The sequence below is a fragment of the Pseudomonas nunensis genome, from assembly GCF_024296925.1.
In the GTDB taxonomy this organism is placed as follows: domain Bacteria; phylum Pseudomonadota; class Gammaproteobacteria; order Pseudomonadales; family Pseudomonadaceae; genus Aquipseudomonas; species Aquipseudomonas nunensis.
Window position 1 is genome coordinate 1,721,863 of sequence record NZ_CP101125.1, and the last position, 225,967, is coordinate 1,947,829.

Annotated in this window: 217 protein-coding genes and 1 pseudogene (2 of these 218 running past the window's edge); 93 read left to right on the forward strand and 125 right to left on the reverse strand. The window is 59.0% G+C overall.

Annotated features, from left to right (window positions below; genetic code table 11):
* The 6 genes from NK667_RS07680 to NK667_RS07705 form a co-directional block, all read right to left on the reverse strand.
* Positions 1-2,564 carry the 5' portion of a toxin VasX gene (locus tag NK667_RS07680; protein ID WP_054614252.1) on the reverse strand. It extends 757 nt beyond the left edge of the window, so 2,564 of the gene's 3,321 nt are visible here — the first part of the coding sequence; it begins with the start codon at positions 2,562-2,564; its stop codon lies off the left edge, out of view.
* The gene (locus NK667_RS07685; protein WP_054614253.1) at positions 2,561-3,460 is read right to left on the reverse strand and encodes a DUF4123 domain-containing protein; all 900 of its coding nucleotides are present in this window, start codon (positions 3,458-3,460) and stop codon (positions 2,561-2,563) included. Before NK667_RS07685 ends, NK667_RS07680 begins: the two co-directional genes overlap by 4 nt.
* Entirely contained in the window at positions 3,453-5,495 is a 2,043-nt protein-coding gene (locus tag NK667_RS07690; RefSeq protein WP_054614254.1) for a type VI secretion system Vgr family protein, read from the reverse strand. The genes NK667_RS07685 and NK667_RS07690 overlap by 8 nt, the downstream gene beginning before the upstream one ends.
* A 131-nt stretch (positions 5,496-5,626) precedes the next feature.
* Complete coding sequence (locus NK667_RS07695; protein ID WP_054051032.1) at positions 5,627-6,142, reverse strand: Hcp family type VI secretion system effector; 516 nt, start codon at positions 6,140-6,142, stop codon at positions 5,627-5,629.
* Between the two features lie 311 nt (positions 6,143-6,453).
* A complete protein-coding gene (locus NK667_RS07700) occupies positions 6,454-6,759 on the reverse strand; it encodes an ArsR/SmtB family transcription factor (protein ID WP_054051034.1) in 306 nt (101 codons plus the stop codon).
* Between the two features lie 98 nt (positions 6,760-6,857).
* Complete coding sequence (locus tag NK667_RS07705; RefSeq protein WP_054614255.1) at positions 6,858-7,988, reverse strand: alkene reductase; 1,131 nt, start codon at positions 7,986-7,988, stop codon at positions 6,858-6,860.
* A 252-nt stretch (positions 7,989-8,240) separates the two neighbouring features.
* Here NK667_RS07705 and NK667_RS07710 point away from each other — a divergent pair, with 252 nt between their 5' ends.
* Positions 8,241-8,918 (forward strand): type 1 glutamine amidotransferase domain-containing protein, encoded by a 678-nt coding sequence (locus NK667_RS07710; protein ID WP_054051038.1) that lies wholly within the window; start codon positions 8,241-8,243, stop codon positions 8,916-8,918.
* 148 nt (positions 8,919-9,066) lie between these two features.
* Here the strand turns inward: NK667_RS07710 and hglS are convergent, their stop codons facing one another.
* From hglS to NK667_RS07740, 6 genes are all read right to left on the reverse strand, one after another.
* Entirely contained in the window at positions 9,067-10,458 is a 1,392-nt protein-coding gene (gene hglS / locus NK667_RS07715) for a 2-oxoadipate dioxygenase/decarboxylase HglS (protein ID WP_054614256.1), read from the reverse strand.
* Positions 10,459-10,547: 89 nt separating this feature from the next.
* The gene (glcF, locus tag NK667_RS07720; RefSeq protein WP_054614257.1) at positions 10,548-11,768 is read right to left on the reverse strand and encodes a glycolate oxidase subunit GlcF; all 1,221 of its coding nucleotides are present in this window, start codon (positions 11,766-11,768) and stop codon (positions 10,548-10,550) included.
* 1 nt (position 11,769) lies between these two features.
* On the reverse strand, positions 11,770-12,819 hold the full coding sequence (glcE, locus tag NK667_RS07725; protein ID WP_054614258.1) for a glycolate oxidase subunit GlcE: 1,050 nt from the start codon (positions 12,817-12,819) through the stop codon (positions 11,770-11,772).
* Positions 12,819-14,318 (reverse strand): glycolate oxidase subunit GlcD, encoded by a 1,500-nt coding sequence (glcD, locus tag NK667_RS07730; protein ID WP_054614259.1) that lies wholly within the window; start codon positions 14,316-14,318, stop codon positions 12,819-12,821. Before glcD ends, glcE begins: the two co-directional genes overlap by 1 nt.
* Positions 14,319-14,521: 203 nt before the next feature.
* A complete protein-coding gene (locus NK667_RS07735) occupies positions 14,522-15,451 on the reverse strand; it encodes an alpha/beta fold hydrolase (RefSeq protein WP_054614260.1) in 930 nt (309 codons plus the stop codon).
* Between the two features lie 23 nt (positions 15,452-15,474).
* Entirely contained in the window at positions 15,475-16,929 is a 1,455-nt protein-coding gene (locus tag NK667_RS07740) for a flavin-containing monooxygenase (RefSeq protein ID WP_054614261.1), read from the reverse strand.
* A gap of 360 nt (positions 16,930-17,289) precedes the next feature.
* Here NK667_RS07740 and NK667_RS07745 point away from each other — a divergent pair, with 360 nt between their 5' ends.
* Entirely contained in the window at positions 17,290-18,363 is a 1,074-nt protein-coding gene (locus NK667_RS07745; protein WP_054614262.1) for a diguanylate cyclase, read from the forward strand.
* A 276-nt stretch (positions 18,364-18,639) separates the two neighbouring features.
* On the forward strand, positions 18,640-19,866 hold the full coding sequence (locus tag NK667_RS07750; RefSeq protein ID WP_054614263.1) for a M20/M25/M40 family metallo-hydrolase: 1,227 nt from the start codon (positions 18,640-18,642) through the stop codon (positions 19,864-19,866).
* A gap of 111 nt (positions 19,867-19,977) precedes the next feature.
* Here NK667_RS07750 and NK667_RS07755 read toward each other — a convergent pair whose 3' ends face one another.
* Positions 19,978-21,330: an AAA family ATPase gene (locus NK667_RS07755; RefSeq protein ID WP_236708566.1), complete on the reverse strand. Its 1,353-nt coding sequence runs from the start codon at positions 21,328-21,330 to the stop codon at positions 19,978-19,980.
* Positions 21,327-22,280 (reverse strand): reverse transcriptase domain-containing protein, encoded by a 954-nt coding sequence (locus NK667_RS07760; protein ID WP_054614264.1) that lies wholly within the window; start codon positions 22,278-22,280, stop codon positions 21,327-21,329. Before NK667_RS07760 ends, NK667_RS07755 begins: the two co-directional genes overlap by 4 nt.
* Positions 22,281-23,123: 843 nt before the next feature.
* On the opposite strand from NK667_RS07760, the gene NK667_RS07765 reads away from it, so the two are divergent.
* Positions 23,124-23,423: a hypothetical protein gene (locus NK667_RS07765; RefSeq protein ID WP_054614265.1), complete on the forward strand. Its 300-nt coding sequence runs from the start codon at positions 23,124-23,126 to the stop codon at positions 23,421-23,423.
* Between the two features lie 134 nt (positions 23,424-23,557).
* On the opposite strand, the gene NK667_RS07770 is transcribed toward NK667_RS07765, so the two are convergent.
* The 8 genes from NK667_RS07770 to NK667_RS07805 all read right to left on the reverse strand — a co-directional run bounded on the left by NK667_RS07770 (position 23,558) and on the right by NK667_RS07805 (position 31,995).
* Positions 23,558-24,427, reverse strand: coding sequence for an isocitrate lyase/PEP mutase family protein (locus NK667_RS07770; RefSeq protein WP_054051056.1), 870 nt, complete (start codon positions 24,425-24,427; stop codon positions 23,558-23,560).
* Between the two features lie 342 nt (positions 24,428-24,769).
* Positions 24,770-25,804, reverse strand: coding sequence for an arginine N-succinyltransferase (gene astA, locus NK667_RS07775; RefSeq protein ID WP_054051058.1), 1,035 nt, complete (start codon positions 25,802-25,804; stop codon positions 24,770-24,772).
* Between the two features lie 61 nt (positions 25,805-25,865).
* Entirely contained in the window at positions 25,866-26,882 is a 1,017-nt protein-coding gene (locus tag NK667_RS07780) for an arginine N-succinyltransferase (protein ID WP_054614266.1), read from the reverse strand.
* Positions 26,883-27,003: 121 nt separating this feature from the next.
* Entirely contained in the window at positions 27,004-28,353 is a 1,350-nt protein-coding gene (locus tag NK667_RS07785; protein WP_054614267.1) for an APC family permease, read from the reverse strand.
* A 79-nt stretch (positions 28,354-28,432) separates the two neighbouring features.
* Complete coding sequence (locus NK667_RS07790) at positions 28,433-29,185, reverse strand: N-formylglutamate amidohydrolase (RefSeq protein ID WP_054614268.1); 753 nt, start codon at positions 29,183-29,185, stop codon at positions 28,433-28,435.
* Positions 29,169-30,497, reverse strand: coding sequence for a glutamine synthetase family protein (locus NK667_RS07795; RefSeq protein ID WP_054614269.1), 1,329 nt, complete (start codon positions 30,495-30,497; stop codon positions 29,169-29,171). The genes NK667_RS07790 and NK667_RS07795 overlap by 17 nt, the downstream gene beginning before the upstream one ends.
* Positions 30,494-31,138 carry a cysteine hydrolase family protein gene (locus NK667_RS07800; protein WP_054051069.1) on the reverse strand — a complete coding sequence of 215 codons (645 nt, stop codon included), beginning with the start codon at positions 31,136-31,138 and terminating at the stop codon, positions 30,494-30,496. The genes NK667_RS07795 and NK667_RS07800 overlap by 4 nt, the downstream gene beginning before the upstream one ends.
* Before the next feature lie 2 nt (positions 31,139-31,140).
* Positions 31,141-31,995 carry a MurR/RpiR family transcriptional regulator gene (locus NK667_RS07805; RefSeq protein WP_054051072.1) on the reverse strand — a complete coding sequence of 285 codons (855 nt, stop codon included), beginning with the start codon at positions 31,993-31,995 and terminating at the stop codon, positions 31,141-31,143.
* 404 nt (positions 31,996-32,399) lie between these two features.
* Here NK667_RS07805 and NK667_RS07810 point away from each other — a divergent pair, with 404 nt between their 5' ends.
* Positions 32,400-32,972: a histidine phosphatase family protein gene (locus NK667_RS07810; protein ID WP_054614270.1), complete on the forward strand. Its 573-nt coding sequence runs from the start codon at positions 32,400-32,402 to the stop codon at positions 32,970-32,972.
* Positions 32,972-33,727 carry a precorrin-6A synthase (deacetylating) gene (gene cobF, locus NK667_RS07815; RefSeq protein ID WP_054614271.1) on the forward strand — a complete coding sequence of 252 codons (756 nt, stop codon included), beginning with the start codon at positions 32,972-32,974 and terminating at the stop codon, positions 33,725-33,727. Before NK667_RS07810 ends, cobF begins: the two co-directional genes overlap by 1 nt.
* Positions 33,728-33,836: 109 nt before the next feature.
* Here the strand turns inward: cobF and ftrA are convergent, their stop codons facing one another.
* Positions 33,837-34,811, reverse strand: coding sequence for a transcriptional regulator FtrA (ftrA, locus tag NK667_RS07820; RefSeq protein WP_054614272.1), 975 nt, complete (start codon positions 34,809-34,811; stop codon positions 33,837-33,839).
* Positions 34,812-34,912: 101 nt separating this feature from the next.
* Between ftrA and NK667_RS07825 the strand changes: the two genes are divergently transcribed.
* Complete coding sequence (locus NK667_RS07825) at positions 34,913-35,347, forward strand: rhodanese-like domain-containing protein (RefSeq protein WP_054614273.1); 435 nt, start codon at positions 34,913-34,915, stop codon at positions 35,345-35,347.
* A 138-nt stretch (positions 35,348-35,485) separates the two neighbouring features.
* On the opposite strand, the gene NK667_RS07830 is transcribed toward NK667_RS07825, so the two are convergent.
* The gene (locus NK667_RS07830) at positions 35,486-36,118 is read right to left on the reverse strand and encodes a type 1 glutamine amidotransferase (RefSeq protein ID WP_054614274.1); all 633 of its coding nucleotides are present in this window, start codon (positions 36,116-36,118) and stop codon (positions 35,486-35,488) included.
* Between the two features lie 354 nt (positions 36,119-36,472).
* Between NK667_RS07830 and NK667_RS07835 the strand changes: the two genes are divergently transcribed.
* The 3 genes from NK667_RS07835 (at position 36,473) to NK667_RS07845 (ending at position 39,459) form a co-directional block, all read left to right on the forward strand.
* A complete protein-coding gene (locus NK667_RS07835) occupies positions 36,473-37,255 on the forward strand; it encodes an ABC transporter substrate-binding protein (protein WP_054614275.1) in 783 nt (260 codons plus the stop codon).
* 202 nt (positions 37,256-37,457) lie between these two features.
* Complete coding sequence (locus tag NK667_RS07840) at positions 37,458-38,570, forward strand: M14 family metallopeptidase (RefSeq protein WP_054614276.1); 1,113 nt, start codon at positions 37,458-37,460, stop codon at positions 38,568-38,570.
* Between the two features lie 172 nt (positions 38,571-38,742).
* A complete protein-coding gene (locus NK667_RS07845; protein WP_054614277.1) occupies positions 38,743-39,459 on the forward strand; it encodes an alpha/beta hydrolase in 717 nt (238 codons plus the stop codon).
* A gap of 4 nt (positions 39,460-39,463) precedes the next feature.
* Here the strand turns inward: NK667_RS07845 and NK667_RS07850 are convergent, their stop codons facing one another.
* From NK667_RS07850 to NK667_RS07860, 3 genes are all read right to left on the reverse strand, one after another.
* The gene (locus NK667_RS07850; protein ID WP_054614278.1) at positions 39,464-40,030 is read right to left on the reverse strand and encodes a DcrB/PsbP domain-containing protein; all 567 of its coding nucleotides are present in this window, start codon (positions 40,028-40,030) and stop codon (positions 39,464-39,466) included.
* A gap of 216 nt (positions 40,031-40,246) precedes the next feature.
* Positions 40,247-40,921, reverse strand: coding sequence for a glutathione S-transferase family protein (locus NK667_RS07855; RefSeq protein WP_054614279.1), 675 nt, complete (start codon positions 40,919-40,921; stop codon positions 40,247-40,249).
* A gap of 80 nt (positions 40,922-41,001) precedes the next feature.
* Positions 41,002-41,787, reverse strand: a complete 786-nt coding sequence (locus tag NK667_RS07860) for a hypothetical protein (protein ID WP_054614280.1) — start codon at positions 41,785-41,787, stop codon at positions 41,002-41,004.
* A gap of 164 nt (positions 41,788-41,951) precedes the next feature.
* Between NK667_RS07860 and NK667_RS07865 the strand changes: the two genes are divergently transcribed.
* From NK667_RS07865 to NK667_RS07875, 3 genes are all read left to right on the forward strand, one after another.
* Positions 41,952-42,479, forward strand: a complete 528-nt coding sequence (locus NK667_RS07865; protein ID WP_054614281.1) for a chalcone isomerase family protein — start codon at positions 41,952-41,954, stop codon at positions 42,477-42,479.
* Positions 42,480-42,489: 10 nt separating this feature from the next.
* The gene (locus tag NK667_RS07870) at positions 42,490-43,020 is read left to right on the forward strand and encodes a DUF3833 domain-containing protein (RefSeq protein WP_054614282.1); all 531 of its coding nucleotides are present in this window, start codon (positions 42,490-42,492) and stop codon (positions 43,018-43,020) included.
* 75 nt (positions 43,021-43,095) lie between these two features.
* Entirely contained in the window at positions 43,096-44,418 is a 1,323-nt protein-coding gene (locus NK667_RS07875) for an Nramp family divalent metal transporter (protein ID WP_054614283.1), read from the forward strand.
* Between the two features lie 138 nt (positions 44,419-44,556).
* Here NK667_RS07875 and NK667_RS07880 read toward each other — a convergent pair whose 3' ends face one another.
* Positions 44,557-45,450: a LysR family transcriptional regulator gene (locus NK667_RS07880; protein WP_054614284.1), complete on the reverse strand. Its 894-nt coding sequence runs from the start codon at positions 45,448-45,450 to the stop codon at positions 44,557-44,559.
* Positions 45,451-45,564: 114 nt separating this feature from the next.
* Between NK667_RS07880 and NK667_RS07885 the strand changes: the two genes are divergently transcribed.
* Positions 45,565-46,167, forward strand: a complete 603-nt coding sequence (locus NK667_RS07885; protein WP_054614285.1) for an NADPH-dependent F420 reductase — start codon at positions 45,565-45,567, stop codon at positions 46,165-46,167.
* Between the two features lie 261 nt (positions 46,168-46,428).
* On the opposite strand, the gene NK667_RS07890 is transcribed toward NK667_RS07885, so the two are convergent.
* Genes NK667_RS07890 through NK667_RS07900 form a run of 3 tightly spaced genes read right to left on the reverse strand, consistent with a single transcriptional unit; the run spans position 46,429 to position 49,022 of the window.
* Positions 46,429-47,610 carry an acetyl-CoA C-acetyltransferase gene (locus tag NK667_RS07890; RefSeq protein ID WP_054614286.1) on the reverse strand — a complete coding sequence of 394 codons (1,182 nt, stop codon included), beginning with the start codon at positions 47,608-47,610 and terminating at the stop codon, positions 46,429-46,431.
* Positions 47,611-47,621: 11 nt separating this feature from the next.
* Entirely contained in the window at positions 47,622-48,287 is a 666-nt protein-coding gene (locus NK667_RS07895) for a CoA transferase subunit B (RefSeq protein ID WP_054051104.1), read from the reverse strand.
* Positions 48,288-48,323: 36 nt separating this feature from the next.
* Positions 48,324-49,022 carry a CoA transferase subunit A gene (locus NK667_RS07900; RefSeq protein ID WP_054051106.1) on the reverse strand — a complete coding sequence of 233 codons (699 nt, stop codon included), beginning with the start codon at positions 49,020-49,022 and terminating at the stop codon, positions 48,324-48,326.
* Between the two features lie 227 nt (positions 49,023-49,249).
* Between NK667_RS07900 and NK667_RS07905 the strand changes: the two genes are divergently transcribed.
* On the forward strand, positions 49,250-50,152 hold the full coding sequence (locus NK667_RS07905) for a LysR family transcriptional regulator (protein ID WP_054614287.1): 903 nt from the start codon (positions 49,250-49,252) through the stop codon (positions 50,150-50,152).
* Between the two features lie 115 nt (positions 50,153-50,267).
* Here the strand turns inward: NK667_RS07905 and NK667_RS07910 are convergent, their stop codons facing one another.
* A complete protein-coding gene (locus NK667_RS07910; RefSeq protein ID WP_054614288.1) occupies positions 50,268-51,110 on the reverse strand; it encodes an NAD-dependent protein deacetylase in 843 nt (280 codons plus the stop codon).
* A gap of 552 nt (positions 51,111-51,662) precedes the next feature.
* Positions 51,663-52,709, reverse strand: coding sequence for a class I SAM-dependent methyltransferase (locus NK667_RS07915; protein WP_054051113.1), 1,047 nt, complete (start codon positions 52,707-52,709; stop codon positions 51,663-51,665).
* 333 nt (positions 52,710-53,042) lie between these two features.
* Here NK667_RS07915 and NK667_RS07920 point away from each other — a divergent pair, with 333 nt between their 5' ends.
* Positions 53,043-53,285 carry a hypothetical protein gene (locus NK667_RS07920; protein ID WP_236708567.1) on the forward strand — a complete coding sequence of 81 codons (243 nt, stop codon included), beginning with the start codon at positions 53,043-53,045 and terminating at the stop codon, positions 53,283-53,285.
* Between the two features lie 6 nt (positions 53,286-53,291).
* On the opposite strand, the gene NK667_RS07925 is transcribed toward NK667_RS07920, so the two are convergent.
* Entirely contained in the window at positions 53,292-53,552 is a 261-nt protein-coding gene (locus tag NK667_RS07925) for a hypothetical protein (protein WP_054051117.1), read from the reverse strand.
* Positions 53,553-53,943: 391 nt separating this feature from the next.
* Between NK667_RS07925 and NK667_RS07930 the strand changes: the two genes are divergently transcribed.
* Positions 53,944-55,011, forward strand: a complete 1,068-nt coding sequence (locus NK667_RS07930) for a hypothetical protein (RefSeq protein ID WP_054616225.1) — start codon at positions 53,944-53,946, stop codon at positions 55,009-55,011.
* A 230-nt stretch (positions 55,012-55,241) separates the two neighbouring features.
* Positions 55,242-55,595 carry a DUF1428 domain-containing protein gene (locus NK667_RS07935; protein ID WP_054614290.1) on the forward strand — a complete coding sequence of 118 codons (354 nt, stop codon included), beginning with the start codon at positions 55,242-55,244 and terminating at the stop codon, positions 55,593-55,595.
* A gap of 15 nt (positions 55,596-55,610) precedes the next feature.
* On the opposite strand, the gene NK667_RS07940 is transcribed toward NK667_RS07935, so the two are convergent.
* Positions 55,611-55,805: a hypothetical protein gene (locus NK667_RS07940; RefSeq protein WP_054614291.1), complete on the reverse strand. Its 195-nt coding sequence runs from the start codon at positions 55,803-55,805 to the stop codon at positions 55,611-55,613.
* A 60-nt stretch (positions 55,806-55,865) separates the two neighbouring features.
* On the opposite strand from NK667_RS07940, the gene thpR reads away from it, so the two are divergent.
* On the forward strand, positions 55,866-56,402 hold the full coding sequence (gene thpR, locus NK667_RS07945) for an RNA 2',3'-cyclic phosphodiesterase (RefSeq protein ID WP_054614292.1): 537 nt from the start codon (positions 55,866-55,868) through the stop codon (positions 56,400-56,402).
* A gap of 368 nt (positions 56,403-56,770) precedes the next feature.
* On the opposite strand, the gene NK667_RS07950 is transcribed toward thpR, so the two are convergent.
* From NK667_RS07950 to NK667_RS07970, 5 genes are all read right to left on the reverse strand, one after another.
* Complete coding sequence (locus NK667_RS07950; protein WP_054614293.1) at positions 56,771-57,868, reverse strand: polyamine ABC transporter substrate-binding protein; 1,098 nt, start codon at positions 57,866-57,868, stop codon at positions 56,771-56,773.
* A gap of 217 nt (positions 57,869-58,085) precedes the next feature.
* Positions 58,086-58,970 carry an ABC transporter permease subunit gene (locus NK667_RS07955; RefSeq protein WP_054614294.1) on the reverse strand — a complete coding sequence of 295 codons (885 nt, stop codon included), beginning with the start codon at positions 58,968-58,970 and terminating at the stop codon, positions 58,086-58,088.
* The gene (locus tag NK667_RS07960; RefSeq protein ID WP_054614295.1) at positions 58,967-59,881 is read right to left on the reverse strand and encodes an ABC transporter permease subunit; all 915 of its coding nucleotides are present in this window, start codon (positions 59,879-59,881) and stop codon (positions 58,967-58,969) included. The genes NK667_RS07955 and NK667_RS07960 overlap by 4 nt, the downstream gene beginning before the upstream one ends.
* On the reverse strand, positions 59,878-61,020 hold the full coding sequence (locus NK667_RS07965; RefSeq protein ID WP_054614296.1) for an ABC transporter ATP-binding protein: 1,143 nt from the start codon (positions 61,018-61,020) through the stop codon (positions 59,878-59,880). Before NK667_RS07965 ends, NK667_RS07960 begins: the two co-directional genes overlap by 4 nt.
* A 378-nt stretch (positions 61,021-61,398) precedes the next feature.
* Positions 61,399-62,160 (reverse strand): gamma-glutamyl-gamma-aminobutyrate hydrolase family protein, encoded by a 762-nt coding sequence (locus tag NK667_RS07970; protein WP_054051134.1) that lies wholly within the window; start codon positions 62,158-62,160, stop codon positions 61,399-61,401.
* 280 nt (positions 62,161-62,440) lie between these two features.
* On the opposite strand from NK667_RS07970, the gene NK667_RS07975 reads away from it, so the two are divergent.
* From NK667_RS07975 to NK667_RS07995, 5 genes are all read left to right on the forward strand, one after another.
* Entirely contained in the window at positions 62,441-63,817 is a 1,377-nt protein-coding gene (locus tag NK667_RS07975) for a glutamine synthetase family protein (protein WP_054614297.1), read from the forward strand.
* Positions 63,818-64,121: 304 nt separating this feature from the next.
* Positions 64,122-65,612, forward strand: coding sequence for an aldehyde dehydrogenase (locus NK667_RS07980; RefSeq protein ID WP_054614298.1), 1,491 nt, complete (start codon positions 64,122-64,124; stop codon positions 65,610-65,612).
* A 50-nt stretch (positions 65,613-65,662) separates the two neighbouring features.
* On the forward strand, positions 65,663-66,949 hold the full coding sequence (locus NK667_RS07985) for an NAD(P)/FAD-dependent oxidoreductase (protein WP_054051140.1): 1,287 nt from the start codon (positions 65,663-65,665) through the stop codon (positions 66,947-66,949).
* 461 nt (positions 66,950-67,410) lie between these two features.
* Positions 67,411-67,959 (forward strand): cupin domain-containing protein, encoded by a 549-nt coding sequence (locus tag NK667_RS07990; protein WP_007895886.1) that lies wholly within the window; start codon positions 67,411-67,413, stop codon positions 67,957-67,959.
* Between the two features lie 300 nt (positions 67,960-68,259).
* Complete coding sequence (locus NK667_RS07995; RefSeq protein ID WP_054614299.1) at positions 68,260-68,742, forward strand: hypothetical protein; 483 nt, start codon at positions 68,260-68,262, stop codon at positions 68,740-68,742.
* Positions 68,743-68,758: 16 nt separating this feature from the next.
* Here the strand turns inward: NK667_RS07995 and NK667_RS08000 are convergent, their stop codons facing one another.
* Complete coding sequence (locus NK667_RS08000) at positions 68,759-69,445, reverse strand: DUF4225 domain-containing protein (RefSeq protein ID WP_054614300.1); 687 nt, start codon at positions 69,443-69,445, stop codon at positions 68,759-68,761.
* A gap of 10 nt (positions 69,446-69,455) precedes the next feature.
* Positions 69,456-69,938, reverse strand: a complete 483-nt coding sequence (locus NK667_RS08005; RefSeq protein WP_083471292.1) for an Hcp family type VI secretion system effector — start codon at positions 69,936-69,938, stop codon at positions 69,456-69,458.
* A 422-nt stretch (positions 69,939-70,360) separates the two neighbouring features.
* Between NK667_RS08005 and NK667_RS08010 the strand changes: the two genes are divergently transcribed.
* Positions 70,361-70,903, forward strand: a complete 543-nt coding sequence (locus NK667_RS08010) for a GNAT family N-acetyltransferase (RefSeq protein WP_083471293.1) — start codon at positions 70,361-70,363, stop codon at positions 70,901-70,903.
* A gap of 345 nt (positions 70,904-71,248) precedes the next feature.
* On the opposite strand, the gene NK667_RS08015 is transcribed toward NK667_RS08010, so the two are convergent.
* The 7 genes from NK667_RS08015 to NK667_RS08045 form a co-directional block, all read right to left on the reverse strand.
* A complete protein-coding gene (locus NK667_RS08015) occupies positions 71,249-72,361 on the reverse strand; it encodes a pentapeptide repeat-containing protein (RefSeq protein WP_083471294.1) in 1,113 nt (370 codons plus the stop codon).
* Positions 72,362-72,452: 91 nt separating this feature from the next.
* Positions 72,453-73,376: a hypothetical protein gene (locus NK667_RS08020; RefSeq protein WP_201783188.1), complete on the reverse strand. Its 924-nt coding sequence runs from the start codon at positions 73,374-73,376 to the stop codon at positions 72,453-72,455.
* A gap of 245 nt (positions 73,377-73,621) precedes the next feature.
* Positions 73,622-73,984: a hypothetical protein gene (locus tag NK667_RS08025; protein WP_054614302.1), complete on the reverse strand. Its 363-nt coding sequence runs from the start codon at positions 73,982-73,984 to the stop codon at positions 73,622-73,624.
* Between the two features lie 243 nt (positions 73,985-74,227).
* On the reverse strand, positions 74,228-74,521 hold the full coding sequence (locus NK667_RS08030) for a hypothetical protein (RefSeq protein WP_054614303.1): 294 nt from the start codon (positions 74,519-74,521) through the stop codon (positions 74,228-74,230).
* A 565-nt stretch (positions 74,522-75,086) separates the two neighbouring features.
* Positions 75,087-75,287, reverse strand: coding sequence for a PLD nuclease N-terminal domain-containing protein (locus NK667_RS08035; RefSeq protein ID WP_054051149.1), 201 nt, complete (start codon positions 75,285-75,287; stop codon positions 75,087-75,089).
* Positions 75,288-75,388: 101 nt separating this feature from the next.
* Positions 75,389-76,258, reverse strand: a complete 870-nt coding sequence (locus NK667_RS08040; RefSeq protein ID WP_054614304.1) for an alpha/beta fold hydrolase — start codon at positions 76,256-76,258, stop codon at positions 75,389-75,391.
* A gap of 242 nt (positions 76,259-76,500) precedes the next feature.
* Positions 76,501-77,130 carry a CGNR zinc finger domain-containing protein gene (locus NK667_RS08045; protein ID WP_054614305.1) on the reverse strand — a complete coding sequence of 210 codons (630 nt, stop codon included), beginning with the start codon at positions 77,128-77,130 and terminating at the stop codon, positions 76,501-76,503.
* Between the two features lie 163 nt (positions 77,131-77,293).
* Between NK667_RS08045 and NK667_RS08050 the strand changes: the two genes are divergently transcribed.
* Both NK667_RS08050 and NK667_RS08055 read left to right on the forward strand, forming a co-directional pair.
* Positions 77,294-78,262 (forward strand): zinc-binding alcohol dehydrogenase family protein, encoded by a 969-nt coding sequence (locus NK667_RS08050; protein WP_054614306.1) that lies wholly within the window; start codon positions 77,294-77,296, stop codon positions 78,260-78,262.
* A 20-nt stretch (positions 78,263-78,282) separates the two neighbouring features.
* Entirely contained in the window at positions 78,283-79,053 is a 771-nt protein-coding gene (locus tag NK667_RS08055; RefSeq protein ID WP_054616226.1) for an SDR family oxidoreductase, read from the forward strand.
* Positions 79,054-79,222: 169 nt separating this feature from the next.
* Here NK667_RS08055 and NK667_RS08060 read toward each other — a convergent pair whose 3' ends face one another.
* The 3 genes from NK667_RS08060 to NK667_RS08070 form a co-directional block, all read right to left on the reverse strand.
* The gene (locus NK667_RS08060) at positions 79,223-80,932 is read right to left on the reverse strand and encodes an amidase (protein WP_054614307.1); all 1,710 of its coding nucleotides are present in this window, start codon (positions 80,930-80,932) and stop codon (positions 79,223-79,225) included.
* A gap of 103 nt (positions 80,933-81,035) precedes the next feature.
* A complete protein-coding gene (locus NK667_RS08065; protein WP_054614308.1) occupies positions 81,036-81,530 on the reverse strand; it encodes a PaaI family thioesterase in 495 nt (164 codons plus the stop codon).
* A gap of 64 nt (positions 81,531-81,594) precedes the next feature.
* On the reverse strand, positions 81,595-82,746 hold the full coding sequence (locus NK667_RS08070; protein WP_054614309.1) for a GGDEF domain-containing protein: 1,152 nt from the start codon (positions 82,744-82,746) through the stop codon (positions 81,595-81,597).
* Positions 82,747-82,879: 133 nt separating this feature from the next.
* On the opposite strand from NK667_RS08070, the gene NK667_RS08075 reads away from it, so the two are divergent.
* Positions 82,880-83,314 carry a GNAT family N-acetyltransferase gene (locus tag NK667_RS08075; RefSeq protein WP_054614310.1) on the forward strand — a complete coding sequence of 145 codons (435 nt, stop codon included), beginning with the start codon at positions 82,880-82,882 and terminating at the stop codon, positions 83,312-83,314.
* An 8-nt stretch (positions 83,315-83,322) separates the two neighbouring features.
* On the opposite strand, the gene dapF is transcribed toward NK667_RS08075, so the two are convergent.
* From dapF to NK667_RS08100, 5 genes are all read right to left on the reverse strand, one after another.
* Positions 83,323-84,141 (reverse strand): diaminopimelate epimerase, encoded by an 819-nt coding sequence (gene dapF / locus NK667_RS08080; protein ID WP_054614311.1) that lies wholly within the window; start codon positions 84,139-84,141, stop codon positions 83,323-83,325.
* Between the two features lie 38 nt (positions 84,142-84,179).
* On the reverse strand, positions 84,180-84,665 hold the full coding sequence (locus NK667_RS08085) for a GNAT family N-acetyltransferase (protein ID WP_177331424.1): 486 nt from the start codon (positions 84,663-84,665) through the stop codon (positions 84,180-84,182).
* Between the two features lie 54 nt (positions 84,666-84,719).
* The gene (locus NK667_RS08090) at positions 84,720-85,100 is read right to left on the reverse strand and encodes a hypothetical protein (RefSeq protein ID WP_152980892.1); all 381 of its coding nucleotides are present in this window, start codon (positions 85,098-85,100) and stop codon (positions 84,720-84,722) included.
* Between the two features lie 55 nt (positions 85,101-85,155).
* The gene (locus NK667_RS08095; RefSeq protein ID WP_083471295.1) at positions 85,156-85,353 is read right to left on the reverse strand and encodes a DUF1737 domain-containing protein; all 198 of its coding nucleotides are present in this window, start codon (positions 85,351-85,353) and stop codon (positions 85,156-85,158) included.
* 113 nt (positions 85,354-85,466) lie between these two features.
* Entirely contained in the window at positions 85,467-86,402 is a 936-nt protein-coding gene (locus NK667_RS08100; RefSeq protein WP_054614312.1) for a DMT family transporter, read from the reverse strand.
* 74 nt (positions 86,403-86,476) lie between these two features.
* On the opposite strand from NK667_RS08100, the gene NK667_RS08105 reads away from it, so the two are divergent.
* Together NK667_RS08105 and NK667_RS08110 are read left to right on the forward strand one after the other, a co-directional pair.
* The gene (locus NK667_RS08105) at positions 86,477-87,325 is read left to right on the forward strand and encodes a LysR family transcriptional regulator (RefSeq protein WP_054614313.1); all 849 of its coding nucleotides are present in this window, start codon (positions 86,477-86,479) and stop codon (positions 87,323-87,325) included.
* Between the two features lie 140 nt (positions 87,326-87,465).
* Positions 87,466-89,385, forward strand: coding sequence for a tyrosine-protein phosphatase (locus NK667_RS08110; protein ID WP_054614314.1), 1,920 nt, complete (start codon positions 87,466-87,468; stop codon positions 89,383-89,385).
* 290 nt (positions 89,386-89,675) lie between these two features.
* Here NK667_RS08110 and NK667_RS08115 read toward each other — a convergent pair whose 3' ends face one another.
* Positions 89,676-90,650 carry an AraC family transcriptional regulator gene (locus NK667_RS08115; protein WP_054614315.1) on the reverse strand — a complete coding sequence of 325 codons (975 nt, stop codon included), beginning with the start codon at positions 90,648-90,650 and terminating at the stop codon, positions 89,676-89,678.
* A gap of 93 nt (positions 90,651-90,743) precedes the next feature.
* Positions 90,744-92,189 carry an L-lactate permease gene (locus NK667_RS08120; protein WP_054614316.1) on the reverse strand — a complete coding sequence of 482 codons (1,446 nt, stop codon included), beginning with the start codon at positions 92,187-92,189 and terminating at the stop codon, positions 90,744-90,746.
* A 129-nt stretch (positions 92,190-92,318) separates the two neighbouring features.
* Here NK667_RS08120 and NK667_RS08125 point away from each other — a divergent pair, with 129 nt between their 5' ends.
* Positions 92,319-92,798, forward strand: a complete 480-nt coding sequence (locus tag NK667_RS08125) for an Lrp/AsnC family transcriptional regulator (protein ID WP_054614317.1) — start codon at positions 92,319-92,321, stop codon at positions 92,796-92,798.
* Here NK667_RS08125 and NK667_RS08130 read toward each other — a convergent pair.
* Both NK667_RS08130 and NK667_RS08135 read right to left on the reverse strand, forming a co-directional pair.
* Positions 92,795-93,706, reverse strand: a complete 912-nt coding sequence (locus NK667_RS08130; protein ID WP_054614318.1) for a hypothetical protein — start codon at positions 93,704-93,706, stop codon at positions 92,795-92,797. The two genes, NK667_RS08125 and NK667_RS08130, sit on opposite strands and share 4 nt — an antisense overlap.
* A gap of 3 nt (positions 93,707-93,709) precedes the next feature.
* Positions 93,710-93,871, reverse strand: a complete 162-nt coding sequence (locus NK667_RS08135; protein ID WP_082356710.1) for a DUF2986 domain-containing protein — start codon at positions 93,869-93,871, stop codon at positions 93,710-93,712.
* Positions 93,872-93,998: 127 nt separating this feature from the next.
* Between NK667_RS08135 and NK667_RS08140 the strand changes: the two genes are divergently transcribed.
* Positions 93,999-94,379, forward strand: coding sequence for a hypothetical protein (locus tag NK667_RS08140; RefSeq protein WP_054614319.1), 381 nt, complete (start codon positions 93,999-94,001; stop codon positions 94,377-94,379).
* Between the two features lie 228 nt (positions 94,380-94,607).
* On the opposite strand, the gene NK667_RS08145 is transcribed toward NK667_RS08140, so the two are convergent.
* Positions 94,608-94,976 carry a DUF6124 family protein gene (locus NK667_RS08145; protein ID WP_054614320.1) on the reverse strand — a complete coding sequence of 123 codons (369 nt, stop codon included), beginning with the start codon at positions 94,974-94,976 and terminating at the stop codon, positions 94,608-94,610.
* 606 nt (positions 94,977-95,582) lie between these two features.
* Between NK667_RS08145 and NK667_RS08150 the strand changes: the two genes are divergently transcribed.
* From NK667_RS08150 to NK667_RS08160, 3 genes are all read left to right on the forward strand, one after another.
* A complete protein-coding gene (locus tag NK667_RS08150) occupies positions 95,583-96,038 on the forward strand; it encodes a DUF6130 family protein (protein WP_054616229.1) in 456 nt (151 codons plus the stop codon).
* Between the two features lie 67 nt (positions 96,039-96,105).
* The gene (locus NK667_RS08155) at positions 96,106-96,333 is read left to right on the forward strand and encodes a hypothetical protein (RefSeq protein WP_054051192.1); all 228 of its coding nucleotides are present in this window, start codon (positions 96,106-96,108) and stop codon (positions 96,331-96,333) included.
* A gap of 511 nt (positions 96,334-96,844) precedes the next feature.
* Positions 96,845-98,380, forward strand: a complete 1,536-nt coding sequence (locus tag NK667_RS08160) for a diguanylate cyclase (RefSeq protein ID WP_054614321.1) — start codon at positions 96,845-96,847, stop codon at positions 98,378-98,380.
* Between the two features lie 185 nt (positions 98,381-98,565).
* On the opposite strand, the gene NK667_RS08165 is transcribed toward NK667_RS08160, so the two are convergent.
* A complete protein-coding gene (locus NK667_RS08165) occupies positions 98,566-99,471 on the reverse strand; it encodes a LysR family transcriptional regulator (protein ID WP_054051195.1) in 906 nt (301 codons plus the stop codon).
* An 89-nt stretch (positions 99,472-99,560) separates the two neighbouring features.
* On the opposite strand from NK667_RS08165, the gene NK667_RS08170 reads away from it, so the two are divergent.
* The 3 genes from NK667_RS08170 (at position 99,561) to choX (ending at position 103,007) form a co-directional block, all read left to right on the forward strand.
* Positions 99,561-100,676, forward strand: coding sequence for a TauD/TfdA family dioxygenase (locus NK667_RS08170; RefSeq protein WP_054051198.1), 1,116 nt, complete (start codon positions 99,561-99,563; stop codon positions 100,674-100,676).
* A 24-nt stretch (positions 100,677-100,700) separates the two neighbouring features.
* Positions 100,701-101,309, forward strand: coding sequence for an HD domain-containing protein (locus tag NK667_RS08175; protein WP_054616230.1), 609 nt, complete (start codon positions 100,701-100,703; stop codon positions 101,307-101,309).
* 762 nt (positions 101,310-102,071) lie between these two features.
* Positions 102,072-103,007, forward strand: coding sequence for a choline ABC transporter substrate-binding protein (gene choX, locus NK667_RS08180; RefSeq protein ID WP_054614322.1), 936 nt, complete (start codon positions 102,072-102,074; stop codon positions 103,005-103,007).
* Positions 103,008-103,144: 137 nt separating this feature from the next.
* Here choX and NK667_RS08185 read toward each other — a convergent pair whose 3' ends face one another.
* Complete coding sequence (locus tag NK667_RS08185) at positions 103,145-103,627, reverse strand: GNAT family N-acetyltransferase (RefSeq protein ID WP_054614323.1); 483 nt, start codon at positions 103,625-103,627, stop codon at positions 103,145-103,147.
* A 236-nt stretch (positions 103,628-103,863) separates the two neighbouring features.
* Positions 103,864-104,421, reverse strand: coding sequence for a LysE family translocator (locus NK667_RS08190; protein ID WP_201783189.1), 558 nt, complete (start codon positions 104,419-104,421; stop codon positions 103,864-103,866).
* Positions 104,422-104,552: 131 nt separating this feature from the next.
* On the opposite strand from NK667_RS08190, the gene NK667_RS08195 reads away from it, so the two are divergent.
* Both NK667_RS08195 and NK667_RS08200 read left to right on the forward strand, forming a co-directional pair.
* Positions 104,553-105,407, forward strand: a complete 855-nt coding sequence (locus NK667_RS08195; protein WP_201783190.1) for a LysR family transcriptional regulator — start codon at positions 104,553-104,555, stop codon at positions 105,405-105,407.
* Between the two features lie 126 nt (positions 105,408-105,533).
* Positions 105,534-105,926: a GFA family protein gene (locus NK667_RS08200; RefSeq protein WP_054051207.1), complete on the forward strand. Its 393-nt coding sequence runs from the start codon at positions 105,534-105,536 to the stop codon at positions 105,924-105,926.
* A gap of 72 nt (positions 105,927-105,998) precedes the next feature.
* Here the strand turns inward: NK667_RS08200 and NK667_RS08205 are convergent, their stop codons facing one another.
* Positions 105,999-107,414: a purine-cytosine permease family protein gene (locus tag NK667_RS08205; RefSeq protein WP_054614326.1), complete on the reverse strand. Its 1,416-nt coding sequence runs from the start codon at positions 107,412-107,414 to the stop codon at positions 105,999-106,001.
* 366 nt (positions 107,415-107,780) lie between these two features.
* Between NK667_RS08205 and NK667_RS08210 the strand changes: the two genes are divergently transcribed.
* Positions 107,781-108,692 (forward strand): LysR family transcriptional regulator, encoded by a 912-nt coding sequence (locus NK667_RS08210; RefSeq protein ID WP_054051212.1) that lies wholly within the window; start codon positions 107,781-107,783, stop codon positions 108,690-108,692.
* 16 nt (positions 108,693-108,708) lie between these two features.
* On the opposite strand, the gene argE is transcribed toward NK667_RS08210, so the two are convergent.
* The 4 genes from argE to NK667_RS08230 form a co-directional block, all read right to left on the reverse strand.
* Positions 108,709-109,857, reverse strand: a complete 1,149-nt coding sequence (gene argE, locus NK667_RS08215; protein ID WP_054614327.1) for an acetylornithine deacetylase — start codon at positions 109,855-109,857, stop codon at positions 108,709-108,711.
* Positions 109,854-110,531, reverse strand: coding sequence for a DUF1028 domain-containing protein (locus NK667_RS08220; protein ID WP_054051215.1), 678 nt, complete (start codon positions 110,529-110,531; stop codon positions 109,854-109,856). Before NK667_RS08220 ends, argE begins: the two co-directional genes overlap by 4 nt.
* A gap of 141 nt (positions 110,532-110,672) precedes the next feature.
* On the reverse strand, positions 110,673-111,089 hold the full coding sequence (locus NK667_RS08225; RefSeq protein ID WP_054051217.1) for a RidA family protein: 417 nt from the start codon (positions 111,087-111,089) through the stop codon (positions 110,673-110,675).
* Positions 111,090-111,109: 20 nt separating this feature from the next.
* Positions 111,110-112,456: a flavin-containing monooxygenase gene (locus NK667_RS08230; protein ID WP_413786151.1), complete on the reverse strand. Its 1,347-nt coding sequence runs from the start codon at positions 112,454-112,456 to the stop codon at positions 111,110-111,112.
* 138 nt (positions 112,457-112,594) lie between these two features.
* Between NK667_RS08230 and NK667_RS08235 the strand changes: the two genes are divergently transcribed.
* Positions 112,595-112,984: an ester cyclase gene (locus NK667_RS08235; protein ID WP_054614329.1), complete on the forward strand. Its 390-nt coding sequence runs from the start codon at positions 112,595-112,597 to the stop codon at positions 112,982-112,984.
* Positions 112,985-113,196: 212 nt separating this feature from the next.
* A complete protein-coding gene (locus tag NK667_RS08245; RefSeq protein WP_054614330.1) occupies positions 113,197-113,610 on the forward strand; it encodes a hypothetical protein in 414 nt (137 codons plus the stop codon).
* 69 nt (positions 113,611-113,679) lie between these two features.
* Here NK667_RS08245 and NK667_RS08250 read toward each other — a convergent pair whose 3' ends face one another.
* Complete coding sequence (locus tag NK667_RS08250; protein WP_054614331.1) at positions 113,680-114,108, reverse strand: nuclear transport factor 2 family protein; 429 nt, start codon at positions 114,106-114,108, stop codon at positions 113,680-113,682.
* 101 nt (positions 114,109-114,209) lie between these two features.
* Between NK667_RS08250 and NK667_RS08255 the strand changes: the two genes are divergently transcribed.
* Positions 114,210-115,832, forward strand: a complete 1,623-nt coding sequence (locus tag NK667_RS08255) for a sensor domain-containing diguanylate cyclase (protein WP_054614332.1) — start codon at positions 114,210-114,212, stop codon at positions 115,830-115,832.
* A 198-nt stretch (positions 115,833-116,030) separates the two neighbouring features.
* On the forward strand, positions 116,031-116,453 hold the full coding sequence (locus NK667_RS08260; RefSeq protein ID WP_054051228.1) for an HD domain-containing protein: 423 nt from the start codon (positions 116,031-116,033) through the stop codon (positions 116,451-116,453).
* A 52-nt stretch (positions 116,454-116,505) separates the two neighbouring features.
* Here NK667_RS08260 and NK667_RS08265 read toward each other — a convergent pair whose 3' ends face one another.
* Positions 116,506-117,132 (reverse strand): TetR/AcrR family transcriptional regulator, encoded by a 627-nt coding sequence (locus tag NK667_RS08265; protein WP_054614333.1) that lies wholly within the window; start codon positions 117,130-117,132, stop codon positions 116,506-116,508.
* A gap of 118 nt (positions 117,133-117,250) precedes the next feature.
* On the opposite strand from NK667_RS08265, the gene NK667_RS08270 reads away from it, so the two are divergent.
* Positions 117,251-118,456 (forward strand): MFS transporter, encoded by a 1,206-nt coding sequence (locus NK667_RS08270; protein WP_054614334.1) that lies wholly within the window; start codon positions 117,251-117,253, stop codon positions 118,454-118,456.
* A 70-nt stretch (positions 118,457-118,526) separates the two neighbouring features.
* Here NK667_RS08270 and NK667_RS08275 read toward each other — a convergent pair whose 3' ends face one another.
* A complete protein-coding gene (locus NK667_RS08275; protein ID WP_054614335.1) occupies positions 118,527-118,982 on the reverse strand; it encodes a GFA family protein in 456 nt (151 codons plus the stop codon).
* Positions 118,979-119,437 (reverse strand): GFA family protein, encoded by a 459-nt coding sequence (locus tag NK667_RS08280; RefSeq protein WP_054614336.1) that lies wholly within the window; start codon positions 119,435-119,437, stop codon positions 118,979-118,981. Before NK667_RS08280 ends, NK667_RS08275 begins: the two co-directional genes overlap by 4 nt.
* Before the next feature lie 129 nt (positions 119,438-119,566).
* Here NK667_RS08280 and NK667_RS08285 point away from each other — a divergent pair, with 129 nt between their 5' ends.
* Positions 119,567-120,484, forward strand: a complete 918-nt coding sequence (locus tag NK667_RS08285) for a LysR family transcriptional regulator (protein WP_054614337.1) — start codon at positions 119,567-119,569, stop codon at positions 120,482-120,484.
* Here the strand turns inward: NK667_RS08285 and NK667_RS08290 are convergent.
* Positions 120,463-124,524 (reverse strand): bifunctional nitrate reductase/sulfite reductase flavoprotein subunit alpha, encoded by a 4,062-nt coding sequence (locus NK667_RS08290; RefSeq protein ID WP_054614338.1) that lies wholly within the window; start codon positions 124,522-124,524, stop codon positions 120,463-120,465. The two genes, NK667_RS08285 and NK667_RS08290, sit on opposite strands and share 22 nt — an antisense overlap.
* 571 nt (positions 124,525-125,095) lie before the next feature.
* On the opposite strand from NK667_RS08290, the gene nirB reads away from it, so the two are divergent.
* Positions 125,096-127,657: a nitrite reductase large subunit NirB gene (gene nirB / locus NK667_RS08295; RefSeq protein WP_054614339.1), complete on the forward strand. Its 2,562-nt coding sequence runs from the start codon at positions 125,096-125,098 to the stop codon at positions 127,655-127,657.
* On the forward strand, positions 127,657-128,043 hold the full coding sequence (gene nirD, locus NK667_RS08300) for a nitrite reductase small subunit NirD (protein ID WP_054614340.1): 387 nt from the start codon (positions 127,657-127,659) through the stop codon (positions 128,041-128,043). The genes nirB and nirD overlap by 1 nt, the downstream gene beginning before the upstream one ends.
* A gap of 265 nt (positions 128,044-128,308) precedes the next feature.
* Here the strand turns inward: nirD and arsH are convergent, their stop codons facing one another.
* From arsH to NK667_RS08320, 4 genes are all read right to left on the reverse strand, one after another.
* Positions 128,309-128,998, reverse strand: a complete 690-nt coding sequence (gene arsH, locus NK667_RS08305; RefSeq protein ID WP_054614341.1) for an arsenical resistance protein ArsH — start codon at positions 128,996-128,998, stop codon at positions 128,309-128,311.
* Between the two features lie 12 nt (positions 128,999-129,010).
* Complete coding sequence (locus NK667_RS08310; RefSeq protein ID WP_054614342.1) at positions 129,011-129,481, reverse strand: arsenate reductase ArsC; 471 nt, start codon at positions 129,479-129,481, stop codon at positions 129,011-129,013.
* 20 nt (positions 129,482-129,501) lie between these two features.
* Positions 129,502-129,849 (reverse strand): metalloregulator ArsR/SmtB family transcription factor, encoded by a 348-nt coding sequence (locus NK667_RS08315; protein ID WP_054614343.1) that lies wholly within the window; start codon positions 129,847-129,849, stop codon positions 129,502-129,504.
* Between the two features lie 642 nt (positions 129,850-130,491).
* Positions 130,492-131,124 (reverse strand): TetR/AcrR family transcriptional regulator, encoded by a 633-nt coding sequence (locus NK667_RS08320; RefSeq protein ID WP_054614344.1) that lies wholly within the window; start codon positions 131,122-131,124, stop codon positions 130,492-130,494.
* Positions 131,125-131,255: 131 nt separating this feature from the next.
* On the opposite strand from NK667_RS08320, the gene NK667_RS08325 reads away from it, so the two are divergent.
* From NK667_RS08325 to NK667_RS08335, 3 genes are all read left to right on the forward strand, one after another.
* Entirely contained in the window at positions 131,256-131,912 is a 657-nt protein-coding gene (locus NK667_RS08325; protein WP_054614345.1) for an O-methyltransferase, read from the forward strand.
* A gap of 134 nt (positions 131,913-132,046) precedes the next feature.
* The gene (locus NK667_RS08330) at positions 132,047-132,391 is read left to right on the forward strand and encodes a cupin domain-containing protein (protein WP_054050437.1); all 345 of its coding nucleotides are present in this window, start codon (positions 132,047-132,049) and stop codon (positions 132,389-132,391) included.
* Positions 132,392-132,513: 122 nt separating this feature from the next.
* A complete protein-coding gene (locus tag NK667_RS08335) occupies positions 132,514-133,185 on the forward strand; it encodes a hypothetical protein (RefSeq protein ID WP_054614346.1) in 672 nt (223 codons plus the stop codon).
* An 8-nt stretch (positions 133,186-133,193) separates the two neighbouring features.
* Here NK667_RS08335 and NK667_RS08340 read toward each other — a convergent pair whose 3' ends face one another.
* The 4 genes from NK667_RS08340 to NK667_RS08355 all read right to left on the reverse strand — a co-directional run bounded on the left by NK667_RS08340 (position 133,194) and on the right by NK667_RS08355 (position 136,474).
* Complete coding sequence (locus tag NK667_RS08340) at positions 133,194-134,546, reverse strand: ATP-binding protein (RefSeq protein ID WP_054614347.1); 1,353 nt, start codon at positions 134,544-134,546, stop codon at positions 133,194-133,196.
* Positions 134,522-135,187 carry a response regulator transcription factor gene (locus NK667_RS08345; RefSeq protein ID WP_054614348.1) on the reverse strand — a complete coding sequence of 222 codons (666 nt, stop codon included), beginning with the start codon at positions 135,185-135,187 and terminating at the stop codon, positions 134,522-134,524. The genes NK667_RS08340 and NK667_RS08345 overlap by 25 nt, the downstream gene beginning before the upstream one ends.
* A 69-nt stretch (positions 135,188-135,256) precedes the next feature.
* A complete protein-coding gene (locus NK667_RS08350; protein ID WP_054614349.1) occupies positions 135,257-135,691 on the reverse strand; it encodes a hypothetical protein in 435 nt (144 codons plus the stop codon).
* Positions 135,692-135,709: 18 nt separating this feature from the next.
* A complete protein-coding gene (locus tag NK667_RS08355; protein ID WP_054050427.1) occupies positions 135,710-136,474 on the reverse strand; it encodes a COG4705 family protein in 765 nt (254 codons plus the stop codon).
* Positions 136,475-136,638: 164 nt separating this feature from the next.
* Between NK667_RS08355 and NK667_RS08360 the strand changes: the two genes are divergently transcribed.
* A complete protein-coding gene (locus NK667_RS08360; RefSeq protein ID WP_054614350.1) occupies positions 136,639-137,430 on the forward strand; it encodes a DeoR/GlpR family DNA-binding transcription regulator in 792 nt (263 codons plus the stop codon).
* On the opposite strand, the gene NK667_RS08365 is transcribed toward NK667_RS08360, so the two are convergent.
* Genes NK667_RS08365 through NK667_RS08380 form a run of 4 tightly spaced genes read right to left on the reverse strand, consistent with a single transcriptional unit; the run spans position 137,427 to position 142,019 of the window.
* Entirely contained in the window at positions 137,427-137,873 is a 447-nt protein-coding gene (locus NK667_RS08365) for a response regulator (RefSeq protein ID WP_054050423.1), read from the reverse strand. The genes NK667_RS08360 and NK667_RS08365 overlap by 4 nt on opposite strands.
* Positions 137,870-140,188 carry an ATP-binding protein gene (locus NK667_RS08370; RefSeq protein WP_054614351.1) on the reverse strand — a complete coding sequence of 773 codons (2,319 nt, stop codon included), beginning with the start codon at positions 140,186-140,188 and terminating at the stop codon, positions 137,870-137,872. The genes NK667_RS08365 and NK667_RS08370 overlap by 4 nt, the downstream gene beginning before the upstream one ends.
* Positions 140,185-140,838: a response regulator gene (locus NK667_RS08375; RefSeq protein WP_054050418.1), complete on the reverse strand. Its 654-nt coding sequence runs from the start codon at positions 140,836-140,838 to the stop codon at positions 140,185-140,187. Before NK667_RS08375 ends, NK667_RS08370 begins: the two co-directional genes overlap by 4 nt.
* Positions 140,835-142,019 carry a sensor histidine kinase gene (locus NK667_RS08380; protein WP_054614352.1) on the reverse strand — a complete coding sequence of 395 codons (1,185 nt, stop codon included), beginning with the start codon at positions 142,017-142,019 and terminating at the stop codon, positions 140,835-140,837. The genes NK667_RS08375 and NK667_RS08380 overlap by 4 nt, the downstream gene beginning before the upstream one ends.
* A 173-nt stretch (positions 142,020-142,192) precedes the next feature.
* Between NK667_RS08380 and NK667_RS08385 the strand changes: the two genes are divergently transcribed.
* Positions 142,193-142,711, forward strand: coding sequence for an SgcJ/EcaC family oxidoreductase (locus tag NK667_RS08385; protein ID WP_054050414.1), 519 nt, complete (start codon positions 142,193-142,195; stop codon positions 142,709-142,711).
* A 53-nt stretch (positions 142,712-142,764) separates the two neighbouring features.
* Here NK667_RS08385 and chrA read toward each other — a convergent pair whose 3' ends face one another.
* Together chrA and NK667_RS08395 are read right to left on the reverse strand one after the other, a co-directional pair.
* On the reverse strand, positions 142,765-144,099 hold the full coding sequence (gene chrA / locus NK667_RS08390; protein ID WP_236708568.1) for a chromate efflux transporter: 1,335 nt from the start codon (positions 144,097-144,099) through the stop codon (positions 142,765-142,767).
* Positions 144,100-144,336: 237 nt separating this feature from the next.
* Entirely contained in the window at positions 144,337-145,230 is an 894-nt protein-coding gene (locus NK667_RS08395) for a LysR family transcriptional regulator (RefSeq protein WP_054050410.1), read from the reverse strand.
* 100 nt (positions 145,231-145,330) lie between these two features.
* Between NK667_RS08395 and NK667_RS08400 the strand changes: the two genes are divergently transcribed.
* A complete protein-coding gene (locus NK667_RS08400) occupies positions 145,331-145,735 on the forward strand; it encodes a (R)-mandelonitrile lyase (protein ID WP_054050408.1) in 405 nt (134 codons plus the stop codon).
* 5 nt (positions 145,736-145,740) lie between these two features.
* Here NK667_RS08400 and paoC read toward each other — a convergent pair whose 3' ends face one another.
* The 4 genes from paoC to NK667_RS08420 form a co-directional block, all read right to left on the reverse strand.
* Positions 145,741-147,936 (reverse strand): aldehyde oxidoreductase molybdenum-binding subunit PaoC, encoded by a 2,196-nt coding sequence (gene paoC, locus NK667_RS08405; protein WP_054614354.1) that lies wholly within the window; start codon positions 147,934-147,936, stop codon positions 145,741-145,743.
* Positions 147,933-148,889, reverse strand: coding sequence for an FAD binding domain-containing protein (locus NK667_RS08410; protein ID WP_054614355.1), 957 nt, complete (start codon positions 148,887-148,889; stop codon positions 147,933-147,935). Before NK667_RS08410 ends, paoC begins: the two co-directional genes overlap by 4 nt.
* On the reverse strand, positions 148,886-149,527 hold the full coding sequence (paoA, locus tag NK667_RS08415) for an aldehyde dehydrogenase iron-sulfur subunit PaoA (protein ID WP_054614356.1): 642 nt from the start codon (positions 149,525-149,527) through the stop codon (positions 148,886-148,888). The genes NK667_RS08410 and paoA overlap by 4 nt, the downstream gene beginning before the upstream one ends.
* 489 nt (positions 149,528-150,016) lie before the next feature.
* A complete protein-coding gene (locus NK667_RS08420) occupies positions 150,017-150,868 on the reverse strand; it encodes a CAP domain-containing protein (protein ID WP_054050399.1) in 852 nt (283 codons plus the stop codon).
* Between the two features lie 153 nt (positions 150,869-151,021).
* On the opposite strand from NK667_RS08420, the gene NK667_RS08425 reads away from it, so the two are divergent.
* Positions 151,022-151,645, forward strand: a complete 624-nt coding sequence (locus NK667_RS08425; protein WP_054614357.1) for a cell wall hydrolase — start codon at positions 151,022-151,024, stop codon at positions 151,643-151,645.
* A gap of 414 nt (positions 151,646-152,059) precedes the next feature.
* Here NK667_RS08425 and NK667_RS08430 read toward each other — a convergent pair whose 3' ends face one another.
* A complete protein-coding gene (locus tag NK667_RS08430) occupies positions 152,060-152,272 on the reverse strand; it encodes a YXWGXW repeat-containing protein (protein WP_083471296.1) in 213 nt (70 codons plus the stop codon).
* Positions 152,273-152,339: 67 nt separating this feature from the next.
* Entirely contained in the window at positions 152,340-152,660 is a 321-nt protein-coding gene (locus NK667_RS08435; protein ID WP_054050395.1) for a YXWGXW repeat-containing protein, read from the reverse strand.
* 295 nt (positions 152,661-152,955) lie between these two features.
* Between NK667_RS08435 and NK667_RS08440 the strand changes: the two genes are divergently transcribed.
* Positions 152,956-153,888 carry a GlxA family transcriptional regulator gene (locus NK667_RS08440; protein WP_054614358.1) on the forward strand — a complete coding sequence of 311 codons (933 nt, stop codon included), beginning with the start codon at positions 152,956-152,958 and terminating at the stop codon, positions 153,886-153,888.
* Between the two features lie 95 nt (positions 153,889-153,983).
* Positions 153,984-154,937 (forward strand): nitrilase-related carbon-nitrogen hydrolase, encoded by a 954-nt coding sequence (locus tag NK667_RS08445; protein WP_054050391.1) that lies wholly within the window; start codon positions 153,984-153,986, stop codon positions 154,935-154,937.
* A 127-nt stretch (positions 154,938-155,064) separates the two neighbouring features.
* Here NK667_RS08445 and NK667_RS08450 read toward each other — a convergent pair whose 3' ends face one another.
* The 4 genes from NK667_RS08450 to NK667_RS08465 all read right to left on the reverse strand — a co-directional run bounded on the left by NK667_RS08450 (position 155,065) and on the right by NK667_RS08465 (position 157,876).
* Positions 155,065-155,763: a dienelactone hydrolase family protein gene (locus NK667_RS08450; RefSeq protein ID WP_054050389.1), complete on the reverse strand. Its 699-nt coding sequence runs from the start codon at positions 155,761-155,763 to the stop codon at positions 155,065-155,067.
* A gap of 33 nt (positions 155,764-155,796) precedes the next feature.
* Positions 155,797-156,417, reverse strand: coding sequence for a glutathione S-transferase family protein (locus tag NK667_RS08455; RefSeq protein WP_054050387.1), 621 nt, complete (start codon positions 156,415-156,417; stop codon positions 155,797-155,799).
* A 51-nt stretch (positions 156,418-156,468) separates the two neighbouring features.
* Positions 156,469-156,984 carry an HvfX family Cu-binding RiPP maturation protein gene (locus NK667_RS08460; RefSeq protein WP_054614359.1) on the reverse strand — a complete coding sequence of 172 codons (516 nt, stop codon included), beginning with the start codon at positions 156,982-156,984 and terminating at the stop codon, positions 156,469-156,471.
* Between the two features lie 268 nt (positions 156,985-157,252).
* Complete coding sequence (locus tag NK667_RS08465; protein WP_054614360.1) at positions 157,253-157,876, reverse strand: ferric reductase-like transmembrane domain-containing protein; 624 nt, start codon at positions 157,874-157,876, stop codon at positions 157,253-157,255.
* 208 nt (positions 157,877-158,084) lie between these two features.
* Between NK667_RS08465 and glsB the strand changes: the two genes are divergently transcribed.
* From glsB to NK667_RS08480, 3 genes are all read left to right on the forward strand, one after another.
* On the forward strand, positions 158,085-158,993 hold the full coding sequence (glsB, locus tag NK667_RS08470) for a glutaminase B (protein WP_054050381.1): 909 nt from the start codon (positions 158,085-158,087) through the stop codon (positions 158,991-158,993).
* 88 nt (positions 158,994-159,081) lie between these two features.
* Positions 159,082-160,584: an aldehyde dehydrogenase family protein gene (locus tag NK667_RS08475; protein ID WP_054614361.1), complete on the forward strand. Its 1,503-nt coding sequence runs from the start codon at positions 159,082-159,084 to the stop codon at positions 160,582-160,584.
* Positions 160,585-160,644: 60 nt separating this feature from the next.
* Positions 160,645-160,935: a BON domain-containing protein gene (locus NK667_RS08480; RefSeq protein WP_054614362.1), complete on the forward strand. Its 291-nt coding sequence runs from the start codon at positions 160,645-160,647 to the stop codon at positions 160,933-160,935.
* An 8-nt stretch (positions 160,936-160,943) separates the two neighbouring features.
* Here the strand turns inward: NK667_RS08480 and NK667_RS08485 are convergent, their stop codons facing one another.
* Positions 160,944-161,840, reverse strand: a complete 897-nt coding sequence (locus NK667_RS08485; RefSeq protein ID WP_054614363.1) for a DMT family transporter — start codon at positions 161,838-161,840, stop codon at positions 160,944-160,946.
* Between the two features lie 88 nt (positions 161,841-161,928).
* Between NK667_RS08485 and NK667_RS08490 the strand changes: the two genes are divergently transcribed.
* Positions 161,929-163,260, forward strand: coding sequence for an aminotransferase-like domain-containing protein (locus tag NK667_RS08490; protein ID WP_054614364.1), 1,332 nt, complete (start codon positions 161,929-161,931; stop codon positions 163,258-163,260).
* Positions 163,261-163,263: 3 nt separating this feature from the next.
* On the opposite strand, the gene NK667_RS08495 is transcribed toward NK667_RS08490, so the two are convergent.
* The 3 genes from NK667_RS08495 to cynS all read right to left on the reverse strand — a co-directional run bounded on the left by NK667_RS08495 (position 163,264) and on the right by cynS (position 164,738).
* Positions 163,264-163,923 carry a carbonic anhydrase gene (locus NK667_RS08495; protein ID WP_054614365.1) on the reverse strand — a complete coding sequence of 220 codons (660 nt, stop codon included), beginning with the start codon at positions 163,921-163,923 and terminating at the stop codon, positions 163,264-163,266.
* 34 nt (positions 163,924-163,957) lie between these two features.
* The gene (locus NK667_RS08500; RefSeq protein ID WP_054614366.1) at positions 163,958-164,194 is read right to left on the reverse strand and encodes a DUF2790 domain-containing protein; all 237 of its coding nucleotides are present in this window, start codon (positions 164,192-164,194) and stop codon (positions 163,958-163,960) included.
* Between the two features lie 76 nt (positions 164,195-164,270).
* A complete protein-coding gene (gene cynS / locus NK667_RS08505; protein WP_054614367.1) occupies positions 164,271-164,738 on the reverse strand; it encodes a cyanase in 468 nt (155 codons plus the stop codon).
* A 124-nt stretch (positions 164,739-164,862) separates the two neighbouring features.
* Here cynS and cynR point away from each other — a divergent pair, with 124 nt between their 5' ends.
* The gene (gene cynR, locus NK667_RS08510; RefSeq protein WP_054614368.1) at positions 164,863-165,744 is read left to right on the forward strand and encodes a transcriptional regulator CynR; all 882 of its coding nucleotides are present in this window, start codon (positions 164,863-164,865) and stop codon (positions 165,742-165,744) included.
* A 197-nt stretch (positions 165,745-165,941) separates the two neighbouring features.
* Here cynR and NK667_RS08515 read toward each other — a convergent pair whose 3' ends face one another.
* From NK667_RS08515 to NK667_RS08525, 3 genes are all read right to left on the reverse strand, one after another.
* A complete protein-coding gene (locus NK667_RS08515; protein ID WP_054050362.1) occupies positions 165,942-166,271 on the reverse strand; it encodes a hypothetical protein in 330 nt (109 codons plus the stop codon).
* A gap of 494 nt (positions 166,272-166,765) precedes the next feature.
* Complete coding sequence (locus NK667_RS08520) at positions 166,766-167,284, reverse strand: GNAT family N-acetyltransferase (RefSeq protein ID WP_054614369.1); 519 nt, start codon at positions 167,282-167,284, stop codon at positions 166,766-166,768.
* A 239-nt stretch (positions 167,285-167,523) separates the two neighbouring features.
* Positions 167,524-168,153 carry a glutathione S-transferase family protein gene (locus NK667_RS08525; RefSeq protein WP_054614370.1) on the reverse strand — a complete coding sequence of 210 codons (630 nt, stop codon included), beginning with the start codon at positions 168,151-168,153 and terminating at the stop codon, positions 167,524-167,526.
* A gap of 349 nt (positions 168,154-168,502) precedes the next feature.
* Here NK667_RS08525 and NK667_RS08530 point away from each other — a divergent pair, with 349 nt between their 5' ends.
* The 4 genes from NK667_RS08530 to NK667_RS08545 all read left to right on the forward strand — a co-directional run bounded on the left by NK667_RS08530 (position 168,503) and on the right by NK667_RS08545 (position 176,993).
* On the forward strand, positions 168,503-169,627 hold the full coding sequence (locus NK667_RS08530; protein WP_054052903.1) for a response regulator: 1,125 nt from the start codon (positions 168,503-168,505) through the stop codon (positions 169,625-169,627).
* Positions 169,628-169,724: 97 nt separating this feature from the next.
* On the forward strand, positions 169,725-171,425 hold the full coding sequence (locus NK667_RS08535; protein ID WP_054614371.1) for a two-component system response regulator: 1,701 nt from the start codon (positions 169,725-169,727) through the stop codon (positions 171,423-171,425).
* Positions 171,426-171,501: 76 nt separating this feature from the next.
* Positions 171,502-176,046, forward strand: a complete 4,545-nt coding sequence (locus tag NK667_RS08540; RefSeq protein ID WP_054614372.1) for a PAS domain-containing hybrid sensor histidine kinase/response regulator — start codon at positions 171,502-171,504, stop codon at positions 176,044-176,046.
* Positions 176,046-176,993: a diguanylate cyclase gene (locus NK667_RS08545; protein ID WP_054052897.1), complete on the forward strand. Its 948-nt coding sequence runs from the start codon at positions 176,046-176,048 to the stop codon at positions 176,991-176,993. Before NK667_RS08540 ends, NK667_RS08545 begins: the two co-directional genes overlap by 1 nt.
* A 103-nt stretch (positions 176,994-177,096) precedes the next feature.
* On the opposite strand, the gene NK667_RS08550 is transcribed toward NK667_RS08545, so the two are convergent.
* Positions 177,097-179,046 carry a DNA topoisomerase III gene (locus NK667_RS08550; protein ID WP_054614373.1) on the reverse strand — a complete coding sequence of 650 codons (1,950 nt, stop codon included), beginning with the start codon at positions 179,044-179,046 and terminating at the stop codon, positions 177,097-177,099.
* Positions 179,047-179,249: 203 nt separating this feature from the next.
* On the reverse strand, positions 179,250-180,149 hold the full coding sequence (locus NK667_RS08555) for an NAD-dependent epimerase/dehydratase family protein (protein ID WP_054614374.1): 900 nt from the start codon (positions 180,147-180,149) through the stop codon (positions 179,250-179,252).
* Between the two features lie 114 nt (positions 180,150-180,263).
* On the opposite strand from NK667_RS08555, the gene NK667_RS08560 reads away from it, so the two are divergent.
* Entirely contained in the window at positions 180,264-181,154 is an 891-nt protein-coding gene (locus NK667_RS08560) for a LysR family transcriptional regulator (RefSeq protein WP_054614375.1), read from the forward strand.
* 306 nt (positions 181,155-181,460) lie between these two features.
* Here the strand turns inward: NK667_RS08560 and NK667_RS08565 are convergent, their stop codons facing one another.
* A complete protein-coding gene (locus NK667_RS08565; protein ID WP_054616231.1) occupies positions 181,461-182,360 on the reverse strand; it encodes an AraC family transcriptional regulator in 900 nt (299 codons plus the stop codon).
* Between the two features lie 205 nt (positions 182,361-182,565).
* Between NK667_RS08565 and NK667_RS08570 the strand changes: the two genes are divergently transcribed.
* From NK667_RS08570 to NK667_RS08580, 3 genes are all read left to right on the forward strand, one after another.
* Positions 182,566-183,399 carry an oxidoreductase gene (locus NK667_RS08570; RefSeq protein ID WP_054614376.1) on the forward strand — a complete coding sequence of 278 codons (834 nt, stop codon included), beginning with the start codon at positions 182,566-182,568 and terminating at the stop codon, positions 183,397-183,399.
* Between the two features lie 149 nt (positions 183,400-183,548).
* A complete protein-coding gene (locus NK667_RS08575; RefSeq protein ID WP_054614377.1) occupies positions 183,549-184,958 on the forward strand; it encodes a serralysin family metalloprotease in 1,410 nt (469 codons plus the stop codon).
* Positions 184,959-185,135: 177 nt separating this feature from the next.
* Positions 185,136-185,504 (forward strand): DUF427 domain-containing protein, encoded by a 369-nt coding sequence (locus NK667_RS08580; RefSeq protein WP_054614378.1) that lies wholly within the window; start codon positions 185,136-185,138, stop codon positions 185,502-185,504.
* A 209-nt stretch (positions 185,505-185,713) separates the two neighbouring features.
* Here the strand turns inward: NK667_RS08580 and lldD are convergent, their stop codons facing one another.
* The 3 genes from lldD to NK667_RS08595 form a co-directional block, all read right to left on the reverse strand.
* On the reverse strand, positions 185,714-186,856 hold the full coding sequence (gene lldD / locus NK667_RS08585) for an FMN-dependent L-lactate dehydrogenase LldD (protein ID WP_054614379.1): 1,143 nt from the start codon (positions 186,854-186,856) through the stop codon (positions 185,714-185,716).
* Positions 186,857-187,193: 337 nt separating this feature from the next.
* Complete coding sequence (locus NK667_RS08590) at positions 187,194-188,816, reverse strand: MFS transporter (protein WP_054614380.1); 1,623 nt, start codon at positions 188,814-188,816, stop codon at positions 187,194-187,196.
* A gap of 58 nt (positions 188,817-188,874) precedes the next feature.
* Entirely contained in the window at positions 188,875-190,596 is a 1,722-nt protein-coding gene (locus NK667_RS08595) for a GMC family oxidoreductase (RefSeq protein WP_236708569.1), read from the reverse strand.
* A gap of 121 nt (positions 190,597-190,717) precedes the next feature.
* Between NK667_RS08595 and NK667_RS08600 the strand changes: the two genes are divergently transcribed.
* Both NK667_RS08600 and NK667_RS08605 read left to right on the forward strand, forming a co-directional pair.
* Entirely contained in the window at positions 190,718-191,608 is an 891-nt protein-coding gene (locus NK667_RS08600; RefSeq protein WP_054614381.1) for a LysR family transcriptional regulator, read from the forward strand.
* 262 nt (positions 191,609-191,870) lie between these two features.
* On the forward strand, positions 191,871-192,086 hold the full coding sequence (locus NK667_RS08605; protein ID WP_054052876.1) for a DUF4287 domain-containing protein: 216 nt from the start codon (positions 191,871-191,873) through the stop codon (positions 192,084-192,086).
* A 153-nt stretch (positions 192,087-192,239) separates the two neighbouring features.
* Here the strand turns inward: NK667_RS08605 and NK667_RS08610 are convergent, their stop codons facing one another.
* Genes NK667_RS08610 through NK667_RS08640 form a run of 7 tightly spaced genes read right to left on the reverse strand, consistent with a single transcriptional unit; the run spans position 192,240 to position 198,585 of the window.
* Complete coding sequence (locus tag NK667_RS08610) at positions 192,240-193,658, reverse strand: sensor histidine kinase (RefSeq protein WP_054052874.1); 1,419 nt, start codon at positions 193,656-193,658, stop codon at positions 192,240-192,242.
* The gene (locus NK667_RS08615) at positions 193,655-194,317 is read right to left on the reverse strand and encodes a response regulator (RefSeq protein WP_054052872.1); all 663 of its coding nucleotides are present in this window, start codon (positions 194,315-194,317) and stop codon (positions 193,655-193,657) included. The genes NK667_RS08610 and NK667_RS08615 overlap by 4 nt, the downstream gene beginning before the upstream one ends.
* Positions 194,318-194,328: 11 nt before the next feature.
* Complete coding sequence (locus tag NK667_RS08620; protein WP_054052871.1) at positions 194,329-194,973, reverse strand: tetratricopeptide repeat protein; 645 nt, start codon at positions 194,971-194,973, stop codon at positions 194,329-194,331.
* Entirely contained in the window at positions 194,970-195,779 is an 810-nt protein-coding gene (locus NK667_RS08625) for an SDR family oxidoreductase (RefSeq protein WP_054614382.1), read from the reverse strand. Before NK667_RS08625 ends, NK667_RS08620 begins: the two co-directional genes overlap by 4 nt.
* Positions 195,766-196,440 carry an iron-containing redox enzyme family protein gene (locus tag NK667_RS08630; RefSeq protein ID WP_054614383.1) on the reverse strand — a complete coding sequence of 225 codons (675 nt, stop codon included), beginning with the start codon at positions 196,438-196,440 and terminating at the stop codon, positions 195,766-195,768. The genes NK667_RS08625 and NK667_RS08630 overlap by 14 nt, the downstream gene beginning before the upstream one ends.
* Positions 196,437-197,918: an AMP-binding protein gene (locus NK667_RS08635; protein WP_054614384.1), complete on the reverse strand. Its 1,482-nt coding sequence runs from the start codon at positions 197,916-197,918 to the stop codon at positions 196,437-196,439. Before NK667_RS08635 ends, NK667_RS08630 begins: the two co-directional genes overlap by 4 nt.
* Positions 197,908-198,585 (reverse strand): thermostable hemolysin, encoded by a 678-nt coding sequence (locus tag NK667_RS08640; RefSeq protein ID WP_054052863.1) that lies wholly within the window; start codon positions 198,583-198,585, stop codon positions 197,908-197,910. The genes NK667_RS08635 and NK667_RS08640 overlap by 11 nt, the downstream gene beginning before the upstream one ends.
* 188 nt (positions 198,586-198,773) lie before the next feature.
* On the opposite strand from NK667_RS08640, the gene NK667_RS08645 reads away from it, so the two are divergent.
* From NK667_RS08645 to NK667_RS08655, 3 genes and pseudogenes are all read left to right on the forward strand, one after another.
* Positions 198,774-199,334, forward strand: a complete 561-nt coding sequence (locus NK667_RS08645) for a cytochrome b (protein WP_054614385.1) — start codon at positions 198,774-198,776, stop codon at positions 199,332-199,334.
* Between the two features lie 295 nt (positions 199,335-199,629).
* Positions 199,630-200,591 (forward strand): annotated as a pseudogene (locus NK667_RS08650) (IS110 family transposase).
* A gap of 503 nt (positions 200,592-201,094) precedes the next feature.
* Entirely contained in the window at positions 201,095-201,463 is a 369-nt protein-coding gene (locus NK667_RS08655; RefSeq protein ID WP_054614387.1) for a DUF6124 family protein, read from the forward strand.
* Between the two features lie 207 nt (positions 201,464-201,670).
* On the opposite strand, the gene NK667_RS08660 is transcribed toward NK667_RS08655, so the two are convergent.
* The 3 genes from NK667_RS08660 to NK667_RS08670 form a co-directional block, all read right to left on the reverse strand.
* Positions 201,671-202,774 carry a DNA alkylation repair protein gene (locus tag NK667_RS08660; RefSeq protein ID WP_054614388.1) on the reverse strand — a complete coding sequence of 368 codons (1,104 nt, stop codon included), beginning with the start codon at positions 202,772-202,774 and terminating at the stop codon, positions 201,671-201,673.
* Between the two features lie 25 nt (positions 202,775-202,799).
* The gene (locus NK667_RS08665; RefSeq protein WP_054614389.1) at positions 202,800-203,411 is read right to left on the reverse strand and encodes a glutathione S-transferase; all 612 of its coding nucleotides are present in this window, start codon (positions 203,409-203,411) and stop codon (positions 202,800-202,802) included.
* 83 nt (positions 203,412-203,494) lie between these two features.
* The gene (locus NK667_RS08670) at positions 203,495-204,415 is read right to left on the reverse strand and encodes a MurR/RpiR family transcriptional regulator (protein ID WP_054614390.1); all 921 of its coding nucleotides are present in this window, start codon (positions 204,413-204,415) and stop codon (positions 203,495-203,497) included.
* Between the two features lie 310 nt (positions 204,416-204,725).
* On the opposite strand from NK667_RS08670, the gene NK667_RS08675 reads away from it, so the two are divergent.
* From NK667_RS08675 to NK667_RS08740, 14 genes are all read left to right on the forward strand, one after another.
* The gene (locus NK667_RS08675) at positions 204,726-206,663 is read left to right on the forward strand and encodes a bifunctional 5-dehydro-2-deoxygluconokinase/5-dehydro-2-deoxyphosphogluconate aldolase (protein ID WP_054614391.1); all 1,938 of its coding nucleotides are present in this window, start codon (positions 204,726-204,728) and stop codon (positions 206,661-206,663) included.
* 162 nt (positions 206,664-206,825) lie between these two features.
* A complete protein-coding gene (gene iolE, locus NK667_RS08680; RefSeq protein WP_054614392.1) occupies positions 206,826-207,716 on the forward strand; it encodes a myo-inosose-2 dehydratase in 891 nt (296 codons plus the stop codon).
* Complete coding sequence (gene iolB / locus NK667_RS08685; RefSeq protein ID WP_054614393.1) at positions 207,716-208,525, forward strand: 5-deoxy-glucuronate isomerase; 810 nt, start codon at positions 207,716-207,718, stop codon at positions 208,523-208,525. The genes iolE and iolB overlap by 1 nt, the downstream gene beginning before the upstream one ends.
* Positions 208,526-208,569: 44 nt before the next feature.
* Positions 208,570-210,072, forward strand: coding sequence for a CoA-acylating methylmalonate-semialdehyde dehydrogenase (locus NK667_RS08690; RefSeq protein WP_054614394.1), 1,503 nt, complete (start codon positions 208,570-208,572; stop codon positions 210,070-210,072).
* A gap of 23 nt (positions 210,073-210,095) precedes the next feature.
* Positions 210,096-210,917 carry a TIM barrel protein gene (locus tag NK667_RS08695; RefSeq protein ID WP_054614395.1) on the forward strand — a complete coding sequence of 274 codons (822 nt, stop codon included), beginning with the start codon at positions 210,096-210,098 and terminating at the stop codon, positions 210,915-210,917.
* A 132-nt stretch (positions 210,918-211,049) separates the two neighbouring features.
* Positions 211,050-212,981, forward strand: a complete 1,932-nt coding sequence (gene iolD / locus NK667_RS08700; RefSeq protein WP_054614396.1) for a 3D-(3,5/4)-trihydroxycyclohexane-1,2-dione acylhydrolase (decyclizing) — start codon at positions 211,050-211,052, stop codon at positions 212,979-212,981.
* A 40-nt stretch (positions 212,982-213,021) separates the two neighbouring features.
* Positions 213,022-214,032, forward strand: coding sequence for a bifunctional inositol 2-dehydrogenase/D-chiro-inositol 1-dehydrogenase (gene iolG / locus NK667_RS08705; RefSeq protein WP_054614397.1), 1,011 nt, complete (start codon positions 213,022-213,024; stop codon positions 214,030-214,032).
* A 159-nt stretch (positions 214,033-214,191) separates the two neighbouring features.
* Positions 214,192-215,052: a sugar phosphate isomerase/epimerase family protein gene (locus tag NK667_RS08710; protein ID WP_054614398.1), complete on the forward strand. Its 861-nt coding sequence runs from the start codon at positions 214,192-214,194 to the stop codon at positions 215,050-215,052.
* Positions 215,053-215,223: 171 nt separating this feature from the next.
* Positions 215,224-216,294 carry a Gfo/Idh/MocA family protein gene (locus NK667_RS08715; RefSeq protein WP_054614399.1) on the forward strand — a complete coding sequence of 357 codons (1,071 nt, stop codon included), beginning with the start codon at positions 215,224-215,226 and terminating at the stop codon, positions 216,292-216,294.
* A 349-nt stretch (positions 216,295-216,643) separates the two neighbouring features.
* Positions 216,644-217,570: a sugar ABC transporter substrate-binding protein gene (locus NK667_RS08720; RefSeq protein ID WP_054614400.1), complete on the forward strand. Its 927-nt coding sequence runs from the start codon at positions 216,644-216,646 to the stop codon at positions 217,568-217,570.
* A gap of 70 nt (positions 217,571-217,640) precedes the next feature.
* Positions 217,641-219,206 (forward strand): sugar ABC transporter ATP-binding protein, encoded by a 1,566-nt coding sequence (locus NK667_RS08725; protein WP_054614401.1) that lies wholly within the window; start codon positions 217,641-217,643, stop codon positions 219,204-219,206.
* Positions 219,207-219,263: 57 nt separating this feature from the next.
* Positions 219,264-220,286: an ABC transporter permease gene (locus tag NK667_RS08730; protein WP_054052830.1), complete on the forward strand. Its 1,023-nt coding sequence runs from the start codon at positions 219,264-219,266 to the stop codon at positions 220,284-220,286.
* Between the two features lie 326 nt (positions 220,287-220,612).
* The gene (locus NK667_RS08735; RefSeq protein WP_010459637.1) at positions 220,613-221,017 is read left to right on the forward strand and encodes a TraR/DksA family transcriptional regulator; all 405 of its coding nucleotides are present in this window, start codon (positions 220,613-220,615) and stop codon (positions 221,015-221,017) included.
* A gap of 588 nt (positions 221,018-221,605) precedes the next feature.
* Entirely contained in the window at positions 221,606-222,829 is a 1,224-nt protein-coding gene (locus tag NK667_RS08740) for a methyl-accepting chemotaxis protein (protein ID WP_413786152.1), read from the forward strand.
* A gap of 226 nt (positions 222,830-223,055) precedes the next feature.
* Here the strand turns inward: NK667_RS08740 and NK667_RS08745 are convergent, their stop codons facing one another.
* From NK667_RS08745 to NK667_RS08755, 3 genes are all read right to left on the reverse strand, one after another.
* Positions 223,056-223,295 (reverse strand): DUF2789 domain-containing protein, encoded by a 240-nt coding sequence (locus tag NK667_RS08745; RefSeq protein WP_054052826.1) that lies wholly within the window; start codon positions 223,293-223,295, stop codon positions 223,056-223,058.
* Positions 223,296-223,425: 130 nt separating this feature from the next.
* Positions 223,426-223,656 carry a hypothetical protein gene (locus NK667_RS08750; protein ID WP_054052825.1) on the reverse strand — a complete coding sequence of 77 codons (231 nt, stop codon included), beginning with the start codon at positions 223,654-223,656 and terminating at the stop codon, positions 223,426-223,428.
* Positions 223,657-223,816: 160 nt separating this feature from the next.
* Positions 223,817-224,065: a hypothetical protein gene (locus NK667_RS08755; RefSeq protein WP_054052823.1), complete on the reverse strand. Its 249-nt coding sequence runs from the start codon at positions 224,063-224,065 to the stop codon at positions 223,817-223,819.
* A gap of 408 nt (positions 224,066-224,473) precedes the next feature.
* On the opposite strand from NK667_RS08755, the gene NK667_RS08760 reads away from it, so the two are divergent.
* The 3 genes from NK667_RS08760 to NK667_RS08770 form a co-directional block, all read left to right on the forward strand.
* Positions 224,474-224,944 carry a hypothetical protein gene (locus NK667_RS08760; RefSeq protein WP_054052821.1) on the forward strand — a complete coding sequence of 157 codons (471 nt, stop codon included), beginning with the start codon at positions 224,474-224,476 and terminating at the stop codon, positions 224,942-224,944.
* Positions 224,944-225,147 carry a hypothetical protein gene (locus tag NK667_RS08765; RefSeq protein WP_054052819.1) on the forward strand — a complete coding sequence of 68 codons (204 nt, stop codon included), beginning with the start codon at positions 224,944-224,946 and terminating at the stop codon, positions 225,145-225,147. The genes NK667_RS08760 and NK667_RS08765 overlap by 1 nt, the downstream gene beginning before the upstream one ends.
* 129 nt (positions 225,148-225,276) lie before the next feature.
* Positions 225,277-225,967, forward strand: the 5' portion of a protein-coding gene (locus NK667_RS08770; protein WP_054052817.1) for an ABC transporter substrate-binding protein. It continues 326 nt past the right edge of the window; only the first 691 of its 1,017 coding nucleotides appear in the window; the start codon lies at positions 225,277-225,279; its stop codon lies off the right edge, out of view.

Below are 225,967 nucleotides of genomic sequence, written 5' to 3' on the forward strand. Positions count from 1 at the left end.
GCTCCAGCCATCTTGGCTCCATTACCTGAGCGTAGCGCTTCTGTCCATTTGGCTGCTGAACCTTTTTCGCCGTAAATGCTTGTTCCTGCTGCGACAGCACTGAATATATAAGCAAATGGGCTCAGTGCCCCGGTGATTTTTCCTAACTTGGCAGCTAATTTTATTTTGCCCGCTGCACTTGTGTAATTCTTGATAGCTACTGAGAGGCTTGTTATAGCAATACCTTGTGCTGCCGCTAAACCACCACCTATGGTAGAGAATAGGGCGTTAAAGAATGCAATGTTATCTGCGCTATCGCGCTCCGCTTTAGAGCGTAACTCTACATAAACTTGATAAAAGTTCACCGTCTGCATGATAAAAGCCGCAGAGGCAAACAAATCCCCTCCTACCGATTTGAACACGTCCCCGGACAAACCTTTGTACGGTCGCTTGAGCCGATAGTCCTCGGCCATTCTTTCAAATTCGATCAGTTGGGCGTTATTAAGCCCTTTAATTTTGAAGGCGGCTTTGCTGGGACCGTCCCCAATAGGGCTCATGGCCTGAGCTACACGCCCTTCGAGAGGCGCAATAGTTTGTTGTATGGATTTTCTGCGAGTAACCAGAGCTTTGTAACCACCTTTGGCGGCGAGGCCTTTACGTTCTTTGGAGATGGTTTGCTTTATTTGATTTTTGAGCGAGGACATTTGCTTGCGCAGATCCGTCAAACTAACAATATCAGCCTTAAACTTTTCGATTTGGCTGGCAGATGAAAACTCCAGCGTAATTCCTTTCTTGTTGAATGCCCTCAATACATTTATCCACGCTGAGCCAGGGATTTCCCGCAATACTTTCGCCGGATCTAACGGCTGACCACTACGCAAGGCCTGTAGTGCATTATCGAGAGCTCCCGCCAGGCGTAATTGTTTCGCAGGTTCGTATGCTGTATCACGTAACTGCCCGAGAACAATACTGTCGTCCTTAAGCTGCATAGCAGCAGCCAAATTTTGAGTCAACAGGTTACCAAATTTTCCGCTTAGCTCTTGTGTCCCTACATAATCCTTTTGGGCCATAGCGGAATCGCGCAATGATTTGACGAATGATGCAATCTTAGCGTGCATGTCTTTCTGGTCGGCTAGACTCAATGTGAAAAATGTAGGTACATTAAATCCGGGCTGTTTCTCAATTAGATCTGCGAGTTTTTCCGTGGCTAAATCGGTCCGGCAAATATCTCTTATGCATGCGTATTCGGTAGCCAGGGTTGTATTGAGTTGGTCTTCTATTTTTGGATCGAAATACCACGCCGAACGGTGGAAGCGCTCCTCACTCACTAGATTGGCTCGATCCTTGCTGATCAAATCCAGGCGTTTGTTCCAGCGACTTAATTGGGTTTTTTGTTGTTTGAGGAATGCTTCCATAGCCGGACGGTCAATCAGATCGCTGATGCCTTGCTGGCCCATCTTTGCCCCATCGAGAGCATCATCTGTATTGTCATCTATGGTTTCGATGAGTGTTTCATATTTTGAATAAAGCGACATTAGGCTTGTCCGCATTCGCGATTTCGCTGCTGCGATTGCACCGCGATGTGTACCTGCCCCTGAGTACTGAGTTTGATTTTTTACATTAACGTAGTCGACGATAGTTTGCCGCTGATCTTCGGTGGTCTCATCTTTGAGCTGAGTAAATCGCGGATCGCCTTGGGCCGCATTAAGAATCGTATCGCCAGTGACCGTATACAACGATTCGATATAGCAACCAAATACGTACTTTTTCTGATTGGCCTCAGCATCACTCCAGTCACTTATCCAACCCGTGACCAGATCTTGATGTTCTGCAAGATCGCGCAGCACGCCTAAATCATCCTGTATGACCAAATAGAGATGGTCACGTTCGTTGTCTGTTTTGACCTGCTTTTTTAGTGTGCCTAACTGAATTTTTTTGAACTGCGATGCCTGCTCCCAGAGGTAATCTTGACTTTCCTCAGGCTTGGCACCCGTGACTGCTGGATCTTTACTCGGTTGTTCGGCAACTTCCGCAATCCATTTTTCCGCTTGGCTCGGGGTCAGCAGATTAGCGGCACCTTTTTCGGGGTCCGCCTTGGTCAGGTCGACAGACTGCATGAAGTAGTCACGCTCAGACTTATGCTTGATGACCTGAGCACATTTAGCGGCGGTCCATTGCACTTCGGAATAGTTGACGTAGAGCTTGCTCAATCGCGGGAACACCAACACGGCTTCACCCACGTTGCTCTCACGTTTGTTGGCGGTAATTTCGCCTTTCTCCCACAGCAATTGGGTCACGATGCCATTCTGAATACGGTATTCGTGCATCACTGCTTGAGGCTTCTGGTCGACGATGACGTAGAGCCAGCCATCACGGATTAGGCGAATGCCAAGTGGACGTGAGCTAGTTTTGTACGGCATCGCCAGTGCGCTGGAAGGATCGAGTCGCTCGACCAAACCGTAGCGTAGAGGAACGAGCTGAATTTTGGCCTTCATCAGAGCGCAACCGCCCGTTGCGCATTTGCTGTCGTCTCGGCTTTTTGCGACGTTGTTCGGACTTTTGCTGGCCGATGCTGGCATGGTCATCCTTGGCTCCTACTGAGGGTTTCCACTCTTTCCTGGGCAATATCAGCGACCCGTTCGAGTCGCTGAGCGGGCGTTTGTTCCGATGGAGTTTTGAGTATTGCATCGAGGTCTGGATGTTCTTCCAGCGCTCTTTCACCGAGGAACCCGTGAATGTTGGCGTAGAGGGTGATGTCGAGTTCGGTATTGAAGCCTCGATCGTACGAGGTCGATGCCAATGCGTGCAGGTGTTCCCAGCGTTGCAGGGGCGTCGATTGCGCTAGATAGGACGGGAAGTATTCGTGCATGTGTTCGTCGAGTCGAAGAACTATGTTGCGGAAATTCACTTCATCCAGTTGGCTCAGTTGCTCGTCGCTCAAGCGGTAGAGTTTTTTGTGATTCGGTTCGGGGACTTTGGCGGGGCGCCGGTCTACATGCCAGCAGCCCAGTGCCGCATCGGCGGTGACGATCTGTACACAAGGCCCGAACAGAGTCGGGTCCTTGATGCTATCCGCGTGGGTGAGCAATGCATGAATCACGGCGGGGTCGGCTATGCGCAATAGAACTTCTTCGCCCTGCGGGTGGAGCACGCTGGTGAGCCAACGGAAGTGGGCGACCATGTGTTCCCATGGCTGCTCGCTGAATACGAGATGGCCCCATTCTTGACGGGACGCGTTCAGGAACTGCATCAGGATCGGATTGTTCTGTGTTTTTATCTGGACGAGGCATGGCGAAATATCACCCAACTCGGCCCAGCGCGTACCGAGGTAGAGCGGCTCGAATACCGGGTTATCAGACCATTGGTACAGATGCTGTGGAAGTTTCTCGACGCTGACACCATCCAGCAGCAAACCTACTGTGCCATTCCATGGGAGACCCTGGGGTAAGCCATTCTCTAGCGACCACTCAGGTTTAAGCATTTTGTGCCTCCAGTTTGGCTTTCTCACAGATCGCGCAAATCGGCTTCTTCTGCATCAACGCCTGCCTTTGCGCCGGCACCAACAATTCCCCAGCCTTGTCCGAATCCGCCTGCTTCAATGGCCCTGGCAGCAAAGGTGCTGCGCCTGTGCCATTCCCCGGGCTGCCGCCGGAGTTCATGTTGATCACTGGCCCACTCAAGGTCACGCCGCCGGCATCGATCTTGACGAAGCTACCCCCGCCAATCAGGGTCAATTCACTGCCCGCCTCCAGCACTACTTTCAGGCCGCTGCTCAAGTGGATTTCCTGTCCCGCCTCAATAAACTGCCCAGTACCAATCTTGATGTGCTGGTTAACCCCCACAGTCAAATGATCATTCGCCTGCGTCTCAACCTTCCGGTCCGCATAAACCGTGTGATGTTCCTCTGCCTTGAACTCTGTGTAGCTGTTTTGCTCAACAGTATCGTGCCGTTCATTCCCGACCCGAATCTTCTGGTCGTGCTCGACGTTTTCATCCCAATCCCGCTGGGCGTGCAGGAAGATTTGTTCCTGACCCTTCTTATCCTCGATGCGCAGTTCGTTGTATCCGCCGCCACCGGGGGAGCTCAGGGTCTTGAAAGTGCTGCGGGTTTTGTTCGCCGGCAGGTCGTAGGGGACGACGTTTTCCTTGTGGTACAGGCAGCCGCTGATCAGCGGTTGGTCGGGGTCGCCTTCAAGGAATGTCACCAGCACTTCCATGCCGATGCGCGGGATGGCGATGCCGCCGTAGTGTGCGCCGGCCCAGGCCGAGGAGACGCGTAGCCAGCAGCTGGTTTTGTCGTCGGCCTGGCCTTCGCGGTCCCAGTGGAATTGCACTTTGACGCGGCCGTATTGGTCGCAGTGGATTTCTTCACCTTTTGGCCCGGTGACCACGGTGCTTTGGCTGCCGAGGATTCGCGGCTTGGGGTGGTTCAGCGGTGGGCGGTTCGGTACGTCCCACGGCGTCGCCTGGAATCGGTTGCGATAGCCTTGATGGAAGTCGTCCTTCAACGCTGTGGTGTTGCTGGTGACCGACTCTTCCAGCACTTGCGGCTGTTTGCCTTCGTGGAGGACTTCAGTCAGTAGCCACAGGTCGTTCCACTTGGCTTTCGGGTGTTGGGTCAGGGCCAGGAAGTGGCCGCTGACGAGGATCGGCTGATCGCTGCGGCCTTCGGCGAGCTGGAAGTCGCTGCGGTGGCGTTCGAGGGCGCGTTTGGCCAGGTGCTTGCCGCGCTCTCGGTCGATGAAGCGACCTGGGTAGTCGTAATCTTCGAGGTCGGGGAGGGCGTCGCCACGGTTTTCGCTTTCCAGCGTCATGCGCGGTTTTTCGAAGTCGTAGTCGCGGCGGGTGGTGCGGCTGGTGCGGGTTTCCAGGCGCAGGTCGAAGCGCTTGATCACCGGGTCGGTGGCGACCATGCCGGAGTCTTGCTGGTAGGCCACGGGCGTGAGTTTCGGGAACACCGTCTGGTCATCGCCGAACACCAGTTTGTGAGCCGTGGCGCTGTGCTGGAAGTGGTAGTGAATACCTTCTTCCTCGCACAGGCGCTGGATGAACTGCAGGTCCGATTCATCGTATTGAACGCAGTAGATGCGCTCGGGATAAATCGCCCCGACTTTGAATTCGTAGGCGTTGCCTTGGATACCGTGCTCTTCGAGGACCATACCGACGATTTTCGGCACTGTAAGGTTCTGGAAGATGCGCTGGTTGATGCGGTGTGCGAGATAGGACAGTTGCGGGCGCAGGGTCACCGCGTAGCGGGTCAGGCGTTTGCCGGAATCACCCTGGGCGGCGCGATAGATCTGGCCGTGGATGCCGCTGCCGTCAGGCGAGAGCTGCAGGAAGGCCGGTTTGTGCAGCAGGGTTTCGAGGTCCAGAGACGGCTTCTCGCTGACCAGCTCTACCTCAAACACAAAAGGCTGGCTGATGGCTTCCCGACCTTGCAGGGCAAGCACCTGGAGGTCGTTATCCAGACCTTCGATGGTCAGGGCAAAGTGAGTCTGATTGGCCGGCGCGAACATCCCTTGTTCCTCGTGCAGTGCTGCGGCGTAAACCAATACCCGATCAAAGGATCAGCAGACGCGAAATTCTGGAAAGGCGTAAACAACATCGACCAGCAGAGCTGGCCGATGCGTGAAGCGGTCAGCCGCGATTAAGCGACTGGTTGACGCCAGTCATCGGAACCCGAAGTACCGGATACTTCGTGGGTCCAGGTGATTTTACGGTAGGTGAACTGCACTTCTTCCAGGTGGGTGAAGTGGGAGTTCGACGGGTCCTGGCAGTTGTGCATTTTGTTGTTGATGGCGACGATGATCGCGTCTTCCAGTTTGGTGGTGTAGTAGTGCTCTTGGGTCCCTTGGGCCGAAGTGCGGTACCACTGGATAACGATTTCGCTCATGCGCTCGCCGGAGGTCAGAGCTGCTTGCAGCAGTGGCGAAGCCTTGTCGTAGACCTTGGTGATCACAACTGGCTTGTGAACGCGCTGACCGGTCGGTTGGCCGGACTGTGGGTCACGCGGGATGATCACGTCGTGGCTGAAAGCCTGAACCATGACTTGGTCTTCGTGACCTTCTTGATAAGTGTTGCCAACCGAGTCGGCGGTGAATGCGCCGGCAGTGATCAGACCTTGTTTCTCGCCAGTTACGGACATGTACGCTGGAGTAGCCATGGATGTGCTCCTTGCTGAAAATTTAGGGTGCCCGGGAGGCGGTATCGCCCGGTGGGTGCATGACTGTTATCAAGGTCCGTGCCAGAAAAGGTGAGGGCCAGGTAAACCGGGGGGATGACGGAGGTTTTTCAAGCACTTGGATGAACATTGAGTGAAATCCCCTGACAAAGTGCGCAAGAAGTTGCGCAGTACTGCGCAACTTCTTGCGCACTCGGCTACAGCCCCCGGCAGGTCTGGCGCTTAGCGATATTGGAACGGTTTTTTGCGAAACAAGTGCGCAACTTCTTGCGCATCAAGGCCATGCGCCATCATTAGAGCCTGGCACCGATCTGCTCGACAAATTCTGCGATCGCGGTTTCGTTGCGTCGGTAATACGTCCAGGGTCCGATCCGTTGCGAGGTCACCAGGTTGGCCCGTTGCAGGGCGGTGAGGTACAGCGATACGGTGGACTGCGACAGGCCGACCTTTTCCTGAATGATGCTGACACACACGCCGATTTCCTCCGGGTCGCGTTCCTGGGTCGGGAAGTGCACGCGCGGCTCCTTCAACCACAGCATGATTTGCAGGCGCGTGGGGTTGGAAAGGGCTTTGATGATGTCGTTCAGATCAAGAGTCATGGTTGAGCCTGGGGGCCTGTGTGCTGCGTCGAAATAAGCCGAAACCCTGAGGCCGGCAGATCGGCGCCTTAGGTCAAGGGACCGATCTGCCGCGCAGTTTACAGACTCGGCTGGTAGCGCGGGTAATCGCTGTAACCGACGTCGGTTCCACCGTACAGGCTGGACGCATCGAGCTCATTGAGCGGCCACTGATTCAGCAGACGTGCCGGCAAGTCCGGGTTGGCGATAAACCAGCGGCCGAACCCGATCAAGTCGCCCCAATCGGCGTTCAGTACCTTGTCGGCGCGTTCGCTGGAGTACTTGCCGGCATACATCAGCAATCCGCTGAAGGCCTCACGCACAGCCTGGCGGAAGGTGATCGGCAGTTCCGGGGCGTTGTCCCAGTCGGCTTCTGCCAGGGACACGTAGGCAATGCCGATCTGTTCCATCAATCTGACGGCTTCCAGGTAAGTTTCGTGCGGATTCTCCTCCACCAATCCGAGGTATACCCGCGCTTCATCGGTGCTGGCGAACAACGGAGCAAATCGCACACCGACCCGATCCTTGCCGACCACTGCGGCCACGGCTTCCGTGATCTCGCGCAGAAAGCGCAGGCGATTGTTCAACGAGCCGCCATATTCGTCAGTGCGCTGGTTGCTGTGGGCGGAGATGAACTGGTTGACCAGATAACCGTTGGCGCAATGCAATTCGACGCCATCGAACCCGGCCTCCACGGCGTTGCGTGCCGCTTGAGCGTAAAGCTGCACGAGTTCCTTGACCTGCCCGGTGCTCAGCGCCTGAGGCATGGACGGCTCGGCCAGGGCGCCGGTGCCCGGGCCGGTTTCGATAAACACACTCACCGCCGTCGCCGGGATCGCAGAAGGCGCGACCGGTGCTGCGCCACCCGGCTGCAGCGAGGTGTGGGAGACCCGACCGACATGCCACAGCTGGGCAAAAATCGGCTTGCCTTCAAGGTGCACGGCAGTCGTCACGTGCTTCCAGCCGTCGATCTGTTCCTGGGTGTGAATCCCCGGCGTCCAGGCATAGCCTTGGCCGCGCGGCTCGATCTGAATCCCTTCGGTGATCAGCAAACCGGCACTGCTGCGTTGACGGTAATACTCGGCCATCAGGGCATTGGGGATGTTGCCGGGCTGAGTGCTGCGTGAGCGGGTCAACGGCGGCAGCACCAGGCGATTTTGCAGGGTGAACGGGCCTAGGCGGATAGGCGTGAATAGCGTGGAACCGGTCATCGGTAAGTCCTGTAAAACGGAATGAGTGCGTTCGTGCGCCGTCAGCCGTGGCTGAACCGGGTGCGCTGTGAACGCCTTTATAGAAGTATCACGATATTGCGATATTTCAATATATAAATTTAAACTGCCTCCGTATCATCCGGCCTCACCGCCCATAGATGAGTGAAACGATCCGAGCAACCGGGTGGTCAATCACTCTGTACCCAAGCGCCGTCGAGCGTCCGACTATTCCTGGAATCAAGTGAGAACGACATGAAAATCCTGATGGTTCTAACGTCCCACGATCAATTGGGAAACACCGGTAAGAAAACCGGCTTCTGGCTCGAAGAATTCGCCGCACCGTATTACACGTTCAAGGATGCCGGCGCTCAGCTGACCCTCGCGTCCCCCAAGGGTGGCCAGCCACCGCTGGACCCGAAAAGCGACGAGCCGGACGCGCAAACCGCCGCTACCGACCGCTTCCGCAAAGACTCGGCGGCGCAATCGGCATTGTCGTCCACGGTAGTGTTGAGCAGCGTGAAGGCTGAGGATTTTGACGCTGTGTTCTACCCCGGCGGCCATGGCCCGCTCTGGGACCTGGCGGAAGACAAGCATTCCATCGCGTTGATCGAGGCGCTGTACAAGGCCGGCAAACCGGTCGCAACGGTCTGTCATGCACCGGGTGTGTTGCGTCATGTGAAAGATGCGCAAGGTCAGCCGTTGGTCAAAGGAAAACGTGTGACCGGATTCAGCAACAGCGAAGAAGAGGCGGTGCAGTTGACAGATGTGGTGCCGTTTTTGGTCGAGGACGTGTTGAAGGCCAACGGCGGGATTTATTCGAAGGGCGAGGATTGGGCGAGCTATGTGACGACAGATGGGTTGTTGTTGAGTGGGCAGAATCCGGCGTCATCCGAAGCTACAGCTGAGGCGTTGTTGGCGAAGTTGTCGTAATCGCTTTTCTGTGGCGAGGGGGCTTGCCCCCGTTCGGCTGCGAAGCAGTCGCAATTCAGGCAATTAGGTTTGTCTGGAAGGACGCTGGGGCCGCTTCGCGACCTAACGGGGGCAAGCCCCCTCGCCACAATAATCAGTGTCCACAAGATCAGGCCAGATTCAATAATCCCAATGCCTTGCCGCACTCATCAATCGAGCGCTGCTGCGTCTCGGCATACAACCGCAACTCATCAATCGTCCTGCGCCCCAGCGCTTGCTCGAACGCCTGCTGGTTTGAATGCACGCCGTAATGGGTTTGCGCCGCATCCCCCAGGTTTGACTGGAAAATCCCTGCCGCGCTGACCGGCAAGAAGTCTTCATACACCAAGGGCTCAACCCGCACATAGCCGCTGCTGAGCAAATCGTCGAGCGTCATGCCGTCCAACCCATCAGCCGCCAAGCCTTTTTCCGTGACGAAGTAGCGAAAGTACGCCAGTTCCTGTCGGCGCATGCCTTCAAGCGTGTCAGGGAATTCGCCAAAGTGTTGCGCCATCAACTCGTTGTAACGCGCAGCGTTGGCTTCGTTCGGGAAATCCTTGAGTTCATCCCGAGCGGCATTCAGCAGGCGATCGTAAAGCGCTCGACCTTTAGGCGTAAGCGCCGCACCGCGTTGTTCGATTTCGCCGAAGCGGGCGCTGTGGCTGCCGCGTGTCTGGTCTTGATCGGTGAAAGCAATCGGCTCGTCCAGCGCTTTGAAACTGGTCTGGCGCAGCAGGATCGGGCACTGACGGCGCGGTGGGCCTTCGATCACGGCTTTGGGGGTGATGCCGTGGGCCGGCATTTGCGCCTGGACGATATCGATGTCCAGGGTGCGCGGGGTCAGGTGATTGATGTGCGGGCCTTTGAACGCCACGACGTCGGCGATCAGTCGATGCTGTGCGCTGAGTTGCTGGTATTGCGCGGCGGTGACGGTGGCGCTGTGGTGCCAGCGGAAGGTTTCCAGCGCCTGCTCGACGAATTCCCAGGCTTGTTTTTCCGTCAGCCCACCCTGGGCTTCGGCGTGTTCGATCAGCGCCAACGCCTCGGGGGTGAAGATCGAACGTTTATCCAGCACCGATTGAGCGAAGGCGCGCAACTCCAGGTCTTCGATCAGCTCCAGGCGCAGCAAAGAGGTGAACACCCGGAACGGGCTGACCTGCAACGCCGCTTCGTGCACCGCGCGAAACGCCGTGGAATGCACTGGCACGCCGGCCGGGGTCAGGTCGTAATAACCCACCGGTTGCATGCCCATCACCGCGAACAGCCGGGCAAGGGTCGCCAGTTCTGCGGCGGTGCCCACGCGAATCGCACCGTGGCGTTCCAGGTCCAGGCGCTGGATTTCGCCGGTGCTTTCGAGCTGCCGGGCGATCTGCGGATCGCTGGCCAGCACGTGGCGGTTGGTTTGCTCCACCAGTTCCATCAGCGCGCCATACAGCGGCACTTCTTCGCGGTACATGTCGGACATCGCTTTGGAGAAGCGTTGGCGGATCAGGTCGGGGCTGACGAAGCTCGGGTGGCTCATGAAAAAAATTCCTGGCGCGGTGACAGAGAGGATGGGGGGAAAAGATCGCAGCCTTCAGCGGCGGCGACAAACGAAGATTCCTACGAACTTCATTCTCCCAGCGACTGGTCCACCAGTTCGATCCAGTGCCGCACCTGAGTTCGCCCGGCGCTGGCGAGGTGACTCTGGCAGCCAATGTTCGCGGTGACGATCAACTCGGGTTGGCCGCTTTCCAGGGCGTTGAGCTTGTTGTCCCGCAGTTGCCGCGCCAGTTCCGGTTGGGTCAGGGAATACGTGCCGGCCGAACCGCAACATAAATGACTGTCGGGAACCGCCGTCAGGTTGAAACCCAATCGGGTGAGCACAGCCTCCACCGCACCGCCGAGTTTCTGCGCGTGCTGCAACGTGCAGGGGCAGTGGAAGGCAATCTTGCGATCCGTCGCGGCGCACACCCGTTCCAGTGGCTCATCAGCCAGCACTTGCACCAGATCCAGCGCCAGTGCGCTGACCCGCTGAGCTTTGGCCGCGTACAGCGGATCGCCCTCCAGCAAATGCGCGTAATCCTTGATGAACGCGCCGCAACCGCTGGCCGTCTGGACGATGGCTTCGGCGCCGTTTTCCAGGTGCGGCCACCAGGCGTCGATATTCTGCCGGGCGCGCTCCAGCCCTTTGGCCTGGGCGTCGAGGTGATAATCCAGCGCACCGCAACAACCGGCCTGCGGCGCCGCGATCACGCTGATCCCCAATCGATCCAGCACCCGCGCCGTGGCGGCATTGGTGTTGGGCGACAAACCGGGTTGCACGCAGCCTTCGAGCATCAACACCCGACGTGCATGTCGAGGGGCAGGGCGCTCGCCGGGATCAGGCAAATCATGGGGCAACTTCGCTACGACACTGCGCGGCAACAGCGGACGGAACGTCGCACCGATCCGCAGCAGCGACTTGAACAGATTCGGGTTCGGCGCCAAGGCGCGCAACCCCTCGCGCAACAAGCGTTGCCCCGCCGGGCGCGGCACCGCTTGATCGACCACCGCGCGACCAATGTCGAACAGGTTGTGATAATCGACCCCGGACGGGCAGGTGGTTTCGCAGTTGCGGCACGACAGGCAACGGTCCAGATGCAGTTGGGTTTTCGCTGTGGCCGGCGCGCCTTCCAGCACCTGTTTGATCAGATAGATGCGCCCGCGCGGGCCGTCCAGCTCATCCCCCAGCAACTGATAGGTCGGGCAGGTGGCGTTGCAGAATCCGCAGTGCACGCAGGTGCGCAGGATCTTTTCCGCTTCCTCGGCCCGAGGCAGTTTGCGTGATTGTTCACTGAGGGTGGTTTGCATGCTAGAACTCCGCGTACATCCGGCCGGGGTTGAACAGCCCTTGCGGGTCGAGTTGCGCCTTGAGTTGCTGGTGATAGCGCAGCAGCGCCGGGGCCAGTGGCTGGAACGGTGTCTCGCTGGCGCCGTGGCTGAAACAGGTGGCATGGCCGCCCAATTCATGGGCTATCGACTGGATGTTTGTGGCCTCGGATTTCAGCCAGCGTTGCGCGCCGGCCCAGTCGATCAACTGCTCGCCGGGTAACGCCAAAGGCCCGAGATTGTTCGGCAGCGACAGTCGCCACAACGGCAAACCTTCATCGAAAAAAACCAGTCGCTGCTCGTTCAACGAAGTCCAATATCCGGAATCCAGTGGCTCGCCGCCCAGCCGTTGATGGGCCGCCGTCACCGAGCCTTCGCCACCCTCCAGCCGCAGATACAAACGCTGACCGTCGTGACTCGCAGCGCTGATCGGCAGCGGCTGCTGGCCCCATTCGGCGAGTTTGCTTAACGCCCGAGCGCTGTCGATTTCCAGGCTGATGCTCAGACATTGCCGGGGTTTTGGCAGCACTTTCAGCGAGACTTCCGTCAGCACGCCGAGGCAACCATAACTGCCCACCAGCAGGCGCGACAGGTCATACCCGGCGACGTTTTTCATCACTTCGCCGCCGAACCGCAGGTGTTTGCCCAGGCCAGTGATCACTCGCGTGCCCAGGACAAAATCCCGCACTGAGCCCGACCATGGGCGTCGTGGCCCGGACAATCCCGCCGCGATCATCCCGCCGACGGTGGCGCCTTCGCCGAAGGACGGCGGTTCGCAGGGCAACATTTGCCCCTTGGCGTCGAGCGCGGCCAAGAGTTCGCTCAGTGGCGTGCCGGCACGGACGCTGACCACCAGTTCCGTCGGGTCATAGCTGACGATGCCGCGATGGGCGCGGGTGTCGAGCACTTCCCCGGCCACGTCGCGACCGAGAAACGCCTTGCTGTTGCTGCCCTGGATCCGCAGCGGCGTGGCGTTCTCCCGGGCCTGGTTGACCTGCTCCAGCAACGCGGCGCTGGCATCGAATTCCAGCATCAGAAGCGCTCCAGTTCTGGAAACGGCAATTGCCCAGCGTGGATGTGCATCGCGCCGAATTCCGCGCAGCGGTGCAGGGTCGGGATGTTTTTGCCGGGGTTGAGCAGGCCTTGTGGATCGAACGCGGCTTTGACCGCATGAAAAAGGGTCAACTCGTCGCTGTTGAACTGCGCGCACATCTGATTGATTTTCTCCCGGCCGACACCGTGCTCGCCGGTGATGCTGCCGCCGACCTTCACGCACAGTTCCAGGATCTGCCCGCCCAAGGCTTCGGCCCGGGCCAGTTCACCGGGTTGATTGGCGTCGAACAGAATCAGCGGATGCATGTTGCCGTCACCGGCATGGAACACGTTGGCCACTCGCAAGCCATGTTCGGCGCCGAGGCGGGCGATGCCTTGCAGCACGCCGGGCAATTCGCGGCGCGGGATGGTGCCGTCCATGCAGTAGTAATCCGGCGACAGGCGCCCGATGGCCGGGAAGGCATTTTTGCGCCCGGCCCAAAAGCGCACGCGTTCGGCCTCGTCCTGGGCCTGGCGCACTTCGCTGGCGCCGGCCTGTTGCATCACTTCGCGCACGCGTTGGCAGTCGTCGTGGACATCGGCTTCGACGCCGTCCAGTTCGCACAGCAGGATTGCCTCGGCGTCCACCGGGTAGCCGGCGTGGATGAAGTCTTCGGCGGCGCGGATGGCGAGGTTGTCCATCATTTCCAAACCACCGGGGATGATCCCGGCGGCGATGATATCGGCCACGGCGCGGCCGGCCTTTTCCACCGAATCGAAACTGGCCAGCAAGACCTTGGCGACTTGCGGTTTGGGCAGCAACTTGACCGTGACTTCGGTGATGATTCCGAGCAAACCTTCGGAACCAGTGAACAGTGCGAGCAGGTCGAAACCCGGTGAATCCAAGGCTTCGGAGCCCAGAGTCAGGCGTTCACCTTCGACCGTGAGAACTTCCAGTTTCAGCAGGTTGTGCACGGTCAGGCCGTATTTGAGGCAATGCACGCCGCCGGCATTTTCCGCGACGTTGCCGCCGATGGAGCAGGCGATTTGCGAGGACGGGTCCGGCGCGTAATACAGGCCGAATGGCGCCGCCGCTTGCGAGATCGCCAGGTTACGCACGCCGGGCTGGACCCGCGCGGTGCGGGCGGCGGGGTCGATGTGCAGGATGTTGTTGAAACGCGCCATCACCAGCAACACGCCCTTTTCCAGCGGCAAGGCCCCGCCGGACAATCCGGTCCCGGCCCCGCGCGCCACCACCGGCACTTGTTGCGCGTGGCAGATCTCCAGCAGTTTTTGCACCTGTTCCAGCCGCCGGGGCAGGGCCACCAGCATCGGCGTGGTGCGGTAGGCCGAGAGGCCGTCGCATTCGTAGGGCTTGAGTTCTTCTTCGCGCCAGAGCAAGTCCAGGTCGGGGATTTGCTGGTGCAGGCGGTTGAGCAGGGCGGCTTTGTCCACATTGGGCAAAGCACCGTCGATGCGTTCGTCGTACAGAATGTTCATCAATCCTGTCCCTTATCTCACTATCACCCTTGTAGCAGCTGCCGAAGGCTGCGTTCGGCTTGTAGCAGCTGTCGAGCTTGCGAGGCTGCGTTCGGCTGCGAAGCAGTCGTGAAACCTGATCACACAGTCATCCTGAAACACCGCACAGGCTGATTTCACGACTGCTGCGCAGCCGAACGCAGCCTTCGGCAGCTGCTACAGGTTCACGTGCGCGGTTTCCTCAGAAACTCCCGATACAAACGTGCCGTCCCTGCCGGTTCCTCGACCATCGGCAGATGGCCAATCCCTTCCCAGATGTCCACCCGCAAGTTATCGATGCCTTTGCTCCACACCGCGACGCTGCTGACATCGATCATCCGATCCTTGCGCCCCCACAACAGCAGTGCCGGGCATTTGATGTCGGGGAGTTTCGGCTCCATCGGCGGGCTGGCGCGGAATTCCCTGAAGATTTCCGCAAACGCATCGCGGCTCTGTTCGTAACGCTGGGCGATGGCGGCCATCACCACGCCCGGCACCCACGGCGGGTTGGCCATGGACATGGCGTAGAAGTACTCGAACTCTTCCCTTGAGTGGATCAAGAACGGGTTGTGCCCCTTGGCCAACTGGCGGTCCATGTCGCTGATTTCCGGGGAGGTGACGCCCGCCGGGTCGAGCAGCGCCACCGAGGCCACGCGCTCTGGATACGTGGCGGCCAGCCATGCGGCAACGTAGCCGCCCATGGAGCTGCCGATCACGTGCACTTTCTCGACACCGCACACGTCCAGCAACTGGATCATCCGCTTGGCTTGCAGGCCGATGTCGTAGCCGCCTCCGGCCTTGAAGCCGGTTTCACCATGGCCGGCGAGGTCGGGGATGATCACCCGGTGGTCGCCGACAAAGTGCCGGGCAAAGCGCAGCCAGAGGTTCTTGTCGGCGGTAAAACCGTGCAGCATCAATATGCTGCTGGAAGCTTCGTACGGGCCACCTTGCCAAGTCGAAACGGTCATTTCGCTGATCGGCACGACGATCTTGTGCAGCCGATACAGCTTGGCTTCCAGGGCCATGCTCAAGTCATATATCCAATGACCGACGGCCGGGTAACTGAGCCAGCTCCAGGCGGCGAAAACCGCGATTGCTACTACCAACAAAAGCATCAGGCGTCTTCCTTATTACATGATCAGGACAGTATGTGGTCGGCGGGTTTAAGCGTTCGGGTCAAGCGGTGATAGCTGAAACTGAACCCCGGAAACATGGCGATCACATGACCGCTCTTGCTTTGATACCAACTGTGGCATCCCCCGGACTTCCACACCGTGCGCTCCATTTCCCGGTGGATCATTTCAGTGTAGGTACGTTCTGCTTCGGGGCGTACTTCAATGCTGCGCAAGCCCTGTTCTTTTAGTGTGCGAATGCAACCGAGGATGTAATTCATCTGGGATTCGATGATGAACAGCGCCGAGGTGTGGCCGATGCCGGTGTTGGGGCCGGTGACGATAAACAGGTTGGGAAAGTCCGGCAGGCTGGTGCCCAGATAGGCCCGTGGATATTCGGCCCAGACGTCTTTCAGGCGCTTGTCGTGTTTGCCGGTGACCGGGTAGGAAATTACCCCGTCGGTGGCGTCGTAACCGGTGGACCAGACGATCAGATCGACGTCGATATGCTGGCCGTCGAGGGTGTTGATGCCGGTATCGTCGAGGGAAGCGATGCCTTGTTCGCGGCTGTGCAGCGTGACATTCGGCCGGCCCAGCGCCGGGTAAAGCGTGCTGGAAACCACCACGCGTTTGCAGCCGATGGTGAAGTCCGGTGTCAATTTGCGCCGCAATTCGGGGTCGGGCACCTGGCGTTTGAGGAAGCGCAGGGCTTGTTGCTGGACCAGGTGAATCGCCGGTTTCGAATATTTGAACGCGATGACCCGGGTTTCGAACAGCCAGTAGATCGTCCAGCGCAGCAGCTTGTAGGCCGGTTTGAGCCCGAGTAACCAGCGCTGGAAACGGCCGAAGGTGCGGTCGGCGCGGGGCAGCACCCAGTGGGCGCTGCGTTGAAATACATGCAGGTGCTCGACGTCCGGCGCAATCGCCGGGATCACCTGCGCCGCACTCGCGCCGCTGCCGATAACGGCGACGCGTTTACCGGTGTAGTCGTAGGAATGATCCCAGTTGTTGGTATGAAAGGTTTTGCCCTGGAAGCGATCCTGGCCGTCGAAGCGTGGGACAACCGGTTGGCTGAGCGGGCCTGTGGCGTTGATCAGGAACTGCGCATAGAACGTGCCCTTGCTGTCGGTGTGCACCGCCCAGCGTTTGTTGGCGTCATCCCATTCGATGCCTTCGACATTGGTTTCCAGCTGCACCTTGTCGCGCAAGCCAAAGTGCTCCACTACATATTGGGTGTAGCGATGCAGTTCGGCCTGTTCGGCGAACATCTGCGTCCACTGGTAGGGCGCGAAGGACAGCGAATACAGCGGCGAGGGCACATCGACGGCTGCACCGGGGTAGGTGTTCTGGCACCAGGTGCCACCGAAAAAGTCCCGCCGCTCCAGCAGGCGAAAATCACTGATGCCTGCCTTGAGCAAATTGATCGCCGCACACTGACCGCCAAAACCGCTGCCGATGATCAACACTTGAAAGGTTTGCATGGGCCTCCTTTTTATCGGTGTTTATCGAACCCTCTCATCATGTATAGCCAAAGTGCACGGGCGCCGCTTCCGCTTTTGCTTTTGTAGGAGCATGGCTTGCCCGCGAAGAACGATGACGCGGTGCATCAGGTTGAACGCGTCATCGTTCTTCGCGAGCAAGCTTTGCTCCTACAGGTGAATGCGGATGACGCGGTGTTTCAGGTATACCGCGTTATCGTTCTTCGCGGGCGAGCCTCGTTCCTACAGACGTCCCGGTATTCACCGCCAGCCGGTGATGGCTATTCGCCGTTGCCCTGATAGACTCCGTTCACACCCGCAACCCCCGGTGTGATCAGATTTCGGTCAGCGGTAGAGGCCTCTATGGCAAAAACGGGAGGAAAGGGACTTTCACTGGCCAGGAGGCTATACACGTCGCGAACCCTGGGGCTGGCCCTGGGATTGATGTGCGTGAGTGCGGCGATGTACCCGCTCAATCCGGCACCCTGGGTCTGGGGGCTGATGCTATTCAATGCCCTAGTCTGGCCGCATCTGGCCTACCAATGGGCCCGCCGCGCGACACTTCCTTATCACGCCGAACACCGAAACCTGTTGGTGGACGCCTTTCTCGGCGGCTTCTGGGTCGTGGCCATGCAGTTCAATCCATTGCCCAGCGCCACCACCATTTCCATGATGGCGATGAACAACGTGGCCATCGGCGGCTTGCGTTTTCTGCTGGCCGGCACCGTGGCGCAAATCCTTGGGGTGGGCGTCGGCCTGCTGGTTTTCAGCCCCGCGTTTATTCCGCACACCAGTCCGTTGCAGCTCTACGCTTGCTTGCCCTTGTTGTGCCTGTATCCGCTGGCGCTGGGGTGGATCTGCTTTCGCCAGGCCATTACCCTCGGCCGGCAAAAACGTGAACTGCTGGCCCTGAGCCGCACCGACAGCCTTACCGGCCTGCTGAACCACGGCGCCTGGAAGGATCAACTGGAAGTCGAATTCCAGCGCTGTCAGAGGCAAAACCGGGGAGGGGCGATTGCACTGATCGACATCGACCACTTCAAAAGTATCAACGACACCTATGGCCACGTCGCCGGGGACATCGTCCTGCGTCAGCTGAGCAAAATGCTCAAGCAAAACCTGCGCGCGGCGGATGTCGCCGGGCGCTACGGCGGCGATGAGTTCTGCGTAATCCTCCCGGACCTGCCCCTCAACAGCGCCGCCGCCGCGATGGACGCCTTGCGCGATCGCTTCGCCACCCTCGGCTACGAGCAAAACCCGGCGCTGAAAGTCAGCTTGAGCATTGGTTTGGCGGCGTTTGACCCGGCGCACACTGATGCGACGTTGTGGTTGAACGATGCGGATCAAGCGCTCTACGAAGCCAAGACTACCGGCAGAAATCGTGTCATTTGCTGCAGCGACGGCAAGCCACGGCATGAGTTGCTGGACTCGGTCTAAGCGTCTAAACCCCTCCCCGTAGCAGCTGTCGAGCAACGCGAGGCTGCGTTCGGCGGCGAAGCCGTCGTGAAATCAGGCAACGCGTTGCATCAGGTGGACCGCGTGCGCAGGGTTTGCGACGGCTTCGCCGCCGAACGCAGCCTCGCGTTGCTCGACAGCTGCTACGGGGGGATTTTGGCTTGTAAAACGAACGGTCGGTGTCGCATCCGGTATAGAGCCTCGCGCCACACTCAGGTAGGGTTCAGGTACCCCCCGACAAGAAACAAGGATCGATTCATGACGTTCAAGCTCACCAGCCTCGCCCTGACCCTCGCCCTCGGCGCTTTCGTCCCATCAGCCTTCGCCGAACCCCACAAACAAGTCCTCGCCGATTCCGAACAGTACAAGGCAGAAGCCCTGAAGCTGCTGGAAAAACTGGTCAACATCGACTCCGGTTCCGGCTATGAACCGGGCCTGACCCAAGTCCGCGACATCGCCGTCGACGAGTTGAAAAAACTCGGCTTCAGCATCGAATTGGTGCCCAACACCCCGGACAAAAGCAGCCACGTGATCGCCACGCTCAAGGGCACCGGCAAGGCAAAAATCCTGCTGATGGCGCACATGGACACCGTATTCAAGGAAGGCTCGGCCACTGAGCGTCCATTCCACATCAAGGACGGTCGCGCCTATGGGCCGGGCGTGATGGATGACAAGGGCGGCATCGTCGCCGGGATCTACGCGCTGAAAGTCCTGAAAAACCTCGACTTCAAGGACTACGCCCAAATCACCTTCCTGCTGGACGCCAGTGAGGAAAGCGGCTCGGACGTCGCCACCGACCTGATCAAGAAAACCGCCAAGGCCCACGACGTGACGCTCAACCTAGAACCGGGTCGTCCGGCGGATGGCCTGGTGGTGTGGCGCAAAGGCAGCGCCACCGCCGTGGTCGAGGTGAAGGGCAAAGCAGCCCACGCTGGTGTCGCGCCGGAACTGGGCCGTAACGCGGCAATGGAAGCCGCGCACCAGATCCTGCAACTGGGCAAACTCGGTGACGAAGCGAAAAAGACCACCATCAACTTCACCGTGCTCAAGGCCGGCGACCGCACCAACGTGATCCCGGACCAGGCCACCGCCAAGGCCGACGTGCGCGCGGCGGTGCCGGAAGAATTCGACCGGATCGAGAAAGACCTGGCGCGGGTATCCAAGGACAAACTGATCCCGGACACCGAAGTCACCACCACCCTGCAGCGCGGCTTGCCACCGATGCCACAAACTCCGGAATCCGACCGCTTAATGGCCATGGCTCAGGGGATTTATGGCGAAATTGGCCGCAAGTTGACCGAAGAGGGCAGCGGCGGCGCAGCAGACGCGAGCCTCTCTGCGGGTGTGGGCACGCCGACGCTGGATGGCTTCGGGATTGTCGGCGGCAATATTCATACGCCGGAGGAATACGCCGAGGTCGAGAGCGTGTCGCCGCGGATTTATCTGCTGTCGCGGATGATTATGGAGTTGGCCACTAAGAATTAGTTAGAGACGTAGGTTTTTTGTGATTTGCGCAAGTATTTTTTTACTTGCGTTAAATCATAATCACAAGATATAGCCTGCGCTTTACTTGGTTTGGTTTTTTTGATGGGTGATTTAGTTAGGGTTTTTAGCTAGGAAAATGGATATATTCTCAGTAAGACTCTTTATTCCCAACTCTGTTTCTCTACAAAGGTATTCGAATATTTCAAAGTCGGTGATCAGGCGTTTCTTCATTATCTCCGCATAAAATATCTTGTCTGGCTTTTTAATATTCATCTTTTCTATATATAAAAAATCAGGCAAGAATTTTGCGAGCATGTGATCTGAATAGATTCTTTTTTCTACGCTTTCGAAGGGTAGAAAATGCGTGCCTGGGCAATTTTTGTTATGTTTGAAAATTTCTTGATCGCCATCTAAAATTGATATTACATTGTCCGATTGTGAGAGAAATTCTTCTTTTCTGTTTAGTTTTAGGAGGGTTGTGACATTTGAACCTCCTCCTATAGAAATTATTTTGTAACGATAGAAATTACTAGGGCAATACTTGGTGATAATGAATTTAATAAATTTTTTAAGCATTTCATCTTCGGTGAGAATGTATTTGTCCCATCCGGTGAATCCAAACATTATGCTTTTTATGTAGTTGTAAGATGCGGGGATGATGTTTGCCTTTCCCTCCGTGTTGGTCATGTAGAATAACTCTGAGTCTTCAAGGGTTCTCATGATTGCAAGGGAGTGAGTCGTAAAAAGGATGTTTACACTATACATATCGCAAAATATACGCAGTCTTCTGATCAAATGGGCTTGCGCAGCTGCATCTAGCGATATGTCGATTTCATCAATAACAATCAGCTTGCATCGACTTGTTATTTTTCTGTATAGGCTAATTAAGAAAAATTCGCCGGGGCTAAGGTGGTCTTCCCGTACGTATCTGTCATCTTCAAGAGGTATGCAGTAGTATTTTGTATTTTTTACTTTTATTTCAACAAGGTCTTCGAATTTCTGACTGGTGTAGATGTCATTAAGGAATTCGATTAGTTCTTCGGGGCGGCTGTACTGACCAAGAATAACAGCTGTTCTTATATCCTTATCTGCAGAGCTGATGCTTTGGAAGTGATTGAATCGCTGTCCGAACGGGATTGGGAGTTCGACGTCTATGGTTTGTTTTGCTATATCCGGGATGACGGATTTACAGTTGAGGCTCTTTATCGATGTGTCGTAACTAAACACGAATTCATCGGTTCCAAGTTTGTAAATGACTTCACTTTCTTCTTTGAAAATGCCGGAAGAAGTGGTTTTGAAGAATGTGTCTGCCGAACGAAAATTAAGAATTGATTTGATAAGAGTTGTTTTGCCTACACCATTCTTACCGACAAGGCAGATAAGCATGTTTTGCTTTAAGTCTAAACTGAACACCATATGTTTGACATGTTGTATGTTCTTTAACTCGACTGACAGCTGCATCATAGCTTGTCCGATTTGTGTAGAAACATATCCACAATTGTGGCGCCATATTTTTTTCTTAATTTATCAAGATAGCTTGGATCGATAGTGTTGTAGTAATTTAGCTGCCCTGACATCTTTTCTATGGCACTGTCCAAATCCGGTCCGGAAATTTCGTTGAATTTTTCTTTATTAGTTAAGTAAAAGTGTAATTTTACTTCAGTGTCTTTTTTGAATTTTATATCTACAGATACTTTTCCATTGGGTAGTATTACCATCCCCAATAGCTTAATTTTGTTTCCTGTTTGAGTGTGTTTGCTTTTTTTTGTATTAATCGAAAGCTTGTTGTTAGTGTGCTTGGATAAAAGGCGCTCGACATATATTTCTGCTTCGAGTATCGGTGCTTTTTCTAACGATGAAATAATTATGTCGTCGGAATATCTAGAGAGAATAAGTTTGTTCTCAATGCAGTACTTTTGCAGTTCGTTGTCAAAATTGAAAAGGCACGCGTTGCTTAGAAGTGGGGATGTGGAGAAGCCGACAGGTACGGAATTGTTAATTGTTAGGATTTTGACTATGTTGGTAATGTGGCTTTGAATGTCTGATATAGGACAGGTTTCGATGCTGTTAAGTATTGTTGATGTGACTAAGTCGGCATCGATGCTGTTGAAGAAATTTGTGATATCTGTTTGAAAAAAATATTTACTGCTAGTGTGTTTCGATACTGCATCTACAGCGTTGACACCCTTTCTGTATGAGAAGACAACTTCATTGTTTGTATGTAGATATTCTAATAAGAAAAGACTAAGGAAGGAATGAAAGGTTTTAAGTCTTTTATTTGGTATGTAGATTTCTCTGTCATTATATATTTTTTTTTCATAAAGATCGCTAACATCTCCAGTATCAAGTTCGGGGAATTCAAACTTTCCTTGATGCATCGCGGCTAATAGTTCTTTTAGTGGTCTTTTGTTCATTTTTTAAGCTCAAGCCAATATCGCGACAGAGACACGAATTGGACAAAATATGCCGGAAAGTAAGGCGTGACACAATACTTTCTACGAAAGCAGAAATATCCATTTTCGATGTAGTCCAAGTGTTGGGTAATGAGTTGGTACGTAGGAAATATCTGAGAACCTGCTTCGTACACTTCGGCCAAATAGCGTAGGTTCTCAAGTCAAAAAACGGTCGGAAAAGTAATTTCTTGTCTCAGAAAGAGGCATACGACGCAAGATTTGATTGAGGTCGAAGCTGGGGGGGGGGAACGAGGGAGAAGAGAAATCGATCAAGAGTATTTACTATTTATGTGCCTCTTTAGCCATTCGCTAGAGAGGCACACAAATGTAAAGCGGAGACTAGATACCTGTAGAGGCCAGATCTGATGACTGGAGATGCTCCTAGTCACTGGCATGGGATGACTCTAAATCAAGCACCCATGGAAAACAAGGCTCCGGGTAGAGTCGGTGAACAGACGGTCGGGGATCGGCTTCGTTTCCGCATAGGTCCTAGGACAGATCTTCAACTACGCACAACTTTCCAAGACCTTTCCTACAACGTACCCTATTGCCGCGTTTTGGCATCGACCCCTATAGTCTCGGCTCGCGGAAAACACCGCGAACGACCTTGGCCGGTCGGACATCCAAAACGCATCAGCGTCATTGTTCAGGCATTTTCATGTCTGGATGTCGTGTTATGGCAGCTGTGCGCGGGACACCCTCGGGTGTGCCGGATTGATGGGTGCCGGTCGGCCAACCCGTACACAGCTGCCACCTTTTTCGCTTGGCCGCGGACGAGAGGAAGCTCTATTTGGAGTTTTACCCATGTTCGAAGTAATGCCCCGTTATCTCCCCATCGACACCCACGACGCCGAATCCCCGGTGCTCTTCATAAACACTCAAAAAGAACTCAGCGACATGGCCGCCTGTGCCATGCACCGTTTCACCGTGGTTCGCGACTTGATGGACACCTTGTCCAGCCTCAACCTCAAGGACACTTCCGATTGCGACCTGAGCCGTATCACCGAGGCAGTGCATTTGCTGACGCGTGAAGGCTGCGCTGTGCTGAATGTGATCCAGAAGCGGGCGTTGCAGCGGGAGGAGGGGTATAAGGCCACGGTTTAGCGGTTTAGCGGCTGACGTCATCGCGAGCAAGCTCGCTCCCACAATGGATTTTTGTTGAACACACATCTTGTGATCAACGCCGAACCCTTGTGGGAGCGAGCTTGCTCGCGATGGCGTCCTGCCGGCTCACGCCATCACTCCTTGACGCGCATAAACTCTTCCGCCCAACGAATGTAATCCTCAGGCTGCGTGTAGGTATGCGTCAGTTCGGTCGCGCTCAGGTCCGAGGCTTGGGTGAAGATCTGACGTTGTTCGCGCAAGCTGTCGTACGTGGCTTTGATCGCCGCGAAGTATGCGCCATGCCCGTCGATGGTCACGCGAACACCCAGTTCTGCCAGGCGTTTGTCGTCGCGCAGGGCCGGGTTGCCGTAGGTGACCAGCATCAGCGGCACGCTCAGGTGTTCGGCGATTTTTTCCAGTTGGTCGAAGTCCTGCACGCCGACCATGCAGATCCCGTCGGCCCCAGCGTTCTGGTATTGCTGGGTGCGGCTGATGATTTCCTGGATTGGCAGGATCCCCGCGTTGGTGCGGGCGATGATTGCCATTTCACTGTCGACCCGGGCTTCCAGCGCTGCGCGAATCTTGCCGACGCCTTCGGCCACGCCGATCAGGTCGGTGGACTTGCGGCCGAATTGGGCCGGCAGCAAGGTGTCTTCGATGGTCAGCGCGGCGATGCCGGCGCGTTCGAGTTCTACGATGGTGCGCATCACGTTCAGCGCGTTGCCGTAGCCGTGGTCGGCGTCGGCGATCACCGGCAATTGGGCCACGCGGCCGATGCGGGTGGCCTGTTCGGCGAATTCGCTGAGGGTGATCAACGCGAAGTCTGGCGCGCCCAACACCTGCAACGAGGCGACCGATCCGCCGAGAATGCCGACTTCAAAACCCAGGTCAGCGGCGATGCGCGCCGACATCGGGTCGAACACGGAAGCGGTGTGATAGCACGTGTCGGAAGCCAGCAATTGGCGAAAGTTACGGCGCAAATCTTGATGGGAAAGCCTGGACATATGAGTTCCACCACTGCATTGGAATGGAAGGGCTTGAGCAAAAGTGTCAACGCCGAAGGAACAAAAGGCTATCACGCGCGCGGGGTCAATAGGATGACGAATTTGTCGGAGAAGGAAGCAGGGTCAAAAGTTTGCGGCCGTTGGCATTCGGAAACCGTTCACCTTGTAGCAGCTGCCGAAGGCTGCGTTCGAGTGCGGAGCGCTCGCAATCCGATGTGTACAAATGATCGGGGAAAATGCCATGTAGGGTTGAAGCGAAGTCTTGGGTGTCTGTTTTGGCGGCTGCTTCGCAGCCGAACGCAGGCTTCGCCAGCTGCTACAGGGGGAGCTCGATTTCAATGGTCACGCCGCCACAGCCTGCTGTTCCTGATTCAACAACGTAACCGCCCGCACCGAGTTACCCGGTTGCAGTTGCAGGCGCTTGGCGGTGAGGCGGTCGACGATCAGGCTGTTGCCCACCAGCCGCGCCTTGGCGGTGGTGATGCGGCAATTTTCCATGCGTCGGTTGTGGATCAGCCACACCGGGGCCTGGTCGTCCGGCGTGCCGATGCCCAGCACCAGCGGCTGGCTGTCGCGCACGGTGCGGATTTTCGGGACTTGGGCTTCGATCACCGGCCCGCCGTCGAAGATGTCGATGTAGTCCTTGTGAGCAAAACCCTCGGCATTGAGGATCTTCAGCGCCGGTTGCGTGTTCGCGTGCGCCTTGCCGATCACGGCCTGGGCCTGTTCGGTGAGCAGGCAGGTGTACAGCGGCTGGCGCGGCATCAGTTCGGCGATAAACGATTTATGGCCCAGCCCCGACAAATGATCGGCGTAGCTGAAATCCATCTGGAAAAAATGCCGGCCCAGGCTCTCCCAGAACGGTGAACTGCCGTGTTCGTCGGCGCTGCCGCGCAGTTCGGCGATGAGTTTCTCGCCGAACAGTTGCGGGTATTCGGCGACGAACAGCAGCCGCCCCAACGACAGCAATCGGCCATTGTTGCCCTGACGCTGGTCGGGGTGCAGGAACAGCGAGCAGAGTTCCGATTGGCCGGTCATTTCGTTGTTCAGGAACAAAGTCGGGATCTGCTTCTGGATGCCCAGGTCCGGCGACGAACTGACCGTCAACCCGATCCGGTAGTTGTACCAGGGCTCGCGCATGCCGACCGCGCCAGTCAGGGCACTGACCCCGACCACGCGCTGATCGTCATCTTCGAGCACGAACAGGTAATCGGCGTCGGCACGCTCGACCTGTTCGGCGAAGGTGCGCTGGGACCAGCGCACGCGGTGGCCCAGGCGTTCCTCGTTGGCCGGCAGGGTGGTGAACCCCGGGCCGGCCTCTTTAACCAGTGCCAGCAGGGCGGGCAGGTCGGTGACGTGAACCGGACGGACAATCATGATGCAACTCCTGGTGCGCGCATGCTCGGGCGCTGTCGTTGGGCACGGGGCCGGGTGTTGCTCACAGGGCGATCAGCCGGATCGGGCTGCCGTCGCTCACGTTCAGTGCGGCGCACATCTCGGCGCTCAAGCCCACCGGTTGGTCGGCGGTGTAGGCCAGTTCGGCGACGATGGCCCGGAAGTCCCTGAGCGAATCATTGCTCACGAGATAGCAGCCGCGAGCGTCGATGGCCTCGACAGACTGCGCGGCGCCCGTGTGGCTGCGGGCGATGGAGCGAATGCTTGCGGTGCGTGCATACAGCGTTGGCCCGCCATCGAACAGGTCGATGTAGCTGTTGGTTTCGAAGCCTTCGCGTTCCAGGATGTCGAACGCTTCCTGGCCGTCCGGGTGAATCCGGCCGATGCAGTCCTGTGCGGCCTGGGGCAGCATCGGCACGTAGATCGGGTATTGCGGCATCAGTTCGGCGAGGAAGCTGCGACTCTCCAGGCCACACAGCCTTTCGGCCTCGACATAGGGCAGGTCGAAAAAGTGTTTGCCCACGGCATTCCAAAAGGGTGATTGGCCCTGCTCATCGCTGTAGCCGACGATTTCGGTGATCACCGCGTCGGAAAAACGCGCCGGGTGCGCCGCGATAAACAACAGCCGCGCCCGCGACAGCAACTCGGAAAACGGCGTGCACACCAGTGCGCTATCAATGTGGAAACCGCGCAGCAAGCTATGGCCGCTGAGGTCGTGGCACAACGACAGCGCCGGCACGCCGTGCTCGATGTTCAGCTCCCGCGAGGCGCTGGTGAAGTGGCGGTTGCGCAGGCTGTAGAACGGCTCGCTGAAACCGGCGGTGGCAAGGACTTCCGAGCACCCGGTCAAACGCCGGGTGCTCAGCTCTTCGAGGACGAAAAAGTAGTTCTCCGGGCCATTGCCCTCAACGTCTTTGTCGAACGAGGCGCAGGAATCGAGAATCTTCTCGCGCAGGCGTTCGCTGTCATCCGGCAGGGACGTGACGCCCACCAGGCTGTCACGGGCCAGTTGTTGCAGTTGAGGCAGGTCGGTTAACTCGACTGGGCGTAAGACCAGCATGGATGCACTCCTGTATCAAAGGGTTCGGCGGGTTTGCCGTCGAACCTGACTATCACTGTCGGTTTCCACGCGTGGAAGCAGCGGTCGCCTGATCTTTTGTCAGACGCCGCCCTTTTTCTTGTCAGACGTTGCTTGGGTCGGGCAGCGTCGTGCTGGCGCCGAGCTTATTCAGGAAGAACAGGTAGACCAGACCCAGGGCAATCCAGATCAGGCCGAGTTTCTGTGCATCGACGCCCATGTTGTACATGATGGCCGCGACGATGATGAAGCCGATCACCGGGCATAGCAGGTGACGGATCACCTGGCCGGATTTCTGCCGGCGCCAGTAGTAGTTGATCACGGTCAGATGCAGCAGCATGAAACCGCTCAACGCGCCGAAGTTGACCAGCGAGGTGAGGGTGTCCACCGAGTTGATAAACAGGTAGCAGATCACCAGCGACAGCACTGCCACCAGATAAATGCTGATGTAAGGCGTGTTGTGTTTCGGGTGAACCTTGGCCAGCGCTTTCGGCAGTTTGCCGTCCCGCGCCATGCCGAACAGCAGCCGCGATACCGCCGCTTGTGAGGTAATGGCCACCGCCACGCCCCAAGCCAATGCCGTGGCCACGCCGGTGAGGGTCGCCAGCCAGCTGCCGGCGGCGATTTCGGCGATTTCATAGAACGCGGTGTCGGCGGACTTGAAGCCCATGCCGGCGGCAAGGTCAGTGGCGATCCAGGTTTGCACCACGAAGATCACGCCCATCACCACCAGGGTAATCAGCGCAGCCTTGCCGACGCTGCGGCCCGGGTCGCCCTTGATCTCTTCGGCCAAGGTGGAAATCGCATCAAAGCCAAGGAACGACAGCACCGCAATCGACACTGCTTGCATCAGCAGGGCGAAGTTGAAGGTTTCAGGGTTGTACAACGGCGCCAGGGTCAGTTCGCCGTGACCACCGCCGCTGTGCAGGGCATTCCAGGCGTAGAACAGGAAAATCCCCAGCACCACCATTTGCGCCAGCAGAAACACGATGTTCATCCGCGCGGTGAAAGTGATGCCGCGCAAGTTCACAAAGGTCGCGCTGACCAGGAACGCGAGGATGAAACCGACTTTCGGGATGTCCGGATACAAGTGGTTCAGCGCCATGGCCGCGTAGACGTACAGCAGCGGCGGGATCAACAGGTAATCGAGCAGCATCAACCAACCGGCGATGAAACCGACATGTTGATTCAGGCCCCGTTGGGCGTAGGAATAAACCGAGCCGGCAATCGGAAAAGCGCGGGCCATGCTACCGTAGCTCAGGGCGGTGAACAGCATGGCCACCATCCCGATGATGTAGGCCAGCGGCACCATCCCCGGTGCCTCGGCGTTGACGTAGCCATACACGCCGAACGGGGCGATGGGGATCATGAAGATCATCCCGTACACCACCAGATCCGTCAGGGTCAGGCTGCGTTTTAACTCCTGCTTGTAGCCGAATGCTTCTATTTCCATGAATGCCGCTCTCCTTGTCATCTCATCGGTCGATTTTTTAGTTTTTATGTCGGTACAACCACAGCGCTTCTACTATTTCCTACAGCAGCGGGGCGAGGTAACCGGCCCAGCGTTCAATCATCTCAGGTGTGCGCAGCAGATCATTGCGCACTTCGATCAACACCGATTCCAGCCCGCGAGCATCGCCGTGCACCGGCACGGTCATGTCCCCCAGCGGGTCGATCTTGTACGGCTGATTGCCGGCCACTTTAAGGGGATGCTGGCTCAGTCCGTCAATGATGCGTTGGGCGTATTGCCGGGATTCGCCGAACAGCACACCGGCCTCCAGCGACCGGGGTTGACCATAATAAATCGGGGTGAAACTGTGAATCCCCACCACACGCACCGCTTGTCCCTGGGCCACGCGCTCGTCGATCAAAGTTTGCAAACGCGTGTGAAACGGCTTGAACAGCGCCTGCCGACGATGTTCCCGGGTGGCTTCATCGAGGTGTTGGTTGCCCGGCACCTGATAAATCTCGCTCTGGCCCGGGATGCTGTCCGGGGCGTGTCGCGGCCGATTGAGGTCGATCAACAATCGCGAATAATTCGCCGCCAGCAGTGTCACGCCGAGGATTTCGGACAAGCGCTGCGCCAGCGCCAAAGCGCCGATGTCCCAGGCGATGTGTTGGCGGGCAGCCTCGAAGTCCAGGCCCAGGTCATTCAACGCCGGCGGAATAAAACGACTGGCGTGTTCGCACACCAGAATCAACGGGTGCTCGGAGTCTTCCCGGCTCAGGGTGTACGGGGGCTCGGTGTAGAGCCCCAGTTCAACGGATTCAGTACAAACGGGCATAGTGCTCACAAAGGTCGGCGGGCGAGAGCTGTTCCGTCAGCGTCAGTTCCTCGGTTTTAAGGGCGAAATAAGAGTCGAGCAATGCCTGGGGCAATGCTTCGATCAGCGCTTCACTGTTGCGCAGGCAGTCCAGGGCCTGGGGCAGCGAAGCGGGCAGGGCAACAATGCCGCGCGCCTGACGTTGTTCTTCGTTCAAGGCGTCGGGGATTTCATCGGTGATGGCGTTCAGCGCCAGGCGTCGTTCGATGCCCAGCCGCCCGGCGATCAGCAGTGTGGCCATGGCCAGATGCGGCGAGGCCGTGGCGTCCATGGCGCGGAATTCCAGGTTGTACTGCGCCGCCACGGATTTGCTGCCCAGGCTCACCGTCGGGCAGATCCGTAGCGCTGCTTCGCGGTTACGCTGGCCGAGGCAGGCGTAGGAAGCGCTCCAGTGATGGGGCTGCAAACGCTCGTAGGACACCGGTGTCGGCGCGGTAAAGGCGCAGAGGGCTGGCAAGTAATGCAGGATCCCGCCGGCCCAGTGCTGGCCGAGGGTCGACAGGCCATTGGTGGTGCCGGCGTCGTACAGCAGCGGTTGCCCGTCCAGGTCTTGCAGGCTGACGTGCAAATGCACGCCGTTGCACATCGCGTGCTCGGAGGTCTTGGGCGCAAAGCTCAGGTCCAGGCCCATTTGCCGGGCGATTTCACGGGTGATCTCGCGCACGTTCACCGCGCGATCGGCGGCGGCGACACCCAGCGCCGGGCGGCAAGTGATTTCGTATTGATGTTTGCCGTATTCCGGCAGGAACATCTCTGGCTCCACGCCACCCGCGCGCAAGGCGCTGAGCAGCCAGCCACCGAATTCGGCGCCCTGACGCTGGGCTTCCAGGGAGAATGCGTGACAGTCGACATCGCCGCTGTCCAGGTTGAATTCGTGTTCGAACGCGGCGTTGACCTGCACGCCCAGCTCTCGATAGCGTTCCACTTCGTTGCGCAACAGCGTGCGCGGGCAGGTGGCCCACGGACGGCCATCGGTTTCGCAGAGGTCACCGTGGATGAAATCCAGGGCCGGGGCATTGGCGTCCGGGCCGTTATTCACCGTGACGCGGCTGCTCAAGTCCGGAATCAACCTCAAATCACCGTATGCGCCCCACGGACTGGTCGAGGCGATGACATCTTGCGGGGTCAACGCGCTGTTGGCCGGCACCCAGCCGCAACCGACGGCTTGATAGTGCTCCAGTTCGTCGGTGGGAAAGGAACGGCCGCGAGTCACGCCGATCAGGTCGGTGGTGACGATCGTGGTCATCGGTACTGGCAACAGGCGCGCACTCATGGCTGCATCTCCTGCAAACGGCCGAGCACGGTGTGGGTGTCGGTGATCCAGCAATAACCCTTGATCGCGTTGAGGCAGGCCTGATGGCGTTCCGGGGTGTAAGTCGCGCAGGCGTCTTCCACCAGGGTAACCAGGTAGCCGCGGTCGGCGGCGTCACGCACGGCCATGTCCACGCACTGGTCAGTGACGATACCGGCGATCACCAGATGCCGGACCTCAAGGTTGCGCAGCACGTAGTCGATGTTAGTGGAGTTGAAGACTCCCGAAGAGGTCTTGGGCAGCACGACTTCGTTTTCCGTCGGCGTCAGGTCGTCGATGATCCGCGCCTGCGGGCTGCCCTTGGGCAGGTGCATGTCCGAGAGTTTATGGTCCAGCGAACGGTCGCGGCCATCGGCGGTGAGGCTTTCGATCAGGGTGTGCAGCACGTTCTGCCGGGCACCGCGAAAAGCGCTGAGCAACCGCCGCTGATTGGGCACCACCTGCATGTGGGTGCGGGTCAGGAAATACTCGGCATCCGGGTCGTTGAGGTGCGGGTCGAACTGCGGTTCGAGCCAGGCTCGTTGCATGTCGACCAGCAGCAGCGCGGTGTGGCCGGTGACAAAGGGCAGGTCACGTGGCGAGCGGTGGGGGAGCGTAAACATCCTTATTTTTCCTCCAGCAGGTGGGTGTCGAAGTCAGAGCGCAGGTTGTCGATGCCTTCCAGGCGATCGGCCAGATCCGGGCTGCGCAGGGTCAGGCAGGCAATCAGTGCTTCAATCTGCGCCAGCGCCGGGACCATGCTGTCGAACGCCGAGACTGACTCTACGGGCGCACTGATGATCAGGTCGGCCATTTCCCGCAGCGGCGAGGCGTAGATGTCAGTGAACAGCACCACTCGCGCATAGCGATTTTTCGCCGCACTGGCGACTCGCAGGGCTTGGGACTGGTAGCGGCGATAGTCGAACACCAGCACCACGTCCTGGCGCTGCACGTCGAACAAGCGGTCCGGCAACTGGGCGTTGTCTTCCAGGGCGAAACACCCGGGGCGCAACAGGCGCAAATGGTTGAGCAAATAGTTGGCGAGGAAACTGCTGAAGCGTCCGCCGAAGCAATGCACCTGATGGCGCACGTCGAGCAGCCATTCCACCAGGATCCGTACATCTTCGGGTTGGGTCAGAGCCTGGGTTTCGACCAGGGAACGATGGGTTTCCGCCAGATAATGGCTCCACGGATCGTCTTTTTGCAGGTGGGAGCGGGGTTGCAACAGGGTGCTGGGGGAGCGCAGGCGATGGTCCATGTCGCTGAGCAGCGCGTCCTGGAATTCGGCGTAACCGCCAAAACCGAGTTTTTTCACCAGCCGCACAATGGTCGGATCGCTGACACCGGCATGTTCGGCCAGACGCGACATCGGGCCCAGTCCGTTACGCGGGTACTGGTCCAGCAAGGCGCGGATGACTTTGCGTTCCGACGGCGTAAGGTCCAGGCCGGGATCGGTGATCAGGTCTCTAAGGGGTGGCATCCGGGCTCCTGCTGGATGGGTGTGTCGGTTTTATTTCACAATTCGCTAAAACAGTATTTATGTAACTCACGCTACATGTCTAGTGAATTTTTACACGCAATGGCCAGGTGTTGAAACGGGGCGAAATGCCCGTGTAACAAGGGCTACGCGGATGTCGACAGGGTGTGTAGGACATTGCCCATATCAGTGTCGGAGATCACCCTTTTGGTACGACAAAAATCCCCTGTGGGAGCGGGCTTGCTCGCGAAAGCGGTGTGTCAGCGACATCAATGTTGGCTGACCCGACCTCTTCGCGAGCAAGCCCGCTCCCACAGGTTTTGTGCCTTGATCGACTGTCTTGCTGCACAATCGATCAATTGTTTGCGGCGTGTTGCCGTTTGCCTCCATAAAAAGAGTAATTGCCCGTGCAGGCGACCCGATTGACCCTGATTTGTCACGCCCGAACCGTCGCACAAAAACTGGCGCGTTTTCCTGCGGATGAGCCGGTTGAAATGGTTTGGCAATCGGCCAAATGTTCGCGTAGCGGAACCTCCAAGATCCCGCCGCGCCTGCTCTGTGGCCCCGAAGCCCGCACTCGCCAGACCGCCGAGCTGTTCGGCAGTGATGCGCAAATCGTCGACGCCTTGCGCGATTGTGATTTCGGGCGCTGGCAAGGTCAGCGCATCAGTGAGCTGCAAAAAACCGAGCCCGAGGCGCTTCAGGCCTGGCTTGAAGACCCGCATTCCGCGCCCCATGGTGGCGAGTCGGTGGTGCAACTCGGTGAGCGCGCGGCCGCCTGGCTGGCGACGTTGGAGACAACGCCGGGCGACATCATCGCGATTACCCATCCCTATGTTGTTCGCGCGGTACTGACCCACGTACTGCAAAGCACGGCGTTTAACCTGATCGACGTCGAACCGTTATCCACCATCGAACTGCGGTTCACCGGACGCTGGCGGCTACGCTTGCTGAGCACTGACGCTGACGGAGGCTTTTGATGAAAACATTGCTGGTCATCGGCATCGGCGCCGGTAACCCGGACTACATCACGATGCAGGCGGTGAAAGCGCTGAATCGGGCAGACGTGTTTTTCCTCATGGACAAGGGTCAGAGCAAAGACAAGTTGATCGACTTTCGCCGGGAAATCTGTGAGCGCTACATCACCGATCACGCCTACCGCTTCGTCGAAGCTCACAGTCCGGAACGAGAACGTGGCGATGTCGACTACAAGGCCAGTGTCGATGATCTGAACCTGGCCAAGCAGCAGACCTTCGAGCGGCTGATCAACGAGGAAATGTCCGACGGCCAGTGCGGTGGCTTCCTGGTGTGGGGCGACCCGGCGCTGTACGACAGCACCGTGCGCATCTTGCAGGCGATCCTGGCCTCGGGTCGTTGCGAGTTCGAATTCGAAGTGATCCCCGGTATCACCAGCGTCCAGGCCTTGGCGGCGCAACACAAAGTGCCGTTGAACCGTATCGGTCGCTCGATTGAAATCACCACAGGCCGGCGGCTGGCGGCGGGGCAGGTGAGTGATGCCGACAGTCTGGTGGTGATGCTCGATGCGGAAGATTCCTACCATCAAGTGGCGGATCAGGAGACAGAGATTTACTGGGGGGCCTACCTCGGCACGCCGGATGAAATCCTCATCAGTGGCAAGTTGAAAGATGTGGCGGATGAGATCGAACGGGTGCGCAAGGCCGCGCGGTTGGCGAATGGGTGGATTATGGATACCTATTTGTTGCGTAAGCCTTGAGGTTGGCGGTGTCTGGGCTGACGCCTTCGCGGGCGAGCCTCGCTCCTACAGGATCGTCGCTAACCTTGTAGGAGCGAGGCTTGCCCGCGAAGGCGCCCGAAAGAACACCTCAAAAACTGGCCTGTACCCCACGCCCAAACCTTTCCCGATACACCGACGGCGGCACCCCCACCACACTGCGAAACGCCACCCGAAAACTCTCCACCGACCGATACCCACAACGCTCGGCAATCTGCTCGGTGTTGTCGCCCGTGCTCTCCAGCAACTCCCGTGCCCGCGCCAGGCGTTGATGCTGTAACCAGGTCTTGGGCGACTGGCCGCTGGCTTCGGTGAAACGGCGCAGGAAGGTGCGCTCGCTCATCGCCGCCTCGCTGGCCAGGTCGCGCACTTCCAGCGGTTCGTGCAAGCGCTCCCGAGCCCATTGCATGACGCGAGACAAGTCGCTGCGGGGCGTCGGACTGACCGGTGTAGGAATAAACTGTGCCTGACCGCCGGTGCGTTGCGGCGACATCACCAGCCGCCGCGCCACCGAGTTGGCCACCTGAGTGCCAAAGTCCCGCGCCACCAGATGCAGGCAGGCATCGATCCCCGCCGCGCTGCCGGCCGAGGTGATTAACTGGCCCGAATCGACGTAGAGCACGTCCGGGTCCACCAGAATGTTCGGGAAGCGCTCGGCCAGTTCATGGGTGTAGCGCCAATGCGTGGTGGCGCGGTGACCGTCGAGCAGACCGGTGGCTGCCAGCACAAATACCCCGGAGCAGATCGACAGCAGACGCGCGCCCCGTGCGTGGGCCTGGCGCAATGCGGCGAGCAACGCCTCGGGCACCGGTGCCTGACGGTCGCGCCAACCGGGCACGATGATGGTCCGGGCGCTTTCCAGCAATTCCATGCCGCCGTCCGCCAGCACCTGAATGCCGCCCATGGCGCGCATCGGGCCTGCATCCACGGCGACGATCTGATGTTCATACCACGGGAAATCGAACTCCGGTCGGGCCAGGCCGAAGATCTCCACGGCGATGCCGAATTCGAAAGTGCACAGGCCGTCGTAGGCCAGGATCGCGACTAATCCAGGGTTGGTCTGCATTTGGCGGAAAGTTCCCGGTGAGTGTCTTGTGCGCCACTGTAGCGGCAAGCGGCGGGCAGATAAAGTCTGCCTACACCCACCCGAGAAAAGGACTACACCCCATGACCAGCCTGGTACGCGCGATTCCCGCAGCCCCGTCCGCCATTGCCCTGATGCATTTCAGCAATCGCCTGACCTTTGAAACCGATTGTTCCGACGTGTTCGGCAGCCAGCAGGCAGGCGAGGTGGATTTTGTTCTGGTGGATACACGCGGCCCGTTGGCCTTTGAGCGGGGACATGTGCCGGGGGCGATCAATATTCCGGGGCGGCTGATGACCGTCGAGACGTTGGCGGCTTATCCCACATCCACGGTGTTCGTGGTCTATTGCGCCGGCCCGCACTGCAACGGCGCGAACAAGGCTGCGGTGAAACTGGCGGCGCTGGGTTACCCGGTCAAGGAAATGATCGGCGGTGTGACGGGCTGGCTGGATGAGGGGTTTGAGTTGAGTGTCGAGGCGGCGCGGCCGGCGAGCACGGTGGTCAGTTGCGAATGTTGAGGTAGACGGAAAGATCGCAGCCTCGTTTTACTCGACAGCTCCTACGGGTTTGGTATTCGCCGCAATGTGGCGGGTGAACACAATCCCCTGTAGGAGCTGTCGAGTGAAACGAGGCTGCGATCTTTTGATCTTGCTTCTTCAAACCCCAGCCCACCACCCATCCAGCGTCCCCCGCAGCCACTCAAACACCGCCGCATGCTCGACACCATCATCCTCCCCTCGCGGCAGCGGCGACTCGTCACCAAAATGCTCATTCAGCAAAACCACCGATTGCGCATCCCACTCCGGGTGAAACTGCAACCCGACCCGCGTCGGCCCGACCCGATACATCTGCTGCTCGCACGCCGCACTGCTGGCCAGCAATTGCGCCCCCGGCGGCAAGTCGATCGCGTCTTCATGCCATTCCAGCACGTTCAACACCTGACCATCCGCAAAGCTCACTCGGGTCCAGCCCGTTTCAGGACGCGCCATACGCCGCACGCTCCCGCCCAGACTCAAGGCCAACAGCTGCGCCCCCAGGCAAATGGCGAATACCGCCGCGCCTTGCTCCAGGCTGGCGGCCAGCCACTGTCGTTCGTGTTCCAGCCATTCAGGCCCGGCATTGGATTCGTAAGGCCCGCCCAGCAGGATCACCGGAGCCGCACTTATCGGCGGTAACTGCCCGAGATCGGCGCGAAAGACGTTCAACGTGATTCCACGCAACCGCGCCCATTCGGCAATGGCACCGGGACCTTCGGCGGGGTGGTGCTGGATCAGGTTCAGCTCGGGCATCGGGGTTCTCGGATTGGAAGCAGATGGCGCTCAATGTGCAGCAAAACATCGGTCATCGCCAGTGACGCTTGGCGCCGGTTTTCATTGCGACTCTTCAGTCGGATAAACACCCGAACCCCGTAGGTTTTATCTGAAAACGAGGCTTGTCCTACAGTCTTTGCACCGCTCTGGCGCACGGGTTTAAACAAGCCAATCGATCAGCTACTTTTTTGTAAGTATTTGTCGCTTAAACATAATTCGCCCTCCTGTAGCCGCTCTAGACTGCCGGCCACTTCGGGGTTCTCCACAAGAGCACCGACCGAAAGCGACCAATCGAAAGCTGCCAATAAAAGCCTCCGCACACAGGAGTTATAAATGAAGAAGCTAGTGATGTTCGGTGCCCTGGCACTGTCGATGTTGTCCCTGACCGCTGTGGCCGAAGACGCCAAGCCGATCCGCATCGGTATCGAAGCCGGTTACCCGCCATTCTCGATGAAAACCTCTGACGGCAAACTCACCGGTTTCGACGTCGATATCGGCGACGCGCTGTGCGAGCAGATGAAAGTGAAATGCGTGTGGGTCGAGCAAGAGTTCGACGGCCTGATCCCGGCCCTGAAAGTGAAGAAAATCGACGCGATCCTGTCGTCCATGACCATCACTGACGACCGCAAGAAAAACGTCGATTTCACCATCAAGTACTACCACACCCCGGCGCGCTTCGTGATGAAGGAAGGCACCGACGTCAAGGACCCGCTGACCGAACTCAAGGGCAAGAAAGTCGGTGTACTGCGCGCCAGTACCCACGACCGCTTCGCCACTGAAGTACTGCAACCGGCCGGGATTATCCTGGTGCGTTACGGTTCCCAGCAGGAAGCCAACCTGGACATAGTCTCCGGCCGCCTCGACGCGACGCTGGCCGACTCGGTCACCCTGGACGACGGTTTCCTGAAAACCGACGCCGGTAAAGGTTTCGCCTTCGTGGGCCCGACCTACGAAGACGCCAAGTACTTCGGCGGCGGCGCCGGTATCGCTGTGCGCAAGGGTGACAAGGCGCTGGCAGACCAATTCAGCACCGCCATCACCGAGATCCGCGCCAACGGCAAGTACAAGCAAGTGCAGGACAAGTACTTCAACTTTGATGTGTACGGCGGCGAGTAATCCAGCCGGATGAAAAAGTGGCTACCGTTGACGCGGTGGCCATTTTTTTTGTGTCATCCTTTTTGAACGCCAGATCCCTGTGGGAGCGGGCTTGCTCGCGAAGAGGCCGTGTCAGTCGGCATTGATATCGCCTGACACACCGCTTTCGCGAGCAAGCCCGCTCCCACAGGGAGATCTCATTGTTCCGACTATCGGAGTTCTCATGCAACGCATCGACCACCCACTGCCCTGGAGCCACCTCGGCACCGAGCGCACTCTCAGTGTGTTTCGTTATGGCGCCGGTACTCGCAAGGTCTACATCCAGGCCAGCCTGCACGCCGACGAATTGCCCGGCATGCGCACCGCATGGGAACTGAAAAAGCGCCTGGCCGAACTCGAAACCCAAGGCCAGTTGCAAGGCGTTATCGAACTGGTGCCAGTGGCCAACCCGATCGGTCTGGACCAGCACCTGCAAGGCGCGCACATGGGCCGTTTCGAGCTGGGCAGCGGCAAGAACTTCAACCGTGCGTTCGTTGAACTGAGTGAACCGGTCGCCGCGTTGATCGGTGGCCAGTTGGGCGATGATGCCGAGGTCAATATCTCGCTGATTCGCCAGACCATGGGCCAGGTGCTCGACGGTCTGCCGGCCCCGGCTTCGCAACTGGAAGCCATGCACCGCTTGCTGTTGCGCCATGCCTGCGACGCCGATATCACCCTGGATTTGCATTGCGACTTCGATGCGGCGATTCATGTGTACGCCTTGCCGCAGCACTGGCCGCAGTGGCAGTCGCTGGCGGCACGCTTGAAAGCGGGTGTGGCATTGCTCTGCGAAGACTCCGGCGGCAGCTCGTTCGACGAGTCCTGCTCGACGCCGTGGTTGCGTCTGGCGCGGACCTTCCCGGAAGCGGCGATTCCGCCAGCGAACCTCGCCACCACTGTGGAGCTGGGCAGCATGGGCGACACCCGGGTCGATCAGGCCCAGGCCAATTGCGAGGCGATTCTGGGCTTTCTCGCGGAACAGGGTTTTATCAGCGGCACCTGGCCGGCGGCGCCGAGTGAGTGCTGCGAAGGCATGCCGTTCGCCGGCACCGAGTACCTGTTCGCCCCACACCACGGCGTGGTCAGTTTTCTGCGCGAAGCGGGCGAGTGGGTGGAGCAGGGCGATGCGTTGTTTGAAGTGGTCGATCCGTTGAGCGATCGGGTCACGACCGTGCGGGCCGGGACCAGTGGCGTGTTGTTTGCGATTGATCGCGGGCGCTATACCCAGCCGGGGACGTGGCAGGCGAAAGTGGCGGGGCGGGTGCCGTTCCGGGTTGGGAAGTTGACCAACGATTGATCCGAGATCTTTTTTGCCTGTCGGGGCCTCTTCGCGGGCAAGCCTCGCTCCTACATTTGATCGCATTCCAATGTAGGAGCGAGGCTTGCCCGCGAAGGCGGCATCCGCCACACCAAAAATCTGCGGGGTGTTAGGGTATCCCCCAAATCCTGCCCCCTGTGAAGGAAGGTTTATGCTGAAGTTTTTCGCGCTGTTCATGCTCCTGGCGTCCGCCACGGTCCACGCTCAAACCCCGCTGCACACTGATCTGCCGCTCAAATACCTCGAGCAGGCCAATCCTGATTCGCACAACCAGCCGCTGGTGATTTTCCTCCACGGCTATGGCAGTAACGAGCGTGACTTGTTCGGGATCAAGGACGAATTGCCAGCGCAATACAACTACCTGTCAGTGCAGGCGCCGGTGGCGCTGGATGCGGACAGTTACCAGTGGTTTCGCAAGAAAGGCGACGGCGCCTACAACGGTGAAACCGATGATCTGAAGACCAGCGGCAAGGTGTTGCTGGATTTCATCGCCCAAGCGGCGAAGAAATATCACACCGACGCCAGCAAGGTGTTCCTGGTGGGTTTCAGCCAGGGCGCGATCATGTCCTACGAGGTCGGCTTGCGTCATCCTGAAGCCGTGGGCGGGATTGCCGCGTTGAGCGGGCGGATTCTGCCGGTGCTCAAGTCGGAGCTGAAACCGGATGAAAAACGCCAGTCGCTGGCGATTTTCATCGGTCATGGCACTGAGGACAAACGCTTGCCTGTGGTCGATGGCACGGCGGCCAACAGCCTGTTGCAGAAACTCTCACTCAAGCCTGAGTTTCATACGTACGCAGGCCTGGGCCACAGCATCAGCGCCGCCGAAATCCAGGACTTGAACACCTGGCTTCAGCGGCTGAATCCCTGAGCATTTACTTGCCGGTGATCTGCTTGACCAGCGTGTCGTGGCCAGCCTTGTCGCTCGGGCGCGAGATGATCTGAATCACCGCCATCCGGTTGCCGGAACCGGCCATCAGCGTGGTGTTGAGGGTCTTGCCGCCGCCCTGGGTGGCGGTGCTGTCCACTTGGCGCAGGCCGAGGCCGGTGCCTTTCATGGTCAGGCTTTTTTCGCTGAGCTTGGTGAAATCCGGCAGATTCTTGTGTTCTGCCACGTCGAAGTCGGCGGCGGTGGTGTCGAGGAATTCGCCGTCGTTGTCTTTGACGTTGACGCCTGGCGCCAGGTTGTTTTCCGCGGCGATCACCACTGTTTTGGTGGTCTCGTTGGCGTACATGGTGCCCGTTGCGCCAGTCGCACCGGGCGGCAGCGGGTTGGCGACGAAGCCCTTGGGCAAGGTAAAGGTGAACTTGCCGCTGAGCATCGAAACCTTGATCGGCGCGCCATCGCTGGTCTTGGCTTTGGCGGCGTAAGCATTCAACGCCCCCAGGCTGGCAACCGCCGTCAGCAACAGGACAACGGCTTTTTTACTGAACAATGACATTGAAACTCTCCGGGGATAATCGCGCTAGGGGGCGATCATCCCACGGAATGCCCCCCCGTAGCAGCTGTCGAGCCCTAGCGAGGCTGCGTTCGGCGGCGAAGCCGTCGTAAACCCGGCATGCGCGGTCATCCTGAAACACCGCGTTGCCTGATTTTACGACGGCTTCGCCGCCGAACGCAGCCTCGCCGGGGCTCGACAGCTGCTACGGGTGTGCCTTTACGACGCCTGATTCTGCGGAAACAGGTTACGCCGGGTTTCTTCGTCGAATTCTGCCTTGAGCACCAGTTGCTCTTTCAAGCCGTGAGCACGCTGGGCCGCCGGACGCGCACTGATTTCGTCGAACAGGCGCTTGACGTTCGGGTACGCCGCCAGACCGTTTTCACCGAGGATGTACGGCGCATAGTTAGCCCAGCCCCAGAGCGCCATGTCGGCGATGCTGTAAGTGTCGCCGGCCAGGTATTGATGCTCGGCGAGGCGCTGGTCGAGCACGCGATAGTGGCGTTCAACTTCTTTCAAGTAACGGTTTTTCGCATAGGCCAGGTCTTCTGGTGCGTGGTGCAGGAAGTGCACGGCTTGGCCGGAAAACGGCGACAGGCCGGTGGCGATGAACATCAGCCAGGACAGCAACTCAGCCTGACCGGCAACAGTGGTCGGCAGGAAACGCTGATGTTTTTGCGCCAAGTACAGCAGGATCGCCTGGGAGTCGAACACCGTGGCATCGCCGTCCACCAGGGCCGGGACCTTGGCGTTTGGGTTGATCGCCAGGAACGCCGGCAAATGTTGCTCGCCTTTGAACGTATCGACGCCGATCAGCTCGTAGGGTGTTTGCAGTTCTTCAAGCAGCAGGGCGACTTTCATCGGGTTCGGCGAAGGATGGAAAAAGAATTTCATGGGGAAGGCCTCAGTCAGTGGGTTTGAACTGAGGCTGATGTTGAGCGAAACCCGTTCGATTGACGTGCGAGGTTGTTGGTCTACTCGTTCGAAGTGATCGAACGAGTTGTCGGTGCCGGTTTCGCCAGCAAGCGTCGGGTCACCCCGAGCATGCCCACGGACACCGCCACGCCGAGGCCGAACGCCGGCAGGCCGAGGCTGGGCAAGGTCAGCGCCAGCACCAGGCAGAACGCCGCGAACGAATACATGCCGGTGGCGGTGGCGCGCAACAACGCGGCGGTGAAGGCGGGGCCACGGGTTTGCTGGGAAAACACTGCCATCACGCTGCCGAGTACCGGGAAAACCGCGAGCAAGCCGCTCCAGCGTTCGCCCACGGTGCTGGCCAACAGCGTCACGGCCAGCGTCAGCAGCGCGCCGGCGACCATGCGCAGCAGCAGTTTGTCGGACTTGGGCTTGGGGCCGGAAACAATCGGTTGCACCGACGGAAACAGGTACGGCGCGGCCAGCAGCGCGGTAGCGGCGGCGATCACCGAAAACGTCAGGGACGGCGGAATCACCGACAGCACCACCGCCGAGGCGGCCCACACCAGCAGGGAAACCGTCAGCGCCCATGGCCAACCAGCGCGTTGCGCGACTTGGGCGTAGGTCACGCAGAACGCAATCATGGCGAACATTGCAGACAGTGCGGCCGTGGCGGATTGGGCGGCGAACACTTGGCCTTGCTCAATGGCGAGGAAAAACAGAATCGGCCCGACCACCACCGGCAACCCCGACAGCCACCCGGCCACGCTCGGTCCCCAGCGCTTGCCCGCCAGGGAAATCAGCAGCAGGAACCCGGGAATCACCAGCAATTTGAGCATCAGCACGCACGCACCTCCGACCTGTGTGAGGCGGCAACGTTAGCACTGTGGGCGATGGATTGCTCTATAAATGGCTCAATCCTGTATACAAAAACACTGGCCAGGAAATTGTACAGAATCCCTATTTGCGTATAAGTTTTACCAAGGGTTTCAGCGTACATCGAGCGGCCATGAACAGATCCTTTCTACGACACAGTCTTTTGCTGTTGGCCTTGCTTGGCGCCCAGGCCCTGGCCAATTGGCAGGATGGCGTGCCCGGCGCGCAGATTATCGGTGCTGGGGAGTTTCGGGTGTTTGGCTTCGATGTCTACAACGCGCGGCTCTGGAGCGCGGCGCGACCGCTGGCGCCGGACCAGCCGTTTGCCCTGGAACTGATCTACCAACGCAGCATTTCCCGGGAGGATCTGGTGCAGGCCAGCGTCGATGAAATCAAGCGCTTGTCCGGCGCCTCGGTCAGCGCCGCGCAACTGGCCGGTTGGAAGGCGCAGATGCAACAGTCGTTCGTCGATGTCCAGGCTGGCACGCGCATCACCGGGGTGTATTTGCCGGGGCAGGGCGCGCGTTTTTTTGTCGGCCAGCAACTGCAACACGAAGTGAAAGACCCGCAATTCGCCCGAGCCTTTTTCGATATCTGGCTCGATCCGCGCACCCGTAATCCTGAATTGCGTCAGCAGTTGTTGGGTACCGCCAAGCCTTGAGGGCGTCGTCATGTTGAAGAAGCTGTTGCTGGTTCTGTTCGTTTGTCTGGCCGGTTGCAGCGGCGTCGATGTACAGCGCTACAGCGAGCAAAACCCCAAGCTCGATTTGCCGGGGTTCTTTGTCGGCCGGGTGGATGGCTGGGGGATGTTCCAGAAGCGTTCGGGGGAGGTGGTCAAGCGCTTTCATGTGCTGATCGACAGCCGCATGGACGGGCCGAATCTGATCATGCACGAGGACTTTACCTACAGCGACGGCACGAAACAGACTCGAGTCTGGACCCTGCACCCGGACGGTCCTGGCCGTTGGCGCGGTACGGCCGGCGATGTGGTCGGCGAGTCGAGCGGTGAAGTGGCCGGAAACGCATTGCACTGGCGCTACATTCTCAGCCTGCCGGTGGACGACAAGGTCTACCAGGTGCACTTCGATGACTGGATGTACCTGCTCGACGAAAACACCATGGCCAATCGCTCGGCGATGACCAAGTTCGGCTTCGAACTGGGTCAGGTGACGTTGTTCTTCCGCCGGCACGGGGCCTCGTAGAAGCTGCCTGGTGTGTAGCCTCAAGAGGCTCGAACCGTCTAAGCTGCGTCTTTCCAATTGTTTCTGGATGTTTGCGTGAAATTCAGCTTTTTGCCCAAAATCGCCACGGCGCCGTTTTGCCCGCCGGAAGTGGCCGGCAGTGTTGCCGTTGACCCGAATGCGACGTTCTTCAAGCGCATGCTGCGTTTTGCCGGGCCTGGTTTGTTGGTGTCGATCGGCTACATGGACCCGGGCAATTGGGCCACGGCCATCGAGGCCGGTTCGCGGTTTGGCTACAGCTTGTTGTTCGTGGTGTTGCTGGCGAGCCTGGCGGGGATGGTGGTGCAGTGTTTGTGCTCGCGATTGGGCATCGCCACCGGACGTGACCTGGCGCAACTGTCGCGGGAGCGCTACAGCACTCGTACCGCGCGGACCCAGTGGGTGCTGGCGGAGATCTCGATCATCGCCACCGACCTTGCCGAAGTGCTTGGCTGCGCCCTGGCGTTCCATTTGCTGCTGGGCTGTTCGCTGACCTTCGGCATCGCCCTGACTGCGTTTGACACGCTGCTGGTGCTGGCCTTGCAGAACCGTGGTTTCCGTCGACTGGAAGCGATCATGCTGGTGCTGGTCGGCACTATCGGCGCGTGTTTCTTCGTCGAACTGCTGCTGATCAAACCCTACTGGCCGGACGTCGCCCGTGGCTTCACCCCGTCGCTGTCGGCCATCGGCGACGCCGCGCCGCTGTACATCGCCATCGGTATTCTCGGGGCCACGGTGATGCCGCATAACCTGTATTTGCACACCTCGATCGTGCAAACCCGGATGATCGGCAAGGACCTGGCCAGCAAGCAGGACGCGGTCAAACTGGCGCGCATCGACACCATCGGCTCGCTGGCGCTGGCGTTACTGGTCAACGCGGCGATTCTGATTCTGGCGGCCGCCGCGTTCCACACCACCGGGCACAGCGACGTGGTGGACATCCAGGACGCCTATCATTTGCTCGATCCGCTGGTGGGTGGTGCCTTGGCCAGTGTGTTGTTTGGCGTCGCACTGCTGGCCTCGGGGCAGAGCTCGACGTTCACCGGCACCATCGCCGGGCAAGTGATCATGGAGGGTTACCTGAACCTGCGGATTCCTTGCTATCAACGACGATTGATCACGCGCGGACTGGCGCTGATCCCGGCGTTCATCGGCGTGTGGCTGATGGGCGACAACGCGATTGGCAAATTGTTGGTGATGAGTCAGGTGGTGTTGAGCCTGCAACTGCCGTTTGCGCTGTACCCGTTGATCAGCATGACCAACGACCAGAAGCTGATGGGGCCGTTTGTGAATCGGCTGCCGACGCGGGTGTTGGCGTGGGGGTTGTTTACGGTGATCAGCGCGGCGAATGCGTGGTTGATTTTGCAGTTGGTGGTTTGAGTCCAGGAGGTGTGTTGGCTGGGCTGGCCTCTTCGCGAGCAAGCCCGCTCCCACAGGGTGATTGGGTTGCACACAGATATTCAGTTCACTGCAGATCCCCTGTGGGAGCGGGCTTGCTCGCGAAGAACGATAACGCGGTCACCCGCCAAACGCTTCCATCACAAAATCAATAAACACCCGGGTCTTGGCCGGCATCAGCGTGCGACTCGGGTAGTACAGCGAGATCGGCCCCGCATCCGCGTGCCAGTCCGGCAACAAGCGCACCAGCTCGCCGCGCTGGATTTGCGTGACCACGTCCGGCAATACCAGCAGCGTCACACCCAGACCCAGCAACGCAGCTTCGCGCATGGCGGCCGGGTCATTGAGGACGATGTTTTCATTCAGCGCGGCGCTGACTTCCTGGCCGGCACCATCGCGCATCACCCACTGACGAATCCGCCCGGTGCGGATGCCGCGCATCACAATGCCGGTGTGGCCGAGCAAGTCCGCCGGGGTGACGGGTAGGGCGCGTCCGGCCAGGTAAGCCGGTGACGCCACGGCGACGATATCCGCCGCCGCCAACCGCCGCGAGATGACCCCCGGCGTCAGCTCAAAACCACCACCGATGGCCGCGTCATAGCCTTCGGCAATCAAGTCGACCTGACGATTCTCGAAATGCCATTCCGGTCGAATCAACGGATAACGCGCCAGAAACGTCGGCAGCAACGGCAACACATGACCGATCCCGAACGTCGGCGCCAGACTGACCTTGAGCACACCCGCCGGCTCGCCGCGATCACCGCTCACGGCACTGATCGCTGCCTGCAACGCCTCCAGATTGCCGCCGATGCTCGCCAGAAAACGCTCCCCTGCTTCGGTCAGGGACAGTTTGCGGGTCGAACGCTGGAACAGCCGCACACCGAGGTTGCGTTCCAGCATCGCCACGTTGCGGCTGACCGCTGCCGGTGTCAGCGCCAGCAAACGCGCGGCGGCGGAAAAGCTGCCGGTTTCGGCGCTGCGCACAAAGGATTCGAGGTTGGCGAGGGTTTCCATAGCTGGCACCTGATAGCAATGCTTGAAGATAATTCAAATCATTACCGGCTAATCAAGCGCTAATGGCAAGTGCAGTATTCACTTCAACGACAACCTGTATCGGTGTGAAAAACCATGAGCACTATCGGAATCATCGGCGCTGGCGCCATCGGCTCTGCCTTTGCCCGGGCCCTGTCCCGGAAAGGGATTGAATTGGTCATCGCCAACAGCCGCGGCCCACAAACTTTAGCGTCGCTGGTGGAAGAACTCGGGCCAACGGCCCGTGCCGGCACCCGTGAAGAAGCGGCGGCGCAAGACATTGTGCTGGTCGCGGTCAACTGGTCGAAATTGCCGACTGCACTGGCAGGGCTGCCGGACTTTGGCGGGCGGATCGTTATCGATGCGAACAATTCGATTGAGGCGCCAGCGTTCAAGGCTGTGGATTTGCAGGGCCGTACGTCCAGCGAAGTGTTCGCCGAACGGGTGCCGGGGGCGCGAGTGGTGAAGGCGTTCAATCACCTGGCGGCGCGGTTGCTGGAGAGCGATCCGGCGGCGGAGGGGGGCAAGCGGGTGCTGTTTTTTTCGGGGGATGATGCTGAGGCGAAAGGGCAGGTCAGTGCGCTGATTGAGCAGTTGGGATTTTGCGGGATTGATCTTGGCGAGCTGAGTGTCGGGGCGCGGTTGGCACAGTTCCCGGGTGGGCCGTTGCCGATTCTGAATCTGGTGAAATTTGGCTGATAGCCAGGCAAAAAGAACCCGGTGCATCTGAACTGCTGAGTAGCTTTTGTGGCGAGGGAGCTTGCTCCCGCTGGGTTGCGAAGCAGCCCCAAAATTTCGGCAATTGTCGAAGATTCTGCGAGCGCTTCGCACTCGAGCGGGAGCAAGCTCCCTCGCCACAGTTAGTCAGCGTCGGCACAGGCCGAGCACATTCAGACACGCCGGGGTGTTGCCAGACAGCGAACGGATATTCGTGGGTCCCCGCGCTGTCTGTTGAACCCGTTAAGCCCGTTCGATCGCCAGTGCCACGCCTTGACCGCCACCGATGCACAGGGTGGCGAGGCCTTTTTTGGCGTCGCGCTTGATCATTTCATGCAGCAGGGTCACCAGCACCCGGCAACCCGACGCACCGATTGGGTGGCCCAGGGCGATGGCGCCGCCGTTGACGTTGACCTTGTTCAGATCCCATTCCAGGTCCTTGGCCACCGCCAAAGATTGCGCGGCGAAGGCTTCGTTGGCTTCGATCAGGTCCAGTTGGTCGATCGACCAGCCGGCTTTGCTCAGGCAGCGGCGAGTCGCCGATACCGGGCCGATGCCCATGATTGCCGGGTCTACGCCTGCGTTGGCGTAAGCAGCGATTTTCGCCAGCACCGGCAGGCCCAGAGCCTTGGCTTTGTCGGCGCTCATCAGGATCACAGCGGCAGCACCGTCGTTCAAGGACGAGGCGTTGCCAGCGGTCACCGAACCGTCCTTCTTGAAGGCCGGCTTCAGTTTGCCCAAGGCTTCGGCGGTGGTGCCGGCCCGTGGCTGTTCGTCGGTGGCGAAGGACAGTGGATCGCCCTTGCGCTGTGGGATCAGGATCGGCGTGATCTCATCGACAAAACGCCCGGCTTCAATCGCTGCCGAAGCTTTTTGCTGGGAGGCTGCGGCGAAGGCGTCCTGTTGTTCGCGGGTCAGGCTGTACTTCTCCGCCAGGTTCTCGGCGGTGATGCCCATGTGGTAATCGTTGAACGCATCCCATAGGCCGTCGCTGATCATGGTGTCGACGATTTGCGCGTGACCCATGCGCAGACCGGTGCGCGCGCCCGGCATCACGTAGTTGGACAGGCTCATGTTTTCCTGGCCGCCGGCAATGATCACGTCGGCATCGCCACAGCGAATCGCCTGGGTCGCCAGGTGCAGGGCTTTGAGGCCCGAACCGCAGACCTTGTTCAAGGTCATGGCCGGCACGCTGAACGGCAGGCCAGCCTTGATCGCCGACTGGCGCGCAGGGTTTTGCCCGGCACCAGCGGTGAGCACCTGGCCCATGATCACTTCATCGACTTGCGCCGGGTCGAGCCCGGTTTGCGCCAGCAACTGACGGATTACCGCAGCGCCCAGGTCAACGGCGGACACACCGGCCAACGCACCCTGGAAACTGCCGATGGCGGTACGGGTGGCGGCAACAATAACGACGTCTTGCATGGAATGATTCCTCACTGGGCAGCGAATTGCATTTCCGGAACATGATCCGGCACGATCAGTTTACCGGCGGTCTTGGCGACGATCTCTTCAACACTGACACCCGGCGCGCGTTCCTTGAGAATGAACGCACCGTTTTCGATTTCCAGGTAAGCCAGGTCAGTCAGCACACGCTTGATGCACCCGGCGCCGGTCAGCGGCAGGCTGCATTTGGACAGGAGCTTGGACTCACCGTCCTTGGACGCGTGGGTCATGATCACGATGATGTTGTCTGCGCCGGCCACCAGGTCCATGGCGCCGCCCATGCCCTTGACCAGTTTGCCCGGGATCATCCACGAAGCGATGTTGCCTTCAACGTCTACTTCGAAGGCGCCCAGCACGGTCAGGTCGACGTGGCCACCGCGAATCATCGCGAAGGACTCGGCCGAGGAAAAGATTGACGCGCCGATTCGCGCGGTCACGGTTTGTTTGCCGGCGTTGATCATGTCGGCATCGATGGTTTCTTCAGTAGGAAAAGGACCCATGCCGAGCAGGCCGTTTTCCGACTGCAGCATGACTTCCATGCCTTCGGGAATGTAGTTGGCGACCAGGGTCGGGATGCCGATGCCCAGGTTCACGTAGAAGCCGTCCTGCATTTCGCGGGCGACGCGTTGAGCCATTTGTTCGCGGGAAAGTGCCATTGTTGTTATTCCTTCATTCGGTCCGGGGGCAGGGGATCACTTACGCACGGTGCGCTGTTCGATGCGCTTCTCGAACGTGCCGCAAATGACCCGGTCGACGTAGATCCCAGGGGTGTGGATCTGCGCCGGGTCCAGCTCGCCGGGCTCGACGATTTCTTCGACTTCGACCACGGTGATCTTGCCGGCGGTGGCGGCCAGGGGATTGAAGTTCTGGGCGGTGTGGCGATAGATGACGTTGCCGAAATGGTCGGCTTTCCAGCCTTTGACGATGGCGAAGTCACCGGTGATGGATTCTTCCATCAGGTACTTGCGACCGTGGAATTCACGCACTTCCTTGCCTTCGGCGACCGGGGTGCCGACGCCGGTGGCGGTGAAGAACGCCGGGATGCCAGCGCCGCCTGCGCGCATTTTTTCGGCGAGGGTGCCTTGAGGGGTCAAAACGACTTCGATTTCGCCTTTCAGCAGCTGGTCTTCGAACAGTTTGTTCTCGCCGACGTAGGAAGCCACCACCTTGCGAATCTGCCGGTCTACCAGCAGCACGCCGAGACCGAAGCCGTCGACGCCGCAGTTGTTGGAAACCACCGTGAGGTCACGGGTGCCTTTGCGCTTGATCTCGGCGATGAGGTTTTCCGGGATCCCGCACAGGCCGAAGCCGCCGGCGATCACGGTCATGCCGTCTTCAAGACCTGCAAGGGCTTCCTCGTAGGAACTCACGCGCTTGTCGAAACCTGCCATATGCACCTCTTTTATTCTTTATGGGCGGCTGGCTAGCCATAGTGGAAGTGAGTGTCGCGCTGGCGTATTCATTTGTTAAGTTGATTTTTAAGGTTGATTGATAGATAAAACTCACCAATCAAATTTGTGGGAGCGAGCTTGCGCGCGATGGCGATTTCAAGGACGCCTTCGCGGGCAAGCCTCGCTCCTACAGATAGCACATACGCCAATTACAGGAGCCATTCGCCATGACCGTCAAGCAGATCCGCGCCTTCCTGGCCGTGGCCCAGAGCCTGAGTTTTGCCGTGGCCTGCGAGCGCTTGCACCTGTCGCAATCGGCGTTGAGCCTGACCATCAAGGCACTGGAAGAAGGCCTCGGCGGGCGTCTGTTCAGCCGCAATACACGTAACGTGGCGCTGACCCCGGAGGGTGAATCACTGGTGCCTCTGGCCCGTCGGCTGATCGCCGATTGGGACAATGCCGAAGACGAACTGCGCCAGCGCTTCACCTTGCAGCGTGGTCGCGTGACGGTGGCGGCGATGCCGTCGTTTGCCGGCAACCTTTTGCCGCCGATCCTCAAGACTTTCCGCGCGCGTTACCCAAAGGTCAACGTCACGGTGAACGACGTGATCAACGAGCAGGTGCTGGAAATGGTCCGCGATCGCCAGGTTGAACTCGGCGTGTCGTTCGAACCGGCCCACAGCACCTCGCTGGAGTTTACGCCGTTGTACATCGACCGCTTTGTCGCGGTGGTGCCGCATGATTCGGCGCTGGCGACACTCGACGATATCGACTGGCAGACGCTATTGAAGGAACCGTTTATCACCTTGCAGCGACCGTCCACGGTGCGGGTGATGCTCGAAGAACACTTGCAGGCTCGGGGTATGAAACTGCCGGTGGAGTTTGAAAGCCATCAACTGGCGACGGTCGGGCGGATGGTCGCCAGCGGGTTGGGCGTGAGCGCGGTGCCGGCGTTGTGTGTCAGGCAGATGCAGGAACTGGGCGCGCACTGCATCACCTTGCGCGACCCGGTGGTGGAGCGGGCGATTGGTGTGCTGACTAAACCGGGGCATGAACTGTCAGCGGCGGCGCAGGCGTTGTTTGATATTTTCAAGGAGGCCGATCTAGGTCAGCGATTATCCACCGGCTGATCATGGCCCCATGTGGGAGCGAGCTTGCTCGCGATGGCGGAGTGTCAGTCGACATCATTGTTGAATGTGACGACCTCATCGCGAGCAAGCTCGCTCCCACAGGGGTTTAGCGCATTTAGTGGGAGAGGCGCTGTGTCAGCAGCGGCAACAGTTGTTCGCAAGACCCCTCAATCTTCATATCCAGAATCTCATCCGCCCGGGTCTTGCCCAGGTTGATCGCAATCAACGGTTTGCCCTGATCCACCACCGCCCGGCACAACCGAAATGCCGAATACGCCATCAACGACGACCCCACCACCAGCAATCCCGCCGCTTTCTCAACTGCCGCCATGGCCTTGGCCGCCGTCACCTGCGCGACGTTCTCGCCAAAAAACACCACGTCCGGTTTCATCCGTTGCTCACCGCAATGGGGGCAGTGCGGGACTTGAAAGCGCGCTTCAAACGCCGGATCGAGCAAGGTATCGCCATCCGGCGCCTGCGTTGCATCGACCCCGGCCAAGTACGGGTTTTGCGCTTCCATCAGTTGCTGGATCGCATCGCGTTCGCTGCGCTGGCCGCAGTCCAGGCACAGCACCCGGTGCAGGCTGCCGTGGAGTTCGATCACGTCGTGGCTGCCGGCCTGGTCGTGCAGGGTGTCGACGTTCTGGGTGATCAGCCCGCCGATCTGCCGCGAACTCTGCAAACTGGCCAGCGCCTCATGGGCCGCATTCGGACTGGCAAGGCGCACTCGCGGCCAACCGAGCATCGCCCGCGCCCAATAACGGCGCCGCGATTCGGGAGCGGCGAGGAATTCCTGATACATCATCGGCTGCCGGCCCCGGCGTACGCCTTGGTTATCGCGGTAGTCCGGAATGCCCGACGGCGTGCTGATGCCCGCGCCGGTCAGCACCGCGAACGGCTGGTCGGCCATTAACTGCTGAAGTCGGTCGAGCTGTTCGCGGATGGGGCTGTCGAGCATGTTCAACACTCCGGGAGAACTTGAGTGTTTGCAGGGTAGCATTTGCCGATCACAACGCGGCTCTCGCAAATAACGCAACCTGTAGCAACTGGCGAAGCCTGCGTCCGGCTGCGCAGCAGTCGAAAACCTGAGCATGCGGTCCTTCTGATAAACCGCGTCCGCTGATTTCACGACTGCTGCGCAGCCGAACGCAGGCTTCGCCAGCTGCTACAAAGGCTGTGTTCACCTTATTTACGTGCTTCAAGAAGCAGTCGTAAAATTTGGGTGTTTGCAGGGTAGCATTTGCCGATCACAACGCGGCTCTCGCAAAAAACGCAACCTGTAGCAGCTGGCGAAGCCTGCGTTTGGCTGCGCAGCAGTCGTAAAACCTGATCTCGCAGATAACTCGACTCGTAGCAGCTGGCGAAGCCTGCGTTCGGCTGCGCAGCAGTCGTAAAACCTGAGCTTGCGGTCTTTCTGAAAAACCGCGTCCGCTGATTTCACGACTGCTGCGCAGCCGAACGCAGGCTTCGCCAGCTGCTACAAAGGCTGTGTTCACCTTGTTTCAGGTGTTTATTTACGTGCTTCTAGAATCAGGTTGAACGGCGTTTCCGTCGCCCGGCGGAAATGCTTGAAGCCGGCTTCGGTAAATACCTTGCGTAACCGCGCCTCACCGGCCTGGGCGCCGAGCCCGAGGCCGACTTCCTGAGACAGCGAGTTCGGGGTGCAGATGAACGTCGAAGCCGCGTAGAACAGCCGTCCCACCGGGGTGATGTTGTCGTCCAGAGAATCATTGGCATAAGGCTCGACCAACAGCACCGAGCCGTCCGGTTTCAGCGAGTCGTAGGCATGCCGCGCAGCGCCGACCGGGTCGCCCATGTCGTGAAGGCAATCAAAGTAGCAAACCAGGTCATAGTCGGTGCCTGGATAGCTTTTCGCCGTACCCTGAAAGAACCGCGCGCGTCCCGACACACCACCGGCTTCGGCGCGCTGGGTGGCGACGGTGACCGAGGGCGCGTGGTAGTCGAAGCCGACGAACCGTGAATCCGGAAACGCCTGCGCCATGATCACGGTCGAGGCGCCATGCCCGCAGCCGATGTCCGCGACTTTGGCCCCGGCCTCGAGTTTGGCGACCACGCCTTCCAGGGCCGGCAGCCATTCAGCGATCAGGTGCGCCTTGTAGCCAGGGCGGAAAAAACGTTCGGTGCCGCTGAACATGCACGGATGGTGCTCGCCCCAAGGCAGGGCGCCATCGCCGCGAAAGGCTTTCACCAGTTTGTCCTTGTCATGGAAAAACGACGCGACCACGCCGATACCGCCGGCGATGTACACCGGCGAATCCTCGATCGCCAAGGCCAGGGCTTGTTCTTCGGGCAGACGGAACTGGCCGTCCTGATGTTCCATGTAACCGGACGCGGCATGGGCGCTGAGCCATTCGCGCACCAGGCGAGGGTGGCAACCGGTCTTGTCGGCGAGTGCTTCGGGAGTGACTGACTGGCTGTCGGCCATGGCCCGATACAAACCGAGTTCTTCGCCGAGAATGACATTGGCCAGCATCGCCGCGCCGCCCATGTCGTTGACCAGTTTGCCCATGAAATCGTTGAGTCTGGCCTCGTCCATCACGTGTGCTCCTATTGCAGGATCACGGTCCAGAGGCCTTGTTTGTCGAGGCGTGCGCCCCTGGGCGGTGGTCGTGGGAATGATCAGGACGAGGACCCCGCCCTGCGTGCATTAAGTTTAGTCCGGGGGATAGGGACTGCTGCGCGGGGCGACGAAAGCAACTCTCAATGACCCGTACAAAACCCCCTGTGGGAGCGGGCTTGCTCGCGAAGGCGTCGTCAGCTTCCAGAAAATGGCTCCACGAAATGCCATGTAAGTGGCTCTTCTAGTAGAACCATTCCGGCCATAGGATTGGTTTTCCTCAATCGGAAACCAATAATCATGAAATCAAAAATGAGCTATCCGGCCGCCTGGAAATTGGCCGCCACGGTAATGTCTGCCGCACTGTTATCCGCCTGCGAACCACCGACCCGCGCGGACTTCATCAAGTACCCGTCACTGCGACAAAAGTGGTCGATGACCTGCGACGCTCGCAGTCACCTGGCCGAAGTCAACGTGAAAGGCTGCGAGAACTTGCGTCAGTGGCAAAGCGCCAATGAACAGCCCGGTTTGATGAATCAAAACCTGGGCAAGTGACGCTCGTCAGAAGGTGAATTGACGGGATGACGGCTGAGCCATTTCGGCATCGAGCAGATGCTCGACCAGCACATCGTTCAGAAAGCGGAACTGGTCATTGATCCCGACCACTTCGTTGCTGAAGTGATTGGCGGCAGCGGGCATCAGCAGCGCTTCGAAGTTCTTGTCGAACACCAGCGCGATCTCTTTGCGCGAGACCACGTGCTGCGAGTAGTAGTTGGTGCCGAACACCGGGAAACTGACGGCCAAAGTGACGATGCGGATCATGACGGGTGCTCCTCGGTGTGGCCGATGTCCAGGAAGAAACGTGAAAACAGGGTCAGGGTGACGGCGGTCAGGGCCAGGCAAGTCAGGAGATGGATCAACATGATGTGCCCCTCCGATGCGGGGTTTGCAGTGGGTATGGCCTGATCGTGCACCGGACAGTTTTTATGCGGAAGGCATTCGTTACGATGGTGGATATCGACGGGAATGATGGTGAAGGTTTTTTCATCGTTCTATCGCCGATCTTGTAGGAGCGAGGCTTGCCCGCGAAGACGGCCTAAAGGACACCAAAAAAACTCCAGACGAACGGCCAAAACCCTGAACCTATACTCAACTCAATAGCTTTATGAGCACCCGGCATTTCGCTCGGGAGCGACTCCAGGACACCGCGATCTTGAACCTGCGTTCGCTGATCGTCGCCGTGATGGTGGTGTTGGCCGGTTGCGCCACGTCTGCGCGTGCCCCGGCGCCAGCGCCGGTCGTGGTGGTGGCGCCGAGCACCTGGCAGCAGGTCGACCGGGAGATTGTCGCCGCATCGCAATCGGCCACCGAGCAGACCAAAATTTATGCGCGCGGGGCCATGGATTACTGGCGCACGCGGGTCTATCAACTGACCGAAGAAAACTTCATTCCCTGGTTCAGCAGTTACTGGACCCAGGAATGGCTGTCGATGAAGGTCAGTTGGTACACGATCAGCGCCACGGGCGAGCAGGATGCCTCGGCCAAACGGCTGGCGACTTATCTGCTCGATCAATACCAGAAACGCGTGCTGGCACCGGTCGCGGTGGAGATCGATCCCGATGCGATTCTCGGACTGGCCACGGCGTTCTACGTGGACATTCTCCAGGAAGAACTGCAGAAAATTTCCCAGCGCCACGGCGTGCCGATGGCGCAGCTCAACGGGCGGATCCAGAAGATTCCGGCGATTGCCTTGGGGCCGCCGCCGGCCCGGGATGCTTCGCTGTATCAAGTGGTACATACCGAACCGCTGAACACGCTGCCGGCCTATGCCGCGCTGATCGACAAGATCCACAAGGCCGGCGGCGACAAAGGCGTGGATTCGACGGAAACCGCCATGGCGCCAGTGGCCAAGCGTGCCAGCCAACGGATGGAGGCCGAGATGCCCACCCGTGGCGCCGCCAGTGCCGTGGCGGCGGCGGCAGGCAAACTGGCCGGCGGCTTGATCACGGTGGGCGTGGCGGGGATCCGCGCGATCATCCAGGCCAGCGACCGACCAGACAGCGAAGCGTTGATCCGCAGCAGCCTGGGCAACACCTTCGACAAGGCCTGGGCGAAGCTATTGCAAAACCCGACCACCGGCGTCATGGCGGGCACGCTGTATTTGGCCGCGCAAATCGAGGGGAATCTGGCGGGGAGTGCTGAAGTACCGTCGGTCAGTTCGGGCAGTGGCGCTGTCGATTGGAGCCCGGCGGAATCGACTACCCAGCAGATCGACCCCTGACCGATGCCGCTCAGGATGAACCCAGTCACTGTGGCGAGGGCGCTTGCTGTGGCGAGGGGGCTTGCCCCCGTTGGGCTGCGAAGCGGCCCTTTAGCCTTCCGCTGAGGTGTGTCAGACACGCCGACTTCGCGGATTTTACGACTGCTTCGCAGCCGAACGGGGGCAAGCCCCCTCGCTACAGGTTTTGAGTTCGCTTGGTATTGGTCTTTTACTCATCAAGGAGAACCACCATGTCTTACATCGATGGCTTAGTCGCCGCAGTCCCCACCGCCAACCGTGAAAAATTCATCAAGCACGCCGAGATCGCCGCGAAGATCTTCAAGGAAGCCGGCGCCCTGAGCATTACCGAATGCTGGGGCGATGACGTGCCCGACGGCAAGGTGACCTCGTTTCCAATGGCGGTGAAACTCAAGGAGGACGAAACCGTGATCTTTTCCTGGATCGTCTGGCCCGACAAGGCCACCCGCGATGCTGGAATGCAGAAAGTCATGGTCGATCCGCGTATGCAACAGGACGTCAACCCGATGCCGTTCGATGGCCAGCGTATGGTGTTTGGCGGATTCAACGTTGTGCTTCAGGCGTAAAAACCCAGCCCAGGATCACTCTGGCGACGGAGTGATCCTGCAACTCTTGCGATTGCGGATCTCGTTGTCCGTCGGTCGTTCCCGGACGAACTCGAAACGCGGCTCACCTTCGCTATAGTGAACCAGCCAGCCCCATTCCAGCTCGGACTCATTCTGGCCGGGTTGCGGCGGCATCGCCCACCATGGCTCTTTGCTGATGATCTCTCGCATGGCGCCCTCCGGTTGATTCGGTTGGTTCAACTATAACGTGCATGTCAGGAGGTGCCAGGCGTGAGCGACGAATCCCATGAACCGTTCAAGCGGCTGTTTTTTGCCTTGAGCTGCGCGCCGGAGCAGCGGCGGGCGATTGCTCAGTGGCGCGGCGCTTTGCAGCTACGCAGCGGACGGCCGGTGCCGGCGGAGAATTTTCACCTGACGTTGAAGTTTCTGGGTGCTGTGGGTGTGGCGCAGATTGCCGATATCTGCACGGCGGCAGCGAAGGTTCGGGTGCCGGGCGTGGCGCTGCGGGTGGTGCTGGATCGAGTGGATGTGTGGCGCAAGCATGGGGTTTTGGTGCTGGCGTCGGAGCAGGCGCCGCCGGAGTTGTTGCGGCTGGTGTATGCGCTTGAGCAGGCGATGCTGCCGTTTGGATTTGAGGATTCGCCGAAGGAGTTTCGGCCGCATTTGACCTTGATGCGGGACTACCGATTGCCGGTGCCTGAGTCCGAGACACCGCCCGAATTTATCCTGCGGGCCGAGCACTTCACGCTGTTCGAATCGCACAAGGGCCGCTATCGGGCGCTGGCCGAATGGCCGCTGATGCCCTAGGACAAAAAAAGGCGCCCGAGGGCGCCTGAAGTTCACCTTAACCGAGGAGCCAGGTGAGGCCGTTCGCAGGGAATGCAGCGGTGGTAAGGCGCTGTGTGAACGGAAGAGGGGACAGCTGAAATTGATGTTGGATGTCCGGGCCACTTCGCGAGCAGGCTCGCTCCCACAGGGGATCGTTGTCGTTCACAAGTCTGTGTTTCACCGCGGACTCCTGTGGGAGCGGGCTTGCTCGCGAAAGCGGTGTGTCAGTCGCCATTGATGCTGGATGTGCCGCCGTCTTCGCGAGCAAGCCCGCTCCCACATTAGAGCGGTGTGAACACACATTCCTTGTGGGAGCGAGCCTGCTCGCGAAGGCGTCTTCAAGCGAATTACTTGCCGAGTTTTACGCGGGTCCAGCCTCGGGTCATGACGCGCTGAACACCAATCGGCATGTCAGGAATCGCATACAGCGTCGCCATCACCGCCTGCGACGGATACGACCCCGGATCATCGCGAATCGCTTCATCCACCAACGGCGTCGCGGCGGCGTTGGCGTTGCTGTAGCCGATGTTGTTGGTGATCTCGGCGATGATGTCCGGGCGCATCAGGAAGTTCATGAACAGGTAGGCGTTGTCGACGTTCGCCGCGTCTCGCGGAATGGCGACCATGTCGTAGAAACTGCCGGCGCCTTCTTTCGGAATGCTGTAGTCGATCTTCACCGTGTCGCCAGCTTCCTTGGCGCGAGCCTTGGCCTGCAGCACGTCGCCGGAGTAACCCACGGCCACGCAGATGTTGCCGTTGGCCAGGTCAGAGATGTACTTCGAAGAATGGAAGTACGCCACCGACGGCCGAATCTTCATGAACAACGCTTCGGCTTCGGCAATCTGCGCTTTGTCCTGGGAGTTCACCGGGTAGCCCAGATAGTGCAGGGCGGCCGGGAGCATCTCGGTGGGCGAATCGAGGAAACTGATGCCACAGGCTTTGAGCTTTTCCGCATTCTCCGGCTTGAACAGCAAATCCCAGGAATTGGTCGGCGCATTGGCCCCGAGCACTTCCTTGACCTTGGCCGGGTTGAAGCCGATGCCGATCGAGCCCCACATGTACGGGAAGGCGTGAGCATTATTAGGGTCGCTGGCCGAAGCGTTTTTCAGCAACACCGGGTTAAGGTTTTTCCAGTTAGGCAGCTTCGATTTGTCCAGCGTCTGATACACGCCAGCCTTGATCTGCTTGGCCAGGAAACTGTTGGACGGCACCACGATGTCGTAGCCGGATTTACCCGCAAGCAGGCGTGCCTCAAGGGTTTCGTTGCTGTCGAACACATCGTAGGTCACGCGGATTCCGGTCTCGTCTTCGAACTTCTTGACCGTGTCCGGGGCGATGTAATCCGACCAGTTATAAACGCGCAGAACCTTGTCGTTGGCCTGGGCAACCGTCGCCAGGGCGCCCACTAAGGACAGTGTCAGCAGAGTCCTGCCAAACATTTTCATCGGTACAACTCCATTTCTTTTTTATTCAAATACGCAAAACAATGCAGTGCTGGCGCACCCCTTGTAGCAGCTGGCGAAGCCTGCGTTCGGCTGCGAAGCAGTCGTAAAACCTGCGAATTCAATCTTCCTGAAAGAACCGCAGTGACTGAATTCACGACTGCTGCGCAGCCGAACGCAGGCTTCGCCAGCTGCTACAAAGTGTGCGTGTTGCAGGCCATTAGGCCGTCGCTTCTACTCGTTGGTTTTTCTGTGGTTGCCAGGACTCGCTGGCCGTCTGGTCCATCGCTTCCTGGATCGCGCGTTTGCGGGTGGCTTCGGCGCGGCGGCTGAAGTACCAGACCATGAACGTCACGATCGAAACAGCGAGCAGAATCAGACTGGCCACCGCGTTGATCTCAGGTTTAACCCCCAGACGCACCGCCGAGAACACTTCCATCGGCAGGGTCGTCGAACCCGGCCCGGACACGAAACTCGCCAACACCAAATCATCCAGCGACAAAGCAAACGACATCATCCCGCCCGCCGCCAACGACGGCGCAATCATCGGAATAGTGATCAGGAAGAACACCTTCAACGGCCGCGCACCCAGGTCCATGGCCGCTTCTTCGATGGACAGGTCCAGCTCACGCAAACGCGCCGAAACCACCACCGCCACATACGCCGCACAGAAAGTCGTGTGGGCGATCCAGATTGTCACCAAGCCACGTTCCTGCGGCCAGCCGATCAACTGCGCCATGGCCACGAACAACAGCAGCAACGACAGACCGGTGATCACTTCCGGCATCACCAACGGCGCCGTCACCAAACCACCGAACAACGTGCGACCCTTGAAGCGGGTCACGCGAGTCAGCACGAACGCCGCCAAGGTCCCGAGCGCCACCGCCGCAATCGCCGTGTAGCAGGCGATTTCCAGGGAGCGCACCACCGAGCCCATCAGTTGCGTGTTGTCGAGCAAGCCGACGTACCACTTCACCGACCAGCCGCCCCACACCGTCACCAGTTTCGAGGCGTTGAACGAGTAAATCACCAGGATCAGCATCGGCAGGTAGATAAACGACAGGCCGAAAATCAGCATGAACTTTGAAAATCCGAAGCGTTTCATCCCCGTGCCTCCATCTCTTTGGCCTGGCTGCGGTTGAACAGCAGAATCGGCACAATCAGAATCAACAGCATCACCACCGCCAGGGCAGACGCCACCGGCCAGTCGCGGTTATTGAAGAACTCTTGCCACAGCACACGGCCAATCATCAACGTCTCCGGGCCGCCCAACAGTTCCGGAATCACGAACTCACCGACCACCGGAATGAACACCAGCATGCAACCGGCGATGATGCCGTTCTTGGCCAGCGGCACGGTGATTTTCCAGAAGTTGTTGAAGTTGCTCGAGCCGAGGTCCGACGCGGCTTCCAGCAGGCTGCCGTCGTGTTTCACCAGGTTGGCGTAGAGCGGCAACACCATGAACGGCAGGTAGGCGTAAACCACCCCGATGTAGACGGCCGTGTTGGTGTTGAGGATCTCGATCGGGTGATCGGTGATCCCGGTCCACATCAGAAATGCGTTGAGCAAACCGTTGTTACTGAGGATGCCCATCCACGCATACACGCGGATCAGGATCGCAGTCCAGGTCGGCATCATGATCAGCAGCATCAGGACGTTCTGCGTTTCCTTTTTGGCTCTGGTGATGGCGTAGGCCATCGGGAAACCGATCACCAGGCACATCAACGTGCTGAAAAACGCGACCTTCAACGAACCCAGATATGCCGAGATGTACAGCTCATCCTGAGTCAGCAACGAGTAGTTGCCGAGGTTCAGCAGCAGCTGGAATTTCTGCTCGGCGAAGGTGTAGATCTCCGAGTAGGGCGGAATCGCTAGCGCCGCTTCCGAGAAGCTGATTTTCATGACCAGAAAGAACGGCAGCATGAAGAACAGGAACAGCCAGATGAACGGAATACCGATCACCAGTTTGCGCCCGCTGGGGACCAGTCTTAGAAATTGCTGATTGAAGGTTTTCATGAGCGCAGTACCACGCCGCTGTCGTCTTCCCACCACACGTAGACCTTGTCGTCCCAGGTCGGACGCGCGCCCCGGCGTTCGGCGTTGGCCATGAACGACTGCACGACTTTGCCGCCAGGCAATTCGACGTAGAACACCGAGTGGCCGCCGAGGTAGGCGATGTCATGCACTTTGCCTTGGGACCAGTTGTAGCGCTGCTCCGGCTTGAGCGTGCTGACCAGCATTTTTTCCGGGCGGATGGCGTAGGTGATCGACTTGTCCTGCACCGAAGTGCTGACGCCGTGGCCGACGTAAATCTTCTGTTCCAGGTCCGGGCTGTGGATGATCGCGTGACCTTCCAGGTCCTCGACAACGGTGCCGTCGAAGGCGTTCACGTTGCCGATGAATTCACAGACCATGCGGCTGACCGGTGCTTCGTAAATGTCCACCGGGCTGCCGATCTGGGCGATCCAGCCGAGGTGCATGATCGCGATGCGTTCAGCCATGGTCATGGCTTCTTCCTGGTCGTGGGTCACCATCACACAGGTCACGCCGACCCGTTCGATGATCTGCACCAGTTCCAGTTGCATCTGCGAGCGCAGCTTCTTATCCAGCGCGCCCATGGGTTCGTCGAGCAACAGCAGCTTCGGACGCTTGGCCAGGGAGCGGGCGAGGGCGACGCGCTGACGCTGGCCGCCGGACAACTGATGGGGTTTGCGTTTGGCGTATTGGGTCATGTGCACCAGGCGCAGCATCTCTTCGACACGGGCGTCGATTTCGCTGGCGGACAACCGATCCTGCTTCAGGCCGAAGGCGATGTTCTGCGCCACCGTCATGTGCGGGAACAGCGCGTAGGACTGGAACATCATGTTGATCGGCCGCTCGTAGGGCGGCATGTCGGTGATGTCGACTCCGTCGAGCAAGATGCGCCCTTCGGTCGGACGTTCGAAGCCGGCGAGCATGCGCAGCAGGGTCGATTTGCCCGAACCGGAGCCACCGAGCAGGGCGAAGATTTCGCCTTGATGGATCTCCAGGGACACATCGTCCACGGCGGTGGTTTCGTCGAACTTCTTGGTCACGCGATCGATTTTCACCAAGACCTTTTTCGGGGCCTGGTGACCTTCAAGAGCCTTCCTGTAAGTGCTGGAGGCATTTGCCATGTGAAACTCCCAACAGGTTTCAGTCGTCGGGCCAACGCGGCCTGACTTAATAGTTGATTGCAAGCCCTGCCGGGTGATGTCAGTAAGTTCAGCGCTGGTCCCCTGTGGGAGCGGGCTTGCTCGCGAAAGCGGTGTATCAGGCAGCATCAATGTCGACTGACACTCCCTCTTCGCGAGCAAGCCCGCTCCCACCCTGGATTTGCGTTTGGCTCACTGGTATCTCCCGTAATGCTCGGGCTTATTCGGCGCCGCCGTCCTGGCTGCCTGGTGGTGCTTGTTGTTGTCTTGTTTCGTTTTTTACGCGTGAAGAAGCAGCGCGCGTCGGCGCAGCCGCCCGTTCACGAGGGCAGTTAAAGGGTTGAGTGAGGGTTTAAGTCGTCAGCGTTTTTTACGTAGCGCCGCCCGTTGCCGGCACGCGTCACCAAACGCCTGGAAAATACTTAAATACTGAGGATTCGATAGCACCTGCCATTCCGGGTGCCATTGCACACCGACGGCAAAGGTCGGGCTGTGGTCCACCGAGATCGCCTCGATCAAACCGTCCGGTGCAATCGCTTCGCAACGCAGCCCCGGCGCCAGTCGATCGATGCCCTGGCTGTGAATCGAATTGACCATGAACTCGGCAGGCAACTCCAACGCTTCAAACACGCCGCCCGGTTGCACGGTGACCGCATGGGCCGGCGCGTATTGCACCGCCAATTCCGGACTGTCCGCTTCACGGTGATCGAGCATGCCGGGCAGCTCGTGGACTTTCTGATGCAGGCTGCCGCCGAACGCCACGTTCATTTCCTGAAAGCCACGGCAGATACCGAGCACCGGCACGCCGGCGGCAATCGCTGCACGCAATAAAGGAAGAGTCGTGGCGTCCCGCGCCGGATCGTGATCCGTGCCGGGAGCACTGGCCGGGCCTTGATAGTGGAAGGGCTCCACATTCGATGGCGAGCCGGTCAGCAACAGACCGTCGAGCTGCGCGAGCAGGTCCTCGATTTCGGTCAGTTCGCCCAGGGAAGGAATGACCACGGGCAGCCCCAGAGCCGCGACGCTGACAGCACGCAAGTACTTGTCGCCGCTGACGTGGTAGGGGTGCAGGCCAATCTGTTTGACGCACGCTGTAACGCCGATCAATGGCTTGAATGCCATTTTTATCACCTCGAAGTTTCACACTTGAACGAGCTTTTCCGGAGCTTAGCCTTGTTGATTTTAATTAACAACTCTCATGTAAAAAATTCTAAACGCCGATCGTCTGATCCCGAGGAATTACGCGGTGCGCGGGACGTATCTGGCACTCTCGTGCCCATAAAAGGCCCGAAAATAAAGGTTGAAAGGCCAAGTGTTCGCTATTGACTTCACTTTGCCTTTCGGATTGACTGGGCTCGCAACAAGGTAGTGAACATAATAATTAACAGCTAATAGGTGCATCATGTCGGTCCCTCTGCGTACCGTTCAACTCAACGAAGCAAACGCATTCCTTAAGAAATATCCTGAGGTTTTGTACGTCGACCTTCTGATTGCGGATATGAACGGTGTGGTGCGCGGCAAGCGCATCGAACGCACCAGTCTTCATAAGGTTTACGAAAAAGGCATCAACCTCCCGGCGTCACTGTTTGCCCTGGACATCAACGGTTCTACGGTGGAAAGCACCGGCCTGGGTCTGGACATCGGCGACTCGGATCGAATCTGCTACCCCATCCCTGACACCCTGAGCATTGAGCCGTGGCAGAAACGCCCGACTGCGCAATTGCTGATGACCATGCACGAACTCGAAGGCCAGCCGTTCTTCGCCGACCCTCGGGAAGTGCTGGCGAATGTGGTGCGCAAATTCGACGAACTCGGCCTGACCATCTGTGCGGCGTTCGAGCTGGAGTTCTACCTGATCGATCAGGACAACGTGAACGGCCGTCCGCAGTCGCCGCGTTCGCCGGTATCGGGCAAGCGTCCGGTGTCGACTCAGGTGTACTTGATCGATGACCTCGACGAATACGTCGATTGCCTGCAAGACATCCTCGAAGGCGCGAAAGAGCAGGGCATTCCTGCGGACGCCATCGTCAAGGAAAGCGCCCCGGCGCAGTTCGAAGTCAACCTGCATCACGTCAACGACCCGATCAAAGCCTGCGACTACGCGGTGTTACTCAAGCGTCTGGTGAAGAACATCGCCTACGACCACGAGATGGACACCACGTTTATGGCCAAGCCGTATCCGGGCCAGGCGGGCAACGGTTTGCACGTGCACATTTCGATTCTCGACAAAGAAGGCAACAACATCTTTGCCAGCGAGGATCCCGAGCAGAACGCCGCGCTGCGACACGCGATCGGCGGTGTGCTCGAGACCCTGCCGGCGCAGATGGCCTTCCTGTGCCCGAACGTCAACTCGTACCGCCGCTTCGGCGCACAGTTCTATGTACCGAACTCGCCGAGCTGGGGCATCGACAACCGTACCGTTGCGGTACGTGTGCCAACCGGTTCGGCGGACTCGGTGCGCATCGAGCATCGTGTTGCCGGCGCTGATGCCAACCCGTACTTGTTGATGGCGTCGGTTCTGGCCGGTATTCACCACGGCCTGACCAACAAAATCGAACCGGGCCCACCGGTTGAAGGCAACAGCTACGAGCAGAACGAACAGAGCCTGCCGAACAACCTGCGCGACGCATTGCGCGAGCTGGACGACAGCGAAGTCATGGCCAAATACATCGACCCGCTCTACATCGACGTGTTCGTGGCGTGCAAGGAAAGCGAACTGGCCGAGTTCGAGAACTCCATCTCGGACCTTGAGTACAACTGGTATTTGCACACCGTTTAAAACGACAGCGCCGACCCAATGTGGGAGCGGGCTTGCTCGCGAAGGCGGCGGCACAGTCAATATTAATGTCGCCTGATACACCGCTTTCGCGAGCAAGCCCGCTCCCACAAGGGAATGGTGGTGGACACAAGATCTGCATCCACCGCTGATCAAATGTGGGAGCGGGCTTGCTCGCGAAGAGGTCGGCACAGTCAACATCGATGTCGTCTGACACACCGCCTTCGCGAGCAAGCCCGCTCCCACAGGGGATCTCATTGCACGTTTTAACTGACGATCACTTATTCCTCTGCGTCGAGTCACAACAATGACAAACACTCGCAGCGACTGGGAACAACGCTTCCAGTCCTTATCCATCGAAGGCCGCGCATTCATCGACGGTCAATATCGCGCAGCACTCAGCGGCGATACCTTCGAATGCATCAGCCCGGTTGACGGCCGTTTCCTGGCCAACGTCGCCAGCACCGACGAAGCCGATGCCAACGCGGCAGTCGCCGTCGCGCGCCAGACCTTCGAGTCCGGCATCTGGGCCAAACAGGCACCCGCCGAGCGCAAACGCATCCTGATCCGCTTCGCCGATCTGATCCTGGCGAACCAAGAAGAACTGGCCCTGCTCGAAACCCTCGACATGGGCAAGCCGATCAGCGATTCCATGAGCATCGACATCCCGGCGACCGCCAACGCGATCCGCTGGAGCGCCGAAGCCATCGACAAGATCTACGACGAAGTCGCCGCCACCCCGCACGATCAACTCGGCCTCATCACCCGTGAACCAACGGGCGTTGTTGCCGCCATCGTGCCGTGGAACTTCCCGTTGATCATGGCCAGCTGGAAGTTCGCCCCGGCCCTGGCCGCCGGTAACTCGTTCATCCTCAAGCCTTCGGAAAAGTCGCCACTGACCGCGATCCGCATCGCCCAACTGGCGCTGGACGCAGGCATCCCGAAAGGTGTGTTCAACGTCCTGCCGGGCTACGGCCACACCGTCGGCAAGGCACTGGCGTTGCACATGGACGTCGACGTGCTGGCCTTCACCGGCTCCACCGCGATTGCCAAGCAACTGCTGATCTACGCCGGGCAAAGCAACATGAAACGCGTTTGGCTCGAAGCTGGGGGGAAGAGTCCAAACGTGGTGTTCGCCGACGCGCCGGATTTGCGCGCGGCAGCACAAGCGGCGGCGGGGGCAATTGCCTTCAACCAGGGCGAAGTCTGCACCGCCGGTTCGCGGTTGCTGGTGGAGCGCTCGATTCGCGAGCAGTTCATTCCGCTGCTGGTGGAAGCGCTGCAAGCCTGGAAACCGGGGCACGCCCTCGATCCGGACACCACCGTCGGCGCGGTCGTTGACCAGCGTCAATTGGACAACGTGCTGCGCTACATCCAAGTCGGCAAGGACCAGGGCGCACAACTGATCGCCGGCGGCAGCCGCACCCTCGAAAGCACCGGTGGCCTGTACGTGGAACCGGCGATTTTCGACGGCGTGACCAACGCGATGACCATCGCCCAGGAAGAAATCTTCGGCCCGGTGCTGTCGCTGATCACCTTCGACACTGAGGAAGAAGCGCTGGCCATCGCCAACGACAGCATCTTCGGCCTGGCCGCTGGCGTGTGGACCAGCAACCTGAGCAAGGCCCACACCTTCGCCCGTGGCTTGCGTGCCGGCAGCGTCTGGGTCAACCAGTACGACGGCGGCGACATGACCGCGCCGTTCGGCGGGTTCAAACAGTCGGGTAACGGTCGGGACAAATCGCTGCATGCGTTCGACAAATACACCGAACTCAAAGCGACCTGGATCAAGCTCTAAGACCTTTACAGCGGCGGTCGCAGGCCAGCCTGCGACCATCGGAGAAACGTATGAAACCAACAACACATGTAAACAGCTACTACGCCGCCACCCGCAACTTCACCGGCGAATTCCCGGTGCTGGAACAAGCGGTGGACTGCGACGTCTGCGTGATCGGCGCCGGTTACACCGGTTTGTCATCGGCGTTGTTCCTCTGCGAAGCGGGCTACAGCGTGACCGTGCTCGAAGCTGCCAAAGTCGGCTTTGGTGCCAGCGGTCGCAACGGCGGCCAACTGGTCAACTCCTACAGCCGCGACGTCGACGTGATCGAAGAACGCTACGGCGACAAAACCGCTGAAGTCCTCGGCAGCATGATCTTCGAAGGCGCCGACATCATCCGTTCGCGCATCCAGCACTACGACATCCAGTGCGACTACAAGCCCGGTGGCATCTTCGCCGCGCTGAACAAAAAGCAACTCAAAGGCCTGGCCGAGCAGAAAAGCAGCTGGGAACGCTACGGCAATAAAAACCTGAAAATGCTCGACGCGGCAGACATCCGGCGTGAAGTCGGTTGCGACAACTACGTCGGCGGCCTGCTCGACATGCAGGGCGGCCACATCCACCCGCTGAACCTGGCCCTGGGCGAAGCCTCGGCCATCATCGGCCTGGGCGGCAAAATCTACGAACAATCGGCGGCGGTGGAAATCACCTACGGCGAACCGATCACCGTGCGCACCGCCAAAGGCGTGGTCCGCGCCAAGTACTTGTTGATCGCCGGCAACGCCTACCTGCCGCAAGACCTCGACAACCGCGTGACGCGCAAAAGCATGCCCTGCGGCTCGCAAATCGTCGTCACCGAACCGTTGTCCGAACAGGTCGCGCGCAGCCTGATCAAAAACAACTACTGCGTCGAAGACTGCAACTACCTGCTCGATTACTACCGCCTCACCGCCGACAACCGCCTGCTGTACGGCGGCGGCGTGGTCTACGGCGCCCGCGAACCGGACGACATCGAGCAACTGATCAAACCGAAAATCCTCAAGACCTTCCCGCAACTGAAGGACGTGAAGATCGACTACCGCTGGACCGGCAACTTCCTGCTGACCATGTCCCGCATGCCGCAATTCGGCCGCATCGAGAAAAATGCCTACTACATGCAAGGCTACAGCGGCCACGGCGTCACCTGCTCACACCTGGCCGGCAAACTGATCTCGGAAATGATCCGCGGCGACGCCGAACGCTTCGACGCCTTCGCCTCGTTGCCACACATGCCCATGCTCGGCGGTCGCACCTTCTCGGCGCCACTCACCGCCATGGGCGCCGCGTACTACTCGCTGCGCGACCGGTTCGGTATCTAAGCCATCGCGCAATCCCCCTGTGGAAAACAATCCCCGTGGGAGCGGGCTTGCTCGCGAAGGCGCCGTGTCAGTCACCAAAGCTATGGCTGACTCACCGCTTTCGCGAGCAAGCCCGCTCCCACAGTTTTGTTCCCGGCCAGGCGCAGATTGTGTGTTTGGCATTGATCCCCTGTGGGAGCGAGCTTGCTCGCGATGAGGCCATATCAGTCACCATTGCTATCGACTGAATCACCCTCATCACAAGTAAACTCACCCCAAAGCTCCCGCACCAAAACAGACCAGAATCAGCCCCACCAGCCTTTTTACCCCACCACCCATCGAACCTGCTGAGCAACACGAACAAACGTGATTTAATACCCGCCTTTCACGTTTCTGGGACAGGGAAGCGGTGTTCCTCGCGGCCAAAAGTCGCCCGCCATCCACCCCCATAACCCCTTAAGTAGTTCACACATAAGGCTGTCATGGACACGGGCTCACGACTCAAATTAGTACGCGAAAGCTACAAACTGTCCCAGCGCGAGCTGGCCCGCCGTAGCGGCGTCACCAATGCCACCATCTCCCTGATCGAACAAAATCGCGTCAGCCCCTCCGTCAGCTCCCTCAAAAAACTGCTCGAAGGCATCCCCATGTCCCTGGCGGACTTCTTCACCTTCGACCAGCCACCGCGTGAGCATCAATACGTATTTCGGGCGAATGAACAGCCGGATCTTGGGCGGCATGGCCTGCGATTGCTGCTGATCGGCGCTTCCGTGCCGAGCCGGCAGATGCGCTTGCTGCGCGAGCAATACGCGCCTGGGGCGAGTTCGGGCGAGGAACCGATCGTTCACTCCGAAGGCGAGGAGTGCGGTCTGGTGACGCGCGGAACGGTTGAGCTAACGGTGGATGGGCAGATTAGTGTGCTGAACGCCGGGGATGGGTATTACTTCCCGACGACACTGCCGCATCGGTTTCGAAATATTGGGGCGGATGAAGCGGAGATTATTAGCGCGAATACGCCGGCTAACTTCTGATAGCGATGAACTCTGGCATCGCTAAAACTTGATTTTCCTCGCATGATAAAAGTCCGATTCCCGCTCAGGTTTCGGACTTTTATTATTTGCGCAGGTCTAAAAATATCTTTTGCGCAACTAAACCCCTAGGCTTCCCGTTTGAATATCCTTTATAGGTTTGGTTTTTTTGGTGCGTTGCTTTTGGATCTTTGGGATAAATATGTAAGAAAAAAGAAGGTGGTGTGTAGGAGTCTTCGGATCGTCGTTCTTTGATGTCGTTTATTAGAGTGAGTAGTAGTAATGACAGGATTATAATTTTGGATGCATGTGCAGATTGTATATGTGCTCAAAAAGGGTGTCAGGCTTCCTGAGGGGGTAATAATGCGGTTGCGGGTTTTCTTCACCGTTTTAATTTCGGACTTACTAGCTGTTATGCTTTCTATGCTTTATGCGGCATTCCTTGCGAAGTTAATAGAAAAAGCGGTTCCTTTAAGTGGTATTTATTATTGGCTGGTGCTAGGCTTTCTTTTTGTTTTTTTGTTATTTGTTAACTTTTATTATTGTTTTCCCAGTTACATTGATGTTTCACATGGGCGCGATCGAAATCCCCGCAGAGACTCTGCTTGGGTTGCGTATTTTGGTGTTTTTGTCAGTTCTTTATTTTTGACTGCCGTGATCGATCTACAAATTGATCAGGCAATTTCGCTGCAAGGCAGCCTTTCGTTTTTCGTTAGTGCGGCTATTTTTGCATTGGTTTTTTCCTGTTTATGTCTTTATATAATGAAGCTTCGTCGAAAAAAGTAATATGCTTGAGATTTGATTATTTTAAATTTGTTTCTTCTGCCATATTTTTTATTGTGATTGTATCGACTAAGGCTTCAAAGGCCAGTGCCAGCTTTCCTGTTTGTCTGTACGCTCGCTCATAATTGATAGGGTCTTTTCTGAAAAGCTCAAGTGTATCGTTTTTACGCACTAAGCTCATTACGCCGAAAGCTGATAGTCCCAAGTCTACAGAGTAATAGAGTGTGTCGCCGATTTTCGTGTTTTCGGCTAAATATTGATATGTTTTTCTGATTGGCCCTACTGTGCCGGGAGCGCCAGGTCCGTTGTATATATTTCCTGCGCTTTCATAAATATTATTGGTGCCGTGCGCGATGTAGGTTAATCCGACGACTGATTTAATGCCTCTTGAATTTCCGAGTAACGAAGCACCCGTTTGAACTTGCATTGCTCCCGCTAAAACACCAATACCATTTTGAGTATAAAACATCGCTTTGGATGATAATTCTGCATACTCATCTCTGATACTCTGCAAGCCCTGTCGTGCGCTGATTAAGCCCTCGTCAACCGCTTGGATAATCTCGTTGGCAAAAGAAGAAATAATCGAACTAAATTTAAGTTGTAAAAAGCTATCGTACAAATGTGTGGCGCCAAGGGTACATCCAAGCGCGACCAAATCAGAAGCAGTTCTAGTCACATCATGAATATCACAAATATCATCACTCATCTTCTTTCCCCTAAAAGCTGTAAGCACTTGTACCCGCTTGAACGTGTGTCCAGCTGATATCTCGATAACGAATGGATACCATTTCTTGTGGCTGATCTTCGTTCATATGTATGGAGTGAGGAACTTGAAGATTCAAATGAGCGATTTTTGCTCCGGTTAATCGTATTGAATAATACTTATCCTGGCCGCCGGCTGGTGATGTTCGATAAAAATGTATCGTGCATTCGATTTCTTCACGTTCGTGCAGAGCACTTGCCAGCAGTGGAGAGGACTTATCGATGTTCTTGGTGATCATGATAGGCAGGTGCTTGCCGCGATTGCTTGAGTATCCGCCGTCATTACCTGTGGTCATATTGTGCGAATAAGCCAGAACCATGATTTCATCTTCATGCCCGATCTGGCATTTGTTGCCGATAGAACTTTGGCTAGAACAACCTGCAGAAATCAAACCTTGCCGCTTGCCCGTAATACTCATGTAACCGTGATTCGCCATGCGTGACACTCCCATTTAGTTGCTTGATCGATCTATTTCAAGAGTAACAAGTGCTCTGTCAGAAGGGATCTGGTGTAATTGAGTGCATCAAAGAGTTCGGAGTTTTCTTACGAAGAACAAAGAAAAACTCGATAGAAGAACCCTACAACTCTGCGCAATGGTCACCAGATTGAATGCGCATCAGCGCGGATCGAAAACGAGATTACGATCGCATCGTTGCCGGGTTGACAGACGGGACCATCCCAAACACTATCGACCCATGACCTACACACGCCAGATGAACATGATGTGCTCCTCCATGACCGCTTCCGGCGGGCCATGAGGTCACGCGTTCATAGGATTTGACGCAGTTACCCAAAGCCCCGCCAGAAATGGACGGGGCTTTTTAGTTCTTCGTCCATTGATGGCTAATGGAGAAAGAGATGTTTGAGATCAGACGCGCCGCACCGAGCGATGCGCAAATTGCGTTCGAGATACGCCTTCAAGCTATACGGCATCAATGCATTGGGGCCTACACCGAAGAGCAAATGCTTGCCTGGACGGCAGGGGTTGCTAAGGATGGGTATGACATCCTGATGGACAAGCACTTTTATCTGGGTTGTATTGACGGTGAGCCGGTGGCGACGGGGATGCTGGATCTGGATAACTGTGAGATCGGGGCGATCTTCGTACTGCCAGGATTTATGCAGCAAGGCATCGGCTTAAAAATCCTCTCTCACCTGGAAGTTTTGGCGCGGGGGTTGGGGGTGGATCGAGTCAATTTGGACGCAACATTGAATGCGGCTGACTTTTATCGGCGGTGCGGTTATGTCGGTGATAAATCCTCTATTTACCATTCTCCTTCGGGGCTTCAGTTGGCGTGTGTGCCGATGCTGAAAGGACTTAATAGCGATACGTTTTTCAGCGCTCGTTCTTCCAATGTTGTGTTAATCGCGCGCAGGAAGATTCGACATGATCAACCATAAGACTATGGTGCTTACCCGAGCGGCGATCCTGTCTAGCGGCTCGCCGGGTGCGAGCGCTACGACTACCTCCCCAAGCGGCGCCAGTGGCACCATCCAGCCGGCACCGAAACAGACAATGCAGATCCGGATGCAGGTTCGCTTAAAAAAGAGGCGGATGGCGATATTACCGATAATGGACCTGCTCCGGCAGGATCTAAGGCTGGAGGTGGAGCGCAGGCGGTTGGGGCAGAAGCAGTGGGGGGAACTCTTTTGTTGGTTAGACTGTATTCAGCAATGAAGATAAGCCCGGCTTTGAGTCGGGCTTTTTGATTTACGGAAAAAGTAACTTCTACCTGTTTAAATTTTTTAGGGTATATCTTGTATCTTGAACGATATTTTTAATGGTTTGCGCGGATGTATTATTAAACCTTGGGCTGGGCCATCGGATATGAATAAATTTGATAAAACTGAAATTAATGCACCTAACAAAACATATCCATAGAGTACCTGAATCATAATGATGCACTGGGCAGCCCAGCTATCAGGCCGTGCAAACATATCTCCGAAGCCCAGCGTTGTCATCGTAACTATTGAGAAATAGAGGCTCCGTATCGGTTGCCATGGTTCTAACCCAATTATCATATTCGGAAAAACGCAGTAAATTAGCGCAAATAGGAAACATATACTGAAAAATGCTTTAACGATCCGCGCTGTTGAATTTCCATAATCGGAGTGTAACCAAAAAGCTTTTACAAAAAAGCTTTTCACGTCGCTTCTTTGCCGGTACCAGTCGTTCCAATTGTGTCGCCGATTACAATACTGTAATGTTTGGCGTAGTCCTGATGAGAAGTTGGCGCTTTCAAAATTGGTAGCTCTGAAATCGGTTCTGATTGATACATTGAATAAATCAAAAAAGGTTTCATTGTCAAATTTGGCCTTGATAAAAGATGCTCCGCAAAGATTTAATCTGTGCTCACTTCCCAAAAAAGGGTTGTAGCCTCCGCCTATGAATCGTGCGCCCTCAAGGTTGGCTGCGACGAAATTGGTTTCATAAAAGTTGCATTCGAAAAATCTTGTAAATTTGAAAGTTGCTTCTTGCAAATTTGCGCAGGTGAAATCCACCATTGTAAATTTTGTGCTTTCAAATTGTGCTCTAACGCAAACGGTGTCATGAAAAAATCCCCCGGAAATATCTGCTCCTTGGAATTCAGCCTCCATTAGGTTTACATCTGAAAAGTCAATGCCGGAAAGTATTGAGTTTTTAAAGTTTGCTTTGTATAAATCTGCACCTCGGCCGTTTTTTGATTTGAAAATAGCATCGCTTATATTTAAGTTGCTCAAGTTTGCACCACGAAGTTTAATGGTTTCATCTAAATTTGAAACATATTCATTCCAAGTGGTGAAGTCGCCTTTTATAGCGCAAGATACTAAAAGGGCGTGTTGATCTTTGTTAGGTTTTTCTATTGAGTCGCTATTCATAGTGATCCTTTTTTAGCTGAAACCTTAAAAGACGGCAAGAGGGCTAGTTGTCGAAGAGCTTGAAAAGAAAAAATTTAATTTTCCGGTGCGGCTACAATTCTTCATAATACTCAATCAGTCCTTTGCAAAATTTTTTTCCTGCTAGTTCAACTCCGTAATGGCCAAGTCCTTTTTTTAATGCGAATACATGATTGCCAAGTTGTCTGCTTTTGTTTTCATCATCGTGTTTCAAAGTTTGTCTAAGTTTGTGATAAAAATGAACTGCTTGGTATTCGCCGATATGATCAATAAATAATTGATTATCGATATCCTTGCAGATTTTAAACACGAGTTTTTGATATTTTACAGCTTTTTCCCTGCTCAAGGTTTTAGGTTTTGAGATGTTTACGACTTCATGGTTTCTACTTGCTTTTATATCTCTTCCAAATGCGTGCCCCAAATCATTTCGTATCTTTCTGATGCTTTCTAGGGAGCGAGTATTTTTCAAAAGGATATCGGGGGCTTTTCCAAAAATTCTCAAAAAAGAATTTGTTCTGCTGTTCCAGTCTCCTTTTGTGCAATTTAAGATTTCATCTTCGAAGTTCGACGAGTGTTTTTTTCCGTGTTTAAGAATTTCTATTCCGTCAATTCTTTTACTTGCTCCAAATAGCACGCCAGTATCTGATTCTAGTGCCAATTTAACAACGGTTGATAAATATGTTTCAAAGTTTGAGCTGATCGCCATTACACAATTCAAATTTATCCAGTTGTCAGCTGTGTTGTAAGAGTCTGACCAGGATTTTACAGTATCAAATCCACATAGCATTAATTCTTCACTGTTAGGAAAGTACTTGTTTATTGGGTCCTCCCAGTTTGCTTTCTTAGATCCAAGATATTTATAGGTGAATTTTAGTGCGCTGGCATGGGCGATTAGCATAGTGCTAAGCTCAGCGTTATGTTTTTGAAAAACTTGAAAGGGCCACGTCGTTCTTCCTCGGCCCGCCCATCTATCGAACTCTCGGGTGCTAGCTACCATATTGTATGTGATCCTCGCATTTGAATAAGACGGAGCTTGTTTTTTTGGTTTTTATGTGTTTGTAGGATGCGTGTTAAATAACCTTTGGTTATTGCTATTGGAGAGGGGCTGTAACACTTGACTTGGCTTTGGCTGCTGTCGTGATAATAAGTATGGTTTTTTATATAAACAACATAGGCAAGTTGCGGAAATGAAGCGGAGTTGTTGAGCAGATCTACCCTTTTCTTCACCTTGGCCTCAAGACTTTACCAGGTAAGGGTCTTTTTGCCGGCCTCGAAATTTTGTTTGTACATCATCCAAATAGTGCCGTAGTTACACATATCAATCTTTTCACAGTAATCATGGATCACTGCATTCATGATCTTACGATCCGTAGCCTTGGTCGCTTCTTTGAACGCATCCAGATTCTGCTTTTCCATCATGCGCAGAGTGCTTTCCTGGCACATGTCGATTTTTTCGCAGTAGTCTTTTTTCACCGTTGCGGTGATGGAGTCGATGACTTGTTTTTTCTGGGCTTCGGAGCCGTCGAAATCCATTGGGTTGAGGATCGTCGCGGCTGAGCACATGGCGGAGTTGAAGAAAATGAACGCTAAGAGCCACTTTTTCATGGAGGTATCCTTTCCTGCGTAATCTGGCAACGCAGATGTTGAGCGCGGATGAGCTGTGTTCATGGCTCAACAATCTGTCCTTTGGGTAGCAGAGTGCCATCAAGATGCGGTCAGTGGAAGAGGGTGAGACCAAAGTCGATTGTTGGCTGATGCGTGACTGGGTTGGTGCGGCAGGTTGTGAATTCTGCTTTCCGAGGGCGTAAAAAAACCGCAGGAATGCGGTTTTTTTTGTTTCATTCGGGATTACGGATTCTGCGGCGCATCAAACCCACGCTGCTCAATCACCCGAAACACGTCATGCACATCCCGGATCAGGATCAAGGCGATGTTGGTGACGGTGTTGATGTCGTTTTCGGCGTAGTCCGGCAGGCTGGTGCAGGCCATGAGGTTGAGGTATTTGAGGACGGCGTTGAGGCGTTCGCTGACGCAGTTGTGGAGTTCGCGGATGGGGGCGTCGTTGTCGATTAGGAGGACGGGGTAGTCGGTGGCGAATTGGGACATGGGGGTGAAGCGGCGGGGCGGATTGGTCGTAGTCATAAGGGTGAACTCTTCAAAGAATAATCATGAAGTGCCACCTTCTGCTGCGAAACAAATAGGTGGCAGCTATGTGCGGGTTCGCAGACCGGAGAAGAGTCGAAGCCGGCAGACCCGAAGGTCTCCCACACACAGCCGCCATAAAACGTAACGGTGGCGAATTTTGCCACAGTTGTCATTTGACGGTGCGTATCTACTTCTTCAGGGCTGCGAAACCCTATCGCCAATTGCTGTGGCGACGGGTCGAATATAGGTGGCCACTTTGGGGCCCGCAACCGGGGTGTAGGACGCCTTTTAGGCCATTGTGATGAAGGAGATTTGCTGCGTTCGACCACGAAACCCTTGCGGGTTGGGCGTTCGGAAATGTCTGAGGAAATAGGTGGCAGCGGATTGGGGCTGCTTCGCATCCCAGCGGGAGAAAGCTCCCTCGCCACAAAGGGTGTTTTCCTACGTGGTTTTCAGACTTGAAGATCAAAAGATCGCAGCCTTCGGCAGCTCCTACGTGGGTTGCGGGGATGTTCAGAAATTATGAAGCCCCGAATGTTCGGGGCTTTTTGGAGGGCTCGGGCTATTGCGCGCTATGGGTGCTGTGTTTCGGCCCGGCGAGAGCCCAGGCGATGAGGCCGATCAGCGGCACGAAGACGATGACGACGATCCACACGCCTTTGTTGTCGATCTTGCTGCCGCTTTTGATCACTTTGTTGATCGCCCACAATTCAATCACCACCAGTACTGCCGCGAGTGCGATCCAGACGTATTCGATTTGCATTAGCCACCTCCTGAAAGTCATTTCATTAGGCGGGCGGTGGTGGTGAGGGTTCATTTCTTTTTATCAGGCGGATGCAGCCTTGTATCCGCCTGCTGTCGTCATTACACGGCGCTGCGGATCACTTCAATGATTCGCTGGGCGATGTATTCCACGTGGGTTTCCATCGCGAAGTGCCCGGTATCCAGCAATTCCACTACCGCATTGGGGTTGTCTCGCTTGAACGCTTCTGCGCCTGGCGGGATGAAGAATGGGTCGTGTTTGCCCCAGATCGCGAGGGTTGGGAGTTGGGTTTCGCGGAAGAAGCGCTGGAAGTCGGGGTAGCGTTTGAGGTTGTTGGCGTAGTCGAGGAACAGGTCGAGTTGGATGTCTTTGTTGCCGGGCCGTTCCAGGAGCAGGGCGTCGAGAGTGTAGGACTCGGGGGCGATGAGTTCGGGGTGGCTGACGCCGTGTTCGTATTGCCAGCGGGTGCCTTCCAGGTGCAGGACGGCGTCGGCGATGGCTTGGCGGTTGGTGGCGTTCGGTTCGGCCCAGTAGGTTTTGATCGGGGCCCAGGCGTCGCCGAGGCCTTCGAGGTAGGCGTTGCCGTTTTGCGAGATGAGGGCGGTCATGCGTTCCGGGTGTTTGACGGCGAGGCGCAGGCCGGTGGGGGCGCCGTAGTCGAAGACGAACATGGCGTAGCGTTTGAGGCCCAGGGTGTCGACGAAGTGTTCGAGGGTTTGGGCGAGGGCGTCGAAGCTGTAGACGTATTCGCGCGCGGCGGGCACTTCGGTGAAGCCGAAGCCGGGCAGGTCGGGGGCGATGATGTGGAAGTGTTGCGAGAGCAGGGGGATGAGTTGGCGGAATTGGTGGGATGAACTGGGGAAACCGTGGAGCAGGAGCAGGGTTGGCTGGGTGGGGGCGCCGGCTTCGCGGTAGAAGACGTTGATGCCGTCGGTGTGGGCGAATTTGTAGGTGATGGTTGGGGTGTTCATGGTGGTGGACCTCGTAACCTGTTGGATGGGGTTTAGGCGGTTTCGAGTAAGACTGTTGCATGGGGTGTGTAACCTGTCAAAGTTATTTTGATGGGTTACTGTTTTTTGTGGCGAGCACAAAAACAATGTGGGAGCGGGCTTGCTCGCGAAGGCGGTGTGTCAGGCAACATTTTTGTCGACTGGTACACCGTATTCGCGAGCAAGCCCGCTCCCACAGGGGATCTTCAGTGGATTGTTAAGTTTTACGCGCCCAGGTTTTTCTGGCGTTCGCGGTGGGCGGCGGCTTTGGCGCGGTTGCCGCACACGGCCATGCTGCACCAGCGGCGTTTTCGGCCTCGGGTGTGGTCGACGAACATCAGGGTGCAGGCGTGGCCTTCGCAGCATTTCACGTTGGAAAAGTCTTCGGTGCTGACGAACTGCGCAAGCACTTCGCCCAGTGGCAGCAGCAGGGAATCCGGGCTGCGCCAGCGGCGTTGCAGCTGTGCGGCGAGGGTCGGTGTGTCGCCGGTTTGCAGGGTGATTTGGGTGAATTTCTCGTCGCGTTCGAGCAGGCGATTCAGGGCGTCGAGCTCGGTCAGCACCGAGGCGTCCAGCGGTTTGCCTTTGTATTTCAGGACGAAGCCGCGAAACCATTCCCGCAACGAGCGCGCCTGGGCCGCGACGTTTTCCAGTTCGCCGGGCATCGCCTGGACCTGGAGGCGTTCCAGAACAGCGTCTTCGACCCAGCCTGATTGTTTCAGCCAGTCCAGCCAACCCGCGCCGTCGTCGATCCAGTCGACCGGTTCGTCGACGGGCGTCGCGATCGAGTTCAGGAAGTCCAGGGCGGGGGCGTCGGCGACGAAGATGGCCGGACCGCGAGGTGTGCTGCTCATGGGGGTGTCCACCAAAGCCGTGATTTATGTGGCTCATCGTAACCACTCAAAATGTGTTTGACAAGTTACTGATCGCTACATAACCTCTTAATCATCTTCAGTGCGGTTATGTAGATGCGCCGCCGAAGCGACCCCAAAAACAATCAACCCTGGGATAGACGTCATGAAAGCGATCGTTCTTGAGAAATTCGGCGGCCTCGACAGTTTGGTTTACAGAGATATTCCTGAGCCCGAAGCGATGCCGGGTCATGTGGTGATTGAGATCAAGGCCTTCGGCATCAACCACGCGGAGATGCATATGCGTCGCGGCGAGTGGGCCGAGGCGGCGCCGGTGTCGGGCATTGAGTGCGTGGGGCTGGTGAAGTCGTGCCCCGGTGGCGAGTTCGCGGTGGGGGCCAAAGTCGCGGCGCTGATGGGCGGATTGGGCCGGACCATCAATGGCAGCTACGCGCAGTACACCCGGGCGCCGGTGTCGAATGTGGCGCTGATCGAGGCGGATTTGCCCTGGGCGGAGCTTGCGGCGATTCCGGAAACCTATGCCACGGCGTGGACTTGTATGTTTCGCAACCTTGAGCTGGTCAAGGGGCAACGGTTGTTGATTCGTGGTGCCACGTCTTCGTTTGGTCAGGCTGCAGTGAAGTTGGCGGTGAATGCTGGGGCGCAAGTTGTCGCAACATCCAGGAGCACCGAACGCTTCGCCATGCTTGAGGCGCTGGGGGTTGTCGGTGTCGAACAGGAAGGGCCGGAGCTGTCCACGCGAATCACCGGGCAATTCGACGCCGTGCTCGATCTGGTCGGCAACAGCACCATTCTGGATTCGCTGTCGATGGTGCGCCGGGGCGGCAAGGTCTGCCTGGCGGGCTGGCTGGGCGGACTCGCTCCCATCCCTGAGTTCAATCCCTTGCTGCAAATGGCCAGCGGCGTTTACCTGACTTTCTTCGGCAGTTTTGTGTTCGGGACGCCGGGGTTTCCGCTGTCGGACGTGCCGTTGCAAGCGATTGCCGAAGACGTGGCGGCCGGGCGCTTGGACGTCACCCCATCAAGGATCTTCAAGTTCGAGGAAATCCACGAGGCCCATCGCGTGATGGAAGCCAACGAGGCCGGCGGAAAAATGGTCGTGGTGCACGCATGAATCAGGCCCGGGAGAACACGATGATCAACTCAGTAGCGATTGTGACCGGTGCCAGCCAGGGCATCGGCAGCTCGACGGCGATTCGTCTGGCGCGGGATTTTGATGCGCTGGTGCTTGTCGCCAGAAATCGGCCAAACCTTGAGGCGACGGCGCAAGCAGTACGCGAGATCGGGGCACAATGCCTGATCGTTGAGGGCGACGTCGCCGACCCTGCGATCCCCGCGCAAGTGGTGGATCAGACGCTGGCGGCGTTTGGCCGGATAGACGCCCTGCTCAACATTGCCGGCGCGGTGCCGCAGATCGATTTGTTCGACATGACCGACCAGCAATGGCATGACGGCACCGAGCTGAAACTGCACGGCGCGCGCCGGATGACCCTGGCGGCGTGGCCGGCGTTGAAAGCGGCGAAGGGCGCGGTGGTTTTGATGTCCGGAAACTCGGCGGCGACACCCAAGGCGCCGTATGCGGCGGTGGCCACGATCAATGCGGCAATTGTCGCGCTGGCGAAGGCGTTTGCGGATCGTGGCACGCAGGATGAGGTGCAGGTGAACAGTGTGTTGCCAGGGCCGGTGATGACCGGGCGGCGGCGTTCGTATCTGGAGAAATGGGCGCCGTCGCATGGGATGTCGGTGGAGGAGGCCATGTTGAAGTTTCCGCAGGAGGCGGGAATTGGCCGGTTTGGCGAGCCGGAGGAGATTGCGGAGTTGATGGCGTTTTTGGTGTCGCCTGGGGCGAGGTGGATGACGGGGGCGGCGTTGCGGATGGATGGTGGGGAGGTGAAAGCGGTTTAACTGCAATCTCCTCCATGAACACAAACCTGTGGCGAGGGGGCTTGCCCCCGTTCGGCTGCGAAGCAGTCGCAAAACTGAAACACCGCGGTTGCAGTTTTTGGGGCCGCTGCGCGACCCAACGGGGGCAAGCCCCCTCGCCACAAGGTGTCTGTGTTGCTTGAGATTTGCGTTAGCGGCTTGACAGTGCTGGCGTGCGCGGCGGAATAAGCCGCTTGCTGCCGGTCGCTTCAAACGCCGAAGCCAACCGCAGCAACGTCGAATCGTCATACGCCCGACCCGCAAATGTCAGCCCGACCGGCATGCCAATATCCGCCATCACACCCATCGGCACCGTCACTGTCGGCACACCCAAATGTCGGATCGCGAGGTTGCCATTCGCCACCCAAATGCCGTTGCTCCAGGCGATGTCCGCCGATTCAGGGTTCACATCCGCATCCGCCGGGCCCACGTCGGCAACGGTCGGGAATAACACGGCATCCAGCCCAAGGCGATCCATCCAGTGTTCAAGGTCGAGTCGGCGGGTCTGTTCGAGCCCGCGCAGTCCGTCCGGCACGGTCGAGATCTGATCCCACGGCGTAATTCCGCGCTCGGCCATTCGCACATATTCGTCCATGCCTGCCGCAAGGTCGCCCTCACGATTCGGCAGCGTCCCCGGGTCATGCGGGAAGATCAACGGCCCATCGACATCCGCCAGACGATTCAATTTCGGATCGCCATTCGCCCGCAGGAAATCATCAAACGCCCACGCTGTGAGGTCCCATAACTCATGGTGCAGGAACTCCTTGGAAACGATGCCGCGATTGAATACGGTCGGCGCTCCCGGGCGATCACCTTCGCAATTCGAAACCAGCGGGAAATCAACTTCGATCACTTCTGCACCCGCCGCTTCAAGTGCCTGGCGTGCCTGTTTCCAGAGTTCGATCACCGAATCACGCGTGTTGATGCGCTGCCCGGTCGGGCCACCAATCCCCGGCGCTTCCGACGTGCCCGCCTCAGGATCAGCATTGATGTACATGCGCGGAATGCCAAGGCGTTTGCCTGCGAGCGCATCAGGCTTCGCAGCAAGTTCGGCATAGGATTCAGGACGCACCGAAGCCACACTCGGAATCGGCACCCACGGTTGCAGGCGCCACAGATCGCCGCGCGTGTCGGTGTCTTCGGCGACCACTACATCAAGCACTTCCAGCAAGTCAGCCATGGTCCGCGCAAACGGCACGACCACGTCCATGGTTGGCGTCAACGGCCAGTTGCCGCGTACCGAGATCACCCCGCGCGATGGCGTGTAGGCGCACAAGCCGTTGTTCGACGCTGGGCCGCGACCGCTGGACCAGGTTTCTTCTGCCAGACCGAATGCCGCGAAACTGGAAGCGGTGGCCGTGCCGGCGCCGTTCGACGAACCGGAGGCGAATGGCGCGGTGAGGTAGTCAGCGTTGTACGGGCTCTCGGCCCGGCCATAGACCCCGCGCTGCATCCCACCGTTGGCCATCGGCGGCATGTTGGTCTTGCCCAGGCAAATCGCCCCGGCGCCGCGCAGGCGTTCGATGGTGAAGGCGTCGCGATAGGCGATCAGGTTGGCGAACGCGGGACTGCCGGACGCGGCGGTCAGGCCTTTCACCAGGTAGCTGTCCTTGGCGGTGTAGGGGATGCCATCCAGCGGACCCAGCGTCTGGCGTTTGGCGCGGCGGGCATCGGACGCTTGTGCTTCGTTCAGCGCTTCGGGGTTGCGCACCACCACGGCGTTGAGGGCGGTGGACGTGTTCGGGCCGTCGTAGGCGTCGATGCGCGCGAGGTAGGCCTGGACCAGCTCAACCGCGGTGGTCTGGCCCGATTCGAGCGCAGCACGCAGCTCGGCAATGGAAACCTCGGTGACCTCGATCATGCTGTTCTCTCAAAATGGCTGTTCATGATTGTTCTCGTTGTACGGTGTTGCGAACTGGCGCTATTTAACACCAAGCGGCGAGGCGAGGCATGGGTGAAATGCTTCACCGACCGTGCGCCGCGTCCGCGAGTTGCCCGGTGTCCACGCGCACGAAAGTCGAGTCACCAATTGCGGTGAGTACTTCGCCGGCGAAGACCTCGCAGACCACCCGGGTTTTGCGTCCGACCTCGCCCTCGACTTTCGCCCGCAGGGTCAGCGTCACGCCCATGGGTGTCGGTTTGATGAACTTGATCCCGAGGTTGCCCGTGACGCAGTCGACGCGCGGCTGGCTGCCCGGTTCACGCTGTTGCGCGCGGTAGTGATAGGCCATCGCCGTCCAGTTCGAGTGGCAATCGACCAGCATCGCAATCAGGCCGCCGTAGACCAGGTCCGGCCAGCCGCAGTATTTGGCCTCCGGGATGTGCTCGGCGACAACATGCACGCCGTCCTCGTGCCACACACTCTTGACGTGCAGCCCATGGGGATTGCGGCCGCCGCAGCCGTAGCACACGCCTTCGGGGGCGGCGAGGTCTTGCAGGGACGTTTCGGTATGAGGCATGACGATCATCCTGAACAATGTGAGCCTGACGTGGGCGGATTCTAACGCTGAATCCGCTCGGGAATTAAAGCGTCCGATCAACCAGCCGAATGCTGTTGCGCCCGCCACGCTTGGACGCGTAGAGCGCGGCGTCGCCTTGTTCGATCAGTGCCGCGAGGCTGGCGGGTGGCTGGTCGAACAGGTCGGCGCCGATGCTCAGTGTCACCGGTTCGGGCGTAGGGAAGGTCTGTGTGGCGGTTTGCTGAAACTGTTCGCGCAGTGTGTTGCCCAGGCTGACGACTTGTTCTTTCGTGGCGTTACCCAGCAGGATGACAAACTCGTCACCGCCAAGCCGCGCCGCCAGTGACGCTTCGGGCAGCACCGCGCGAATCATCTCGCTCAGCGCAATGAGCAGTCGGTCGCCGGCGGTATGGCCGTACAAGTCGTTGACCAGTTTGAAGTTGTCGATGTCGATCAGCAGCAAGGCGCCGGGGCGAGTCGACGAGACGTCTTCCAACAGACGCGGCGCCCGCACTTCGAGGGCGCGGCGGTTGTACAGGGCGGTCAACGGGTCGCGGGCGGCGAGGTGCGCGATCTGTTTCTCCCGCCGATAACGCTCGGTGCCGGTCATCGACAGGGCGATCAACATGATCGCCATCACGCCTTCGACAAGGGAAATCTGAATGATCGCGCCACGCAGCGCGGCCAAGTCGATCAGCGTGCCCGGAATCACCGCCGTGAGTGCCTTGGCCACATAGAAAACCCCGTGGGCCAGCAGCACATAACGCAGCTGCACCGCGCCGACGCTCAACGACTTGCCATGAGGGCGCAGAAGGAAACTGGCCCTGAGGGTCGACAGCGCGACCAGCAGCGAGTTGACCAGCAGCATGACTTTCGACCAGGTGGGCCCGTCCGGCACCAGCAACATCGCCAGCCACGCGATGAACATCAGCGCCCAGACACGGGACAGGCGCGTCTGGGTGAAGCGCGCGACACCGAGTAAAAACAGGAAGTGCGCGATCACCAATAGACCGTTGGCGAACCAGATACCGATGAACAGAAAGCCGCTGCTGCGCAACAGGGCGAGGGTCGAGCCCACGGTGATCGTGGCAAAACCCGCGCTCCAGAACAGCAACGAGGGCTCGCGAATGCTGCGCCATTCGATCGCCAGGTACAGCGCAGCGGCCGCCGCAAGGGCGACCGAAATTGTCAACATCGTGAGCGGGTCGAGCGGCATTTCCTGGCGGGCCTGTGTTTTTGCGCTGTGGGACGGCGATTGTAAGCGTTTGGGGCTGTTTTTCGCAGAGGGCTTGTCGGCAAGCTTCTGCTAGTCTGCCAAACCCGCCGCTGACCAAAGCAAGGCTCGATCTATGCTCACGCTCCGTGTCATGACCCTGGACGATTACGAGGCCGTGATCGACCTGATGAAACGCACGCCGGGCGTCTCCCTGCGGGATGCCGATTCTCGAGAATCGACTGCGAAGTATCTGGAGCGCAATCCCGGACTTAGCTTCGTTGCAGAGGTGGAGGGCGTTATCGGCGCTTGCGTCATGTGCGGGCACGACGGCCGCCGAGGGTATTTGCAGCATCTGGTGGTGCTGCCGCAGCATCGGCGGCAAGGCATCGCCAATGCTTTGGTGGCGCGCTGTCTATCGAGCCTTGAAGCGCTCGGAATCCTTAAATGTCATCTCGATGTTTTCAAGACCAACGAAGCAGCGGCTAAGTATTGGCATAGCCAGGGCTGGCAGCTCAGGACAGATATCGATCGGTATTCGTTTACCCGGTCGGGTGATGAGAACGCATGACCGGGAACTTAAAAAGCCCGCAACTGGCTGTCTGGAATGACGCCCGAAAAACTCGTTTCGACTGGCCCCGTGAGAACCACGGAGCCTGCGCCATCCCATTGAACCGTTACGGTTCCGCCGTCACATTCAACCGCAACGGAATTGTCCAGCAAACCACGACGAATGCCGTTAACCGCAGCGCCACAACAGCAAGAACCTGAGCCGAGGGGGATGCCACCTCCGCGTTCCCAGATGCGCAACCGGATGTGCTTTCGATCAATGACCTGGACGAAATGCACGTTCGTTGCGAGGGGAAACAGCGGGTTGGTTTCAAGGGTGGGGCCGATGGTCGCAATGTCGACGGCCGCCACGTCATCCACAAAATAGGTGCAGTGCGGATTGCCCATGCTGCAGGCTGCCGGGTCACCAGCAAGTGGCAAAACAGCGGTATCCATTTCCCGCACCAGGGGAATCTCTGACCAGTCGAAAAGCGGCGCTCCCATGTTGACGGAAATGGTGCCGGCCGACGTTCGTTCGCACGTGAGCAGGCCACGATTGGTGCGCAACACGATTGAAGTCACACGGGACTCACGCATCAGCCGGTCGGCGGCGCCCCGGGTGGCGCTGCCACACGCGTCCAGCGCGGAGCCATCGGCATTCCAGAAGATCAGGCGCGCGTCCGCATCATCGCAATCGAGTATCACCGCCAGTTGATTGAAGCCGACGCCCCGGTTCCGGTCGCCCATTCGCCGAGCCAGGCTACTGGTGACTGGATTGGACGCGTTGCGCGCGTCGACGATAACGAAGTCATCGCCATTGGCGTGCATTTTGTGAAAGCTCAACGGCATTGATATTCCCTCGTGACGGAACATGGGGTGAGTAGACGTCAGTCCCGCACAACCCAAAACATTGTCTGGACGCTGATATGCGGATGGCTTTCCAGAGGTTCCCATTCATCCATGAACGTGAAGCCCTGCCTCAGATAGAAGTTCGCGGCCCTGGCATTGTCGGGAGAAACGTCCAGGAAAACCCGATCATACCCTTTGACCATCGCGCTGGATTTCACCGCCTCCACCAGTTGATTGGCCACGGAGGAGCCACGGGCGGTGGGTTCAACCCACATGCCGATCAGGTTATAGCGATTCGTCTGGCTGACCGCGGCTCCGATCATGCCTAAGGGTTTATTGTCTTCGAATGTCAACCAGAACTGCGTTCCGCTGCCTGACGAGGCACGTTCTTTCCATTGTTCGTCAGTGTAATGGGCGGCGGTTTGGTAGCTCACACCAAACGCTGTTGGCGTGTCCAAAAGCGCGGCGAGGCGGATTTGCTTCAATAGCTTCCAGTCTTTTTCTTCCGTGAGTCGAATGTCCATGATTTTCCTGAGAGAAAGCGAAGCCTGAGAGGGCCTGTTTACGGCGATAAGTAGTTACCGAGCAACCAACGGGTAATGCTTGATACGACACGCATAATCATTGCCGTCGCCTTTACAGATGCCATCCAGATAACGGTAATCAATGCGCACCGACTGGCCTTTTTTGGGCCACTGTCGGCGTGGCAATGTGGCTTGGTAGTCGGTCGTTTCCGGGGTGAAGGTGATCGACGTACTTACCTCCGGGCATTCGACCGAAGTCGATGCAGGGGTGGCTTTCAGGATCTGCCCCTGTAGTTGTGGGTACGGGCGTTTCACTACCTCAGTGACACGAACTTCCATCCTGCAGATTTGCCACGTTGATGCCTGTGCTGGTTCGCACAACACGGCGAGCGGCAAAACAAATAGCACGTAGCGTGTTGCGCCAATTTTCATCATTGCGCTGGCCTGGGGTACGGACGTCGAAGGCATGAATTGCCGTTCACTGTTTATGCTATGCGGACGAGGCAACTTTCGCAGGCCAGATAACGGCCTGCGCGACGATCACGCGTTCCCCGTTGAACGTTACTGCAGGAGCGCCATGCAGCACATAACCCATTTTCAGTGCGTCGCTTACGCGGTGGCAAAAAGCGGCGTCATCGGGTCCCGTCAGCACTCGATAAACGGGAAGTCCTTCAGGTGGTGAGCTCATAGGCCAATATCCTCACAGCTTTAATGGGACGGGGTATTGGGACGTTTTATACGTTGCCCCCGTTCGAATGATTCTGGCAGTAACTCAGACTGTGCGGAAGATTGTCCAGTTGATCATGACGGGTTCTGCCGAGCCTCCGCGCGCACCACCAGCCAGATCCCGACCCCGGACACCAACATCCCGCACACCATCTGCCACGACAGGGGTTCGTCGAACATCGCCCACGCCCAAACCATCGTCACCGGCGGGCTCAGGTACAAAACGCTGGCAACTCGTGTGGCGGTCGCGCGGCGCAGGCATATCCAGTAAAGCCCATATCCGCCCACGGTCGACAACCCCACCGTCCACAGCACGCTCAGTGCAAACCCCGTGCTGGGGATCGGCGCCAGGCTGCCTTGGGTTCCCTCGACGATGGCGAATGCGATGCTCGACACGAAACATTGCAGCCACAGATTGGGCAGCAGACCCAGCGATTCCTCGGCGGACAGTTGCTTCTGCCAGAGCGTAGCGACGGCGAGGGACAGCATGCCGAGCAGCGGCAGGCCATACGCCCACAAAGGCGCGTTGCCCCAGGCCAGTGCGCCATGGGTCACCACGACCACGCCGACCAAACCGATGACCAAACCAGCCCAGACCTGCCAGGCCAATCGTTGCCCCAGCACCAGCGCGGCCAGCAGCGCCATGCCCATCGGCAGCAGGTCGGCGAACAACGCGGCCAGACCCGCCGGTACGCCGAGGGCGATGCCTTGGATGACGCCGGCCAGATAGCCCGCCATGGCCAGCAGGCCAATACCGGCGTTTTTCAGCAGGACGGGCAGGGAGGTCTGCCGCAACGACTTGGCGACGAAGGGCAACAGGATGAGCGTGACCACCACGCAGCGCCAAAACACCACCAACAGGGCGGGCGCGTAATCAATCGAGAATCGCGCGCCGACGAACCCGGAACTCCAGGTGAGAATCAGCGCCGCCTCGAGTAACGGCAACGGGATCGCCTGGCGCCAGGCTCGCGTGGCTTGCGGATGAGCGGTAAGCGGAGTGTGCTGGTTCATCACCACAGGCTACGAAACCGGCGTAGTCTAATAAATCAAAATAAAGTGCAGCAGTCATTCACGAAGGCTGAACCATGACAGCGATCCTTGATATCGAGTTGGTCCGTACGTTTCACGCCGTCGCGCGGATCGGCAAATTCAGTGCGGCGGCCGAGCAGCTGCATAAAAGTCCGGCGGCAGTGAGCGTGCATATCCAGCGGCTGGAGGCGGTGGCCGGCGGGCGTTTGCTGAACCGGGATAACCAGTCCGTTTCCCTGACCGCACTCGGCAGGCGGCTGCTGTTGTCTACCACCGAACTGCTGAGCACCCATGACCGGGTGCTCGCCGATTTGCATGGCACTCATTTGGCCGGGCGCATTACCTTGGGCGTCCCCGATGAATATGCGGTCCATGTGATCCGCGACATCCTGCCGACCTTCGCGGCGGCGTGGCCCAATGTGGTGCTGGAGTTGAAGACCGCACCCAGCTATGCGCTGCGTGACCTGGTACAGCGCGGCAAGCTTCAGGCGGCGGTGATTGCCCAGCCGAAGGGGCAGCCGAGTGCGCAAGTGCTGGTCTTGACCACACCGGTCTGGGTCGGGCCGACTCACACCGCGGTGGCCTCGATGGACCCGTTGCCACTGGCCGTGCATGCGGCGCAATGTCCTTATCGACAAGCCATGATCGAGTCGCTCAAGCACAGCGGCAGACGCTTGCGGGTGGTGCTTGAAAGTCCCTCCAATCAGGCGATCAAGGCGTGTGTGGAGGCGGGGCTGGCGATCAGTCTGATCGACCGCGCCATGGTCACGGACAACATGCAGATCCTCGACGGATTGCCCGTGATTCCGGAGCATGAAATCGTGTTTGTGCGATCGTCATCCTCACACGACGATGAAGCAGTGAACCTGCTGGCTCAAGCCATGCAGCAACACTTTCGCCTCTGACGTTCCTCGGCGCCACGGACAGAATACGCACCCGGTGGACCAATCGCGCACGGATTTTCATCCCTCGGCAATTTGTCATATTCAGTCTTTTTTGATTGCAGATAGTGGGCAGCCCAACGCGATTTGAATGAGGCTGCACCGTGTTTCAACGTCTTCTGTGTTCGCTGTCCGTTTTGAGCCTGTCCATCGCCGCTGCCCAGGCCGCCGAAACCACCACCCTCGATACGCCGCACCTGCGCAGCATCGATAATTTCCGTGACCTCGCCGGCACCACCACCGCGTATTCCACCGCCAATGACGGCACGATGCGCACCGGCGTGTTCTACCGCTCCAATGCGCTGACACCGTCGACGGCGGATCTGGCGACGTTGAACGGCTTGGGGATCAAGGCTGTTTATGACCTGCGCACGCCGACCGAAATTGCCGGCACCCCCGACACCATGCTCACGGGGGCGACCTACGAGAACATCGACATCATCGGCAGCACCACCTCCGGCGCGAACATCACCACGGTCTCGTTCAAGAGCGCAGCCGACGCCATCGCGATGATGCAGCAGACCAACCGCGCGTTCGTCAGCGATGCGGGGATGCGCGGCCAGTTCACCCGGTTGTTCAATGAACTCGCCAGTGTCGACGGCGCCGCGTTGTTCCATTGCACCGCCGGCAAGGACCGCACCGGTTGGACAGCCGCTGTGCTGTTGAGTATTGCCGGGGTCGACAACGCCACGATCATGAGCAACTACCTGGCGACCAACGATTACACCGCCGCGCGCATGAAAGCGACACTGGCGGCTATGCCGGCGAGTATGGCCGCGATCTATGCACCGTTGCTCGGCGTCGAGGCCAGTTACTTACAAGCGGGTTTGGATCAGGTCACCGCGCAGTACGGCAGCATGGACAACTACCTCAAGCAAGGGCTGGGTTTGTCCCAGGAAACCCTCTACGTGCTGCGCGGCAAAATGGTCGAGTACAACAGCCTGCCGGGCCAAGCGGGCTTGATCGGCAACGCCGCCGCTGGCGCGCAACTGTTGCAGCAGTTGCAGAACAGCAATTTGTCCGGCACCTACAGCGCCTATAACTATTACCTGCAATCGGCCATCGATGCCGGCACGCTCGGCGGTGTCGAATCCACCGTCGGCGGCCAGGTGCATGCGGACGCCGCGAGTTACTTGCTGCGTCAGGGCGCGATGATCGACCAGGCTGCGGCGCCGTTCAGCAGCGGCACGGACCTCAAGGTCGGCCAATACCGTTTGTGGAGCGCCGCGCTGGCGGGCTATCTCGGCACTGACGGCTCGTCCCATGTCGCCAGCAGCAACGAACACAGCCAAGGCTTGATGATCGGCCTGACCCAGCGCTTCTCCGACCAACTCAGCGCCCATGGCGGATTCGGCTACAGCCGTGGCAACGTTGGCGGGGCGGGTGGCGAGGCCGACACCGACCTGACGTTTTTCTCCGTGGGTGCCCGCTACGCGCCGGGCGGTCTGGAGCGCGGGTTGTTTGTCGATGCCGACCTCAACGCCGGTTGGCTCGACTACGACAGCAAGCGCGACCTCGGCGGCGGACTCGGTTCGGCCAAGGGCGACAGTCATGGCAATCTCTCCGGCACCAGCCTGGCGCTGGGCTACCGTTTGCCGCTCAGCGTGATGACCCTCGAACCGAGCCTCGGGGTGCGCGTCAGCCATCTGGATTTGTTGGGTTTCACAGAGAAGGGCAGCGAACTGGCTCTCGACGTCGATAGTATCCAGGCTACCCGCCGCAGTGCGGTGGCGAATCTCAAGGCCTCGTTCGCGCCGATTGGAATGGGCGCGTGGAATCTAGTGCCGGGTGTCGAAGTGGGTTACGAGCATGTGCTGGGCGATCACACGGTCGACAGCGAAGGCCATCTGCTGGGCCTGGACATCGAACAGCGCGCCGCCTTCGACAACCGCGATCAGTTCACGGGCGGCGTCAACCTCATGGCCAATCTCGGTGCGCTGAGCGTGGGGGCTGAAGTTGGCGCCAGTGGTGGCGGCGACAGCCATGGTTTCAGCGGCGGTCTCAAGGCCAGCTACCTATTCTGATGAGCCCAGCAAACACCACCCCCCTGTAGGAGCGAGGCTTGCCCGCGAAGAGGCCGGCACATTCAAAATGGATGTCGGCTGACACACTGCTTTCGCGAGCAAGCCCGCTCCCACATTGGATCTGCAGCGGACGCAGTATTTGTGACCAACCCCAATCCCCTGTGGGAGCGGGCTTGCTCGCGAAGGCGGACTGCCAGCCAACATCGATGTTGACTGATACGACGCCATCGCGAGCAAGCCCGCTCCCACAATGGTTTTGTGGTGTGGCTTGGATTTTGTTAGCGATCCAATCAGCGCCGGCGGCTTTTCACTTCCGCCGGGCTGATGCCGTAGGCGTGCGGGAAGTACTGGCAGAACCTGCCGACATTGCTGAATCCATACCTCAAAGCCACATCAGTCACCGACATTGAGGCACCGCCCGCCAACGCATCGTAGGCCCGCTCCAAACGCACCTGCCGCTGATAGTCCACAATCGACATCCCCACAAACCGCCGAAACCCATCCTGCAACGCACGCTGGCTGACGTTGCTCAGCCGCGCCAGATCCGTGCCGCTGATGAGATTATCGGGATGCTCCTGAATGTACTCGACCGCCAGCCTCACATGCCGTGGCGCGATCTGCGGGGCAGGGCGGCGAAGGGCTTGGGTGAAGTTGTGCGGCCAGGCTTCCAGCACCGCATCCACCAACATTTCCCGCAGGCGCGAAGGCATCAGCGTGCCGGCGTTGATCAGCAGGTCGAACTCGGTCCCGGTCGCCAGGTCGATCAACGCCTTGATGCCCTGGAAGGCCGCAGCATTCAAATCCACTTCTGGCTCGAAAACCAACTTGCTCAAGATCGGCTTGCCCAGCAGCGTCGACAGCCGCTCGGTAAGCAGCCCTCGCTTGATCGAAATCCCATGCTGCGCATGATTGTCGATGAAACGCATCGAACGCACATCGGCCTTGTCGATGGCCAGCCCGACATGCGCAACACCCACGGACTCGACCGCGTGATTGAAGACGATCTTGCCGGCGGTAGGAATGACGAAGGTGATTTCATCCACGGGATCGGGAAACGCCACCATGAAATCGCCCCGATAGTGCATGCGCCGAAAGCTCACGCCTTCGTGCCGACCGTAGACCCCGCCAATGATGATGTGCCCCGGTGGAGGCGGAGTATCGGCATAGCGGTTGCCGAACATTTTCGAAAACAGCGCGCCAAAGTCATCGCAGCGCATGTCGTCGGATCTGAGGATGATTTGCTGGCGGGTCGGGGTTGAGAACACCTTCAGGGGCACCTTGTGTCGGGCAACGGATAGGGCGGATCGCGCGAGGAAAATAGCAGGTGGGCGTGACGAGTTTGTGACGCCCCCCGGTTTCTACCCTGCGCTCAGCAACCCGGCGCCCAACGCGACCAACACCGTATTGAGACAGACCAGCAAGAAGCCAAACCGAACCAGTTCGCTGTCTTCCGTGGCCGTGGTTTTAGCCAGCCCCAGGATCAGCATGACGATCGACAGCGAGCCTAGCGCCGCATGTCCGGCCGAACTGTTCTGCACCGCTGCCAGCAATAATCGAGAGGTCTCGGGGAGCATCGCGATGGCCGGCATGAAGATCGCGTTGCCGCCCACATTCGACCCGGTCATGTAGCCTGACAGCGCGCCGAGCAGGCTGACCAGCGACGTCGCGGCGGAGGGCGAAAGGCCCGTCAGCAATTGCATCAAACCTGCGAGGAAACCGGCCTTCACCATCATCTGCGACATCGCGAGAAAGAAGAAAATGGTCAGCAGTGGCCGCTTCGCCCGCGCTGCCAACGCAGCCGGGACGCTGATGCCGGGCTCTGCCTGATGGTGTGCATTGCGCGTGTGAAACCCCAACCCGATCAGCACCAGAATCAGCGCGATTCCAGGCGAGGCGAGTGGTTTCCAGCTGACCTGGGCGCCTTGAACGATCCAGAGATCCGGCCAAGCGGTGATCGTCCACAGCGTTTTCAACGCAACAATGCAGACAATCAACACCAGATACGGCCACGCCTGACGCGGCCATTGCACGGAACCGCGTTCGCTGCGCCGCCGCCACTGCCCGACAGACAGCACCGCAACTGCCGTCACCAGGCCCGCCGCAACCCCGGCCATTTCCGGCCCCAGCCACCGACTTGCACTGTAGAGCACCGCCACAAACAGCAGCCAGAAAACGCCGAGCCCGCGCCATTCCCGCGCCTCACGAACGCCGGCCAGATACAGCGCTATCGCACTGAGGGCCAGAAAAACCGGTGCGCTGATCAGTGCCGAGGTCGATGCCAGCGCAGCGGTGTCCAGATGAGCCAGCGAGGCACCAATCACCGAGGCCAGCCCCAGCGTTCCCCACGGCATGATCGCCATGCCGGTCAGCGCAATTCGCAGCGCGACCCGACGCTCGAAGAGACTGAGCAGCAGGGGCACCGTGGCGATCAATGACACACCGAAACCAGTCATCGCTTCCAGCAACGGCGCCAGCCCGAGGACGATAAACACCAGTTGATCACCGCGACTCAGGCCCAGCGAGCGCACCCACTGACTCAGCGCCAGATTGACGCCCAGGCGTTCGATGAAAATCACGAAGGCCAGACCCGGTACGATCACGAAAGCCGTACTGGCGAACAGCACCGCCGTATCTTGCGCGGCCGCCACCATGCTGCCCGGATGCCACGCATCGGCAGCGCCGGCGAACCAGAGCAGCATAACGAGGAGAGTGCCGGCGATAGCGGCGTGAACGGGCGGCCGGCGCAACACCACGAGCATGGCTGTGACCAACAAGACCGGGGAAAGATGAAACAAAGCGACCATGCCAATAATATCCTATGAATTCCCGACTCAGGCTGCGTGTGCAGACTGTGGGCAAGATAATATTTCGCATAACTGGATAAAGGGCCTCGGTTTTCTGGTAATTTTCGAGAAAATTTCTCGCGGCCTACCATGATCAAAAACGACGCAGCATCAGACTCGCTGGACAAATTCGACCGCGCCATCCTCGACCTCGTCCAGCGCGACAACACCACGCCGCTGCGCCTGATGGCCGAGCAGGTCAATCTCTCCACGGCTGCCGTTCAGCGCCGCATCAAGCGAATGGAGGAGCGGGGCGTCATCACCGGTAATGTCGCCATCGTCGATCCCACCGCCGTCGGCCGGCCGATCACGATCATCGTGGAAGTCATGGCCGAGCGCACCAGCATCGAGGCGCTGGAGGCGATGAAGGCACACTTCGCGGTGCCCGAAGTTCAGCAGTGCTACTACGTCACCGGCGAAGTGGATTTCGTCCTGGTGCTGACAGTCGCCAGCATGCAGGAATACCAAGCGTTGGCGCGGCGACTGTTCGCTGAAAACGCCAATGTGACCTGGTTCAAGACCATCGTGGCGCTGGACCGGGTGAAAGTCGGGCTAGCGGTGCCGAGCTAAACCAGCGTCGAAGTTTGACGTTCAGGAAGGGGCCCGACGCTGGCGTGCGCCTTGTCCACCAGCCATTGCAGCCATCCGGCGTCCTGCTGATTGACCACGGCGTAGCGATCGGGAGGGAAGAAGGTCCAGTGATGGGCGATCTCGACAAGGCGCTTGAGCTCATCGGCAGACAGCCAATAAAGCGTGTTCACCAAGGGCAGCGGCGCACCGCTGAAACGCCGACCGAGCGAGAGGTTGGTGCCGGGAGCGAAGGCGATCGCCAATTCCTGGCTGGGTTGCAGGTGCTTGTCCGGCGCGGGCATTTCCCCCTCCCGTCCGTAGCTGAAGTTGCCCGGAAATTGTTCCTTTAACACCAGCCAGTGGCCGGCAGTTGTCCTGGCCACAACCCATTGCGAAACGCCGCTGTCTTGCACGCCTTCAAGCTTGCCGTTTTTCCACAGCATGAGGGTGTTGCAGTCCGGGTCGTAATCGGAGGACCACAGGTTGATGCCGGATTCCAGGGTATGGCGCTCAAGCTCGACCAGCTCTTGATCCGGCATGGACTGCCAGTAGCGTTTGGTCGGGTCGCGTATATCGCGCAGATTGTTGCGTAACACCCAGGCCGCCATGAACAGCAGCGTCGCCAGCGCAAGCCAGCCGAAAGACGCGCCGATGATCTGGTCGATATCCAGGCGTGGGGCAAATAACGATTGATAGAGCAACAGTCCCAACAGAAACGCGAGACCCGGCAAAACCGGGCCAAAGCACAACGGCGGCAACAACACTGCGATCCAGCTGAAGCGATGCCCGCAAGCGTACTCCCGCGCCCAGGCTTGTTCCTGGGCGAGCATCGGCGCCTGTTCCCGAGGGGCAATGCCGGGATCGGGCGTCTGAAAGCGAATGTACCGCGCGTAGGAATCGTCGCTCATGGATCAGCTTTCAGAGGAACTGATGGCGTCCTGATCGGCTTCTGCCTCCAGCTTCAACCGGTCGGCCTTGCTGATGTACTTATCCTTTTTTTGCGGTGCCAGTTTGGCACTGGCCTTCTTGGCTTTAGCCTTGAACAGCTGCTGTAATTTTTTTTGACGATTCATCTCTTTATACCGGGCTTGAAAACGCTCGAATGATAGCCGAAATAGGGGCGGATTTATTTAATGGGGCCTTTGCCAGTACTCTGAGGTCGCAGAGGTCATTTGCTGATAATCAAATGGAAGGCCACGGATGAGCACGTTTGTACGATCCCTTACTCTAGAGATTCACAATGCGAGTGATACTGAGATTGTGGTCAGCGGCTGCCTGTTGACGGGGGGAGAGTGGGCGACAGCGCCGATTCCCGGCGCGCCAATCTTCGCTACCCAAGCCTACGGCAACGGTGCATCCGATGCCCAATCGCTGCTTGGCGGTCAGATTGCGCTGATGCTCGCCGATGGCGGCAGCGTCACCTCTGCATGGACCTGGCCGTCGCGCTCTTCGGTTTCTGTCAGTGTGAGCACGGCTGCGACGAATCTCGCCGTTATCCACCAGATTTCAAACACCCAAACCAATAACCCCACGATACGGCTAGTGATCGCTAATGCGAGCACCATCGCCAAGATCGTGTAACTACGCCAATCAAAATGTGGGAGCGGGCTTGCTCGCGAAAGCGGTGTGTCAGGCGACAGTGTCATTGACTGTGCCGACGCCTTCGCGAGCAAGCTTTGCTCCTACGGGGGATCTGTGTCGGCCATAAATTTTGCGAACGACACCCATCAAATGTAGGAGCGAGGCTTGCCCGCGAAGAACGATAACGCGGTGTGTCAGGCCCGACGCCTTCGCGAGCAAGCTTCGCTCCTACAAAGGCTTGTGGTTATCCAGTACGCGATTGGCCGCCGCCTCTCCCATCAGGAGCGACCGATGCAACACCAACAACGTATGGCGTCGCGGGCCTTCCTCCAGCTCGACGAGATCGTTGACTATCTTGCAGGCGGTTGAAAGCGACTCATAGACCTCAACCAGCAACGCTTCGTCATCCACCGCTGCGTCGATGGTGAAAATGGTGCCGGGTCTGCGGGGCGGTATCTGCGCTTTCGTCGCCCCGGGGTTGAGGTAGATCTTGAGCGCGCGGTCGGCCGCCACTTTCATTTTCTTGGGGTCAAGATCAAAAGAGGCGTCGTAGGGTACTGGATCAATATTCGGGGGGTTGGGTGTTGGTTTGAACATAGATGAAACTCCCATTTTCGAAATTAAGATTGAGGAGCCATCACCTTCGCTACCAAACGAGGGGGTGGCGGCCATACGTGGGTTGGTAGACCGGTCGAAAACGGGAAACCCGGCGCTCACAAGGAGCCCCACGCATGACCACCATATAAAGCGGAGTCCCCAAAAGAGACTACATAAGGTGCCGCCATGCGAATGTTTTCAAGCGGGCTACCAAACCCGATCACTGTTTTGCAGTGACCCGGAAACGATATAGCCCACCCCATAGCCGCACAAGCCGGCCGATTCTGGCGTACGCGTAGGCAACGGCGCAAGGCGATGTAGCCGTTTATGACGTAACACCGAGTGTCTTTAAACACGCATCGATAAACATGTTTATGTGGATCAAACGCTCCCCGCCGAATAGCTGAACCAAGCGCTGATTAATCAAGACGGGATTGTTAACGGCACTTCTTCCCTGACGAGCATCCACCACTGTAGCGAGTTGGCATGTGCGTCTTGGCGGTTTTGAATAACTGACTCTGCCTGTCGGTTCAACCGGTCGATGCGGCATAGACAATGGGGCGGTTTGATCTAGCCTTGAATAAGATCACGCTGGAGAAAAACTCCATGTCCCTCGCGCTCAGAAATCTGTTTGTCTTTGCCTTTGGAGGCTTTGTTTGCATAGCTGCATTCGGTCAAGGAGAAGCAGAAACCCATCACCCACCGGCAATACTCCCACTGGAATCTGAGGCGCTGCCAACACTCACTGCCTATCCACCGCTTGCCGAGCCGCTCGCCCGCGGGGTTGTCATCATCCAGTATCGAACAGAGCACGCCAGGATCATGCCGGTATTCGGCAAAGCGGCTGGTAACGTCTCACCACGTCTCGGCCACCTCCATGTGACTGTCGATGACTGGAAAGGTACATGGGCGCATACCAGTGAAGACCCGATCATTCTGGTTGGGCTGACGCCCGGAACTCACAAAGTTCTTCTAGAAGTCGCCGACCCGACTCACAAAATCCTCACCAGTACGACAGTGAGTTTTACAGTGCCCGAGAAGCAACCACCGAACGCCGAATAGTTGAACCAAGCGCTGATGAATAAAGTCGGGATGGTTAACGGCACTTCTTCCCTGACGAGAATCAACCATGCGCTACTACACCCTGAAATACCTGTTCGACGGCGAGCCCCGCACCCACGTGTTCGATCTCAAACAGCCTCAACTGCCCATTCACGAGGCGGCGATGCACCTGCTGCAGCTGCATTTCGGGGATGGCGAGAATAGCCTGATCATGCCCAGCGCAGACGCAACGCCGGCGGAAGTTTTAGAACAGGCCGAGCGGGTAGGGCTGACGCGGATTGTGGTGGTTGATTAATAGATCTGATGGCAGGTGCAGAGACCTGGCTTGCACCTTGTCAGCCAACATTGTGGCGCTCCACGCTCCCATTCACGAAACGATCTATCGCGACTCTTAAGGTGTGCGGCTTTGCGAACGCTTGACGCTATCGTTGACCGTTCGTTACTGGCTGATTGCTGTCGTTCACTTCTGACTGTTTTCGGCCAAAAGCAGCCGGTCGAGTAGGCTCCAGAAAAGCGGGTTGCGCGACTTTGCCATTCGCCAGCTTGGGCTCGCCTGGGCACTGCCAGACTGGCTGACGTATGCCCATCGGCCCGAGGACTGCGCAGGGGTGGCGAACATGCCTATAACTGTTCGCAGGTCCATTTGCCACGACAGCTCGAGATTTGAACCGTTAACTGGTTGGAATCCTTCATATAAGCCCCTTTCTCTAACGCCTGATTCATAAAGATAACGACAAGCGTGCCGATACTCCAAAAGTACTTCAGGTCACTGCACACTGTTTTTGGCGATGAGCAAGGAACACAAAATGATGTCTACTCGTCAGAGCGTACTCAAAGCATCAGACGTGACCCTTTGCGGTTTGGTGTGCCTGGCTGGGGTGGCCGTCACGTTTTTGGTGCTGATTCTGTTCTTAGGGGCAGAGCAGCGTACCGTTAGCGTTGCTTTTCAACTTGAGGTCGACGAAAGATTCAGTCGCCTGCAACGACGCTTTAATACTCAGGTCTTGAAATTAGACGTTGTGAGGCGTTTCTTTATCAACGCCGACGATGTCACTGAAAAGGAGTTTCTGGGATTCGTTACGCCTCTAGTTGGAGAGGACGAAGCCTATAGCTGGGTACCAAAGATTTTAGAGAAGGATTTACAAGCGTTTCGCGCCAAGGCGCTTCTCAATGGCACCAGTGATTTTTCATATCATGAAATTAATCCCGTCACCGGCGAAAGAGTCCCCCTCGCCAGCCGGCCGGAACACTGGATATTGCTCTACTTATTGAAGCGCGATGACGTAAAGATCATACCCGGCATGGATGTTATGGCTCGCCCGGGTCGCCAAGCCTTGATGAGCAAGGCACGAGAAACACGTCAAATAGTTGTGTCGGAACCGTTGAAAATGACCAATGGGCAGTCGGGGGTTTTCTTTGTTGCTCCTGTATTCCACGAGTCCCCTGAGGTTCCATTGAACAATGATAATTTGCAGGGGTTCGTTGTCTCCAGCGTACGCTTGGCTTCTTTGATGGAACAAGGCATTCCATTACCAAGTCTGCAACGACTGAACGTGACGCTTTCATTGATCGGCCCGCAGCATCAAGCGGAAAATGTTTATCAGAGCTTGGCTCCAGCTGCCCCTTCAGCGCTGCATACGCAGCGGCTGCTGAAAGTAGCCGACCAAAATTACTTGATCCAGTTTAGACCCAGCTCAACATTTCTGGTCGCCAACAGCTACGCACTGTCCATCAGCCTGATTATCGTGTTCGGAGCAGGGTTGACGCTGCTGCTGACCTTGATGGTGTACTTGCTGATTACGCAGCGCGCCCGCGCGCTCTCGCTGGTTGATGAACGCACGCAAGACTTGCGTTTGTTGAACATTACCGATCACCTGACCGGAGTCTATAACCGTCGATACTTCGAAGAGTTGATGGAGCGCCTGCTCATTGAGGCTAACGTGCAATACCGCCCTCTGTCGCTGATCATGTTTGATGTCGATCACTTCAAACACATCAACGACCGCTGGGGCCATCAGTGTGGTGATAACGTTCTGAAGTCGTTGTGCACACGAATACGTTCGGCAACACGCAAAACCGATCTGTTGTGCAGAACAGGCGGTGAAGAGTTTGCATTGATCTGCCCGGATAGCGAACTGAACGATACAAGGCTGCTGGCAGAAAAGCTTCGAGCTCTAATAAGCACCGTACCATTTGATGATGTTGGAAAGGCTACCTGTAGCTTCGGCGTTGCAACGTGGATTCCATCAGAATCGTTTGACGCCTTCATTCGGCGTGCCGATACCGCGATGTACAGCGCTAAATCAAGTGGTAGAGATCAAGTCCAACTTGCAGATAGGTAGAAGATCGGCTACCCGGATGTGTAGTGGTCTAATGAAACCGGACACCCATTTAGGCGAAAATGCTCGCCAGATAGACGAGTCTGGTCCCTGGCGGGATCGGCATCGAGTTAATCTAATACCTCGCCAGCACGATTTTCAGCAGCGGAAACGGATTTGGCGGACATTCAACGGCGCAGGCTTCAAGGTCAGCTTGCCGCAATCAGCCACTGAAGGACATCCCTCACCAGAAGTGTCTCGTGATAGTTCGATCTCACAATGTAACCCCGGTGAGGCCGGTCTACTGAAGGCCCGAGAGCGATCAATTTGCCCGCCTTGATCTGCTCTTCGATCAGCCCAGCCCAGCCCAAGGCGATACCTTGACCCTCCTGTGCAGCGGTCAGCAGCAACGGATAGTTATTGAAGCAAAAAACTGGCGCTTCCTCTGGCGGAGTGATCTTCGCGTGCAGGCACCAGTGATGCCAATCCAGCCACCGGGAGTCATCGCTGTCCTTATGAAGCAGCGGTAGATCCTCGATACTGCTTATTTTCGTACCTTCCATTAGCCCCAGTTTTTCAGCCAGATCTGGACTGCACACTGGGAATACCGTCTCGGGGATCAGTAGCTTTTCAAATCGGAAGTCACCGTCGAGGGATCCAAACTGAATGGCGATATCGGCATCTTGAAGCATCGGATCATCGTCAAGGTTTACTGGGCGAATCTTGAATTGGATCTGGGGGAACTGGCTCTGGAGCGCAGGCAATTTCGGCATAAGCCAGAAATAGCAGAATCCAAAATTCGCAGCGATCGAGATGGTAGGTTTCTGCTTGTTGAAATGGCGACGCATGCGCTTGACCGCTGCCTTAATTTCACTCACCGGGGATGCTAGGCCTGAATAAATCTGCTGACCCTCATAGGTGGGTCGCAACAGCTTACCGTTACGTTCGAAGAGTACACACCCAAGCGACTCCTCCAAGGTGCGAATCCGCTGAGAAATCGCCGGTTGAGTAGTGCCCAATTCAACAGCTGCGGCCGTCATCGAACCCAAGCGGATTGTGGCCTCAAAGGCGACCAAAGATTTAAGTGGCGGGAGGTCCTGTTCGCTCGGCTCCATAACGTTTATGCATACCTCTAATAAGGGGATTGCGGGTGTTTATCCCCTGAGCACGTAAGGATACTGAGACCACCTATTTGGAGGTTCTCATGGTACAGGTCACTTTTGAAATCAAGCAACAACCGGCATCCGTGATCGCACAGTTGCCAGGGGAAACCATTGTGCTAGCGCCTCTGTGGTTGCGGGAGCGCTGCCAGGATGCTGTCAGTCTTGATGTCACTACTCAGCAAAGACTGTTTAACCCGCATAACCTTCCTGACGGCATCACTCTGGTTGAAGCAGAGGCCAAAGGCGTAGATCAGGCATGGCTGTCATTCAGTGATGGTTATGCGGGGCTGTATGACCTCACGGAGTTTCGTGCCGACTTCGATCCGTTGGATGGCCTGCCAACGCCCATCAGTTGGAAGAGCAACATTGACACCCAACTCATCTACATCGACTTCAACCGACTGACCGACTTCGATTATCGACTGGAGGCGTTCAGCAAGTTTTTGACCTACGGGGTTGTCGTTATCCAGTACGTGCCCACCGAAGCAGAGTCAGTTCTGGATGTAGGCAAAATCTTCGGCCAGGTGCGCGAAACTAATTTCGGCAAGTACTTCGAGGTCTACTCCCGGCCTAACTCCAATGACCTGGCCTATCGCTCGATTCACCTCGATCCTCATACCGATAACCCCTATCGCGACCCGATGCCTGGCATCCAGCTCTTGCACTGCCTGATCAACGAAACATCGGGAGGCCTCTCTACACTCGTAGACAGTCTCGCGGTCGCAGAGCAGCTCAAGCTGGAAGATCCTGAAGGGTTCGAACTGCTGGCCAACGTGCCGGTACGTTACCGCCACGTCGACAACGACGTGGAGTTGATTGAACGCCGGCCGATCATCATGACTGACGCGCTAGGCCGAATGACAGGTGTCAGCTATAGCCCGCGCCTCGACTATCTACCGCTGCTGAATGAACACGACATGGCCATATTCCACCGTGCACGTCGTCGCATGGGGGAGCTCTTTGTGGATCCGGCATTCGAGCGACGTTTCAAGCTGGAGAAGGGCGAGTTGCAAATGTTCAACAACACCCGTGTCCTCCATGGACGGACGAGCTTTGATACCAATGAAGGTCGCCGCCATCTGCAAGGTTGCTACATGGATATGGACGGCCCCAAAGGCATCTACAAAGCCATGAAAAGAAGCTTGAAAGCTCAATAAGATTCGAAAGCCTGAGGACTGATGATGGAAACCGTAGCCTTTACCCAAATGAAAGACGGCACCAAAGCCGAATATGAAATGCTGACCCAGCTGGAAACTGATTTCGCAAAGGAGCTGCCCGACCGCATTCTCAAATGCTTGCGGGATCTTGAGCACTCTCTGAGCGGTTACAAGGTGAGCAGGCTAGCTCACTCGCTTCAGACCGCGTGTAGGGCTGAGGACGCTGGTGCAGACGAGGAAATGGTGGTTGCAGCGCTGATCCATGACCTGGGTGACGAGATCGCCCCCTACAACCACTCCCAGTATGCAGCATCCATCCTTCGCCCATATGTTCGTCCAGAGGTGACCTGGGTCATCAATTATCACGGCCTCTTCCAGAACTACTACTACGTGCACTTCTTCGGCGGTGATCGTAATGAGCGGGATCTGTACAAGGATCACCCGTACTACGAGAGCTGTGTGCGCTTCTGTGAGGAATGGGACCAATCGTCCTTCGACCCCGATTACCCGACTCGCCCTTTGGAGCACTTCGAGCCTATGCTCCGGAGGATTTTCACTCGGCCAGCATTCGATCAAAAGTACGTTGGTGACCAGACTATGGGCCGCAGCGCGCTCGACCAACCTGTGGCCTAGGCACTTTACTTACGGATCAGATTTGCGTAATAGCGGCAGCGTGCTGCCGCTATTACGTGCATACCTGTGATCAGAACTCAGGAAGGCTACCCAGGTTGTCGCGCTTGGAGCTATTTCGATCAGTGGAAAGGCAGATTTTTCTACGACGTGCACATCTGCACCTTTGATATACCCACCTTCCGTGTTTTCAACCCATGAGTACACTCTCCAGATAGCTCGCCACTATCTCGGCCATCGCTTCTGCTTTGTGTGCTGGTATTGAGGTTCGTGGTGGGTGATCGACCTGTAAGACCTCATCCTGTACAAACCTCATCGATGCCTGCTGAACATGGAGAAGGTCATGAGCGATGATGGATTTGCAGAGCTGGCTGCTCGATCTGCAAAGGTGAGAAACGAAAATCTGCAAATGCTGGAGGGGCTGGGCGGCGGCGATTGACGCGGCACATCTCCTTACCACGTCCCCATCCGCAAAACAGCAGGGCTCACTCTGGCTCCTGAAGACGAAAGCTTCCGACAGGTCCTCAGCTTAATCCAACGGCTCTCGTGAAGTGTCTAAGCGAAAGGTATCCGGGTGGATCCCTCCCTACTGATCCATAAGAAAACCGCATGCTCCTCATAATAGAAACGCGGTTATGCCGTACTGGCGATTGGCCGATAATCGAAGCGGGAAAGGCGCAATTCATAAGTGTCAGCCACGTGCAAATTTGAGTCTGCCATCCAGATACGTCACACAGAGTTAGTACAACTCTAGAGGGGAGTCGGATGAACAAGTTTTACAAAACCGTGATCGCAGTAACCTTGGCATCTCAAAGCGTGTTGGTTATGGCTCAAGAACCCAGCAGTTGCCAAGTCATCAAGACGGCGAACGTGGGATGGCTCGATGGTATATCGACAAACGCATTGACTCAGGTGGTTGCCGAAGGCCTGGGATATAAATTTGACGACAGCATGCTTTCACTGCCAATCGTTCTGAAGTCTCTTAGCGATGGCAAGCTGGATACGTTCATTAACTACTGGTCGCCATCTCAGGATCCTCTGATTACCCCCCTAAAGGACTCTTTGTCCGTTCTCCCGGCCCCTAACCTCACAGGTGCAAAATACACACTCGCAGTTCCAAAATTTCTGGCCGATGAGGGGTTGAAGGATTTCAAGGACATCGAGAAATTTAAAGTTCAGCTCGGAGGCCGCATTTACGGCATCCAGCCTGGTAGCGGCGGAAACACGTTGGTGCAGAAGATCATCAAGGACAACTCGTATGGTTTGAAGGATTTCAAACTGGTCGAGTCTGGTGAAGCAGGCATGATCCAAGAGGTAGGTCGCTCGATTCAACGCAAGAAGCCCATTGTGTTCCTGGCGTGGGCGCCTCACCCAATGAACGTGAACATGGACATCGTGTATCTAACGGGTGGTGATGATTCCTTCGGTCCCGATTTCGGCGCAGCAACGGTCAAAACCATCACATCCAAAGGCTATGCCGAGCGCTGCGGTAACGTTGGCAAGTTGTACAGCAATCTGAAATTCACGGTCGACATGGAGAGCAGCATCATGAACTCCCTCGACAAAAAGGAGCCCGCTTTGAGTGCAGCGAAAAAATGGCTGGCCGCTCATCCTGAGACTCTGGATAGCTGGCTGGCTGGTGTGACTACCGTCGACGGTAAAGACGCGAAAGCAGCAGTATTAGCAAACATCTCCAAGTAAAGAAAAGCCGCTTCAGTGAAGCGGCTTTTTTTATCGAAAATCCGCAGTTGGAGGCTCGCTGAGGGAGCCACATGTAGCCAGTTGCCAGGCGTTTACTCATCGCAACGTGCCTTAACCGGACGCTTACTCATATCCAGCTAGCAAGCCGGGCCAATCGCCGGAACACTCTGACGAACATAATAATTGTCGAATTCACTGCTTTCGATGAATTGGAAGCCATGGCGGGTATAAAAGCGATTCGAAGCGCTTTCTTTGAGTGCACCCACTTTAATACGGAGCGCAGCCGCATCCGCCTCTTTGAAAATCTGAGTGAGAACAGCAGACCCTACACCTGATCCTTGCGCGGTCGGTCTCACATACAAGTGGTCGAGCAAGAGTTCATTGTGGCGATGCTTGACCACTACAAAACCAACCCTCTCTCCAGATACCTCGATATAGCGTGTGTTGCGAGCTTCAAAACCGCTAAGAAACCGCTCGCGCGCGCGCACTGGATCAAATCGCCCAACACGCTCCAGACTTTCGCGCATGGCCTCAATTCGAATGGCTACAAGATTTTCCAAGTCGCTTTGTTGAGCTAGGACCAAAATGATTGGGGAATTTTGATTGGGTGTGACAGGCATATTTGGCGCTCCAACTACCATCCTGGGAGGCCAGTATAGAGAGCCTGATATGTGGTTCCCAGTTTGGCTTCACCGTCGAACTCAGACATCCATCTCAAATATGAATGAAGGGCTGTCTCTGGGACTGTTCGGCGAAAATGTGGTCGCCAGCGGGCTTTTTAATGGGTCGAGAGAAGCTAGCCTGAAACTTTTCCACGTTTTTCCTGGCAGGGCGTCAAGCGCTTAGCCAGAGGTTCCTAAAGCCAGATTGGCACAATAGACACAGCCAGCAGCGCACCCAGCAGCATGTTTAAAAATCGCCATTGTCGTTCGCTCTTCAATTGCCGCGACAGCGCCAACCCGGCTCCGCACCATAGCGCCAGCGAACACATGCAAGACACGCCAAACACCAGGCTCAGCAGCAACGCAAGTGACGCCGGCCCCGGTGTCAGTGAAGCGAATGATGCGGCGGCGCTGAGAGTCATCGCCCAGCCTTTGGGGTTTTGCAAAAGCATCCAGATGCCCGTGAGAAAACTCGCGGGCTTTTCGTTGACCGCGGCGTTACCGGGTTTTCCTCGCTTTGCGATCTGCCAGGCCAGCCACAGCAGATAAAGCGCCCCCACCAGTTTCATCGCCAATTGCAGTGACGGCGCCGCCAGGATCAGGCTGCCCAGACCGCCAGCCGCCGCGACGGCCATCAGCGCCAAGCCAAACGAGATGCCCGCAAGCAATGGAAGTGAGCGCACCCAACCGAAATTTGCTCCGGAGGCTGTCGCCAAGGTGGTTGCGCCGCCCGGGCTGAACGTGGCGACCATAACGAAGAGTAGAAGCGGAAGTATTGAACCTGGCATGGCGAGTGTCCTTAAGTGGTCTCGACTTAATAGCCTGTTGCCAAGTAGCATTAAAGCTAATGTTTGTAATGCTCAATATTAGGAACCCTAATGCTATGCAGACTCTGGATCTGGTATTCCTGCGCAGCTTCGTCGTGGTCGCTGAAAAACGCAGCATGACGGTGGCTGCCCAGCACCTGCATGTGAGCCAAGGAGCGGTCAGTCAACAGATCAAACGGCTGGAGGAAGTGCTGGGCGGCGCGTTGTTTTTACGTGATCGGCGCGGCATTCGCCTCGCGCCACTTGGTGAGCGCTTGTTTACCAAGGCCCAGCAAATGCTCACGCTTAACCAGCAGATTTGGGCGGACGTGAAGGGGAGCACGCTCCAGGGGCGGGTGCGCCTGGGTGTCCCTTACGACCTCGCCGGCGCGTGGATTGCGCCAATCCTCAAGGCGTTCGTCGAGGCAAATGCGCAGGTGGAGCTGTCACTCAAATGTGGTTCGTCGCTCGAGCTGAAAACTGAAGTCGACAAAGGCGCACTGGACCTGGCCATTATTGAGGAAGCGGCCGCGGGTGCTAACGGTGAATGCCTGATGATCGATCGTTTGGTATGGGTCGGCGCCAGCGGTGGAGCGGCCTTCCTGAACACACCATTGGCGGTATCGCTGGTTGCCGAGACTTGTGCATTTCGTGAGCCAGTGATCGCTGCTCTGGAAGGCCAGGATCGACAATGGAAAATGGTCTTTGATAACGGCAACCTTGAGACAACGCGAGCGATGGTCGGCAGCGATCTGGCCGTGTCGGCGTGGTTGAAGTCGGCAGTGCCGCCAGGCCTGGAGATCTTATCTGCCGAGGCGAACTTGCCGGATTTACCGCCGTTTGCGATTTCGCTAGTGAGATCAAAAGGCACTGCGAGTGCGGCGGCTGTGGAGCTGGTGCGGCACATTCATGAGCATCTTGATCAATCCTGATTCGCTGATATCTGCATCTGAGATCAAGGCCGCGCAAGTCACGTTCTCGATATAGACGGGGCGCTCAATCTCCCCCAACTGCTAGCGTTAAACATTCCAACGGTTCAACCTCCCAGGAGAAGCCCCATGAACCCATTCACTGGCGGCTGCCTATGCGGCAATGTTCGAATCGAGGCGACAGGCCAACCCTACCGCGTCGGCTTGTGCCACTGCCTCGACTGCCGCAAACACCATGGCGCGCTGTTTCACGCTTCCGCGATTTTTCCTCAGGACGCGGTGACCATCACTGGAGAAACACAGGACTACGCCGGACGGTTTTTCTGTCCGCGTTGTGGCTCATCAGTTTTCGCTCGCACTGGCGACGAAGTCGAAGTGAACCTGGGCTCTCTCGACACCCCGGATCAACTCAAACCCACTTACGAAAGCTGGATTATCCGGCGCGAATCCTGGTTGCCAGCGTTTCCGCTCGCTAAACACTATGAGCATGATCGTGAGGGAGAGGGGCGGTTGGAGTCGTAGGTCGTGCGAACAGCGCCGAAATTGAACAGAGAAAACCCGCAACTCAATGCGGGTTTTTTCATGTTTGAACGTTTACACGCTGCTCGCCAGTTTCCCACTCGACAACCGACGCTTATAAGCACTGTCCCGATTCGCCAACCAGAAATACAACGGCGACGTCACCAACAACCCCACCAGCCAAGACAGATCCGCACCGTTGATGTGCTCGGAAATCGGCCCAACGTACAGCGGCGTGTTCATGAACGGAATCTGCACCGCGATCCCGATCGCATAGGCCAGCAATGCCTGCGGGTTGTAGCGACCATAGATGCCGCCGTCGACGTGGAAGATCGAGTCGATGTCGTACTGACCTTTGTGAATCGCGTAGAAGTCGATCAGGTTGATCGCGGTCCATGGCACCAGCACCACGAGCAGCACCAGCACCATGTCGACGAAGTGGCCGATGAAGTCTGCCGAGGCGCCGACGGCGGCGAAGCAGCAGGCGCCGAGGACGATGACCGAGAGCACGGCGCGGCTTTTCGCGGTGGGGATCCAGCGGTAGGCGAAGGTTTGCACCAGGGTGATCAGCGACAGCACGGCGCCGTAGAGGTTGAGGGCGTTGTGGCTGATGACGCTGAGCAGGAACAACACCAGCATCAACGGGCCGATGGAGCCGGTGGCGAGTTTGACTGCGTCCATGGTGTCCATGCCGACGGGCGTGGCGAGGACCGCGACGGCGCCGAAGATGAACGACAGGCTGGAGCCGAGCACGGTGCCCAGGTAGGTGGTCCAGAACGTCGATGCGACAGGCACGTCCGCCGGCAGGTAGCGCGAGTAGTCGGAGACGTACGGTGCGAACGCAATTTGCCACAGCGCTGCCAACGACACCGTGGCCAACCAGCCGGAGATGTTGAAGCTGCCACGGGTGAGGAAGTCGGTGGTCTGCACGTGGGTGAAGATGTAGCCGAAGCCCAGCACAATGCCGGCGCCGAGCACCCAGGTGCCGATTCGGTTAAGCACATGGATGAAGCGGTAGCCGATGATGCCGATGATCCCGGAACCGAGGGCGCCGATGACGATGCCCACCGGCACCGGCACGCTGTCGACCACGCCGTGCAGCGACTTGCCGGCGAGGACGATGTTGGAGGCGAAGAAGCCGATGTACATGATGCCGGCGATCAGCACCACCAGCAGCGCGCCGAGGGAACCGAACTGCGCGCGGCTCTGGATCATCTGCGGGATGCCCATTTGCGGGCCTTGCGCCGAGTGCAGCGCCATCAGCACGCCGCCGACCAAGTGCCCGACCAGAATGGCAATGACACCCCACACCAGGTTCAGGTGAAACAGTTGCACGCCGAGGGCGCCGGTAACGATGGGCAACGGCGCGATGTTGCCGCCGAACCAGAGGGTAAACAAATCCCGGACCTTTCCATGGCGATCTTGCGGCGGGACATAACCGATCGTGTGCTTCTCGATCAGCGGAGCGGACGTTGTTGCAGAGGTGACCATGACGAACTCCAAGGCAATGTGAGTACGTGGACGTACTTCGGTGAGCGCCGCGTGGGCGACGCTTTTCTTGTTGGAGTGATCATGTGCAAAGCCTCGGCATAGATAAATTAGTAAGTTTGTTGCTTCAAGCCTTAAAAAAAATATGCCCCGGGGTTGGGTGGGTCCGGTATGTTCTGGGTTGATCGCGGGGCGTTCAGATACCCCGCAGACTGGCGCGACCTGATCCCCGTAGGAGCTGTCGAGTGAAACGAGGCTGCGATCTTTTAATCTTGATCTTTAACATCAAAAGATCGCAGCCTCGTTTCACTCGACAGCTCCTACAGGGGAAGTGTGTGGCCATGGTTGATGTGTTTTCTGGAGGTCCGCATGGCCGCTTACAACTTGCGACAGCTGCGTTATTTCGTCACCACCGCCGAATGCGGCAGCGTGGCGGAGGCTTCGCGCAAGCTCTATATCGCCCAGCCGTCGGTGTCGACGGCGATCAAGCACTTGGAAGAAAGCTTCGGCGTGCAGCTGTTTATTCGCCATCACGCCCAGGGTGTTTCGCTGACGCCGAGCGGCTCGCGGTTTTATCGCAAGGCGCTGGAGCTGCTGCGGGTCGCGCACGAATTTGAACAGAACGCATTGGCGGACAATGACGTGGTGGCGGGGCAGATCGATATCGGCTGCTTTGAAACCGTCGCGCCGCTGTACCTGCCGCGTTTGATCGCCGGTTTCAAGGAGCGCTGGCCAGGCGTGGAGATCCGCATCCGCGACGGCGAACAACAGGAATTGGTGCAGGCCCTGACCGCTGGCAGCATCGATCTGGCGATGCTGTTTGAACACGATCTGGACAGCACGATCGAGACCGTTCCGCTGATGCCGCCGCAGCAACCTTACGCCTTGCTGCCGGCGGACCATCGCTTCGCGCAGCAGGCGAAAGTCTCGCTGGACGACCTGGTGCTGGAGCCGATGATTCTGCTCGACGTAGTGCCGAGCCGCACTTACTTCGTCAGCATTTTCGAAGAGCGCGGATTGACCCCGCACATCGTCTTCAGCTCGCCTTCAATCGAGATGGTGCGTGGCATGGTCGGGCGTGGTTTTGGCTTTTCGATTCTGGTGACTAAACCTTTTTCGCCTTACACCTATGACGGGCAACAACTGGTGTGCATTCCGCTCGCGGAAACGGTGACGGGCTCGGGGTTATCGGCGGCGTGGCTCAAAAGGTCGCAACTGACCAAACCGGTGCAGTTGTTCGTGGATTATTGCCAGGAAGAACTGGCCCGACTCTACACCTGAGCGTCGGGCCTACCGCTCAACTGATCGATGCCAGCATCCGTTGCAACAGGGCGTAGCAGCCGTTCAATTGCTCGATGCTGACAAACTCGTCCGGCTTGTGACCCTGGTCCATGCTGCCCGGACCGCACACCACCGTCGGGATCCCCGCTGCGTCAAACAGACCGCCCTCGGTGCCAAACGCCACGGTGCCGAACTCCCGGGAACCGGAAAATGCTGCGATCAATTCAGCGGCTTCGCTGTGGGCATCGGTGGCCAAACCGGGATAGGCCGACAACTGACTGAAGCGGATGTCGCTCTGTTCACTCACGGCGCGCATGCGTGGCAAAACCTGCTGCTCGGCGTAGGTTTTCAGTTCCTGTGCCACATCGCTTGGGTCGAACGAGGGCAGGGCGCGGATTTCAAAGTCGAAACGGCAATCGGCGGGGACGATGTTCAACGCCTTGCCGCCAGCAATCACCCCGGTTTGCACGGTGCTGAACGGCGGATCGAAACGCTCGTCGTGATGCTCCGGTGCTTTCAGCCGCTGGCCAATTCGCCCGAGTTCGCCGATCAGTTCGGCGGCGTATTCAATCGCGTTGACCCCGAGCGGCGCGTACGCCGAATGGCAGGCTTCACCGTGAATGTCGCAACGCATCGCCAGTTTGCCTTTGTGGCCGAGCACCGGTTTGAGTTCGGTCGGTTCGCCAATGATGCACAGCATCGGTTTGACCGGACGTTGCTCCAGCGCTTTGAGCAGCGAGCGCACCCCGAGGCAGCCGACTTCCTCATCGTAGGACAGCGCGATATGCACCGGCCGCCGTAGCGTCGCCTTGACCAGCGACGGCACGAGGGCCAGCACGCAGGCGATGTAGCCTTTCATGTCCGCCGTGCCACGACCGTACAGCTTGCCGTCGCGCTCGGTCAGTTCGAACGGCGCAACGCTCCACGGTTGGCCGTCCACCGGCACCACATCGGTGTGCCCCGACAGCACAATGCCCGGCAGATGGACCGGGCCGATGGTTGCGAACAGATTAGCCTTGCTGCGTTGCTCGTTGTAGACCAGTTCGCACGGCACCTCGAAACCGGCGAGGTAGTCGCGGACAAACTCGATGAGCTGCAGGTTGGATTCGCGGCTGATGGTGTCGAACGCCACCAACGCTTGAAGCAAATCGCGGCTGCTGCTCATCGGTCGTCTCCGGCAACGCCGTAGCCAGGGGCGCGATCGGGTGCCAGGGCGCGGTCGATGTAATCCTGAACCTGTGGGCGATAGGCGACCCATAGATTTTCCAGTTCGCCGATCGGGTCTTCGTCCGCCCAATCCACCCGCAGGTTGATGATCGGCCAGGTCAGTTCGCCGACCACCACCATCGCGGCTGAGTGCACTGGCCCGGCTTCACCTCCCGCCACCATCGCGGCTTGCATGGCGGCCAGCAAACGGTCGGCCAGTTGCCCTTCGCCGTGTTCGAACGCGCGGACCATGGCTTCGATCACCGAACGATCCGTGAGCATGTTGCCGGCGGCCACACACTGCTCGCCGGACACGGCGTTGTGATTGCCGAGGGTTTGCGAACCGCTGAAATGCGCGGTGCGGCCGAGGTGGTCAATCGCGGTGATCTGGCGATATTGGCTGTAGCCGTTGCGGGTCAGCACCTTGTCCAGTGCATCCGAGGGCGAGAGGCCTTGCTCCATGAGCGCGAGGGTTTCCGGGCCGAGGGAGGGCAGGGTGATGTTTTGCGTCGAGACCGCGCCGACACCCGGCAGCAGCCATGGGCAGCGGGCGCCGACGGCGATGCTGGAGGAACTGATGGCGATGCCGAACTGGCCGGTTTCGGGGCATCTTGCGGCGATGGAAAAGGTCATGGGTTTTGCTCCTTGTTCAGCCTTGGCTTATTGGGTGTCTGGGCGGGCGTCTTCGCGAGCAAGCCCGCTCCCACAGGGGGAACGCATTCCAAATGTGGGAGCGGGCTTGCTCGCGAAGGCCGCGCTTCGGTCTACCTGTGCTTACTCAGGAATCACCGCAATCACATCAATCTCCATCAACCACTGCGGTTGCCCCAGCGCCGACACCACCAACCCGGTCGAAATCGGAAACACGCCTTTGAGCCACTTGCCGACTTCCTGATACACCGGCTCGCGGTAGCGCGGGTCGATCAAGTACGTGGTGGTTTTGACGATGTGGCTCAGGTCGCTGCCGGCTTCTTCCAGCAGTTGTTTGACGTTGCGCATCGCTTGCTCGGCTTGTGCACGCGGGTCGCCGAGGCCTATCAGGTTGCCTTCGAAATCAGTACCGACCTGGCCACGAACATACACAGTGTTGCCGGCGCGGACGGCCTGGCACAGGTCGTTGTCCAAGCTCTGGTTCGGGTAGGTTTCCTTGGTGTTGAACATGCGAATACGGGTATGGGTTGGCGTGGACATGTGAAGCTCCTGAACAAGTATTAAGCGCTGACGCTGGTTTTATGGGCGACGGGGGCGGTTTCGGCTGCACGCTGGTCCGCATCGCGGTACTCGAGGTACGAACGCTGGATAGCGATGTGGTCCGCAACGTACTTGGCGTCATGCCACACGCCCCAGATAAACGACGAGCCGCGACGGGACTGCCAGGGCAGGCCGAGGAAATACACACCCGGCTCGCTCGACACACCGCGCTGATGCTGCGGCTTGCCGTTGTCGTCGAAGGCGTTGACCTTCAACCAGCTGTAATCCGTGGCAAAACCGGTGGCCCAGATGATTGAGGTCACGCCGGCCTTGACCAGGTCGAGCTCAAGAATCGGGTTGCTCACACAGTCCGGCTCTGGGAAGGTGTGGCGCGCTTCGGGTTCTTCCGGCAGGTCAAGGCCATTGCGCTCGATATAGGCGTCAGCGGCATCCAGCAGCGCCCGGTAGTTCTCATCGCCACGGGCGAGGTTTTCCGCCAGGTTCGGCTGGAACGACACGGTGCTCCCGTTGAACGATTGAGTCAGGCCGACCAGCGTCATGCCGGCATGGGCCAGGCCACGGAAGTCCACGGTGCGGCCGCCATGGGCACCGCTTACTGCGATGGTCACGTGTTCACGGCCAGGCTTCATCGCCGCTTGATCCCACTCGCCCAGCACCCCCAGCCACCAGCAGAAATCACGGTTGCGATAGGCGCGAGGCGGGCGGTCATGGGCGCCCACTGAGAGATAGACCTTCTTGCCGGCGCCTTGCAATTCATCGGCGATCTGCACCCCCGACGAACCGGCACCCACCACCAGCACCGCGCCTTCGGGCAGTTGCTGCGGATTGCGGTATTCGGCGGAATGGATCTGGGTGAACGGCGCGTCTTTCGGCGCAATCGGCGGGATCACTGGACGCTGGAACGGCCCGGTGGCAGCCACCACGCGGTTGGCCTCGATCACGCCTTCGGAAGTTTCAATGGTGAAGCCCGGGCGACCGACATTGCGCTCGACCTTCAGCACGTCCACGCCGGTACGGATCGGCGCGTTGAATTTCTTGGCGTAGGCTTCGAAATAATCCGCCACCCGCTCTTTAGGGGCAAAGCCGTCGGGGCTCAGATCGTCGAATTCCATACCGGGAAAGCGATCGTGCCAGGCCGGACCATTGGCCACCAACGAGTCCCAACGCCCGGTGCGCCAGCGTTCGGCAATGCGATTGCGCTCCAGCACCAGGTGCGGCACCCCGAGTTTGCTAAGGTGTTCACTCATGGCCACGCCAGCCTGACCGGCGCCGACAATCAAAGTGTCTGTTTTTATTGTTTCAGTGGTCATTTCTCTACCCTTCGAAGTGGGAGTCAGGTCGGTTATGGCCTGCCATCTCTTGGGGTCAAGACTAGGGTTCACCCTGGTATCGGTAAAATATTATTAAGCTGGGAACTGAGCATAAATAACGGATGCAGAGGCTTTGGCCCTGACTGAAAGGGCGCGCAACGGAGAGATTGAGCAATGTACAAACAAGCACTCAGCGACACTTATCGCGCCTACATCGACTGCCTCAACCGCCAGGACTGGCCGACCCTGGGCCAACTGCTCGATGAAAACGTGCACTACAACGGCGAGCGTGTGGGGGTGGCCGGCTACCGGGCGATGCTGGAGCGGGACTTTCGCACGATCCCCGACCTGCGCTTTGTCATCGAACGCCTCATCGCCGACCCACCGCATATCGCCGCGAGGCTGTGCTTTGACTGCACGCCGGTGGGGGAATTGTTTGGCCTGCCGGTGAACGGGCGTCGGGTGGTTTTTACCGAGAACGTATTTTACGAGTTCAAGGACGGCAAGATTTGCGCTGTGTGGTCAGTGATCGATAAGGCAGCGGTCGAAGCGCAGATTATTTGAATGGTGCCAGATACCTCCTGTGGGAGCGGGCTTGCTCGCGAAAGCGGTGTTTCATTCAGCATTGACGTCGGCTGACCCACCGCCTTCGCGAGCAAGCCCGCTCCCACAGGCGCACGCCTCAATTCCCAACGCCGATTTTTCAATTAGCAGCTAGGGTTCTTGTTCGCAGGAAGGCTGTTTTTGATCCATTGACCGGGAAGGAGTTTTTAGCGATGAGCGACGATAACGTCTATCAGCAAGTGCAACTGCAAGTCAGCAATGCCGCGCAAGGCCAGCGAATAGTGGTGCAATTGTTGGCGCAAGGCGCGCCGGTTGCGTGGAGCACAGGTCCTGTTTTTGAAGGCGTTGGCGGCATTAGTATGAATGTCCCCAGCGGCAGTGCTTTTCCGGTCTCTTCCTTTTCGATTAGCCCCAGCGCGGTGACGGTGGATACGTCCTTCTCCCGCGGTGGCGGTGCCGAAGCCTTGTCTTTTAACCTCACGCTGTACCTAGTGGCGCAAGCCGGCATACAAACGTTTGGCCTGCGTTCGGTTTCTGATCCGGGTATCTACGTCGTGGCAGGCATTGGCAACAGCCAGCCGCAAGCGGTCAATCAAACCGTTACCCTTTTCTCCTGGCATCCGTAGTAAATACCCCGGCGTTACACGCGCAAAAACGGACAGATCTCAGAACATGAATCTGTCCGTTTTCGAGGCTCAGGCCTTGCTGGCCGCCAGATAAGCACCCAGTCGGCTGCCCATTTCCGCGCCCAACGCCTGCAAACCACTCAGTGGACGCACCATCACTTCAAACTCGACGATTTTGCCTTGTTCGTCGAAGCGGATCATGTCGATCCCTTTCAACGCTTTTCCGCCGACGTTGGCACTGAATTCCAGCACGACATTCAGCCCATCCGCCGTCGCCAGTTCGCGGTGGTATTCAAAGTTTTCGAAGACGTCGAACACCGTGTTGAGAATCATCGACACCACGGCCGCGCCTGGATAAGGCGTGTGTGCCATGGGCGAGCGGAATATAGCTTGCGGGTCCAGCAATTCGGGCAAGGCTTGCAAGTTGCCGGTGCGGATCATCGCGTGCCACAGGGTCAGGGATTCTGCGGCTTTGGGATGCAGGTTCAATGCTGACATTTTCAACTCCTGTTTTGTTGTTATTGGGCAAGTGTCGAGAGGGTGAATCAAAAGATCATAGCCGTCGGGATCGTGCTGGCATATTCGGATACACTCCCGTGATGCCAAAACATCATCACTCGCCGCTGAACTTCACCCGAATCAGTCACAGCATCGTCACGCGATTGCTGTTATTGGCGCTGTGCATGGTTATTTTTGGCGCGGTGGTGCGGTATTTCGTGCTGACCAACTTTCTGCGCGAAGATTTAAGCGCTGTGGTGGAAGGCCAGCAATTGACCTTGGCCACCTATGTGGCCCGCGATATCGACTACAAACTCGTCCAGCGCCAGCTCATGCTGGATCGTCTCGCCGACACTGTTCCGGTCGATTTGCTGGCCCGACCAGAGCAATTGCAGGCGTGGCTGAAAGGGCATTACGACTACCAAACCCTGTTCACGGCGAATTTATCCATCGTGAACCCGCAGGGTCGTTTGCTCGCCAACTTCCCGGACACGATGAATACCAATTACGCCGAGCGAGATTACTTTCAAGGCGCATTGGCTGGGCGTTCATTGATCGGTCAACCGGAGGTAGACAGGGCGACTCAAGTGCCGATCCTGCCCATGTCCGCGCCCATCAAGAATGCCGCCGGTGAAGTCCAGGCCGTGCTGGTTGGCGTCAGCGTGCTCGGTACGACAGGGCTTTTGGATGCACTGCTGCAAAGTCGCGTGGGGGATGCCTCGGGGGATTTCCTGCTGGTGTTTCCCGACAGTCACTTGTATGTCGAGTCGTCCAGCCGTGACGTGCAACTCAAACCCACGTCGGCTCCCGGCGTCAATGCGCTGCATGACCAAGCGGTGGCGGGGTTTCGCGGCACCGGGCTGACGCTCAATTCCAAAGGTGTCGAGGAAGTCGCCGCGATCGCCTCGGTCCCGAGCGCCAACTGGTTCATCGTCGCGCGCTTGCCGGCCAGCGAAGCGTTTGCCACGGTGTCGCGCACCCAGCATTTCTTGTTGAAAGGCGCAGTGTTGTCGATTTTGTTTTTTGCCACGTTCGCCTCGATCGGTTTGTACTTTGTTTTCCGGCACCTGTTCCGAGCCGCCGAACAGGCTGACCGCATGACCCGCGATGAACTGCCCCACGCGCCCCTGGAAGTGGTGCGCGACGACGAAGTCGGGCATTTGATCTCGGCGTTCAATCGCTTGTTGCTCAAGTTGAATGACAAACAGGACGAACTGAAAAAAATCGCGCACCACGACACCCTCACGGGGCTGACCAACCGGCATCATCTTTCCGGCCAGCTTCGGCAAGTGCTGGCGCAGGCGCGACGCACAGACACTCAAGTCGGCTTGCTGTTTATGGACCTCGACGGTTTCAAACACATCAACGACAGCCTCGGGCACGAGGCCGGTGATGAGGTTTTGCGTCAGGTGGCGCGGCGTTTTTCGTCGGTGGTGCGCGAGAGCGACACCCTGGCGCGCATCGGCGGTGACGAGTTTGTCGTGCTGCTGAGCGACCTTGGGAATCATGCCGAAGAGACACTGAGTACCGTGGCAACCCATTGCATCGAAGCCTTGAACGCGCCGTTTTTCATCTCCGGCACGGTGTGTATCGTCGGTGTTTCGATTGGCATCGCCTTGGGTAACGGACAGAGCTCGGCCGATACGCTGCTGCTGGCCGCCGACCGTGTGATGTACCAGGCCAAGAAAACCGGGCGTGGGCGGTATGTGACGTACAAACTGTAGGCTGTAGCGTTCAGATTCTCATGTGTTCTTGCGATTGTTATTGTGGCGAGGGGGCTTGCCCCCGTTGGACTGCGCAGCAGTCCCCTGCATTTGGGGTCGCTTCGCAACCCAACGGGGGCAAGCCCCCTCGCCACAAAGAGTGGTCCCCAAGCCCGGGACTGGACCGGCTACTACGGCGTTTAACCCAGGAGAACCGAAATGACCCAGACACTCGAACGTGCCATCGCCATCGCCGCTGCCGCCCACGAAGGGCAGGTCGACAAGGGTGGCGCGCCTTACATCCTGCATCCGCTGAAAGTCATGCTGCGGGTGACGACCCTGGAGGAACGCATCGTCGCGGTGCTGCATGACGTGGTGGAAGACACCGGCATCAGCCTCGAAGCCCTGCGTCAGGAAGGCTTCAGCGAAGCGGTGTTGGACGCCATTGCATCGGTGACCAAAGTGCCGGGTGAATCCTATGAAGCGTTCGTCGAACGCGCAGCGCTGAACCCGATTGGGCGGGTGGTCAAGCTGGCGGATCTGGAAGAGAACAGCGACTTGTCGCGGATTGCGCAGCCGTCGTGGGACGACCTTGAGCGCGTGGAGAAGTATCGACGGGCGATTGGGGTGTTGCGCTCGTAACCTGTCAGATCAAGCAATATTCCCAGCCCATTGTGCGCGCCACGACGTTGATTTACCGTCGCCCAGTGGTTGCACTCAAGGCATCCCACACGGCCATGACCTGAGTCACCGACGCGTCCATCACCGCGTGGGGAATCGCGTCTCTGGCCAACGCTGTCAGGCCCATCAGAAAACTGTCAAACATGGCGGCCAGCGCAGACGTGTCGGTCTCGGTTGGCAGTTCGCCTTGAGCAATGCCGCGCTCGATGCAGGCAATGATGCCTGCCCTGTTACGAGCCCTGGCTTCGGCCAGCGGCGCAGAAACCGCCGTCGGTTGTGCCGAGCAAGTGTGCATGACGCCCAGCGTTACCAGGCAGCCCGGTGGATGGCCGGCTTCGCTCTGCATCTTGGCGGAGCGGCGCAAGGTCAACTCGATGGCTTCGCGCGGAGGCAGGAGGGGGTCGAACAGACTTTCGGTCACGCGGCCGTGGGAGTTTTGATAGCGCTCGACGACTTCTTGGAACAACGCCTCTTTTGAGCCGAACGCGGCATAGAAACTCGGTGCGGAGATACCGCCGCCGATGGCTGCCTTGAGCTGACTCAATGAAGTGGATTCATAGCCGTGCTCCCAGAACAAGTGCATCGCCTGTGTGATTGCCACGTCACGGTCGAACGTGCGCGGGCGGCCCATGGTTGCCATTTTCACCTCCGGTAATCGTGACTTAGATACTAGTCGATACAAAAGTCATTGACCATCACCTGTTTGCTCTTTAGATTTATACCACTCGATACATAAGTGCTTAATCAGGAGCAAAACCATGCAGGACAGTCGGCTTGAAAATGAACGGTTACCCCTCGGCGCGCTGCTCGCGCTGGCCATGACAGGCTTTATTTGCATCGTCACCGAGACCTTGCCGGCCGGGTTATTGCCCGAGATAAGCAGTGGTCTGAATGTTTCACCATCACTGGCCGGGCAAATGGTCACCGTCTACGCGTTGGGTTCGTTGCTGGCGGCGATTCCGTTGACCATCGCCACCCAAGGCTGGCGGCGACGCAATGTGTTGCTGCTGACGATTGTTGGTTTCCTCTTGTTCAATTCCGTCACCGCCTGGTCTTCGAGCTACGGGTTGACGCTCATCGCCCGATTCTTCGCCGGGGTCTCTGCCGGGTTGGCGTGGAGCCTGTTGGCCGGTTATGCGCGGCGCATGGTGGCGGTGCACCTTCAAGGGCGCGCCATGGCCGTGGCGATGGTGGGTGCGCCGATTGCGTTGTCGCTGGGCGTGCCGTTGGGCACTTGGTTGGGAAGCCTGGTGGGTTGGCGCACGGCGTTTGGGTTGATGTCGGTGCTGACGGTGGGGCTGATTGTCTGGGTGCTGGCGAAAGTCCCGGATTATCCCGGCCAGGCCAGTTCTGAACGCATGCCGTTGGGTCGGGTGTTTTTCACCCCGGGCGTTCGACCGGTGCTCGCGGTCGTGATGACCTGGATGCTGGCGCACAACATTCTCTACACCTACGTCGCGCCTTTCGTGACGCCTGCCGGACTGGCCAGCGATATTGATCTGGTGCTGCTGGTGTTCGGCATCGCGGCACTCCTGAGTATCTGGATCACCGGTCGCCTGGTGGATCGCTATCTGCGCAATGCCGTGTTGATCAGCCTCGCCGCGTTCGCCGCGACCGCCTTCGTTTTCGGGTTCTTTTCGCAGTCTGTGATCGTCATCTACCTGGGCACCTTTGTCTGGGGCCTGACCTTTGGCGGTGCCGCCACACTGCTGCAAACCGCACTGGCAGATACGGCCGGCGAGGGCGCGGATGTCGCCTTGTCCATGAACGTTGTGGCCTGGAACGGTGCGATTGCCATTGCCGGCCTGTTTGGTGGTGTCTTGTTGGATCAGGTCGGTGTCGTCTCGTTTCCATGGGTGTTGCTGGTGCTGTTGCTGGCGGGATTATGGATTGCGGTGGGCGCACGCAAGCATGGTTTTCCGCAGGGTCAACGCCAAGGTGGCGCTGTGGTGACCGGTCATTGATAAGCGCGAGACGCAGCGCAAAACCCGGCCTGCGTTTGAAGGCCGTGCCGTTTCGGCGGCACTGCTTGCCTCAGTTCTGACCGCGCTGCGCGTATTGCTGCACCAGAGGTCCAAAGTCCTGCGGCGCAGGGAATTGCTCAAAGCTATGTTCTGCGCCGGTCGCAACCCACGGCAGTTTTTCGCTCGTCCAGGTTTCGATAAACGGGGCGTAGCGTTGCGGGTTTTCGAGCAGGCTGGAACGGACGCCAATTACCTGATCATTGCCTTCCGGCCGGGTAAACAACCAACTCAGGCAATGCGGGCAGAAGAAGTGTTGTGTCGGCCCATGCAAGCCACCGATGACGGGGTTGCCTTGTGTGACCACAAAGCTTTCCGCCGGCACCAGAACACTCAAAGAGAAAGCGCTGGACGCCATTTTCTGGCAACCCGTGCAGTGGCAGGCCGTGGTGATGAGCGGCGGGGCGCGCAGCTCAAAAGTAACCTGGCCGCAACGACAACTGCCTTTATCCATGACTGAGTGATTCATCGAACCTCCGGTGCCGTTTCGGATGCCTGCAACGCTTGAGCGAACGCCTGCGGGGTCGGGCTTTGCGGCCAGGTCGCAATACCCTCCGGCAACATCAGCCACGGTTGTTTGTGTTTGATCCAGATATGCGCGACCGGCTGCAGAGAGGGGCTGTGATCCAGTGTCCCGGCGCGCAGCACCAACATGCCCGGCGCCGCGCTGGTGGTGTTGTAGAGTCGGGTATGGCAGACGCTGCACAGCGTGTGAATGGAGTGCTGGCCGTCGGCGTCATAGGCATAGTGCGTCACCGGACCTTCATGGCTGATGGTTTCCGATGGCATTAACGCGTGAAGGGCGAAAGCGCTGCCACTCCAGGTCTGGCAATCCCTGCAATGACACGCATAGACCGCCAGCGGCGCATCGGTTGCGAGGGTGTAGTGCACGGCGGTACAGCGACATTGGCCGGTAAGCGTCATATGAAAAGCTCCTTTCAGCATCAGGGTCGCGGATAAGGCAGGGCGCCCATGGGATATTCTTGGCCAGCATGACGCTGTGCTCCCAGAAAGAAAATCAGCCAAAGCTGCCCAACGGCTCATAGGAAATGTATGAACGCTCCTCAACTACAGTGGGAAACCCAGCGAGCCTTCCTGGCCGTACTGCGTACCGGCAGCCTGTCCGGCGCGGCACGTTTGTTGGGCATCGCGCAGGCGACGGCGCGACGGCGGATCGAAGCGTTGGAGCAAAGTGTCGGCGTCAGCCTGTTCATCCGTTCTCCCGCCGGATTGCTGCCGACGGAAATGGCCAAGGACCTGATCAGCCATGTCGAAGCCATGGCCATGGCGGCGAACGCGTTCAATCGGGCTGCGTCAGCCGATGCGGGGCTGGCAAGCGGCACGGTTCGCCTGACCAGCAGCAAGCTGCTCGGGGTTGAAGTGCTGCCTCCGATGTTGCGCACATTGCGCCAGGCCTGTCCGCAATTGGCCATTGAACTCAGCGTGTCGAACCGTCTGCAAGCGCTGGCACGGCAAGAGGCTGACGTGGCGGTGCGCATCCGTCGGCCGACCGAGGCTTCGGTGGTGGCGCGCAAGGTGGGTGACTTGCGTGTCGGGCTGTACGCCACGCCTGATTTGCTGACGGAGCAGGGCACGCCGGCTACTGCGGCGGAGTTGCATCGCTACCCGCTGATCGGGCCGGATCGCAATCTGGTGGAAATAGAGTTTCTGCGCGAGAGAGGCTTCGACTGCGCGACGGAGCCTGCACTCATTCGCACCGACGACCATCTCGCGCAACTGGCTGCACTGCGCGCAGGGCTGGGAATCGGCGTCTGTTCCAGTCAGTTGGCCCAGCGTTACGGGCTGGTTCGGGTGCTGCCTCGGCAGGTGGATTTCTCAGTCGATGTCTGGATTGCAATGCATCAAGACATGCGCCGGGTTCAACGGATTGCCCTGGTATTTGATGCGCTGGGCGAAAGCCTGAGGGATTTCCTGGAGCAACCGCCCATTCAATACACATCCCGCAAATAGCGCTTCTGCTCACCCATCTGCCGCCAGTAATCCGCAGCGTTTTCCTGACTCAACCCGCCATGCCGCTGTGCAACCTGGCGCAACGCCTGGTCGACATCCTTGGCCATGTGCCCGGCATCGCCGCAGATGTACACCTGAGCACCTTCCTGTAGCCAGCGCCACAGTTCGGCACCCTGTTCGCGAATGTGGTCCTGCACGTAGATTTTCTCGGGTTGGTCCCGGGAAAACGCCAGGCTGAGTTGCGTCAGCAGGCCGTCGTGTTGCATGCCTTGCAGCTCATCGCGGTAGTAGAAATCGGTGGCGGCGTGTTGCTCGCCGAAGAACAGCCAGTTGCGGCCCTGATCGCCCCGGGCGCGACGTTCTTGCAGGAAGGCGCGGAACGGTGCCACGCCGGTGCCGGGGCCGATCATGATCATCGGCAGGTTGCCATCGGCGGGCGCACGGAAGTGTTTCGAAGGCTGGACGAATATCGGGACTTCGCCGTTCTCCAGACGGTCGGCGAGGAAGGTCGAGGACACGCCTTTGCGTTTGCCGTAGCGAACGGCAGCCACGGTGAGGTGGACTTCCTGCGGGTGCGCCTTGGAGCTTGAGGCAATCGAATACAGGCGCGGTTGCAGGCGTTTGAGCGTGCCCAGCAGCTCTTGCGCCGAGCAGTCGATCGGGAACTCCTGCAGCACGTCCGCCAATTGCCGACCCCACAGCCAGTCTTTCAAGTCAGCTTTGCGTTCACTGCCCAGCAGGTGTTTCAACGCCGGGTTGGCACTGCGTTCGGCGATGAAAGCCAGGGTGTCGAGGTTGGGCCGGGCGATTTCCAGGTGCTCGGTCAGCGCCTGGTGCAGCGCGACTTCACCGAGCTTGTCGAGGTTCACAGGCGTGTCAGCACCGAGTCGGGTCAGGTCGAGCAATTCATCGACCAGTTCCGGGCAGTTGCGCGGCATCACGCCCAACGCGTCGCCGGCTTCGTAGCTCAGCCCGGAGTCCGCCAGGTCCAGGGAAAACATGCGGGTTTCCTTGTGGCGACTCTGTTGGTTCAGGTGACGGTTGATCAGCAGGCGTGACGCGTGGGGCTTGGCTTTGCCGGGCGTCTCGATGGGGCCGACGACAATGCTCGGTGTTGCCGGTTTCAGCGTTTGTTGGAATTGGCTCAGCCACGCCTCCGCACGTTCTTCGAATTCCGTGTCGCAATCGACCCGTTCCAGCAACCGGGTCGCGCCCAATTCCTGGAGGCGTTGATCAAGTTGTTTGCCGTGTTTGCAGAACTGGTCGTAGTTGGGATCGCCCAGCGCCAGCACCGCAAATCGCAGCGATTCCAGACGGGTTTCGGCGGTCTTCAGGGTGTGCCAGAAACCTTCGCCATTGTCCGGCGGATCGCCGTCGCCGAAAGTGCTGCTGATCAGGGCCAGTGTGTGGGTGCTCGCCAGTTTGCTTGCCGGGAAATCCGCCATGGCGCTCAGTTCCACAGTGATCCCGCCGTCACGCAACCGTGCTGCAAAACGCTCGGCCAAGGCTTCGGCATTGCCGGTTTGCGAGGCCCATAACAAGGTCACGCTGGGGCCGCTGTCAGGGTTCAGTTGCGGAGTGCTTGATTCGATACGGCTGAACAACCCACCGAGCAAGCCGTCCAGCCATAACCGCGAATCAGCGGCCAGCGGCGCGTTGGCGGGCAGGGTAGGGACACCCACCGCCTGGCGCCCGGCCGGGGACTGCAAGCCGCTGAGAAAACCGGCGAGGTAGGTGCGTTCACTGTCGCTCAGTTGTGGAGAAGGCACGCGACTGATGCCGGCGAGATCGGCGAAGGCCTCGATGCGCGACATGGGCAACTCCTCGGACAAGTGGGGGATTTCATTGGCAACCGGCGTCGGCACGTCGAGAAACGAATGCTCGATCAGTTCGACCCGTTGCAGGACGACGGCGCAGAATTTGAATTCAGGCTGCAGCGAAATCGGGTCGACGGCATCGTTGGTGACCGCGTTGATCGCCAGGTTGGCGCCAAACACGTCGTTCCAGTGAAAGGGCGCAAAACAGTTGCCTTGGCGCACCCGGTCGGTGACCACCGCTGGCAGCACGGCGCGGCCACGCACTGAACGCACTTCGACGTGATCCTTGTCCTTGATCCCGAGGCTGGCGGCATCTTCCGGATGCAGCTCCACAAACGGTCCCGGATTGAGTTTGTTCAGGGTCGCGACCTTGCCGGTCTTGGTCAGGGTGTGCCATTGGTGCTGCAAGCGACCGGTGTTGAGCACAAAAGGAAAGTCCTCGCCCGGCATCTCCGCTGGCGACATATGCGGGCGCGGAAGGAAGATGCCTTTGCCGTGCTCGGTGGCAAACACGATGGTGGGTTGGCGGCCATCGGTGTCGACCTTGAGCGTCTGGCTCACGCCGTTGTTCAGGTAGCGAATCGGATTGCGATCCGCCGCCTCGCCTGTCGCGCAGGGCCATTGCAGCGGTTGGTCCCGCAGCCGCGCATAACTGGCACCGCGAATGTCATAACCAGTCTTCGGGTTCCAGGCCTGTTTGATCTCTTCAAACACTTCCGAAGCGCAGGTGTAGGTGAAAGCCTCGGCAAAGCCCATTTCGCAGGCGACCCGGGCGATGATCTGCCAATCGGCCAGCGTCTCACCGGGCGGCTCCACGGCTTTTTGCATCAGCGTCAGGTTGCGCTCGGAGTTGATCATCACGCCCTCGGCCTCGGCCCACAGCGCGCCGGGCAGAAGGATGTCGGCGTAGCGGTTGGTCTCGGTGTCGAGGAACGCATCCTGGCTGATCACCAGCTCGGCGGCCTGCAAACCTTCGATGACTTTCTGCCGGTTGGGGCCCGAGGCGACCGGATTGGTGCAGATGATCCAGCAGGCCTTGATCTGGCCGGCGCTCATCTGCTCGAACATCGCCACGGTGCCACCGCCGACCTTGCGCGGCAGGCTGTCCTGGGGGAGGCGCCACAGGTCTTCGATGAACAGTCGATCTGCCTCGACCAGCGCCGAGCGCTGACCCGGCAGACCTGGGCCCATGTAACCCATTTCACGACCGCCCATGGCGTTCGGTTGCCCGGTCAGGGAGAACGGTCCGCTGCCCGGCCGGCAAATCGCCCCGGTGGCCAGGTGCAAATTGCACAGGGCGTTGGTGTTCCAGGTGCCGTGGGTGCTTTGGTTGAGGCCCATGGTCCAGCAACTCATCCACTCGGCGGCCTGGCCGATCCATTCGGCGGCTTGGCGAATGTCGGCCTCGGGAATGCCGGTGATTTCGGCGACGCTGGCTGGTGGATAGTCTTCGAGGAACGCCGGCATGACGTCCCAGCCTTCGGTAAATGAAGCGATGAAGTCCGGGTCGGTGTGACCGTTTTTCACCAGCAGATGCAGCAAGCCATTAAGCAACGCGAGGTCGGTGCCGGGTTTGATTTGCAGGAACAGACCCGCCTTGTCCGCCGTGGCGCTGCGCCGTGGGTCGACCACAATCAGCTTCGCCCCGGCCTTGACCCGATCCATCATGCGCAGGAACAGAATCGGGTGACAGTCGGCCATGTTGGCGCCGATCACGAAAAACAGATCCGCGTGATCGAAGTCCTCATAGGAACCCGGAGGCCCGTCAGAACCGAGGGACAGTTTGTAGCCGCTGCCCGCACTGGCCATGCACAGGCGCGAGTTGGACTCGATGTTGTTAGTTCGCACAAAGCCTTTGGCCAATTTGTTGATCAGGTACTGGGCCTCCAGCGACATCTGCCCCGACACATAGAACGCCAATGCATCCGGGTCGTGAGCATCAAGGATGGCGCGCAGTCGGCTGGCGGTTTCGCTGATCGCCTGGTCCATGGCGATTCGCACCGGATCACGATCGCGCTCGTGACGCAGATAAGCGTTTTCCATCCGCCCCGACTCGGCAATCGCCTGGCCGCAAGTGGTGCCCTTGGTGCAGAGTCGGCCGAAATTGGTCGGGTGCGTCTTGTCGCCGGTGACTTTGATAACCCGGTTGTCCGCGACCTGCATGACGATGCCGCAACCCACGCCACAATAAGGACAGACGCTGCGTACGCTGGTGTTTGTCATCCTCGCCCCTTGAACTCGTGCCTGCACTTGCCCGACCCGTAAGCAAAAAAAAGCGCCATGTGACCCTCCGTTAAAAAAACGGGAGTTACACGGCGCCTTTGTCGTAGGTGGGCAATCTGCGTTGACTGCTTTGCTGGTGTTCCTAGCAAGTCACGCGCCAGAAGTATTGTTCAGGCTTGAGCGGCCGATAATCAGCGGGATTCGCGCTCCGGTCCGGCGAACCGCCATGCGTATTCGGTGCACTTTTATATGGCGCCGTGCACCAGTCAGAGGCGCGATATCCGCGTTTTCCATCGCTATAACAACCTCCGAGCGCTGTAGCGACTGGCTTGCACTGGTTGGCACAATCGCTGCAAGCCCTTGTTCAAACCCACCGTCAATACGCAGTGGGTCGCCCCCTCGGTCAACGACGATCGAATGGCCAACAGGTCGTGGGCTACATCGGTGGATCAGGCATAGACGTCTGGTTTCAACACCGCAAAAGAACAGGCAAAGACGCCTGGAACCGCAAGGTTTCAGGCGTTTTTTTTTGCTTTTTGAACCGTGATTGGCCGTGCGAAGGGTGCTTCTTATGAATTCCAATGTTGCCGCGTTGAACAAATTGCAAACGCTGATCGTGATCGGCAATGGCATGGTCGGACATCATTGCGTCGAACAACTGATCGAGCGCGGGGCGCTGGACCACTACCGCCTGCACGTCTTCAGCGAAGAGCCGATGCGTGCCTACGACCGTGTGCATCTGTCCGAGTATTTCACCGGTCGCGATGCCGAGTCGCTGGCACTATCGGATGCGTCGCTGTACCAGACGCCCGGCGTCACCCTGCATCTGGGCGTGCCGGTGCTGGAAATCGACCGCGCTCGTTGCGAGGTGATTACCGCTCAAGGCTGCGTTGCTTACGACCAGTTGATCCTGGCCACTGGCTCCTATCCATTCGTACCGCCGATTGAGGGCGCCGAGGGCGATTCGCGGCTGGTGTATCGCACCCTCGAAGACCTCGACGCGATCCGTGCCGCAGCGGCCAACGCGCGGCGCGGTGTGGTGGTCGGCGGTGGCTTGCTCGGTCTTGAAGCCGCCAATGCGCTGAAAAGCCTGGGGCTGGAAGCGCATGTCGTCGAGTTCGCGCCACGGCTGATGCCGGTGCAACTGGATGACTTCGGTGGCCTGGCGCTGAAGGCGCAGATCGAACGACTGGGCGTCGGTGTGCATTTGTCCCGCGCCACACAATCGATCAGCGCCGGTGCGGATTACCGCTACCGCATGAATTTTGCCAATGAAGAATTCCTTGAAACCGACCTGATCGTGTTCTCCGCCGGTATCCGTGCGCAAGATGCGCTGGCTCGCCAATGCGCACTGGAAATCGGCCCGCGCGGTGGTGTGGTGATCAACGACGAATGCCTGAGCAGCGACCCGAACATCTACGCCATCGGCGAATGCGCTGCGTGGAACGGCAGCCTGTTCGGCCTGGTCGCGCCGGGTTACCAGATGGCCCGTGGGGTGGCCGCACAGGTGTGCAACCAGACCGCCGAACCGTTCCTGGGCGCGGACATGTCGACCAAGCTCAAACTGCTCGGCGTGGACGTCGGTTCCATCGGCGATGCCCACGCCCACACGCCGGGTGCGCGCAGCTATCAGTTCATCGACGAAGCCACCGCCAGCTACCGGCGCCTGGTGGTGGACCCGACCGGCAAGTACGTGTTGGGTGCGGTGCTGGTCGGCGACAACAGCTACTACGACACGCTGCTGCAATACATGCAGAACGCCATCGCGTTGCCAGCGGAGCCGGCTAGCCTGATCCTGCCCTCGTCCGAAGGCGCGCCGACCCTCGGCCCTGGCGCGTTGCCCGAGTCGGCCACGGTGTGCTCGTGCCACAACGTCACCAAAGGCGCGATCTGCTCGGCCATCGACGGTGGCTGCACCGACCTCGGCCTGCTCAAGTCGCAGACCAAGGCCTGCACCGGTTGCGGTGGTTGCGCCGGGTTGCTCAAGCAAGTCTTCGAGCATGAATTGATCGCCCGTGGTGTCAGCGTCGACAAGAGCTTGTGCGAGCACTTCGCCTACACCCGTCAGGAACTGTATGCGCTGGTGCGGGTGGAAGGGGTGATCACTTTCGAAGAGCTGCTGGCCAAACATGGCCGTGGCCACACCGGGTGCGACGTGTGCAAACCGGCGGTGGGCTCGATCCTCGCGTCGTGCTGGAACCAGCCGATCATGGACCCGTCGCTGGTGCCGTTGCAGGACACCAACGACACCTTCATGGCCAACATGCAAAAGAACGGCACGTACTCCGTGGTGCCGCGCATCCCTGGTGGCGAAATCACCGCCGACAAGCTGATCGCGATTGGCGTGGTGGCGAAGAAATACGACCTCTACACCAAAATCACCGGCGGCCAGCGCATCGACCTGTTCGGCGCGCAATTGCATGAATTGCCGGACATCTGGAGCGAGCTGATCGAAGCCGGTTTCGAAACCGGCCACGCCTACGGCAAATCCACGCGCACGGTGAAGTCCTGCGTCGGCAGCACCTGGTGCCGTTACGGCGTGCAGGACAGCGTGAAAATGGCCTTGCTCATCGAGGATCGCTACAAGGGATTGCGCTCGCCACACAAACTCAAATTCGCCGTGTCCGGTTGCACCCGCGAATGCGCCGAAGCGCAGAGCAAAGACGTCGGCGTGATCGCCACCGAGAAGGGCTGGAACCTCTACATCGCCGGCAATGGCGGCATGCGTCCGCGTCACGCTGAGTTGTTTGCGACCGACCTCGACGATGAAACCCTGATCCGCTACATCGACCGCTTCCTGATGTTCTACATCCGCACCGCCGACAAATTGCAGCGCACCTCGGTCTGGCGCGAAAGCCTGGAGGGCGGCCTCGACTTCCTCAAAGACGTGATCATTAGCGACAGCCTTGGCCTCGGTGCAGAGCTTGAGGCGCAGATGCAATTGGTGGTCGATCGCTACGAATGCGAATGGGCCAACGCTCTTAAAGACCCTGAAAAACTCAAGCGCTTCCGCACCTTCGTCAACGATAAACGCCCGGACCCGGACATCCACTTCGTCCAGGAACGCGGCCAACGGCGCCCGATCATGGCCGCCGAACTCAACCTGATTCCGGTCACCGAGGAGATTGCCTGATGAGCCTTTCCAATACCCAACGCATGGCCGCTATGGAAAACACCGGGGCCTGGCAAGCCGTGTGTGCGCAACAGGATCTGGTCGACAACTCCGGCGTGGTCGTGTGGCTCGACGGCGCGCAAGTGGCGCTGTTCTACCTGCCGGATGCCGAGGGCCAGACGTTGTTCGCCATCGACAACCACGACCCGCAATCCGGCGCGAATGTGATCGGTCGGGGGTTGGTGGGCAGCATCAAGGGCGATCTGGTGGTCGCGTCGCCGATCTACAAGCAGCATTTCCGGCTGGAGGATGGTAGCTGTCTGGAGTATCCGCAACAGCGGTTGCGGGTGTGGCCGGTAAGGCTCAATGGCGGGGCGGTGGAAGTGGGAACGCTGACAACCCGCTAGCACGCAAAACCTGTGGGAGCGGGCTTGCTCGCGAAGGCGGTGGGTCAGTCAACATTGATGCAGCTGATACACCGCTTTCGCGAGCAAGCCCGCTCCCACAGGGATTTTTGTCGGTCACATATCTTGCGACCAACACCGAACAAATGTGGGAGCGAGCTTGCTCGCGATGGTGGTCTGACATTCAACATATTTGCTGTCTGCCAGTCCGCTATCGCGAGCAAGCTCGCTCCCACAAGGTGTGTGATTGCCAAGGTCAAGTGTGCTATCAAATCGACCGCTGATTGACGCGCTGGGTCAGCGCTTCAGCCGACTCCTTGCGCTCCGAATAGCGGTCAACCAGATCCGGACGATCGCGAAGCAGCAGGGTGAATTTCACCAGTTCCTCCATCACGTCCACCACCCGGTCGTACAGCGCCGAGGGCTTCATGCGGTTGTCCTCGTCGAACTCCAGAAAAGCCTTCGGCACTGAGGATTGATTGGGGATGGTGAACATGCGCATCCAGCGCCCCAGCACGCGCAGTTGATTGACCACGTTGAACGATTGCGAGCCGCCGCACACCTGCATCACCGCCAAGGTCTTGCCCTGGGTCGGGCGCACCGCGCCGATGGCCAGCGGCACCCAGTCGATCTGCGCCTTGAACACCGCCGACATCGAACCGTGTCGCTCCGGCGAGCACCAGACCTGGCCTTCCGACCATTGCATCAACTCCAGCAGTTCCTGGACTTTCGGATGATCGTTCGGCGCGTCGTCCGGCAGCGGCAAACCTGAGGGGTTGAAAATCCGTGTTTCGGCGCCGAAGTGTTCAAGCAAGCGGGCTGCTTCTTCTACCAGCAATCGACTGAAGGAGCGGGCGCGGGTCGAGCCGTACAACAGCAGGATTCGCGGTTTGTGCTGATCGCCATTTTCACGCTGTGCAATCAATGACGGGTCTAGGTTGGGCAGTGGATGAGTCATGGGCGGCTCCAGTTACAGCGTGCTGATGCGGTCGAGTTCACGCTTCAAGGCATCGCGATCAAGGTCGGCGAAGGGCAGGGCGAGAAAGGCCCGGCAACGGGTTTCGATACGCGCCAGGGTCGCGTGGAAAGCGGCGGATATCGCGGCTTCGTCACCCGACACTTCTGACGGATCTTCCAGCCCCCAATGCGCCTTCAGCGCCGGGCCGAAGTACACGGGGCAGGTTTCACCGGCAGCCTTGTCGCAAACAGTGATGACGACGTCCGGCGGGTTGGCTTCGAAGGCGTCGTTGCCTTTGCTGCTCAAGCCATCGGTGGCGATGCCGGCTGCCTGCAACGTGGTCAGGCTGCGAGGCAGCACCTGGCCCTTGGGAAAACTGCCGGCGCTGACCGCCTCGAAACCCTTTGGGGCCAGGTGATTGAACATTGCTTCGGAGAGGATGCTGCGGCAGCTGTTGGCCGTGCACATGAATAGAACTCGCATGGAAACTCCCTTGGGTCAGGTCAGCAGCAGGCTGCGGTATTGAGTGGGCGGTCGTGCATCTGTTTAAGCCGGGCGCTGTTTTCTTCGAGCCATTCGGCATTGGCGTGCAGGGTGGTTTCAAGAACGGTGCGAACCCAGGCCGGCAGTTCGGGGTTTAGCCGGTAATACACCCATTGACCCTGGCGTCGATCAAGCAACAGACCGCAGGCCCGGAGCTGGGCCAGATGGCGGGAGATTTTTGGCTGACTGTCATCCAGCGCACAGACCAATTCGCAGACGCATAACTCGCCTTCACGGGTGATCAGCAAAGTGGCGCGAGCTCGGGTTTCGTCGGAGAGGCATTTGTAGATGGCTGGAGGGCTGAGCATGGGATGGCCGCAGATATGTGAAGGTCCGAATATACGGATATCCATATGTATTGAGCAACTCCAACCTCACATTTGATGACCGCTGAACACCGAGCGACCAACCCAATCCCCCGTAGGAGCGAGGCTTGCCCGCGAAGAGGCCGCTACATCCAAATTAAATATCGGCTGACACACCGCCTTCGCGAGCAAGCCCGCTCCCACAGGGAATCAGTGTCGGCCACGCATCTTGCGACCAATCCAGAGCAAAGGTGGGAGCGAGCCTGCTCGCGAAGGCGGTGTGTCAGATGACATGATTTTTGGCTGTGCCGAAACCTTCGCGAGCAGGCTCGCTCCCACAGGGGACCTGTGCCGGCCACACATCATGCGACCAACGCCGAACAAATGTGGGAGCGAGCCTGCTCGCGAAAGCGGTGTGTCAGATGACATGATTTTTGGCTGTGCCGAAGCCTTCGCGAGCAGGCTCGCTCCCACAGGGGACCTGTGGCGGCCACAAATCTTGCGACCAACACCAAACCAATGTGGGAGCGGGCTTGCTCGCGAAAGCGGTGTGCCAGATGACATGGTTTTTGGCTGTGACGACGCCTTCGCGAGCAAGCTCGTTCCCACAGGTTATGCGGCGTTCAAATCATTAACCGATCAGCATCAGTGCCTGTTCAGCGCCGTGATGTAGGCGCAAAACATATCCGCCATCCCGTCGGAATACACCGCGATCTCATCGTGACTACGCGGATTTCCCGAGAAAGACTTCCCCACCGAACTGAGGGTCGTGGAGACCAGATCGCAAGCCAGCGCGCGAGTTTCTGCAGAAACCTCCGTCAACGCCTCACTCATGAAATCCTGAAAAATCTGCTGCCCCGCCGCACGAACCTCATGAGCTTCCGGTGCATCACGATAAAGCGGCGCGGCGTCACTCAGCGCCACCCGCATCTGCGCCTCTTCGCACTCGGAACAAATAAACGCATGCACCAGCGCCCGCAACCGCTCAAGCGGCGGCTTGTCCGCATCCTCCAGAATCCCGCGCAGCATTTGCGTGGTCTGCTGCCATTCATCGCTCTGCAACCGGAACAGGATGGCGGCCTTGTTGGGGAAATATTGGTAGACCGAGCCGATGCTGACGCCGGCCTTTTCCGCCACGCGGGCGGTGGTGAAACGCGCCGCGCCTTCCTTGGCCAAAACCTGAGTAGCCGCTTGCAGAATGGCTGCCACCAACTCGGTCGAGCGGGCCTGTCGGGGCTGTTTGCGTGAGGAAATCTGCGAGGTCTGGCGGGTTGTCATAAGGGCTGCGGGCCTCGGGGCTAATGCGAATAGCGAATGTGACGAATTGTTCGCATAATTTTAATGCGACGAATTAGTCGCATCTTAGCCCCGGCGCCGACAGGCGCTCAACCTGTAAACGGGAAGCACCCATGACCACTATCACTTCGGCCCCTATGGCCTCGCTGATTGAACGTCTGTATGCAAAAGCCAATGCCGCCACCAGCCCGGTTTTCAACGACTTTTCCGCCGAGGACCGCGACCGCCTCATGCACAGCAAAACCGACTACCTCGAACTCTACGGACTGCTCAAAGACCTGTGGCTGCCGGTCTCGCGGGACACCGGAAAACTGCTGTACACCCTGGCGCGCAGCTCGAAGGCGCGGGCCATCGTCGAATTCGGCACCTCGTTCGGCCTTTCAACGTTGCACCTCGCCGCCGCGCTGCGGGACAACGGTGGCGGTGTGCTGATCAGCAGCGAATTCGAGCCGTCGAAGATCGCCCTGGCACGCCAACACCTCATCGAGGGCGGGGTCAGCGATCTGGTGGAGATTCGCGAGGGCGATGCACTCGTCACACTCGCAACCGGGCTGCCCGAGGCCATCGACTTGCTGCTGCTCGATGGCGCCAAAGCGCTTTATCGCGACGTCTTGGGTCTGGTAGAAAGTCGCCTCAAACCCGGCGCCCTGGTGATTGCCGACAACTCCGATTACTGCCCGGAATACCTGGCCTACGTGCGCTCGCCGGCAAACGGCTACCTGTCCCTGCCTTTCGGTGAAGACGTTGAACTGTCGATACGGCTGGGTTAACGCCTATCTGTTCAAAACCATCGCCGAGGTCATTGCTTGCAGCCCCGGCGTCACCTTTTGTCGCCTCGCCACCGATCACGCCTTTTAGGGTCTCTACTTGTAACTAGACCCTACAGGTCCACATGGAGCGCGCAATGAACATCGAACCGGCGGCACCCGAAACGAAAGGCGTGACGGTGATGTTGCTGGCAACGATTGACCTCGGTCCCGAGATCGAGGGCATGGCGGGGCGCCAACTCAGAATGCGCAAGGTGACCATCGAGCCCGGAGGCGTCTTCGGGCCGCTGCACAACCACATCGACAGGCCGGGCACCGTCTACATCCTGCAAGGGACCATCACCGACCATCGCAATGGCGTCGCCACGGATTACGGGCCCGGAGTGGGTTGGCCCGAGGATCGGAATACTACCCACTGGCTCGAAAATAGAGGCTCGGAAACGGCGGTGGAGATCTCGGTCGATATCGTCAGGCAAGCCTGAACGCAGGGCTTTCCTGACCATTCGTTCAATCGATAGTCATCATCAAAAAATGCGAGTTCTGTTTTTTCCTCATCGGAGGAGGATAGCGACATACCGATCTCGCATCTGAAGGAATCTGCGCGATGAGAATCTCAACTGTTTTAGCCCTTGTCGCCGTCCTCACCGGCGGTTTCGCTGCCACCGCACCGGCCTACGCCGCCGATCCACAGGCCTGCCATTTCCTGCCGATGGGGGACAGCAGCGCCGAGCTGAAGCATTCCCAATCGGTGGGTGTGCTCTACAGCGAAAACACCGTCAACACCCTCGAATACCTTGAGAACTATCACACCGTCGCGGTGAACGGCGGCAAAAACGCCGCGCTCGATTCGCGCATCAGCAACGCCTTTATCAAAAGCTCCGATCCAAAACTGGCGATCAACTGGCTGATGGGTTCTTTGCAGAAACAATTCGCTTCGGTGACCGTCTACGACAACCTCGATGCCCTGGTCCAAGCCAAGCCGGACGTGGTGGTAATGCTCGACACCTACAACAGGCTGGTGAGCAAGCGTAACAACCAGGTTGAAGCGCGGTTCCTCGCCAAGTTCTACGACTCGAACCTGCAATACATCGGCCAGGCCGAAGGTGCCCGCGCACAGCAGATGCCTTCGGTGTGGGTGCATGGCAAAGCAGCGCCGGAGATTGCGGCGCAAATCGACCAGCAGACCGAGTTGCAAATGAATGCGTTGAAGCAGTTTGATGCGTCGCTCAAAGCGTTGGTGAAATCGGGCAATGGGGCTCAAGTGGCGACTAACTGAAGGGGCGATTATTTGGCCACCCTTAACCAGACCGACACACTCAATCCACGGTGTTTCACCTCATCGGTGAACCCTAAATCGACCCGAGCCCCGGTGCGCTGCGCAATCGCCTGAACAATCGACAGCCCCAATCCGGAGCCAGCCTCGTCCGTCCCCAGGCTGCGATAAAACGGATCAAACACCCGCTCTCGCTCCTCCAGCGCAATCCCCGGCCCCGTGTCCTGGATTCGCAGCAGCGCCATGCCTTGATCCATGCCCACCGAAAGGTCGATCCGGCCACCCTCAGGCGTATAGCGAATCGCGTTATCCACCAGGTTTTTGACCAGGGTCAGCAGGTCCGTTTCGTTGATCAGCACTTGCACGTCTTGCGTGCCTTCGACGCCAATGTCGAGGTGTTTGATCTCGGCCAGCGGCAGCAGATCTTCCAGTACTTGTCGGTAAACGTCATGCGCCGAAACCGGCGATGCCGGCAGGTTTGAGACGGATTGCGCCTTGGCCAGGTTCAGCAATTGATCGATCAGGTTTCTACCGCGCTCAATGCCCCGGCGCAGCGGCACCAGACGTTCATGGGCCAGAGGCGACATGTCGGCGGCAGCCAGGCGTTCGGCTTGCAAGGACAGGGCGGTCAGCGGCGAGCGCAGTTCGTGGGCCGCGTCGGCGACAAAACGGCGCTGGGTTTCCAGAGTGTTCGTCACGCGTGCCAGCAAGCGATTGATCGCCACCACAAAGGGGCGGATCTCGGTCGGCAGATGGCTCTCATCGACAGGATGCAGCTCCTGCTCGGAGCGCTGATCGATTTCCGAAGACAGCGCGGCGATGGGGCGAAACAGCTTGCGTACCAGATCGCCGACCACCAGCAACAGCACCGGAAACAGAATCAGGAAGGGCAGCAGGCTGCGCCAGGCACTCTCGCGGGCGTCCTTGTCCCGGGCACCGGTTTCCTGGGCGACCGCAATACGCTCGCCACGGGCGGTGGTTTTTACCAGTACGCGAAAGGCCTCGCCGCCGACATTTACCGTGACCAAGCCATCGGCCAGTGTCGTGGGGAAGGGCAGCGGAGTCGCGTCATCATCGTTGCCGGAGGCTTTGCTGCCGTCGGCGAGGTACTGAATGATCACCCTCGATTCTTCGTCGTCACCGTCACTGATCTTGCCCACGGGGTATTGCAGCGTCATGTTTTGTCGGTCAAACAGCAAGGCCACCTGGCGCAAGGTGTCGTCCTGCATTTCGTGGGCCTCGTCGAAGGCGGAGACGAAGGCGAAGATACCGGCCAGAATCGCAACAATCAGGATCGCCAGCGACAGGGTGACGGACAGCCTGAGTTGCACCGATTCACTCAAGCGTTTTTTGAAACCATCCATCCCATTCCCCTGACGTTCTTGATGACGTGGTTGCCCAACTTGCGCCGCAGGGCATGGATCAGAAACTCCACCGCGTTACTTTCCACTTCATTGCCCCAGCCATAGAGACGGTCTTCGAGCTCGCTGCGCGAAAGGATCGCCCCTGGCCGGATCAGCAACGCCTGCAGCAAGGCGAATTCGCGGCTGGAGAGTTGCACCCCGGAATGCTCCGCCGTCGAGGCTTCCTTGGAAACAAGGTCCAGGGACACCACGCCGTTGTCGAGCACCGACAGTGCGCTGCCACCCTTGCGCCTCAGAACGGCGCGCATGCGGGCGAGTAACTCGGCCATATCGAAGGGCTTGAGCAGGTAATCGTCCGCGCCGCCATCTAGGCCGCGCAATCGGTCGTCGAGGCTGTCCCGGGCGGTGATGATCAGCAGTGGCACGGGATTGTTGTTGGCGCGGATGTGGGTCAGGACCTCCTGGCCGTCCTTGCCGGGCAGGCCCAGGTCCAGCAGCACCAGATCGTAGTGTTGCGTTTCCAACGCCGCGAGTGCGATAAGGCCGTTTTTCACCCAGTCGGCGGCGTAGCTCGCATCGTTCAGTGCGCCGTGGATCGCATCGCCAATCATCGGGTCGTCTTCGATTAGCAATATCCGCATGTCCCGCTCCGACAAAAGAAAGGCGCGAGGGCATGACCCTCGCGCCTGTATTGAAGCACCTGTGCTTGGTTACTGCTTTGCTTTCAGCGAATCGAACGCCTTCAACAGTTCATCCATCATGGCTTTGCAGTCGCTCTGCTGTGGCGTGTTGGCGCGCAAGGCGTCGAGGGCGCGGTCGATGGCTTTGTCCACCACATGCCAGTCGCTCGCGGCGCGCGGCTTGAGGCCTGCTTCCGCCGAATCCCAGCTCGTTTCCAGGTCCTTGATCCGCGCTTTTGCGGCCGGCAGATCGTTTTTGTCGACGAGGCCGGCAACGTCGGCGGCGATGCTGCGGAACTCGGACAAGTCGCCCAATTCAGACCCTGAGCTTTGAGTCATTTCGACCGCCGAGGTCGTACCGGCCTTGGGCTTGTCGGCCGGTTTCGAGCAGCCGGTGGCGATGCTCAGCAAGAAAATGGCCGAGACGATGCAAACGTGACGAATAAGGTTTTGAACGTGGCGCATGGTGATTCCTTGATGAAGTTATTGAGTGATGGTTTTACGATTGCCGACGCTGATTTGCGCCACGGCGACCAGGATGACGATGACGCATAGGAACAGTGCGCTGGTCCAGGTGGCGCCCATGCCGAGGCCACCATAGGTTTTGGCCTGGGTCAGCAAGTCGCCGAGGGAGGCGCCGAACGGTCGGGTCAGGATGTAGGCGATCCAGAAGGTCAGCACCACATTGCCGCCCAGGCGCCAGGCCAAAAGGGTAGCGGCAATCAACGCGCCGAAAATCATGGCGCCCACGGTGAAGCCCAGGCCCAGTGCTTCGGTGGCCAGATCGCCCGCCGCCGTGCCGAGGGCGAAGGTGCAGAGCACGGTCGCCCAATAGAACAACTCCCGTCGTGGCGTGACGATTTCGCGAATCGACAGGTTGTGTTCCACCCGGTACCAGACCCAAAAGTTGACCGCCAGCAACACCGAAAAAACCGCTGTGCTGGTGTAAAGGCTGACGTCGAGCATGTCGGTCAGGATGTCGGTGATTTGCGTGCCGACGATGCTCACCAGCACTACGGTCAGCCAATAGATCCAAGGGGTGTAGGCCTTGGTGCGCAGTTGGCAGAACAAGGCGATCGCCAGCAGCATGGCCATGCCGAGGCTGGTCCAGCCTGCGCCGAGGCCGGCATCAACGGCCAAAAAATCCGCGCCGGTTTCACCCACGGTCGTGGACATGATCTTGATCACCCAGAATGACAGCGTCACCTCGGGGACCTTGTTGAGCCAGCCGGCCAGTGTCGGATTCATGTGGATTGTCTCTCCTGAGCAAGTGCTTTAAGTGCGTAAGGGAGAGGCTACGGGCCGAAACTTAGCTGGGACTGAGGCGCGGAAAATGAATTGATGAAACCCTCGATTGTGTTTGCGTGGTGCTTTGGCTAATCTCGCACAAACCCGCAAAAACAGGCATTACCATGCAAGACCATTCCATTGCCGAACTGCCTTCCCTGCGCCGACAAAAAATCCTGTTGATCCTCGAACGTGACGGCAAGGTCATGGCGTCTGAGTTGAGCCAGCATTTTGCCGTGTCCGAAGACACCATCCGCCGCGATCTGGCCGAGCTGGACGGCGCCGGCCTGGTGCAACGTGTGCACGGCGGTGCGTTGCCGCGTCCCAAGGACACCGGCAAGGATTTCTTCACCCGGGTCAGCGAAACCGATGAGGTGAAAACCCACTTGGCACAACTCGCGGCAGGGTACGTGAAGGATGGCCAGATCGTGATTTTCGACTCAGGCTCGACGACGTTGCAGGTCGCCCGTTCGCTGCCCTCCGACATCAGCATTACCGCTGTCACCGCCTCGCCGATCATCGCGATTGCGTTGGCCGAGTTCAAAGGCATCAAGGTGATTTTGGCCGGTGGTCAGCTTAATCCGGCGACGATGTGCGCCAGCGGGCAAGAAACGTTGCGCCTGCTTCAGGGAATCAAGGCGGATCTGCTGTTCACCGGGGTTTGCGCGATTCACCCTGAGGTTGGCATCAGCTCTCTGCATTTCGACGAGGTGCCGGTGAAACAGGCGATGCTCGACAGCGCCGCGCATGTGGTGGCCGTGAGCATGGCGGACAAGCTGGGCGCGGTGGAGCCGTTTGTCGTGGCGCCTTGCCGACGCATCCAGACGCTGATCACCGAACGGCATCTGGCCTCGGGCAATGTCGAGGATTACCAGCGATTGGGCATCGAAGTGGTGCAGGTCGACGCGGCGGTTTAGCGCTGACGCAGCAGGTCGATTTGCTCGGCCGGTATCAGCGTCCTCAAGGTTTTGTACAAGGCGCGGGTTTCCAGCAGGTTCCACACCCGCAGCATGGTTTCCAGCGCATCCAGCGGTTTGCTGATGAAGTCCTTGGCTCCTAGTGCCAAGGCGCGCAGGCGCGTATCGCGAGTGGCGTCGGCGGTGAGCACGAGGATCGGCAGGTATTCGCCGCTCGGGATACGCCGGTTGAGTTGTTCCAGCACGGCAAAGCCGTCGAACTCCGGCATGTGCAGGTCGAGAATCACCAGGTCCGGCTCGAAGCTGTTGAACAGGTCCAGGGTGCGCAGCGGCTGGGTGCTGCTCAGGACATTGGTCAGCCCTTCGCGCACCAGCAATTGCTCTACCAAGTCGAGATTGGGACGTTGGTCGTCGATGATCAGAATACGCAGGTCGGTGTTCACGCGGGCTCCGGGAAGTACTGGTCGAGGTGGGCGAGGAACGAAGGGATGTGAATCGGTTTGGTCAGCACCGCTGTCGCACCCGCGTCGCACAAGGCCAGACGGGTGAGGTCGCTGGCGTCGGCAGTGATCATCAGCACCGGGGTGGTCCGGGTGATCGCGGACTGGCGCAGGCGCTGCAACACGTTCAGCCCGTCGATGTCCGGCAGCGAAACGTCCAGCAGAATCAGTTGCGGAGCATGTTGCGCGGCCAGGTCCAGCCCCAGTTGTCCTTGCATGCTCGACAGCAGTTTTATCCCGGGTCGGCGTTGCAGCAAGGTTTCGATCAGCGCCAGGCTGGAGAGGTTGTCTTCGATGCACAGCACCTTGCCCTGGACCTGAGGGCCGGGGAGCAGCGGCCGGTTATCGATGGGCGCAACCACGGCCCCGACGGTTTCCTGCAACTGCACAAATGGCAGCTCCAGGGTAAATCGCGAGCCGGCGCCGGGTTGGCTTTGCACGGTCAGGCTGCCGCTCATCATTTCCAGCAGGCTCTTGCTCAGCGCCAGGCCAAGGCCACTGCCTTCCACGTTCGGGTCGGCTTCCAGGCGCTCGAACGGCTTGAACAATTGACCCAGGCGATCAGCCGCAATGCCCTTGCCGGTGTCGCAAACCGTCACGGCGATGCGCTGTTGATCAACCTCGATCTCAATGCTCACCTGACCCTCGGGCCGGTTGTACTTGATCGCGTTAGACAACAAGTTCAACAACACTTGGGTCAGGCGCTGTCGATCAGCGACGATCCCGCTGTCGGCGGCCAGCGTCGGCAAAGGCGCCAGGAGGATGCCGGCATCGGTGGCCATCGGCGAGACCAGCGTCAGGGCTTCTTGCAGGGCGATCGCCAAGGGCACCGATTCGATGTTCAGCGGCAGGCGTCCGGCTTCGATCTTGGCGATGTCCAGCACTTCGTTGATCAGGGTCAGCAGGTGCTGGCCCGCGCGCAGGATGTGCCCGATCTGCGCCTTTTGCCCGGCGGGGGAATCCATGTCCAAGAGTTGCGCAAAGCCCAGGATCGAGTTCAGCGGCGTGCGCAGTTCGTGGCTCATGCGTGACAGGAATTCGCTTTTGGCCCGGCTGGCGCGTTCGGCTTCTTCGCGAGCCGTGCGCAAGGCAATCTCGGCGGCGCGGCGGTCAGTGATGTCGCGAGTGATCTTGGAGAACCCGCGCAGGGCGCCCGTGCTGTCGTACTGCGCGGTGATCACCACGCTGGCCCAGAAGCGACTGCCATCCTGGCGACAGCGCCAGGCCTCTTCCATGTAATGCCCGTCGCGGGTGGCCTCACGCAGCGCCATGTCGGGGTGTTGCGGGCATTCTTCCGGCAGGTAGAACACCGAGAAATGCTGACCGAGGATTTCCTGCTCGGTGTAACCCTTGATCCGCTCGGCGCCGGCATTCCAACTGGTGACATAGCCCGCCTTATCGAGGGCGAAAATCCCGTAGTCCTTCACGCCATCGATGATCAGTCGCAAACGCTCTTCATTTTCGCGCAGTGCCCGCTCGCGTTCAGCCAACAGCATTCCGGCTTCTACCAAGCGGGTGCCCAGCTGACCAATCTCATCGTTTTCTGGCGGCTGCGGCAGCAAGGGTTGGCCGATGGCCAGGCGTTGCGCATTGCCCTGGACTTTCTGCACCCTGGCGACGATGCCTTTGGACAAAAACAACACGGCGACAATTGCACCAAACAGCCCGCAGATGGCGGCCAGCCAGGTGGACAGCAATAAACGTTGGCGAGTCTCGGCCGCAGCCGCCGTGCGCTCGGCCAGCAAAGAGTCCTCCAGGGTGAGCATGGTGCGGATGTGCTCGCGCAACTGGTCGAGAATGTACTTGTTGTTAATCAGGATCGTGGTGATTGCTTCGGGGGTTTCATGGCGTTCGCTGAGCATGTCCTCCAGACCGTCGACCTTGCTGTTGATCAGCGGCGTGATGGCGATGAGTTGTGCGCGCACCCGCTCATCGCGCACGTTTCGGTCGAGCCGGCGCAGCGCCGATTCAATCAACGGCTTGGCGTTCAGGTAGCCCGGCAGGAAGTCCTCACGGCGTGTCAGCAAGTAACCGCGTACGCTGGCGGCCGCCTCGGCAAGCAGGGTGTGCACGGTCTGGATGTCGCCTTGCACCAGCAATACCCGGCGCACGTCTTCTTCGGCGCGCGCGGTCTGGCGTTCGGTGATGTAAATCAGCACCAGCGACAGCAACAGCACCACCAACGGCAGGGAAATCACCACCAGGGCCTTGCCCCGTAGCGGCAGGTCGGCCCAGCGTCTGGCGTAAAACACCTTCATGGTTGAGTGACCAGGCCGAGTGCAATGCCACGGACCGCAGCCTGGGTTCGATCCGCCGCGCCGAGTTTGCCGATGACCCGTTCAACGTGGGCCTTGGCCGTACCGGTGGTGATGCCCAGTTGCTCACCGATTGCACGGTTGCTGCAACCGTTGGCTACCAGGCTGAGTACCTGGCGTTCACGTGGCGTCAGGTTTTCAGTCGTCGCGGCACCGCTGGCACTGCGCGTGGTCATGCGCCTAAGCAGGCGGGCGCTAACCGCACCATTGAGGACTTCCTCGCCAGCGGCGACCCTTTGCAGCGCGTCGATCACTTCATAACGGCTGGCATCTTTGAGCAGGTAACCGACGGCACCGGCATTCATCGCCGCTTCCAGGTGATCGGGGCTGTCGTCCATGGTGAAAATCACCACTTTCAAGGCCGGCAGACTTTGTTGAAGCAGGCGTGCCGCGCCCAGACCGTTGAGCACCGGCATGCGAATGTCGAGGATAACAATGTCCGGCAGCAGCCGTTCGCACAGCTCGACCGCCTCCTGGCCATCGCGGGCCTGGCCGACCACTTCGAATTGCGGATGACCGGCCAGCAGCGCAACGAAACCGGTGCGCGTGACTTCATGATCGTCCGCCAGTACGAGACGCAGAACGTGGCTCATTGAGGTATTCCATCCAGGTTTGCTGGCACGTTGGCGAGCAGTTGGGTGCCGTGGTCGATTGCACTGGTGCAGGAGAAGCTGCCACTCAGCAGGCTCGCACGTTCCTGCATGGTGGCGAGGCCCAGATGCCGGGCGTCGTCGCTGTCGAGCCGTTGTCCGGTGGCAAAGCCTTTGCCGTTATCGTCCACCCGCAGCACGGCGCGTCCTTCGCGCAGTTCCAGCGCCAGTTGTACCTGGCTGGCCTGCGCGTGTTTGAGGATGTTGTTGATTGCTTCCTGGGCGATCCTGAACAAGCCGATCTCCACCTGACTGGGAAACCGCGCTTCGCAGCGTGCGGTCCAGTGCACGCCGATCCCGGCCTCGCGCAGGCGATCGGCTTCTTTATCGACTGCTTTAAGCAGACCGAAATCGTCGAGCACCGTCGGACGCAAGCCACCGATCAATTGCCGGCCTTCACCTACGCAGTGTTGGGCCAGCGCCAGGATTGCCTGCAAATCGGCGTCGAGTGGGTCCGGCAGAGTCGGGCAGCGGCCGGCAAAACCTTGCAGGCGCTGATGCAAACCGGCGAGGGTCTGGGCCAGGCCATCGTGCAGGTCGTAGGCCACACGTTTGCGTTCGTCTTCTTGCGCGCGGAACAGCCGATTGACCAGGTCGGACAAGGTGCGATCCCGGGACTTGAGCGTTGTCAGCAGGCGATTATTTTCAAGGTGCGCGGCCAGCAGGGTGGCGAGCAGTTGCAGGGATTCCGTGTCTTCATTGTCCGGCGCCCGCAGGCTGACGCTGTTGGCCAGCACCAAGGCGCCAAAGGCATCGCCGTCGCCGCCGCGCAGTGGCACTCGCAACACACTCGGCAGGGCTTCCCCTGGACGGTCTTGCCAGGATGGCGTGCACATGCTGCGGTCGACGACGGCGTCGAGGCTGTCCAGCCGATCACGGTTGCCATGTCGGGCGCTAGCTTTGACGCGCCCGTCGGCGTCCCACTCCAGCAGCAAGCCATGGTCCATTGCGAGAAAGGCGCACGCCCGCGCCAACACACGTTCGCGCATGGCGTGAGGGGCCAGTCGGGTCAACTCTTGTCCGGTATCCACCAACAACCGCAGGCGCGCTGCGCGACTTTCGGATTGTCGATAGTGAGTGCGGATGGCCAAGGCACTACCGGGATCGTGAGGCGGGTTTTGCATGGTTTGCTCCGGCGTTGAGACGGACCCGCGGGCGCAGGGGGAGGTCATTAAACCTTGTTAACAGGGCCGGGCGCTATCTGCCAAATGGCATAGGCAAATGACTCCGAGTGGCCGATGTCGGGCGGCTGGCGAATCGGCAAAGTGGGCTCAACGACCACCCCAGGAGTATCGCAATGAAAATGAAGATCCCGGCCATCGCCCTGTTTTTTGCCCTGAGCGCCCCGTTTGCCCAAGCCGCTGAGACCGCCCCGTACGTTTATCGCACCGTGGCCAAGGCGCCAACCAACGTGAAGGATCGGGAAATTGCCGGCTTGTTTGACCGCTGGAACAGCGCCTTGCAGACCGGCAACGCGCAAACGGTAGTTGACCTTTATGCACCGGGCGCGGTGTTGCAGCCGACGGTGTCCAACCAGGTGCGGACCACGCCGGATCAGATCAAGGACTACTTTGATCACTTCCTGGCGCTCAAGCCGGTAGGTCAGATCAACTACCGCGAAATCCGCCAACTGGGCAGCAACGTGGCCATGGACAGCGGCGTCTACACCTTCACCCTGACCGAGGCGACCGGCAAGACCCGTCAGGTGCAGGCGCGCTACACCTTCGTCTACGAACAGGTCGGCGGCCAGTGGAAGATCCTCAACCATCACTCTTCGGCGATGCCTGAAGCGCAGGTGCAACACGCGGCCAAATGACCGTGCCCCACCGGCGTCCACATCCTTGAGGTGTGGGCGCTTTCGGCCGTTTGTCAGCGCAACAGATGCACCGCCAGCCCAACCAACGCACAGCCGATCAACACCTGGATCACCCCGCGCTTGAAGCGAAACAAGGCTATCGCCGCTGCGATGGCAATCAGCGCTGAAGGCCAGTCGAGGTGAGCGCTGAAGCCGTTGGGCCAGAGCACGTGGTAGCCGAAGAAACACGCGAGGTTGAGGATCACTCCGACCACCGCAGCGGTAATCGCGGTCAGCGGCGCGGTGAATTTCAGTTCGTTGTGCGTCGATTCCACCAGCGGCCCGCCGGCGAGGATGAACAGGAACGAGGGCAGGAAGGTGAACCAGGTCACCAGCATGGCGGCGACGGCTCCGGCGAGAAAGACATGATCGGCGCCGAACACTTGCTGCGCATAACCGCCGACAAATGCGACGAAGGCCACCACCATGATCAGCGGTCCGGGCGTGGTTTCACCGAGCGCCAGGCCATCGATCATCTGCGTCGGCGTCAGCCAGCCATAGTGGCCGACCGCGCCCTGATACACATAGGGCAGCACGGCGTAGGCGCCACCGAAGGTCAGCAATGCGGCTTTGGTGAAGAACCAACTCATCTGCGTCAGCGTGCCGTTCCAGCCGAACAGCAGCGTGAGCAGTCCCATCGGCAACGCCCACAACACGGCACCGATCAACGCCAGACGCAGCAGCTTCACCGCACTGAAACGCGCATGCTCAGGCGTCGGGGTGTCGTCATCGATCAGCGCCGGGCCGTAGGATTTATTCGTTCCGCTGTGGCCGCCGTTGCTGAATTTCTCCGGCGCCCAGCTTCCGACGACATATCCGATAACCGCCGCGCCCAGCACAATCAGCGGAAACGGCACATTGAACGCGAAAATGGCCGTGAACGATGCCGCCGCGATCCCCCACAGCCAGTTGTTCTTCAGCGCCCGTGAGCCGATGCGATGGGCAGCCTGCAGCACAATCGCGGTGACCGCAGGCTTGATCCCATAAAACAACCCGGCCACCACCGGCACGTCGCCAAACGCGATGTACATCCACGACAACCCGATCAGGATGAACAGCGACGGCAACACAAACAGCCCGCCGGCAATCACACCGCCCCAGGTCCGGTGCATCAGCCAGCCAATGTACGTCGCCAGTTGCTGCGCCTCGGGGCCGGGCAGCAACATGCAATAGTTGAGCGCGTGCAGAAAACGCCGCTCCGAAATCCAGCGCCGACGCTCGACCAATTCCTGGTGCATGATCGAAATCTGCCCGGCCGGGCCACCGAAACTGATGAAGCCGAGCTTGAGCCAGAACAGGAAAGCTTCGCGCAGGGAAATGGCTTGGGGTTTGGCGAGAGGGTCACTCAAGAGTTGAGCCTTTTTCAGAGACCGGCGGGTTGCTTACAGTAGCGGGGAAGGGCGGGGTTCGGATAGTCGGCAAAGGGGCAAACCCTGTGGCGAGGGAGCTTGCTCCCGCTGTGGCGCGAAGCGGCCCCCGGCTTACTTCAGTCATATCGTGCAAGTAGGTTTTGCGACTGCTTCGCAGCCGAGCGGGAGCAAGCTCCCTCGCCACAGGGGATGTGTTGCGGGCATAGTTCGTGGGATTCAGCCCTTGTAGCGCAACGCATCCAGTAGCAGCGCAAACGCCGGCGAAGCCTGGCGACGGCTCGGGTAATAGAGGTGAAAACCGGCAAACGGCGCGCACCAATCCTCAAGCACTTGCACCAACCGCCCGGCCGCGAGGTGCGGTGCGACCAGGTCTTCGGGGATGTAGCTCAAGCCGAATCCATCCAGTGCCGCGTTCAGCAGTTGATAAACACCATTGAACGTCACCTGCCCGGACACCCGCACATTCAGGCGTTCCTCGGCTTTTTTAAACTCCCAGACGTACAGGCCGCCATTGGTGGGCAGGCGCAGGTTATTGCATTGATGCTCGGTCAGGTCGCGCGGTGTCTTGGGAATCGAGCGCTCGGCAAAGTAGGTCGGTGAACCCACCACCAACAGGCGCATATCGGGGCCGATGCGGGTGGCGATCATGCCTTGGGCCACGTCCTCGCCCAGGCGCACGCCAGCATCAAAACCCTGGGCGGCGATGTCGACAAAACTGTAATCGCAGCACACCTCGACCGAGATGTCCGGGTACTTCGCCAGGAATGGTTTCAACACCGGCCACAGGATGTGCTCCAGTGCGTGGTCCATCGCGTTGATGCGGATATTGCCGGCCGGTGTGTCGCGCAGGTCGCTCAACGCCGCCAACTCGATCTCGATTTCTTCGAAATGCGGGCCGATGGTGTCCATCAGGCGCTGACCAGCTTCGGTCGGCGAAACGCTGCGGGTGGTGCGGGTCAGCAGACGCAAACCCAATCGCGCTTCCAGGCCACGAATCGTATGGCTCAGCGCGGATTGGGAAACCCCCAGTTTGGCCGCAGCCTTGGTGAAACTGCGCTCTCTGGCAACTGCCAGAAAGGCGAGCAGATCATTGGCGTTTTCGCGCAGCATCCATGAGTCCCCCTCATAAGTCTTTTCGAATTTTAGCGGCTAATCCGGGGAATAAGCAGCTGATAAATTGGGCGCACTTTTCAAGGCTCAGGAGAATCCGATGCTGACTGTAACCCCGAACGGCTCCCAGCCCTCCGTCAAAGGCCCGGCTGATTATTTCACGGGCACCGTGCGGGTTGATGCACCGTTCAAAGGCACCGAGGCGGCGCGGGTCAGTGGCGCCACGGTCACGTTCGAACCGGGCGCGCGCACCGCCTGGCACACGCATCCACTGGGTCAGACGTTGATCGTCACCGCCGGCATGGGCTGGGTGCAGGAGCAGGACAAACCCGTGCAACAGATCAAACCCGGCGACACCGTGTGGATTCCAGCGCATGTCAAACATTGGCATGGCGCCACGGCGACCACCGCCATGACCCATATCGCAATTGCAGAAGTACAGGACGGCAACGTGGTGGAGTGGATGGAGCAAGTCAGCGACGGGCAATATCCCGCCGCTCAGTAACCCTGTCAGATCATCGCTGGCAATTTATCCAGAATCTTGTCCAGCGTGATCGGGTACTCCCGAACCCGTGCGCCGGTCGCGTTGTAAACCGCGTTGGCAATCGCCGCGCTGACGCCACACAAGCCCAATTCCCCGACCCCTTTGGCCTTCATCGGCGATGAATAGGGGTCGGTTTCCTCGAGGAAAATCACCTCTTGATGCGGGATGTCGGCATGCACCGGCACCTCGTATCCGGCGAGGTCATGATTGACGAAATAGCCCTGGCGCTTGTCCACCGCCAGTTCTTCCATCAATGCCGCGCCCACGCCCATGGTCATCGCGCCGATCACCTGGCTGCGCGCCGAGGTCGGGTTGAGGATGCGTCCGGCGGCGCACACGGCCAACATGCGGCGCACGCGGATTTCCCCGGTGGCGCTGTCCACCGCGACTTCGACAAAGTGCGCGCCGAAAGTCGATTGCTGGAACTGCTTGGCCAGGTCACCAAACTCGATCGAGTCCTCGGCGACCAGTTCTCCAGCCTTGGCCGCATCACGTAGCGGCAGGCTTTTATCGCCGGAGCGTACCTGGCCGTCGGTGAACACAGCTTGTTCGGCACTCACGCCCAACTTTTGCGCGACCGCTTCCCGCAGTTTGACGCAGGCCGCGTACACGCCCGCCGTCGAGCAGTTGGCACCGAATTGGCCGCCAGAACCGGACGACACTGGAAAGCTAGAATCCCCCAAGCGCACCACCACGTTGTCCAGCGTCACGCCCATCATTTCCGCTGCGGTCTGGGCGATGATCGTGTAGCTGCCGGTGCCGATATCGGTCATGTCGGTTTCCACCGTCACGATGCCTTTGTCATCGAGCCGGACCCGCGCCCCGGACTTCACCAGGTTGTTATTGCGGAAGGCCACGCCGACGCCGATGCCGATCAGCCAGCGACCGTCCCGTTGCGTGCCGGGCTGCGGGTGACGCTGGTTCCAGCCAAACCGTTCGGCCCCGGTGCGCAGGCATTCGGACAGCTGGCGTTGCGAGTAACGGCGTTCGGGATTGGTCGGGTCGACTTGGGTGTCGTTGAGGATGCGGAACTCAATGGGGTCGAGGTTGAGTTTCTCCGCCATCTCGTCCATGGCGATTTCCAGCGCCATCAACCCCGGGGTTTCACCCGGCGCGCGCATCGCATTGCCCTCCGGCAGATCAAGGGTGGCGAGGCGCATCGAGATCAAGCGGTTGGCCCCGGCATACAACAGTTTGCTCGGTTGTGCGGCTCGTTCGACTTTGCCGCCGGGCAAGTCGCCAGAGCAGCCTTCATGAGCGATGGCGCTGATCTTGCCGTCGCTGGTGGTGCCGATGCGAATTCGTTGAATGGTCGCCGGACGATGCGTGGAGTTGTTGAACATCATCGGCCGGGTCAACGCGACTTTCACCGGTCTGCCGGCCATGCGCGAGCCGAGGGCCGCGAGTACCGCATCGGCCCTGACAAACAGTTTGCCGCCGAAGCCGCCGCCAATGTAAGGCGAGATCAGCCGCAGGTTTTTCCTCGGGATGCCCAGGGTCGTGGCCACGTCGCTGGCGGCCCAGTCGATCATTTGATTGGAGGTCCACACCGTCAGTTGATCGCCGCTCCAGGTGGCCATCGAGGCGAAGGGCTCCATCATCGCGTGAGCCTGGTCGGGGGTGGTGTAGGTCGCGTCCAATTGCACCGGCGCGGCGGCGAATGCACTGGCGAAATCACCGTGGCTGACGTCCGGCATCTCCTTGGGCTCGACGCCTGAATCCCGAAGACTGGCGAGATCAAACGCTCCGTCGGCGCGAGCATAGGTGATGTCGAGCAACTGACCAGCAGACCGCGCCTGTTCGAAGGTTTCCGCCACCACCAGTGCGACGGCCTGGTGGTAGTGCTCGATGTCGGGGCCGGCGAGCAGCTTTGCGGTGTTGTATTTGCCTTTGCCGAGCTTGCCCGCGTTGGCGGCGGTGACAATCGCGATCACCCCCGGCGCTGACTTTGCCGCTTCCAGGTTCATCGAGGTGATGCGGCCCTTGGCGATGGCCGCGCCGACCACAAATCCATAGGCCGGGTTTGTCACGGCGTCGTGGTGTTCGTAGGCGTATGGGGCGCGCCCGGTGGTTTTCAGATGGCCCTCGATACGACTCGTGGGCTTGCCGACCACTTTCATCTGATCGATCGGGTTGGTGCCGGCCGGGGTCTCGAATTTCATGCGTGGTCCCTCGCTTGCGTCAGTACCGAGGCGAGCGTGCGCTCGGCCAGCGTCAGCTTGAATGCGTTTTGATCGGTGGGCGTCGCGTCGGCGAGCAACTGTGCGGTGACGGCTTTCGCGCCTTGGGACATCGCCGATTCGGCGGCCTCGACGCGCCACGGCTTGTGCGCCACGCCGCCCAGGGCAACGCGGCCGGAGCCGTCGTTCTGGATCACCGCCGCCACCGAGATCAGGGCGAAGGCATAGGACGCGCGGTCGCGGACCTTCTGGTAAATGTGCGTGCCGCCGAGGGGCGCCGGCAGCGTGACGGCGGTGATCAACTCGTGCGCGCCCAGGGTGGTTTCGATGTTGGGCGTGTTACCCGGCAGTCGATGCAAATCGGCGATTGGAATCAGGTGGGTGGTGCCGTCGGGGCGCACCGTCTCGACCTGCGCATCGAGGATGCGCATGGCCACCGCCATGTCGCTGGGATGCGTGGCGATGCAGGCATCGCTTACGCCAATGATCCCAAGCGAGCGATTGATCCCGCCAATGGCCGCGCAGCCACTGCCCGGCTGGCGCTTGTTGCAGGCCTGATTGGTGTCGTAGAAATAAGGACAACGGGTGCGTTGCAGCAGGTTGCCGGCGGTGGTCGCGACATTGCGCAACTGGCCGGATGCGCCGGCGAGGAGGGCGCGGGACAGCACGGCGTAATCCTTTCTGATCCGTGGGTCGGCGGCGAGGTCGGTATTGCGTACCAGCGCGCCGATTCTCAGGCCGCCCTGATCCGTGGCCTGGATCTGGTCCAGGGCCAGACCGTTGACGTCGATCAAGTGGGCCGGCGTCTCGATGTCCAGCTTCATCAGATCCAGCAGGTTGGTGCCGCCGGCGATAAACCGCGAACCTTCGATTTGCACCGCCAACGCAGCGGCCTCTGCCGGGGATTTGGCGCGCGAATAGGTAAAAGGTCTCATGCGCTGGCCTCCGCGACATCGGTGATCGCCTCGATGATGTTGGAGTACGCACCGCAGCGGCAGATATTGCCGCTCATGCGCTCTTGCAATTCACGGGCGATCAACTGGGGTGGTTCAGTCAGGCTGGCGCTGACGTGACTGGGAATGCCTTGGCGGATTTCCTCGAGCATGGCCACGGCGGAGCAGATCTGCCCTGGTGTGCAATACCCGCATTGATAACCGTCGTGCTTGATGAACGCGGCTTGCATGGGGTGGAGTTTTTCCGGGTTGCCGAGGCCCTCGATGGTGGTGATCGAGGAGCCTTCGTGCATCACCGCCAACGTCAGGCAGGAGTTGATCCGTCGGCCATCGGCAATCACCGTGCACGCACCGCACTGGCCATGGTCGCAGCCTTTCTTGGTGCCGCTCAGGTGCAAGTGTTCACGCAAGGCATCGAGCAGGGTGGTGAGGGTGTCGAGGTCCATGGCGTGCACTTCGCCGTTGACCTGGATGGACACCTTGGCTTGCACCGGTCGGGCGAGGTTGGCGGCGGATGCCTGGGCGCAGATGAAGGGCGGCAGCGCGATGGCGGTCGCGGTCACGGCGCCGACAATCAGAAAGGTGCGTCGGGAAATCTTCTTCCGGTGAAGGTCATCCATTGGTTCGATTCCTGTGCGGTGTTTTCTTTCGCGCAGCAGAAGCCCTGCGCCCTGGCGATACTCATCAAAGAGTGACCTGCGCGGGGGCGAAACGTTTTTGCGTTATTTGGGTATAGAGTTATGCGTGGGGTTCATGAATCGCTGAGGGGTGGTGTGTCAGTCGCTGTAGAGGGTGTCTGACCTGACGCTATCGCGAGCAAGCTCGCTCCCACAGGGGAGATGTGTCGAGCATATGTCTTGTATTCGACGGGACCGAACTGTGGGAGCGGGCTTGCTCGCGAAGAGGCCGTGTCAGTCGACATCAACTTGTCTGACACACCGCCTTCGCGAGCAAGCCCGCTCCCACAGGGGAAATGTGTCGGGCACAAGTCTTGTGCTCGACGGGGTCAAACTGTGGGAGCGAGCTTGCTCGCGATGACGGTTGTACATTCAGCAGATTTGTTACTGACACACCGCCTTCGCGAGCAAGCCCGCTCCCACAATGAAGGTTTACTGGGTGCCGAACATCGCGGTCCAGTAAATCCCTGCGTCACTCTTCGGGTCCACCGCATATGCCGCGCCGAGTTCGCGGAACTGTGGGTTCATCAGGTTGGCGCAGTGCCCCGGGCTGTTGAGCCAGCCGTCGACGACTTTGCGGGTGGTGTCTTGCCCGGCGGCGATGTTTTCACCGATCTGCTGGGCGATGTAGCCGCCCAGTTCCGCGCGGTCACCCGGCGTACCGCCCGAGCGGTCCTTGTGGTCGAAGTAATTGTTGTTGGCCATGTCCCGACTGTGGGCTTCGGCAGCGGCGCCCAATGTGGCATTCCAGGCCAGCGGCGTGGTGGCGGCAAACGGTTGGCCGCCGCACTGACGCGGTTGGGTGCGGGCGGCGTTGAGCAGTTCCAGAAGTTTTTGCCCTTCGGCCTGCGCATCGCCCAGACGCCCGCTCAACAGCGGACGCGCGAGCACGATGCGCCACTCGCGGCCCTCACGGCTGACCCCGACATCAATGAATTGCGGGTTCAGCACCACCTGACAAAAGCTTTCCTGCACGGCCTGCATCGCCGACTGCGCATCACGCGGGCCGGACAGGGTGATCGCCTGCACATTGACCATCGGATAGCCCGCCCGCGCCATCGCCTGTTGCAGGTCGACGTTCTGGGTGGCGGAAAGCACCAGGCGTGGATCGGTCGCCAGCGGCGGCAACTCCGGCGACGCCTGGCCGCCGCAACGTTGCACCTGACTGCGGTAGGTGTTGATCGACTGAACCAGTTGCGTCTCGTCGGTGGCCAGCGCCGTGGTGGCGAACACCAGGCCCGACGACAACGCCGCAACACGCAAAACGGATGATAGGACGCGCATGAAAATCCCCCTTGAACGGACTGCGCCCATGATGCGCGATTTCGTCCCGTTCGGGGCAATGGCTTTTTGCTGTTTGTTCGCGGTTTTATCCAGTGATTTGCGGACTACAATGAAGCGAAGTCGCCTGTCGACGCCCTAGAGAGCCTGCTCATCATGCGCTTCCCGTGGATTGCAACCTGCCTCGTATTAACCCTGTTCGCCGGCCAGGTCATGGCAGACGACCAAGAACAAAAAAAGGAAGTGGCAGTGGACAAGGCTCAAGTCCTGGAAGAGAAAGCCGCCGATAAAGGCAGCACGGCTCCTGCGCCGAAAAAGGCCGAGACCATCACCCAATCCGAAGTCCAGGCGGTTGACCCGGCCGGCACCGCGCCGCTGGACGAAGCCATCACCTGCATGGCCCGCAGCATTTATTGGGAAGCCAAAGGGAAGGACTCTGCCGACATGGAAGCCGTCGCCAACGTGGTGATGAATCGCCTCGGCCACGAGGGCTTTCCGGACACGGTGTGCGGGATCGTCAAGCAGGGCTCGGAAAGGCATGCCTGCCAGTTTTCGTGGTGGTGTGACGGCAAGCCGGACACGGCTCAGGAGGAAGCGCCTTACGCGATCGCCAAGGAAATCGCACGCAAGGCGTTGAACAAACAACTACCGGATCGCACCCACGGCGCGATGTATTTTCATGACCGGACGGTAAAACCGGACTGGGCGCATGAATACATCAAGACCGCCCAGATCGGTCTGTTCACGTTCTACAAACCCCATGACGGCGACGCGAAATAGCGCGGTCAGGCGTGACCCAGTGCGATGGCAAAGGACACTACGATGACGCAGGCAATCGCCAGATTGAAATTCATGAGGAGTTCGTCCGATCTGTTTTAGGTGGTGCCATGGTGAACAGGTCGGAGGGAAATGAAAAATTCGCTTTTGTGATTTGTATGATCGAGAGAAATGATGGGTCGGCAGTTTGAGGGGTTGCGCTGACTGTCAGGCCGCCTTCGCGAGCAGGCTCGCTCCCACAGGGGATTTGCGATCGACACAGAAAAGGTGACAGATTTATTTTGTTATTCAGCATTGATGTTGTCTGTCAGGCCGCCTTCGCGAGCAAGCCCGCTCCCACAAGGGGATTTGTGATCGACACAGATTCCCTGTGGGAGCGGGCTTGCTCGCGAAGGGGCCATCAGCCTCTACTCAAACTCAATATCCTTTCCAATGCCCCGGCACCCACACCCACTCGTTGTGAGACCAACGATACTGCCCGGCCACCCAGTGATAACCCGGCGCCGGCATCACCGGAACCATTTCAACCCTCGGTGGCGGTCGGTGCGGACGTGCAGGCTCGATGACGCAGCCGGACAGGGTGATCGCCATAAGGCCGGCGATCATTGTGGTCTTGAATAGTCGGGACATTAGTTGATTCCTCGATTCATACAAACCGGCGCCCGGATGGCCAGCCGGTAGATCCAGCGTTCAGAACTCAACGCACCCAGCGCCCTTCGATCCAGTACCAGTTCGGCCCGCGTGCCTCCCAGTGCCCTGGCATCCAGCGCCCGCCGTGGTGCATCCGCTGCCAGTGACCGGGCGCCCATACATAACCGCGACCGTCCCAGCGCCAGTGGCCGTTGTCCCAGGCATAACCGGGACGCGCCATCGGCACTTGTTCCATGCGCACGGGCGGCGGCGCCTGGCGGATGATGATCTCGGGCTGAGCAAACACCGGCGTGCTCGCCAGCGCTGCCAGCGCCAGAGGGACGAGCAAGACATGCCGCAACTTGATCAGGGGGCGCACAACGTTCATGACAACTCCTCGAGGCTGGCATCCTGAAAGTGGATGCTGCTGATGAATTGGACGTCGTATCGGGAAAAGATTGGTCCCGGAGAAAATGAAATTTTCTTCAGGTTGGCGGGTGGCCTGTGGCGAGCGAGCCCAGCTCGCGCTGGGCTGCGAAGCGGCCCCTCTGAGAGCGCTGCGCACTCTAACGGGAGCAAGCTCCCTCGCCACAAGAGCCTGATGTGATTCAGGGCATTGAAAGGCGTACAGTGCGAACAGGCTGGCCTGAAAATCCATCAGGCCACTTTTAAGGTCATGACAGATGCACACTCTCGGACTCATCGTTTACCCCGGTTTCCAGGTGTTGGGCTTGGCCATGTGTGCCACCTTCGAGATGGCCAACAGCGTCGCGGACGAGCCGGTCTACAGCATCGCCTTGCTCTCGGAGCAAGGCGGTACGGTGCAGACGTCGGCCGGGTTTGGCGTGGAAACCACGGCGTTCGACCAGCGCACCTTCGACACTTTGCTGGTGATGGGCGACAACCTGATCCGCCCGGTATCACCAGGGATGGTCGCGTTCTTGCGCCATGCCAGCCAGACCACCCGGCGCCTGGGGTCGATCTGCACCGGCGCCACCGCCTTGGCCGAAGCCGGTTTGCTCGATGGTCGGCGCGCGACCACGCACTGGTGCCACGCTCGCGCCTTGCAGCAGGCTTATCCCAAGGTGATCGTCGAAGAGGACCGCATCTTCATCAACGACGGCAATGTCTGGACCGCTGCGGGCATGAGCGCGTGTGTCGATCTGGCGCTGGCCCTGGTGGAAAAGGATCTCGGCGCCGAAATCGCCCGTCGGGTCGCCCGGCAACTGGTGGTCTATCACCGGCGTGCGGGTGGCCAATCGCAGTTTTCCGTGATGCTCGAACTTGAGCCCCGCACCGACCGCATCCAGGCCGCACTGACCTACGCCAAGCACAACCTCAAGTCCGCGCTGTCGGTGGAAGAACTGGCCAGCGCGGCCAATCTCAGCCCGCGCCAGTTCAGTCGGGTGTTCCATGCAGAAACCGGTCAATCACCGGCCAAAGCCGTGGAAAACCTGCGGGTGGAAGCGGCGCGGCTGATGATGGAAACCGGGCGGCATTCCATCGACGTGGTGGCCACCGACACCGGTTTTGGTGATCGCGAACGCATGCGCCGGGCGTTTATTCGCGCGTTTGGGCAACCACCCCAAGTGATCCAGCGAGCCAATCGCGGCTGATGTCCTAAAAGGTGGTGTATTCGGCATTTGAGACAAAATATGATTGCCGTAATCTTGATCTCGTTGAAGCCCATTCCCTCAATGAGATCGCCGCCATGTCCATCGTCAAAGCCGCCGCCGTACAGATCAGCCCGGTCCTTTACAGCCGTGAAGGCACCGTCAATAAAGTCGTGCAGAAGATTCTCGAACTCGGTGAACAAGGCGTGCAGTTCGCCGTGTTCCCGGAAACCATCGTGCCGTACTACCCGTACTTTTCTTTCGTGCAGTCACCGTTTGAAATGGGCGCCGAGCACTACAAGTTACTGGATCAGGCCGTAACGGTGCCTTCCGCTGCAACCGAGGCCATCGGTGCCGCAGCGAAGCAGGCCAACATGGTCGTGTCCATCGGCGTCAACGAACGTGACGGCGGTACGCTGTACAACGCGCAGTTGCTGTTTGACGCTGACGGCACGCTGATCCAGCACCGTCGCAAGATTTCCCCGACTTATCACGAACGCATGGTCTGGGGCATGGGCGACGGCTCGGGCCTGCGCGCCACCGACAGTGCCGTGGGGCGCATCGGCCAACTGGCGTGCTGGGAACATTACAACCCGCTGGCCCGCTATGCGTTGATGGCCGACGGCGAACAGATCCACGCCTCGATGTACCCCGGCTCGTTTGCCGGCCCGTTGTTCACCTCGCAAATGGAAGTCAACATTCGCCAGCACGCCCTCGAATCGGCCTGCTTCGTGGTCAACTCCACGGCGTGGCTCAGCCCGGAACAGCAGGCACAAATCATGGCCGACACCGGTTGCCCGATCGGCCCTATCTCGGGTGGTTGCTTCACCGCGATCATCAGCCCGGATGGCGTGGTGCTGGGTTCGTTGCAGGAAGGCGAGGGGGAAGTAATCGTCGATCTGGATATGTTCCTGATCGACAAGCGCAAACGCATGATGGATTCACGCGGTCACTACAGCCGTCCGGAATTGCTGAGCCTGTTGATCGACCGCACGCCGACCGCGCATGTGCATGAGCGTGGTGTGCAACCTCAACAAGTGGAAGAAGTGTGATTCTGCTGATGCTTTAAATGTGGGAGCGGGCTTGCTCGCGAAGGCGTCAGGTCAGTCGACATAAATGTTGTCTGACACTGCGCTTTCGCGAGCAAGCCCGCTCCCACAAGGGGTTTTGCGTTGGGCTTTAGAGTTCCATGCCCAGGAAGATCAGGGTATTGCCATGGGCTTCAACCGAGGCGCGCTGGTTGTAGCTGTCGCGGTGGGAGCAGTTGAAACCATGCTCGGCTTCCGGGTACACCACGATTTCCACGTTGTCGTTGTTGTCGAAACGCTCGGCGATTTTCTCCACGGCTTCCAGGGGAATGTGGCTGTCCGCTTCACCGAAGTGCATCAGCAACGGCACTTCGATTTCATCGGCGCGGTCGAGTTGGTTCTGGATGCCGCCGCCGTAATAGGCGATGGCCACGTCCACGAAGCCGTTGGCGGCGGTGTTGTACGAGAGCATGCCGCCGAAGCAGTAGCCGATGGACGCAATCCCGCCATCCAGGCCCGGGTGGGCTTTCAGCGCATCGATGGCCAGTTTGATGTCGGCCTGGGCCTTCGTCACGTCGGTGGCGTTCATCAACTCGACGGCTTTTTTCCAGCCGGCCTCGTCGTAGCCCAGTTCGATGCGCGGGCCGCTGCGCCAGAACAGGTCCGGTGCGATAACCAGGTAGCCGTCGGCAGCGTACTGCTCGACGACCGAGCGGATGTGTTCGTTGACGCCGAAGATCTCCTGGATCAACACAATCCCCGGACCCTTCTGGGTATGGGGAATCGCCAGGTAAGCGCCGAATTTACCTTCGGGGCTGTCGATCTCGATCCATTGGGTGGTCACGCTCATGGTGGCTCCTGTCTTCAGTGAGGGTTGAGTTTATTACGGTGCGGTGGCCTGGAAACTGGGCAAGGCCTGCAGACGTTTCCACCACTCGGCGAAACCGTCAACGGCAAATACTTGCCCTGCATCCGGCGTCATGGCGATGTAGGCGCAGCCCGGAGCCAGGTAGAAGTCACCAAAGCTGGGGGCGAGGCCGGCGATATACGGATCATCGCCTTTTATTTTCATCAGTTCACGCAAAACGCGCTTGGAGTTTTCAATGCCTTTGCGTCGTGAGTCTTCATTCTTGCCGCCAATAAAGTCTGGAAACAGGTGATAGCCGAACACCGAGACCAGCGAACCATAGCCATAGGAATCATAAATCCCCATGGCCATGTGCGTGCGAGCACGGTCGTGGGCGTTGTCCGGGGTCAGCGACGGGCCGGGCAGGACTTCATCCAGATAGGCCATGATCGCCGCGGTTTCAATGATCCGGAAACCGTCGTGATCGATCACCGGCACCTTGCCGAATGGGTGGCGTGCCAGGTGTTCCGGCAGGTGCGGCTCGCCCTTGATGACGTTGACCTGCACCTGATCGAAATCCGCGCCTTTTTCCTCCAGTAGCATCTTCACCGTGCGTACATAACTGCTGCCGTCAAAACCATAGAGTGTGAGGCTCATGACGATCGCTCCGTTTTAGAGAGTGTGGGACGTTTTCGAGACACTGACGTTTCAGTGGTTGTGACGACGCCAGAAGAATCGAGCCAGCAAGGCATCCAGACTGAGCTTGCCTGCGCCCGAGAGCAACAGCGGCATAAGGGCGGCGAGGTAGATCAGCGGCAGTTTGAAGTTGCCGTGTCCTTTGTTACTGATGGCGTAGCCTTGCGCGAGTTCACTCAATGTAGACCAATCGGCCGGCCAGTGAACAGCGGCGGTCGCGACCACGGTGACCACGATCAGAATGACTGTCGAGATCCGCGTGCCGAGGCCGACCAGCAAGGCGAGGGCGCAGATCAGCTCGGCCCACATCGACAATTCCCAGTTCAGCGTGGCGGGTACGTGGTTGAACGGAAACGGAAAGGCATCCTGGATATCGGCGAACCAGTTCTCGCCGTTCCATTTCTCCAGGCCCGACTCGAAAAACTCCCAAGCGAGGAAAATGCGCAGGGTCAGCGGCGCGATCCAGTTGCCGGCGCGGTCGAGGTTCAGGTGCAGGCCTTTGACGGCCGAAGAAAGTGAAGTGTTCATGGGCTTGATCTCCGTTGAGGGCTTTGATCGGCTGGGCCAATCGACCGGGTCATTTGATCAAGCGGGTGTATCTGCGGTGTGTCGCGGGGGTGGGGTTTTGAAGCGCTGGTGTGTCTGGGGCGGGGCTGTACACACTCCGATACACAACCTTCCAAGCAGTGAACCTCCCTGTAGGAGCTGCCGAAGGCTGCGATCTTTTGACTTTGCTTTTAAAAACAAGATCAAAAGATCGCAGCCTTCGGCAGCTCCTACAGGGGGCAAATCTCACTCAGGAATACGCAACCCGCTGACTACGCTTGTTCTTCACCGCCCACTTACCCACCAACCGCACCGCAATCGCCGCGCACATCATCCCGAACGGCAGTACATACCAAGCACTCATCGGGATCCGCTTGAAGTTGGAATAGGTAAACACCGCCGCAATCACCCACATGCCGGTCACGTGCAGGGCCTTCCAGGCTTTGGCGCCGATCAGCCGCGTGGTGGTTTTGAACGACGTCAGAGCCATCAGCAAAATGAACAGATAACCCACCGACCCCGGAATATTGCCCACCGTGGTTCGCCCCGGCCAGAACTCGGGATTCAACTGCCCGTAGCTATAGATCAGCACCGCATGCACCAGATGCGAAAAGGCAAACGCCAAACCGATAAACCGGCGCTCGCGCACCAGGGATTTAGTGAACGGCGAGGGCACCAGGACGGCGAAGGCCGACGCCAGGAACGCCGCGAGAAACAGTGCAAACGAAGTCCGGGCCGTGGCGCGGATGGCGCTGCGCGTGGCTTCCACCAGATCGGGATTGAGCACCAGGATCAGGCCGGTCATCAACAGCACCAGCAAGGACAACAGGCCGAACAGCGACCAGCCGTGATAACGAGGAATTGAAGTATTCATGACAACGCTCCGGAACAAGGGCCGACCAGGGTCAGCAGACAACCCAAGTGTTTCAGCGCGGTGTGTTGGCGATATGTCCTGAAAGCCTCTTCATGTATCAGGGCGGGCGCCAGATACATTCCTCTACAAAACTGTGATCCGTCCCGGACCAGCGGCGTCTAGCGACTGTGTCCCCGCAAACCCATGGGGCGAGACTTCGGAACCCGGCATGCAAGCGCTGTTGAACGAGATCCTTGACGCAGTTCGTCCCCTGATCGGCCAGGGTAAGGTGGCTGACTACATTCCCGCCCTCGGCACCGTGCCGGCCAACCAGTTGGGCATCGCCGTGTATGGCAATGACGGCGAGTTGTATTGTGCTGGCGACGCCGAAACGCTGTTCTCGGTACAAAGTATTTCCAAGGTGTTCAGCCTGGTGCAGGCCATCGACCACTCTGGCGAAGCAATCTGGGAACGCTTGGGCCACGAGCCGTCCGGCCAGCCGTTCAACTCGTTGGTGCAACTGGAATTTGAACGCGGCCGCCCGCGCAATCCGTTCATCAACGCCGGGGCGCTGGTGATCTGCGACATCAACCAGTCACGCTTTGCCGCGCCGGCGCTGTCGATGCGCGATTTTGTCCGGCGCCTGTCCGGCAACCCGCAAGTGATGGTGGACGGTAAAGTCGCCGAGTCCGAATACCAGCACCGCGCACGCAACGCCGCCATGGCGTACCTGATGCAATCCTTCGGCAATTTCCACAACGACGTCGAAGCCGTGTTGCGCAGCTATTTCAGCCACTGCGCCCTGCGCATGAGTTGCATCGATCTGGCCCGGGCATTCTGCTTTCTGGCCAACGACGGCTTCTGCAAACACAGCGGCGAACAAATCCTCACCGCCCGCCAGACCCAGCAAGTCAACTCGATTATGGCCACCAGCGGCCTCTACGACGAGGCCGGCAACTTCGCCTACCGCGTCGGCCTGCCGGGCAAGAGCGGCGTCGGCGGCGGGATTGTCGCGGTGGTGCCGGGGCAATTCACGGTGTGCGTCTGGTCGCCGGAATTGAATGCGGCCGGCAACTCGCTGGCGGGGATGGCGGCGCTGGAGTTGTTGAGTCAGCGGATTGGCTGGTCGGTGTTCTAAAGGCGTGCAGGCGAGGCGTTGGTAATGACGGTTCGGGAGAATTGCTATACATTTTTCCGCCCGCCCCTCTGCATGGTGAAACCGCTTCATGTCCCTGATGCTCGAACGTCTCGTCGCTGGCACTCCGATCCCTTTCGCTGGTAACCGCGTCACTGTGGTCAGCCCCGAACTGGCGGCGCGTTTTCAGCCCGGGGACCATTTATTGGTGGAGCAGGTCAGCGGCGAGTTGTTGTTGATTCCGGTGGTGGATCAGCAAGCGGCAGCCGTGGCGATCGAGCGCGCGCAAGCGGCGTTCACTGCGATGTCGGCGGTGTCGGATGAGGCGATCAGCGAGTTCTTCGACGTATTCGCCCAGCGTCTGGAAACCGCCGAAACCTGGGCCTTGATCGAGGCCGCGAACCTTGCCGACATCGAGCGCGCCAAGGCCCGTGGGCGTTCCACCACGCGGTTGCTGGCCGATGAACGCATGCGCCGCGACATGATCGCCGGCCTGCGAGCCTGGCGTGATGCGCCAGCCACTCGCGGCAAAGTGATCAGTTGCGTCGAGCATGACGGCTGGAAAGTCGAGCAAGTGGTGTCGCCGCTGGGCATCGTCGCTTTTGTCTTCGAGGGCCGGCCGAATGTGTTTGCCGACGCCGCTGGCGTTCTGCGCACTGGCAACACCGCCGTGTTGCGGATTGGTAGCGATGCGTTGGGCACCGCGCAAGCCATTGTCGAGCACGCCTTGAATCCGGCGCTGGCCGATGCCGGGTTGCCGAACGGCGCGGTGTCGCTGGTAGAGAGCGTCAATCACGCCGCTGGTTGGGCGATGTTCGCTGATCGGCGTCTGTCGCTGGCCGTGGCCCGGGGTTCGGGTCGTGCAGTCAGTCAATTGGGCAGCATCGCGCAACAGGCCGGCACCGCCGTCAGCCTGCACGGCACCGGCGGTGCCTGGTTGATCGCTGATAAAGACGCCGACGCCACGCGATTTGCCGCCGTGGTGCGCAATTCCCTGGACCGCAAAGTCTGCAACACCTTGAACGTCTGCCTGATCCAGCGCGACCGAGCCGCTGAACTGGTGCCACTGTTTCTCGAGGCCTTGCAACAGGCCGGTACCGCACGGGGCCAGGGCTGCAAATTGCACATTGTCGAAGGCAGCGAATCGTACTTGCCGAGCGAGTGGCAGGGCGCCACGGTCGAGGTCTATCGCGCCGAAGGCTACGTCACCGAAGCCTTGGCCGAACCGCTGGCGCAAGCTCAATTGGGCCGCGAGTGGGAATGGGAAGAAACCCCGGAAGTCAGCCTGAAAATTGTCGACGACCTGGATCAGGCGATCGCGCTGTTCAATCGCTACAGCCCGCAGTTCACCGTGTCGCTGATCAGCGAAGAAGCGCCAGCGCATGAACGTTTCTACAACGCGGTGAATGCGCCTTTTGTCGGCAACGGCATCACCCGTTGGGTCGACGGCCAGTACGCGCTGAACAAGCCGGAACTGGGCCTTTCGAACTGGGAAAGCGGTCGTCTGTTCGCCCGCAGCGCGATTCTGTCGGGCGACGGCGTGTTTACCGTTCGCAGTCGCATGACCCAGGTCGATTTGTCGGTCAAACGCTGAGCCCTTGGGACCGCACTATACTTATCGGGTGTCTGTGTTTGTGTAATGGAGGTTTTCACCATGAAACTTCATTCCTTTGAGCATTACTCCCATGGCCTGGCCATGGCCGCTCGCGACTCGTGGACCACCGCGAGGGTGAAGTCGGCCTTGACCCGGGCCGACCCCAACTTTGGCCTGCACATCCATGTCAAAACCCATGGCGGCGCGGTGGCGCTGAGCGGTATGGTCGATACCCATCGCCAATGTGACCAGGCGATTGAAGTGACCCGGTCGGTCCAGGGTGTCGTCGATGTCGAGGCCAGTGCCTTGCGCACCCATGTGTTCAAGCCCGGTCACTTTGACGACCAATGATCTGGCGATCAGCGAGAAAACTTTCGCGCCCCGGCCACACACAGGATCACCGCAACGGTGACCCCCAGCATCCCCAAGCTGACCTGCTCATGCAGCAGGGTGGCCGCCAGCGCCAGGCCAAAGAACGGTTGCAGCAACTGAAGCTGGCCCACGGCGGCAATCCCGCCCTGGGCCAGTCCGCGATACCAGAACACAAAACCGATCAGCATGCTGAACAGCGACACATACGCCAGGCTCAGCCAGGCTGGCGTGCTGACGGTCGAAAATGAAGCGGGCAACCGATACCAGGTCAGCCCCGCCATTACCGGCAGCGACACCAGCAGCGCCCAGCAAATCACCTGCCAGCCCCCCAGCGTCCGGGACAGTTTCGCGCCTTCGGCATAACCCAGCCCGCACACCACCACCGCCAGCAGCATCAGCAGATCACCGGTGGGCGAGGCGGTAAGTCCCTGTGAAACGGCAAATCCAATCACCAGCAAACTGCCGAGAATCGAGAACAGCCAGAACGCCGGTTTCGGCCGCTCGCCACCGCGCAATACGCCGAACACGGCGGTCGCCAGCGGCAGTAGACCGATGAAGACAATCGAGTGCGCGGACGTCACGTATTGCAAGGCCAATGCGGTCAACAACGGGAACCCGACAACCACGCCCAGCGCGACAACGATCAGCGGTACAAGCTGATGCCGGGCAGGGCGTTTTTCCTTGAACAGCCATAGCAGGCACAGCGCGAGAATCCCGGCGATGGTCGCGCGGGCCACGGTCAGGAACACCGGGTCGAATTCGAGCACCGCCACCCGTGTGGCGGGCAACGAGCCACTGAAAATCACCACGCCGATCAGTCCATTGATCCAGCCACGGGTGCTGTTTTCCAGCGACGGGTTATTCAGCTTCGAGGTACGTTCCATGGCGGGTCTCGTCGGGTCGGGTTGCTTTAATCGCATGCTATGACCGAAGATCAAGACAATCAAAAAATTGTCATGGATACATTTGCCGATGCCGCGCTCCCGGTACAAGTCGTTGGTCGATAGCTTTGCCGCCGATATCCGTTCAGGCCGATTGCCGCCCGGTACGCGTTTGCCGACGCATCGGCAGTTGGCGACCACGGAAGGTCTGGCGCTGGTCACGGCCAGTCGGGTGTATGCCGAGCTGGAAGCCATGGGCCTGGTCAGTGGCGAAACCGGGCGCGGCACTTTTGTCCGCGAGACTTCGCTGCCGCCCAGCCTGGGCGTGCACCAACCCAGTGTGGTCGCGGGGATGCGCGATCTGAATTTCAACTATCCGGCGTTGCCGGGGCAGGCCGATCTGTTGCGCATGGCCTTGCGTCAGTTGGCGTTGTCCGGGGATCTGGAATCCCATTTGCGCTATCAGCCCCACGCCGGACGCCTGCACGAGCGGGCTTCGGTGGCGCGGCATTTGCTGACACGCGGGCTGACCGTCGCGGCGGAACAAGTGGTGATTGTCAGCGGCGCCCAGCACGGTTTGGCGGTGACAATGATGGCGCTGCTGCAACCGGGCGATGTGATCGCTGCCGATGCGTTGACCTATCCGGGGTTCAAGGTGTTGGCCGAGACGCTACACCTTGAAGTGGTGCCGATTCCCGTGACGGAGACCGGGCCTGATCTTCAGGCGCTGGAAAAACTCTGCCGAAGTCGTTCGGTGCGCGCCGTCTACAGCATGCCGACCCTGCATAACCCGTTGGGCTGGGTAATGGCCGCCGATCAGCGCGAGCAACTGGTATCGATTGCGCGAAAACATGATTTGTTGATCATCGAGGACGCGGCCTACGCCTTCCTGGCAGAAGCGCCGCCGCCACCGCTGGCTGAATGGGCGCCGGAAAGGACGGTGTACGTTTCCGGATTATCCAAGAGCATCGCCACTGGATTACGCGTTGGTTTTGTTGCCGCGCCCTTGTCGATGGTGCCGGCGCTGGAGCGCACGATCAGGGCCACCACCTGGAACACCCCCGGCGTGATGACAGCCATCGCCACCGCCTGGCTCGACGATGGCACCGTTACGCTGCTGGAAGCGCAAAAACGCGCGGATGCCCAGGCCCGGCAGGCAGTGGTCGACGAGGTGTTGGCGGGCTTGCACTACGTGCGTCATCCCTCGTCCTACTTTGTCTGGCTGCCCTTGTCGGAAGAGGCCCGGGCGGATCAGATTGCCGTGGCGTTGCTACATGAGCAGGTGTCGGTGTCGACCGCCGAGCCGTTTGCCACCTCGGTCCATGTCCCCCATGCGATCCGGTTGGCGCTGGGCTCGGTGGACATGGACGCGCTGCGCCAGGCGTTGAGGACAGTGAAGCAGGTGGTCGGGGCTTACTTTTAGCTGTCAGGCGACTTGCGCAGCCTTGGCATATACCGCGCAGGTAGTCGGGTGCTCGACCAGTGACACGAAGCTGCGGCTGTCCGCATCCAGCGCATCGATCGAACCGGTCTCGATGTCGTACACCCAGCCGTGCAGGTTCAACTGACCTTTTTCCTGGGCCAGACGCACGCTTGGGTGAGTCTGGATATTCGCCAATTGTGCGATCACGTTCTCGCGCACCATCGAACTGACCTTGGCCGCTTCACTGGCGTGAGGCCGGGATTCGTTGATCACCTTGGCCGACTCGGCGTGTTGCAACCAGCCGCTGACGGCGGGCAGGTGATCCATGCATTTGCACTTGGCCACGGCGGTCATCGCGCCGCAGTCGGAATGGCCGCAGATCACGATGTCGGTGACGCCCAACACGGCGACCGCATATTCGACCGTGGCCGAAACACCACCCGGATGCGGGCTGTAGGATGGCACGATATTGCCGGCGTTACGGATCACAAACAGTTCACCGGGCTCTTGCTGGGTCAGCAATTCCGGCACGACGCGGCTGTCGGAACAGGTGATGAACAACGTGCCGGGGTGCTGGGTGGTGGCCAGGTGTTTGAACAGGTCGGTACGTTGCGGGAAGGCTTCTTTCTGGAACTTCAAAAAACCGTCGATGAGCGCTTTCATGGTTGCTTCCTCATAAGTGATGAACGGTGGCGGCTCAGTTCGAGCAACCGGTACCGAATTCGCTGTACTGCAAAATGTGCGTTACGCCTTTGGAGTCGAGGTAGGTCATCTCCACCGGCGCCGGACCGCAGACATCGGCGACCGGGGTGATATTCACGACCTGAGCAATGTCCAGATCCATGCCGTAGTGGTAGGCAACGGCGCGGTCCTGGGCTTGAGCCTGGGTTGCCAAACCGGCGATCAGCGACAGTGCGAGCAGAATTTTTTGCATGGGGCGTCCTCCAGTCGAAAGTGGTGACCTGTGGAATTTGGGGGGAGGCCCACCGGTTAAGCGGGCCTGTCCTGGTTTAGAAAGGACGCAGTGGCAGGAACTTGCCGTCCAGGGTGATCACGGCGCGGGAGCCGCCTTCCGGGTCTTCGACTTTCTTTATGTCCAGCTTGAAGTTGATCGCGCTGATGATGCCGTCGCCAAATTGCTCATGAACCAGGGCTTTGAGCGTGGTGCCGTAGATCTGGATCATTTCGTGGAAGCGGTAGATGGTCGGGTCGGTCGGCACACCGGCCAGGCTGCCGCGCAGCGGGATGATTTGCAGACGGGCGATGCTGTCGGCGTCCAGTTCCAGCTTGTCGCCAACCACTTTGGCGGCGGCTTCCGGCAGCGGATGCTGGCCGAGCAGGGCGGCGGTGACGTAGGCCAGGCTCAGGCCGGTGCCGTCGCTCAGGTCCTGCCAGGACAGGTTTTTGCGCGCCTTGGCATCGAGAATCGAAGTGGTCAGGGCCAGACTCTGATCGTTGTAAGCGTGGGACTGTTGCATGGTGTGACTCCTTTATCGGGTTGGGTTGTTGCTGTGTGTGGAGCAATCTTCTGCCGATTGATCCATAGCGTCCAAGACCGATATACAATGCCGAGCATAAGCACAGCCTATAGATGGTGTTCCGATGCTGCTCCGACATCTGCGTTACCTGATCGCGGTCGCCGACCACGGCGGCTTCACCCGCGCCGCCGAAGCGCTGCACGTCTCCCAACCGACCCTGTCCCAGCAGATCCGGCAACTGGAGGAAACACTCGGCGTGAGCCTGTTCGACCGCACCTCGCGCACGGTCAAGCCCACCGATGCCGGCGAGGCCTACATCGAGTGCGCCCGTCGGGTATTGGTGGAACTGGAGGCGGGCAAGCGTGCGTTGCACGACGTGAAGGACTTGTCTCGCGGCACCTTGCGCCTGGCCATGACACCGACGTTCATGGCGTATCTGGTGGGGCCGCTGGTGCGTGATTACGTGGCGCGCTTCCCGAACATCCACCTGGAGATTTTCGAGTTGTCCATGGACGACATCGAGGCCGGGCTGGCGGACGACTCACTGGACATCGCTATCGCTTTCACGCCGGTGAGAAACCCTGAGATCGAGTGCATCCCGGCGTTCGTCGAGACGCTCGGGGTGATGGTCGGGCGTGATCATCCGCTGTACGAAAGCCAGGCCACGCTGGCGCCGAGCGAAGTGGCGCAATTGGAGTTCGCATTGCTGGCGCCGGAGTTCATTACCCGGTCGTCCATTGACGAATATTTCCGCCAGCAAGGCATCACGCCCAAAGTGGTGATCGAGGTGAACTCGGTGAGCACGCTGCTGGAGGTAATTCGGCATACGGCGGTCGCGACGATTTTGCCGGAGGCGATTGCGACGCAGGATCGCGCGTTGCGCAAGATTGCGGTGACGGGGGAGGCGCCGCAGCGCGGTGCGGCGTTGTTGCGACGCAAGAATAACTACCACAGCGCGGCGGCGTTGGCGTTTGTGGAGTTGGTGTTGGGCAGCGATTTGTCTTAGTCACCACAAGTCCCATGTGGGAGCGGGCTTGCTCGCGAAGGCGGTGTGTCAGTCGACATAAATGCTGACTGGCACGACGCCTTCGCGAGCAAGCCCGCTCCCACAGGGATCTGGGGTGTCTATTTGTCTTATGTGAAAACCCGGGCATAAAAAAAGGGCCTGCTCCTCATGGGAGCAGGCCCTTTTTTCAATGGTGCTTAGTAGAACCGATCAATCACCCGAACTTCGTTCTGGTTCTGCATCGATGCCCACGCCTGTTTCAGAGTTTGCAGAACATTACCGATGAAGTCCTTGTCAGCGGCGGCTTTCTTGCCGACGTAACCCTGGCCGCGACGGTACATCTTCAGGCGGGCCAGCAGGTTCTGGTTGTTCTTGTCGAACTCTTCTTCGTGAGCATGCGGCGACAGGCAGTCCATGTGCACCTGGCCCGACTTGCTGATCCAGAGGATATGGCTGTCGTGGCTGTCTTTTTGCGCAGCGAACATACGAGCCAGTTCATCGATAGTGGTTTGATTGTTCAGATTCATAGTAAGCCCCTTGACCATTTGGTGATCTTTCAAAGTTGATTCGCTAATACAGGTAGCCCATCGGTTAGTTGATCCCTGGCACCGAAACCAGGACGTCAGCGGTCAGCCGCCAAATTGACGGGGTCTCGCGTCTGCTGCATGTAGTCGTGTTGAATAACTGCTACGCAATAGCGTCACAACGAAGAGAAGCGGCGAAAACCTGGAGGCCACTGCCGACGTTTTCAGGGTCGGCCACAAGCTTCATGAGAACATTTCGCCAGCGCTTCTCGTCTTTGTACTGGACGTTCGGGCCAGGTCAGCTTCTTCAATCTGCCTTGTGGGCAGCGTGTATCCGGGAAAAACAGCTCGGCGGTCAGACGAGCTTGCTCAAACATGTTGCCTGTACTCCCGATCGGGGAGACGTCTGCATCATGCAAGGGCAAATCGACGGCGTCAACGGTTATGTAGTGATTATTTTTAGTCACTACATATTGTCGGACAAAGTGCTTTTGGAATTAGGAAGGGTCGCCCGGAGGGCTGTGGCGGGGGCTTGTGAAGCAATAGGACGTGCACGGATAGCCGTCCACCTCGAGTTGATGCGTTGTGAATTCTCTCAGGGTAAGAACCGGGATCACACGCGCCCAGAACCGCTGTGCAGGCTGGTTCGCATCGATGTGGAAAATTTGCCACTGACCGGGCAATCGGCTCAAGAGGGCAGAGACGACAAACTTCGCGACACCTTGGCCACGAAAGCGTCGGCTGACAAAAAAGTAGCCGATGTTGTACTCGGCGCCGGCAACGTGGATGTCACCGTCGACGGTCACAAATCCGGCCAGTTCGCCATCGACCTTGATCAAGAACGGTCGCGTGGCCGGTTGCTGCCAGTAGCCCGGTTTAGGCTGGATGTTGAATAATCCCTGCTCGCCCAGTTTCAACGGCAACCATTCGCTGAAGTCGTACACGTAGAACTGCATCAGGTTTTCAATGGTTTCCAGCTCATCGCGATGGGCGGCATGCAATTCGATTCGAGACATGGCGGGAGCGCTCTGGTAAGGCCTGATAGTTGTAGCAGCTGCCGAGGCACGAGGCTGCGTTCGGCTGCGAAGCAGTCGTGTAATCAGCCGACGCGGTGCTTGAGGAAGACCACGAGCTCAGGTTTTACGACTGCTTCGCAGCCGAACGCAGCCTCGTGCCTCGGCAGCTGCTACAGAACCGAACGCAGCCTCGTGCCTCGGCAGCTGCTACAGAGCCGGGCGCGGGCTGCTACAGATTCTCAGTGGGGCGCGAAGTCGTACTTGCCGCCCGTTTTCAAAGCGGCGGCGTAGGCCGGACGTGCCTGGAAGCGTTCAACCCAGGCGGCGACATGAGGATAGTCACGCAACTTGCCCTGGGCCCTGGCGATCTCGCCGATAAAGCTCATCTGGATATCGGCGGCGCTGAATTCATCGCCCAGCAGGTAATCGGACTGGCTCAGTGCGGTGTCGAGGTAGCTCAGGTAGTTGGCCACTTCCGAATTGATTCGCGGATGCAGCGGCGCACCGGCTTCACCGAGCTTGCCCACATACAGATTCAACATCAGCGGCAACATCGCCGAGCCTTCGGCGAAGTGCAGCCACTGCACGTATTGATCGTAGGCGGCGGTGGATGGATCAGGTTGCAGGCGACCCTGGCCGTGACGTCGAATCAGGTAGTCGATGATCGCGGCGGACTCGATCAGCTTCTGCGCACCATCCTCGATCACTGGCGACTTGCCCAGGGCATTGATGGCTTTCAATTCCGGTGGCGCGAGATTGGTTTTCGGGTCGCGCTGATAGAGCTTCAGTTCGTAGGGGATGGCCAGTTCTTCCAGCAGCCAGAGAATGCGCTGGGAGCGGGAGTTGTTCAGGTGATGGACGATGATCATGGTCGGGGCCTTTTCAGAAAGTGGGGTGATCGCCGGGCTTGAGCAACACTAGACCATTCGCGGCTTCTCGAAGTGCCCTCAAGGGTTGCTGTCATAGTTCACCTTTCGTGAAATGACCAGCGAGCCGGTGCCGTGTTGATAGCTTGTATAGTTTGCTGGCGAGGAATAGATTCGATCCACAAGGATGCCATCTGGCCATCAACCAAAGGGAAATTGCCGTGACTTGCTCAAATTCGCTTGGTTACAACCTCATTCTTTGATCTCAACAACGTCGATTTTTTGCAGGTGACCGATAATCCTTGTCCCTGTGACGGTGTGAAGTTGCGTATCAATCCAGTGAGGATACAGAATGAGAGTGATGATTCTGGATGATGACCCCTGGATTTCCGACCTTTTAAAACAGCTTGTGTTGAGCATTCGCCCGGTTGCCCAAGTCGATTGCTTTATCGATGTCGCCAGTGCCTTGGACGCTTGGCAGCCAAGCACGTATCAATTGGTGATGGCCGACTGGAATCTACCGGATGCCCCCGGCGTCAACCTGTTGCAGAAAATTCGCGAAAAAGATCAGGACACGCCGCTGATCATGATCACCGGACGCGCTGATCGAGACAGTGTGCTCGCGGTAAAGTCGCTGAGAATCAGCGCCTTTTTCACCAAGCCATTCCAGGTTTCGCGCGTTGTTCAATGCCTGGAAGAGCTCCTTCCCCTAGATGCACCCCCTCGATCGACCACTGTCAGCACTGAAGACCTGATGAGCTATCTCAATGGTTTGTCAGCGGGTGAGTTGGACTTGCCTTTACTGGCCTCGGTCAAAGACAAGCTTCAGCTCGGCTATGGCGGGGCGCCAATGGATTTGCGAGAGCTCGCCAATGATTGGCAGTTTGACCCGGCGCTATGCGCCCATTTGATCGCCGCAGCAAACGGTGCCGCGTATCACGGGCTCGGGCAGCCCTGCACGAATCTGAGCAGTGCGCTGACACGGCTGGGAGGGCTGACCAGCGTGAATCTGGCAATCAGCCAAGCCCTGCGCCAGACCAATACTCATCCTGACGGCATGCTGATGACCCTCATCCAGGTGCATTTGGATGGTGCTGAGCGTTTGGCCGAAAGGGTTGTTCTGTTGGCTCAACAATGCGGTCTGGACCCCGCGCCCCTGCAAAGTGCAGCCCTTTTGCACCGCATGGGCGAACTCTGTGTGCTTTACCAAACTCAGAAATGGGAGAACCAGGGCAATAGCGTGGAAGAAGAAACGCTCACGCACGCTATTCGCGATTTTGCAGCGCCTTTTGCCGTTCGCTTGAAAGCACGCTGGGGACTGCCTATGGTTCTACGTGAGTTGATAGGCGCTATTTATGCGTTGCCTCCCATGCAAGTTCGCCGTGAACAAGTGGTGATGCGCCTTGCCGCCGCCATGAACAACGGTGAACCCGAGGCAGACGTCGAAAGACTTCAACGATTAGCCGGCCTGGCCTGATCCCGACAGGGACTGGCAGGCTGGCCGTTTCGGCGCGGATAAAAGCTGTCCAGGTTCGCTGGTTATTAATTGCAAGGGATTTGCCAGGAGCAACGGAATGCGCGACAAGACGTTTAGCCTCAAACCAGTCCTCCTGATCGTCGATGACCAAGTCATCGACCTGAGAATTCTCAGCACTGCAGTGCAGGATTTAGCTGAAGTTCATATCGCCCAAAGTGGTCAGCAGGCGCTTGAGATTGCTCGTCAATGCCGGCCCGATGTGGTGTTGCTCGACATCGAAATGCCGGGCATGAACGGTTTTGAGGTGTGCCGGGCGTTGAAGTCCGATCCGGAACTGCTGGACGCCGCAGTCATTTTCGTAAGCGCTCACACGCAGACCAACGAGGAGCTTTTCGCTCTGGAGTGCGGTGCAGTGGACTTCATTCAAAAGCCGCTGAATATCCCGGTTGCCAGAGCCCACATCAAGGCTCATATCGCCTTGCGCAATGAGGCCAAGAGGCTCGCCAATCACGATGCGCTGACTGGGCTACCCAACAGAATCCTGCTGCAGGATCGTACTGAACAGGCGTTACAAAAGGCTCGTCGCAACAATGGCCGTGTGGCGATGTTATTGCTTGATCTGGATAACTTCAAAGCGATCAACGATTCGATGGGGCACTCGGTTGGCGACCTGGTGTTGAAAGAAGTGGCATCGCGATTATCGCGGTCCTTGCTAGTCGAGGACACCGTCAGCCGGCAAGGAGGCGACGAATTCATCCTCCTCCTGCCCGAGGTGGTCGGTTTCGATGCCGTCGGCGACTTCGCCGAAAGGGTGCTCGCCACTATCGCCAGTCCCTTTTCAATCCAGGGAAACCGCTACGACCTCAGCGCGAGCATCGGCATCGGTGTATTTCCTGAAGATAGCGACGATATGGAGTCCCTGTACCGGCATGCCGACGCAGCCATGTACCAGGCGAAGCTTGCAGGTCGTAATCGTTATTGTTTTTTCTCTTCGCATATCGAGAGCAGCATGCGTGCCAGGCACCTGCTTGAGCGCCATATGCGCAACGCTTTGGAAGAAGGTGTTTTCGAAGTGTTTTACCAGGCGAAGATTGATGCACGGCACAAACGAATCATTGGGATGGAGGCGTTGATCCGATGGCGCAACCATGACGGCGTTCTGGTCTCGCCTGCCGATTTCATACCACTGGCAGAAGAAACAGGCCTGATTATTCCGATTGGCAAATTCGTTCTGCTGCAGGCCTGCAAGGACACGAGGGTGCTACGTGAACTGGGCCATGACATTTCGATTAGCGTAAACATCTCCGTCGTGCAGTTTCGCGAGGCGGCCTTTCTCGACATGGTGAAAAGCATCCTCGCCGAGTCTGGTTTAGAAGGACAATTTCTCGAACTGGAGATCACCGAAGGGGTGCTGGCAAGAGACATTGATAACGCGCGAGAAACCCTTTTCCTGCTCAAGACCCTCGGGGTTCGCATTTCTATTGACGATTTCGGCACCGGTTATTCGAGCCTGGCTTATCTCAAGCGGTTTCCCATTGATGTTCTGAAAATAGATCAGAGTTTTGTGCGAGATATGCTCACCGACAAAAGCGATTCGGCCATCATTGAAGCGATCATCAAGTTGGGTCAGGCGCTAAGTCTTGAATTGGTGGCCGAAGGCGTAGAAATCCAGGAACAGGCCGATGCGCTTCTGGAGCAAGGCTGTCAGATCATGCAAGGTTATCTGTATTGCCGACCTGTTCCCTTTGCTCAGATATCTTCATTTTTGTCCTCGGGACTCAACGTCAATGTTGCGTAAACGAACTAGGCTGTAGACGCCCCAACAGGGTCAGAACCTTAAAATTGAAGACTTGAAGGTCTTCTGCTACGGGGCAATGCGGGTGAGAAAGCACAAGTTTTTTGCATTGAGCTGGGGAGTGGTTATCACTCTGGCGGTAGGGTTAGGGGTAAGCATTCTGGGCGGCTGGGCCCTTGAGCGCATCAACCAACAACAAGCTCAAGAAGCGATCTCAGCGGCTACCGAAAACGCCGCAGAGTTGGTTTTAACTCGTCTCGATCTTTACCAATATGGATTGCGAGGCGCTCGTGGAGCGGTGTTGACAGCGGGTGAGCATGGCATCAGCCGTCAGGTTTTTGACCAATATAACCAAACGCGCGACCTCGCTGCCGAGTTCCCCGGCGCCAGTGCCTTGGGATTTATCAGGCGAGTACTGGAACGCGATGAAGGCGACTTTCTCAAGCACGCTCGAGCCGACGGCAAAGCAGATTTCTCCATTCGTGAATTCTCACCCCATTCGGGCGAGCGTTTTGTTGTCCAGTATGTCGAGCCGGCTGAGGGTAACCAGCTTGCAATTGGCTTGGACATCGCTTCGGAAACATCGCGGCGCGAGGCGGCACAATCCTCGATACAAAGCGGTGTGGCACGGATCACCGGGCCCATCACGCTCATACAGGCCCAAGGAAAACCGCAGCAGTCTTTCCTGGTGTTGATGCCCATCTTTCGCGGCGGAGTGACTCCGGTGACCGTCGCTGAACGAGAGGCAGCTGCTTTTGGCTGGAGCTATGTTGTGTTGCAGACCGAGGAGGTACTCAGAGGCCTGCGCATAGAAAATGAGACGGTACATTTACGATTAAGGGATATCACGGTTCCAGGGCAAGAGAAGCTGTTTTATGAAAGCAGCGACAACTCGACTAGCCGTGAAACGCTAGTGACTCATCGGCTGGAGCGCGACGTATACGGGAGACGATGGCAAATTGAACTCGGCGCCAACTCGTTGTTCATGCAACGCTTGCATCAGGTTTCACCAACAGTAGTTCTGTTGATGGGTGGTTTGCTCACTCTACTCCTGGCTACTCTGGCTAGTGTCGTGAGTGTCAGCCGTCAACGTCGGCGGCAGATTTTCTCCGAGCAGGCAAGACTGGCTTCCATCGTTGAAAGCTCGGCCGATGGCATTATCGGAAAAACACTCGATGGCATCGTCACCAACTGGAACAAAGGCGCCGAGCACCTTTTTGGGCACACCGCCGAGGAAGCGGTGGGCCAGACACTCGCCGATTTGATTGTTCCGGCAGAACTTGTCACAGAGGAGGCGCATATCCTTGCGCGCATCAGCGCGGGTGAACGTATCGGTAGCTTTGATACCCAGCGCCATCACAAAGACGGGCGACTGATCGATGTCTCCGTCAGCATCTCACCTATTTATGGCGAGGGTGGTCGCGTCGTTGGAGCGTCCAAGACATTAAGGGATATCTCGGCCAAAAAGGGAGCTGAGGCCCGAATTCTCGAACTCAATTCCAACCTTGAGGAGCAGGTCGCGCAACGCACGTCGGAGTTGCGGCATCTCAATCTGTTGTTGGGTACTGTGCTGCGTTCGGCCACGGAGGTCTCGATCATTGCGACGGATCTCGATGGCGTTATCCGTGTTTTCAATAAAGGCTCCGAGCGTTTGTTGGGTTATGACGCCGATGAGTTACTGGGCAAATACACGCCGGCACTGTTCCATGTACCCGAAGAAGTCACGGCTCGTGGCGTAGAACTGAGTGAGGAGTACGCGCAGGCAATCGACGGTTTCCATGTGTTTACCCATAAACCCGAACGCGAAGGCGCGGAAACCCGCGAGTGGACCTACATTCGCAAAGACGGTTCGCGGTTTCCTGTCACGCTGGTGGTCACGTCCATGCGCGATGACGACGGGTTATCGAGCGGCTACCTGGGTATCGCTGTGGACATTACCGAACGTAAAGCGGCAGAAAAGGAATTGGCTGCGAGCCTGAAGACAACGCTGGAACAACGTAGCGAACTGATGGCGGTCCACGATCAGTTGCTGATGGCGGCTGAAGTGGCCGAACTGGGCGTCTGGTCCTGGACCTTGGCGGACAATGCCTTGAAGTGGAATGACCGCATGTTCGAGTACTACGGGCAGCCACTGACGTTGCGCAATACCGGTCTTTGTTATGAGCACTGGTACTCGCGTGTTCACCCCGAGGATGTCGTGGCTGCGGCTGCAAAGCTGAAGGGTGCCGTCGAAGGGACTGATGTGTATGACACTATTTTCCGTGTCGTTCGCCCGGATGGCCAGATCCGCTTCATTCATGCAGGCGCGCAGATCGAACGCGGTCCAAACGGTGCAGCTTTGCGTGTGACGGGTATCAATCGGGACATCACTGTCCAGCGCGAGCTAGAGTCACATCTGCTTAACGCCAAGGAACAGGCCGATGCTGGGAGTGCGGCCAAGTCTGCCTTCCTGGCCAACATGAGTCATGAAATACGCACACCGATGAACGCCGTGTTGGGTATGTTGCAGTTGGTGCAGAACACTGACCTGAATGGTCGCCAACTCGATTATGTGACCAAAGCGCAGACCGCTGCGAAATCACTGCTGGGTTTGCTCAATGACATCCTCGATTACTCCAAGATAGAGGCGGGCAAGCTGCAACTCGATGTGCACCCGTTCGAGCTCGAACCGCTCATGCGTGATCTAGCCGTAGTGCTGGCAGGTAACCAGGTTCAGAAGGAAGTTGAGGTCATGTTTGACCTGGATGCCAACTTACCCAACGACCTGATCGGAGATAGCCTGCGACTGCAACAGGTGTTGATCAACCTGGCGGGTAATGCTCTTAAATTCACCCTGGAAGGCCAGGTCGTGGTCAGCGTTGAACAACTGAAACGCACGGGAAATGCGGTGACTTTGCGCATTGCCGTTTCTGATACCGGCATCGGTATCAGCCCGGAACAACTTCAGCGCATTTTTGAAGGTTTCACTCAGGCCGAGGCTTCAACTTCCCGGCGCTTTGGTGGCACAGGTCTGGGCTTGGTGATCTGCAAGCGGTTGGTCTCCTTGATGGGGGGGGAACTTCAGGTGGAGAGCCAGCAAGGTGTGGGGAGTCGTTTCTGGTTCGATATCGCTCTGGACGTAGCGCCAACGTCACTGCCGAAATCTATCCGCCCGGAAATCGATGTGTCTATACGGATTCTGGTCGTCGACGACAATGCCATGGCGGGTGAATTGCTGTTGCGCACCGTTCATGCATTGGGATGGAAGGCTGATCGCGTCAGTGGTGGCACGCAAGCGGTGGAGTGGGTGAAGAAAGCCCAGGCACTAGGTGAAGCCTACGACGTGGTGCTGATGGACTGGCGGATGTCAGATATGGATGGGCTGAGCGCTGCGCAATTGATCCATCAGCAGGGTAACGGTGCGCCACCTCCGATGGTCATTATGATCACTGCTTACGGCCGCGAAGTATTGGCCGACGCCCACCAGGCGGGAGACGCCCCCTTCGTGGGTTTTCTCACTAAACCTGTCACTCCCAAGCAGCTGGCCGAGGCTGTTCAGCGAGCACTCAACGGCAAAGACCTGTTGCATTCTCCCGTACCTCGGCCGACGGTTGACTGGCCACAGCGTCTGGCCGGGCTGAGGTTATTGGTGGTGGAAGACAACATGCTCAATCGCCAGGTAGCCGATGAGTTACTGACAAGGGAGGGCGCTCAGGTGACACTGGCGGAAGGCGGACTGGAAGGTGTCAGCAAGGTGATGAATGAGCGTGTGCCCTTCGACGTCGTATTAATGGACATCCAGATGCCGGATATTGATGGCTTGGAGGCGACACGGCGCATTCGATCGAACCCACGTTTTGCAACCCTGCCGATTGTGGCGATGACCGCAAATGTCTCCAATAGTGACCGTGAGGTGTGTCTCGCCGCCGGGATGAATGAGCATGTTGGCAAGCCCATCGATCTGGAGCAACTTGTCGCAACGCTGCTCTTTCAAGTGGGCCACGAGGGTAGCCAGGCATCTCCAAACCAGGGGAAGACCCTTGCGCAGGAAGGAGTCATAGATTCTCGTGCATCAATCATTGATCGCTTTGGTGGTGACCTCGATTTGATCCGTATAGTGCTGAGAAACTTCGGCCCGGAGCTGGAAAAGCAGCTAGTGCGGTTGCACGATCAGATCCAGCATCAGGACGCATCGGGGGCCGCTTTTGTGCTCCATTCCATTAAAGGCAGTAGCGGCACCATGGGGGCCAAGGCGCTGTCGCAGTTGGCCGGCAGCCTGGAGCAGACCTTGAAAGATCCAGAGTCTGTAGCGAGCATCTTTGCTGATGTCACCTGGTTTGACGAATTGAGCAGGTTACTGCAACTCAGTCTTGAGCAGATGAATGCCGACTTTGGTCAGAGCCCACGAGCAAAGATCGGTGTTGGCAACGAAATCATGGAGCCGACGCAATGGAAGGAATCCCTTGAAGAGATTTTGCTATTGCTGGAAGCAGGTAATCTTCAAGCCATAGAGTTGACCGACGCGTTGGTGTCAAAAACACCGTCATCCCTGCGACCCCGGTTCGATGAGCTGGTGGCCAGGGTCCAGTCGCTGGACTTTTCGGCTGCGATGCCGATTGGTCGTGACCTGTTGAGATCTGCCTGATGAAACCGTCGATGGAAACCGGGTTGCCGCATTCCCACAACCGTCCAAAATTACTCATAGTCGACGACCAGCCGACTAATATCCGGGTACTGCATGAGCTGTTTCGTGAGGACTTTGATGTATTTATGGCCACTAGCGGTGAACAGGCGATCACCGTATGTCACGTACAACAGCCCGATTTGATTCTGTTGGATGTGGTCATGGAGGGCATGGACGGGTATGAAGTATGCCGTCGACTCAAGGCCGACACGGCGACCCAAGGCATTCCCATCATTTTCATTACCGCGCAGCAACAGGAGTCCGAAGAACTGCTGGGCCTGGAGCTTGGTGCCGTGGACTTCATCAGTAAACCGATCAATCCAGTGATTGTTAAAGCACGGGTACGAACACATCTGACCCTGAAGTTACAGAGCGATCTGCTACGGAGTATGGCGATGATGGACGGCCTTACCGGGGTGGCCAATCGACGCAAATTCGACGAGGACATTTCGGCTGATTGGCGCCTGTGCTTTCGAGAGCAAAAGCCGTTGTCGCTGATCTTGGCGGATGTCGATTTTTTCAAGCGCTACAACGACCGATATGGGCATCAGGCAGGAGATGGCTGCCTCAAGTCCGTTGCCCGAGCGCTATCTGAAACGGTTGGACGCCCCTACGACCTGGTGGCCCGGTATGGCGGCGAAGAGTTTGCCTGCGTCTTGCCCAAGACAGACCTTTCTGGAGCGGTCGAAATTGCACAAAGAATGCAAGAACGGGTTCGAGCATTGGGCATTGAACATTCTGCTTCTGATGTCGATCGTGTGGTGACTATTTCTCTGGGGGTCGCAACATTGACACCCTCTGGTGATCTTGAATACCAGGCTTTGATAGAAGCTGCAGACAAGCAACTCTACGAAGCTAAGAGCGCTGGCCGGGGGAGGGTGTGTTCATCTGCAATGGAGCCCAGTTAACCCCCCCCCGCTTTTTTTGCTGAGTCTTAAAGGCAAGTGTTGAATCAAGCGCTTGCGCCAATCAAAACCGCCTAGTTGTTGCCTGGCTCTGGCTGCCCACAGACTACGCTTTACTCGCCGGTTTGGCGGCGCGTTTAGTGCCGGTCGCGGGCTTGCGCGGGGCGGACTTGCGTTTTTTCTTCCATGGCGTGGCGCCGCGACCGGCCGGGCTCGCCGGTCCGCTGATGGTCATACTCAGGCCGGCACAACGGGCGACTTGCTTGCTCATCCACGCGGCTTGTTTGGTGACGAATTCTTCCAGGCTCATTTCGCCGCTTTGCACCATGTCCAAGGCCTGTTCCCAGATTGCGGTGGTGCCGGGATCGGCGATGGCACGCGGCACGGCATCGATCAGGCTGAACGCGGCCGGCGTCGCAGCCAACGCCTTGCCGTTCTTCACCAGATAACCCCGGTCGAGCAGGCCCTGGATGATCGAGGCGCGGGTCGCTTCGGTGCCGATCCCGGTGGTGTCCTTGAGCTTCTGCTTGAGCAGCGGGTCTTCCACCAGTTTGGCGACGTTCTTCATTGCCTTGATCAGATCGCCTTCGGTGAACGGCTTGGGCGGTTGGGTCCAGAGGTCCTTGAGCTTGACGTCGGCCACCGCGCAATCCCGCCCTTCAGCCAGTGCCGGCAAGGTTTGTGGCGCTGGCGCCTCGCGCCCTTTAGCCGGTGCCAACGCCTCGGGCAGGGCACGCTTCCAGCCGGGCTCGACGATCTGCTTGCCCACGGCGCGCAAGGCTTCACCCGCACAATCGAAGTCGGCCTGGGTGCGGTCGTATTCATGGTTGGGCAGGAACTGCGCCAGATAACGCGCACGGATCAGGGTGTAAACGGCTCGTTGTTTGCCCACCAGCCGCTCAAGGTTTTTCGCCGCTGCGGTGGGGATGATGCCGTGGTGAGCGCTGACCTTGGCATCGTTCCAGGCCCGTGAGCGCCGCTGCGGCTCCAGGTGCTCGTTCAAGGCGTTCAGACTTGGGTCGGCCTGACGTAGCGCTGCGAGAATGCCCGGGGCTTCGCTGTGCTGGCTCAGGGGCAGGTAGCCGCAATCGCTGCGTGGGTAGGTGATGACTTTGTGGGTTTCGTAGAGAGCCTGGGCGATATCGAGGGTTTCCTGGGCGCCGAGCCCGAGTTTCTTCGAGCAGACTTCCTGCAAGGTACCCAGGTCGAACGGCAACGGTGCGATTTCACGCATACGCTCGGTGCGCAGCTTGATCACCCGGGCGCTCGTCGCACTGCTCATTGCCGCCGCCGCTTGTTGCGCGAGGGCTTGATTCAGACAGCGATCTTGATCATCACAAACATCGGATGCGGCGCGCCACTGGGCGGTGAAAGCCGTGCCATCGTGCAGCAGTTGCACGTCGATAGCCCAATAGGCGACGGGGACGAAATCGGCAATGCTGCGATCCCGATCCACCACCAGTCGCAAGGTCGGCGTTTGCACGCGACCTACCGGCAACACCCCTTGGTAACCGGACTGGCGCCCGAGCAGGGTGAACAACCGACTCATGTTCATCCCGATCAGCCAATCGGCACGGGAACGGCCCAGCGCCGAGTGGTAGAGGCTGAACGTCTCGGCTCCCGGCTTGAGCGCTGCCAGAGCCTTGCGGATCGAGGCATCGTCCAGCGCCGACAACCATAGCCGCCGGATCGGTCCGCGATAACGGCAATGCTCCACCAGTTCCCGGGCGATCATCTCGCCCTCACGGTCGGCATCGGTGGCGATCACCAGTTCAGTGGCCTCGCCGAGCAAGCGCTTCACCGCTTTGTATTGGCTGGCGGTGCGCGGCTTGACCGTCATCTTCCATTTTTCGGGAATGATCGGCAGATCTGCCAGCACCCAGCGCTTGTAGCGTGCGTCGTAGGCATCCGGCGGCGCGGTTTCCAGCAGATGGCCGATGCACCAGGTCACCGTGACGTTCGTTCCCAACCAGCAACCGTCGCCCCGGCGCTTGGCGCCGAGCACTGCCGCGATGTCTTTGGCCTGGGAAGGTTTTTCACAGAGGTACAGCTGCATAACCACCATCGTTCAAGTCGGTTTGAAGAAGGTGAACAGAATGCGCAGGGATTTTGATTGGAGCAACCTTTATCTGTATGGATATACAGATAAAAGGTTGCCGATGATGACTGAGGATCAGGCTCGGGCCGCTGCTTTTCCTTCTGCCAGTAGCGTCAGGAGGTGCCGTTCGACCGCTGCTTCGGTGAACGCCCGGCGACTGTTTATAACGGCATCTCGTTTTTGATCCAGTCCAGAATCGACGCATGACGCGGCGTCCAACCCAGTTCCGCCCGTGCGCGTTTGGCGATCACCCGGCTGTTGGTGCCGAAGGTGAAATGCACGTGCATCGGGTCCCAATGCTGCGCCGCTTCCGTCACCGACCAGAACTGTACTGGGCCTAGTTCCATGCGCGCGGCGAGGGCCGGGCCGATGTCGGCGAAGGAGGCTTCACCGTTTTCGACAAAATAGAACGCGCCAGCCGGGGCTTTTTCCAAGGCCAGCACGTATAGCTCGGTCAAATCGTCGATGTGCACGTTGGACCAACTGCTGACGCCTTTGCCGATGATCCGCAGCACGCCGGTTTCCCGGGCACGGGCCATCAGAAATGGCAACTGGAAGCTGTGATCGGTCAGGCCGTGGCCCACGCCGTAGATGTTACTCGGGCAGATCACCACGGTTCGGATGCCTTCGCTGGCGGCTCTCATCAGGCGCAAATCAATGTTGTAGCGTGGCTGTTTCAGCGGGTCGACGATGAACAGCGTGTCTTCGTCGAAGATGTTCGGGGACAGGTAATCGCCTTTGGCGTCATCGCCGATGATGCTGGAACCGCTGGTGTGAATCAGCAGTTTGCCCGTGCCTTGTAGCGCTTCGATGAATGACTCGACAGCGCCGGCATGGTCGCTGTTGGCCGCATCGATCACGGCGTCGGCCTGGCGTGCTTCGGCCATCAGCAGTTCGTGATCATCCAGGCTACCAAGCACCGGCGTGATGCCCCGCGCTTTGAGTTGTTCGGCTTTCTGTGGGTCGCGAACCAGTCCGCGAATCGAGTGCCCGTCGACCATCAGCCGATGAGCAACGCTGCCGCCAACAAAGCCGTTGGCGCCGGTCAGGAAGATATTCATTAAGCGAAAACCCTTTGAAGATGAGCGAGCACCCACCTTAGTCCCGGACAGTTAGCGGAAAAATAGGCCGCAGTTCTGTTTAGAATGGACTCTGGAGTCATCAATGGAGGCGTCATGGAAAGCCTGAATGCTATCGGCGTCTTCGTCGCCGCCGCTGAAGCCCGCAGCTTTGTGGGTGCCGCTCGGGCCTTGGGGATTTCGGCCTCGGCGGTCAGTAAAAGCATCGCGCGGCTGGAGGCTAAATTCGGTGTGCGGCTGTTCCATCGCAGCACCCGCAGCATCACCCTGACGGCGGAAGGCACGCAGTTTGTCGAGCGTTGTCGGCGGGTGCTGGCCGAGCTGGAAGTGGCGGGCGAGGAGCTTTCGCAGAATGTGGCGCTACCCCAGGGCCCGCTGCGCATCAGCTTGCCGATGATCGCCAAGCCCTTCGTGTGCGTTTTCGGCGAGTTTCAATCGCGCTATCCGGATATTCAGCTGGATCTGGAATTCACCGATCGCCTGACCGATGTCATTACTGAAGGTTTCGATGCGGTTGTCCGCAGCGGCGTGCCACGCGATTCCGGGTTATCGGCGCGGCCCCTAGGCACTTACCGCATGCTCACGGTCGGCTCGCCGGCGTACTTTGCCCGCCGTGGTGTGCCGCGCCAGCCTGAAGACTTGCACCAGCACGCCTGTATTCATTTTCGCTTTCCCAAGTCCGGCAAGTTGCAGACGTGGCTGTTCAATCGTGGTGATCAGGCGGTTGAACTGGAGTTGCCGCGCTCAATGATCTGCAATTCGGTGGAAGGGCGGATGGACCTGGCGGTGCAGGGCCTGGGCATCACCTATGCCGCTGACTTCGTGGTGCGCGAGGCCTTGGCGAATGGGCGTTTGGTGGAGGTGCTGGAGGATTTCACCTGGGAGCAGGGGCAGTTCAATCTGCTCTGGCCTTCAGGCCGACAGGTGCCGCCAAAGCTGCGGGTGTTTATCGAGTTTTTTGTGAGCCATATGCCGTTTACCCGCTGACACGGTGGTGCCTGACACTCCGCTATCGCGAGCAAGCTCGCTCCCACAGGGGATTGTGGTCGTACGCAAATCCCCGATTCACCACCGGACAACTTTGGGAGTGAGCCTGCTCGCGAAGACGGAGTGTCAGGCGACATCATTTTTGAATGGGCCGGCCTCTTCGCGAGCAAGCCCGCTCCCACAGGGGAATTGTGTTCGTTCACAAATTTGCGATTCACCACCGGACAACTGTGGGAGCGGGCTTGCTCGCGAAGACGGAGTGTCAGACCCGGCCTCTTCGCGAGCAGGCTCGCTCCCACATGAATCTCAATGCGACGATACGAACACCGAATCCTGCACCGGCGGCGGCAGCGCAAACGAGCCTTTCATCCGCGCCACTTCGTCGGTCGGCGTTCGGCCAAATAGCCGTTTAAACTCGCGACTGAACTGCGAGCCGCTTTCATAACCGACTTCGGAGGCCGCCAGCGCCACGCTGTAGCCGTTGCGCGCCATCAACAGTCGGGCCTGGTGCAGGCGGGTCGATTTCAGGTACTGCATCGGTGAGGTGTGGGTGACGGCTTTGAAGTGCGAGTGGAAGGTCGGCACGCTCATCTTCGCCTCCGAGGCCAGTTGTTCGACGTCGAGCCGTTCGCCAAGGCTGCCGTGGATTTTACGCAAGGCCAGGGAAATCCGCCCGAAGCGACCACGGGCGGTGAGGGCAGCGCGCATCGAGCCGCCCTGAGCGCCGGTGAGGATTCGGTAATAGATTTCCCGCACCAGCGACGGTCCAAGAATGCGGCCATCCAGCGGTGAGTCGAGGGCATCCAGCAGACGCAACACCGATTGGCTCAAACAAGCTTCCATCGGCGAGGCGTACATACCCTTCGGCTCGGCGGTGGGCTGGTCATCGAGTTGCAGCATCAGGTCGGCGGCGAGGTTGAAGTCCAGATGGAAATAGATCGCCAGCAATGGTTCCTCGGCGCTGGCGTCGGTTTCCATGGTGAACGGTACGGGCACGGCGACGGCCAGATAGTGCTGCGCGTCGTAGAGGTAAGTCGCGTCGCCCCAATACCCGCGCTTGCTGCCCTGGCAGACGATGACGATGCCCGGATCGTAGAGCACCGGCGTACGTGCCAGCGGACGGTTGCAACGCAACAAACGGACATCCGACAGTGCCGTCAGGTTGTAACCCTCGTCCGGGGCGAGCTTCGTCAGCAACGTGATCATCCGTTGCTGATCATCGTTTTGATCAACCTTTGCCGCGCTCACATTTATTCCTCGTGCGATATCACTGGCTAGAATGTGAACCGCCGTACGCGGTAAATCAATCAGCTCATAGGATTAGGCAAAACACCCACAGTAATCGGCGTTCAGCCATCAAGGCTGCCTCCCTATCATGGCTACAACTTCACAACCCACGGCGGAACACGACATGTCGGCAAACAAGACCCTCTTCATCACCGGCGTCAGCAGTGGCTTCGGCCAGGCCCTGGCCAACGAAGCCCTCGCCGCAGGCCACCGAGTGATCGGCACCGTGCGCAACGAAACGGCGCGCATCGAATTTGAACAGCACCCCTCGAAAAATGCCTTCGGCCGCTGCCTGGATGTCACCGATTTCAGCGCCATCGACGCCGTCGTCGCCGAGGTCGAAAGCACCCTCGGGCCGGTGGATGTATTGGTCAATAACGCGGGTTACGGCCATGAGGGGATTTTCGAGGAATCAGGGCTGGAAGAGATGCGCCAGCAGTTCGACGTCAACGTGTTCGGTGCGGTGGCCGTGACCAAGGCGTTTGTGCCGTTCTTCCGTCAGCGCCGGGCCGGGCACATCATCAACATCACCTCCATGGGCGGCTTTATCACCATGCCCGGCATCGCCTATTACTGCGGCAGCAAATTTGCCCTGGAAGGCATTTCCGACACCTTGAGCAAAGAACTCAAACCGTTCGGCATCGCGGTCACTGCAGTGGCGCCAGGCTCATTTCGCACCGACTGGGCCGGGCGCTCGATGCGCCGCTCCGAGCGCAGCATCGCCGACTATGACGCCACATTCGACCCGATCCGCACCGCGCGCCAGAACAAAAGCGGCAAGCAATTGGGCGACCCGGTGAAAGCTGCGCGCGCCATGTTGACCCTGATAGCCAGTGACGCGCCGCCCGCACATTTGTTGCTGGGCAGCGATGCCCTGCAACTGGTGCGCGAACGGTTGGCGACGATGACGCAGGAGATTGAAGCGTGGGAGGCGCTGACACGATCCACCGATGGTTGAACCGTAGCGCTATCGAGAAATTGATTAGCGCCACGTTTCAAGCTGTGTCAGTTTCAGCTCGCCTTTATTGGGGCGAGTGACAGGACGATCTCGCCAAGGGATCGCCGTGGTCTGTCGGAAACTGACTACTTTGAACAAGGACGTAAGCAATGTCTCAAGCAAAATCCCGGGCCAGTGACGCCTACTCGACAGTCGACACCTTCAGCCACTTGTACGACCGTGGTGGCAGCGCGCTGGTGAACGGCAAGCCATCGTTCACCGCCGATCAGGCGGCGGACCAAATCCTGCGTAAAGGCGCGTCCTGGCACGACCAGAATGCCGACGGCAAGATCGACCTCAGCTACACCTTCCTCACCTCGAAACCGGCGAACTACGACCCGGCCCTCGGCACGTTCAGCGAATTCAGCGCCCAGCAAAAAGCCCAGGCCGTATTGTCGATGCAATCCTGGTCGGACGTGGCCAACGTCACTTTCAGCGAAGGCGCAGGCGGCGACGGTCACATGACCTTCGGCAACTACAGCAACAACACTGGCGGCGCGGCGTTCGCCTACCTGCCCCAGGGCAGCCAGCACGACGGCCAGTCCTGGTACATGATCAACGACCAATATCAGGTCAATAAAACCCCCGACACCAACAACTACGGGCGTCAGACCCTGACTCACGAAATCGGCCACACCCTGGGCCTGTCGCACCCTGGCGTGTACAACGCCGGCAATGGCAACCCGACCTACAACGACGTGACCTACGCCCAGGACACCCGTGGCTACAGCCTCATGAGCTACTGGAGCGAAAGCAACACGCACCAGAACTTCAGCAAGGACGGCAGCGGCGCCTACGCTTCCGCGCCGTTGCTGGACGATATCGTTGCGGTGCAGAAACTCTACGGCGCCAACCTGGACACCCGCGCCAGCGACACAGTGTATGGCTTCAACTCCAACGCCGAACGGGACTTTTACAGCGCTACTTCGGCGGCGTCGAAAGTGGTGTTTTCGGTGTGGGACGGCGGTGGCAACGACACCCTGGATTTCTCCGGTTTCAACCAGAACCAGAAGATCAACCTCAACGAAGGTTCGTTCTCCGACGTTGGCGGTCTTGTGGGCAACGTCTCCATCGCCCACGGCGTGACCCTGGAAAACGCGGTCGGCGGTTCGGGCAATGACCTCCTGATCGGCAATGCGGTGGCGAACTCTCTGGAAGGCGGGGCCGGTAACGACATCCTCTACGGCGCCGGTGGCGGTGATTCGTTGTGGGGCGGGGCGGGTGCGGACACGTTTGTGTTTGGCGCCGCCAGCGATTCGACCATGACTGCGCCGGACTGGATCATGGATTTCACCAGCGGCCAGGACAAGATTGATTTGTCGGGGATTGCTGAGTTCGCTTCGGGCGCGGCGACGTTGAACTTTGTTGGCGGTTTTACCGGGCATGCGGGGGATGCGATCCTGACGTACTTCGCGCAGACCAATCAGACCAGTTTGATGGTGGATCTGACCGGGCATGGCGCGGTGGATTTTGCGGTAGGGACGGTGGGGCAGGCGGCGGTGACGGATATCGTGGCTTGATCTTTTGATGTTGTGGCGAGGGAGCTTGCTCCCGTTCGGCTGCGAAGCAGTCGTGAATGCGAAATTTGGGTTATACCTGACAGTTCGAGGTCTCAGATTTCGGGGCTGCTTCGCAGCCAGCGGGAGCAAGCTCCCTCGCCACAGGGATACGTTCATCCCATGACTCAGGAGAAATCCATGAAAAGCTCCGGTCCCAGTCCTGTCATCACCATCGCCGAGCAACCCGGTTGCCTGCTGGTGAAGTTCCACGGTATCCAGGTGGCGGCCTCCGCCCGGTCGCTGGTGCTGCTTGAGGCCAACTACCCTCCGGTGTATTACGTCCCGCGCGATGACATCGACGAAAAGTATTTCGCCCGCACCGATCACACCAGTTATTGCCCCTACAAGGGCGATGCCAGTTATTTCAGTTTGCAGATTCCGGGGCATGAAGGCGCTAATGCGGTATGGAGCTATGAGAATCCGAAGGTTTCTGTGGAGCAGATTCGTAACTATGTAGCGTTCTATCCCGATCAGGTGAAGTTCGAGATCATCGAAAACTTTGAGTGATTGTGGCAAGGAGGCTTGCCCTAAGGCCTATTAGTTAAGCCTCGGGCACCACAACCCCTGTGGGAGCGAGCTTGCTCGCGATGACGATCTATCGCTTAGCGCATGTGTCGTCTGCCAGTGCGCTATCGCGAGCAAGCTCGCTCCCACAGGTTCTGTGACTTGACTGACTGGCATCGGGGCAAGCTTCCTCGCCTCAAGGCTTGCTCAATTTAGCGAAGCGCGGCCACTAAGGTCGATTCATCAATCTGCCCAATCGACGTCACCCCGGTCAACGTCATGGCCACGCGCATTTCCTTGGCGAATATATCCAACATGTTTTCCACCCCACGCTGACCATCGGCCGCCAGCGCATAAGCCATTGACCGCCCCAACAGCACGCCTTTCGCCCCCAGCGCCAGCATCCGCACCACATCGAGCCCCGAGCGAATTCCCGAATCCACCAGCACCGTCAGATCATTGCCCACGGCCTGCATGATCGGCGGCAACGCCTTGGTCGTCGACAGCACGCCATCCAGCTGCCGCCCACCGTGGTTCGACACCACGATGCCGTCTGCGCCAAAACTCACCGCATCCTTGGCATCCTGCGGGTCGAGAATGCCTTTGATGATCATCGGGCCTTTCCAGAACTCACGAATCCACTCCAGATCGCTCCAGCTGATCGACGGGTCGAAGTTGTTGGCCAGCCAGCCCATGTAGTCTTCGAGGGTGACGGCTTTGCCCAGGTACTTCGAGATATTGCCCAGATCGTGCGGCCGTCCCATCAAGCCAACGTTGAACGCCCAATCGGGTTTGGTCATTGCCTGAAGCATCCGCCGCGACGAAGCGAACGGGCCGGACATGCCCGAGTGCGCATCCCGGTATCGAGCGCCAGGGGTGGGCATGTCCACGGTAAACACCAGGTTCTTCACCCCGGCGGCCTTCGCGCGCTCCAGGGCGTTTTTCATGAAGCCACGGTCTTTCAGCACATACAGCTGAAACCAGATCGATTGCTGGCTGTGGGCCGTGACCTCCTCGATTGAGCATACCGACACCGTGGACAGGCACAGCGGAATGCCTTTGTTCTCCGCTGCTTTCACCGCCTGCACTTCACCACGCCGGGCGAACATGCCCGTCAAGCCTACCGGCGCCAGAATGATCGGCATCGACAGCGGTTGATCGAAAAGGGTGGTTTCGAGGCTCAGGGTTTCGACGTTTTTCAGAATGCGCTGACGCAGGCTGATGCCGGTCAGGTCGGCACTGTTGGCCCGCAACGTATGCTCGGCATACGCGCCGCCATCAATGTAATCGAACAGAAATCGGGGAAGTTTGCGACGTGCCGCCTCGCGATAGTCGGATGCAGATGAAATGATCATGGTGCCTCGGTCTGTGGAGTGGCGGGGCTGAAGTGTTCATCGAGCTTAACCTGTTGCGATGACCTGTAGCAGCTGCCGAGGTTGCGCTCGGTTCATGTAGCAGCTGCCGAGGCACGAGGCTGCGTTCGGCTCATGTAGCAGCTGTCGAGGTACGAGGCTGCGTTCGGCTGCGAAGCAGTCGTGAAATCAAACACCGCGGTGTTTCAGGAATACCGAGTGCTCGGGTTTTACGACTGCTGCGCAGCCGAACGCAGCCTCGTACCTCGGCAGCTGCTACATGAGCCGAACGCAGCCTCGTGCCTCGGCAGCTGCTACAGATCAGGCATTTGCCGCGCTGTCAGTTTTTATCCAGATCCACGTTCTTCGTTTCGCGCAAACAGATCAACCCCACAATCAGACTCACCCCGGTAATCACCACCGGGTACCACAGCCCATAAAAGATGTCCCCGGTGTACACCACCAACGCAAACGACACCGTCGGCAGGAACCCGCCGAACCAGCCGTTGCCGATGTGGTAGGGCAGGGACATCGAGGTGTATCTGATGCGCGTCGGGAACAGTTCGACCATCAGCGCGGCCAGCGGGCCGTAGCACATGGCGGAAATGATGATCAGCGCCACGATCAGCGCGACGATCATCGGTTTGTTGATCAACTGGGTATCAGCCTGCGACGGATAACCCGCCAAAGTGATCGCGCCGCGCAGGGCCGACTCGTCGTAACCATCGATTTTCACGTCGCCGACACTGACCTGCACAGCCGCGCCTGCCGGGGCTGCGGCGCTGGTGTAAGGCAAGCCCTGCTTGACCAGGAAGGTCTTGACCTTGTCGCACGGGCTATCAAATTTCGCCTTGCCCACCGGGTCGAACTGGAAGGTGCAGGTGGCTGGGTCGGCCAGCACGGTGATCGGCGCCTGTTGGCTGGCCTGATCCACGGCCGGGTTGGCGTAGTGAGCCAGGCTCTTGAAGATCGGGAAGTACAGCGCGGTGGCCAGCAGCAGGCCGATCATCAGCACCGGTTTGCGCCCGACCTTGTCCGACAGCCAGCCGAAAAAGATAAAGAACGGCGCACCGATAATCACGCTGACGATCAGCAAACTATTCGCCAGCGCCGGGTCCATTTTCAGGAACTGGGTGAGGAAGAACAGCACGTAGAACTGCGCGGCGTAGAAGGTCACCGCTTGCCCGGCGTTGATGCTGAACAGGGCGATCAACACGACTTTGAGGTTTTCCCATTTGCCGAAGGAATCGCGCAGTGGCTGCTTGCAGAGCTTGCCTTCCTCTTTCATTTTCACGAAGGCCGGCGACTCGTGCAGGCTCAAGCGAATCCAGGTCGAAATGCCCAGCAGCACGATGGAAAACAGAAACGGAATGCGCCAGCCCCAGACTTCAAACTGGTCGCCGGTGAAGTAGCGGCAACCGAGCACCACCAGCAACGACAACAGCAACCCGAGGGTGGCGGTGGACTGAATCCAGCTGGTGTGGAAACCGCGTTTGCCCATCGGCGCGTGTTCTGCCACGTAGGTCGCGGCGCCGCCGTACTCGCCACCGAGGGCCAGGCCCTGGAGCATGCGCAACACCACGAGAATGATCGGCGCGGCGATGCCGATGCTGGCGTAGGTCGGCAGCAAACCGACACAGAACGTTGCGAGACCCATCAGAACAATGGTCGCGAGGAAGGTGTACTTGCGCCCGATCATGTCCCCCAACCGACCGAACACCAGCGCACCGAACGGCCGCACGATGAAGCCGGCGGCAAATGCCATCAACGCGAAGATAAACGCGGTGGTGTCGTTGACCCCGGCAAAGAACTGCTTGCTGATCACCGCCGCGAGGGCGCCATAGAGGAAAAAGTCATACCACTCGAACACCGTCCCCAGGGACGAGGCGAAGATGACTTTCTTGGTGCCGCTGCTGACGCCCGCGCTGCGCGTGGCTTCCAGGGGCTGAACGTGTTCTGACATATCGGTATCCCTCACAGTGATTGTTTTTGTTGTTCCACTGGTGTTGCGTGTCCGTGAATCAGATGCAATTCCCTTGTGGGAGCGGGCTTGCTCGCGAAAGCGGTGTGTCAGTCAACCTTTCCGTTGACTGACCGGGCGCCTTCGCGAGCAAGCCCGCTCCCACAGGGGTGATGTGTGCCGTAGGGTTGAGCATCAACTGCGCAGCCTTCTCGGCAATCATCAGCGTAGGCGAACACGTGTTGCCCGAGGTAATACGCGGCATGATCGAGGCATCGGCAATGCGCAGCCCCGGAATGCCATGCACGTTAAGCTGCGCATCCACCACCGCGTCCGCATCATTGCCCATCCGGCAAGTGCCCACCGGATGGAAAATCGTCGTGCCAATCCGCGCAGCCGCTTCGTGCAGTTCTTCTTCACTCTGCAAACTGTCACCCGGCAAATACTCCACCGGTTTGAACGCCGCCAATGCCGGCGCAGCAACAATGCGTCGGGTCAGGCGAATGGCATCCGCCGCCACCCGCAAATCCTCGGGATGGCTCAGGTAATTAGGCTGAATCAGCGGGGCTTCCTGTGGATCGGCGCTGCGAATTTCAACTCGCCCACGGCTCTGCGGCCGAAGATCACACACCGACGCCGTGAACGCTGGGAAGGGGTGCAACGGCTCGCCAAAACGCTCCAGCGACAACGGCTGCACATGGTATTCAAGATTCGCCGAAGCCTGCTCCGGCCCGGACCGCGCAAACGCGCCTAACTGACTCGGCGCCATGGACAACGGCCCGCTGCGGTCATACAGATAACGCAATCCCATGCCCATCTTGCCCCACACCGTGCCGGCGATTTGATTGAGTGTGCGAGCGTTTTCCAGTTTGTAGATCAGCCGCAATTGCAGGTGATCCTGCAGGTTGCCGCCAACCCCCGGCAGCTCATGCACTACGCCAATCCCCAGGCGTTGTAGCAGCGGGCGCGGGCCGACCCCGGAGCGTTGCAGGATGCTCGGCGAACCCACCGAGCCGGCGCACAGCACGATTTCCTTGCGTGCCTTGAAAGTTTTCGCCTGACCTTGCCAACGGGTGAGGACCGCCGAAGCGCGACCGTTTTCCAGCAACACACGGTCCACTTCAACTTCAGTCAAAACCGTGAGATTGGCGCGATGACGGATCGGCTTGAGAAACGCCTTGGCCGCGTTCCAGCGAATCCCGGCCTTCTGATTCACCTGAAAGTAACCGCAACCTTCGTTGTTGCCTTGGTTAAAGTCATCGATGCTGGCGATACCGCTTTGTTCGGCGGCGCAGCGAAACGCATCCAGAATCGGCCAGGACAGCCGCTGACGCTCGACACGCCATTCCCCGGCGGCACCGTGAAATTCCGAGTCGCCGGCAAAGTGGTTTTCGCTTTGTTTGAATAGCGGAAATACATCTTTCCAGGACCAGCCCGGATTGCCGTCCGCCGCCCAGCCGTCGTAATCACCGGCCTGGCCGCGCATGTAGATCATGCCGTTGATCGAGGAACAGCCGCCGAGGACTTTGCCTCGTGGGTAGCTCAGCGTTCGGCCTTGCAGACCGGTTTGCGCTTCGGTCTTGAAGCACCAATCGGTGCGCGGGTTACCGATGCAGAACAGGTAACCCACGGGGATATGAATCCACGGATAGTTATCGCGCCCGCCAGCTTCCAGCAAGAGCACTCGGTGTTGCGGGTTGGCCGACAATCGATTGGCCAGCAAACACCCGGCCGGCCCGGCGCCGACCACGATGTAATCGAATTCATCCAGGGAGGTCTGCATCCCTTACCTCGTATTGTTTTTGTTGTTGGGCTTCATCCTAGTTGTTAGCTTTCGTATAAAGAATGTTAGTTTTTGCGCAGCCGCTGTGCGTTTTCAGACAGCTTAGCCCTAAGGAAGCCTGATGTTCGATTGGAATGACCTGCGATTTTTTCTCGAATTGCAACGCAGCGGCCGCTTGCTCACCGCCGCCCGGCGCTTGAACACCACCCACGCCACCGTCGCCCGGCACATCGAGGCCATCGAAAAAAGCCTCGGCACCGCGCTGTTCGTCCAGCACGCCCAAGGCTACCAACTGACCCCGGCCGGCGAGGCGCTGCTCAAACACGCCGAAGCGATGGAAAACGTCGCGCTGCTGGCCCAGGAAGAAATCACCCAATCCACCGCGCCTCTGGGCAAAATCCGCGTCGGCGTCACCGAAGGCCTGGGCATCATGTTCCTCGCCAGCCGCATGAGCGGCCTGTTCGAACGCTATCCCGGCCTGGAAGTGGAACTGGTCGCCGTGCCGCGTTTCGTCAGCATCCTCAACCGCGAAGCCGAAATCAGCATCCACCTCGAACGCCCGGCCGCCGACATGCTGGTCACGCGCAAACTCACCGACTATCGCCTGGCGCTCTACGCCAGCCAGGCCTACCTCGACAAGGCGCCACCGCTCAACAGCCGCGAAGATCTCGGCCGCCACGCGTGGATCGGCTACGTCGATGATTTGCTGTTCAGCCAGGAACTGATGTTCCTCAACAGCTTCTGCCGCAACCCCCAAGTCGTGTTCCACAGCACCAGCGTCATCGCCCAGCAACAGGCCGCGCGCTCGGGGCTGGGGATCGCGGTGTTGCCGTGTTACATGGCTGCTAATGATCCGCAATTGGTGCCGTTGTTGCCGGAGGAGAGCATTCAGCGCAGCTACTGGATCAGCACACGGCGGGAATTGCACAAGTCGGTGCGGTTGCGGGTGTTGTGGGATTACGTGGTGGAGTTGTGTGAGCGCGAGCAGGATTTGCTGCTGGGCCCAACCTGACCGGCGCACCGATCCCCTTGTATGAACTCCGTAGGAGCTGTCGAGTGAAACGAGGCTGCGATCTTTTGATCTTGATCCTGCGGCATCATCACAGACACCAAAAGATCGCAGCCTTCGACAGCTCCTACAGGGGGTCGCGTTTCAATCCGGAAGCGTGAGGGCATAGGAGGGGATTTGCCGGAACACCACTTGGCGTCCACTCTATTTCATGCCGACAAGGAGCGTTATCCGACACTCCGTCGCGATAAAGGGAGCTTGCAGCATGACCGAAGATACAAAAGTGAAAGGCCCTGCGTCGTACTTTCCGTCAATCGAGAAAAAGTACGGCCAGCCAGTTACCCACTGGCTGGGGTTGCTCGAAACTGTGAGCGGGAAGAAGCATATGGAAATGGTGGCGTGGCTGAAAGATGAGCATGGGATGGGGCATGGCCATGCGAATGCGTTGGTGGCGCATTATTTGGCGAGCGCAAAAAAGTGAGGCTTCTTTAGGCGGTATACCGTTACATGGATGTTGTCTCTGCAGACGTCTTCGCGAGCAAGCCCGCTCCCACATTGCTTCGGTGTTGTTTGCAGAATTTTTAGCCGACACAAATCCCCTGCTCGCGAAGGCGTCAGGCCTTGATACGCCGCTTCAACTGTCGGGTGGTGGTTCCCGGGTGGTTCGCTGTAACGGGGTGTGTGGCTGGCCATCGGGAATCGACAGGGTTGCGCGCAGCCCACCTTCAGGTCGGTTGATCAACGTGATCCGTCCTCCAAGCCGGGTCGCAATGGTGTTGACGATGGTCAGTCCCAGCCCGGCGCCATTTGCGTTCCCTCGACTGTAAAAGCGTTCGAACAATCGCCCGCGGTTCTCTTCGTCGATGCCCGGACCCTGATCCTCGACACTCAGTGAATAGAACCCGTCCGACTGACTGAGCTGCACAGTGATCACACCGTGCTCGGGGGAGAAATTTGCCGCGTTGCTGATCAGGTTGTTCAGGGCGATGTCGATTGCGGCGGCATCAGCGACGATGTTGAACGGCCGGTCGTTGACGTCGAACGCCAGCTCGAGGTTCTTGCTCAGCAGCCAGGGCGTCAGCTCGACCAGGCTGTCGCGAACGGTTTCGGCCAGGTCGATGCTGTGCAGCACGGGCGCCACAGCTTTGGGTTCGAGGCGGGCCATGGTCAGCAGTTGGTTTACCAGGCGGCTGGTGCGATCGACACCGGCGATCAGATAAGCCAAGGAGTCGCGGCGTTCCTGTTCGGTGCCAGCCTCCAGCAGGTTTTGCGCATGCACCCGCAATACCGCCAGGGGTGTGCGCATTTCGTGGGCGGCGTCGGCGATAAAACGCCGCTCGCGGCCCAGCAGTTCCTGGATTTGTGCAAGCATGCGATTGAGCGCTGCCTGCATCGGTTCCAGTTCGCTGGGCAGTGGTGCCAGTTGCAGCGGCTCCAGGGAACCGCTGTGCCGCGCCCGCAGGGTGGCAGCCATGTCCGCCAGCGGCTTGAGCCCCCAGCCGATGGCCAGCCAGACCAGCAGCGCCAGGATCAGGCTGCCCAGCACATTGGGCCCTAGGGTATGGCGCAGGATGCGATCCACCAGGTCCGAACGCACGTCGTCCCGTTCACCCACCCAAATCAGCAATGCGCTCTGTTTGTCCTCCAGCACGAAGGCGCGCCAGTGACGCCCGCTCAGATCCTCCACATCGCTGAAGCCTGGAGTCGAGGGCGGCGTCTTGAAGGACGGCGCGCTCGCGGTGTGCACCAGGACTTCGCCCTGTTGATTCCAGACTTGAAAGGCAATCTTGGTTTCATAGGGATGGCCATCGACCCTCGGCTCCGCTTCACCCAAGGCTTTGTTGAAGGCCTGGTACAACTCGGCGCGTTCCTTACTGGCCAGCGGCATGCGCATGACTCCCTGTAGCAGGCGGGCGTTCTGCGCCAGCTGGGCGTCGTAGACCTCGGCGATTTCGTGATTGCTGTCGTGCAGGTTGAGCACGCTGATCACCGCCAGGCCCGCGAGCAACAGACCGATGATCAGCGTCAGGGTGCGACGCCTGATCGAGTTCATCGGCGCTCCTCCACCAGATACCCGACGCCGCGAATGGTGCGGATCAGGTTGCTGGAGAATTTCTTGCGCAGGTGATGGATGTGCACTTCCAGGGTGTTGCTTTCCGCTTCCTCGTTCCAGCCGTAGAGCAACTGCATCAAGTGATCGCGGGTCATGACCCGGCCCGGTGGCGAGAGCAATTCATGCAGCAGCTGATATTCCTTGGGCGTCAGGGCCACCGGTTCGCCCTGATAGCTGACTTGCTGGGTGCCAGGGTTGAGGCTGATGCCAGCATGTTCAATCAGCACCTGAGCGCGGCCGGCACTGCGTCGCAGCAGGGCGCGCAAGCGCGCTTTCAACTCGGCCAGGTCGAAGGGCTTGATCAGGTAATCATCAGCCCCGGCATCCAGCCCGGCGATACGGTCTTCGGTGGCATCCCGGGCGGTGAGGATCAGCACCGGCAGGTTGGAACCGCTGTCGCGCAGGCGGCGTAGCACTTCGAGGCCGTCCATGCGCGGCAGGCCTAGATCGAGCACTGCCAGATCGAAGGTTTCGCTGAGCAGCGCATGCAAGGCGCTACTGCCGTCCTGCAACCAGTCAACGGTGTAGCCCTCGCGGCCCAGGGCCTGATGGATGCCCTCGCCGAGGGCCACGTCATCCTCGATCAGTAATAAGCGCACGCGGACTCCTGTCAGTTGAGTTTTTTATTGACGTCCACCAGCAAGGCATCGATCTCTTTGCGTCGGCCTGCATCGGCGGTTTCCCGGCCAGGGCGCGGGGCGGCCTGGAGGGCTTTTTGCAGCGCCTCTTTGGCTTCACCGTAGCGTTTTTGACGGTAGAGGTGATCGCCCCAGAAGTACAGACTATCGATGCCCGTCGGGTTCAGTTGCAAGGCTTGTTTGAGCAGTTGCTCGGCCTTGTCCGAGTCGCCGAAACCGATTGGCCAGCCCGGCACGCGGTCATACAGCGCCGCGAGGCTGGTGTAGGCCGAACCTTGCAACGCCTTGGGGTCCAGGGCCAGGGCTTTTTCCAGGTCGGCCTTCGCCGCTTTCGCTTTTCCCAGTGCACCGAGTCCGCCCTGGGCGCCGGCCCAACTGCTGGTGACGATCCCGGACCAGATCCAGGCTTCGGCCACCGCCGGGCGTTCCTGGGTGAACGCCGAAGTCTGGGCGGCGAGTTTTTCGAAGGCTGCGGTGCGTTGCTCGGCCGGTACTTCGTACTGGATATGCCCCCAGTTTTGTTGAATACCGATGAGGCGTTGCTGATCGGCGGGATCCAGGGCCCAGACGCTTTGGCTCAAGGTTCCCAGCAGCAGGCAGGCGATGATTTTTTTCATGGCTTGAGGTTCTCGTTGTCGGGTTTCTGGCTGAAGCGGCGGATCAGCGGCAACTGCTTGCGCAGGCCCTTATCCACCAAGGTGGGCAGCAAGCTGTTGAGGCGCACGAAAAAACGCTCGGGCCAGCCCAGGTACAGGTCGCGACGGTCACCGGCAATCGCGTGCATGACTGCCGAAGCGACGGTTTGCGGGTCATCGACATTGGCTTTCAGCGCATCGTTCAAGGCCTGGGCTGCCGGGCTGTTCATCGTCGTGCGGGTGGCGCGGGGGGCGACGTAGAGCACGCCGACCCGGGTGTCCGCCAGTTCCCGGCGCAGCGCTTCGGAGAATCCGCGCAGGGCGAATTTGGTCGCGCAATAGCTGGCGTAACCGGCATAGCCGATGGAGCCATAGGTCGAGCCGACGTTCACCACCATCGCGCTGTCGGCTTGCTTGAGCAGCGGCAACAGCAGCTTGGTCAGGCAGATCGGTGCGCTGATGTTCACCGCGAGCATGGCGTTGATTTCACTGTCGTCGAGCTGTTCCAACATGGCGAAGTGGTTGACTCCGGCGGCGTTGATCAACAGGTTGATGCCGCCGATGGCCTCGGCGGCGGCCAGGACCTTGCGGCGATCGGCGAGAAACGTCAGGTCGGCCGCGACCCAGGCCAGGTGCTGCGGATAGCGCGCCAGTAACGGTTCCAGCACTTCGCGATGCCGGGCCACCGCCAATATCCGCGCACCGCTGGCGCACAGGGCGCTGGCGATGGCCAGGCCGATGCCGCCACTGGCACCGGTCAAAATCACCCGAGCCTCAGATAGGCGCATGCAGGTTCTCCCCGTCACGCGGCAAACCACGAAACATGTCGGTATACAGTCGGTACACCACTTTCGAAGCGTGAATGACCGCCGCCTGGTCGGCCGGGTCCTCAAGGGTGTTCATCAGTCGGCGGTAAGTCTGCATGTGCTCCACGTCCAGCGAACCGTGGGAACTCAAGTAGCTGAAGGCGCTTTCCGGCAACTCCAGGCGCTCGCGAATGCTGCCCGCCGCGTGGGTCGCCAGGGCAATGCTGGTGCCTTCCAGCACATTGACCATGCCGAACAGGCCCACGGGGTTGTCCCGGGCAATCAGGTCGTAGAGAAAACTGACCATCAATTCGATCGGCAGGGACGGACGCCCGTTGCGGACCGCATCCTTGTCACCGCCGCAGGCCGCGATGTCATCGAGCACCCATTGCTCGTGACCGTATTCGTCTTCGATGTACTCGCAGACCGCTTTGCGCAACCATTCCAGGCGCGAAGGCAGACGCGCGCCGCAAGCCATCATCAACGGCACGGTATGGCGCACGTGGTAGTAGGCCTGGGCCAGGAAGGCGCGGTAGCTCTCAAGGCTGACCTTGCCTTCGAGGGCATCGCGGATGATCGGCAGGTTGAACAGCTCGATGCGTTCTGCCTGCGTGGCTTCTTGCAGCGTGTCGAAAAAATTCATGATGCGGATTCCTCCGGAAAAGCGGATTCAGTGAGCTGCGCCCGGTAGCGCTCGACGATGGCATCCCGGCGCGGACGGCCATTGGCGGTGAGCAAGCCATTGGCGGGGGTAAAAGGTTGAGTCAGGCGGGACCAGTGTTGGACCTGGGCGTAATCGGGCAAGGCTTCGTTCGCTTCGGCCACGGCATCCGCCAGTTGCTCGTCGGAGCAATCCGGGCGATGCGGCCAGAGCAGTGCGTGGTTGCTGGGCATCGCTTCGCCATAGACGAAGGCCTGGGCGATATGGCGGCGCTGGGTCAGTTCGGCTTCGACCCACTCGGGGTTCACGTTGCGCCCGAAACTGGTGACGAATTGATGTTTCTTGCGCCCCTTGAGGTAGAGAAAACCTTCGGGGTCGAACTCGCCGAGATCGCCACTGGGCCACCACTCTTCAGCGTGGGGCACATCCCCCAGATACCCGAGCAGGGTCGAGCCCTTGATCAGCACTTCACCGTCCTCGGCCAGGCGAATCTCCACGTGGGGCAGGGGCCGGCCGACACTGCCGGGGCGGCGCGCTCCGGGGCGGTTGAGGCACACCACTGACGCGCATTCCGAGAGCCCATAACCCTCGTAGACCGGAATGCCGACCCGTTGCGCCCTGTGCAGCAGCTCTTCGGCAACCCGCGCACCGCCGACAGCGGCAAATCGCAGTGATTGCGGGTTAAAGGCCTTTTGCTCGGCGGCGCTGACCAGCATCAGCAGCAACTGCGGCACCAGAATCAGGCTCTCGGGCGCACGGCTGGCCAGGCAACCGAGCAATTGCGGCACATCGACGCCACTGGCGCCCTGGATGCCCAGGGCTTTTTGGCTGGGTACACTCAAGGTTGCGCCGGCATACAGCGCGGCGTAACAGCCGATATTTTCCAGCAGGATCGCCAGGGGCAGCAGCGCCAGATGATGCTGCGGATCAGTCGGTTTGCTGGCCTGATCGAGTTCGCGGGCGACTCGCAGAATCGCTTCGCCACTCAAGCACACGCCTTTGGGTGTGCCGGTGGTGCCCGAGGTGAAGGTCAGCTTGGCCGTGCCATCGGGCAATCGTTGCGGACCATTGAAGCTGCGGCGCCAGAACTCGCCGGTTTTCTCGTACCCGGCTGCTTGCAGTTCGGTGTCCAGTGCCGGCTCGGCGACTACCCGTTCAGCCTGGCTTTGTTCCAGGCAATGACGGCGTTGAGCCGCGCTGAAAAAGGGCGGGAGCGTCAGGCAGGTTACGCCTTCGAACAGCGCGGCGAGGTCCCAGAGGATGGCCTCGACGCCGTTGTCCAGCGCCAGTGCCACGACCTTGACGTTTTCAACCCGCAAACGTTGTCGGCGATAGATCACTTGTGCGTAAAGCGTGGCGTAATCCAGTTTCAACTGATCACCCCACAGGGCGACGCCGTTGGCCTTGCGTTCGGCATGGCTGCGCAGGGTCTGTTCGAAACGCTCGACTTCAGGCGACATGGCTGGAGTCCTCGATGGACGACGGCAACCCCAGGCGATTGAACATCCCGATGTTGCGCAAGTGAATGAACCCGGCGCGGATGTTGCCGACGTGCACCCAGGGCTTGCTTTCGTAATAACTGCCCCAGTGCTGAAGGTCGTCGCCCAGCCGAGCCGGGTCGGCGGCGCAAAGCGTGACCGGTTTCAGACCGAGGCGATGAAAGCTGTTCACCAGGCCGATATTGCCGGTGAACGCCACCCATTCCAGGCCGCCCATGGCCAGCAGGTAGGTGATAGCGATGATGCTCAGGCGCGCACTGCCGGTGTCGCTGGCGGCCAGGTTGCCCACCTCGACGATGCCGGCGCGATCCACCGGTCGATCAGCGGCGGCGCTGATCAGCGGGTCGATGGATTCGTCCAGGTAACGTTCCAGAAACAGCGGCTCTTCATTCGCCCGCCGCACGCCGGCCACTGCGCAGAGCTCGTCGGCGGCGTTGCGCAGGCCGAACAGCTCCGGCATGAAATGGCGGATATCGGCACCGTGGGCCTTGCGGAAACGTTGCTGGATATAGGCTTCGAAGACAGTGCGCTGCGGCTCGCCGGGCAGGGCTCTGGTCAGACTCATCTGCGGGGTTTCGGCTTGACCGAAGCGCAGGGGCAAAGGGATGTTCCAGTCGTAATCGGGCATTGCAAGACGCCTCCCCGGAGTCAGTTTGGGAGGAGTATCGGGGGCCTTTCTTAACGGAGTCTGAAGGTGGCAAAAGGATCCGGAACTGGCACCTTCAGATTGCCTTAAGGCTGGGCGGGCAGGGTGGCGTCGGTCGAACCCGGCTGCGCGAATGAGTCGCCAGCCACTGTGAATACATGAGGCCCGTTATGACCCGCGATTCAATCGCCCACCGCTATGGAAACCTGTCGATCACCCTGCACTGGCTGATGCTGGCGCTGTTTGTCGGCGTTTATGCCTGCATCGAAATCAAAGGGCTGCTGCCCCGTGGCAGCTCTGCCAAGAGCCTGTTCATGGGCCTGCATGGCGTGTTCGGTATCAGCATTTTTGTGTTGGTGTGGGTTCGGTTGATCGGGCGCCTGACACCGCGTCCACCGATCACCCCGGCCCCGCCGAGCTGGCAAACCGGCGTGTCGCACCTGATGCATCTGGCGCTTTATGTCTTGATGATTGCCACGCCGGTGTTGGGTTGGCTGACCCTGGCGGTCGCTGGCAAACCGCTGCCGTATTTCGATTGGCCATTGCTGTCGCCAGTGGCGATTGATCCGGACCTGGCCAAGCAGATCAAGTATTGGCATGAGCTGCTCGGCAGCACCGGTTACTGGTTGATCGGCTTGCACGCGGCGGCGGGATTGTTCCATCACTACTGGGTGCGCGATAACACGCTGGTGCGCATGCTGCCGGGGCGTTCCGCAGAACGTCAGCGCTGATGAACCTTTGTGGGAGCGGGCTTGCTCGCGAAGGCGTCGGTAAGGCCGATGCATCTTCGGAGCCTGTAATACCGCTTTCGCGAGCAAGCCCGCTTGTATGTTTAGACTTGAAGGGGTGGGCGGGACTAAAAGCTCGATTCTGACTCTGACCAGTACAGACCGTGGGAGACTTCTCATCCCGCCCCTTCTACCCAAAGCGCCGATAAGGAATTCATCGGTAAAACCGACGATAGAGGCAAGCCAGCGCAAGGGTAAACCCCGACAAGCACCTAAACCCTAGCTCCGAGGATTCGTCATGACAATCCTTACTTTGCAGACCGTGGTTGGCATCGATATCGCCAAGGCTGAAATCGTTGCTTATCGCACCGATCGTCAAGCCACTGACTCCATCAAAAACGATCGAACAGCCCTCAAACGCTGGCTTAAAACACTGCCCGCGCAAAGTGCTATCGCCGTTGAAGCTACCAACATCTATCACCTGGACACCGTCGAGCTCGCTCATGCAATGGGCCATCAGGTCTATGTCGTGGACGCTTATCGGGTGAGCAACTATCGCCGTGGTATCGGTCAACGAGCCAAGAACGATCCCTGCGATGCTCGTCTGCTGGCGCGCTATTTGACGAATGAACAAGACGGGCTGCGAATCTGGAGCCCGCCACCCAAGGCCTACACCTCGCTGAAAAGCCTGCTCCACAGGCGTGCAACGCTGATCCAGAACCACGCTGGTCTGATGCTGAGCTGGGCCAATGAACCCTTGCTAAAGAAAGTGCAGGCCGCCCAGCAAAAGGCCTTCAAGCAAGCGGATCAGGCCATTCAAAAACTGCTGCGCAAGGTCAGCAAAGAGGCAGGTATTGAAGCCAATATCGACCGTTGCAAAGCCATCGAAGGGGTTGGCGAACTGACAGCAACCGGGTTGGCGACGACCTTTATGCGCGGTGATTTTGCCAATGGTGATGCGTTTATCGCGTTTCTGGGGATGGACCTTACGGTCGATGACTCCGGGAAGAAAAACGGGCCCCGGTATCTGACCAAAAAAGGGGATCCGGAAGTACGCCGGCTGGCTTACAACGCCGCTATGGCGGCCTGCCGCTCGGCTAAATGGAAGCCGTTTTACGAGGCGTATTTGGCAAGAGGCTTCTCAAAAACCCAAGCCTTGGTAGCCCTTGCCCGGAAACTCTGCCGGGTGGCATTCGCCCTGATGAAAAATCAGAGCGAATACCGACCGGCTTGAAGTTACAGGGTTGCCCTGCAACATAGAATCTCCCACATTGGTTCGGTGTTGTTTGCAGGATTTGTGGCCGCCACATATCTCCTGTGGGAGCGAGCCTGCTCGCGAAGGCGTCAGGCCTGACACACCACGTCATCGTTCTTCGCGGGCAAGCCTTGCTCCTACAAAAGCAGGCGTTTAAGCGAGTGTTTAAAGACACCCGGTGTTACGTCATAAACGGCTACAACGCCTTGCGCCGTTACCTACGCGTACGCCAGAATCGGCCGGCTTGTGCGTCTATGGGGTGGGATATATCGTTTCCGGGTCACTGCAAAACAGTGATCGGGTTTGGTAGCCCGCCTCGTTATCAGCCGCATGGCAACACCTTATGACGTCTCTTTTTTGCGACTCTGTTTTTATGGTGGTCATGCGTGGGGCCCCTTGTGGGCGCCGGGTTCTGGTACGACCGGTCTACCAACCCACGTATGGCCGCCACCCTTCGTTTGGTAGCGAGGGTGATGGCTCCTTAAAATTCGTATCAGAGGTTCCATCCATGTTCAAAGTTACTCCCAACCCCCCGAATACTGATCCAGTACCCTACGACGCCTCTTTTGATCTTGACCCACAAAAGCTGAAAGCAGCGGCCGATCGCACGCTCAACTTCTACCTTAACCCCGGGGCGACGAAAACGCAGATACCGCCCCGCAGTTCCGGCACCTTTCTCACCATCGACGCAGCGGTGGATGACGAAACGTTGCTGGTCGAGGCTTATGAGTCGGTGTCATCGGTGCGCAAGATGCTCATCGACCTCGCCGAGCTGGAAGACGGCCCGCGCCGCCATACGATGCTGGTGATGCATCGGGCGCTGCTGATCGGTGAGATGGCGGTCAATCGCGTACTGGATAACCACAAGCCTGGGTAGCAGCCAGGAACCCGAGTGAGGGAGGCGACTCCCTCACTGCACTTGAACACTTTTGTGGCGAGGGAGCTTGCTCCCGCTGGGCTGCGCAGCAGCCCCAATAAAGCTGTCGCGGTGTTCCAGAAAGAACTCGATGACCGATTTGGGGCCGCTCCGCAGCCCAGCGGGAGCAAGCTCCCTCGCCACAGTGGTCCGCGATCAGACTTGAAATCAGGGAAGGATTTCGAAAGAGGTGCTGGCCAACAACTCACCATTCACCATGATGTGCACGGCATGCGCGCCCGCGTAATGCCTACGCGTGGTCAGCTCTTTGATTTGCTGCCCACGGCTGACCATTTCAACAGCATGGCCGGGCAGGGTCAGGGCCTTCAGCTTGAACACTTTCGCGGACGTGCTGCCATTCGCTTTGACGTAATCGATGGCGTAGTCGATCACCAGCCGCTGACTCTCCGCCACCGTGGATTTCACGCTAAACGAAAGCGTGATTTTCTCCCCCAACCGAATCACCGCCGGCTCAACCTTCACCCCGACAATCTCAACCTCAGGCTTCCCGCCAGCCCCAATCACCGCCAACGCCCGCTGATTCCCCTGTTTGATCAAACTGCGCAGCGCATGTTTTGCAATCCACGCGGTGTGCTTGTTCTCCAACGACCAACCCTCAATCAAATCCAGCACCCACTCCGGGTGATCCTTGGTGATGTCATTGAGGTGATTGGCGACAGACTTGCGCACATAAAGGCTTTCATCCGCCTTGAGGTTCTCGAGAATCGCCGCCGCTAACCTCGGGTCAGCCTGAATCGGTTCCAGGCGAAACGACCACGGCAATCGCGGACGACTGCCTTCGCTGGCCAGCCTGCGCACATGTTCGTTTTCATCCAGCGACCACACCTGCATCAACGCCAACGATTGCTCAAGATCACTGCGCAGAAAATGCCTGATCGCAAACTCGGATGAACCGAACGAGGTGAAAAACTTCAGCGCTTCCATTGACTGGTCAAAGTCATGTGCGCCGTACATCGCGACGTAATGCGGCAGGGAGATGCTGACAAACCCACTGTTCAGCCGAGGGGCGAGGGCACGCAACACGTCCAGGGATTCTTCATACCCCAGCGGCAACACCGCATGCAGGCACTCGCTGACCCGTGCCATGCGCTGCATGATCGACAGGTCAGCCAGGCCTTCATTGGCCATTTTCAAGAAGGCTTTGGCGTTGAACGCCGGGTAAACCGCCGTCATTTCGGTCGCGATGTGCTTGAGGCGCTCGGCGTTGAAGATTTCCTTCAGCGCCGGGGCAGGGGTTTCAGCGGCGGTCATGAGCGAATCCGTGAAGAAGGGCGGCTCAGGTTATCGGGGTAGCGATGAACGCCTCAAGCTTTTCCGCCTGCGCGGTGAACTCGGCGATCTGCGGGAAGCGCTCCGCATCGACTTGATCTGGTACCACGAGGTTGGTGAAGCTCCAGGCGACCGCCACGGTAATCCCGTCCTGCGCAATCGCGGAACCACCCGGCAATGGTTGCTTCGAAAGCTCCCGCTCCAGCGCCGAATAGGCCGCCGAGAGCTGCCCTTCAACTCGCTCAACCCACGGCTGATACTGAATGTCCGCCGGCCGCAGGTTACGTTCGTAGTAAAGCTGCACAGACTTCTCGCACGCCGCCAGTGCCAGTCCGATCACCCGCAAAGATCGCAGACGCTGCTTCAGATCGCTCGGCATCAAGCTTTTAGAAGGCCCGGCCAGCGCTTCGAGGTAATCAATGATCAGCGTCGAATCGACCAACACTTCACCGTCATCCAGTATCAGTGTCGGCGCCTTGACCACCGGATTGATCTGCTGGAACTGCTCGAAATGCCGAAACACCGACACCGAGTCGTGCTCAAGATCGATGCCCAAGTGTCTGGCAGAAATCGCCACACGGCGCACGTAAGGTGAATCCAGCATACCGATCAGTTTCATGACGCGTTCCTTGTAGGAGCAAAGCTTGCTCGCGATGCGAACAACCTTAGTCAGCGATTTTGCGCCCTGCAAACGCCGGCGTGCTAATCCTCAAACCCCACCTGCTCATGAATCTCATCCACCTTCAATTCCAACCGATACGCCACCGCAATAAACAACGCCTGACACAAACACAACGTCGCACTCAGCGACCGGAACGCAAACGAACTCCCTTCATTCACCAGCAGCACCGTGCTCGCCCGCTTGGCCAGCGGCGAAAGGTTGCTGTCGGTGATGATCAAAGTTTTCGCCTGATGGTGCTGGGCGATGCGCAGGCAGTGTTGGGTTTCCTTGCCGTAGGGCGTGAAGCTGATGGCGATCACCAGGTCGTTGGCGCGCACGCTGCGCATTTGCTCGCGATAACTGCCACCGAGGCCGGACACCAGGTGAATGCGCTTGTTGGTGTGTTGCAGGTTGTAGACCAGATAGTCGGCCACCGCGAATGAACGGCGCACGCCGACCACGTAGATGTTGTCGGCATTCACCACGAGATCCACGGCTTTGTCGAAGGCCACATCGTCGAGTTCCATGCCCAGGCGTTCGATGCCCGACAGCGTGGCGTTGACGCATTCGCGGGCGAGGTCGCCGCCGCTGGCCTTCTGCGACTTGTTGGCGATCATGCTGCGGATGCGTTGCTGGTAGTTCTGCACTGGCGTGGTCTTGTGCGTGTACGCCTCGCGGAACAGCGCCTGCATCTCGCTGAAACCGCTGAAACCGAAGCGCTGGGAGAAGCGCACGATGGCCGAGGGGTGCACTTCGCATTCCCGGGCGATGTCGCTGATGCGATCGACCATGATCCGGTCGCTCTGCTGGCTCATGTAGGTGGCGATGCGTTTGAGCTGGCGCGGCAGGCTTTCGTATTCGTTGGTGATCAGCTGCAGCAATCGCTCGGCATTGATCGGTGGGCTCTGGAGGTCGCTCTCGGGCGTGCTCTCGGTCGTAGCCGGCTGATCGGTGCGGGACATAGGAAATCCTTCTGGCTTGTTCTTATAGGAATGACGAATCGGTCATCCCCTGACAATAGGTTGGCTGTGCGCAGTCTACAGGGTAGGCCGGAATAAAATCTTGAGCTTGCCGACGGCAAGCGGCCTGCTGAAACGATGAACCACGTCTGGAACGCTCGTACCGGAGTTTATTGGAAAAAATATTCCACGTAAAAAATATATAGAATAAATATTGATTGTTCGGTCCCGCTCGTTTTAGTCTGCATCCACCAAGAGTGTTCGGCACGTCCATCGTCCCGAACGCAGGCTGATAAAAATAACAGGAGCCAGCATGGGCCAGACTCGTTTTGCCAGTGGGCGTCAATTGGATCTGATTTGCCTGGGGCGCCTTGGCGTCGACCTCTATGCGCAGCAAGTCGGCGCGCGGTTGGAAGATGTTTCAAGCTTCGCCAAATACCTCGGTGGATCCTCCGCCAATATCGCCTTCGGGACCGCACGCCTGGGCCTCAAGTCGGCCATGCTGAGCCGGGTAGGCGACGACCACATGGGCCGCTTCCTGCTCGAATCCCTGGCCCGCGAAGGCTGTGATGTCAGCGGGATCAAGGTCGATCCGGAACGCCTGACCGCCATGGTCCTGCTGGGCCTCAAGGATCGCGAAACCTTTCCCCTGGTGTTCTACCGCGAGAACTGCGCCGACATGGCGCTGCGGGCCGAAGACATCAGCGAAGCCTTTATTGCCTCCAGCAAAGCCTTGCTGATCACCGGCACGCATTTCTCCACCGACGGCGTGTACAAGGCGAGCATCCAGGCACTGGACTACGCCGAAAAACACAACGTCAAACGCATTCTCGACATCGACTATCGCCCGGTACTCTGGGGCCTGGCCGGCAAGGCCGACGGCGAAACCCGTTTCGTCGCGGACCAGAACGTCAGCCAGCACGTGCAGAAAATCCTCCCGCGTTTTGACTTGATCGTCGGCACCGAAGAAGAGTTTTTGATTGCCGGCGGTTCCGAGGATTTGCTTACCGCGTTGCGCAACGTACGACGCCTGAGTGATGCGACCTTGGTGGTAAAGCTCGGCCCGCAGGGTTGCACGGTGATTCATGGGGTGATTCCGGTGCGCCTTGAAGACGGCGCGATCTACCCGGGTGTGCGCGTCGAAGTGCTCAACGTGTTGGGTGCCGGCGATGCCTTCATGTCGGGCTTCCTCGCCGGTTGGCTGGAAGACGCCAGCGACGAGCGTTGCTGCCAGTTAGCCAATGCCTGCGGCGGTCTGGTGGTGTCGCGCCACGCCTGCGCCCCGGCAATGCCTACCCGCGCCGAACTCGACTATCTATTCAACAGCCCGGTGCCGATCACCCGGCCGGATCAGGACGCCACGCTGCAACGCTTGCATCAGGTCAGCGTGCCGCGCAAACAATGGAAGCAACTGTTCATCTTCGCCTTCGACCATCGCGGGCAGTTGGTGGAGCTGGCGCACAAGGGCGGTCGCGACCTGAATGCGATTGGCGAACTGAAACAACTGTTTATCAAAGCCGTGGAGCGGGTCGAAGCTGATTTGCGTACTCAGGGCATCGAAGCTGATGTCGGGCTGCTGGCGGATCAACGTTTCGGCCAGGACTCACTGAACGCCGCCACCGGTCGTGGCTGGTGGGTGGCGCGGCCGGTGGAAGTCCAGGGGTCGCGGCCACTGGCTTTCGAGCACGGGCGCTCCATTGGCAGCAACCTGATTGCCTGGCCGCAAGAACAAATCATCAAGTGCCTGGTGCAATTTCATCCGGATGACGAGCCACTGCTGCGTCTGGAACAGGAAGCGCAGATCAAGGGTTTGTACCAGGCGTCGCAGGTCAGCGGGCATGAACTGCTGCTGGAAATCATCCCGCCCAAGGATCACCCATCGGCTCATCCCGACGTGCTGTATCGCGCGCTGAAACGCCTCTACAACCTGGGCATCTACCCGGCGTGGTGGAAGATCGAAGCGCAGAGTGCCGAGGAATGGAAACAGCTCGATGAGTTGATTCAGGAGCGTGACCCGTATTGCCGTGGGGTTGTGCTGTTGGGCCTGAATGCCCCGGCGGCGGCGTTGGCCGAGGGCTTTCAACAGGCCAGCCAGAGTCAGACCTGTCGCGGATTTGCCGTGGGCCGCACGATTTTCCAGGAGCCGAGCCGGGCGTGGATGGCGGGGGAAATCGACGATGAAACGTTGATCCGCCAGGTGCAGGGCACGTTTGTTGAATTGATCGATGCCTGGCGCACGGCCCGCGCCTGACCAAACACCGCAAAACCCAATGTGGGAGCGGGCTTGCTCGCGAAGGCGGTGTGTCAGGCGACATTGATGTTGAATGTGCCGGCCTCTTCGCGAGCAAGCCCGCTCCCACAAGGGGTTCAGCGTCGGTCTTACAGATTTGTAAAAACAATAAAAGGTGCAGCCATGCCCGCTATCCGAATTGGCATCAACCCGATCTCCTGGAGCAACGACGACCTGCCGTCCCTCGGTGGCGAGACGCCGCTGAGCACTGCGTTGAGCGAAGGCAAGGAAATCGGCTACGAAGGTTTCGAACTCAACGGTAAATTTCCCAAGGATGCCAAAGGCGTCGGTGACGTGCTGCGGCCTTACGATCTGGCGCTGGTGTCCGGCTGGTATTCCAGCCGTTTGGCCCGTCGTTCGGTGGCCGAGGAAATCGACGCCATCGGCAGCCATGTCGAGCTGCTGGCCAAAAACGGCGCCACGGTGCTGGTCTACGGCGAAGTCGCTGACTCGATCCAGGGCCAGCACATTCCACTGGTCGAGCGCCCGCGTTTCCACACTGAGCAAGCGTGGCAGGAATACGCCGACAAGCTCACCGAATTGGCGCGTTTCACTCTGTCCCAAGGCGTGCGCCTGGCGTATCACCACCACATGGGCGCCTACGTCGAATCCCCGGCGGACATCGACAAGCTGATGGCGCTGACCGGCAGCGAAGTCGGCCTGCTGTTCGATTCGGGCCACTGCTACATGGGCGGCGGCGAACCGTTGCAGGTGCTGCGCAAGCACATCGAGCGCATCTGCCACGTGCATTTCAAGGACGTGCGCAAACCGGTGGTGCAACTGGCGCGCAACCATCTGTGGAGTTTCCCGGACTGCATCATCAACGGCACGTTCACCGTGCCCGGCGATGGCGACATCGATTTCGGCGCGTTGCTCGATGTGTTGCTGGCCGCCGATTACCACGGCTGGCTGGTGGTCGAAGCCGAACAGGATCCAGCGGTCGCACCGAGTTATGTCTACGCCAAGAAAGGCTTCGACACCTTGCGCGCACTGCTCGACGAGAGGATTAAGTGATGAGCCTGCTGGTTAAAAGCAATGCCCGTGGCCGGACCATGGTCGAGCTGGGCAAAGGTGAGTTGGAATACGTCGGCTTCGCTGCGTATCGCTTGAGCCTCGGCGAAACCTTGCCGGTGAGCGCTGGCGAAAAAGAACTGTGCCTGGTGCTGCTCAGCGGTCGCGTCAGCATCAAGGGCGAAGCGCCGGGGCAGGGCGCGTTCGACTGGGACAACCTCGGCGATCGCCAATCGGTGTTCGAAGAAAAATCCCCGTTTGCCGCGTACTTGCCGCCCGGCAGTCAGGCGCAAGTGGTCGCCCTCAGCGATGTACAAATCGCCGTGTGTGCCGCCCCCGGCTCAACCGCCAACAACCTCGGGCCACGCCTGATCAGACCCGAAAGCATGAAGCGCAGCGTGCGCGGCAAGGGCGCCAACACCCGTTACGTCTGCGACATCCTGCCGGACACCGAGCCTGCGCATTCGCTGCTGGTGGTGGAAGTGCGTACGCCGTCGGGGCACTCGTCGAGCTACCCGCCGCACAAGCACGACACCGACGACCTGCCGCACCAGAGCTTTCTCGAAGAAACCTATTACCACCAGATCAACCCGCCTCAGGGCTTCGTGTTCCAGCGGGTCTACACCGACGACCGCAGCATCGATCAGGCCATGGCCGTGGAAAACAGCGACCTTGTGGTGGTGCCCAAGGGGTATCACCCGGTCAGCGTGCCGTATGGCTACGAGTCGTATTACCTGAACGTGATGGCCGGGCCGAAACGCGTCTGGCAGTTCCATAACGATCCGCAGCACAGCTGGCTGCTCGATCTTTGAACTGAAAAGCCTGAATTCCAACATTTGCACGGAGAACAAGAACAATGAGCAACGCCCCGGTTTTAGGCCATTACATCAACGGCCAGGTGCAAGACAGCGGCAGCGAACGCTTCAGCAACGTATTCAACCCGGCCACCGGTGCGGTGCAGGCGCGGGTTGGATTGGCAAGCGAGAAGACCGTCGACGAAGCCGTGGCCTCGGCCCTGCAAGCCTTCCCGGCGTGGTCCGAGCAATCGTCGCTGCGTCGCTCCCGGGTGATGTTCAAGTTCAAGGAACTGCTCGACCGCCACCACAATGAACTGGCGGAAATTATCAGCCGCGAACACGGCAAAGTCCTGTCCGACGCCAAGGGCGAAGTCACTCGCGGCATCGAAATCGTCGAATACGCCTGCGGTGCGCCGAACCTGCTGAAAACCGATTTCAGCGACAACATCGGTGGTGGCATCGACAACTGGAACTTGCGCCAGCCGCTGGGTGTTTGCGCCGGGGTTACGCCGTTCAACTTCCCGGTGATGGTGCCGCTGTGGATGATCCCGCTGGCGCTGGTCACCGGTAACTGCTTCATCCTCAAGCCTTCCGAGCGCGATCCGTCGGCCAGTTTGCTGATGGCGCGTTTGCTGACCGAAGCCGGGCTGCCGGACGGTGTGTTCAACGTGGTCCAGGGCGACAAAGTCGCGGTGGATGCGTTGCTGCAACACCCGGACATCGAGGCGATTTCCTTTGTCGGCTCGACGCCGATTGCCGAATACATCCACCAGCAAGCCACGTCTCGCGGCAAACGCGTGCAGGCCCTGGGCGGCGCGAAGAATCACATGATCGTCATGCCCGACGCGGATCTGGATCAAGCCGCCGATGCCCTGATCGGCGCGGCGTACGGCTCGGCCGGCGAGCGTTGCATGGCGATCTCGATTGCGGTGGCGGTGGGCGATGTCGGCGATCAGTTGATCGCCAAGTTGCTGCCGCGCATTGATCAGCTCAAGGTCGGCAACGGCATGCTGGGCGACAGCGACATGGGGCCGCTGGTCACCGCCGAGCACAAGGCCAAGGTCGAAGGCTTTATCGGCGAAGGCGTGGCCCAGGGCGCGCAGCTGATTGTCGATGGCCGCAATTTCAAAGTGCCCGGCGCGGAGAACGGTTTCTTCGTTGGCGCGACGCTGTTCGATAACGTCACGCCCGAGATGAGTATCTACCAGCAAGAGATCTTCGGCCCGGTGCTGGGCATCGTCCGCGTGCCGGACTTCGCCAGCGCCGTGGCGTTGATCAACGCCCACGAATTCGGCAACGGTGTGTCGTGCTTCACCAGCGACGGCGGCATTGCCCGCGCGTTTGCCCGCACGATCAAGGTCGGCATGGTCGGCATCAACGTGCCGATCCCGGTGCCGATGGCCTGGCACTCGTTCGGCGGCTGGAAGCGCTCGCTGTTCGGCGATCACCACGCGTACGGCGAAGAAGGCATCCGTTTCTACAGCCGCTACAAAAGCGTGATGCAGCGCTGGCCCGACAGCATCGCTAAAGGCCCCGAATTCAGCATGCCAACCGCCAAATAATTCACCTGCGGAGAACAACAATAATGAGCAAGCCCCTGCGTTTCGCCCTGAACCGTATGGTCGCCCCGCGTTTGTCCCTGCCAGCGTTCATCGACCTGGCGGTGACCCTCAAGGCCGACGCCATCGAGATCCGCAACGACCTCAAAGGCATCGAGATCGAAGACGGCACCGCACCGGAAACGGTGCGTGAATTGTGCGCGACCAAAGGCATCACCGTGCTGTCGATCAACGCGCTGTACCCGTTTGATGTGTGGAATGACGAGCGCCGTGCCCAGGCGTTGAAGCTGGCTGCGTATGCCCGGGATTGCGGCGCGCAAGGGCTGGTGATGTGCCCGTTGAATGACCGCGCCGATACGCGCAATGAAGCCGAACGCGCTTCGGGCTTGCGCACGGCGCTGACTGAACTGGCGCCGATCCTGCGCGATCACGGGATTCTCGGGTTTATCGAGCCGCTGGGGTTTGAAGAGTGTTCGCTGCGGCGCAAACGGCCGGCGGTGGATGCGATCAAGGCGATTGGTGGGCTGGATGTGTTTCGCCTGGTGCATGACACCTTTCACCATCACCTGGCCAGTGAGCAGGAGTTTTTCCCTGAGCTGACCGGGTTGGTGCACATCTCTGGCGTCGAGGATGCCGAAGCGCCGCTGAACAGCATTCGCGACGGCCATCGGGTGCTGGTGGGCGAGGGCGACATCCTTGGCAATGCCGCACAGATCGAAACCTTGCTGGGCAGCGGTTATGGCGGCTACCTGTCGTTCGAACCGTTTGCCGACAGCGTGCATGGCCTGGCGGACATCGAACAGGCGATCGGCGCAAGCATGAACCACCTGCAAAACTCTCAAGGCTAATGAAGATCCCCTGTGGGAGCGGGCTTGCTCGCGAATGCGGAGTGTCAGGCGACATCAATGCTGGATGTGCCGCCGCCTTCGCGAGCAAGCCCGCTCCCACAAAGGGTTTCTTCGTGTATTGAAGGATCGGACATGACCACTACAAGACTGACCATGGCCCAGGCCCTGGTGAAATTCCTCGATAACCAGTACATCGAAGTCGATGGCGTCCAGAGCAAATTCGTGGCCGGGGTCTTTACCATTTTCGGCCACGGCAACGTGCTCGGTCTCGGCCAAGCGCTGGAGCAGGATAGCGGCGATTTGATCGTGCATCAGGGCCGCAACGAGCAAGGCATGGCCCACGCCGCCATCGGTTTTGCCAAGCAACACCTGCGGCGCAAGATCTACGCCTGTTCCTCTTCCGTCGGCCCCGGCGCGGCCAACATGTTGACCGCTGCCGCCACGGCCACCGCCAACCGCATTCCGTTATTGCTGCTGCCCGGCGATGTCTACGCTTGTCGCCAGCCGGACCCGGTGCTGCAACAGATCGAACAGTTCCACGACCTGAGCATCAGCACCAACGATGCCTTCAAAGCCGTGAGCAAGTACTGGGACCGCATCAACCGTCCCGAGCAACTGATGACCGCGGCGATCCACGCCATGCGCGTGCTCACCGATCCCGCCGAAACCGGCGCCGTGACCCTGGCCTTGCCGCAAGACGTGCAGGCCGAGGCCTACGACTATCCCGATTACTTCCTGCAAAAACGCGTGCACCGTATCGAGCGGCGCCCGGCCACTGAAGCGATGCTCGGCGATGCGCTGGCGCTGTTCAAAGGCAAGCGCAAGCCGCTGATTATTTGTGGTGGCGGGGTTCGCTACTCAGGGGCCAACGCCGCATTGCAGGCATTTGCCGAGCGCTTCGATATACCGTTCGCTGAAACCCAGGCCGGCAAGAGCGCGGTGGTATCGAGCCATCCGCTGAACGTCGGCGGCATCGGCGAAACCGGTTGTCTGGCGGCGAACTTGCTGGCGAAAGACGCTGACCTGATCATCGGTATCGGCACTCGCTACAGCGATTTCACCACGGCGTCGAAATCCCTGTTCCAACATCCCGAAGTGCAATTTCTTAACCTGAATATCAGCCCCTGCGATGCGCTGAAACTCGATGGCGTGCAGCTGCTGGCCGACGCCAAAAGCGGTCTGCTGGCATTGGCCGACGCACTGGGCGATTACCGTTCGAGCTGGGGCGATCAACCGCGCCAGGCCAAGGCGCAACTGGATGAGGAAGTCGATCGGATCTATCAGGTCGAATATCAGGCCAAGGATTTTGTCCCGGAAATCAACGACCACATGGACCCGGCCGTGCTGCGGGAATTTATCGAGCTGACCGGTTCCTGCCTGACCCAGAGCCGCGTGCTCGGCGTGCTCAACGAAACCCTGGCCGATGACGCGGTGATCGTCGCCGCCGCCGGCAGCCTGCCCGGCGACTTGCAGCGCAGCTGGCGCAGCAAAGGCGTGAACACCTACCACGTCGAGTACGGTTATTCGTGCATGGGCTACGAAGTCAACGCCGCGCTGGGGGTGAAGCTTGCCGAGCCGGATCGCGAGGTCTATGCATTGGTCGGTGACGGTTCCTACATGATGCTGCACTCGGAACTGGCGACCTCGATTCAGGAGCGGCGCAAGATCAACGTGGTGCTGCTGGACAACATGACCTTCGGCTGCATCAACAACCTGCAAATGGAACACGGCATGGACAGCTTCGGCACCGAGTTCCGCTTCCGCAACCCGGAAACCGGCAAGCTCGACGGCGGTTTCGTGCCGGTGGATTTCGCCATGAGCGCGGCGGCCTATGGCTGCAAGACTTACAAGGTGAACACCGTTGAAGAGCTGCAAGCGGCGCTGGCCGATGCGCGGTTGCAGACGGTCTCGACCCTGATCGATATCAAGGTTCTGCCCAAAACGATGATTCACAAATACCTGTCGTGGTGGCGGGTCGGCGTGGCGCAGGTTTCCACCAGCGCCCGCACCGACGCGGTGGCCAAGACCCTGAACGAACGACTGGCCAAGGCCCGTCAGTACTGATTGCCCCTGAACGAACAACTACAACTCCAGGAGTCTCTACATGTCTTTAAAGATCGGCGTCATCGGCACCGGGGCCATCGGCCAGGACCATATCCGTCGTTGCAGCCAGACCTTGCTCAATAGCCAGGTCGTCGCGGTCACCGACATCAATTTGCAGCAAGCCGCGAAAGTCGTGTCCGACCTGAAACTGACCGCCGAGGTCTACCCCGATGGCCACGCGCTGATCAAGGCGCCGGAAGTCGAGGCGATCCTCGTCACCTCCTGGGGCCCGAGCCACGAAGAATTCGTATTGGCAGCGATTGCCGCCGGCAAACCGGTGTTCTGCGAGAAACCCCTGGCCGTCACCGCCGAAGGCTGCCGCAAGATCGTTGAGGCCGAAGTGGCCCACGGCAAGCGCCTGGTGCAAGTCGGTTTCATGCGCCCGTACGATGAAGGGTATCGCGCCCTCAAAGCGGTGATCGACAGCGGCCAGATCGGCGAACCGCTGATGCTGCACTGCGCGCACCGCAACCCGAGCGTGGGCGAGAACTACAAGACCGACATGGCGATCACCGACACGTTGATCCATGAACTGGATGTGCTGCGCTGGTTGCTCGATGACGACTACGTTTCGGTGCAGGTGGTATTCCCGCGCAAATCCAGCAAAGCCCTCGCGCACCTGAAAGACCCGCAAATCGTCCTGCTGGAAACGGCCAAGGGCACGCGTATCGACGTGGAAGTGTTCGTCAATTGCCAGTACGGCTATGACATCCAGTGCGAAGTGGTGGGGGAGACCGGCATCGCCAAATTGCCGGAGCCGCAACAGGTGCAACTGCGCAGTGGCGCGAAACTGTCGAATGCGATTCTGATGGACTGGAAGGATCGGTTTATCGCGGCGTATGACGTTGAGCTACAGGCCTTCATTGACGGTGTGCGTTCGGGTCAAGTTGGCGGCCCGTCTGCATGGGACGGCTTCGCGGCGGCAGTGGCCGCAGACAAGTGCATCGAAGCGCAAAACAGCGGCCAGATCGTCAAAGTCGGCCTGCCAGAGCGCCCACATTTCTACGGCTAAACCCCGATCCCCGCTCCCTGTAGGAGCTGACGAGTGAAACGAGGCTGCGATCTTTTGACTTTGCTTTTTTTCGAATCAAGATCAAAAGATCGCAGCCTCGTTTCACTCGTCAGCTCCTACAGGGGGAGGTGTTGATTTCGGGTGAAGGAGAATAAGAATATGCGCATCGCACTAGACCCCTACATGTACCGCACCCTGTCCCTGGGCAAGATGGTCGATAAAGTCGCCGAGCTCGGCTACGAACACATCGAACTGTCGCCCCGCGAAGACTTCCTGCCGTTCTACAAGGCCCCCCGCGTGGACAAGGCGCGGATCAAGGAATTTCGCAAAGCCCTGAGCGACACCGGGGTCAAACTCTCTTCCTTATTACCGATGTACCACTGGGCCGCCGCCGACGAAGGCCTGCGGGTCGCCGCCGTGCGCAACTGGAAACGCGCGATCCAGATCGCCGTGGAAATGGACTGCGAACTGGTCAACACCGAATTCACCGGCCAGTCGGACAACCCGCTGGTGTGCGAGAACCAGTTCATGCGCTCCATGGACGAGCTGATCCCCGAGTTCGAACGCGAGGGCATCAAGCTCGACATCCAGGCGCATCCGTATGATTTCTGCGAGCGCAACAACGAGTCGGTGGACATCATTCGCGGCCTCGATCGCGACTGGATCAACTACCTCTACGCCGCGCCGCACACGTTCTTCTATGACGACGGCGTCGGGGATATCGCCTCGATGCTCAAGTATGCCGGCTCCAAGCTGAGCCACTTGATCATCGCCGACACCTACAACCACAAGGCGTCCTCGGGCTTGCGCTACATCGTCAACCCGCCGGGTGTGGTGGCCACCGTGCACCAGCATCTGGACATCGGCCAGGGCGAGGTGAACTGGGAGGAGTTTTTCAGCACGTTGCGTGAGATCCAGTTCGACGGCATCGCCACGGTGTCGGTGTTCGCCTGGGAAGACCGGCCGGATGAGTCCAACCGGATGATGCTGGAGCGGGTCAAAAGCGAATTCTGCCGCTAAGCCCCACACAAATCCCTGTAGGAGCTGACGAGTGAAACGAGGCTGCGATCTTTTGATCTTGTTTTTAAGAATCAAAGTCAAAAGATCGCAGCCTCGTTTCACTCGACAGCTCCTACAAGGGCCGGTGGAGATCCAGCCAGCGGCTATCTAACAATAAGAAGGAATGCACACATGCGTATCGGACTTGTCGGTTACGGCCATGGCGGCCGGTTTTTCCATGCTCCGCTGCTCAGCAGCCTGCCGGGCGCCACGTTTGTCGGCGTGGTCACCCGTTCCCCGGAGCGCCGACAGTTGCTCGCCGCCGAACACCCCAACGTGCCGGCCTTCGACAGCATCGGCCAACTGGTGGAAGCCGGGATCGATGTGCTGGTGGTGTCGACGCCGCTCAAGGGTCGTCCGGCGCTGGTGCTCGATGGCATCGAGCACGGGGTGGCGGTGGTCAGCGACAAACCGTTCGCCGCCGATGCGCAACAGGCGCAAACCCTGATCACCATGGCCGAGCGCCAAGGCGTGCGGCTCAGCGTCTACCAGAACCGGCGCTGGGATTCGGATTTCCTCACGGTGCGCAAACTCATCGAGTCCGGCGCGCTGGGCCAGATCACGCGTTTCGAATCCCGGGTCGAACGTTACTCGCCGCAGTCGGTGAACAACGGCAGCGGCGGTGGTTTCCTGCGCGACTTGGGCAGCCATCTGGTGGATCAGGCGCTGCTGTTATTCGGCCCGGTCACCCATGTTTACGCCGAACTGGAATACCTCGAAAAAGGCCAGACCTACGATAACGGCTTCTTTATGTCGCTGACCCACGCCAGCGGCGTCACTTCGCACCTGGGCGGCAGTTGCCTGCAAAACACCCCCGGGCCGCGCTTTCGGGTCACCGGCACCCAGGGTTGCTACAGCGTCGATGGCCTGGACGGGCAAGAGGCTTCGGCGCTGGCCGGGCTCTCGCCAAAATCCGAAGGCGAACGCTGGGGCGTCGAGGAACACCGGAACTGGGGCTGGTTCGAACAAGGCGAGGTGCGCGAGCGCGTTCCCTCCGAACGCGGCTGCTGGAATCAGTTCTATTTACAGCTACAAACCGCGTTGCAGAGCGGTGGCCCACTGCCGGTCGAGGCGCGTGATGCACTGGCGACCACCCGTGTTCTGGACGCTGCGCGACTGAGTGCCGAACGCCATCAAGTGGTGGAATTGGGCCAGTTCGATGCCCGTGGAATAAAATCAGAATTAAATTCTAAAATGAGTTGATATAGAAATTATTTTCCAATAAAGTCATTTCCAGGTTGCCGACTATCAACGTCCAATCTCGCTCAGGCCAAGCCTGAACGGGTGCAGGACGAACCAAAAACAAGAAACAAAAGCCAGGTACCGTCGATGAAAACCTTTAACGCTGCTTTGCATGTTTTACGTTCCGCTTCACACCTCTTTCGCGACCTGCCTCGCGCCTCGTTCCATTCCTTTTCCCGTTTGCTGTGCGTTGAACGCAACGGCGCCCTGGTCTGCTGCATTCCAGGCGCACCGATTGTCCGCTTGCCCCGTCACTGAAATCGTCACGCCTTATCCATAAAACCAACAAGAATGTGGAGAAAGACTTTTCATGAAGACCCCGATCCGTTTCACCGCACTTGCCTTGTCCTTGATGTTCGCCAGCGGCGCTGCTCTGGCTGATATGAAGATCGGCGTGAGCATGTCCCAGTTCGATGACACCTGGCTGACCTACCTGCGCGAATCCATGGACAAGAAAGCCAAGACCTATCCCGATGGCGTGCAGCTGCAATTCGAAGATGCCCGCAGCGATGTGGTCAAGCAGCTGAGCCAGGTGGAAAACTTCATCAGCCAGAAGGTCGATGCCATCGTGGTCAACCCGGTGGACACCGCAGCCACCCGTAAAATCACGGACGCCGCGGTCAAGGCCGGCATTCCGCTGGTCTACGTCAACCGCCGCCCGGATGACCTGAAACTGCCTAAAGGCGTGGTCACCGTCGCTTCCAACGACCTGGAGGCCGGTGAAATGCAGATGCAATACCTAGCCGACAAGATGGGCGGCAAGGGTGACATCGTGATTCTGCTGGGCGACCTGGCGAACAACTCCACGACCAACCGCACCAAAGGCGTAAAAGAGGTGCTGGCCAAGTACCCGAACATCAAGATCGAGCAAGAGCAGACCGGCACCTGGCTGCGCGATAAAGGCATGACCCTGGTCAACGACTGGCTGACCCAGGGCCGAAAGTTTGACGCGGTGGTGGCCAACAACGACGAAATGGCGATTGGCGCTGCGATGGCCCTGAGTCAGGCCGGCGTCGACAAAGGCTCGGTGCTGATTGCCGGAGTCGACGGTACGCCAGACGGCTTGAACGCAATCAAGAAAGGCAACATGGCGGTCTCGGTATTCCAGGACGCCAAGGGTCAGGCGGACGGCTCCATCGACACAGCGGTGAAAATGGCCAAGAACGAACCGGTTGAACAGAACGTCTGGGTGCCATACCGCTTGATCACCCCGCAAAACGTCGACACGTTCAAATAGCCTGTCCGTTCAATAACAACAATAAGCACGCAAGGTTGCCACCGCGACCTTGCTGATGGAGTACCTGATCATGTTCGCTTCAGCGACTGCTTCGAGCACCCCGTTGGTGGGTATCCAGCCAACCGCAACACCTGTCGATGAGCCGTACCTGCTGGAGATCATCAACGTCAGCAAGGGTTTTCCCGGTGTGGTGGCCTTGTCCGATGTGCAGCTGCGGGTGCGCCCCGGTTCGGTGCTGGCCCTGATGGGCGAGAACGGCGCGGGCAAATCGACCCTGATGAAAATCATCGCCGGCATCTACCAGCCGGACGCCGGCGAGATTCGCCTGCGGGGCAAACCGGTGGTGTTCGACACGCCGCTGTCGGCGCTCCAGGCCGGGATCGCGATGATCCACCAGGAACTCAACCTGATGCCGCACATGAGCATCGCCGAAAACATCTGGATCGGTCGTGAGCAGCTCAACGGCCTGCACATGATCGACCATCGCGAAATGCATCGCTGCACCGCGAAACTGCTGGAACGCCTGCGCATCAACCTCGATCCGGAAGAGCAGGTCGGCAACTTGAGCATCGCCGAGCGGCAGATGGTCGAGATCGCCAAAGCCGTGTCCTACGACTCCGACGTGCTGATCATGGACGAACCGACTTCGGCCATCACCGACAAGGAAGTGGCCCACCTGTTCTCGATCATTGCCGACCTCAAGAGTCAGGGCAAAGGCATCATCTATATCACCCACAAAATGAATGAAGTGTTTGCCATCGCCGATGAAGTGGCGGTGTTTCGCGACGGTGCCTACATCGGCCTGCAACGGGCCGACAGCATGGACGGCGACAGTCTGATTTCGATGATGGTCGGCCGCGAGCTGAGCCAGTTGTTCCCGGTGCGCGAAAAGCCGATTGGCGATTTGCTGCTGTCGGTGCGCGACCTCAAGCTCGACGGGATTTTCAAAGGTGTGTCCTTTGACCTGCATGCCGGGGAGATCCTCGGGCTTGCCGGGTTGATGGGCTCCGGGCGGACCAACGTCGCCGAAGCGATTTTCGGCATCACCCCCAGCGACGGCGGCGAGATTCGCCTCGACGGCGAGGTGGTGCGCATCAGCGACCCGCACATGGCGATCGAGAAGGGCTTCGCGCTGCTGACCGAGGATCGCAAGCTCAGTGGCCTGTTCCCGTGCCTGTCGGTGCTGGAAAACATGGAAATGGCCGTGCTGCCGCATTACGCCGGTCACGGCTTCATTCAGCAGAAAGCCCTGCGGGTGCTGTGCGAAGACATGTGCAAGAAGCTGCGGGTCAAGACCCCGTCGCTGGAGCAGTGCATCGACACGCTGTCCGGCGGTAATCAGCAGAAAGCCTTGCTGGCACGCTGGCTGATGACCAATCCACGGATCCTGATCCTCGACGAGCCGACCCGTGGCATCGATGTCGGCGCCAAGGCCGAGATCTATCGACTGATCTCCTACCTCGCCAGCGAAGGCATGGCGGTGATCATGATTTCCTCGGAACTGCCGGAAGTGCTCGGCATGAGCGACCGGGTGATGGTCATGCACGAGGGCGACCTGATGGGCACCCTCGACCGCAGCGAAGCGACCCAGGAACGGGTGATGCAACTGGCCTCGGGCATGTCCGCGGTTCACTAATTGATGTTGGCGGTGGCTGCGGCCAGCGCTGGCGACGCGATAAAAGGGTGAGTGGTTATGAACGCGATACTGGAAAACAAGCCAGCAACGGCACCGACCAAGAGTCGTCGGCGCTTTCCGACCGAGTTGAGCATCTTCCTGGTGCTGATTGGCATCGGCCTGGTGTTTGAGGTGTTCGGCTGGATCGTGCGCGACCAGAGTTTCCTGATGAACTCCCAGCGTCTGGTGCTGATGATCCTGCAAGTGTCGATCATCGGCCTGCTGGCAATCGGCGTGACCCAGGTGATCATCACCACCGGTATCGATTTGTCCTCCGGCTCGGTGCTGGCGCTGTCGGCAATGATTGCCGCCAGCCTGGCCCAGACTTCGGACTTTGCCCGGGCGGTGTTCCCGTCGCTGACCGACTTGCCGGTGTGGATACCGGTGATTGCCGGGCTCGGGGTCGGACTGCTGGCGGGGGCGATCAACGGCAGCATCATCGCAGTGACCGGGATCCCGCCGTTCATCGCCACCCTCGGCATGATGGTGTCGGCCCGTGGATTGGCGCGCTATTACACCGAAGGCCAACCGGTGAGCATGTTGTCCGATTCCTACACCGCCATCGGCCACGGCGCCATGCCGGTGATCATCTTCCTGGTGGTGGCGGTGATCTTCCACATCGCCCTGCGTTACACCAAGTACGGCAAATACACCTACGCCATCGGCGGCAACATGCAGGCGGCGCGGACCTCCGGGATCAACGTCAAGCGGCATCTGGTGATCGTCTACAGCATCGCCGGGTTGCTTGCAGGTCTGGCTGGCGTGGTGGCCTCGGCCCGAGCGGCGACCGGGCAAGCCGGGATGGGCATGTCCTATGAACTGGATGCGATTGCCGCGGCAGTGATCGGCGGCACCAGCCTGGCGGGCGGGGTAGGGCGCATCACCGGCACCGTGATCGGCGCGCTGATTCTCGGGGTGATGGCCAGCGGCTTTACCTTTGTCGGGGTCGATGCGTATATTCAGGACATCATCAAGGGGCTGATCATTGTGGTGGCGGTGGTCATCGACCAGTACCGCAACAAGCGCAAACTCAAACGCTGAAACCGCAATAAACAGCAAAATGCGCCACGCCTGACCCGCGTGGCGCAGCCGTTTGTCTTCTATATACAGCCGCTGGACTGAATTTCTTGCTATAAACGCACTCCGATAACCACCACAACGGCTGCCATAGAGCACTTTCCGGGTGTTGTCGGACAAATTCGCTGTCTTTTCAGTTGCTGAGGCCTCAAGTCGGCCTTAGACTGCCGCCCCTCGTAAATTGAGTGCCGGGTGGCGCTTGGAATACATGGCGCCTTTCCGACGGCCGACGAGGTCCGACGGAACGCTCCCTAATTCGCCTTAATGCACGTTTTTTTATAGAGATATCAATGACAAAGGACAAGTTGCTGGCCATGCCGGCGGATGACTACATGAATGCCGAGCAACATGCTTTTTTCTACGAGCTGTTGCAGAACATGAAAGTCGAAACCCACGAGCGCATCGAACAGAACCGCATCGCCATCGAAAGCCTGGACACCCCGGCTGACCCGGCCGACGCTGCTTCCGTTGAAGAAGAGCGCACCTGGCTGGTCAACGCGATCGATCGCGACCAACGCATGCTGCCTCAGTTGGAACAGGCTCTGGAACGCATCAAAGAAGACAGCTTCGGCTGGTGCGACGACAGCGGCGAGGCCATTGGCCTGAAACGCCTGCTGATCAGCCCGACCACCAAGTACTGCATCGAAGCTCAAGAGCGCCACGAGCAAATCGACAAGCACCAGCGTCAGGCTTGATTCGGTAACGCCCACTTCGCGGGCAAGCCTCGCTCCTACACACATCCTGTAGGAGCAAGGCTTGCCCGCGAAGCTTTTTGCCGTCTGAAAATCCCCCGCACTTTTGTTGACCTGCTGCAACATCCACTACTAACGGACCATAGATAATGGCCCATTAGTGGCGTTTAATGCAGTCACAACAAATAGAAAACGCATGGGGTGACGAAGATGACGAGAGACGGATCTCTGGTTGGGCATGTGCCTGCACCAGTGCTTGCGCCGAAAAACCTGTGGCTGACGCCGACCTTGCAAAGCATCGCCCTGGTGCTGTTGCTCTGTGGCATGACTTTGGGTGGCGCATCGCTTTATATCGGCCTGCCCGTGGCCGTGCTGATCATCTGGCTGCCGCGCCTACGTTCGCGCGCGATCCCCGATTTAATCCCCGTCGACAGCTCAAGCGCGATCGCCGAGCTAACCCGCGACCTTTCCTACACCACCAGTCATAACGCGTTGTCCGCTGCGGGCGTGGCGTTTTCGGTCAAGCAACTGGCCGAGAAGGTGCAATCGCAACTCGATGCGGCCAAGCGGATCGTCAGCAACGCTGAAGTGATGATCTCCACCGAGCAAGCCACATCGACGCTCAGCCGAGAAGCTTTGACCGCTGCCAGTGAGGCCCACGAGAGCAGTGCTGCCGGGCGCACCGAACTGATCGAATCGATCTCGCGCATGCATCAGCTCAGCCAGCGCGCCAGTGCCAGTCGTGAATTGATCGAAGCCCTGAGCCTGCGCAGCGATGACATTCAGCGGGTGACCTTGGTGATCCAGTCCATCGCCAGCCAGACCAACCTGCTGGCACTGAATGCTGCCATCGAAGCGGCGCGGGCCGGGGAGCACGGTCGCGGGTTTGCCGTGGTGGCGGATGAGGTTCGCGGTCTGGCCGCGCGCACGGCGACAGCCACCGGCGAAGTCGGGGAGATGGTCGCCGACATCCAGCAACGTACCGCGCAAGTGGTGGAGCAGATCCGCCAGCTCTCCAGCGACCTCGACGTCGGCGTCAAACAGGTGGAGCACACCGGCCAGCATCTGGAAAACATCGCGCGGCTGGCCGCCGGTGTCGAACATCAGGTCGGGGAAATCGCTCGGGGCGCCGACACTAACCGCGAGCAACTCGACAGCCTGTTTCATGCCATCGAACAGATGCGCAGCGATTTGGCGATCAGCGATCAACAGACCCAGCACCTGGCCAAGGCAGCGGTGCAGATGGAAGGGCAGGCCGAAACCATCAGCGAGCGCCTGGCCGAGGTCGGGCTCGACGACTATCACCAACGGATTTATGACTTGGCCCGGGAAGGTGCGAGTCAAATTGCTGCGCGGTTTGAGGCGGATATCGATCAGGGTCGGGTCAGTCTTGATGACCTGTTCGATCGCAATTACCAGGCGATTCCCAACACCAGCCCGGCCAAGTTCCAGACACGTTTCGACCGTTACACCGATCAGGTGCTGCCAGCGATCCAGGAACCGTTGCTACCGCGCCATGAAGGTTTAGTGTTCGCCATCGCCTGCACGCAGCAGGGTTATGTGCCGACCCATAACACGGTGTTCAGCCAGCCGCTGACCGGTGATGCGCAGGTCGACACCCTGCAGAACCGCACCAAACGCAAGTTCGCCGACCGCACCGGGATTCGCTGCGGCAGTCATCAGCAACCGGTACTGTTGCAGACCTACACCCGTGATACTGGTGAATTGATGCACGATTTGTCGGTGCCGATCATGCTCAAGGGAAGGCATTGGGGTGGGTTGCGGTTGGGGTATAAACCGGAAAAACCACGCTAGGCGCGTGGTCCTGTATGGCAAGGTTTCGCCTGTAGCAGCTGCCGAGGTACGAGGCTGCGTTCGGCTGCGCAGCAGTCGTAAAACCTGAGCATGCGGTCTTCCTGAAACACCGCGTAGCCTGATTTCACGACTGCTGCGCAGCCGAACGCAGCCTCGTACCTCGACAGCTGCTACGGGCGAACGCAGGCTTGTACCTCGACAGCTGCTACAAGGTGGGGGGGGTTGCCTAGTGAACCTGATGCATCCGCAGGTTCAGATCATCCACCACTCGCGCCCAGTCTGCGTCTTCACGCAATTGTTCTTTCAGGAACCCGGCTTGTTGCGGGGTCCAGAATTCGGCGTCGATCAGTTTTTTGTCGTCGGGAAGCGGTGAATGGCTGGCGATGAAATCGTCGATGGCCTTCTCGCTGGAGTCCAGGCCGAGCTGGTCGAACAAACCTTTCAAGTCGTGTGTCGGTGAATCCATGTTCATCTCCTTGCGGGTCGCGTCGAGTGCGAGATCTGAGGGGCGGCTTCACTGCATCTGAGGGAGCCGCGCGTCAGGAGTTCGATTGCGATGGTCGAAAGCAGGAGAGAGCATAGACGGCAAAGCAGGATCAGGCTTTCAATGCACCTTCATCGACCGCCAGCTTCAGGGCCTTGGCGGCTTCCAGGGCGGCGATCAACGCAACGTCCGAGGTCTTGAACCAGCGATCTTTCTCGACCTGGTGATAGGTCACGGTGGTCAAGGGTGGTTTGGCACGCATCACAATGACTGCCTGGAATTCGCCTTCGACTTCTCTGGCTTCGCCCCGGATAAAAAATTCACCGATATCAAATTCCGTCACGTAGCAGCCTTCCCTTGGAAATATTATGTTGTATTGAAAGCCGTCCGCCGAGGGGCCGGAATTCATGGGTTGTGCAGTATGGCAGTAGTTGCCGGCCGACGGCTGAGTTAAGTCGTCGGTGTGACGAAACGTCATTCGGGATAAAGACAAGGCTGGGGCGTCAGTTGCGTGCCGCCAGTGAGCGGGCGAGGGTGCAAGCGTCGTTATGATTAGTGCGGAAACCTCTTACACGTCCGGTGGCAGTTTCCTTGATGTGGAAGAACGACTTGCCGGCCGGTATCACCTGAAAGCGCGGCATGGCAAGCGTTTGCAGGGGCATTGCATAGGCTTGCAACACCACGGGATGCAGGGCGGCAGGGTGGTTTGTCGAGGCTGTCGAGTGTTTCGCAAAGTGAGTCATGGTGCACATAAGAAGTCCTTTTCATGTTTTTACCGACGTGTGTTCGTCGTTTTGAGTAGTCTCGATGAGCGTCGCTGCTCTAGAATCGCCATCACTGTTGGCGATTGGCGTCCATCTAAAGCAATTTTTTACGGGCGATATGTCGGAAAAGTGCTTTTCTTGAAGGGTTTTTTCCCTAAAGTTAGTAGTCCGCTTTTTCTGGCCGCCAGAAGGGCGTTTTCCTTCAAGGTTTGGCGAACGTCAGGGAGGACGGCGCAGGTGACAATCCAGTAATCTCACTGACCTCGCGATAGATGAGCGCTCTGCTCAGTTCAGGATTTTGACCCGGCTCATTCGGCAACACATTCGCCATGGCCGCTTTTTCTGCTGTGCGTTTTTCCTGCGTGCAGCATCATTTTCAGATGTGGGGATGTTTCCTTGGCAGTAAGTAATCTTGATATGCACGCGTTGTTCGTCCTGGGCGATTTGCGTGCAAAGTTGGTTAAACAGTTCCAGTCCCGTTTTGTCTATGTCACCGAACAGAACGCCGAAGGCATCTACATTGCCGAAATCGATACCGAAGAAGCGCTGGTGGTGGACGACAAGCCTGGCCTGAAACTCAAGGTCGGCGATCATTTCAGCGCCTCGGTGTTGCCCAGTCGCGAAGGCGGCAAACTGGACATCAAGTTCCGTGAAATCAAACTGACGGTGTATGGCCTGGGCGACTACGCATTTGTCACCACCGCTGACGGTCACGGAATCGTGTTCAAGGAAGGCCATAGCGTGGTGATGGTGTTCGCCGCTCACCAACAGTTGCAGGAAGGCCTGACCAAGACCCTCAAAGCCGTGACAGCCAAGGCCGCCAAGTGGCGCAAGGGTGAACTGGTGACCTTCAAGGCCAGCGAGTAATGCCCTTGGCCCGCGCCGATTTCCACCTGCAGAACCTTGCCAGTGCACAGGTCGAGGCCCAGCGCCTGTTCGACCAGAAGGCCATTCTGCAAGGCGGTTGGCTGACTTGGGTGGCGTCACAGATCTACACCTTGCGTCCGGCGGAATACGCCAGCATGGTGCGAAGGGAGCTGGCGCGGTTGCAGCAACCTTCTGAAAAGTAATCCTCGTACCTCGTGATCCCTAAAAAGCGGGAACCTCTACTACAGTCAATGGACTGAGTATTCAGAGGCTTGCGGTCTTGTCTGTCAGGCCATCCTGCTATTGCTGTGAACAGCACGAGGTGCAAAAGCATGAAAGGACTTCGACGGTTGCTGGCCGCTACCCTGGCCACCTTTGGTTTACTGGCTTCACCGGTCCCGGTATTCGCGGCCCAGGCGCCGATCCACTTCGCCGACCTGAACTGGGAAAGCGGCAGCCTGATCACCGACATCCTGCGGATCATCGTCGAGAAGGGCTACGGCCTGCCGACCGATACCTTGCCGGGAACCACCATCACGCTCGAAACGGCCCTGGCCAACAATGACATCCAGGTCATTGGCGAAGAGTGGGCGGGGCGCAGTCCGGTGTGGGTCAAGGCCGAGGCCGAAGGCAAGGTCGTGAGCCTGGGCGATACGGTCAAGGGCGCCACCGAAGGCTGGTGGGTGCCGGAATACGTGATCAAGGGCGACCCGGCCAAAGGCATCAAGCCGCTGGCGCCGGACCTGCGCAGTGTCAGCGACCTGCCGCGCTACAAGGACGTGTTCAGCGACCCGGAAAGTCCGGGCAAGGGGCGGTTCCTCAACAGCCCGATCGGCTGGACCTCGGAAGTGGTCAACAAACAAAAGCTCACGGCCTATGGGTTGAACGACAGCTATGTGAATTTCCGCAGCGGTTCCGGCGCAGCGCTGGATGCGGAAATCGCATCTTCAATTCGCCGTGGCAAACCGGTGTTGTTCTATTACTGGTCACCGACGCCGTTGCTCGGGCGCTTCAAGTTGATTC

Bases quoted from the DNA above. Each gene is read 5' to 3' on its own strand.
- NK667_RS07685 (WP_054614253.1), bottom strand. From the start codon at position 3,460: ATGCTTAAACCTGAGTGGTCGCTAGAGAATGGCTTACCCCAGGGTCTC.
- NK667_RS07690 (WP_054614254.1), bottom strand. From the start codon at position 5,495: ATGTTCGCGCCGGCCAATCAGACTCACTTTGCCCTGACCATCGAAGGT.
- NK667_RS07695 (WP_054051032.1), bottom strand. From the start codon at position 6,142: ATGGCTACTCCAGCGTACATGTCCGTAACTGGCGAGAAACAAGGTCTG.
- NK667_RS07700 (WP_054051034.1), bottom strand. From the start codon at position 6,759: ATGACTCTTGATCTGAACGACATCATCAAAGCCCTTTCCAACCCCACG.
- NK667_RS07705 (WP_054614255.1), bottom strand. From the start codon at position 7,988: ATGACCGGTTCCACGCTATTCACGCCTATCCGCCTAGGCCCGTTCACC.
- NK667_RS07710 (WP_054051038.1), top strand. From the start codon at position 8,241: ATGAAAATCCTGATGGTTCTAACGTCCCACGATCAATTGGGAAACACC.
- hglS (WP_054614256.1), bottom strand. From the start codon at position 10,458: ATGAGCCACCCGAGCTTCGTCAGCCCCGACCTGATCCGCCAACGCTTC.
- glcF (WP_054614257.1), bottom strand. From the start codon at position 11,768: ATGCAAACCACCCTCAGTGAACAATCACGCAAACTGCCTCGGGCCGAG.
- glcE (WP_054614258.1), bottom strand. From the start codon at position 12,819: ATGCTGGAATTCGATGCCAGCGCCGCGTTGCTGGAGCAGGTCAACCAG.
- glcD (WP_054614259.1), bottom strand. From the start codon at position 14,318: ATGAACATTCTGTACGACGAACGCATCGACGGTGCTTTGCCCAATGTG.
- NK667_RS07735 (WP_054614260.1), bottom strand. From the start codon at position 15,451: ATGCTTTTGTTGGTAGTAGCAATCGCGGTTTTCGCCGCCTGGAGCTGG.
- NK667_RS07740 (WP_054614261.1), bottom strand. From the start codon at position 16,929: ATGCAAACCTTTCAAGTGTTGATCATCGGCAGCGGTTTTGGCGGTCAG.
- NK667_RS07745 (WP_054614262.1), top strand. From the start codon at position 17,290: ATGGCAAAAACGGGAGGAAAGGGACTTTCACTGGCCAGGAGGCTATAC.
- NK667_RS07750 (WP_054614263.1), top strand. From the start codon at position 18,640: ATGACGTTCAAGCTCACCAGCCTCGCCCTGACCCTCGCCCTCGGCGCT.
- NK667_RS07755 (WP_236708566.1), bottom strand. From the start codon at position 21,330: ATGATGCAGCTGTCAGTCGAGTTAAAGAACATACAACATGTCAAACAT.
- NK667_RS07760 (WP_054614264.1), bottom strand. From the start codon at position 22,280: ATGAACAAAAGACCACTAAAAGAACTATTAGCCGCGATGCATCAAGGA.
- NK667_RS07765 (WP_054614265.1), top strand. From the start codon at position 23,124: ATGTTCGAAGTAATGCCCCGTTATCTCCCCATCGACACCCACGACGCC.
- NK667_RS07770 (WP_054051056.1), bottom strand. From the start codon at position 24,427: ATGTCCAGGCTTTCCCATCAAGATTTGCGCCGTAACTTTCGCCAATTG.
- astA (WP_054051058.1), bottom strand. From the start codon at position 25,804: ATGATTGTCCGTCCGGTTCACGTCACCGACCTGCCCGCCCTGCTGGCA.
- NK667_RS07780 (WP_054614266.1), bottom strand. From the start codon at position 26,882: ATGCTGGTCTTACGCCCAGTCGAGTTAACCGACCTGCCTCAACTGCAA.
- NK667_RS07785 (WP_054614267.1), bottom strand. From the start codon at position 28,353: ATGGAAATAGAAGCATTCGGCTACAAGCAGGAGTTAAAACGCAGCCTG.
- NK667_RS07790 (WP_054614268.1), bottom strand. From the start codon at position 29,185: ATGCCCGTTTGTACTGAATCCGTTGAACTGGGGCTCTACACCGAGCCC.
- NK667_RS07795 (WP_054614269.1), bottom strand. From the start codon at position 30,497: ATGAGTGCGCGCCTGTTGCCAGTACCGATGACCACGATCGTCACCACC.
- NK667_RS07800 (WP_054051069.1), bottom strand. From the start codon at position 31,138: ATGTTTACGCTCCCCCACCGCTCGCCACGTGACCTGCCCTTTGTCACC.
- NK667_RS07805 (WP_054051072.1), bottom strand. From the start codon at position 31,995: ATGCCACCCCTTAGAGACCTGATCACCGATCCCGGCCTGGACCTTACG.
- cobF (WP_054614271.1), top strand. From the start codon at position 32,972: ATGAAAACATTGCTGGTCATCGGCATCGGCGCCGGTAACCCGGACTAC.
- ftrA (WP_054614272.1), bottom strand. From the start codon at position 34,811: ATGCAGACCAACCCTGGATTAGTCGCGATCCTGGCCTACGACGGCCTG.
- NK667_RS07825 (WP_054614273.1), top strand. From the start codon at position 34,913: ATGACCAGCCTGGTACGCGCGATTCCCGCAGCCCCGTCCGCCATTGCC.
- NK667_RS07830 (WP_054614274.1), bottom strand. From the start codon at position 36,118: ATGCCCGAGCTGAACCTGATCCAGCACCACCCCGCCGAAGGTCCCGGT.
- NK667_RS07835 (WP_054614275.1), top strand. From the start codon at position 36,473: ATGAAGAAGCTAGTGATGTTCGGTGCCCTGGCACTGTCGATGTTGTCC.
- NK667_RS07840 (WP_054614276.1), top strand. From the start codon at position 37,458: ATGCAACGCATCGACCACCCACTGCCCTGGAGCCACCTCGGCACCGAG.
- NK667_RS07845 (WP_054614277.1), top strand. From the start codon at position 38,743: ATGCTGAAGTTTTTCGCGCTGTTCATGCTCCTGGCGTCCGCCACGGTC.
- NK667_RS07850 (WP_054614278.1), bottom strand. From the start codon at position 40,030: ATGTCATTGTTCAGTAAAAAAGCCGTTGTCCTGTTGCTGACGGCGGTT.
- NK667_RS07855 (WP_054614279.1), bottom strand. From the start codon at position 40,921: ATGAAATTCTTTTTCCATCCTTCGCCGAACCCGATGAAAGTCGCCCTG.
- NK667_RS07865 (WP_054614281.1), top strand. From the start codon at position 41,952: ATGAACAGATCCTTTCTACGACACAGTCTTTTGCTGTTGGCCTTGCTT.
- NK667_RS07870 (WP_054614282.1), top strand. From the start codon at position 42,490: ATGTTGAAGAAGCTGTTGCTGGTTCTGTTCGTTTGTCTGGCCGGTTGC.
- NK667_RS07880 (WP_054614284.1), bottom strand. From the start codon at position 45,450: ATGGAAACCCTCGCCAACCTCGAATCCTTTGTGCGCAGCGCCGAAACC.
- NK667_RS07885 (WP_054614285.1), top strand. From the start codon at position 45,565: ATGAGCACTATCGGAATCATCGGCGCTGGCGCCATCGGCTCTGCCTTT.
- NK667_RS07890 (WP_054614286.1), bottom strand. From the start codon at position 47,610: ATGCAAGACGTCGTTATTGTTGCCGCCACCCGTACCGCCATCGGCAGT.
- NK667_RS07895 (WP_054051104.1), bottom strand. From the start codon at position 48,287: ATGGCACTTTCCCGCGAACAAATGGCTCAACGCGTCGCCCGCGAAATG.
- NK667_RS07900 (WP_054051106.1), bottom strand. From the start codon at position 49,022: ATGGCAGGTTTCGACAAGCGCGTGAGTTCCTACGAGGAAGCCCTTGCA.
- NK667_RS07905 (WP_054614287.1), top strand. From the start codon at position 49,250: ATGACCGTCAAGCAGATCCGCGCCTTCCTGGCCGTGGCCCAGAGCCTG.
- NK667_RS07910 (WP_054614288.1), bottom strand. From the start codon at position 51,110: ATGCTCGACAGCCCCATCCGCGAACAGCTCGACCGACTTCAGCAGTTA.
- NK667_RS07915 (WP_054051113.1), bottom strand. From the start codon at position 52,709: ATGGACGAGGCCAGACTCAACGATTTCATGGGCAAACTGGTCAACGAC.
- NK667_RS07920 (WP_236708567.1), top strand. From the start codon at position 53,043: ATGAGCTATCCGGCCGCCTGGAAATTGGCCGCCACGGTAATGTCTGCC.
- NK667_RS07925 (WP_054051117.1), bottom strand. From the start codon at position 53,552: ATGATCCGCATCGTCACTTTGGCCGTCAGTTTCCCGGTGTTCGGCACC.
- NK667_RS07935 (WP_054614290.1), top strand. From the start codon at position 55,242: ATGTCTTACATCGATGGCTTAGTCGCCGCAGTCCCCACCGCCAACCGT.
- NK667_RS07940 (WP_054614291.1), bottom strand. From the start codon at position 55,805: ATGCGAGAGATCATCAGCAAAGAGCCATGGTGGGCGATGCCGCCGCAA.
- NK667_RS07950 (WP_054614293.1), bottom strand. From the start codon at position 57,868: ATGAAAATGTTTGGCAGGACTCTGCTGACACTGTCCTTAGTGGGCGCC.
- NK667_RS07955 (WP_054614294.1), bottom strand. From the start codon at position 58,970: ATGAAACGCTTCGGATTTTCAAAGTTCATGCTGATTTTCGGCCTGTCG.
- NK667_RS07960 (WP_054614295.1), bottom strand. From the start codon at position 59,881: ATGAAAACCTTCAATCAGCAATTTCTAAGACTGGTCCCCAGCGGGCGC.
- NK667_RS07965 (WP_054614296.1), bottom strand. From the start codon at position 61,020: ATGGCAAATGCCTCCAGCACTTACAGGAAGGCTCTTGAAGGTCACCAG.
- NK667_RS07970 (WP_054051134.1), bottom strand. From the start codon at position 62,160: ATGGCATTCAAGCCATTGATCGGCGTTACAGCGTGCGTCAAACAGATT.
- NK667_RS07975 (WP_054614297.1), top strand. From the start codon at position 62,441: ATGTCGGTCCCTCTGCGTACCGTTCAACTCAACGAAGCAAACGCATTC.
- NK667_RS07980 (WP_054614298.1), top strand. From the start codon at position 64,122: ATGACAAACACTCGCAGCGACTGGGAACAACGCTTCCAGTCCTTATCC.
- NK667_RS07985 (WP_054051140.1), top strand. From the start codon at position 65,663: ATGAAACCAACAACACATGTAAACAGCTACTACGCCGCCACCCGCAAC.
- NK667_RS07990 (WP_007895886.1), top strand. From the start codon at position 67,411: ATGGACACGGGCTCACGACTCAAATTAGTACGCGAAAGCTACAAACTG.
- NK667_RS07995 (WP_054614299.1), top strand. From the start codon at position 68,260: ATGCATGTGCAGATTGTATATGTGCTCAAAAAGGGTGTCAGGCTTCCT.
- NK667_RS08000 (WP_054614300.1), bottom strand. From the start codon at position 69,445: ATGAGTGATGATATTTGTGATATTCATGATGTGACTAGAACTGCTTCT.
- NK667_RS08005 (WP_083471292.1), bottom strand. From the start codon at position 69,938: ATGGCGAATCACGGTTACATGAGTATTACGGGCAAGCGGCAAGGTTTG.
- NK667_RS08010 (WP_083471293.1), top strand. From the start codon at position 70,361: ATGTTTGAGATCAGACGCGCCGCACCGAGCGATGCGCAAATTGCGTTC.
- NK667_RS08015 (WP_083471294.1), bottom strand. From the start codon at position 72,361: ATGAATAGCGACTCAATAGAAAAACCTAACAAAGATCAACACGCCCTT.
- NK667_RS08020 (WP_201783188.1), bottom strand. From the start codon at position 73,376: ATGGTAGCTAGCACCCGAGAGTTCGATAGATGGGCGGGCCGAGGAAGA.
- NK667_RS08025 (WP_054614302.1), bottom strand. From the start codon at position 73,984: ATGAAAAAGTGGCTCTTAGCGTTCATTTTCTTCAACTCCGCCATGTGC.
- NK667_RS08030 (WP_054614303.1), bottom strand. From the start codon at position 74,521: ATGACTACGACCAATCCGCCCCGCCGCTTCACCCCCATGTCCCAATTC.
- NK667_RS08035 (WP_054051149.1), bottom strand. From the start codon at position 75,287: ATGCAAATCGAATACGTCTGGATCGCACTCGCGGCAGTACTGGTGGTG.
- NK667_RS08040 (WP_054614304.1), bottom strand. From the start codon at position 76,258: ATGAACACCCCAACCATCACCTACAAATTCGCCCACACCGACGGCATC.
- NK667_RS08045 (WP_054614305.1), bottom strand. From the start codon at position 77,130: ATGAGCAGCACACCTCGCGGTCCGGCCATCTTCGTCGCCGACGCCCCC.
- NK667_RS08050 (WP_054614306.1), top strand. From the start codon at position 77,294: ATGAAAGCGATCGTTCTTGAGAAATTCGGCGGCCTCGACAGTTTGGTT.
- NK667_RS08055 (WP_054616226.1), top strand. From the start codon at position 78,283: ATGATCAACTCAGTAGCGATTGTGACCGGTGCCAGCCAGGGCATCGGC.
- NK667_RS08060 (WP_054614307.1), bottom strand. From the start codon at position 80,932: ATGATCGAGGTCACCGAGGTTTCCATTGCCGAGCTGCGTGCTGCGCTC.
- NK667_RS08065 (WP_054614308.1), bottom strand. From the start codon at position 81,530: ATGCCTCATACCGAAACGTCCCTGCAAGACCTCGCCGCCCCCGAAGGC.
- NK667_RS08070 (WP_054614309.1), bottom strand. From the start codon at position 82,746: ATGCCGCTCGACCCGCTCACGATGTTGACAATTTCGGTCGCCCTTGCG.
- NK667_RS08075 (WP_054614310.1), top strand. From the start codon at position 82,880: ATGCTCACGCTCCGTGTCATGACCCTGGACGATTACGAGGCCGTGATC.
- dapF (WP_054614311.1), bottom strand. From the start codon at position 84,141: ATGCCGTTGAGCTTTCACAAAATGCACGCCAATGGCGATGACTTCGTT.
- NK667_RS08085 (WP_177331424.1), bottom strand. From the start codon at position 84,665: ATGGACATTCGACTCACGGAAGAAAAAGACTGGAAGCTATTGAAGCAA.
- NK667_RS08090 (WP_152980892.1), bottom strand. From the start codon at position 85,100: ATGATGAAAATTGGCGCAACACGCTACGTGCTATTTGTTTTGCCGCTC.
- NK667_RS08095 (WP_083471295.1), bottom strand. From the start codon at position 85,353: ATGAGCTCACCACCTGAAGGACTTCCCGTTTATCGAGTGCTGACGGGA.
- NK667_RS08100 (WP_054614312.1), bottom strand. From the start codon at position 86,402: ATGAACCAGCACACTCCGCTTACCGCTCATCCGCAAGCCACGCGAGCC.
- NK667_RS08105 (WP_054614313.1), top strand. From the start codon at position 86,477: ATGACAGCGATCCTTGATATCGAGTTGGTCCGTACGTTTCACGCCGTC.
- NK667_RS08120 (WP_054614316.1), bottom strand. From the start codon at position 92,189: ATGGTCGCTTTGTTTCATCTTTCCCCGGTCTTGTTGGTCACAGCCATG.
- NK667_RS08125 (WP_054614317.1), top strand. From the start codon at position 92,319: ATGATCAAAAACGACGCAGCATCAGACTCGCTGGACAAATTCGACCGC.
- NK667_RS08130 (WP_054614318.1), bottom strand. From the start codon at position 93,706: ATGAGCGACGATTCCTACGCGCGGTACATTCGCTTTCAGACGCCCGAT.
- NK667_RS08135 (WP_082356710.1), bottom strand. From the start codon at position 93,871: ATGAATCGTCAAAAAAAATTACAGCAGCTGTTCAAGGCTAAAGCCAAG.
- NK667_RS08140 (WP_054614319.1), top strand. From the start codon at position 93,999: ATGAGCACGTTTGTACGATCCCTTACTCTAGAGATTCACAATGCGAGT.
- NK667_RS08145 (WP_054614320.1), bottom strand. From the start codon at position 94,976: ATGTTCAAACCAACACCCAACCCCCCGAATATTGATCCAGTACCCTAC.
- NK667_RS08150 (WP_054616229.1), top strand. From the start codon at position 95,583: ATGTCCCTCGCGCTCAGAAATCTGTTTGTCTTTGCCTTTGGAGGCTTT.
- NK667_RS08155 (WP_054051192.1), top strand. From the start codon at position 96,106: ATGCGCTACTACACCCTGAAATACCTGTTCGACGGCGAGCCCCGCACC.
- NK667_RS08160 (WP_054614321.1), top strand. From the start codon at position 96,845: ATGATGTCTACTCGTCAGAGCGTACTCAAAGCATCAGACGTGACCCTT.
- NK667_RS08165 (WP_054051195.1), bottom strand. From the start codon at position 99,471: ATGGAGCCGAGCGAACAGGACCTCCCGCCACTTAAATCTTTGGTCGCC.
- NK667_RS08170 (WP_054051198.1), top strand. From the start codon at position 99,561: ATGGTACAGGTCACTTTTGAAATCAAGCAACAACCGGCATCCGTGATC.
- NK667_RS08175 (WP_054616230.1), top strand. From the start codon at position 100,701: ATGGAAACCGTAGCCTTTACCCAAATGAAAGACGGCACCAAAGCCGAA.
- choX (WP_054614322.1), top strand. From the start codon at position 102,072: ATGAACAAGTTTTACAAAACCGTGATCGCAGTAACCTTGGCATCTCAA.
- NK667_RS08185 (WP_054614323.1), bottom strand. From the start codon at position 103,627: ATGCCTGTCACACCCAATCAAAATTCCCCAATCATTTTGGTCCTAGCT.
- NK667_RS08190 (WP_201783189.1), bottom strand. From the start codon at position 104,421: ATGGTCGCCACGTTCAGCCCGGGCGGCGCAACCACCTTGGCGACAGCC.
- NK667_RS08195 (WP_201783190.1), top strand. From the start codon at position 104,553: ATGCAGACTCTGGATCTGGTATTCCTGCGCAGCTTCGTCGTGGTCGCT.
- NK667_RS08200 (WP_054051207.1), top strand. From the start codon at position 105,534: ATGAACCCATTCACTGGCGGCTGCCTATGCGGCAATGTTCGAATCGAG.
- NK667_RS08205 (WP_054614326.1), bottom strand. From the start codon at position 107,414: ATGGTCACCTCTGCAACAACGTCCGCTCCGCTGATCGAGAAGCACACG.
- NK667_RS08210 (WP_054051212.1), top strand. From the start codon at position 107,781: ATGGCCGCTTACAACTTGCGACAGCTGCGTTATTTCGTCACCACCGCC.
- argE (WP_054614327.1), bottom strand. From the start codon at position 109,857: ATGAGCAGCAGCCGCGATTTGCTTCAAGCGTTGGTGGCGTTCGACACC.
- NK667_RS08220 (WP_054051215.1), bottom strand. From the start codon at position 110,531: ATGACCTTTTCCATCGCCGCAAGATGCCCCGAAACCGGCCAGTTCGGC.
- NK667_RS08225 (WP_054051217.1), bottom strand. From the start codon at position 111,089: ATGTCCACGCCAACCCATACCCGTATTCGCATGTTCAACACCAAGGAA.
- NK667_RS08235 (WP_054614329.1), top strand. From the start codon at position 112,595: ATGTACAAACAAGCACTCAGCGACACTTATCGCGCCTACATCGACTGC.
- NK667_RS08245 (WP_054614330.1), top strand. From the start codon at position 113,197: ATGAGCGACGATAACGTCTATCAGCAAGTGCAACTGCAAGTCAGCAAT.
- NK667_RS08250 (WP_054614331.1), bottom strand. From the start codon at position 114,108: ATGTCAGCATTGAACCTGCATCCCAAAGCCGCAGAATCCCTGACCCTG.
- NK667_RS08255 (WP_054614332.1), top strand. From the start codon at position 114,210: ATGCCAAAACATCATCACTCGCCGCTGAACTTCACCCGAATCAGTCAC.
- NK667_RS08260 (WP_054051228.1), top strand. From the start codon at position 116,031: ATGACCCAGACACTCGAACGTGCCATCGCCATCGCCGCTGCCGCCCAC.
- NK667_RS08265 (WP_054614333.1), bottom strand. From the start codon at position 117,132: ATGGCAACCATGGGCCGCCCGCGCACGTTCGACCGTGACGTGGCAATC.
- NK667_RS08270 (WP_054614334.1), top strand. From the start codon at position 117,251: ATGCAGGACAGTCGGCTTGAAAATGAACGGTTACCCCTCGGCGCGCTG.
- NK667_RS08275 (WP_054614335.1), bottom strand. From the start codon at position 118,982: ATGAATCACTCAGTCATGGATAAAGGCAGTTGTCGTTGCGGCCAGGTT.
- NK667_RS08280 (WP_054614336.1), bottom strand. From the start codon at position 119,437: ATGACGCTTACCGGCCAATGTCGCTGTACCGCCGTGCACTACACCCTC.
- NK667_RS08285 (WP_054614337.1), top strand. From the start codon at position 119,567: ATGAACGCTCCTCAACTACAGTGGGAAACCCAGCGAGCCTTCCTGGCC.
- NK667_RS08290 (WP_054614338.1), bottom strand. From the start codon at position 124,524: ATGACAAACACCAGCGTACGCAGCGTCTGTCCTTATTGTGGCGTGGGT.
- nirB (WP_054614339.1), top strand. From the start codon at position 125,096: ATGAATTCCAATGTTGCCGCGTTGAACAAATTGCAAACGCTGATCGTG.
- nirD (WP_054614340.1), top strand. From the start codon at position 127,657: ATGAGCCTTTCCAATACCCAACGCATGGCCGCTATGGAAAACACCGGG.
- arsH (WP_054614341.1), bottom strand. From the start codon at position 128,998: ATGACTCATCCACTGCCCAACCTAGACCCGTCATTGATTGCACAGCGT.
- NK667_RS08310 (WP_054614342.1), bottom strand. From the start codon at position 129,481: ATGCGAGTTCTATTCATGTGCACGGCCAACAGCTGCCGCAGCATCCTC.
- NK667_RS08315 (WP_054614343.1), bottom strand. From the start codon at position 129,849: ATGCTCAGCCCTCCAGCCATCTACAAATGCCTCTCCGACGAAACCCGA.
- NK667_RS08320 (WP_054614344.1), bottom strand. From the start codon at position 131,124: ATGACAACCCGCCAGACCTCGCAGATTTCCTCACGCAAACAGCCCCGA.
- NK667_RS08325 (WP_054614345.1), top strand. From the start codon at position 131,256: ATGACCACTATCACTTCGGCCCCTATGGCCTCGCTGATTGAACGTCTG.
- NK667_RS08330 (WP_054050437.1), top strand. From the start codon at position 132,047: ATGAACATCGAACCGGCGGCACCCGAAACGAAAGGCGTGACGGTGATG.
- NK667_RS08335 (WP_054614346.1), top strand. From the start codon at position 132,514: ATGAGAATCTCAACTGTTTTAGCCCTTGTCGCCGTCCTCACCGGCGGT.
- NK667_RS08340 (WP_054614347.1), bottom strand. From the start codon at position 134,546: ATGGATGGTTTCAAAAAACGCTTGAGTGAATCGGTGCAACTCAGGCTG.
- NK667_RS08345 (WP_054614348.1), bottom strand. From the start codon at position 135,187: ATGCGGATATTGCTAATCGAAGACGACCCGATGATTGGCGATGCGATC.
- NK667_RS08350 (WP_054614349.1), bottom strand. From the start codon at position 135,691: ATGCGCCACGTTCAAAACCTTATTCGTCACGTTTGCATCGTCTCGGCC.
- NK667_RS08355 (WP_054050427.1), bottom strand. From the start codon at position 136,474: ATGAATCCGACACTGGCCGGCTGGCTCAACAAGGTCCCCGAGGTGACG.
- NK667_RS08360 (WP_054614350.1), top strand. From the start codon at position 136,639: ATGCAAGACCATTCCATTGCCGAACTGCCTTCCCTGCGCCGACAAAAA.
- NK667_RS08370 (WP_054614351.1), bottom strand. From the start codon at position 140,188: ATGAAGGTGTTTTACGCCAGACGCTGGGCCGACCTGCCGCTACGGGGC.
- NK667_RS08375 (WP_054050418.1), bottom strand. From the start codon at position 140,838: ATGAGCCACGTTCTGCGTCTCGTACTGGCGGACGATCATGAAGTCACG.
- NK667_RS08380 (WP_054614352.1), bottom strand. From the start codon at position 142,019: ATGCAAAACCCGCCTCACGATCCCGGTAGTGCCTTGGCCATCCGCACT.
- NK667_RS08385 (WP_054050414.1), top strand. From the start codon at position 142,193: ATGAAAATGAAGATCCCGGCCATCGCCCTGTTTTTTGCCCTGAGCGCC.
- NK667_RS08395 (WP_054050410.1), bottom strand. From the start codon at position 145,230: ATGCTGCGCGAAAACGCCAATGATCTGCTCGCCTTTCTGGCAGTTGCC.
- NK667_RS08400 (WP_054050408.1), top strand. From the start codon at position 145,331: ATGCTGACTGTAACCCCGAACGGCTCCCAGCCCTCCGTCAAAGGCCCG.
- paoC (WP_054614354.1), bottom strand. From the start codon at position 147,936: ATGAAATTCGAGACCCCGGCCGGCACCAACCCGATCGATCAGATGAAA.
- NK667_RS08410 (WP_054614355.1), bottom strand. From the start codon at position 148,889: ATGAGACCTTTTACCTATTCGCGCGCCAAATCCCCGGCAGAGGCCGCT.
- paoA (WP_054614356.1), bottom strand. From the start codon at position 149,527: ATGGATGACCTTCACCGGAAGAAGATTTCCCGACGCACCTTTCTGATT.
- NK667_RS08420 (WP_054050399.1), bottom strand. From the start codon at position 150,868: ATGCGCGTCCTATCATCCGTTTTGCGTGTTGCGGCGTTGTCGTCGGGC.
- NK667_RS08425 (WP_054614357.1), top strand. From the start codon at position 151,022: ATGCGCTTCCCGTGGATTGCAACCTGCCTCGTATTAACCCTGTTCGCC.
- NK667_RS08430 (WP_083471296.1), bottom strand. From the start codon at position 152,272: ATGTCCCGACTATTCAAGACCACAATGATCGCCGGCCTTATGGCGATC.
- NK667_RS08435 (WP_054050395.1), bottom strand. From the start codon at position 152,660: ATGAACGTTGTGCGCCCCCTGATCAAGTTGCGGCATGTCTTGCTCGTC.
- NK667_RS08440 (WP_054614358.1), top strand. From the start codon at position 152,956: ATGCACACTCTCGGACTCATCGTTTACCCCGGTTTCCAGGTGTTGGGC.
- NK667_RS08445 (WP_054050391.1), top strand. From the start codon at position 153,984: ATGTCCATCGTCAAAGCCGCCGCCGTACAGATCAGCCCGGTCCTTTAC.
- NK667_RS08450 (WP_054050389.1), bottom strand. From the start codon at position 155,763: ATGAGCGTGACCACCCAATGGATCGAGATCGACAGCCCCGAAGGTAAA.
- NK667_RS08455 (WP_054050387.1), bottom strand. From the start codon at position 156,417: ATGAGCCTCACACTCTATGGTTTTGACGGCAGCAGTTATGTACGCACG.
- NK667_RS08460 (WP_054614359.1), bottom strand. From the start codon at position 156,984: ATGAACACTTCACTTTCTTCGGCCGTCAAAGGCCTGCACCTGAACCTC.
- NK667_RS08465 (WP_054614360.1), bottom strand. From the start codon at position 157,876: ATGAATACTTCAATTCCTCGTTATCACGGCTGGTCGCTGTTCGGCCTG.
- glsB (WP_054050381.1), top strand. From the start codon at position 158,085: ATGCAAGCGCTGTTGAACGAGATCCTTGACGCAGTTCGTCCCCTGATC.
- NK667_RS08475 (WP_054614361.1), top strand. From the start codon at position 159,082: ATGTCCCTGATGCTCGAACGTCTCGTCGCTGGCACTCCGATCCCTTTC.
- NK667_RS08480 (WP_054614362.1), top strand. From the start codon at position 160,645: ATGAAACTTCATTCCTTTGAGCATTACTCCCATGGCCTGGCCATGGCC.
- NK667_RS08485 (WP_054614363.1), bottom strand. From the start codon at position 161,840: ATGGAACGTACCTCGAAGCTGAATAACCCGTCGCTGGAAAACAGCACC.
- NK667_RS08490 (WP_054614364.1), top strand. From the start codon at position 161,929: ATGCCGCGCTCCCGGTACAAGTCGTTGGTCGATAGCTTTGCCGCCGAT.
- NK667_RS08495 (WP_054614365.1), bottom strand. From the start codon at position 163,923: ATGAAAGCGCTCATCGACGGTTTTTTGAAGTTCCAGAAAGAAGCCTTC.
- NK667_RS08500 (WP_054614366.1), bottom strand. From the start codon at position 164,194: ATGCAAAAAATTCTGCTCGCACTGTCGCTGATCGCCGGTTTGGCAACC.
- cynS (WP_054614367.1), bottom strand. From the start codon at position 164,738: ATGCAACAGTCCCACGCTTACAACGATCAGAGTCTGGCCCTGACCACT.
- cynR (WP_054614368.1), top strand. From the start codon at position 164,863: ATGCTGCTCCGACATCTGCGTTACCTGATCGCGGTCGCCGACCACGGC.
- NK667_RS08515 (WP_054050362.1), bottom strand. From the start codon at position 166,271: ATGAATCTGAACAATCAAACCACTATCGATGAACTGGCTCGTATGTTC.
- NK667_RS08520 (WP_054614369.1), bottom strand. From the start codon at position 167,284: ATGTCTCGAATCGAATTGCATGCCGCCCATCGCGATGAGCTGGAAACC.
- NK667_RS08525 (WP_054614370.1), bottom strand. From the start codon at position 168,153: ATGATCATCGTCCATCACCTGAACAACTCCCGCTCCCAGCGCATTCTC.
- NK667_RS08530 (WP_054052903.1), top strand. From the start codon at position 168,503: ATGAGAGTGATGATTCTGGATGATGACCCCTGGATTTCCGACCTTTTA.
- NK667_RS08535 (WP_054614371.1), top strand. From the start codon at position 169,725: ATGCGCGACAAGACGTTTAGCCTCAAACCAGTCCTCCTGATCGTCGAT.
- NK667_RS08540 (WP_054614372.1), top strand. From the start codon at position 171,502: ATGCGGGTGAGAAAGCACAAGTTTTTTGCATTGAGCTGGGGAGTGGTT.
- NK667_RS08545 (WP_054052897.1), top strand. From the start codon at position 176,046: ATGAAACCGTCGATGGAAACCGGGTTGCCGCATTCCCACAACCGTCCA.
- NK667_RS08550 (WP_054614373.1), bottom strand. From the start codon at position 179,046: ATGCAGCTGTACCTCTGTGAAAAACCTTCCCAGGCCAAAGACATCGCG.
- NK667_RS08555 (WP_054614374.1), bottom strand. From the start codon at position 180,149: ATGAATATCTTCCTGACCGGCGCCAACGGCTTTGTTGGCGGCAGCGTT.
- NK667_RS08560 (WP_054614375.1), top strand. From the start codon at position 180,264: ATGGAAAGCCTGAATGCTATCGGCGTCTTCGTCGCCGCCGCTGAAGCC.
- NK667_RS08565 (WP_054616231.1), bottom strand. From the start codon at position 182,360: ATGATCACGTTGCTGACGAAGCTCGCCCCGGACGAGGGTTACAACCTG.
- NK667_RS08570 (WP_054614376.1), top strand. From the start codon at position 182,566: ATGTCGGCAAACAAGACCCTCTTCATCACCGGCGTCAGCAGTGGCTTC.
- NK667_RS08575 (WP_054614377.1), top strand. From the start codon at position 183,549: ATGTCTCAAGCAAAATCCCGGGCCAGTGACGCCTACTCGACAGTCGAC.
- NK667_RS08580 (WP_054614378.1), top strand. From the start codon at position 185,136: ATGAAAAGCTCCGGTCCCAGTCCTGTCATCACCATCGCCGAGCAACCC.
- lldD (WP_054614379.1), bottom strand. From the start codon at position 186,856: ATGATCATTTCATCTGCATCCGACTATCGCGAGGCGGCACGTCGCAAA.
- NK667_RS08590 (WP_054614380.1), bottom strand. From the start codon at position 188,816: ATGTCAGAACACGTTCAGCCCCTGGAAGCCACGCGCAGCGCGGGCGTC.
- NK667_RS08595 (WP_236708569.1), bottom strand. From the start codon at position 190,596: ATGCAGACCTCCCTGGATGAATTCGATTACATCGTGGTCGGCGCCGGG.
- NK667_RS08600 (WP_054614381.1), top strand. From the start codon at position 190,718: ATGTTCGATTGGAATGACCTGCGATTTTTTCTCGAATTGCAACGCAGC.
- NK667_RS08605 (WP_054052876.1), top strand. From the start codon at position 191,871: ATGACCGAAGATACAAAAGTGAAAGGCCCTGCGTCGTACTTTCCGTCA.
- NK667_RS08610 (WP_054052874.1), bottom strand. From the start codon at position 193,658: ATGAACTCGATCAGGCGTCGCACCCTGACGCTGATCATCGGTCTGTTG.
- NK667_RS08620 (WP_054052871.1), bottom strand. From the start codon at position 194,973: ATGAAAAAAATCATCGCCTGCCTGCTGCTGGGAACCTTGAGCCAAAGC.
- NK667_RS08625 (WP_054614382.1), bottom strand. From the start codon at position 195,779: ATGCGCCTATCTGAGGCTCGGGTGATTTTGACCGGTGCCAGTGGCGGC.
- NK667_RS08630 (WP_054614383.1), bottom strand. From the start codon at position 196,440: ATGAATTTTTTCGACACGCTGCAAGAAGCCACGCAGGCAGAACGCATC.
- NK667_RS08635 (WP_054614384.1), bottom strand. From the start codon at position 197,918: ATGTCGCCTGAAGTCGAGCGTTTCGAACAGACCCTGCGCAGCCATGCC.
- NK667_RS08640 (WP_054052863.1), bottom strand. From the start codon at position 198,585: ATGCCCGATTACGACTGGAACATCCCTTTGCCCCTGCGCTTCGGTCAA.
- NK667_RS08645 (WP_054614385.1), top strand. From the start codon at position 198,774: ATGACCCGCGATTCAATCGCCCACCGCTATGGAAACCTGTCGATCACC.
- NK667_RS08655 (WP_054614387.1), top strand. From the start codon at position 201,095: ATGTTCAAAGTTACTCCCAACCCCCCGAATACTGATCCAGTACCCTAC.
- NK667_RS08660 (WP_054614388.1), bottom strand. From the start codon at position 202,774: ATGACCGCCGCTGAAACCCCTGCCCCGGCGCTGAAGGAAATCTTCAAC.
- NK667_RS08665 (WP_054614389.1), bottom strand. From the start codon at position 203,411: ATGAAACTGATCGGTATGCTGGATTCACCTTACGTGCGCCGTGTGGCG.
- NK667_RS08670 (WP_054614390.1), bottom strand. From the start codon at position 204,415: ATGTCCCGCACCGATCAGCCGGCTACGACCGAGAGCACGCCCGAGAGC.
- NK667_RS08675 (WP_054614391.1), top strand. From the start codon at position 204,726: ATGGGCCAGACTCGTTTTGCCAGTGGGCGTCAATTGGATCTGATTTGC.
- iolE (WP_054614392.1), top strand. From the start codon at position 206,826: ATGCCCGCTATCCGAATTGGCATCAACCCGATCTCCTGGAGCAACGAC.
- iolB (WP_054614393.1), top strand. From the start codon at position 207,716: ATGAGCCTGCTGGTTAAAAGCAATGCCCGTGGCCGGACCATGGTCGAG.
- NK667_RS08690 (WP_054614394.1), top strand. From the start codon at position 208,570: ATGAGCAACGCCCCGGTTTTAGGCCATTACATCAACGGCCAGGTGCAA.
- NK667_RS08695 (WP_054614395.1), top strand. From the start codon at position 210,096: ATGAGCAAGCCCCTGCGTTTCGCCCTGAACCGTATGGTCGCCCCGCGT.
- iolD (WP_054614396.1), top strand. From the start codon at position 211,050: ATGACCACTACAAGACTGACCATGGCCCAGGCCCTGGTGAAATTCCTC.
- iolG (WP_054614397.1), top strand. From the start codon at position 213,022: ATGTCTTTAAAGATCGGCGTCATCGGCACCGGGGCCATCGGCCAGGAC.
- NK667_RS08710 (WP_054614398.1), top strand. From the start codon at position 214,192: ATGCGCATCGCACTAGACCCCTACATGTACCGCACCCTGTCCCTGGGC.
- NK667_RS08715 (WP_054614399.1), top strand. From the start codon at position 215,224: ATGCGTATCGGACTTGTCGGTTACGGCCATGGCGGCCGGTTTTTCCAT.
- NK667_RS08720 (WP_054614400.1), top strand. From the start codon at position 216,644: ATGAAGACCCCGATCCGTTTCACCGCACTTGCCTTGTCCTTGATGTTC.
- NK667_RS08725 (WP_054614401.1), top strand. From the start codon at position 217,641: ATGTTCGCTTCAGCGACTGCTTCGAGCACCCCGTTGGTGGGTATCCAG.
- NK667_RS08730 (WP_054052830.1), top strand. From the start codon at position 219,264: ATGAACGCGATACTGGAAAACAAGCCAGCAACGGCACCGACCAAGAGT.
- NK667_RS08735 (WP_010459637.1), top strand. From the start codon at position 220,613: ATGACAAAGGACAAGTTGCTGGCCATGCCGGCGGATGACTACATGAAT.
- NK667_RS08740 (WP_413786152.1), top strand. From the start codon at position 221,606: ATGATCTCCACCGAGCAAGCCACATCGACGCTCAGCCGAGAAGCTTTG.
- NK667_RS08745 (WP_054052826.1), bottom strand. From the start codon at position 223,295: ATGGATTCACCGACACACGACTTGAAAGGTTTGTTCGACCAGCTCGGC.
- NK667_RS08755 (WP_054052823.1), bottom strand. From the start codon at position 224,065: ATGTGCACCATGACTCACTTTGCGAAACACTCGACAGCCTCGACAAAC.
- NK667_RS08765 (WP_054052819.1), top strand. From the start codon at position 224,944: ATGCCCTTGGCCCGCGCCGATTTCCACCTGCAGAACCTTGCCAGTGCA.